221 protein-coding genes and 4 tRNA genes (1 of these 225 cut by a window edge) are annotated in these 230,686 nt (G+C 42.4%); 104 read left to right on the top strand and 121 right to left on the bottom strand.

Annotated features, from left to right (window positions below; translation table 11 throughout):
* The 3 genes from HX021_RS16350 to HX021_RS16340 all read left to right on the top strand — a co-directional run.
* Positions 1-592, top strand: partial view of a RagB/SusD family nutrient uptake outer membrane protein gene (locus HX021_RS16350; RefSeq protein WP_286591558.1) — the 3' portion only. The gene continues 830 nt to the left of window position 1, outside the view; the window shows 592 of its 1,422 coding nt (coding positions 831-1,422); its start codon lies off the left edge, out of view; the stop codon is at positions 590-592.
* A 44-nt stretch (positions 593-636) separates the two neighbouring features.
* Entirely contained in the window at positions 637-1,779 is a 1,143-nt protein-coding gene (locus HX021_RS16345; protein WP_286591557.1) for a TlpA disulfide reductase family protein, read from the top strand.
* Positions 1,780-2,243: 464 nt separating this feature from the next.
* Positions 2,244-5,183, top strand: coding sequence for a M16 family metallopeptidase (locus tag HX021_RS16340; protein ID WP_286591556.1), 2,940 nt, complete (start codon positions 2,244-2,246; stop codon positions 5,181-5,183).
* 219 nt (positions 5,184-5,402) lie between these two features.
* On the opposite strand, the gene HX021_RS16335 is transcribed toward HX021_RS16340, so the two are convergent.
* Positions 5,403-6,038, bottom strand: coding sequence for a hypothetical protein (locus HX021_RS16335; RefSeq protein ID WP_286591555.1), 636 nt, complete (start codon positions 6,036-6,038; stop codon positions 5,403-5,405).
* 120 nt (positions 6,039-6,158) lie between these two features.
* Complete coding sequence (locus HX021_RS16330) at positions 6,159-6,413, bottom strand: hypothetical protein (protein ID WP_286591554.1); 255 nt, start codon at positions 6,411-6,413, stop codon at positions 6,159-6,161.
* Positions 6,414-6,600: 187 nt separating this feature from the next.
* On the opposite strand from HX021_RS16330, the gene istA reads away from it, so the two are divergent.
* The 3 genes from istA to HX021_RS16315 all read left to right on the top strand — a co-directional run bounded on the left by istA (position 6,601) and on the right by HX021_RS16315 (position 9,688).
* Entirely contained in the window at positions 6,601-8,178 is a 1,578-nt protein-coding gene (gene istA / locus HX021_RS16325; RefSeq protein WP_286591553.1) for an IS21 family transposase, read from the top strand.
* A gap of 34 nt (positions 8,179-8,212) precedes the next feature.
* Positions 8,213-8,929: an IS21-like element helper ATPase IstB gene (gene istB, locus HX021_RS16320; protein ID WP_286591552.1), complete on the top strand. Its 717-nt coding sequence runs from the start codon at positions 8,213-8,215 to the stop codon at positions 8,927-8,929.
* Between the two features lie 543 nt (positions 8,930-9,472).
* A complete protein-coding gene (locus HX021_RS16315; protein ID WP_286591551.1) occupies positions 9,473-9,688 on the top strand; it encodes a cyclic nucleotide-binding domain-containing protein in 216 nt (71 codons plus the stop codon).
* A gap of 191 nt (positions 9,689-9,879) precedes the next feature.
* Here the strand turns inward: HX021_RS16315 and HX021_RS16310 are convergent, their stop codons facing one another.
* Positions 9,880-10,785, bottom strand: a complete 906-nt coding sequence (locus HX021_RS16310) for a helix-turn-helix domain-containing protein (protein WP_286591550.1) — start codon at positions 10,783-10,785, stop codon at positions 9,880-9,882.
* A gap of 157 nt (positions 10,786-10,942) precedes the next feature.
* Here HX021_RS16310 and HX021_RS16305 point away from each other — a divergent pair, with 157 nt between their 5' ends.
* The 10 genes from HX021_RS16305 (at position 10,943) to HX021_RS16260 (ending at position 19,975) form a co-directional block, all read left to right on the top strand.
* Complete coding sequence (locus HX021_RS16305; RefSeq protein WP_282636122.1) at positions 10,943-11,764, top strand: SDR family NAD(P)-dependent oxidoreductase; 822 nt, start codon at positions 10,943-10,945, stop codon at positions 11,762-11,764.
* 34 nt (positions 11,765-11,798) lie between these two features.
* A complete protein-coding gene (locus tag HX021_RS16300) occupies positions 11,799-12,026 on the top strand; it encodes a hypothetical protein (RefSeq protein WP_286591549.1) in 228 nt (75 codons plus the stop codon).
* A gap of 204 nt (positions 12,027-12,230) precedes the next feature.
* Positions 12,231-12,773, top strand: a complete 543-nt coding sequence (locus HX021_RS16295) for a carboxymuconolactone decarboxylase family protein (protein ID WP_077433726.1) — start codon at positions 12,231-12,233, stop codon at positions 12,771-12,773.
* Positions 12,774-12,947: 174 nt separating this feature from the next.
* Positions 12,948-13,772 (top strand): SDR family NAD(P)-dependent oxidoreductase, encoded by an 825-nt coding sequence (locus HX021_RS16290; RefSeq protein ID WP_077435763.1) that lies wholly within the window; start codon positions 12,948-12,950, stop codon positions 13,770-13,772.
* Between the two features lie 125 nt (positions 13,773-13,897).
* Positions 13,898-14,788, top strand: a complete 891-nt coding sequence (locus tag HX021_RS16285) for a helix-turn-helix domain-containing protein (protein ID WP_286591547.1) — start codon at positions 13,898-13,900, stop codon at positions 14,786-14,788.
* Positions 14,789-15,376: 588 nt separating this feature from the next.
* The gene (locus HX021_RS16280) at positions 15,377-16,312 is read left to right on the top strand and encodes an NADP-dependent oxidoreductase (protein ID WP_286591545.1); all 936 of its coding nucleotides are present in this window, start codon (positions 15,377-15,379) and stop codon (positions 16,310-16,312) included.
* A 262-nt stretch (positions 16,313-16,574) separates the two neighbouring features.
* Positions 16,575-17,018, top strand: coding sequence for a carboxymuconolactone decarboxylase family protein (locus HX021_RS16275; protein ID WP_223585004.1), 444 nt, complete (start codon positions 16,575-16,577; stop codon positions 17,016-17,018).
* Positions 17,019-17,242: 224 nt separating this feature from the next.
* Entirely contained in the window at positions 17,243-18,154 is a 912-nt protein-coding gene (locus HX021_RS16270; RefSeq protein WP_286591543.1) for an oxidoreductase, read from the top strand.
* A gap of 13 nt (positions 18,155-18,167) precedes the next feature.
* Entirely contained in the window at positions 18,168-19,142 is a 975-nt protein-coding gene (locus HX021_RS16265; RefSeq protein ID WP_286591542.1) for an SDR family oxidoreductase, read from the top strand.
* A gap of 29 nt (positions 19,143-19,171) precedes the next feature.
* Complete coding sequence (locus HX021_RS16260; RefSeq protein WP_286591541.1) at positions 19,172-19,975, top strand: helix-turn-helix domain-containing protein; 804 nt, start codon at positions 19,172-19,174, stop codon at positions 19,973-19,975.
* A gap of 255 nt (positions 19,976-20,230) precedes the next feature.
* On the opposite strand, the gene HX021_RS16255 is transcribed toward HX021_RS16260, so the two are convergent.
* Positions 20,231-20,569 (bottom strand): winged helix-turn-helix transcriptional regulator, encoded by a 339-nt coding sequence (locus HX021_RS16255; protein WP_121123283.1) that lies wholly within the window; start codon positions 20,567-20,569, stop codon positions 20,231-20,233.
* A 103-nt stretch (positions 20,570-20,672) separates the two neighbouring features.
* Here HX021_RS16255 and HX021_RS16250 point away from each other — a divergent pair, with 103 nt between their 5' ends.
* A complete protein-coding gene (locus HX021_RS16250; protein WP_257090612.1) occupies positions 20,673-21,419 on the top strand; it encodes an SDR family oxidoreductase in 747 nt (248 codons plus the stop codon).
* Positions 21,420-21,560: 141 nt separating this feature from the next.
* Here the strand turns inward: HX021_RS16250 and HX021_RS21740 are convergent, their stop codons facing one another.
* The 6 genes from HX021_RS21740 to HX021_RS16220 form a co-directional block, all read right to left on the bottom strand.
* Positions 21,561-21,806: a hypothetical protein gene (locus HX021_RS21740; protein ID WP_353621053.1), complete on the bottom strand. Its 246-nt coding sequence runs from the start codon at positions 21,804-21,806 to the stop codon at positions 21,561-21,563.
* A gap of 148 nt (positions 21,807-21,954) precedes the next feature.
* Positions 21,955-22,620 (bottom strand): serine hydrolase domain-containing protein, encoded by a 666-nt coding sequence (locus tag HX021_RS16240; protein ID WP_286591538.1) that lies wholly within the window; start codon positions 22,618-22,620, stop codon positions 21,955-21,957.
* Positions 22,621-22,877: 257 nt separating this feature from the next.
* The gene (locus tag HX021_RS16235) at positions 22,878-23,630 is read right to left on the bottom strand and encodes an SDR family oxidoreductase (protein WP_286591537.1); all 753 of its coding nucleotides are present in this window, start codon (positions 23,628-23,630) and stop codon (positions 22,878-22,880) included.
* A 29-nt stretch (positions 23,631-23,659) separates the two neighbouring features.
* A complete protein-coding gene (locus HX021_RS16230) occupies positions 23,660-24,085 on the bottom strand; it encodes a YybH family protein (protein WP_286591536.1) in 426 nt (141 codons plus the stop codon).
* A 154-nt stretch (positions 24,086-24,239) separates the two neighbouring features.
* Complete coding sequence (locus HX021_RS16225) at positions 24,240-25,106, bottom strand: helix-turn-helix domain-containing protein (RefSeq protein WP_286591535.1); 867 nt, start codon at positions 25,104-25,106, stop codon at positions 24,240-24,242.
* 86 nt (positions 25,107-25,192) lie between these two features.
* Entirely contained in the window at positions 25,193-26,176 is a 984-nt protein-coding gene (locus HX021_RS16220; protein WP_286591534.1) for an aldo/keto reductase, read from the bottom strand.
* 105 nt (positions 26,177-26,281) lie between these two features.
* On the opposite strand from HX021_RS16220, the gene HX021_RS16215 reads away from it, so the two are divergent.
* Entirely contained in the window at positions 26,282-26,629 is a 348-nt protein-coding gene (locus HX021_RS16215) for a winged helix-turn-helix transcriptional regulator (protein ID WP_286591533.1), read from the top strand.
* 130 nt (positions 26,630-26,759) lie between these two features.
* Here the strand turns inward: HX021_RS16215 and HX021_RS16210 are convergent, their stop codons facing one another.
* Positions 26,760-27,455 (bottom strand): response regulator transcription factor, encoded by a 696-nt coding sequence (locus HX021_RS16210; protein ID WP_286591532.1) that lies wholly within the window; start codon positions 27,453-27,455, stop codon positions 26,760-26,762.
* 18 nt (positions 27,456-27,473) lie between these two features.
* Positions 27,474-29,045 carry a sensor histidine kinase gene (locus HX021_RS16205; RefSeq protein ID WP_286591531.1) on the bottom strand — a complete coding sequence of 524 codons (1,572 nt, stop codon included), beginning with the start codon at positions 29,043-29,045 and terminating at the stop codon, positions 27,474-27,476.
* Positions 29,046-29,225: 180 nt separating this feature from the next.
* On the opposite strand from HX021_RS16205, the gene HX021_RS16200 reads away from it, so the two are divergent.
* The 4 genes from HX021_RS16200 to HX021_RS16185 all read left to right on the top strand — a co-directional run bounded on the left by HX021_RS16200 (position 29,226) and on the right by HX021_RS16185 (position 37,480).
* A complete protein-coding gene (locus tag HX021_RS16200) occupies positions 29,226-30,071 on the top strand; it encodes a GLPGLI family protein (protein ID WP_286591530.1) in 846 nt (281 codons plus the stop codon).
* Positions 30,072-30,079: 8 nt separating this feature from the next.
* A complete protein-coding gene (locus tag HX021_RS16195; RefSeq protein ID WP_286591529.1) occupies positions 30,080-32,704 on the top strand; it encodes a peptidase associated/transthyretin-like domain-containing protein in 2,625 nt (874 codons plus the stop codon).
* 139 nt (positions 32,705-32,843) lie between these two features.
* A complete protein-coding gene (locus tag HX021_RS16190; protein WP_286591528.1) occupies positions 32,844-35,837 on the top strand; it encodes a SusC/RagA family TonB-linked outer membrane protein in 2,994 nt (997 codons plus the stop codon).
* An 11-nt stretch (positions 35,838-35,848) separates the two neighbouring features.
* Positions 35,849-37,480, top strand: coding sequence for a RagB/SusD family nutrient uptake outer membrane protein (locus tag HX021_RS16185; protein WP_286591527.1), 1,632 nt, complete (start codon positions 35,849-35,851; stop codon positions 37,478-37,480).
* A gap of 91 nt (positions 37,481-37,571) precedes the next feature.
* Here the strand turns inward: HX021_RS16185 and HX021_RS16180 are convergent, their stop codons facing one another.
* A complete protein-coding gene (locus tag HX021_RS16180; RefSeq protein ID WP_286591526.1) occupies positions 37,572-38,456 on the bottom strand; it encodes an SDR family oxidoreductase in 885 nt (294 codons plus the stop codon).
* Between the two features lie 232 nt (positions 38,457-38,688).
* Here HX021_RS16180 and HX021_RS16175 point away from each other — a divergent pair, with 232 nt between their 5' ends.
* Positions 38,689-39,147: a GNAT family N-acetyltransferase gene (locus HX021_RS16175; protein WP_286591610.1), complete on the top strand. Its 459-nt coding sequence runs from the start codon at positions 38,689-38,691 to the stop codon at positions 39,145-39,147.
* A gap of 179 nt (positions 39,148-39,326) precedes the next feature.
* Positions 39,327-40,490: a TlpA disulfide reductase family protein gene (locus HX021_RS16170; RefSeq protein WP_286591525.1), complete on the top strand. Its 1,164-nt coding sequence runs from the start codon at positions 39,327-39,329 to the stop codon at positions 40,488-40,490.
* Between the two features lie 102 nt (positions 40,491-40,592).
* Here HX021_RS16170 and HX021_RS16165 read toward each other — a convergent pair whose 3' ends face one another.
* The 12 genes from HX021_RS16165 to msrB all read right to left on the bottom strand — a co-directional run bounded on the left by HX021_RS16165 (position 40,593) and on the right by msrB (position 49,927).
* Positions 40,593-40,805 (bottom strand): hypervirulence associated TUDOR domain-containing protein, encoded by a 213-nt coding sequence (locus HX021_RS16165; protein WP_286591524.1) that lies wholly within the window; start codon positions 40,803-40,805, stop codon positions 40,593-40,595.
* A gap of 5 nt (positions 40,806-40,810) precedes the next feature.
* A complete protein-coding gene (locus HX021_RS16160; protein ID WP_286591523.1) occupies positions 40,811-41,347 on the bottom strand; it encodes a DUF488 domain-containing protein in 537 nt (178 codons plus the stop codon).
* An 84-nt stretch (positions 41,348-41,431) separates the two neighbouring features.
* Positions 41,432-42,589, bottom strand: coding sequence for a hypothetical protein (locus HX021_RS16155; RefSeq protein ID WP_286591522.1), 1,158 nt, complete (start codon positions 42,587-42,589; stop codon positions 41,432-41,434).
* A 121-nt stretch (positions 42,590-42,710) separates the two neighbouring features.
* Positions 42,711-43,571 (bottom strand): hypothetical protein, encoded by an 861-nt coding sequence (locus tag HX021_RS16150; RefSeq protein ID WP_286591521.1) that lies wholly within the window; start codon positions 43,569-43,571, stop codon positions 42,711-42,713.
* Positions 43,572-43,611: 40 nt separating this feature from the next.
* Positions 43,612-44,331 (bottom strand): DUF3575 domain-containing protein, encoded by a 720-nt coding sequence (locus HX021_RS16145; protein ID WP_286591520.1) that lies wholly within the window; start codon positions 44,329-44,331, stop codon positions 43,612-43,614.
* Between the two features lie 73 nt (positions 44,332-44,404).
* Positions 44,405-45,001, bottom strand: coding sequence for a DUF4142 domain-containing protein (locus HX021_RS16140; protein WP_286591519.1), 597 nt, complete (start codon positions 44,999-45,001; stop codon positions 44,405-44,407).
* 84 nt (positions 45,002-45,085) lie between these two features.
* Positions 45,086-45,595, bottom strand: coding sequence for a DinB family protein (locus tag HX021_RS16135; RefSeq protein ID WP_286591517.1), 510 nt, complete (start codon positions 45,593-45,595; stop codon positions 45,086-45,088).
* Positions 45,596-45,719: 124 nt separating this feature from the next.
* Positions 45,720-46,013 carry a GNAT family N-acetyltransferase gene (locus tag HX021_RS16130; RefSeq protein WP_286591515.1) on the bottom strand — a complete coding sequence of 98 codons (294 nt, stop codon included), beginning with the start codon at positions 46,011-46,013 and terminating at the stop codon, positions 45,720-45,722.
* A 174-nt stretch (positions 46,014-46,187) separates the two neighbouring features.
* Complete coding sequence (locus tag HX021_RS16125; RefSeq protein ID WP_286591514.1) at positions 46,188-46,895, bottom strand: hypothetical protein; 708 nt, start codon at positions 46,893-46,895, stop codon at positions 46,188-46,190.
* A gap of 47 nt (positions 46,896-46,942) precedes the next feature.
* Complete coding sequence (locus HX021_RS16120; RefSeq protein ID WP_286591513.1) at positions 46,943-47,779, bottom strand: helix-turn-helix domain-containing protein; 837 nt, start codon at positions 47,777-47,779, stop codon at positions 46,943-46,945.
* Positions 47,780-47,856: 77 nt separating this feature from the next.
* A complete protein-coding gene (locus HX021_RS16115; protein ID WP_286591512.1) occupies positions 47,857-48,453 on the bottom strand; it encodes a hypothetical protein in 597 nt (198 codons plus the stop codon).
* Between the two features lie 337 nt (positions 48,454-48,790).
* Positions 48,791-49,927 (bottom strand): peptide-methionine (R)-S-oxide reductase MsrB, encoded by a 1,137-nt coding sequence (gene msrB, locus HX021_RS21800; RefSeq protein ID WP_286591511.1) that lies wholly within the window; start codon positions 49,925-49,927, stop codon positions 48,791-48,793.
* On the opposite strand from msrB, the gene HX021_RS16105 reads away from it, so the two are divergent.
* Complete coding sequence (locus HX021_RS16105; protein ID WP_286591510.1) at positions 49,928-50,101, top strand: hypothetical protein; 174 nt, start codon at positions 49,928-49,930, stop codon at positions 50,099-50,101.
* 99 nt (positions 50,102-50,200) lie between these two features.
* Here the strand turns inward: HX021_RS16105 and HX021_RS16100 are convergent, their stop codons facing one another.
* The 5 genes from HX021_RS16100 to HX021_RS16080 all read right to left on the bottom strand — a co-directional run bounded on the left by HX021_RS16100 (position 50,201) and on the right by HX021_RS16080 (position 58,178).
* Positions 50,201-51,673 carry a TlpA disulfide reductase family protein gene (locus tag HX021_RS16100; protein ID WP_286591509.1) on the bottom strand — a complete coding sequence of 491 codons (1,473 nt, stop codon included), beginning with the start codon at positions 51,671-51,673 and terminating at the stop codon, positions 50,201-50,203.
* A gap of 36 nt (positions 51,674-51,709) precedes the next feature.
* On the bottom strand, positions 51,710-53,086 hold the full coding sequence (locus HX021_RS16095) for a RagB/SusD family nutrient uptake outer membrane protein (RefSeq protein WP_286591508.1): 1,377 nt from the start codon (positions 53,084-53,086) through the stop codon (positions 51,710-51,712).
* 11 nt (positions 53,087-53,097) lie between these two features.
* Positions 53,098-56,445, bottom strand: coding sequence for a SusC/RagA family TonB-linked outer membrane protein (locus HX021_RS16090; protein ID WP_286591507.1), 3,348 nt, complete (start codon positions 56,443-56,445; stop codon positions 53,098-53,100).
* A gap of 43 nt (positions 56,446-56,488) precedes the next feature.
* A complete protein-coding gene (locus HX021_RS16085; protein ID WP_286591506.1) occupies positions 56,489-57,508 on the bottom strand; it encodes a FecR family protein in 1,020 nt (339 codons plus the stop codon).
* A gap of 88 nt (positions 57,509-57,596) precedes the next feature.
* The gene (locus HX021_RS16080; RefSeq protein WP_286591505.1) at positions 57,597-58,178 is read right to left on the bottom strand and encodes an RNA polymerase sigma factor; all 582 of its coding nucleotides are present in this window, start codon (positions 58,176-58,178) and stop codon (positions 57,597-57,599) included.
* A gap of 455 nt (positions 58,179-58,633) precedes the next feature.
* On the opposite strand from HX021_RS16080, the gene HX021_RS16075 reads away from it, so the two are divergent.
* Positions 58,634-60,022, top strand: coding sequence for a M1 aminopeptidase family protein (locus HX021_RS16075; RefSeq protein WP_286591504.1), 1,389 nt, complete (start codon positions 58,634-58,636; stop codon positions 60,020-60,022).
* A 65-nt stretch (positions 60,023-60,087) separates the two neighbouring features.
* On the opposite strand, the gene HX021_RS16070 is transcribed toward HX021_RS16075, so the two are convergent.
* Complete coding sequence (locus HX021_RS16070) at positions 60,088-60,459, bottom strand: winged helix-turn-helix transcriptional regulator (RefSeq protein WP_286591503.1); 372 nt, start codon at positions 60,457-60,459, stop codon at positions 60,088-60,090.
* Positions 60,460-60,642: 183 nt separating this feature from the next.
* Here HX021_RS16070 and HX021_RS16065 point away from each other — a divergent pair, with 183 nt between their 5' ends.
* Complete coding sequence (locus tag HX021_RS16065; RefSeq protein WP_286591502.1) at positions 60,643-61,272, top strand: NAD(P)H-dependent oxidoreductase; 630 nt, start codon at positions 60,643-60,645, stop codon at positions 61,270-61,272.
* A gap of 82 nt (positions 61,273-61,354) precedes the next feature.
* Here the strand turns inward: HX021_RS16065 and HX021_RS16060 are convergent, their stop codons facing one another.
* The 3 genes from HX021_RS16060 to HX021_RS16050 are packed head-to-tail and all read right to left on the bottom strand — an operon-like array spanning position 61,355 to position 63,739.
* On the bottom strand, positions 61,355-62,494 hold the full coding sequence (locus tag HX021_RS16060; protein WP_286591501.1) for an MFS transporter: 1,140 nt from the start codon (positions 62,492-62,494) through the stop codon (positions 61,355-61,357).
* On the bottom strand, positions 62,491-62,889 hold the full coding sequence (locus HX021_RS16055; RefSeq protein WP_286591500.1) for a DoxX family protein: 399 nt from the start codon (positions 62,887-62,889) through the stop codon (positions 62,491-62,493). Before HX021_RS16055 ends, HX021_RS16060 begins: the two co-directional genes overlap by 4 nt.
* A 13-nt stretch (positions 62,890-62,902) precedes the next feature.
* On the bottom strand, positions 62,903-63,739 hold the full coding sequence (locus HX021_RS16050; protein ID WP_286591499.1) for an SDR family NAD(P)-dependent oxidoreductase: 837 nt from the start codon (positions 63,737-63,739) through the stop codon (positions 62,903-62,905).
* A gap of 93 nt (positions 63,740-63,832) precedes the next feature.
* Between HX021_RS16050 and HX021_RS16045 the strand changes: the two genes are divergently transcribed.
* Positions 63,833-64,183 carry a winged helix-turn-helix transcriptional regulator gene (locus tag HX021_RS16045; RefSeq protein ID WP_286591497.1) on the top strand — a complete coding sequence of 117 codons (351 nt, stop codon included), beginning with the start codon at positions 63,833-63,835 and terminating at the stop codon, positions 64,181-64,183.
* Between the two features lie 58 nt (positions 64,184-64,241).
* Here HX021_RS16045 and HX021_RS16040 read toward each other — a convergent pair whose 3' ends face one another.
* The 10 genes from HX021_RS16040 to HX021_RS15995 all read right to left on the bottom strand — a co-directional run bounded on the left by HX021_RS16040 (position 64,242) and on the right by HX021_RS15995 (position 71,728).
* Positions 64,242-65,120, bottom strand: a complete 879-nt coding sequence (locus HX021_RS16040; protein ID WP_286591496.1) for a lysophospholipid acyltransferase family protein — start codon at positions 65,118-65,120, stop codon at positions 64,242-64,244.
* 2 nt (positions 65,121-65,122) lie between these two features.
* Positions 65,123-66,040, bottom strand: coding sequence for a DUF6268 family outer membrane beta-barrel protein (locus tag HX021_RS16035; protein ID WP_286591495.1), 918 nt, complete (start codon positions 66,038-66,040; stop codon positions 65,123-65,125).
* A gap of 245 nt (positions 66,041-66,285) precedes the next feature.
* Positions 66,286-66,903, bottom strand: coding sequence for a porin family protein (locus HX021_RS16030; protein ID WP_286591494.1), 618 nt, complete (start codon positions 66,901-66,903; stop codon positions 66,286-66,288).
* Positions 66,904-67,051: 148 nt separating this feature from the next.
* Positions 67,052-67,807: a LytR/AlgR family response regulator transcription factor gene (locus HX021_RS16025; protein WP_286591493.1), complete on the bottom strand. Its 756-nt coding sequence runs from the start codon at positions 67,805-67,807 to the stop codon at positions 67,052-67,054.
* Positions 67,804-68,730, bottom strand: coding sequence for a sensor histidine kinase (locus HX021_RS16020; RefSeq protein ID WP_286591492.1), 927 nt, complete (start codon positions 68,728-68,730; stop codon positions 67,804-67,806). The genes HX021_RS16025 and HX021_RS16020 overlap by 4 nt, the downstream gene beginning before the upstream one ends.
* Positions 68,731-68,952: 222 nt before the next feature.
* The gene (locus HX021_RS16015; protein WP_286591490.1) at positions 68,953-69,342 is read right to left on the bottom strand and encodes a RidA family protein; all 390 of its coding nucleotides are present in this window, start codon (positions 69,340-69,342) and stop codon (positions 68,953-68,955) included.
* 90 nt (positions 69,343-69,432) lie between these two features.
* Positions 69,433-70,002, bottom strand: a complete 570-nt coding sequence (locus HX021_RS16010) for a Crp/Fnr family transcriptional regulator (RefSeq protein WP_286591488.1) — start codon at positions 70,000-70,002, stop codon at positions 69,433-69,435.
* Between the two features lie 103 nt (positions 70,003-70,105).
* On the bottom strand, positions 70,106-70,696 hold the full coding sequence (locus HX021_RS16005) for an NAD(P)H-dependent oxidoreductase (protein WP_286591487.1): 591 nt from the start codon (positions 70,694-70,696) through the stop codon (positions 70,106-70,108).
* A 118-nt stretch (positions 70,697-70,814) separates the two neighbouring features.
* Positions 70,815-71,324 carry a Crp/Fnr family transcriptional regulator gene (locus tag HX021_RS16000; protein WP_286591486.1) on the bottom strand — a complete coding sequence of 170 codons (510 nt, stop codon included), beginning with the start codon at positions 71,322-71,324 and terminating at the stop codon, positions 70,815-70,817.
* 14 nt (positions 71,325-71,338) lie between these two features.
* The gene (locus tag HX021_RS15995) at positions 71,339-71,728 is read right to left on the bottom strand and encodes a winged helix-turn-helix transcriptional regulator (RefSeq protein ID WP_286591485.1); all 390 of its coding nucleotides are present in this window, start codon (positions 71,726-71,728) and stop codon (positions 71,339-71,341) included.
* 150 nt (positions 71,729-71,878) lie between these two features.
* Here HX021_RS15995 and HX021_RS15990 point away from each other — a divergent pair, with 150 nt between their 5' ends.
* A complete protein-coding gene (locus HX021_RS15990; RefSeq protein WP_286591484.1) occupies positions 71,879-72,646 on the top strand; it encodes a nuclear transport factor 2 family protein in 768 nt (255 codons plus the stop codon).
* On the top strand, positions 72,531-72,869 hold the full coding sequence (locus HX021_RS21725) for a DUF2798 domain-containing protein (RefSeq protein ID WP_353621051.1): 339 nt from the start codon (positions 72,531-72,533) through the stop codon (positions 72,867-72,869). Before HX021_RS15990 ends, HX021_RS21725 begins: the two co-directional genes overlap by 116 nt.
* Before the next feature lie 112 nt (positions 72,870-72,981).
* Here HX021_RS21725 and HX021_RS15985 read toward each other — a convergent pair whose 3' ends face one another.
* From HX021_RS15985 to HX021_RS15965, 5 genes are all read right to left on the bottom strand, one after another.
* Positions 72,982-73,338, bottom strand: coding sequence for an FAD-dependent oxidoreductase (locus HX021_RS15985; RefSeq protein ID WP_286591483.1), 357 nt, complete (start codon positions 73,336-73,338; stop codon positions 72,982-72,984).
* A gap of 179 nt (positions 73,339-73,517) precedes the next feature.
* A complete protein-coding gene (locus HX021_RS15980; protein WP_286591482.1) occupies positions 73,518-74,054 on the bottom strand; it encodes a hypothetical protein in 537 nt (178 codons plus the stop codon).
* Entirely contained in the window at positions 73,999-74,616 is a 618-nt protein-coding gene (locus tag HX021_RS15975; protein WP_286591481.1) for a hypothetical protein, read from the bottom strand. Before HX021_RS15975 ends, HX021_RS15980 begins: the two co-directional genes overlap by 56 nt.
* Positions 74,617-74,934: 318 nt before the next feature.
* A complete protein-coding gene (locus HX021_RS15970) occupies positions 74,935-75,765 on the bottom strand; it encodes a flavin monoamine oxidase family protein (RefSeq protein ID WP_286591480.1) in 831 nt (276 codons plus the stop codon).
* Positions 75,756-75,977 carry an NAD(P)-binding protein gene (locus HX021_RS15965; RefSeq protein WP_286591479.1) on the bottom strand — a complete coding sequence of 74 codons (222 nt, stop codon included), beginning with the start codon at positions 75,975-75,977 and terminating at the stop codon, positions 75,756-75,758. Before HX021_RS15965 ends, HX021_RS15970 begins: the two co-directional genes overlap by 10 nt.
* Positions 75,978-76,158: 181 nt before the next feature.
* Here HX021_RS15965 and HX021_RS15960 point away from each other — a divergent pair, with 181 nt between their 5' ends.
* From HX021_RS15960 to HX021_RS15935, 6 genes are all read left to right on the top strand, one after another.
* Positions 76,159-77,058: a helix-turn-helix domain-containing protein gene (locus HX021_RS15960; RefSeq protein ID WP_286591477.1), complete on the top strand. Its 900-nt coding sequence runs from the start codon at positions 76,159-76,161 to the stop codon at positions 77,056-77,058.
* Between the two features lie 77 nt (positions 77,059-77,135).
* On the top strand, positions 77,136-77,423 hold the full coding sequence (locus HX021_RS15955) for a hypothetical protein (RefSeq protein WP_286591476.1): 288 nt from the start codon (positions 77,136-77,138) through the stop codon (positions 77,421-77,423).
* Between the two features lie 229 nt (positions 77,424-77,652).
* A complete protein-coding gene (locus HX021_RS15950; RefSeq protein ID WP_286591475.1) occupies positions 77,653-78,504 on the top strand; it encodes an SDR family NAD(P)-dependent oxidoreductase in 852 nt (283 codons plus the stop codon).
* Positions 78,505-78,513: 9 nt separating this feature from the next.
* Entirely contained in the window at positions 78,514-79,440 is a 927-nt protein-coding gene (locus HX021_RS15945) for a helix-turn-helix domain-containing protein (RefSeq protein WP_286591474.1), read from the top strand.
* A 198-nt stretch (positions 79,441-79,638) separates the two neighbouring features.
* Positions 79,639-80,508 (top strand): helix-turn-helix domain-containing protein, encoded by an 870-nt coding sequence (locus HX021_RS15940; RefSeq protein ID WP_286591472.1) that lies wholly within the window; start codon positions 79,639-79,641, stop codon positions 80,506-80,508.
* 237 nt (positions 80,509-80,745) lie between these two features.
* On the top strand, positions 80,746-81,615 hold the full coding sequence (locus tag HX021_RS15935; RefSeq protein WP_286591471.1) for an SDR family oxidoreductase: 870 nt from the start codon (positions 80,746-80,748) through the stop codon (positions 81,613-81,615).
* A gap of 259 nt (positions 81,616-81,874) precedes the next feature.
* Here the strand turns inward: HX021_RS15935 and HX021_RS15930 are convergent.
* Positions 81,875-81,965 (bottom strand) — tRNA-Ser (locus tag HX021_RS15930).
* A gap of 144 nt (positions 81,966-82,109) precedes the next feature.
* Between HX021_RS15930 and HX021_RS15925 the strand changes: the two genes are divergently transcribed.
* Entirely contained in the window at positions 82,110-82,580 is a 471-nt protein-coding gene (locus HX021_RS15925) for a hypothetical protein (protein ID WP_286591469.1), read from the top strand.
* 75 nt (positions 82,581-82,655) lie between these two features.
* Positions 82,656-83,168, top strand: a complete 513-nt coding sequence (locus HX021_RS15920) for a BON domain-containing protein (RefSeq protein ID WP_286591468.1) — start codon at positions 82,656-82,658, stop codon at positions 83,166-83,168.
* Between the two features lie 67 nt (positions 83,169-83,235).
* Here the strand turns inward: HX021_RS15920 and HX021_RS15915 are convergent, their stop codons facing one another.
* The 6 genes from HX021_RS15915 to HX021_RS15890 form a co-directional block, all read right to left on the bottom strand.
* Positions 83,236-83,961 carry a tRNA threonylcarbamoyladenosine dehydratase gene (locus HX021_RS15915; protein ID WP_286591467.1) on the bottom strand — a complete coding sequence of 242 codons (726 nt, stop codon included), beginning with the start codon at positions 83,959-83,961 and terminating at the stop codon, positions 83,236-83,238.
* A 96-nt stretch (positions 83,962-84,057) separates the two neighbouring features.
* Positions 84,058-84,726, bottom strand: a complete 669-nt coding sequence (locus tag HX021_RS15910; protein ID WP_286591466.1) for a TatD family hydrolase — start codon at positions 84,724-84,726, stop codon at positions 84,058-84,060.
* A gap of 61 nt (positions 84,727-84,787) precedes the next feature.
* Complete coding sequence (locus HX021_RS15905) at positions 84,788-86,077, bottom strand: anthranilate synthase component I family protein (RefSeq protein ID WP_286591465.1); 1,290 nt, start codon at positions 86,075-86,077, stop codon at positions 84,788-84,790.
* Between the two features lie 3 nt (positions 86,078-86,080).
* On the bottom strand, positions 86,081-87,358 hold the full coding sequence (locus tag HX021_RS15900; RefSeq protein WP_286591464.1) for an adenylosuccinate synthase: 1,278 nt from the start codon (positions 87,356-87,358) through the stop codon (positions 86,081-86,083).
* A 129-nt stretch (positions 87,359-87,487) separates the two neighbouring features.
* Positions 87,488-87,979, bottom strand: a complete 492-nt coding sequence (locus HX021_RS15895) for a Fur family transcriptional regulator (protein WP_077433329.1) — start codon at positions 87,977-87,979, stop codon at positions 87,488-87,490.
* Positions 87,980-88,090: 111 nt separating this feature from the next.
* Positions 88,091-90,310, bottom strand: coding sequence for a RelA/SpoT family protein (locus tag HX021_RS15890; RefSeq protein ID WP_286591463.1), 2,220 nt, complete (start codon positions 90,308-90,310; stop codon positions 88,091-88,093).
* 150 nt (positions 90,311-90,460) lie between these two features.
* Here HX021_RS15890 and HX021_RS15885 point away from each other — a divergent pair, with 150 nt between their 5' ends.
* The 3 genes from HX021_RS15885 to bshB1 all read left to right on the top strand — a co-directional run bounded on the left by HX021_RS15885 (position 90,461) and on the right by bshB1 (position 92,457).
* A complete protein-coding gene (locus HX021_RS15885) occupies positions 90,461-91,093 on the top strand; it encodes a DUF4294 domain-containing protein (RefSeq protein WP_286591462.1) in 633 nt (210 codons plus the stop codon).
* A gap of 31 nt (positions 91,094-91,124) precedes the next feature.
* Complete coding sequence (locus HX021_RS15880) at positions 91,125-91,616, top strand: glutathione peroxidase (protein ID WP_286591461.1); 492 nt, start codon at positions 91,125-91,127, stop codon at positions 91,614-91,616.
* A 109-nt stretch (positions 91,617-91,725) separates the two neighbouring features.
* On the top strand, positions 91,726-92,457 hold the full coding sequence (bshB1, locus tag HX021_RS15875) for a bacillithiol biosynthesis deacetylase BshB1 (protein WP_286591460.1): 732 nt from the start codon (positions 91,726-91,728) through the stop codon (positions 92,455-92,457).
* Positions 92,458-92,635: 178 nt separating this feature from the next.
* Here the strand turns inward: bshB1 and HX021_RS15870 are convergent, their stop codons facing one another.
* The 4 genes from HX021_RS15870 to HX021_RS15855 are packed head-to-tail and all read right to left on the bottom strand — an operon-like array spanning position 92,636 to position 96,062.
* On the bottom strand, positions 92,636-93,445 hold the full coding sequence (locus HX021_RS15870; RefSeq protein WP_286591459.1) for a phosphate ABC transporter ATP-binding protein: 810 nt from the start codon (positions 93,443-93,445) through the stop codon (positions 92,636-92,638).
* A complete protein-coding gene (locus HX021_RS15865) occupies positions 93,406-94,254 on the bottom strand; it encodes a PstA family ABC transporter permease (protein WP_286591457.1) in 849 nt (282 codons plus the stop codon). Before HX021_RS15865 ends, HX021_RS15870 begins: the two co-directional genes overlap by 40 nt.
* Entirely contained in the window at positions 94,247-95,143 is an 897-nt protein-coding gene (pstC, locus tag HX021_RS15860) for a phosphate ABC transporter permease subunit PstC (protein WP_286591456.1), read from the bottom strand. Before pstC ends, HX021_RS15865 begins: the two co-directional genes overlap by 8 nt.
* Position 95,144: 1 nt before the next feature.
* Complete coding sequence (locus HX021_RS15855) at positions 95,145-96,062, bottom strand: PstS family phosphate ABC transporter substrate-binding protein (RefSeq protein ID WP_286591455.1); 918 nt, start codon at positions 96,060-96,062, stop codon at positions 95,145-95,147.
* 199 nt (positions 96,063-96,261) lie between these two features.
* Between HX021_RS15855 and HX021_RS15850 the strand changes: the two genes are divergently transcribed.
* From HX021_RS15850 to HX021_RS15810, 9 genes are all read left to right on the top strand, one after another.
* Complete coding sequence (locus HX021_RS15850; protein ID WP_286591453.1) at positions 96,262-98,364, top strand: ferredoxin-like domain-containing protein; 2,103 nt, start codon at positions 96,262-96,264, stop codon at positions 98,362-98,364.
* A gap of 23 nt (positions 98,365-98,387) precedes the next feature.
* Positions 98,388-99,146, top strand: a complete 759-nt coding sequence (gene cobA / locus HX021_RS15845; RefSeq protein WP_286591452.1) for a uroporphyrinogen-III C-methyltransferase — start codon at positions 98,388-98,390, stop codon at positions 99,144-99,146.
* Between the two features lie 2 nt (positions 99,147-99,148).
* The gene (locus tag HX021_RS15840) at positions 99,149-99,727 is read left to right on the top strand and encodes a precorrin-2 dehydrogenase/sirohydrochlorin ferrochelatase family protein (protein ID WP_286591451.1); all 579 of its coding nucleotides are present in this window, start codon (positions 99,149-99,151) and stop codon (positions 99,725-99,727) included.
* Positions 99,717-100,418, top strand: coding sequence for a phosphoadenylyl-sulfate reductase (locus HX021_RS15835; RefSeq protein WP_286591450.1), 702 nt, complete (start codon positions 99,717-99,719; stop codon positions 100,416-100,418). Before HX021_RS15840 ends, HX021_RS15835 begins: the two co-directional genes overlap by 11 nt.
* A gap of 43 nt (positions 100,419-100,461) precedes the next feature.
* Entirely contained in the window at positions 100,462-101,352 is an 891-nt protein-coding gene (gene cysD / locus HX021_RS15830) for a sulfate adenylyltransferase subunit CysD (RefSeq protein ID WP_286591449.1), read from the top strand.
* A gap of 37 nt (positions 101,353-101,389) precedes the next feature.
* Positions 101,390-102,634, top strand: coding sequence for a sulfate adenylyltransferase subunit 1 (locus HX021_RS15825; protein ID WP_286591448.1), 1,245 nt, complete (start codon positions 101,390-101,392; stop codon positions 102,632-102,634).
* A 550-nt stretch (positions 102,635-103,184) separates the two neighbouring features.
* Entirely contained in the window at positions 103,185-104,516 is a 1,332-nt protein-coding gene (gene gdhA / locus HX021_RS15820; RefSeq protein ID WP_286591446.1) for an NADP-specific glutamate dehydrogenase, read from the top strand.
* A 102-nt stretch (positions 104,517-104,618) separates the two neighbouring features.
* Positions 104,619-104,864, top strand: coding sequence for a hypothetical protein (locus HX021_RS15815; protein WP_286591445.1), 246 nt, complete (start codon positions 104,619-104,621; stop codon positions 104,862-104,864).
* Positions 104,865-104,873: 9 nt separating this feature from the next.
* Entirely contained in the window at positions 104,874-105,212 is a 339-nt protein-coding gene (locus tag HX021_RS15810) for a hypothetical protein (protein WP_286591444.1), read from the top strand.
* A gap of 67 nt (positions 105,213-105,279) precedes the next feature.
* Here HX021_RS15810 and HX021_RS15805 read toward each other — a convergent pair whose 3' ends face one another.
* Entirely contained in the window at positions 105,280-107,652 is a 2,373-nt protein-coding gene (locus tag HX021_RS15805; protein ID WP_286591443.1) for an endonuclease MutS2, read from the bottom strand.
* A 21-nt stretch (positions 107,653-107,673) separates the two neighbouring features.
* Entirely contained in the window at positions 107,674-108,441 is a 768-nt protein-coding gene (locus HX021_RS15800) for a DUF4296 domain-containing protein (protein WP_286591442.1), read from the bottom strand.
* 72 nt (positions 108,442-108,513) lie between these two features.
* On the opposite strand from HX021_RS15800, the gene HX021_RS15795 reads away from it, so the two are divergent.
* The 9 genes from HX021_RS15795 to HX021_RS15755 all read left to right on the top strand — a co-directional run bounded on the left by HX021_RS15795 (position 108,514) and on the right by HX021_RS15755 (position 115,830).
* Positions 108,514-109,206: a YggS family pyridoxal phosphate-dependent enzyme gene (locus tag HX021_RS15795; RefSeq protein WP_286591440.1), complete on the top strand. Its 693-nt coding sequence runs from the start codon at positions 108,514-108,516 to the stop codon at positions 109,204-109,206.
* A complete protein-coding gene (locus tag HX021_RS15790) occupies positions 109,199-109,651 on the top strand; it encodes a GNAT family N-acetyltransferase (RefSeq protein ID WP_286591439.1) in 453 nt (150 codons plus the stop codon). Before HX021_RS15795 ends, HX021_RS15790 begins: the two co-directional genes overlap by 8 nt.
* A 43-nt stretch (positions 109,652-109,694) precedes the next feature.
* A complete protein-coding gene (locus HX021_RS15785; protein ID WP_286591437.1) occupies positions 109,695-110,483 on the top strand; it encodes a DUF3298 and DUF4163 domain-containing protein in 789 nt (262 codons plus the stop codon).
* A gap of 14 nt (positions 110,484-110,497) precedes the next feature.
* Positions 110,498-111,760, top strand: coding sequence for an aspartate kinase (locus tag HX021_RS15780; RefSeq protein ID WP_286591435.1), 1,263 nt, complete (start codon positions 110,498-110,500; stop codon positions 111,758-111,760).
* Positions 111,761-112,948: a THUMP-like domain-containing protein gene (locus HX021_RS15775; protein ID WP_286591434.1), complete on the top strand. Its 1,188-nt coding sequence runs from the start codon at positions 111,761-111,763 to the stop codon at positions 112,946-112,948. It begins immediately after the preceding gene.
* Positions 112,949-112,994: 46 nt separating this feature from the next.
* On the top strand, positions 112,995-113,984 hold the full coding sequence (locus tag HX021_RS15770) for an LLM class flavin-dependent oxidoreductase (RefSeq protein ID WP_286591433.1): 990 nt from the start codon (positions 112,995-112,997) through the stop codon (positions 113,982-113,984).
* A 52-nt stretch (positions 113,985-114,036) separates the two neighbouring features.
* Positions 114,037-114,849 carry a hypothetical protein gene (locus HX021_RS15765; protein ID WP_286591432.1) on the top strand — a complete coding sequence of 271 codons (813 nt, stop codon included), beginning with the start codon at positions 114,037-114,039 and terminating at the stop codon, positions 114,847-114,849.
* A gap of 73 nt (positions 114,850-114,922) precedes the next feature.
* Positions 114,923-115,315, top strand: a complete 393-nt coding sequence (locus tag HX021_RS15760) for a hypothetical protein (RefSeq protein WP_286591431.1) — start codon at positions 114,923-114,925, stop codon at positions 115,313-115,315.
* Between the two features lie 95 nt (positions 115,316-115,410).
* Positions 115,411-115,830, top strand: a complete 420-nt coding sequence (locus HX021_RS15755; RefSeq protein ID WP_286591430.1) for a c-type cytochrome — start codon at positions 115,411-115,413, stop codon at positions 115,828-115,830.
* A 257-nt stretch (positions 115,831-116,087) separates the two neighbouring features.
* Here HX021_RS15755 and HX021_RS15750 read toward each other — a convergent pair.
* Positions 116,088-116,167: transfer RNA gene (locus tag HX021_RS15750), tRNA-Leu, on the bottom strand.
* 181 nt (positions 116,168-116,348) lie between these two features.
* On the opposite strand from HX021_RS15750, the gene HX021_RS15745 reads away from it, so the two are divergent.
* The gene (locus HX021_RS15745) at positions 116,349-117,302 is read left to right on the top strand and encodes an aldo/keto reductase (RefSeq protein WP_286591429.1); all 954 of its coding nucleotides are present in this window, start codon (positions 116,349-116,351) and stop codon (positions 117,300-117,302) included.
* A 254-nt stretch (positions 117,303-117,556) separates the two neighbouring features.
* On the opposite strand, the gene coaD is transcribed toward HX021_RS15745, so the two are convergent.
* The 3 genes from coaD to HX021_RS15730 are packed head-to-tail and all read right to left on the bottom strand — an operon-like array spanning position 117,557 to position 119,359.
* Positions 117,557-118,030: a pantetheine-phosphate adenylyltransferase gene (coaD, locus tag HX021_RS15740; RefSeq protein ID WP_286591428.1), complete on the bottom strand. Its 474-nt coding sequence runs from the start codon at positions 118,028-118,030 to the stop codon at positions 117,557-117,559.
* A gap of 1 nt (position 118,031) precedes the next feature.
* Positions 118,032-118,571, bottom strand: coding sequence for an RsmD family RNA methyltransferase (locus tag HX021_RS15735; RefSeq protein WP_286591427.1), 540 nt, complete (start codon positions 118,569-118,571; stop codon positions 118,032-118,034).
* A complete protein-coding gene (locus HX021_RS15730) occupies positions 118,562-119,359 on the bottom strand; it encodes a DUF3822 family protein (RefSeq protein WP_286591426.1) in 798 nt (265 codons plus the stop codon). The genes HX021_RS15735 and HX021_RS15730 overlap by 10 nt, the downstream gene beginning before the upstream one ends.
* An 85-nt stretch (positions 119,360-119,444) precedes the next feature.
* Here HX021_RS15730 and HX021_RS15725 point away from each other — a divergent pair, with 85 nt between their 5' ends.
* The 3 genes from HX021_RS15725 to HX021_RS15715 all read left to right on the top strand — a co-directional run bounded on the left by HX021_RS15725 (position 119,445) and on the right by HX021_RS15715 (position 123,986).
* Positions 119,445-120,869 (top strand): ATP-dependent DNA helicase, encoded by a 1,425-nt coding sequence (locus HX021_RS15725; protein ID WP_286591425.1) that lies wholly within the window; start codon positions 119,445-119,447, stop codon positions 120,867-120,869.
* A gap of 86 nt (positions 120,870-120,955) precedes the next feature.
* Positions 120,956-123,436, top strand: a complete 2,481-nt coding sequence (locus HX021_RS15720; RefSeq protein WP_286591424.1) for a S9 family peptidase — start codon at positions 120,956-120,958, stop codon at positions 123,434-123,436.
* A 7-nt stretch (positions 123,437-123,443) separates the two neighbouring features.
* Positions 123,444-123,986, top strand: coding sequence for a HEAT-like fold family protein (locus HX021_RS15715; protein WP_286591422.1), 543 nt, complete (start codon positions 123,444-123,446; stop codon positions 123,984-123,986).
* A gap of 37 nt (positions 123,987-124,023) precedes the next feature.
* Here the strand turns inward: HX021_RS15715 and ruvB are convergent, their stop codons facing one another.
* The 5 genes from ruvB to pdxH all read right to left on the bottom strand — a co-directional run bounded on the left by ruvB (position 124,024) and on the right by pdxH (position 128,498).
* The gene (ruvB, locus tag HX021_RS15710) at positions 124,024-125,049 is read right to left on the bottom strand and encodes a Holliday junction branch migration DNA helicase RuvB (protein ID WP_286591420.1); all 1,026 of its coding nucleotides are present in this window, start codon (positions 125,047-125,049) and stop codon (positions 124,024-124,026) included.
* An 8-nt stretch (positions 125,050-125,057) separates the two neighbouring features.
* Positions 125,058-125,798, bottom strand: coding sequence for a polyprenol monophosphomannose synthase (locus HX021_RS15705; RefSeq protein WP_286591419.1), 741 nt, complete (start codon positions 125,796-125,798; stop codon positions 125,058-125,060).
* Positions 125,799-126,152: 354 nt separating this feature from the next.
* Positions 126,153-127,349 carry an NADH-quinone oxidoreductase subunit D gene (locus HX021_RS15700; protein WP_502959009.1) on the bottom strand — a complete coding sequence of 399 codons (1,197 nt, stop codon included), beginning with the start codon at positions 127,347-127,349 and terminating at the stop codon, positions 126,153-126,155.
* 5 nt (positions 127,350-127,354) lie between these two features.
* Positions 127,355-127,843, bottom strand: coding sequence for an NADH-quinone oxidoreductase subunit C (locus HX021_RS15695; protein ID WP_286591418.1), 489 nt, complete (start codon positions 127,841-127,843; stop codon positions 127,355-127,357).
* A gap of 1 nt (position 127,844) precedes the next feature.
* Complete coding sequence (pdxH, locus tag HX021_RS15690; RefSeq protein WP_286591417.1) at positions 127,845-128,498, bottom strand: pyridoxamine 5'-phosphate oxidase; 654 nt, start codon at positions 128,496-128,498, stop codon at positions 127,845-127,847.
* Positions 128,499-128,652: 154 nt separating this feature from the next.
* Here pdxH and HX021_RS15685 point away from each other — a divergent pair, with 154 nt between their 5' ends.
* From HX021_RS15685 to HX021_RS15675, 3 genes are all read left to right on the top strand, one after another.
* Complete coding sequence (locus HX021_RS15685) at positions 128,653-129,216, top strand: YqgE/AlgH family protein (protein WP_286591415.1); 564 nt, start codon at positions 128,653-128,655, stop codon at positions 129,214-129,216.
* Positions 129,217-129,415: 199 nt separating this feature from the next.
* On the top strand, positions 129,416-131,305 hold the full coding sequence (htpG, locus tag HX021_RS15680) for a molecular chaperone HtpG (RefSeq protein WP_286591413.1): 1,890 nt from the start codon (positions 129,416-129,418) through the stop codon (positions 131,303-131,305).
* A gap of 249 nt (positions 131,306-131,554) precedes the next feature.
* Positions 131,555-131,628: transfer RNA gene (locus HX021_RS15675), tRNA-His, on the top strand.
* Positions 131,629-131,688: 60 nt separating this feature from the next.
* Here the strand turns inward: HX021_RS15675 and HX021_RS15670 are convergent.
* Together HX021_RS15670 and HX021_RS15665 are read right to left on the bottom strand one after the other, a co-directional pair.
* A complete protein-coding gene (locus tag HX021_RS15670; protein ID WP_286591412.1) occupies positions 131,689-132,870 on the bottom strand; it encodes a beta-1,2-mannosidase in 1,182 nt (393 codons plus the stop codon).
* Positions 132,867-134,144: a sugar porter family MFS transporter gene (locus HX021_RS15665; RefSeq protein WP_286591411.1), complete on the bottom strand. Its 1,278-nt coding sequence runs from the start codon at positions 134,142-134,144 to the stop codon at positions 132,867-132,869. Before HX021_RS15665 ends, HX021_RS15670 begins: the two co-directional genes overlap by 4 nt.
* A gap of 321 nt (positions 134,145-134,465) precedes the next feature.
* Here HX021_RS15665 and HX021_RS15660 point away from each other — a divergent pair, with 321 nt between their 5' ends.
* On the top strand, positions 134,466-135,497 hold the full coding sequence (locus HX021_RS15660; RefSeq protein WP_286591410.1) for a Gfo/Idh/MocA family protein: 1,032 nt from the start codon (positions 134,466-134,468) through the stop codon (positions 135,495-135,497).
* 99 nt (positions 135,498-135,596) lie between these two features.
* On the opposite strand, the gene HX021_RS15655 is transcribed toward HX021_RS15660, so the two are convergent.
* The 3 genes from HX021_RS15655 to HX021_RS15645 form a co-directional block, all read right to left on the bottom strand.
* Positions 135,597-136,139 carry an outer membrane beta-barrel protein gene (locus tag HX021_RS15655; protein ID WP_286591409.1) on the bottom strand — a complete coding sequence of 181 codons (543 nt, stop codon included), beginning with the start codon at positions 136,137-136,139 and terminating at the stop codon, positions 135,597-135,599.
* 305 nt (positions 136,140-136,444) lie between these two features.
* Positions 136,445-137,344, bottom strand: a complete 900-nt coding sequence (locus tag HX021_RS15650) for a cation diffusion facilitator family transporter (protein WP_286591407.1) — start codon at positions 137,342-137,344, stop codon at positions 136,445-136,447.
* A 69-nt stretch (positions 137,345-137,413) separates the two neighbouring features.
* Entirely contained in the window at positions 137,414-137,980 is a 567-nt protein-coding gene (locus HX021_RS15645; RefSeq protein WP_286591406.1) for a TlpA family protein disulfide reductase, read from the bottom strand.
* A 319-nt stretch (positions 137,981-138,299) separates the two neighbouring features.
* On the opposite strand from HX021_RS15645, the gene HX021_RS15640 reads away from it, so the two are divergent.
* Positions 138,300-138,512 carry a hypothetical protein gene (locus HX021_RS15640; protein ID WP_286591404.1) on the top strand — a complete coding sequence of 71 codons (213 nt, stop codon included), beginning with the start codon at positions 138,300-138,302 and terminating at the stop codon, positions 138,510-138,512.
* Between the two features lie 126 nt (positions 138,513-138,638).
* On the opposite strand, the gene HX021_RS15635 is transcribed toward HX021_RS15640, so the two are convergent.
* From HX021_RS15635 to HX021_RS15620, 4 genes are all read right to left on the bottom strand, one after another.
* On the bottom strand, positions 138,639-139,412 hold the full coding sequence (locus HX021_RS15635) for a DUF8832 domain-containing protein (protein WP_286591403.1): 774 nt from the start codon (positions 139,410-139,412) through the stop codon (positions 138,639-138,641).
* Between the two features lie 229 nt (positions 139,413-139,641).
* Positions 139,642-139,863 carry a heavy-metal-associated domain-containing protein gene (locus HX021_RS15630; protein WP_286591402.1) on the bottom strand — a complete coding sequence of 74 codons (222 nt, stop codon included), beginning with the start codon at positions 139,861-139,863 and terminating at the stop codon, positions 139,642-139,644.
* 287 nt (positions 139,864-140,150) lie between these two features.
* Positions 140,151-142,568 (bottom strand): heavy metal translocating P-type ATPase, encoded by a 2,418-nt coding sequence (locus HX021_RS15625; RefSeq protein ID WP_286591401.1) that lies wholly within the window; start codon positions 142,566-142,568, stop codon positions 140,151-140,153.
* 105 nt (positions 142,569-142,673) lie between these two features.
* The gene (locus HX021_RS15620; RefSeq protein ID WP_286591399.1) at positions 142,674-144,929 is read right to left on the bottom strand and encodes an ATP-binding cassette domain-containing protein; all 2,256 of its coding nucleotides are present in this window, start codon (positions 144,927-144,929) and stop codon (positions 142,674-142,676) included.
* 73 nt (positions 144,930-145,002) lie between these two features.
* On the opposite strand from HX021_RS15620, the gene HX021_RS15615 reads away from it, so the two are divergent.
* From HX021_RS15615 to HX021_RS15600, 4 genes are all read left to right on the top strand, one after another.
* The gene (locus HX021_RS15615) at positions 145,003-145,425 is read left to right on the top strand and encodes a MarR family winged helix-turn-helix transcriptional regulator (RefSeq protein ID WP_286591398.1); all 423 of its coding nucleotides are present in this window, start codon (positions 145,003-145,005) and stop codon (positions 145,423-145,425) included.
* Positions 145,426-145,581: 156 nt separating this feature from the next.
* Positions 145,582-146,073 (top strand): RNA polymerase sigma factor, encoded by a 492-nt coding sequence (locus tag HX021_RS15610; protein ID WP_286591396.1) that lies wholly within the window; start codon positions 145,582-145,584, stop codon positions 146,071-146,073.
* On the top strand, positions 146,054-146,320 hold the full coding sequence (locus HX021_RS15605) for a hypothetical protein (RefSeq protein ID WP_286591394.1): 267 nt from the start codon (positions 146,054-146,056) through the stop codon (positions 146,318-146,320). Before HX021_RS15610 ends, HX021_RS15605 begins: the two co-directional genes overlap by 20 nt.
* A gap of 17 nt (positions 146,321-146,337) precedes the next feature.
* Positions 146,338-147,018, top strand: coding sequence for an ATP-dependent Clp protease proteolytic subunit (locus HX021_RS15600; RefSeq protein ID WP_286591393.1), 681 nt, complete (start codon positions 146,338-146,340; stop codon positions 147,016-147,018).
* 202 nt (positions 147,019-147,220) lie between these two features.
* Here HX021_RS15600 and HX021_RS15595 read toward each other — a convergent pair whose 3' ends face one another.
* Both HX021_RS15595 and HX021_RS15590 read right to left on the bottom strand, forming a co-directional pair.
* A complete protein-coding gene (locus HX021_RS15595; protein ID WP_286591391.1) occupies positions 147,221-147,841 on the bottom strand; it encodes a class I SAM-dependent methyltransferase in 621 nt (206 codons plus the stop codon).
* Between the two features lie 25 nt (positions 147,842-147,866).
* On the bottom strand, positions 147,867-148,214 hold the full coding sequence (locus tag HX021_RS15590; protein WP_286591390.1) for a hypothetical protein: 348 nt from the start codon (positions 148,212-148,214) through the stop codon (positions 147,867-147,869).
* A gap of 233 nt (positions 148,215-148,447) precedes the next feature.
* Between HX021_RS15590 and HX021_RS15585 the strand changes: the two genes are divergently transcribed.
* Positions 148,448-149,425 carry a metallophosphoesterase gene (locus tag HX021_RS15585; RefSeq protein WP_353621049.1) on the top strand — a complete coding sequence of 326 codons (978 nt, stop codon included), beginning with the start codon at positions 148,448-148,450 and terminating at the stop codon, positions 149,423-149,425.
* A 502-nt stretch (positions 149,426-149,927) separates the two neighbouring features.
* Here HX021_RS15585 and HX021_RS15580 read toward each other — a convergent pair.
* Both HX021_RS15580 and HX021_RS15575 read right to left on the bottom strand, forming a co-directional pair.
* Positions 149,928-151,199 carry a glucose-1-phosphate adenylyltransferase gene (locus HX021_RS15580; RefSeq protein WP_286591388.1) on the bottom strand — a complete coding sequence of 424 codons (1,272 nt, stop codon included), beginning with the start codon at positions 151,197-151,199 and terminating at the stop codon, positions 149,928-149,930.
* A gap of 160 nt (positions 151,200-151,359) precedes the next feature.
* On the bottom strand, positions 151,360-152,544 hold the full coding sequence (locus HX021_RS15575; protein WP_286591387.1) for a metallophosphoesterase: 1,185 nt from the start codon (positions 152,542-152,544) through the stop codon (positions 151,360-151,362).
* A gap of 585 nt (positions 152,545-153,129) precedes the next feature.
* On the opposite strand from HX021_RS15575, the gene HX021_RS15570 reads away from it, so the two are divergent.
* Both HX021_RS15570 and HX021_RS15565 read left to right on the top strand, forming a co-directional pair.
* Positions 153,130-153,549, top strand: coding sequence for a DUF6157 family protein (locus tag HX021_RS15570; RefSeq protein ID WP_286591386.1), 420 nt, complete (start codon positions 153,130-153,132; stop codon positions 153,547-153,549).
* Between the two features lie 148 nt (positions 153,550-153,697).
* Positions 153,698-153,922 (top strand): helix-turn-helix transcriptional regulator, encoded by a 225-nt coding sequence (locus HX021_RS15565; protein WP_286591385.1) that lies wholly within the window; start codon positions 153,698-153,700, stop codon positions 153,920-153,922.
* Between the two features lie 23 nt (positions 153,923-153,945).
* Here the strand turns inward: HX021_RS15565 and HX021_RS15560 are convergent, their stop codons facing one another.
* Positions 153,946-154,596, bottom strand: coding sequence for a DedA family protein (locus HX021_RS15560; protein WP_286591384.1), 651 nt, complete (start codon positions 154,594-154,596; stop codon positions 153,946-153,948).
* A 381-nt stretch (positions 154,597-154,977) separates the two neighbouring features.
* Here HX021_RS15560 and HX021_RS15555 point away from each other — a divergent pair, with 381 nt between their 5' ends.
* Entirely contained in the window at positions 154,978-155,448 is a 471-nt protein-coding gene (locus HX021_RS15555; protein WP_286591383.1) for an OsmC family protein, read from the top strand.
* Here HX021_RS15555 and HX021_RS15550 read toward each other — a convergent pair.
* Positions 155,424-157,220 (bottom strand): patatin-like phospholipase family protein, encoded by a 1,797-nt coding sequence (locus tag HX021_RS15550; protein ID WP_286591382.1) that lies wholly within the window; start codon positions 157,218-157,220, stop codon positions 155,424-155,426. The two genes, HX021_RS15555 and HX021_RS15550, sit on opposite strands and share 25 nt — an antisense overlap.
* A 199-nt stretch (positions 157,221-157,419) precedes the next feature.
* Here HX021_RS15550 and HX021_RS15545 point away from each other — a divergent pair, with 199 nt between their 5' ends.
* Positions 157,420-158,640 (top strand): TCR/Tet family MFS transporter, encoded by a 1,221-nt coding sequence (locus HX021_RS15545; protein WP_286591381.1) that lies wholly within the window; start codon positions 157,420-157,422, stop codon positions 158,638-158,640.
* An 8-nt stretch (positions 158,641-158,648) separates the two neighbouring features.
* Here the strand turns inward: HX021_RS15545 and HX021_RS15540 are convergent, their stop codons facing one another.
* The 3 genes from HX021_RS15540 to HX021_RS15530 form a co-directional block, all read right to left on the bottom strand.
* On the bottom strand, positions 158,649-159,419 hold the full coding sequence (locus HX021_RS15540; protein ID WP_286591380.1) for a nucleotidyltransferase domain-containing protein: 771 nt from the start codon (positions 159,417-159,419) through the stop codon (positions 158,649-158,651).
* A 153-nt stretch (positions 159,420-159,572) separates the two neighbouring features.
* The gene (locus tag HX021_RS15535) at positions 159,573-160,442 is read right to left on the bottom strand and encodes a pirin family protein (protein ID WP_286591378.1); all 870 of its coding nucleotides are present in this window, start codon (positions 160,440-160,442) and stop codon (positions 159,573-159,575) included.
* 220 nt (positions 160,443-160,662) lie between these two features.
* Entirely contained in the window at positions 160,663-161,856 is a 1,194-nt protein-coding gene (locus tag HX021_RS15530) for an MFS transporter (RefSeq protein WP_286591377.1), read from the bottom strand.
* A gap of 189 nt (positions 161,857-162,045) precedes the next feature.
* On the opposite strand from HX021_RS15530, the gene HX021_RS15525 reads away from it, so the two are divergent.
* Positions 162,046-163,641 carry a sulfatase family protein gene (locus HX021_RS15525; RefSeq protein ID WP_286591376.1) on the top strand — a complete coding sequence of 532 codons (1,596 nt, stop codon included), beginning with the start codon at positions 162,046-162,048 and terminating at the stop codon, positions 163,639-163,641.
* 56 nt (positions 163,642-163,697) lie between these two features.
* Here the strand turns inward: HX021_RS15525 and HX021_RS15520 are convergent, their stop codons facing one another.
* A complete protein-coding gene (locus tag HX021_RS15520; RefSeq protein ID WP_286591608.1) occupies positions 163,698-164,495 on the bottom strand; it encodes a GIY-YIG nuclease family protein in 798 nt (265 codons plus the stop codon).
* Between the two features lie 79 nt (positions 164,496-164,574).
* On the opposite strand from HX021_RS15520, the gene HX021_RS15515 reads away from it, so the two are divergent.
* Positions 164,575-164,868, top strand: coding sequence for a hypothetical protein (locus HX021_RS15515; RefSeq protein WP_286591375.1), 294 nt, complete (start codon positions 164,575-164,577; stop codon positions 164,866-164,868).
* Between the two features lie 160 nt (positions 164,869-165,028).
* Here the strand turns inward: HX021_RS15515 and HX021_RS15510 are convergent, their stop codons facing one another.
* The 3 genes from HX021_RS15510 to HX021_RS21720 form a co-directional block, all read right to left on the bottom strand.
* A complete protein-coding gene (locus HX021_RS15510; RefSeq protein ID WP_286591374.1) occupies positions 165,029-166,342 on the bottom strand; it encodes an efflux RND transporter periplasmic adaptor subunit in 1,314 nt (437 codons plus the stop codon).
* Between the two features lie 7 nt (positions 166,343-166,349).
* Entirely contained in the window at positions 166,350-170,672 is a 4,323-nt protein-coding gene (locus tag HX021_RS15505) for a CusA/CzcA family heavy metal efflux RND transporter (RefSeq protein WP_286591372.1), read from the bottom strand.
* Positions 170,673-170,852: 180 nt separating this feature from the next.
* Positions 170,853-171,182, bottom strand: a complete 330-nt coding sequence (locus HX021_RS21720; RefSeq protein WP_353621048.1) for a DUF6660 family protein — start codon at positions 171,180-171,182, stop codon at positions 170,853-170,855.
* 175 nt (positions 171,183-171,357) lie between these two features.
* Between HX021_RS21720 and HX021_RS15500 the strand changes: the two genes are divergently transcribed.
* Positions 171,358-172,800: an alanine/glycine:cation symporter family protein gene (locus HX021_RS15500; protein WP_286591371.1), complete on the top strand. Its 1,443-nt coding sequence runs from the start codon at positions 171,358-171,360 to the stop codon at positions 172,798-172,800.
* Between the two features lie 210 nt (positions 172,801-173,010).
* On the opposite strand, the gene HX021_RS15495 is transcribed toward HX021_RS15500, so the two are convergent.
* On the bottom strand, positions 173,011-174,177 hold the full coding sequence (locus HX021_RS15495; RefSeq protein WP_286591370.1) for an alpha-hydroxy acid oxidase: 1,167 nt from the start codon (positions 174,175-174,177) through the stop codon (positions 173,011-173,013).
* A 278-nt stretch (positions 174,178-174,455) separates the two neighbouring features.
* Between HX021_RS15495 and HX021_RS15490 the strand changes: the two genes are divergently transcribed.
* Positions 174,456-175,322, top strand: a complete 867-nt coding sequence (locus tag HX021_RS15490; protein WP_286591369.1) for an AraC family transcriptional regulator — start codon at positions 174,456-174,458, stop codon at positions 175,320-175,322.
* Between the two features lie 18 nt (positions 175,323-175,340).
* Here HX021_RS15490 and HX021_RS21715 read toward each other — a convergent pair whose 3' ends face one another.
* Together HX021_RS21715 and HX021_RS15485 are read right to left on the bottom strand one after the other, a co-directional pair.
* Positions 175,341-175,475 (bottom strand): QcrA and Rieske domain-containing protein, encoded by a 135-nt coding sequence (locus HX021_RS21715; protein WP_353621047.1) that lies wholly within the window; start codon positions 175,473-175,475, stop codon positions 175,341-175,343.
* 17 nt (positions 175,476-175,492) lie between these two features.
* Positions 175,493-176,857, bottom strand: a complete 1,365-nt coding sequence (locus tag HX021_RS15485) for an NAD(P)/FAD-dependent oxidoreductase (RefSeq protein WP_286591368.1) — start codon at positions 176,855-176,857, stop codon at positions 175,493-175,495.
* 273 nt (positions 176,858-177,130) lie between these two features.
* On the opposite strand from HX021_RS15485, the gene HX021_RS15480 reads away from it, so the two are divergent.
* Both HX021_RS15480 and HX021_RS15475 read left to right on the top strand, forming a co-directional pair.
* Positions 177,131-177,904: an SDR family oxidoreductase gene (locus HX021_RS15480; RefSeq protein WP_286591367.1), complete on the top strand. Its 774-nt coding sequence runs from the start codon at positions 177,131-177,133 to the stop codon at positions 177,902-177,904.
* A gap of 152 nt (positions 177,905-178,056) precedes the next feature.
* Positions 178,057-178,545: a low affinity iron permease family protein gene (locus HX021_RS15475; RefSeq protein ID WP_286591366.1), complete on the top strand. Its 489-nt coding sequence runs from the start codon at positions 178,057-178,059 to the stop codon at positions 178,543-178,545.
* Between the two features lie 112 nt (positions 178,546-178,657).
* Here HX021_RS15475 and HX021_RS15470 read toward each other — a convergent pair whose 3' ends face one another.
* From HX021_RS15470 to HX021_RS15460, 3 genes are all read right to left on the bottom strand, one after another.
* Positions 178,658-178,891 carry a hypothetical protein gene (locus HX021_RS15470; RefSeq protein ID WP_286591365.1) on the bottom strand — a complete coding sequence of 78 codons (234 nt, stop codon included), beginning with the start codon at positions 178,889-178,891 and terminating at the stop codon, positions 178,658-178,660.
* Positions 178,892-178,967: 76 nt separating this feature from the next.
* Entirely contained in the window at positions 178,968-179,558 is a 591-nt protein-coding gene (locus tag HX021_RS15465) for a YciE/YciF ferroxidase family protein (RefSeq protein WP_286591364.1), read from the bottom strand.
* A gap of 171 nt (positions 179,559-179,729) precedes the next feature.
* The gene (locus tag HX021_RS15460; protein ID WP_286591363.1) at positions 179,730-180,386 is read right to left on the bottom strand and encodes a response regulator transcription factor; all 657 of its coding nucleotides are present in this window, start codon (positions 180,384-180,386) and stop codon (positions 179,730-179,732) included.
* A 610-nt stretch (positions 180,387-180,996) separates the two neighbouring features.
* Here HX021_RS15460 and HX021_RS15455 point away from each other — a divergent pair.
* Both HX021_RS15455 and HX021_RS15450 read left to right on the top strand, forming a co-directional pair.
* Positions 180,997-181,611 (top strand): DUF4142 domain-containing protein, encoded by a 615-nt coding sequence (locus tag HX021_RS15455; RefSeq protein WP_286591362.1) that lies wholly within the window; start codon positions 180,997-180,999, stop codon positions 181,609-181,611.
* A gap of 79 nt (positions 181,612-181,690) precedes the next feature.
* Positions 181,691-182,179 carry a hypothetical protein gene (locus tag HX021_RS15450; protein WP_286591361.1) on the top strand — a complete coding sequence of 163 codons (489 nt, stop codon included), beginning with the start codon at positions 181,691-181,693 and terminating at the stop codon, positions 182,177-182,179.
* Positions 182,180-182,227: 48 nt separating this feature from the next.
* Here the strand turns inward: HX021_RS15450 and HX021_RS15445 are convergent, their stop codons facing one another.
* Complete coding sequence (locus HX021_RS15445) at positions 182,228-182,467, bottom strand: hypothetical protein (RefSeq protein ID WP_286591360.1); 240 nt, start codon at positions 182,465-182,467, stop codon at positions 182,228-182,230.
* Positions 182,468-182,505: 38 nt separating this feature from the next.
* Positions 182,506-183,009 (bottom strand): DUF6766 family protein, encoded by a 504-nt coding sequence (locus HX021_RS15440; protein ID WP_286591358.1) that lies wholly within the window; start codon positions 183,007-183,009, stop codon positions 182,506-182,508.
* Positions 183,010-183,426: 417 nt separating this feature from the next.
* Here HX021_RS15440 and HX021_RS15435 point away from each other — a divergent pair, with 417 nt between their 5' ends.
* On the top strand, positions 183,427-183,939 hold the full coding sequence (locus HX021_RS15435; RefSeq protein ID WP_286591357.1) for a hypothetical protein: 513 nt from the start codon (positions 183,427-183,429) through the stop codon (positions 183,937-183,939).
* A gap of 204 nt (positions 183,940-184,143) precedes the next feature.
* Here the strand turns inward: HX021_RS15435 and HX021_RS15430 are convergent, their stop codons facing one another.
* Both HX021_RS15430 and HX021_RS15425 read right to left on the bottom strand, forming a co-directional pair.
* Positions 184,144-184,347, bottom strand: coding sequence for a hypothetical protein (locus HX021_RS15430; protein WP_286591356.1), 204 nt, complete (start codon positions 184,345-184,347; stop codon positions 184,144-184,146).
* A 19-nt stretch (positions 184,348-184,366) separates the two neighbouring features.
* Positions 184,367-185,023 carry a response regulator transcription factor gene (locus HX021_RS15425; protein WP_286591355.1) on the bottom strand — a complete coding sequence of 219 codons (657 nt, stop codon included), beginning with the start codon at positions 185,021-185,023 and terminating at the stop codon, positions 184,367-184,369.
* A gap of 252 nt (positions 185,024-185,275) precedes the next feature.
* Here HX021_RS15425 and HX021_RS15420 point away from each other — a divergent pair, with 252 nt between their 5' ends.
* Positions 185,276-185,494, top strand: a complete 219-nt coding sequence (locus HX021_RS15420; RefSeq protein ID WP_286591354.1) for a hypothetical protein — start codon at positions 185,276-185,278, stop codon at positions 185,492-185,494.
* Positions 185,495-185,661: 167 nt separating this feature from the next.
* On the opposite strand, the gene HX021_RS15415 is transcribed toward HX021_RS15420, so the two are convergent.
* On the bottom strand, positions 185,662-186,225 hold the full coding sequence (locus tag HX021_RS15415; RefSeq protein ID WP_286591353.1) for a DUF4230 domain-containing protein: 564 nt from the start codon (positions 186,223-186,225) through the stop codon (positions 185,662-185,664).
* Positions 186,226-186,429: 204 nt separating this feature from the next.
* On the opposite strand from HX021_RS15415, the gene HX021_RS15410 reads away from it, so the two are divergent.
* Positions 186,430-186,503 (top strand) — tRNA-His (locus tag HX021_RS15410).
* Between the two features lie 85 nt (positions 186,504-186,588).
* On the opposite strand, the gene HX021_RS15405 is transcribed toward HX021_RS15410, so the two are convergent.
* A complete protein-coding gene (locus tag HX021_RS15405; protein WP_286591352.1) occupies positions 186,589-187,248 on the bottom strand; it encodes a hypothetical protein in 660 nt (219 codons plus the stop codon).
* Positions 187,249-187,727: 479 nt separating this feature from the next.
* On the opposite strand from HX021_RS15405, the gene HX021_RS15400 reads away from it, so the two are divergent.
* The 10 genes from HX021_RS15400 (at position 187,728) to HX021_RS15355 (ending at position 200,998) form a co-directional block, all read left to right on the top strand.
* Positions 187,728-188,780: a tellurite resistance/C4-dicarboxylate transporter family protein gene (locus HX021_RS15400; RefSeq protein ID WP_286591351.1), complete on the top strand. Its 1,053-nt coding sequence runs from the start codon at positions 187,728-187,730 to the stop codon at positions 188,778-188,780.
* A gap of 62 nt (positions 188,781-188,842) precedes the next feature.
* Positions 188,843-189,907 carry an MFS transporter gene (locus tag HX021_RS15395; RefSeq protein WP_286591350.1) on the top strand — a complete coding sequence of 355 codons (1,065 nt, stop codon included), beginning with the start codon at positions 188,843-188,845 and terminating at the stop codon, positions 189,905-189,907.
* Positions 189,908-189,954: 47 nt separating this feature from the next.
* On the top strand, positions 189,955-192,171 hold the full coding sequence (locus HX021_RS15390; RefSeq protein WP_286591349.1) for a molybdopterin oxidoreductase family protein: 2,217 nt from the start codon (positions 189,955-189,957) through the stop codon (positions 192,169-192,171).
* A 20-nt stretch (positions 192,172-192,191) separates the two neighbouring features.
* On the top strand, positions 192,192-192,758 hold the full coding sequence (locus HX021_RS15385) for a 4Fe-4S dicluster domain-containing protein (RefSeq protein ID WP_286591348.1): 567 nt from the start codon (positions 192,192-192,194) through the stop codon (positions 192,756-192,758).
* 33 nt (positions 192,759-192,791) lie between these two features.
* Positions 192,792-193,283 carry a Rieske (2Fe-2S) protein gene (locus HX021_RS15380; RefSeq protein ID WP_286591347.1) on the top strand — a complete coding sequence of 164 codons (492 nt, stop codon included), beginning with the start codon at positions 192,792-192,794 and terminating at the stop codon, positions 193,281-193,283.
* A gap of 5 nt (positions 193,284-193,288) precedes the next feature.
* Positions 193,289-193,522, top strand: a complete 234-nt coding sequence (locus tag HX021_RS15375) for a DUF6755 family protein (protein ID WP_286591346.1) — start codon at positions 193,289-193,291, stop codon at positions 193,520-193,522.
* A gap of 473 nt (positions 193,523-193,995) precedes the next feature.
* Entirely contained in the window at positions 193,996-195,306 is a 1,311-nt protein-coding gene (locus tag HX021_RS15370; RefSeq protein WP_286591345.1) for a NarK family nitrate/nitrite MFS transporter, read from the top strand.
* Positions 195,307-195,318: 12 nt separating this feature from the next.
* Positions 195,319-198,837 (top strand): nitrate reductase, encoded by a 3,519-nt coding sequence (locus tag HX021_RS15365; RefSeq protein WP_286591344.1) that lies wholly within the window; start codon positions 195,319-195,321, stop codon positions 198,835-198,837.
* Positions 198,824-200,323: a rubredoxin gene (locus tag HX021_RS15360; protein WP_286591343.1), complete on the top strand. Its 1,500-nt coding sequence runs from the start codon at positions 198,824-198,826 to the stop codon at positions 200,321-200,323. Before HX021_RS15365 ends, HX021_RS15360 begins: the two co-directional genes overlap by 14 nt.
* Before the next feature lie 51 nt (positions 200,324-200,374).
* A complete protein-coding gene (locus HX021_RS15355; protein WP_286591342.1) occupies positions 200,375-200,998 on the top strand; it encodes an NTP transferase domain-containing protein in 624 nt (207 codons plus the stop codon).
* Here the strand turns inward: HX021_RS15355 and HX021_RS15350 are convergent.
* From HX021_RS15350 to HX021_RS15335, 4 genes are all read right to left on the bottom strand, one after another.
* Positions 200,986-203,388, bottom strand: coding sequence for an FdhF/YdeP family oxidoreductase (locus HX021_RS15350; protein WP_286591341.1), 2,403 nt, complete (start codon positions 203,386-203,388; stop codon positions 200,986-200,988). The genes HX021_RS15355 and HX021_RS15350 overlap by 13 nt on opposite strands.
* A 43-nt stretch (positions 203,389-203,431) precedes the next feature.
* The gene (locus HX021_RS15345; RefSeq protein WP_286591340.1) at positions 203,432-203,782 is read right to left on the bottom strand and encodes a DUF7009 family protein; all 351 of its coding nucleotides are present in this window, start codon (positions 203,780-203,782) and stop codon (positions 203,432-203,434) included.
* Between the two features lie 38 nt (positions 203,783-203,820).
* Entirely contained in the window at positions 203,821-204,705 is an 885-nt protein-coding gene (gene fdhD, locus HX021_RS15340) for a formate dehydrogenase accessory sulfurtransferase FdhD (RefSeq protein WP_286591339.1), read from the bottom strand.
* A 99-nt stretch (positions 204,706-204,804) separates the two neighbouring features.
* Positions 204,805-206,520, bottom strand: coding sequence for a M14 family metallopeptidase (locus tag HX021_RS15335; RefSeq protein ID WP_286591338.1), 1,716 nt, complete (start codon positions 206,518-206,520; stop codon positions 204,805-204,807).
* A gap of 264 nt (positions 206,521-206,784) precedes the next feature.
* Between HX021_RS15335 and HX021_RS15330 the strand changes: the two genes are divergently transcribed.
* Entirely contained in the window at positions 206,785-207,366 is a 582-nt protein-coding gene (locus tag HX021_RS15330; protein WP_286591337.1) for a hypothetical protein, read from the top strand.
* A 109-nt stretch (positions 207,367-207,475) separates the two neighbouring features.
* Here the strand turns inward: HX021_RS15330 and HX021_RS15325 are convergent, their stop codons facing one another.
* The 8 genes from HX021_RS15325 to HX021_RS15290 all read right to left on the bottom strand — a co-directional run bounded on the left by HX021_RS15325 (position 207,476) and on the right by HX021_RS15290 (position 219,678).
* Positions 207,476-208,348, bottom strand: a complete 873-nt coding sequence (locus HX021_RS15325) for a phosphodiester glycosidase family protein (RefSeq protein ID WP_286591336.1) — start codon at positions 208,346-208,348, stop codon at positions 207,476-207,478.
* Between the two features lie 118 nt (positions 208,349-208,466).
* Positions 208,467-209,615, bottom strand: a complete 1,149-nt coding sequence (locus HX021_RS15320) for a YdcF family protein (protein WP_286591335.1) — start codon at positions 209,613-209,615, stop codon at positions 208,467-208,469.
* Entirely contained in the window at positions 209,612-211,312 is a 1,701-nt protein-coding gene (locus HX021_RS15315; RefSeq protein ID WP_286591334.1) for a right-handed parallel beta-helix repeat-containing protein, read from the bottom strand. The genes HX021_RS15320 and HX021_RS15315 overlap by 4 nt, the downstream gene beginning before the upstream one ends.
* Before the next feature lie 24 nt (positions 211,313-211,336).
* Positions 211,337-212,260, bottom strand: a complete 924-nt coding sequence (locus tag HX021_RS15310; RefSeq protein WP_286591333.1) for a sugar phosphate isomerase/epimerase family protein — start codon at positions 212,258-212,260, stop codon at positions 211,337-211,339.
* Position 212,261: 1 nt separating this feature from the next.
* Positions 212,262-214,043 carry a RagB/SusD family nutrient uptake outer membrane protein gene (locus tag HX021_RS15305; protein WP_286591332.1) on the bottom strand — a complete coding sequence of 594 codons (1,782 nt, stop codon included), beginning with the start codon at positions 214,041-214,043 and terminating at the stop codon, positions 212,262-212,264.
* Positions 214,044-214,064: 21 nt separating this feature from the next.
* A complete protein-coding gene (locus tag HX021_RS15300) occupies positions 214,065-217,607 on the bottom strand; it encodes a TonB-dependent receptor (RefSeq protein WP_286591331.1) in 3,543 nt (1,180 codons plus the stop codon).
* A 193-nt stretch (positions 217,608-217,800) separates the two neighbouring features.
* The gene (locus HX021_RS15295) at positions 217,801-218,997 is read right to left on the bottom strand and encodes a FecR family protein (protein ID WP_286591330.1); all 1,197 of its coding nucleotides are present in this window, start codon (positions 218,995-218,997) and stop codon (positions 217,801-217,803) included.
* A gap of 138 nt (positions 218,998-219,135) precedes the next feature.
* Positions 219,136-219,678 (bottom strand): RNA polymerase sigma factor, encoded by a 543-nt coding sequence (locus HX021_RS15290; protein WP_286591329.1) that lies wholly within the window; start codon positions 219,676-219,678, stop codon positions 219,136-219,138.
* A 396-nt stretch (positions 219,679-220,074) separates the two neighbouring features.
* On the opposite strand from HX021_RS15290, the gene HX021_RS15285 reads away from it, so the two are divergent.
* Complete coding sequence (locus HX021_RS15285; RefSeq protein ID WP_286591327.1) at positions 220,075-220,890, top strand: alpha/beta fold hydrolase; 816 nt, start codon at positions 220,075-220,077, stop codon at positions 220,888-220,890.
* 193 nt (positions 220,891-221,083) lie between these two features.
* The gene (locus tag HX021_RS15280) at positions 221,084-221,557 is read left to right on the top strand and encodes a hypothetical protein (RefSeq protein ID WP_286591326.1); all 474 of its coding nucleotides are present in this window, start codon (positions 221,084-221,086) and stop codon (positions 221,555-221,557) included.
* A gap of 102 nt (positions 221,558-221,659) precedes the next feature.
* Here HX021_RS15280 and HX021_RS15275 read toward each other — a convergent pair whose 3' ends face one another.
* On the bottom strand, positions 221,660-222,922 hold the full coding sequence (locus HX021_RS15275) for a sodium:solute symporter family transporter (protein WP_286591325.1): 1,263 nt from the start codon (positions 222,920-222,922) through the stop codon (positions 221,660-221,662).
* 365 nt (positions 222,923-223,287) lie between these two features.
* Here HX021_RS15275 and HX021_RS15270 point away from each other — a divergent pair, with 365 nt between their 5' ends.
* On the top strand, positions 223,288-224,091 hold the full coding sequence (locus tag HX021_RS15270) for a helix-turn-helix domain-containing protein (protein WP_286591324.1): 804 nt from the start codon (positions 223,288-223,290) through the stop codon (positions 224,089-224,091).
* Here the strand turns inward: HX021_RS15270 and HX021_RS15265 are convergent.
* Complete coding sequence (locus HX021_RS15265; protein ID WP_286591323.1) at positions 224,088-226,529, bottom strand: TonB-dependent receptor; 2,442 nt, start codon at positions 226,527-226,529, stop codon at positions 224,088-224,090. The genes HX021_RS15270 and HX021_RS15265 overlap by 4 nt on opposite strands.
* Positions 226,530-226,697: 168 nt before the next feature.
* Between HX021_RS15265 and HX021_RS15260 the strand changes: the two genes are divergently transcribed.
* Complete coding sequence (locus HX021_RS15260) at positions 226,698-227,891, top strand: hypothetical protein (RefSeq protein WP_286591322.1); 1,194 nt, start codon at positions 226,698-226,700, stop codon at positions 227,889-227,891.
* A gap of 287 nt (positions 227,892-228,178) precedes the next feature.
* A complete protein-coding gene (locus HX021_RS15255; RefSeq protein WP_502959008.1) occupies positions 228,179-229,453 on the top strand; it encodes a metallophosphoesterase in 1,275 nt (424 codons plus the stop codon).
* Between the two features lie 62 nt (positions 229,454-229,515).
* Here the strand turns inward: HX021_RS15255 and HX021_RS15250 are convergent, their stop codons facing one another.
* Positions 229,516-229,884 carry a VOC family protein gene (locus HX021_RS15250; protein WP_286591320.1) on the bottom strand — a complete coding sequence of 123 codons (369 nt, stop codon included), beginning with the start codon at positions 229,882-229,884 and terminating at the stop codon, positions 229,516-229,518.
* Between the two features lie 226 nt (positions 229,885-230,110).
* The coding region (locus tag HX021_RS15245) for an integrase core domain-containing protein (protein ID WP_286591319.1) at positions 230,111-230,686 on the bottom strand (576 nt) is incomplete at its 5' end.

Genomic DNA, 230,686 nt, shown 5'->3' with positions numbered 1-230,686 from the left:
CTATTTTAAGGCCTTTAATAATGGCATGCCAGCGGTGCTAACCGGTAACCAGACGCCAGGTACATTTAATATTTTTGGCGTAATAACAGACCAATTGTATGCTAGTTTTGAGCCTGCTGATGAGCGCTTGAACAGCTGGGTACGTACGGTCAAGGCAGAAGCTTCCGCAACACGGCCTGAAACAATTTACCATCTACCCAGTAAATATAGTTCCCCCGTGAATGATGCTGAATTGACTGTGCCTTTGCGCTTGGCTGAACAATACCTCATCCGAGCTGAAGCGCGTGCGCATAGCAACAAAAATACCGCTTGGGATGACCTGAATATAGTGCGCAAGAGAGCGGGGCTAGCAGCAATCCAAACAGGGGATATCATGGTTGCAATCGCCCAGGAACGGCGTGTCGAATTATTCACGGAAAGTGGACACCGCTTTTTTGATCTCAAACGCACCAAGCAGATTGATCAGGTCATGCAAAATGTCAGTCCGTTGAAGCAAAGTAATTGGAAATCTTATATGGCATTATGGCCTATTCCAAACGTGGATCTATTTCAAAATCCAAATTTAACGCCTAATCCGGGCTATGGTCAATAACATCTATATAAACATATAACACACATTAAAAAGATCTTTACATCATGAAAATTATAAAAATTATCGCATTATTCTTGCTTCCGGTTCTCACCTTCGGGCAGGAGTTCAAGTTCAAGGTTGATATCAGGTTAAAAAATACTAATCCAAAGGCGATGGCATACCTTGTCCAAAATTATGGTTGGACAAATGCCAAAATAGTGGACAGTGTGATATCCGCTAATGGTCATTTCGTGTTTACCGGTGTGCGGGATGAGCCAGAACGCCTAGCGATTGTAATGGATCACCAGGGTATGCACAAGCTTCCTCGTTTCAAAAATGCCGATACAAAGGAAATATTCCTGGAGAAAGGAACGATAACTGTATTGGGGACCGATAGCCTGAAAACAGCCAATATTAAAGGTGGAAAGGTGAATAAAGACTTTCAGCACTACAATCAAACGGTATCGAAACGGGTAGAAGCATTTCAAGAACCGATGCACAAGATGTTTAATAAAGCTGACAATGCGGAGCGTTCAAGCACTGAATTTCAACAGAAACTGGTGAATTGGTTTGATAGAACGAATGCTTACCAGGATTCATTGACACGGATATTTATTACTGAAAATCCAGCCTCTTATGTGAGTTGGTCAATGTTACAACGCATCGCGCAAAAGGATTTCGATGCTACACAAAACGTGGATAGCTTTAAAAAATTAAGTAGCGAAGTAAAAGCTTATCCTTCAGCAGCCCAAGTGGCTAATTATATTCAGGAGCAGAACACCTTAGCTGTTGGCAATCTCGCACCAGACTTTAGCCAGCCGGACACAGTGGGGAAAATGGTTAGTCTCGCAGACTTTCGGGGACAATATGTGCTATTGGATTTTTGGGCTTCTTGGTGCGGCCCTTGCCGCAATGAAAATCCTACGGTTGTAAAAGCCTATCATAAGTTTAAGGATAAAAATTTCACCGTATTGGGTGTCTCCCTAGATGGTGCCAGTCAGCGGGAGGCCTGGATAAATGCGATCCATAGTGATGGTTTGCCTTGGACCCAGGTGGCAGACTTGAAAGGCTGGAAAAATGAAGCTGCACGACTTTACAAAGTTATGTCTATCCCGCGTAATTTCTTAATTGATCCGACGGGAAAGATTGTCGCCAGAAATCTTCGTGGTCCGGCTTTGGAACAGTATTTAGCTAAGTTTTTAAATTAACGTGTTGAATAAGTTCATGTTGTGGCAAGTGCTGAAGAGCTGTATCAGGCCAAATATTTTCGGTAGGAATCGATAGTACCTCACAGCCGCCCTTGGTACACTGGTAAGCTTCGCAACAAGTCGCTTACTCGGACGGTGGAATCGACGGGGATATGGGTTGCCCTCTGTCTAGTAAATGAAGGGAGCACCGAATATGGTGCTCCTTTTTTTAATCAGCATTATTGCCTCAATATCCAACCTTTCAGCAGTATATGTCAAAACAGGAGAGAAGAAAGCTGAAAAAAATCCTTTTTTCTATAACATGATGATGAATTTTCTGAATAATGTATTGCCTAGTATCAATATTTCTATAAATTTTATCGTTTTTTACCTGATATATTGATAATTGTTTGGTTAAACTTTAATATTGTTGGAAATATTATTGCCAACTATTGTCAAGATTATGTTCTCTAAATTGTTTATTTATGAATAGAAAAATGAAAACAGTAGCTTTCCTATCGCTATTGTTTATTACGACCGGAATTCAGGCTCAGGTCGGAAAATACCAATGGAAAGAGACCTCAGAGGGGGGCTATACCTATAAATACGTGACCAATGACCCGGTTCAAACGCGGTTTTACAAATTGAAAAATGGATTGACCGTCATTTTAAGCCCAAATAACAAGCAACCTCGCATACAGGCTTATATTGCAACCAAGGCTGGTAGCAAAACAGATCCAAAAGATCATACTGGGCTCGCACATTACCTGGAACACATGCTTTTTAAGGGAACTGACAAGTTTGGTAGTTTGGACTGGTCCAAGGAAAAACCGCTGCTGGACGAGATTGACAATCTCTATGAAAAATACAACCATAGTACCGACGCGAATGAACGTACTGCTATCTATAAAGAAATCGACCGTGTATCAGGGGAGGCATCAAAATATGCTATTCCGAATGAATATGATAAACTGATGAGCAGCATGGGCTCGAAGGGTACAAATGCATTTACCTCATTTGAGCAAACTGTCTACGTCGAAGATATCCCCAGCAATGTGATCGATAAGTATCTGACCGTACAAGCGGAGCGATTCCGAAATCCCATCCTCCGATTATTCCACACAGAGCTTGAATCGGTCTACGAAGAAAAAAATATAAGTTTAGATAACGATAATAGAAAATCGATCGAAGCTATTTTTGCGGCCATGTTTCCCAATAATAACTATGGTAAGCAAACCGTTTTGGGCTCTGTGGAGCACCTTAAAAATCCATCGCTCAAAGCCATCCGTGAATATTACAACACCTATTATGTTCCGAATAATATGGGCGTTATCATGTCGGGTGATTTTAATCCAACCGATGTGATTAAGCGCATTGACAAGGCATTTTCAGGCATGAAATCCAAACCTGTGCCAGCATACGCCTTTGGCAAAGAGCAGCCCATCACAAATCCGATTTCAAGGACGATCAAAGGCCCTGCTTCTGAATATGTCTTAATGGGTTTTCGTTTCCCGGGGGCAGCACATCCAGATGCGCAGATCCTCAATTTAATGGCTAATGTACTTACCAATGGATCTGCGGGTTTGATCGATCTAAACCTTGTTAAGTCTCAGAAATTATTGGGAGCAGGTGCATTTCCTTATATTCTAAAAGATTATTCGATGCTTATTCTTCAGGGTAACCCGGGCACCGGCCAGAGCCTTGAAGATGTCAAAAAACTGTTGTTAGCGGAATTGGAGAAATTGAAAAAAGGAGATTTCTCTGCAGACCTGTTGACATCTATCATCAATAATGAAAGAAAATCACAGATTAAACTCTTTGAAAACTACTCCAGTACCGCAGAACAGCTTATGTCGGGCTTCAACGCGGAGTTGGATTGGGCAAAAGAGTTGGCTTATACGGACCGCTTAGCTAAGATTACAAAAGAAGATATTGTTCGCTTTGCGAATAAATATATTTCTGACGTCAATTATGTGACGGTCTTCAAGGAAAAAGGTCAGGATGCCAATGTAGATAAAGTAGTCAAGCCAGCCATTACGCCTATTACGGTCAATCGGAATGTAGAGTCTGCATTTTTGAAACAGATCAACGCAATGCCGGAGCAGAATATCAGCCCCAAATGGATAGATTTTGATCAGGAGATTTCCAAGTCAAAGCTGAAGGATTTGGATGTATTAGCTGTTCAAAACAAAGATAACGAACTATTCTCCCTGACTTATCATTATGATTTTGGTAGCTGGGACAATAAGTTACTGGGCTTGGCCGTCGGATACCTGGAATTTTTAGGTACAAAGAGTAGGAGCAGTGAAGAGTTTAGCAAAGCATTCTATAAGCTGGCGTCAGACTTTTCAGTTTCTTCTGGAAATGAAGAAAGCAGTGTCTCTATTTCCGGTTTGGGGAGTAATTTTAAGGAGTCGGTCGGTCTGTTGCAAGATCTGATGCATAACTGTGTAGCGGATGAGCGGGCATTTACCGCATTCATTGAACGTGTTAAAAAATCCCGGACCAATGCCAAGGAGAACAAAGCTTCTATCATGGAGGGGCTAAAAGCATATGCTCGTTATGGGGCCAAAAACCCATTTAATTATACCTATACGGATCAAGAATTGGATGGATTAAAAGCTTCGGACCTCGTAGCGGTATTGCATAAGTTAGCGAATGCGAAACACCGTATTCTCTATTATGGACCGGAGCCTGTAAATGAGTTGGTGAAAAATCTGACACCGCTAAAAAACGATAACACGGCCTATGCAACAATAGAAAAGGGTGTAAAATTTGTAGAAAAGCCTACTGATGAGAGCAAAGTCTTTTTTGCACAGTATGGTATGAAGCAGGTTGAAGTATTCTGGATCAGAAATTCAGGGTTATTTGATAAAAACCAACTTCCGACGGTTACATTTTTCAATGGATACTTTGGAGGCGGTATGGGCAGTATTGTATTCCAGACACTTCGGGAATCTAAAGCACTGGCCTATACGACTTATGCCTACTATGGACAACCACAAAAGAAAGAAAACCATGGCATGGTCGGTGCTTATATAGGAACGCAATCTGATAAGTTTAAAGATGCTGTAGGCGGTATGAATGAGCTTTTGAATGAATTGCCAGAATCAGCTGTAGGCTTGGAATCCGTGCGTACGAATTTGTTAAAATCACTGGCTAGTGAACGTATCACAGGGACTGGTATCCTTTCAAGCTATATGGCAGCACAACGCCGTGGACTGACAGAAGATTCAAGAAAAATGATCTTTGAAAAGATTCCTCACTTGACATACAGCGATCTTAAACAATTTCACAGCGATAATATAAGCCGTAAGCCGTATATCTATTGCATTGTAGGAGAGGAGAAGGACCTGAATCAGGATAATATTACAGCGCTTGGTAAAATAAGTAAGCTTAGCTTAAATGAAATCTTTGGATACTAATCCAAACGGCAAAGATAGTTTTAATAGTTTATAATTGTATTGTTTTAGGGACCGCGTTGGCATACGTCGGTCCCTTTGTTTTCCTATAAATCGCTAGCTCCCAAATTCGCGGAGAAAATTTAGAGCGACGTAGCTTCTTCTGCTTTGGGCCAAGCCATAATTACATTTGGCCCAAAATAAAATTATCGAACAATTAGGTCGCAAAGCCAGTAGCACAGGCTATTTCTTTTTAACGTATATATATTTGATGCCGTACCAAGCGACTTCATCGTTCTCATTTTTCATATCTTCAGGGCTTTTAAAAAGGTATTTATTGTCATTGAAATAATATGTATCCGATATTTCACCCGAATTGTGACCATTTTCAGCATACAAATAGGGCGGCGTGAACTTTTGAAAACTATAAAAACGCACATATTGCTCCACTGTATCTTTCTTTCGCATACCATAAAATTCCCAAAATCTTGCATAGCGGTTCCACCGGAAAACACTGTCTTTCCGTTGCTCAAACCTAAAATCATTGATTTCATACTTATAGGGTCTTTCGAAGGTACTGTCTTTGGTAACGGTCAGCGTATCGTACTGATAACTGCTCAGCTTGGTAGAATTCCAAAAAGTTTCCGGTCCTTCCTGTGCAGATATATCAACACCGCCCTTGAGCGACCCTCTATATGCTTTAAAAACGATGACATCTTTCCGTAAAAACAGAAAGGTATCTCTAATGGCTTTGACTGGCTCTTCGGGCTTTTCTATAACTTTTTCTGGTATCTCTGGTATACTGTTATCTTTGTTGCATCCATAGATAAAAATGGCGGCAGAAAATAGAAATAAAGCAATCCTACGTGTTGTTTTCATAAAATTATTTTTTCATTACCTAATGTTGTTGCTGTAATTTATTGTTTTGATATATGTTTATTTCTCCAAACAATACTCCAAGATAGCAATATTTAGATTGGTTCAATACAAAACAAAAGATTATTTTGAGCCAAACGCCTCTGTACATGAGGCTATACTATCACTATTCTTGTCGGTAGACCAGGTCTTTGCTGAGACAGTGTTCTCCCAAGACATTTTTATAAGCCGGCTATGCGCATTTTGTGGAATGATACTTTTTGATGTTGGCAGGTAAAAATGGTTTTTATTTCCGCTGCTCAAGGTATTGCGTAGATCGGGGATCTTTTTGAGGTTACGCTGCAAGGCTGGATATACTTGAACAAGCTGACCCCTCAAAATTGAATTAGATTTAGGGATGCATATTTCGTTTAAAGCTGTTATTCAACTGCCATACTGGCTGATGTTGACCCCCTAATTCATTTTTCAGTTCATTGCGCTGGAGCGTGCTGACCCCTTAGCAAGTAGTTTTTGTTACTTAGTGATCAAACAATTCGGATCACTGATGGCTGGAAAACCAAAACGAATGAGTCAGATAAAGCAATTAATCAGATTGTACCAGAGCGGTAGCGGAATAAAAACAATCGCCCGCATCCTTGGTATGAGCAAGAATACGGTGAAGTCCTATCTTAAAAAGATGGCTGACGGCGGTTTCAATACGGAAGACCTTCTTAAACAGGAGGATCCCCTGTTGGAAAAGTCGTTCCACGCAGGGAATCCTGCTTACAAGGCAGACAAGTTTGAGTACCTAAAAAGCCGTCTTGACTATTATGAAAAAGAACTTAAACGTACCGGAGTTACCAAACTGTTGCTCTGGCAGGAATATATAGAAAGTGATCCCACGGGTTATAGCTATCCACAGTTCAACTATCATTTAAGGCAACAGCTTATCTCGCGCAAGGGCAGCATGGTGATTGAACATACCGCCGGTGATAAACTATATATTGACTTTTCCGGAAAAAAACTCCATTATATTGACAGATCCACCGGGGAGCTGGTCGCCTGTGAGGTCTTTGTGGCCTGCCTGCCCTTTTCAGACTATGCATTTGCCATCGCTGTACCATCTCAGCAGACCCCCGACTTTTTTTATGCACTGAGCAGCTGCCTGGAGTCCCTTGGCGGTGTACCAAAGGCCATTGTCCCCGACAATCTCAAAGCAGCGGTCATCAAGGCCGATAAATATGAGCCGGTCCTGAACCAGTCCATGGAAGACTTTGCCAATCACTACGGCACAGCTGTGGTTCCAGCACGTGCAGGCCGCCCAAAAGACAAATCATTGGTAGAAAATCAGGTAAAAATGATCTATACCCGTGTTTTTGCACCACTGAGAAACAGGCAGTTCTTTGATATCCATACGCTCAATGAAGCTATAAAGGTCTGTATGTTAAAGCACAACCAGACCCGGATGCAGCAAAAGCCATACTGCCGGGAAGAGCGGTTCTTAAGTTCCGAAAAATCAACATTGGGCGAACTTCCCAAAGAACGCTTCGAGCTGAAGAGCTACGCTGAACTCAAAGTTGGAGATAACGGACATATCTATCTGCAGCGCAATAAACACTATTACAGCGTACCCTTCGCTTATATCGGAACAAAGGTAAAGATCATTTACACACGCAATATGCTCTGGATCTATTGTCGGGGCAAACAGATTGCCTCGCACATACGCAGTTACAGGGAAAATGCGTACACCACTCTGGCGACACATTTAAAGTCCGAACATCAGGCGTATAAGAACCGCTCGCATGAAACGTACCTGACAAGGGCAAAAGCACACTCTGCGGAGTTCGCCAGACTTCTGGAGATACTCTTTGAGCGGGCGCATTATCCCGAGCAGTTATTCCGTACCTGTGACGGACTGTTCAGGCTAAAACGGGACTTCCCGGCAGAACAGTTTGACAAAGCATGTAGTTACGTACTAAAAAATAAGCTATATACCTACTACTACTTTAGGAATGTACTTGAAAATGGAACAGCAAACAGTCAGCAGGAAACTTCCGTAAAAAGCTCCCTGCCAGAGCATGCCAATATCAGGGGAAGAGGGTATTATGCAGGCAGCCAGCCGACACTGTTTGATCAGTCAAACGATGGATCCGCAATACAGTGATGAATAGAATAAAATAAACAAATAATAAAATAAGATGAATATTGAAACACAGATGAGAGCGTTACGCTTACACGGTATGGAGCGTAACTGGAAAGCATTGAATGAAACCCGTCGCAGTACAGAACTCACCCTTTTCGAAGGACTGTCCCTATTGCTGCAGGCAGAATCAGATGAAAGGGATGAAAAAAGGTTTGAGCGCCTCAAACAGAATGCCGGGTTCCGCTATCAGGCTTCCATAGAGGAGATAAACATGGTCGCTACCAGAGGTTTGGACAAGGGATTGATCACTACGCTGGCTACCGGCGAGTACATCAAAAAAGGAGATCCGATACTCATCAGCGGTGCTACGGGCTGTGGGAAGAGCTTCCTCTCTTCAGCATTGGGCCATCATGCTTGTGCCCAAGGGTATAAAGTCCTGTACTTTAACCTGCAAAAACTACTCCTAAAGACTAAAATGGCCCGCCTGGAAGGTACACTGCACAAGCTGATGGACAGGATATCAAAAACAGACCTACTTATTGTCGATGACTTTGGCCTGGTAAATCTGGACCAGCAGCAAAGGCTGGATCTGATGGAAATAATTGAAGATAGACACGCTAAAGCCTCGACAATAATTGCCAGTCAGCTACCTGTGGCCAGTTGGTATGATGTAATCGGTGAAGATACAATTGCAGACGCAATACTCGATAGACTGATCCATGGATCTTACAGAATCGAACTTAAAGGTGAAAGTCTAAGAAAAAAGAAGTAATATTGTCAGGTCATCAGTTGGACTGAAGAAAGCCTTGATAGAGGGGTCAATATGTCCAGCGGAGGGGTCAACATCGACATTATATCCAGCAAGGCCGCAAAAAATGCTTTTGCGGATTTGTCAGCTTGCTTCATGATCTGCTGCAGGTGGATAATTTCGCTTGCCTGAACCGCGGTTTATCGTTTCAATATAGGCTTGCGCCTGATATTTTTCCATCGTTTCGCCGCAATACTGAAAAAACAGCTCTGCAGGTATGCAATCCAAAAGCACGGGCCCATTTTCTTTTTTGTATTTAATTTAACTAATATTGCATATTTACTCTTCAGATCAACATGTCACCAATGGTCAAAGACTTTTGACCATCCACAACATAAACTTCGTAAAAGGTAACGCCTAATTTTTTGATGCCCTGAATGTAGGTTGGCGAGTATGTAAGGTTATATAACTTATTTTTTACTATCTTAAATCCAGGCTGTACTGCCGGCAGAAGTCCTGGTCATTCGCCAACATGCCCTCGATGATCTACTGGAAAAGCACCCAGTCATGGAAAAGTATTTTCGCATGGTGTATCAGAAAGCTTATGCCGCTGCACAGATGCGCGTCAAGATGCTTTATGAGCACTCCAGGGAAGAGCTATACCGTCAATTCCTCAAGAATCAGCCTGCATTTCTGCAGCGCGTACCTCAATATCTCGTGGCTTCCTACCTGGGCTTTACACCCGAGTATCTCAGCGAAATCCGCAAAAAGAATTTTTCTTAAAGCCTTTTAAGTTTTTCCGGCTCTCCATTTTCCAAATTTGTAGTATCAAATTAAAAAATAAGAAACACGGAAAAACGAATCAACATCAGCACAACGGAACCACAGGCATTCAAAGCGGCTACCAAATTTTTCAACGAGGAGGAGAGCAGGTCAATTTCAAACATTTTGTACTATTACCCATAATTATGAAATCAATTTTTGGTTTCCTTAAATTGGGCAGGTGTAATACCCACCAATTTTTTAAACAAACGGGTAAAATATGAAGGGCTTTCAAATCCCAGACCATAGGCAATGCCAGAAATGCTGCTGTCCGATCCCAGCAATAGATTTTTCGCCTCTTTAATCAGGTAAATATGGACATGTTCCAGAGCGGTTTTTCCGGTTTCCTGTTTAAGAAGATCGCTCAGATACCTGCTTGATAGAAAAAGTTCTCCCGCAAGGTAATTTACGGTGGGCAAACCTTCTTTAAGTTGCAGCTTCTTATCAAAATAGTTCTGTAATACTGTCTGAAACCTTTTTAGCGTGGTTCCCGAAACGTTATTACTTCGATCCACAAACTGTCTTCTATAAAAGCGGTCGGAATATTTTAGGATGGAATCAATATGTGATAGTATAATTTCACGGCTGAATTCATCGGAGTTTTCGTCATATTCCTTGCGTATTTTTTCGTAGAGCTCCCACATGATAACCTCCTCAGCAGGAGATAGGTGCAGGGCTTCATTTATTTCATACTCAAAATAGCCATAGTTTTTGATCTGGTCATGCAGAATATGGCCGGCCAGATAATCCTCATGAAAAAATATAACAAAACCCTTTTCTGCAAACTGTACATTACTGACCTCAATAACTTGCCTTGGCTTCATAAAAACGGTGGATCCATTACTGTGGTCATATTTCGTTTTGCCATATAGCACATAGCCCGATTTGATCTTTTTCAGAGCAACCATATAAAAGTCTCCGGTGAACCTGTCTTCTCCGACCGAATAGGTCATAAGTTCTTTACAGGTCATCAGGCTCAATAGTGGATGCTTCGGAGGTTCAAAGCCACTTTTTTCATGAAGTTCGGTTATGCTTTTATAATGATTGATCTTTTCCAATGTCTCTAATTTTAGGAATTTGCTTGTTGAAATGTTTCAAAATTACATTTTCGTAAATCTGTGCTATTCTTCCGCTGATATGGAGTAGAGCAGAGGCCGGTTCTGGATATAACTTTGTCTTATCAAAATAACAAATAATAATTTAAACAATAACAAAATGGCAAAGACAATTTTTATTACAGGAGCAACTTCAGGATTTGGAAAACTTTGGACAGAAGCACTATTGCAACGTGGGGACAACGTCGTAGCAACTTCCAGAAAAGCGAATGCTTTTACAGCATTATCAGAAAAGTATGGTGATCAGTTATTACCGTTACAGCTGGATATTACCGATAGAGAAGCTGTATTTGCTACCGTAAACAAAGCCAAGGAACATTTCGGTCAGCTTGATGTGGTGATCAACAATGCGGGGTATGGCGTTTTTGGTGCAGTGGAAGAAATCGGTGAAAAAGTAGCCCGGGATGTTTTCGATGCAAATCTGTTCGGAACACTATGGGTGACACAGGCAGCACTGCCAATCCTCAGAGCACAGGGACATGGGCATATCATCCAGCTTTCAAGTGTACTGGGCGTATGGAGCCTTCCGACTTTAGGCATTTACAACGCCACAAAATTTGCGGTGGAAGGCCTCAGTGAGGCGCTGGCCAGTGAGGTTAAAGATTTTGGCATCCATGTAACGCTCATAGAACCAAATGGCTATAAAACAGAATTTGGTGGAAGTTCGGCAGTTTTTGGCGATCAGTTGGATGTGTATAATCCGCTAAAGGAAAGCCTAACTAAGATTGAAGGACTTGGCCCTGATGATTACGGTACACCTGAAGCTACTGTTCCAGCAATCTTAACACTGATCGACAGTGAAAATCCGCCGTTAAGATTATTCCTGGGCAAATTGGGTTATGTCAAAACTGAAAGGGTGTATGGTGAAAAACTTCAACAGTGGAAGGAATGGAAAGATGTTTCAGAAGCAGCGCACGGGTAATCCCGTGCTTTTTTACACATAGTTAAACATCGTTATGAAAGCCCAAAAAATAGAATATTTACACATCAGCACCCTGCTCGCCTTTATCCTCATTCCGCTTGGAGGACTTACCACCGATATTTATATTCCCTCGCTGCCGGCGATGGCAGGTGATCTGGGCGTTTCCATGCAGCAGGTGCAGCTTTCCTTATTGCTTTTCATGGTAAGCTCAGGACTCAGCCAGCTTTTTATCGGGAGTATATTGGATAGCTTTGGGAGATGACAGGCGGCGGTATTTACGTCATTAGTTCCATTGCCGGTTACGTCCTTATCAATTTATTTGAGATAAAAAATGTTCAGAGCATTGCAATGGTCAATCTACTGATCGTGGTTTTGACTTTCCTTGGGATTTTTATTTTTAAAAGATCAGTCGTTAGACGGGGGTGAAATTGAAAGATTCAAGTAAACAATAATAAATAATAAGAATATGAAAACTATTACAGTTCCAAACAAAGAACAATTGAGCGAAGAAGCTCAGGTCATTTTATCATCAGTAGAGAAAAAAATGGGCAAGATCCCGAACCTTTATGCTACTATCGGATATTCTTCATCAGCTTTAAAAGCGATGCTGGAAACAGAAGCAACCTTAGCGCATCATTCTTCTTACACCGCAAAGGAAAGGGAAGCGATCAACTTGGTGGTGTCCCAGGTAAATGATTGTGATTATTGTCTTGCTGCACATACCATGCTGGCTAAATTAAATGGTTTTAGTGAGGAGGACACTTTAGCAATCAGAAAGGGAAGTGTTGAGGATGTTAAATTGGATGCCATTATAAAACTTGCCCAATCGATCGCAAACAATAAAGGCAATGCCGGAAATGCTGCACTGGAAGACTTCTATAAAGCTGGTTTGGATGAGAAGGCGCTTGTAGAACTTACAGCCTTGGTTGCCCTTAGAAGTTTTACGAATTATGTTTTTGCAAATACCCAGATCCCGATTGATTTTCCGGCAGCAAAAAGTTTATCATAAGTATTTTAATTGAAGTGTTGGTGAGAGCTTCTTTTAGAAATGGAAGGAGCTCTCTTTTTAACTAAGGTGTACAGCTAAAGCTATATCGTAATTATGTGCTATTCTTCAGCTGAAATGAGTTAGTGTATAAGTATGGATAAGGATAATTTTGGATTAACAAAAAAAGAATAAACAATGAGCAAAATAATTTTTATAACAGGAGCTTCCAAAGGATTTGGAAAATTATGGGCTGAGGCCTTACTTAAAAGAGGCGATAAAGTTGCTGCTTCCGCTAGAAATATTGAAGCGTTGCAGGATTTAAAAGAGAAGTACGGTGACAGCATTCTTCCTGTGAAACTGGATGTCAACAACCGTACAGAAGTTTTTGAAGTAGTGGAGAAAGTAGAAAAACACTTTGGAAGAATTGATGTTTTGATTAATAATGCTGGTTTTGGTTTATTCGGAACGACGGAAGAAACAACAGAACAGCAGGCGAGAGACCAAATGGAAACCAACTTTTTTGGTTCACTTTGGGTAGCACAAGCAATTTTACCGGTGATGAGAAAACAAAGAAGTGGACATATCATTCAGATTTCCAGCTTTTTGGGGTTAACGACGCTACCGCTTTTAGGATTGTACAATGCTTCAAAGTTTGCAGTCGAAGGACTAATTGAAACGATTGGTTCAGAAACAGCACATTTGGGAATCAAAACCACATTAATTGAACCTAATGGATTTGCAACGGATTGGGCAGGAGCTTCAGCGGTTCAGACTTCTTCGGATATTACCGATTACAATCCAGTACGAGAGGCATTTGCGGAAACAGGGGATAATCCTGATACATGGGGAAAACCTGAATCGACAGTAGTGCCAGTTTTGAATCTTATTGACAATCAAAATCCTCCACAAAGATTATTGTTCGGTAAAATTGCTTATCACGTAGTCAATGAGGTTTACACCAAAAGATTGAACGATATCCAAAATTGGAAAGAGGTCAGCATTGCCGCACATGGGCATTAGATTTATTAGGAATGATCCGCGCAAAGAAATTGTTTTCTACAGTTGTACTGGTTTGCTTTTTTAGCTTAACTTCAGAGAATCAGTTGTAATAGAAAGAGATTGTCGAACATTCGAAAAAAAATAAAATGAAACATTATAAAACCCTCACAGAATTGCACACCGGAAATGGCTGGGACGCTCCGGAGCATCCGCTCTTTAGTATGATCGGCTGTCAGGCGGCCTGTCCGCTGGGAAATAGGGAATTTACCACAGATTGCTACATTATCGCTTTCAAAAAAATAAAATCAGGGATGTTTATGTACGGACGTACAAAATACGACCACGATAATGGCTGTCTATTTTTTGCCAAACCACGGCAGATCATTGAAATGAAAGACCTTGAATTTGAAGAAAAAGGCTATATGTTGATGATTCACGAAGATTACTTGAACGGTCACGAGCTCTTTAAAAGCATTAACAATTATGGCTTCTTTGACTACGATGTAACGGAAGCGCTGCAACTTTCTCCAAAAGAAGAGCAGATTATTCTGGAGCTTCACGCGAAAATTCAGGGCGAATATTTTAATAATCCCGATGAATACAGCCGTGAGATTATCTTGAGTCATATATCATCGATTTTGAAATATGCACAGCGCTTTTACAAAAGACAGTTTATCGACAGAGAGCAGGTTATTGGAAAAACAGCATCTAGATTCAATGATATCCTTAAAAAATATATTGATGAAGGAGGTCTGAAAAAAAGCGGGTTGCCAAGCGTTACCAATATTGCCGACCAGATGTTTATTTCGCCACGTTATTTAAGTGACGTACTGAAACAGGAAACAGGGAAAACTGCTTTGGAACTCATTCATATATTTTTGATTTCAGAGGCTAAAAATCTATTGAGGTTGGGAGAGAAGGGAGTTGCGGAAATAGCCTATCACTTAGGATTCGAGAATGCTTCTTATTTTACAAAATTATTTAAGAAACAGACAGGTCTGAGACCTTTGGAATTCAGAAAATCACAGCTGAACTAATTACTGCAATTCTGCTTGTTAAAGTCACAAGGAAACTTCATTAGTGTCCTGTGACTTTTTTTTATGATCCTATCCCCGGATTATTAATAATATTATGACTTTTTCGTTGGCGGCGAACAAGCAACTTTTGCTTAGAGAAGCGCTAAGCTTTCCTGGATTATCCTCCGTTATTGGAGGATTTTACATTTCCGTACATCTGTGCTATTCTTTCCGTAAAATGGACTATTTATCCGCTGCAGTGCAATATAACTTTGCTATATCAAAAACAAAGCAAGTTATGAAGATAATAATTGGATTGATAACATTTATAGCAGCCGTTTCATCGGTAAAAGCACAGCTCATTCCCGTAGCAAGGAGTGCCAACACAATCTGGGCAGACGCTTGATGGAATGATGACAATGGATATCTATGGATTCCGACAGGCCAGCTGAACCGTTTGGCGGCGTTTGAGAACGGAAAAGGTAAAGTGACATTTCCGGTTGTGATATATAAGCTGAAAATCAATGCGAAACCGCTAAGAAATTGAACTCATTTCAAGATTTAAATTAAAGTAATTCAAATAAATAACATTTAAAAAATATCAATATTATGAAAGCAATTGTATTAAAAGAAGCAGGAAATGTAGACAATTTAGCATACGTAGAATTGGCAAAACCAACCATTAACGAAGGCGAAGTATTAATTCAAGTAAAAGCCATCAGCATCAATCCGGTAGATGTAAAAAGCCGTGCCGGAAAAGGAGTTTACGGAAGAATTAAAACAGAAAATCCATTGATTTTGGGTTGGGATATTTCCGGAATAGTAGAAGAAACTAAAAGTTCAGCTTTTAAAGTTGGCGATGAAGTTTTCGGAATGGTCAATTTTCCAGGCCACGGAAAAGCGTATGCAGAATATGTCGCAGCTCCAGCCAATCAATTAGTCCTAAAGCCCAAAAATATCTCTTTTGAAGACGCCGCGGCTTCCACTTTGGTTGCGCTAACTGCGTATCAGGCTTTGGTTCACCATGCGAATATTCAGCAAGGGCAAAATGTTTTGGTCCACGCAGCTTCTGGTGGAGTAGGACATATCGCTATACAGATTGCCAAATATTTAGGGGCGAAAGTGACGGGAACTTCTTCTCCAAAAAATAAAGATTTTGTCTTGAGTTTAGGTGCAGATTCACATATCGATTATCACGTCTTCGACTGGAAATCAGCAGGCAGAACTTTTGATTTTGTATTGGATACAATTGGCGGGGACAATATCGACCATTCGCTCGAAGTGACCAAAGAAGGCGGTTCCATCATCAGTATTCCGACAGGTCTGAATGAAGATGTAACTTCAAAAGCAGAATCCAAAGGTGTGAAAGGTTATTTTATTCTTGTACAGTCCAGCGGAGAGGATATGAAACAGATCGCTTCTTTATTGGAAAGTGGAGCCGTAAAACCTCATGTTTCCAGATCTTTTCCCTTTGAGCAAATGAGAGCAGCGCATCTGGAACAGGAAACGGGGAGAACGGTTGGTAAAATCGTGATTACTCTATAAAATTGTTTCAGCATTAAAATCAGGACTTTACTTTATTGTACCTGGGATCCTTTTTATATGCTCTTCGTGGTTGCAGCGCCACGCCTGGCCTTCTGTCTGCAGGTAAAATGCAAATGTTGGAAGGCTTAACGTTGCTTCCTATCTAGGCTTTACACCCGAGTATCTCAGCGAAATCCGCAAAAAAAATTTTTCTTAAACCCGTTTAAGTTTTTCCGGCGCTCCATTTTCCAAATTTGCAGTATCAAATTAAAAAATAAGAAAAATGGAAAAACGTATCAACATCAGCACAGCAGAACCACAGGCATTCAAGGCAATGTTAGGATTGGAAGGCTATCTGTCAAAAATTGAGATCTCGCAAACGCTTAAAGAACTCGCCAAAATCCGTGCATCACAGATCAACAACTGTGCTTACTGTATTAGCATGCACACCAAGGATGCCATCAAAAACGGCGAAAGACCAGAGCGTATCTTTTTGTTGAGTGCCTGGAGAGAGGCTACCAAATTTTTCACCGAAGAGGAGCAGACCATACTGGCAATGACGGAGGAAGTAACCCTTATACACCAAAACGGATTAAGTGAAGAAACCTACAGCAAGGCATCCGAGATTTTCTCCGAAAACCAGATCGCTCAGATCATCATGCTCATCGTCACCATCAATGGCTGGAACCGCATTGCTTTGAGTACTCATCTGGAAATAGAAGATTAATACGTACGTTTATAGGGAGCTGTGGAAATGGGCCAGAAGTATTTCATTAGCTCCCTTATTCTGATAAATCCTATAGCAAAGGCGATGTAACGCGGCCAGCAAAAACGAGCAGTGGCCATCAGATTATAATCAACAGAGTTGACCTTCACAACAAAGGAAATTTGAACTCCACAACAAAACGACATAACAGCAATTCGACGAACTTTGTAAAAAAATTAAAGGTTATGTGGACAAAAAATAACATCCCTGATTTAATAGGAAAAATAGCAATCGTTACCGGATCAAACACCGGTATAGGGTTTGAAACAGCAAGAGCGCTGTATGAAGCAGGTGCACATGTGACCATTGCCGCAAGGGATTTCCAGAAAGGAAAAGATGCTATACAAAAAATCCAGTCCGAAACGGCTGGGGTGGGAACATTGGACTATGGAATGCTGGACCTCGCAAACATCGGCCTGATTCGGGAATTTGCAGATCACTTTATGCAAAAGCATACAAAACTGGATATGCTCATCAACAATGCCGGAGTGATGGTTCCTCCAGCTGCTAAAACGGATGACGGCTTTGAAATGCAGTTCGGCGTAAACTTTATGGGGCATTTTGCGCTGACAGGATATTTGCTGCCGCTCGTTAAGCAGACCGCCAATGCCCGGGTAGTGACACTTTCCAGTGGGGCGGCTACTTTGGTGGACAGCATTGACTTTGACAACCTCACACTGGAAAAGAACTATGATGAATGGCGTGAATATGCCGTAAGCAAGCTGGCAGATATCTTGTTTAGCTACGAGCTGGACCGGAGATTCAAAAATGCCCGTATATCGGCCATTTCTGTGGCGGCGCATCCCGGCGTCACGCGAACCGATTTACAGCGGAATATCCCTGGTGAAAATCTGGAAGGTATGTTTGCTGCATTTGATCAAGTGATGGAGCCCTGGCAGGGTGCCCTGCCAAGCCTATTTGCAGCAACAGATCCATCCGTTGAAGGCGGTAAATTCTACGGCCCGGACGGTCCGAAAGAATATGCGGGATATCCGACCTTGTCCGGCCATCATACAGCAGCCATGAACGATGAAGCGCTTGCCAGAAAACTTTGGGAATATGCCGAAAACGCAATACAAATGACCTACAAATTCTAATACTTGATCCGAAATGAACAATCAAACAGTTTTAGTAACCGGCGGTACCGGATTTTTGGGCGTAAATATTATTCTTGAATTACTCAAAAAAGGATTTACCGTAAGAACAACACTGCGCACGCTCTCCCGTAAAAACGAAATTTTGGATGCCCTTACAGCGGGTGGCATCAGCACTTTTGATCAGCTGTCTTTTTATGAGGCCGATCTGCTCTCCGATAATGGTTGGGATGAAGCAGCACAAGGTTGTGATTATGTCCTTCATGTTGCTTCCCCATTTGTGGCTGAGCAGCCCAAAGACGAAAATGAGCTGATTATCCCCGCAAAAGAAGGTACGTTGAGAGCGTTGAAAGCTGCGAAAAAGGCTGGGGTTAAGCGCGTGGTGCTCACATCCTCTTTTGCTGCAATCGGTTATAGCATCGATCCCAGAAATCATGTTTTTACAGAACTTGACTGGACCGATGAAAACGCACCGGTACAGGCTTATATAAAATCAAAAACAATTGCAGAAAAAGCCGCATGGCAATTTATGGAGGATGAAGCTGCCGCTATGGAGTTAACGGTCATCAATCCCGTCGGAATTTTTGGTCCTATACTTGGCGGTATTTCCTCGGCCTCCCTGGATACTGTCGTCAAGGGAATTGTGGAGGGACACATTAAGGAAAATGCACCATTTACATTTGGTGCGGTGGATGTGCTCGATGTTGCTGATATCCATATCAAAGCCATGTTACATCCCGAAGCTGCCGGACAGCGATTTCTAGCAACATCGGAAGGGGCGATGTCTTTTTATGATGTGGCGGAACTGATCAAAAAAGAACGGCCCAAATTGGCCGGAAAAATTGCTACTATGCAGCCCACTCCAGTCGAAGAGTATACGCAGATGTCCAATAAAAAAGCCGTTGAAACACTGGGCTGGAAGCCCCGCACCAGAGAGGAAGCGATACTTGCAAGTGTGGACAGTTACAATTTCAGTAATCCGCAAAATTAATCTATAGGGATCAGTATATTTGGTAAACCATGAAAGTTAACAACATCCAATCCTGTCACCTTGGCCCGGAGATCTCTCCCGAGAACTATATACCGGAAAACTATTTTCTATACTTATTGAAGGGCGATATGAAGGCTTATGACGGCGAGAAAAACTACACAATGAAACCGGGCGACTATTGTATCGCCCGGAAAAATCATTTGGTACGTTATACGAAATACAAGGACAATGATGCGTTTGAAAAAATCATCATCACCCTGGATGAAGCATTCCTGAAGCGCTTCCTTGAACGGCATGTTTATGACGTCCGGCCATCAACCATCAGTGACTCCTTTATTTTTATACCGGAAAACAAGCTCATCAAGAATTTTATAATATCACTGGAACCTTACTATACCGGTGATCTTGAGATCAGTGCGGATTTTGTTGACGTAAAGAGAGAGGAATTATTGATTATTCTATTGAAATCGAATCCTGACTTGATTAACATACTGTTCAACTTCTCGTTACCTGATCGGATTAATTTAAAGGAATACATGAACAAAAATTTCAGGTTTAACATCAGCCTGGAAAAATTTGCATTTTTTACGGGGAGGAGCCTATCGACCTTCAAACGGGATTTTCAACGCATATTCGGAACGACCCCGGGCATCTGGCTCAAGAAGAAAAGATTGCAGGAAGCTTATTTTCAAATCGCCGAGCAATCCAAGAAACCAAGTGATGTCTATCTCGAAGTAGGTTTTGAAGACCTGTCGCATTTTTCCTACGCGTTCAAGAAAGAATTTGGAAAGACGCCAAATGAGATAGCAAAGCCAGTTTCAAATCGCATTTAATAGCAATTAGCAAAAGTTCAACTAAAAATCCATTTGACTGTGAGGTTAAACAAAAAAAACTATCCTGGGTATTTAATAGCGCAACGGCCATGATACATATTGTTATTGTTCTTTTGTGTAATAGGGAGTAATAATCTCTGTTTAATTAATTCATGGCTTTACAGGACGACCTATTTCCTTAAAGAACTTTGTAAGCATTTCATATGTACTACCATCAGCGACTTTTTAGCTGATGGTAGTACATAGAATACGATTCTAAACCTTATCCTCCACAATCATTTTTCGATGTTCTCTACCCCAAATAATCATTTCCGAAATAATATTCCCGAAAGTCCTGCAATATTCAGTGGGTTCATATTCAATTAAAACAGGAATATCGGGATAAACAGTTCGTTTAACCAACTTATTTAACTCCATATCTTTCAGTTCTTTTGAAAGCATTCTTGTCGTAATCCCGGGGATACTTCTTTCAATTTCGCGAAAACGTCGGTTGCCGTTGCAAAGCGAATTAATAACAGGAATTCGCCACTTTCCTCCAATGAAATAGAGTGTGTCCTGCAAAGCTCTAAGTTCTTCTGTCTGATCTCTTTCCATGATCACAAAGTTAAATGATATAATTGATGATACTGATATACTCCGTTATACTGATAACAAAAGTATACCATTTCCCCTATAACTTTGTAAAAAAATCAAAGAAATGAATAAGTTCAATAACAAATTAGCCATCGTAACAGGTGGAAACAGCGGAATAGGATATGCAACCGCAAAAGAATTAATCGCAGAAGGAGCGCAAGTAATTATCACCGGAAGACGAAAAGAAGCCATTGAAAAGGCTGCTGCAGCGTTAGGGGCTATTTCTTTTGTGGCAGATCAAGGGAAATTGGAAGATATTGAAAATTTCAAAACCCAAGTTGAAAAGCAATTCGGAAAAGTTGACATCCTGTTTATTAATGCAGGCATCACTGGAAGTTTAGGTCCGATCGAAAATATGAGTGCCGAAAATTTTGACGATGTAATGGGTATTAATTTCAGAGGAGCTTATTTTACCTTGAGCAAATTTATTCCCCTGTTGAACGATGGTGCTTCAGTGGTATTTCTTTCATCCAACGTCGCGACCACATCTAAACCAAATAGCTCGATTTACCAGGCAAGCAAAGCAGCATTGAATTCCATTGCGAAGACCGCTGCTGCAGAACTGGCACCAAGAAAAATCAGAGTAAATTTAGTGAGCCCGGGGCCTACAAAAACGGAGATTATGACCAAAGCAGGACTGGATGAAAAAACATTGGAAGGTCTTGATGAATGGTTAATCAGCGGAATCCCTTTACAAAAAATGGGAACTGCGGAAGATGTAGCCAAAGCTGTTATTTACCTGTCAGATAACAATGTGGCAAGTTTCATGACCGGAACAGAAATCCTTATGGACGGTGGAATGGTTTTATAATTGGGGCTTCATTTTTTGGAATGTGGGTGCTGGAAGCTTGAAAAAATTCCAGCACTTTCTAATGATATACACCAACTACTTAACGTATCGATCTTTAGGAAATCCAGCTCAGCAAAGGGCATCTGGAACATGAGGAAAAACTTACTTAAGTTCTGGAAGTTTAACCTCTCTATCATAAAGAACATTAACTACATTTTTTATGAAATCTTCCTTTTTGATCCGTTCACCGTTGGTATTATAAGCAATTGAAATATCGGCTTCTTTATTATAAATTAGAACCGCATGGGATCCCAGGGTATCCCCACCATGTCCATAAAATATGGTCCCTTCAAAATCCCAGACTGCGATTCCTCTTCCCCAATCTTCTTTTCCTATTAGAGGTTCCATTAACTGAAGCGTTTCCTTTTTAATAATATTGTTGTGGAACAAATTGTTCACGAAGACATTTAAATCATACGAGGTTGCGGCAATGTCGCCGACGCCTATAACATTAAGAAAGTCGAGATCTTTATCTAATAGATGCCAAGAATTATCATTATAGCGAAAAGGTGGATAAACGTTTTTTTTGATTGGGCCTGAAAGAATCTAAATTTTTTAATCCGAGCGGTTTTATAATTTCATTTCTAACAATTTTTTGATAGGACTTTCGGTATTTTTCTTCAAGGATTTTTGCAAGTAGATAATATGCGGAATTTGAATAAGCGACCTTTTCATCCGGTTCAAAATTTTTCCCCTGTTGGATGATCAGGTCCATGATTTGTTTATCAGTTGTTTTTTCAGTTACCCATACTTCGCCATCTTTAACAATATAACTGCCTAGTCCGCTGGTATGGCCAAGAAGATGTTTTATGGTTATTTTATCCGAATTGGGAATTTGAGGATAGAATTCAGCAAGTTTATCGGTCAAATGTAATTTGTTATCCTCGATTAACTTAAAAATTAGAACTGCTGTAATCATTTTGGTAACAGAGCCAACATGATACTTTGTACTTTGATTGTAGATCAATCCAGGTATATTTTTTTGACCAAAATGTTTGGTATAGACTTCTTTCCCATTCTTAAATATAGATAGACTGCCAATCCTTAGATTTTTATTTTCAATTGAATTAAAATAAGTATCAAGTTTTTCGGAATTAATATTTTGTGCAAATAGAAAGGTTGGAAGGATAGCAATTAATAGAGCGGCTAGTTTATTTTTCATTTTAAATCTGTTTTTTCTAATATTCGTATGACAATCAGCTATTGACATATATTGCAATATCGTGTTATTTACTTTAGGAATGATAAGTTTTGGCAAAATCTAGTTTGGTGGTACTCAAAAGGAAACAACTTACTTGGAACAATATTCAAAGGCTGATCTCGATAGCGATCAACAATAAATGCAAGTCGACACCGACCTGCATTTAAGGATAAAAGAACTACGAAAGAGCATCTAGCGAAGTGATCATTTTTAACGGCTTAACTTACCACAGTATTCAGCGCCCAGTCCTCAAAATGAATCTTGCCAGCATTATATTGCCCAGCAGGAACAAGCAGGGATTTAGGAACAGCAAGATGCATATATTTGCTATCCTCGTCAGAAACAACCTTTATAGGCTTTCCGGATATCTCGATATATTTTGCCACAAAATCATCCATATTTGCCCTTGTAGGCCCAGCAATCTCTACCGTACCATTTTTAGGCTCTTCGAGTGCAAACTGTACAATGTAATCTGTGACATCTTCCAGGGCAATGGGCTGATAGTCGATCTTCGAAACAAATACCTCGTCACCCTGGCCCTGAACGGCAATGATCGCATCGGTATGCTCATAAAACTGTGTTGAACGAATGATTGTATAAGGTATTCCCGAGTTTTTGATGTTGTCTTCCTGATGTTTCTTTGCGCGAAGATATCCGATCTCCAGCGCATCGTCTGTTCCGACAATGGAAAGTACGAGGTGATGCCTGATGTTTGCAGCCAGCTCCGCTTTTACCAGATTCTTTCCGGCGGTCTGAAAAAAGTGGATTGCATTTTCTTCTTCAGGAGAGGAGGAATTGGATAGATCGATTACTATTTCCGTATTTTCCAGTGCTTGCGAAAGACCTTCTCCGGTCATGAGATCTACTCCATGTGAAGGTGAACCAATGATCACCTGATGACCAAGGTTTGCCAGTTTTTTTGTGACCAGCCTTCCAGTAAGACCTGTACCACCGATTACTAAGATTTTCATATCTGAACTATTTAATTTTGTGAAATTGATTAAAATAAGCTGCGCACCTGTACACCGAATGGATTTCCAAACCAGCACCGCCAATATCCGTCCCGTCCTTTCTTTGCGTAATCGCTTGAAGTTCCGGCAATATTTACTTTTTCGCCGTTATTTCCTGTCCCAGTGATTCTCCAATGCAGGACCAATGAGGCCAGATTATCGGTCGAATAAATATTCCTGGCAACAATTTCTATCGGCAATCCAAAACCGAAGGACTGCTGCAGCTCATGGGCGATCGCTATTTTTCCGCGTTTGGGCTCACCGCTGGTACTGATAACGACTGCATCATCCTCATAGAAGCCGAGCATGGTTTCAATATCCCTAGAATTAAAATGAACCAAAAGAGAATCGACAATCCCTTCAGGGGTGGTTGATAATTTATAAGTTGGATTCTCTGCTAAATTATGATCTTCCATAAGACCTAAGAATTTATATTATGCGATATACTATACCGTACAGTGTATCTATAGTGCAAAATTGATCAAAAAATGAATGCAGGAAAACTGACAAACAAAGGTAAAAGGTGGACAAAAAAAGAAGCAGTGTTTGAGTTGAATAGGATAGGATCGTCTAGTCCAGGTCTGGATTTGAGCGTAGTGTCTTTCTGTAATCACTCGGTGATCGTCCAGCTTTTTTTGTGAAAAGCCTGATGAAGTACTTGGTATCTTTATAGCCTAGCTGGAACGAAATTTCCTTAATGCTCAATCGTGTATAATAGAGCAGGCGCTGTGCTTCGCTTAGTATTTCCTTTTGGATCAACGCGGATGCGGATAAGCCCGTCACCATTTTAACGACATCGTTTAGGTGGGCCACGGAGATATTTAGCTTCTGGGCATATGCTGCGGGGCGTTTAAGGCTGCGGTAATCACGCTTTACAAGATTTCTGAATTCGTTGGTTATACTCATAACCCTGGGGCTGTGACTTATGGACCCAGCGGCCGATCTGCGATCGTGACAAATTACCGCCTGCGTTATAAAAGCTGACAGCAAGGGCTGTTGCACTTCCTTATTTGCGGTATTGTTTATACTGTCCAAATTTTTCAGGGAGTCTAGGATTGCCGTAAACCATTGTTGCTCGGGCGCTGAGAGTGGTAATATAATTGTTTCATTTAGGGATGCATCAAGTATGTCCTTGGCTGACCTGGTCATATGATGACCTTCAAAAGAAATGTAATAGCCAGATGCCCCTAAAGCCGTGGTGATCTGATGTACCTGGTGCGGTGGGCAGACAAAAAGTGTTCCTGCAGGCATGGTCAGCTGTTCAAAATCAAATAGGACTTCCAGCTGCCCAGCTTCAACAAGCATGCAGGTATAGTGGTCATGCCGATGTGGATTCAGCGCTTTTTGGATGCCCGGAGTTGAACCATCCCATAGGCCAACAGCCATACCGCTGCTGGAATCCATGCTGTTCACTAAAATAGAATCTCTTTTTGGCATGTGGCGCAATTTTAAATTCAAATTTAGTTCATATACTTTAAGAATTGCTATAGATTACGTTTTATGTTAATTCTTTCGTATTTGTATTAGTTTGAATCTTTCAAAAATGAACCACGTACCGTATTCAACAGATCGTGCGGATACCCGAGGCTAATGGAGCTTAAAGCATCCAGTTTGGCCAGCTCCTCAGCTGTCAAATTAATTTCAGTAGCGCTAATACTTTGCTCAAATTGATTGAGATTTCGCGCTCCTAGCAATGGGAATGCCTCTTTTGATAAATTCCATGCAAACGCAATCTGACCGGGAGTTGCTTCATTTTTTTCCGCGATTGATATCAGTTCATCAATGATCAGCTTGGTTTTCTCATCTTCAGAGTATCCAGCGTCAGAGGAATGACTGATGCGCCCGGCTTCTCCCTTTCTATATTTTGCGGTCAGCAGTCCGCCAGCCAGTGGCGAGTACATCATCACACCAAGACCAAATTCCTTTGCCATCGGGATGAGTTCACGGTCCGCAGTACGCTGCAACAAATTATATTCAATCTGTAAAGCCGTGAGTTTTGTTGCTGATGCAATGGCCGAGGCCTTCCATGCCGGGAAATTAGTCAGTCCCGCATACAATATTTTTCCTTCTCTGATTAGATCTTGAAGTCCCAATGCTATTTCTTCCAATGGAGTAACCCCATCATCATAATGAGGCATATAAATATCTATGTAGTCCGTCTTCAGCCTTTTTAGACTTTGTTCAACAGCCTGTCGCATGGATTTACGGTTATTTCCAAAATTACTGATTGCAGGGCTGGGGTCGCTGCTTCGGGTATATTTCGAGCAGATGATAAAATTACTGCGCTGTCCCTGTAAAAAGTTGCCTACGATTTCCTCTGCCTCTCCAAATTGATAGACATCAGATATGTCGATAAAATTACCACCTGCATCTGCATAGGCTGTTAAAATCTTTTTTGATTCTTCGGGATCGGCTCCGTAGCCTTTTCTTGTTCCAAAATTGGCAGCTCCCAATATTACTTTACTGGCATGCAACCCTGTTTTTGATCCAAATAACTTGTATTTCATATTTTTATATTTACTTTGTTGCAAAGTTAAGGGCATAAAGTAACCGTGTCAATTACGGATAAATTTATCTATACTCACTTTATACCTTCGGAAAATATATCAGCTATGTACGAAAAAAAACTTCCGGTCAATTTAGATTGCGGTTTACATCTGTTTTTGCAGGTAGTTCAGGGAAAATGGAAAATAAACCTACTCTGGGCAATACATTCAGGTATCAAGCGCCCGGGTGAGTTGCAGCGGAAAATCCCCACTGCAACCCGCCGTGTACTTGATGCGCAGCTTGGCCAATTGATTGAACATGGATTGATCAAGAAAGTCGTCTTTGACCAGCTTCCGCTGAAAGTAGAATATGAACTGACTGGGCTGGGTGAAAGCCTTATACCGGTCATCAAGGTAACGGCCCAATGGGGCGAGGATCACAGAAATGAATTGGAACAATTTTTTAAAGCCTAGTCATAACCTGCCAATACAATATTTGCTCATGTTGCTGAACCGGTGGGCTAAGCGACGACGCCGATAATCAACAACAGCGGTGCATCACACGGAGGCACCGCTGTTGTATCGCTTACTGATCCGGGTGAGTCTAGGTATTGACAACCAACTTAAAACCTTTACCGCGAATATTGACGATTTTAATGGTCGGATCTCCTTCCAGAAATTTGCGCAGTTTACTGATAAAAACATCCATGCTACGGCTATTAAAATAACTGTCATCTCCCCAGACATAATCTAGGGCTACCTTACGGTCGAGTACAGCATCGCGGTGGTCGATCAGTAATTTTAACAACTGGGCTTCTTTGTAGGAAAGCTGCTGCTGCCGGTCACCGAGGCTCAGATGAAGGTTTTTAAAGCTAAACCGGAATTTGCCTAGCGTATATTCGCCATCGCGTGGAGCTAATGGTTTCGTCAGGGACTGTCTATTCAATAGGGCGCGCATCCGGATAATCAGCTCTTCCATACTGAACGGTTTTTTGATGTAGTCATTGGCACCCGTCTCAAAGCCGGTCGCCAGGTCCTGAATGGTGGACTTGGCCGTCAGAAAGATAATGGGCACCTCAGTGCTGAGCCCACGTACTTCCTGTGCTAGCGCAAAGCCATCTTTGTAAGGCATCATAACATCAAATATACAGATATCGGGCCGCGAAACACAAAACGAAGAATAGGCTTTGAGACCGTCCAAAGCCCAGACGACGTCAAAGTCGCGGAGCTCCAGTGCTTCTTTGATAAGTTTGCCCATCATGGGCTCATCTTCAGCCAGTAGTACTTTTATTTTATTCATACAGTCGATAACATTCAATTAAGATTTAACCGGAATATGCAGGATAAACGTTGTCCCTTTGCCGACCTGACTCTCTACCCGGATTGTGCCGCCATGAAGCTCCACGATTTTTTTTACGTAAGATAAACCCAGCCCAAATCCTTTTGTCGCATGGACATTGCCCTTGGGCACGCGAAAGAACTGATCAAATACGCGATCAACGTAGTCCTTGGGAATCCCGATACCATTGTCGGAAAAGGAGAGACGCAAGTACTCTTTTTGCAGGCTGATATCCACACGGATATCAGGGGCCTGATCGCTATATTTTAGGCTATTGTCGAGCAGATTGTATAGGATATTTTCCAGATGGGCCTTGTCCACATCGACCATTGGAAAATCATTGGCAATCGTTATGGACAATGTTCCCTGCGCGTCCTCGAGTTTGGATCGTGTCTGCCGGCGGAAATCATCGAGGATCTGCCTGAAATCTGTGGGCTCTTTTTGCAGTATATACGGATTGTCCTGCGCCAGCCGAAGTACAGTTTCAATCATCGATGATACACGTTTCAGTTCGGCTCCGCAGATATGCAGATATTCATCCAGCTTTTCGGGATTGTCTTTGATCCCAAATTTGCTCATGAGTTCCACCGCCAGGCTCGCCGTTGCGATGGGGGTCTTGAATTCATGGGTCATATTCGAGATAAAATCATTCTTGATCTCGGTCATCTGCTTCTCCCGGTTGAAGGAGTTGATGAGGGCAAGTGCCGTATAAAAAAGCATACCCAAAATCAACAGGGACACAAATAGCAACCATTTCATGCCTTCTAAGCTATTTATTACGTCAGGTTCTACCGTAATCTCTGCCAGGTAGGCGGGGCTGATGGCGCTCCGCACCTGCAGGTACTGCCCCACGGAGTCCAATGTTTTTTTTAGGCTATCCTGTATGCTGGAAAAAGAGACCTTAAAGCGATTCTTTAGTTGTAATTCTTCAAAATTGCTGCCGATCAGCGAGTCCAGCAGCTGGCCAATGACTAGTGTATCCACCTCATTTTGTGTGGATTCAGTGGAATAGACCTTCACGATAGAATTAGGGGATGGCTTTTGCTGTGGAACAATCTGAACAGGGGTATCGGGCACATGACGGGCAGTGAGCTTGATGTGCTTGGGGCGCTTGCCTGCCAGATCGGCTCCCATGATCGAATCAATCAGTTTTTTTTCAGCAACTTTTGCACCCGCTGCAATATTCATGGTAAACTCATGGGCGATCTTTTTGGAAGGTACCGCCACAGTTTTTTTATCTGTGGAATCCTTTGTGATCTCCCTGTGGATCTGTATGCCTTTTAGCTCGTTGTCGGAGACCTGGTCGAGTATACCACCCATTGCACGAAGGATAGAGGACTGCTCTTTGGACAGTGAGCTATCAATACCGAAATATGTCTTGAGCCGGACCACCTCTATGGCATCTTTGACGGCGCTCTGGACGACCATTTTTTCCTTTTGCTGATTGATACGGAACGCATTGGACAACCAGAATACCTGCATGATGATCACAGCGATTGTGCTGGCAATCAACAGGGTGATTATAACGCGTGTTTTTTGATGTGTAGTCATAATTAATCCTACAATGCTAGCTAAAATCTACGAAAAACAAAGCGCTGCTAACAGTTCATAACATTACTTAACAGTAGTTAACAATTCGGACTGCGATTAACAGTAATTAACAAAGCCATTGAAGCGCGAGCTGCCTTTCCATTCTACTTTTGGTGCATTGACAACATAAAAGTAATAAAAATGAACACAACAAAATTTTCGATGGCCATGATTATTGGCCTGCTGCTCTTTAGCCTGCAGCTGTTTGCGCAAGGCAACCAGGTCAATATGTTTATCAAATACGATTTTGAACATATCGCCGACAGCAGTAAAAAAGCAGAACCCATTACGCGTTCGGTATACCTGTACATCGCTGATGAGAATTCCTATTACGCCATGGCTCCTATGGAAAAAAGCCAGCCACAGGGTGCTTTCCACATGAGTATGGATGCCGTTGACCAATCTGACGCGCTGGTCAATCTCTATACGCCTTTTGCTGCTGGCGAGGCGCCCTGTTTGGTCGCTATGCTGGGCCGCTTGTATAAAGTACAGCCCAATAAGGTCTATAAAATCGACTGGGCAATCACCGACGAAAAGAAGGATATCGGCGGCTACACCTGCTATAAGGCCACCGGCCAATTTGGTGGCCGCAACTATGTGGCCTGGTTTACGGAAGAAATCCCCTTTCCGGTGGGGCCATGGAAGCTTCATGGCTTACCAGGCGCGATTCTAGAAGCGGCAGATTCTACCAATGAGGTGCGCTTTCGCTATGCGGGACTGGACAAAGTGACTGATAGGACAAACTTGATGGACATCGATAAATTGCCTGAGCTTCCGTACGAAAAATATCGTAAAGCACTTGAAAACAGCAAATCAAATAAACTTGGGGCCATGATGGCTCAATTGCCCCCAGGCGCCGTTGTCAAATTCAAGACACAGGATGGCAGGGAAATCTCGCGGGAGCAAGCCGAAGCACTGATGAAGGAGAAAGGGAAAGACAAACAGCAATTCGAACTAAATAACCCTGTCGAACGTACTATTAATTAAGGATTCGGATGAAAAGTTTCTTATGTAGCTTATGTCTGATGGGGCCCGCAGTGTTATTTGCCCAAGAGCAAATCACGGGGACCATCAGCAGCAGCAAACAGGCCATACCATATGCGACCATTGTGATCGGCTATGCCAATAGCAGCCTCCAGACGGTCCGGAGCAATACTAAAGGTGAATATGTGTTTCTGCTGACCAAAGAAGAACTGGCCAAAATAGAATGGATTGAGGTCAGCCATATTTCGTACGAGAAAATCCGTAAAGAGTATCAGGGTGGAAGCCAAAGAATGGACTTTGAACTGGTCAGAAAGTCTATTCAACTGGAGGATGTTACGGTCAAGAGCAAACCACTGGCTGTGCGCCGCGCAGGTGACACCACCCGATATGCGGTGAATAACTTTGCGTCGGCCGAAGATCGGAACATTGGTGATGTGCTGCGCCGTATGCCCGGCATAGAGGTGGACGACAACGGTGTCATCAAACATAATGGCAAAACCGTCAGTCGCATGTATGTGGACGGTGACAACCTGTTTCAGAATGGCTATGGTGTCGGCACCAGGACGATACAGCCCAAAGCGGTAAAGTCGGTGGACTTGATACAGAATCATGAGCATAAAAAGGTGAAACAGGGCATAAGCAATTCGGAAGATGTGGCTTTAAATCTGGTCCTCCATGAAGACGCCAAAATGATTTGGTCGGGTGAAGCCACGCTGGGGCTGGCGGTGCCAGCAGATGCTTTTGTCAATGGGAATGCCATGAGCTTTAAAAAGAAATATAAGACGCTGAATACGCTGCAATACAATTCAATCGGTGAGGGGATCAACCATGATGTGGAATCCATCAGCTCATTCAACCTCACCGAACCGATTGCTGCTGCGACGCCATCTGTGCCGAAAAACAAATACTACAACAACCGATCCTTGGCACTCAATGTCAATCAATTTTATAAGTCGTCCGAACGCTGGACGGCCAGTCTGAATGGCAACCTATGGACAGACCGTGAGCGGCTCAGTAGCGATGGTACGCAGAAATACCTGCTGGCAAATGGCAATCAGGTCACTTACACAAATCAGTATAATACGAGCAAGAAGCCCTTTTTTGGCCGCGGAAGCTTCACCCTGGAAGGCAATGATAACCGGTTTTACTTTAAAAACAACCTCAACTTTAAAGCCGAAAACCAAAATCATCATACCTGGCTGCTGGACGATACCACACGCTATGATCAATGGGGCAGAGACCGGCTGAGTTTGATCTCAGAATCCATGGAATACACGCCGCAGCTAAAAAACAAGGATCTGCTGACTTTCAACTTCGACCTGGCGCGCAAATGGCATCAGGACCGGCTGGAGGTGATGCCCGGTGTGATGGCTGATTACCTGAATCAATCTCAGCCTTATGATGCCGTTCGCCAGTCTGTTGCGCTGCCGCAGACCAACGGGAATATCCAGGTGGCTTATACGCGGAACAAGTCGAGCCTAAAGCGGACATACTTCGCCGGTCTGCGTTACATCAGCAAAGAACTGGGCTCGGTATTGAACCTGGTCAAAGATGGCGGTGTATACGCACATGAAAATTTTCCGGACAACGATTTGCTGTGGAGACAAGCTCAGGCCGCTGCGGGTATAAAACTGGACTGGAAAAATAAAGATTTTATATTTTCAGGAAACTTTCCGCTGACCGCGAATAGATGGAATATAGATGACCGCCAAGCTGACGAAACAAACTTGACCAAAAAATTGTTGTTTACGCCAGCTGTTTCCCTGCAGGCTTTCTTACCAAACAGAGACAATTTCCTGCTGACACTACGTTTCAATCAGGAAAATTCGGATCTGGACCAGCTCTATCCAAATCCGATACTGAGTAATTTTAGGGAAATCAAAAGTTTTGATGCGCCATTGTATTTCACGTCGAGTCAAGCTTATAGCCTGCGGTATGCCGTGGAGCGGCCGATCAGCTTATTGTATTTTAACCTAACGGCCTCGCATCTGAAAGCGAATACCGATTATCTGCTGGGACAGGAAGTGACACAACAGGGAATCATCAGCAAATTGATCCCTCAGGCCAATCAAACCAGTAGTAATGCCTTGACGCTGAGTATCTCCAAATCTTTTTTGAAAGAAGGTATTTTTCTGGGTTTCAATGCCGGTATCAATCAAAACAAATATCAGCAATTTTTGAATGAGCAGTTGGCGTCTACAACAAGCACGGGGTTGAACTTAAGCCCAAGACTCGAATACAAAGGCATCTCGCATACGACATTGTCCTATCAGTACGCTTATAGCAGATTGCTGAATAAACTGAAAGGTCAGCATGAACAACAGTCCAACGAATTTACATCTCAAACACATAGCCTGAGCATGTTGTATATGGTGGGCACATACTTATTTGTAAAAGGCACCTGGAATTATGGAAGTTATCGAAGCAGCGCACTTGATCCTTTTGCCAACGGCTTCCTGGACGCCTCTATCCGCTATCAGCCCCTCAAAAGTAAACATAGCCTCGAGTTAAATGTGAACAATATCCTCAATAAGAAACTGTACACGAGTTATAGTATCAGTGCAAATCTGGAAAACCGCCAGGTTATTCCATTGCGTGGCTTCCAGTCCCTGTTAAAATATAGCTTTTTGTTTTGATAATAACCTCACAGACGGATCTACCGGCAACGATTGCGTAAATATGTTTAGCAGTTTGTATGATAAATAGTTAATTTCAAAATGCAAGCGGTTGCACAGCCGCAAGGGGAAATATTAAAATTATAAACTTTTAAACCTTATGAGACCAAAGATTGAATGGGAGAGTAGGATCCTACTGCCTACCGCCCTAAGCGCGATGCTTGTTTTGTCCGCACCCTACGCATGGGGACAGCAACAAAGTGTCAACGGTACAGTGAAAGATTCCCAAGGGAAGCCGCTGTCCGGAGCGACAATTCGCTCGGTGGGCAACAACTCCATATCGACATCATCGGATGCCAATGGAAATTTTTCACTCAAACTGCCCAGTGAGGTCAAACAACTGTCTGTCACTTACCTGGGGGCAGATGCCCAGCAGGTGACGATCGTGCCTGGAAAAGCACTCTCCATCGTCCTCCAGTCCAATGATTCAACACTCGATGAAGTCGTCGTCGTGGGCTATGGTACGGTTAAGAAACGTGACCTCACGGGCTCTGTTGTCTCGGTCAAGGGCGACGAAATTGCCAAAGTACCATCGGCAAATATGCTGGAGTCTGTCCAAGGCAAAGTGTCGGGGATGGATGTGACCCGCAGCAGTGGCTCGGCATCTTCGGGGGTCAATATCACGATCCGGGGCAACCGATCCATAACGGCTCAAAATGGCCCGCTATATATTGTCGATGGGATCCAGTACAGCAATATTCAGGACATCAACCCCAATGACGTAGAATCCATGGAGGTACTGAAGGATGCTTCTTCGACTGCCATATATGGTTCGAGAGGCGCAAATGGTGTGATCATCATCACGACAAAAAAGGGTAAAACCGGAGCGGCACAGATTTCTTTCAACGCATACGCCGGTGTATCCAAGGTAGCGCGCTACCCCAAGGTCATGAATATGGATCAATGGGTGAAGTTGCGCCGCGAAGCCTATCGCACCACAGGTAAATGGAACAGCGAATCGGATGATGCGACCATCTTTAATACGGCCGAGCTTGATGCGATAAAAAATAACGAATACACCGACTACTTCGATCTGTTGGTCAAGGAGGGGTTTCAGCAAAATTATCAGGTCGGCATCAATGCCGGGACCGAGAAAACGAAGGTCTACTTTTCCGGCGACTTTTTAAATGAAAGGGGAATCTTCGAACAGGATCGATCCAACCGGTTTGGCGGTCGGCTGAATATTGACCAAGAACTAGGTACCTACTTTAGGGCGGGGATGCAGTCGCAGGTGACACATTACAAAATTCAGGCCGCCCGCGACCCTTTAAACCAGGCCAATAAGATCAGCCCGCTGGGAAAAATCTATAACGATGACGGCAGCCTGATCCTATATCCATTAAATGGCTCGGCCATCAATCCGCTGGCCGATCTCGAGCCGAACGCCTATGATGCGCAGAATATCCTGACCCGTACCCTCATCAATGGTTATCTCGAGCTAAAGCCCTGGAAAGGATTTTCGGGTAAATCGACGATTGGGGTAACATTGAATAATAACCGTGAAGGTACCTTTGCCGGAATGTATACCATTGACCGTAATGGATCGGCCTCTAAGGCCACTTATGGTACCGAGAATAGCCATTTGGTCAATTGGGAAAATGTATTGTCGTATCAAAACTCATTTGGAGATCATAACCTGACGGTCACAGCGGTCAATAGTATCCTCTGGAATAGATCTGACCATATCGATGCATCGGGTGAAGGCCTCATCCTGGATAGTCAGCTTTTCTATGCTTTGGGCAATGCGTCGAAAAACCTGGCCACCACCACAGGCTATAGCATGAATAACTTACTTTCTTTTGCCGGACGGGTCAACTACAGCTACAAAGGAAAATACTTGCTCACAGCCACGGGGCGCTCTGACGGATCGTCCATACTGGCTAAGGGAAGTAAGTGGGCTTTCTTCCCATCTATTGCTGCTGGATGGCGCATCGTGGATGAACCGTTTATGAAGAACCAGACCTTGTTTAGTGAATTAAAAGCCAGATTGAGCTGGGGTAGAGCAGGTAACTATGCGGTGTCGCCTTATTCGACACAGAGCAACTTAAGCCGGGTGGCTTTTGCCTACGACGATGCCGCTGCGACGGGATACACCTTTGCGCCCCAGATCGGAAACGCCAATCTGGGCTGGGAGATCACCGCGACGACAAACGCGGGACTGGACTTCGGCATCATGAAAGGACGTATCTCCGGTACCATCGATTATTATGACTCCAAAACCTCCAAATTATTGCTCGAACGCGGACTTCCGCCTTCCACGGGCGTGAGCAACGTGATTCAGAATATCGGCAAGACCCGAAACCGGGGCTTCGAGATTGCTCTGAATGCTGATGTGGTGCAGGATGCGCCCTTTAAATGGAATACCGCCATCTCCTATACACGCAATAAGGAGGAGATCGTCGAACTGGTGACCAATGCCGATGATATCGGAAACGGCTGGTTTATCGGTCAGCCGACAACGGTATTCTACGATTATGATAAACTGGGTATCTGGCAACTCGGTCAGGAGGACGAGGCAGCTAAGTTTAATCAGAAACCTGGCGATATCCGGGTAAGGGACGTCAATGGTGACGGAAAGATTGACGCGAGCAATGACCGCGTTATCATTGGTACGCCAAGACCAAAATGGTTCGGCTCCTGGGACAATACCTTTAGTTATAAGGGCTTTGATCTCAATATATTGCTGTTTGCACGTTGGGGCCAAACGCTGCAGCCCAATTTTTTGCGCCGCTATGATCCGCAGGGACTAGGGCAAAGTACTGCTATCATCGACTATTGGACGCCGGAAAATCCGACAAATGCCAATCCAAGGCCAAACTCTGGCCTCTCGCTAGCCAGTACACTATACTCCAGTTCCCTGGGCTATGTAGACGGTTCATACCTCCGGATCAGGAATATATCGTTGGGCTACAATTTTCCGCAATCGATATTAAAAGATGGTTTTATCAAAAAGTTGAGGGTATATGGTACGGCCAAGAATCCATTTACCTGGACAAAATCGGATCTGCTGGACTCATACGACCCGGAAAGAGGTGGATCTGAAAATTTCCCGATGACAAAATTGTTTATTTTCGGTGTGAATGTTGGATTTTAATTGCTAAAGAAATGAAAAGAAATATTAGAAATATCGTGTTAGCTGCTGTGGTCGTACTCGCTTCGTCGGGCTGCTCAAAAATCCTGGATGAATACAATCCGAGTGGGCTGACCTCCGAATCTGTTTTTGCGACGCCGGAGGGCTTTGAGTCGCTGGTGAATGCTGCCTATGCGTACCAACGCTGGTGGTATGGCAAGGAAGAGGGATACAGCTTATCGGAGATGGGCACGGACCTATGGATGAGCGGGGCAGGAGATACTTTTCCTGACCTGATGAAATATATCAACCTTCAGGGTAACAATGGAGCCCTGGAAGCTGAGTGGAAAGCATTGTATTCGGCAGTCAATGTCTGCAACGCGGGTATCGGTCGCATCGATGACGCTGGCCTAACGGAGAGTACCAAAACGGTTCGGCTGGCCGAATTGCATTTTCTGCGGGCATTTTACTATTGGCATATCCTGCAGACCTGGGGCGGCGTGCACCTGACCACGACGGAAACAAATGGCATCATCACGACTGCCAATAAAACCGCTCCGGAAGAGTTTTACAAGCTCATTGAGGCCGACCTGCTGGCCGCGATCAAGGACCTGCCCAATACCACCGAAGACTATGGCCGCGTCACCAATCCTGCTGCACGGGCATTTTTGTCCCGCGTGTACCTGTCTCATGGAAAATATAAGGAGGCCAATGATTATGCGCTCTCGGTGATCAATGGGAACTTTGGCTTTGAACTGCTCAAAGACTATGCAGACCTCTGGAAGATGGGCAACTTGAAAAACAAAGAAGTCGTATATGCAGTCAACTATTCGACCGACCTGGCACTAAATGACAAAAGCGATGAAATATTGAATCCCCTCGGACACAACCGGGGCAGCAACAACGGGCACCTACTATTTCTCATGAAATACGACACGGAGACGGGTATGCAGCGCGACCTGGAAAATGGCCGGCCGTTCAACCGCTATATGCCAACACGTTTCCTACTGGATCTGTATCCCGAAGGGGATAGCCGGTACGCCGCATCGTTTAAAGAGGTGTTCTATTCGAATAATCCGACGGCAACCGTCAAACTGGGCGATACCGCTGTGTATGCTACCCGCCGGATGGTAAACAATGTGGGCAAACCCTATAAGGTATACGACCGGAACTATATTTATGCCAGCGACGGGAAGGTAAAAGATCAATTGCGGTATCCGACGCTCAGCAAATTTTTGGATCCGACACGCCCCTCGTCCAATGAAGCGCAGAGTGCGCGAGATGTGTTTGTTATACGCTTTGCGGAGCTCTATCTCAATGCGGCCGAGGCGCAGCTGCGTCTGGGCAATAGGGATTCGGCAGCACACTGGGTCAACTTGATCCGTGCCCGTGCAGCACAGCCCGGTAAGGAAGAAGAAATGAAGGTAACAGCGGCGCAGATGACGCTGGACTTTATCCTGGATGAACGGGCAAGGGAGTTTGCCGGCGAACAGATCCGCTGGTTTGACCTTAAACGCACCGGAAAATTGGTTGAACGCGTGAAAGCACACAACCCTGATATCGCCACTTATATCCAGGATTACCACCAGGTACGGCCGATACCGCAAGCGCAGCTAGATGCCATCACCAATAAAGATGAGTTTACACAAAACCAGGGTTACCAATAACAATAACAGAAAAAAAGGCTATCCAACTTGGATAACCTTTTTTAGGGACCGCGTTGGCATACGTCGGTCCCTTTTTTTTTAAAACATTCCGCTAGATGGCGATCTTGCCACCAGTCACCGCCAGGGTGGCGCCGGCAATATAGCTGCTCTGTTCGGAAGCTAAAAAGACATAGGCCGGGGCAATCTCTGCGGGCTGTGCCGGCCGCTTGATCGGGCTTTCCTGTCCGAATTTGTCGGGTTCGGGCATCGTAGAGGGGATCAGGGGTGTCCATACCGGGCCGGGGGCTACGGCATTGACCCGGATGCCTTTGTCCTGCTCGAGCAGTATCTGCGCCAGGTTGGCCGTAAAATTCTGTATGGCACCCTTGGAGGCAGCATAATCGAGCAGCACGGCATTGGGACGGTATGAGTTGACCGAAGCGGTATTGATGATGGAGCTCCCCGGCGCCATCAGCGGCACCGCGGCCTTGCAGAGGTAAAACATGCTCCGGATATTGGTTTCAAACGTGCGGTCCCATTCCTCGGCAGTGAGCTCTTCCAGCGTCTTATGGGCCATCTGGTAGGCGGCATTGTTGATCAGGATATCAATTCCACCCAGTTGCTGCACGCAGAGCTCAATCAGCTCGTTGCAATAGTCTTCATCCCGGATGTCGCCTTTGGAGAGCACAGCCTTGCGGCCTTCGCGCTCCACCCAGCGGGCGGTTTCGGCGGCATCCTCATCTTCGACAGTATAGCCATAATTGATGACCACATCGGCCCCCTCACGGGCATAGGCAATGGCGATGGCACGGCCAATGCCGGAATCACCACCGGTAATCAGGGCCCGGGCGCCATCCAGCTTTCCGGTGCCGACATAACTTTCTTCGCCATGGTCGGCCTGGGGCTTCATCTGGGCCTCGGTACCAGGTACTTCTTGCTCTTGCTTGGGAAATGGTGGTGCGGGATATTTGCTGTGCGGGTTCTTAAATAGTGTCATAGTGTTGATTTATTTGAGTAACTGTTTATTGTCTGTAAAGTGAACCTCCTCCGGGAAAGAATGGTTTACAAAAATTAAAAACAGCCGCTGACCTATGCTCCTTAACGTTGCCGCTTGCCTGCAGCTTGGGAAATGACTGCCTGCTGATGCTGGTCTATTTATGACAATATGCGGATCAAAGCCCCTGCAGTGCAGTAAGATTTTTGGGTACTATTTAAGTATATTTGTGAGGATGGAAGTACAAATCAGACCCGCACTGGAACATGAAATTGATACCTTAGTGGAATTTGAACAGGGTATCGTAGCGGCCGAACGGCCTTTTGATAATACCTTAAAAGAAGGGGAGATCCATTACTATGACCTCCTGGAATTGATACAATCACCCACCGCGGAGGTGCTGGTGGCCGTCATCGGCGATGAGCTGGTCGGATCGGGCTATGCCAAGATCGTCAGCGCCAAGGCCTATCAAAAGTATGAGCTGTATGCGCATCTGGGTTTTATGTACGTCAGCCCGGAATACCGTGGCCAGGGGATCAATAAGCTGATCCTGGAGGCCCTGCTGCGCTGGGCCAGGGACAGAAACATCACAGAGGTGCGGCTGGAGGTCTATGACCAGAATGAGAGCGCCAAGAAGGCCTACAGCAAAGCGGGATTCAAACCCAATCTATTGGAAATGCGCATGGAGCTCTAGTCCTCAGCTGAGGCTATGTTGTACAGGAACTAATCAAGGATTCTGCTGTACGCCAGGTCTGCTGCGCTTACTTTTCTGTATAGGTGACGGGAGCTTTCGGCTGAGCTGGAAGCTATGGGATAAGATCATTTGAAAATAATGCTTATCTTTAGGAATAAGCTGAAAATAAACTTGATAGCATGGCCAGATCCCTAAGATTATTCCTTTCATTCATTTTTGTTGTTCCTTTTTTCGTTGCTGCGCAGCAGCCCTATAAAATCAAGGGCACGGTGGATCAATTGAAAGATGGTTCTAAAATTTTCCTGATCTATGAGATCGAAGGAAAGTCTGTCGTTGACTCCACGGTTTCCCAGGACGGAAACTTTCTATTTTCGGGAAGGCTGGCGTACCCCGTTTCCGCGTCCCTTTATCTCCATAAAAATCCGTATGTGGAGAAACCTGCCCCCGAAGAGCGGATGGATTATATTCGTTTCTACTTGGAACCTGTAGCGATGGAAATGCGGGCAAAAGACTCCCTTTACAATAGCGTGATCAGCGGGTCGCCGATCAATGCTGACCAAGACAGTTTCAAAAAGATGCGGGCTGCTGTTGACGACAAATTCAGCGCACTGAATAAGGAGTTTTATGCGCTTCCGGCCGATCAACAGGCTGATTCTACCATCCGTGAAAGATTTATGAGCAATGAGAAGTCTCTGGTGGATGAACTCTATGGCGTACATTTGGCATTCGCCCGTGCGCATCCTTCCTCTTATCTCAGCCTAATCAGCCTGTCTTTTGTCGCTGGCCAGGAGAAATTTGTGCAGGAAGCCGCTGCCGTGTACAAAGGATTGTCGCCGGAACTCTTAAAATATCCTTTGGCCAAGGAAATACCCTTGCAACTGGAGTCGTCGACCAAAACGCAGGTGGGACAAATCGCGCCCGACCTTGAGCTCCAGACGCCAGCCGGCAAGACCCTCCGGATATCCGATTTCCGGGATCAATACCTGCTGCTCGATTTTTGGGCCAGCTGGTGTGGCCCCTGCCGGGAGGAGAACCCCAACCTGGTGGCGCAATATGCCAAATACAAAGATCTGGGCCTCGAGATCTTGGGCATATCCTTGGACAGGGCCACCCAAAAAGATAAATGGATCAAGGCGATCGCTGATGATGGCCTGAGCTGGCCACAGGTTTCTGACCTGAAAGGTTGGGACAGTCATGCGGCAAAGCGTTATGGTATAAATTCTATTCCGGCAAGTTTCCTCCTGGACCCAAACGGGAAGATCATTGCCCGCGACCTTCGGGGAGAGGGGCTGAATGAGAAATTGCAGGCGATCTTTGCGGCGAAGGTCAAGGTAGCTGATTGAAAGACCCTAGTTTAAAATCTTACAATACCCATGTTATCCGTACCGATCCAGCGCCCTTTAATGCGTAATGATTGGCTTTAGATGCGTTTACAAGTCGATTAACTAATTTTCTAAGGTTAACGCTTTGCTTTTATGTGCAGCAATATGGGATGTTTTATTGCTCTTGATTTCATATTGAGGGTCTTCTGGAGAGGCATGATGAGTGTACCCTTTATAGTCAAAGTCACTGGTATGTATTTTTATAATTGTTCCCGAAACCTTTCCAGCTTCTGAATGCCAAGTAACTTTATCTCCAATTTTAAATTTCTTTTCCATTTCTATCAATCAAAAAGGGTGTTCTCTGTATAATCTAGTTTTCCATCCTTGATCTTCACAACGGAGGTATAGGGGTGTTCAACTGCTTTATGTACGGCCATTATATGCCAAACCTTCCAACCGTGAAGCTTAAGATAATCGGAAACCAATGCGCGGTGACAGCTCCACCATACCGCTTCTGAACACATAAAGACCGTCTTTTGTTGCAGAGCTAGTCCTTCTAGCATTTCAACGCCACTCTCAAATTCTTTCGTTTCCATGTAATCTGCATAGCCCCGAAAGGATAGATTTTTCCAGCCCGTATTATTGCTGTTCTTTTCTACTTTCCTTCGGCCGCCAAGTTCTTCAATATGTTTATAGCCTATGTAATGATTATTCAGCATTTCTTTTAAGTTCACTTGATTAAATTGCGGATATCTTTTCGAGCCTGGGTGTCTTCGGATATCAACTAGCATCGTGATCCCAAATGAATCCAACATGTTCAAAAATTCTTCAGCTGGATGTGTCGAATGACCAATCGTATAAATTTCTTTATTTATCATTGCTAAGAATGTAGCGGGTATATTTTTTTTAATATAACATTCCAGATTTTGAAAAGGTTGGCAAAACTCGAAACGAATGTAATATTAGTTTAAAATCTTACTGTACTCCAGGTCTGCTGTCCCCTCGGCATAGCGTTTGAATTGTTCCAGGAAAAAGGCTTTGCTGTCGCTGACAGCGCAATGGTTTTTCAGGAAATCGACCAGCTTTTCCTGGCTCAGGTCTTCGCGTTTCATCCATTCTTTTAATTTATCCTCACCCATCTGCTGTATAAAATAATTGGTCGCGATGGCATTGAACACAAAATGTGGATTGGTTTCGTCGTCGTAATAGTAAAAGGATTCCAGGTCATCCAACACCTCGGGATGCTGTTGGATATAGGGCGCCAGTTTGCGGAGGTGGTATAGGATCGGTTTGCCGCCTGCTCCACCGACCAAATTGGTAAAGCCATCCTTTAGGACCGCTGGCCCTTTGGGAAATAGGACCGTCAGCAGGCGCAGCAGCTCATGCTGGTGGAGTTGGGCCGAAGAACTGAACATGATGCGATTCTTAACATCGGTCAGGCCGCAGACATCGCTTTTGGTCGACATCATATTGGCCACATAGTCGTATCCCCGCAACTGGAACAGGGCCTCACAGCCGGGGGCATAGACATACCGGAGTTTATAGTGGACCTTTTTGCCAAAATATTGCTCGATCCGTTTGACGTAGTCATTGATCTCCTGGATATGGGCTTTGGAAAATGTCTGTTCGTCGGGGACATAGAAATCGAAATACTTGTCCGCAATATGCTTGTATTGTGCTTTGTCGAGCTGAAAGGCAAGGATATCCCGCATCTTGAGGCCCTCGGCGGTTTCGCAGATGATAAAATTCTGTATGGCGTATACCATGCTGTTGACGCTATCTTTGTCGGTGATCAACATCACCTTGACTTTATAATGCTTGTCAGCTATTTTGGACAGGCCCATAATGGTCTGCGGCTTATAGGTATACATCCCATAGATCCAGGACTCATAGCTGTCTTGCTGTGGCAGCTGGAAACTGCTCGTGCTGTCGCTGTACCAAAAACTGGCAACATGCTTTCCCGTAGCCTTGGCTTCCATGGCCCGGCCAAAAAATGTGATGAGCTGTTGATTGAACGGACTGATCGTGTCCACATTGTTGAACTTGAATTTGACCTGGGCAGTACTGCCGCTTGCAAATAGCAGCCAGCTGGCCAGGATAAAAAGGTACTTCTTCAGCATAATTATCATATTTGGTGGCGTGCTAAATGATCGGGGATCTTTGCCCTGTATCCTGATCGGGCCTAGGGCGGATCAATCGATCATTGCAGGATCAAAATAAGGATAATAATTGAAATCACGCTTACTTTTCTGTATAGGTGATCGGTTGCAGCTTGCGGATTCCTTCGGTCTCCAGCGGGATCAGCGCCGGCGTGATGACATGCAGGCCTGTGGTCGGGATAAGGGTCTTGCCCTCCAATTGCCACTGTTTGTTTTTGGCAACCAGAAATGCCAGCTGTTGGCTCATGTCCAACCCTTGCAGGGTATAGTAATTATTGTGCTCACCTTCCTTGCCAGTGACCTGCCGATAGCTGCCTTCGATTTTTACGTCATGCTGCTGCTCGTACTGACGGATAAAAGGGGCATCTTGTTCTTCAAGTACGCGCCTTTCATCTTTAGGGCAACAGACGGATCCGTAGCTTTCGGTCCGATAAACAACGATTTTGTCCTTCGGAACCATAGGATCACGATATTTGAGCTGTGGATGGCCCTCGCCCGAAATATGGTAGCTATCCACCATCACCTGGCCATCTGCACGTTTGACATGGTAATAATAATTTGTGGTGGCCGGCTCGGCTGTAATGCCCCGTTTGCTCGACTCTTCGGCTAACCGATTATAAAATTCAAAATCGGGAACGATCAGGATAAATTCCTTCAGCTCGGGATAAAACTCATCGCTGTTTTTGAAAAGTTCGGGCGGCAGTTTGGCCATCACAAAAAAGACAGCCAGGCTATCGGGATTGAAATCGACGGGCTGATTGATCAGGTAGGTTCCATCCAGCTCGCTGGAGTTTTCTGCCTCGATCAGTACGGCATCGCTGTATGCTGACTGTAACCAGCCCGGACGGGGCTTGTTTTCGCTTGAAGCAGCTGGATTGCCGGTAGAACACGTTTTGGTCAGGCCCAGTACCAGCACCGCTGCACAGTAGAATAATTTAAGCATATGGTCTTGTCTTTATCACAAAAATATAAATAAAAACATTCTAAAACCGGTACCCAACGGATAATGCGGTGCGGAATCCTCCAAAAGGTCCTGTGGTACGGATACTTACGCCATCTGCGTTGACTTCTTTCTTTAACTTGAGGATCTCGATATCAAAGTCGTCCAGTTGTTTCTGGATCTCTTTTTGTTCGTTGGCATTGAGTGGGGTCTTGCCGTCAAATTGGCCGTTGTTAAAGCCATAATTGGGGCCAATGATACGCCAGTCCAGGTAGATGGCCTCACTGAGCCGCCACTGGCTGCCGATTGCCGCACCGACGGTAAAGGCGTTCAGTGCCCCCGAGAGCGTCACACTGCGTTGATACTCGGGCTGATCCACGGTGATCGTGGTGCTGAGTCTGTAGTTGGAATACTTAAAAAAGGGGGCAAGGTAGAAACCCCGGGGTGCTCCTTTGTGGCCCAGGTAAAAGCGGATTTCCGGAGCCAGCGAAAAAGCACCCAACCGGGCGTTGCCCAGGATATTGTATTCATCCTCGATGGCCGAATCCCAAAGTGATTTTAAAGGCAAACCGGATGTGGGCCACCAGCTTAGGGTACCATTCAGGGAGATACGTTCCTGGATGGGCCGCTCATATTCGATGGCCACATTGCCCACGACAAGGGGCAGGAGGTTCAATTTGATCAAATTGGGTTTTTCTTGTGCCTTTAGTCCCGAAATAGCAAATATCCCAAAGAAAAGCACGGCAAGCTTGCACGGTTTCATAGTTTCAGTTGACAGTGTATGACCGTAAATATATCAGAATATTTGCTGATGCACAATGCTAAAGCACAAATGATTACTTCAACTGACCGTTTAGGCGTTTACTATGATCCAGGTGGTTGCGCAGGGTCGGCAGGGTCTTGTCAACAAAGGCCTTCAGGTCTGGATCCTTCAGGTTTTTGCTCGCATCTTCAAAAAGCTTGACGTCCTTTTCATGATCTTCGACCATATCGGCGATATAGGCTTTGTCAAACTCACTTGCAGGCTTGCTGGTCAGCTTGTCCTTGACTTGCTGCTGTTCGGAAGCCACTGCCGCAGGCAGGGTGATGTTTTTGGAGTCGGCCAGGGCTTTGAGTTCCTCGTTGGCTTTTGTATGATCCTTGATCATCATTTCGGCAAAAGCTTTCACCTCACCGTTCTGCGCTTTCTGCTGGGCCAGCTGTCCGAGCTCGACTTCGGCCATGCCACCATTGGCGGCTTCGGTCACAAATTCGGCATCGCTTTCGGCGACAGCTACCGGTGCGGTGAGCAGGCTGTCCTCCATATCTTCGGGGGTATTGGCTTCATTGATACTGTCGGCGGTCTCTTTACCGTCTTTCATCGCACCGCCACCGCAGCTTTGCAGTGCAAAAATCGTCAGTGCTAGGGCTAATGTCAAATATATTCTTTTCATCGCTGTTGAGTTTAAGTTTTAAGGTAAACAGCACTCAGCCGACGATCGTTCTAAATATTTGAACATTTTTGATGCAAGTCCTTCTTATCCGCCGCTTAAGCTGCCCTTGAGCTTGAGGTACTTGACGGTCATGCCCATCTGCCCGAGGTGGTAAAAATCGTGATGGATAAGCCCCATCAGTAGGTATTTATTGTCGTGCGGAAAGCTGGGGTCGGCATGCCGGTAGGGACTGGCAAGGAAGGCATCGTCTTTATCTTCCAGGAAGGTGATCACTTGTTGTTGGCTCGCATAGAAATCGGCCAGTAATTTGTCCCAGCCCTGCGCCTGTAGTGCTGCATTGCTGCGCCAATTGGCGGCTTCGCTCATTTCGAGTCCCCGCGGGTTTCCGTTCAAACGGCTCAGCACCTCCCGCCGCCACTCGATAAGGTGTGACATCAGTTCGGCAATGCTATGCATATCGGGAATGGGGCGCTCAAAGGCGGTGATGGGACTGACTGCTGCTAATTTTTTTTCGAAATTCTCATCCAGCCACAGGTCTGCCTGTTCGACGTCCCGGAGCTGTTGGATGATGTCTTTGACCAAAACATTGTTCATACGATTCTTTTTTAATGTACATGCCGCGGCCAGATCCCTTGGATCATGTGCCGCACCTAGTCATGTATAACCATAGGAAACGGAAAAAGGTTTTAAGGTTAAAAAACAAAGCCTTACTTATGCTTTATCGGCGGTGGAATTCCTGATCCAGGAGTTCCCGTACTTCGGGATGGTCCTTGACATATTTGCCCACAAAGGGACAGTACACCATCACTGGTTTCTTTTCTTGCCTGGCATAGTCAAATGCAAAGGCAGCGAGTGCCGAGCCAAAGCCTTTTCCCTTGAATGCATCGGGCACAAAGGTATGCATCAGTGCGATATCTTTCTTATAGAAACGATAAGTCAGGTAGGCAATTGCATCGTCCAGGTGGATCTCAAATTGCTGTTTTTCGGTGTTATTGATAATGTCGGTCATCATAAGCCTATTTTGGTATACCTATTCAAACGCTGCTTGCTTAACCGATATTGCGGCATCCGGTATGGAATCGCTTAATTTCTTTACCTGGGGCGACAACAAATCAGGTCATGCGAGCAGATCGCTTATATGCAATAACTTAAAATTAATCATTTTTTCTGAAAAACAGGATGGACCTCAATTTAGGTTGAGCCCAAAAGCGAGCCCATACCAGAGTTTGTTCTGATAGATCCAGACTGCACGGTTGCTGCCCAGCAGGTGGTCATAGCCCAGGGCCAGGCCGAGGGTGAACTTGTTGACCGCAAAAATGCCTGCCAGCCCTTTGCTCCACACAACACCGTCATACTCCTGTTCGGTGGCGTTGCTGGTATTGGTCGGCGAGATCAGTGTATTTCCCAGGCCTGTAAAGGCACCCAGCGAAAAACCGAAATGCTGGATACTGCGCTCTGATCTGCCGAGTGGGGTGCTGCTGTACTTGATGGTATATTGATCCCGTCTATAGCCAAAATAGGCGGCACCGTTGAGGTTGGTATTGAGCTGCATGGGCACGCCAGCCTGTGCGGGACGGAATTTGAGAGGGATGGTCAGAAAATCAATATCGAACGAGGGTTTATGAAAAGCGAGGGGTGGCAGTGGATCCGTGCTGCTTACTTCCTGTTGCAACAGGAGAACCCTACTGCTGTCGACCACTGCAAGGCCTTGCTTGGATTCAACCGGGTGGATGCGGACGGTTTCATCGTCCACATCAATGTAGACTTGCTGTTTCTTTCCGTCGATCGTCTGGGTATAGTAGCCATCATCGAAATTTTTGCCGTTTTTTTGAAACACACTGCAGCTTGAAAGCAGGATGCTGATGGAGAATAGATAAAGGATCTGTTTTTTCATAAAAGTCTTGCCTTAAGGATCTGGTCCGGTCGGGCAAATATACAGCTCTAAAAACAATCCGAAGGCAGTTTGCCGGTATTTGATTTAAAATCTTTGATAAAGTGGGACTGGTCATAATAGCCCGCACGCAAAGCCATGGCGGTCAGGTCGCCCGCTGGCAGGGGCTGCTCAAAGAGGTTCCTGAACCGGATGATACCGGCATATCTTTTTGGGCTGGTGCCCACCAGGTTGCGGAACCTTTTTTCAAAGGTATCCCGGCTTATCGGGAGCTCGGCGACGATGGCGCTGATGGAAATCAGTCCTTTATGGGCATGGATTGTTGAAATGGAATCATAAATGCTCCGGTCCAGGCGGTCTGGGCTAATTCTCTGGAGCAGGAACTGCTCCACGCTATCCACCATCTGCTCGTATGAATTTTCGCGCTGCAGGGTCTCGATCAGGGTCGCATTGCTCGCGGCACCGAAAAACTCATCCATGGGCACAAATTTTTCGAAAATCTCGTTCAAGGGCTTTTGGATAATGGCGGAAGCAAAACCCGGATGGAAGATCACCACAAACAGCGTGGTAAAATCTGAGAAGGTAAACTCAAAGAAACGCTTGGTGATACCAAAAGAAACCGCCTGGGGCAACTTGACCTTTGAACCGTCAGGCTGGGTCAGCTGGATGCTCCCCCTGAGAATATAATTGAGTGAAAAGGTGGTGCTGGGCAGGGTTTCGATGACGGTGTTTTCGGCACATTCCAGGATCATATATCCCTTAATATAGGGCTTGAGGGCAGCACAGGGGTCAAATGTATGTTCGACCCATTTTTTTTGATGATCCTTCTCAAAAAAAATAACCGTATTGCCGGCTCCGTTCACGGTATTCTTCGTATGCTGTTCCATCTGATGTAAACAAAATATCTCCACCTATAGTTTAGGTGAAGATACATAAAAAAATTCTTTCGCGGCCCTGCTACTGCTTAGGGTTTCCAGGTCACCTTGCCTTTGGCGTCGTACATGGTAATGGAAGGGTTGCCGGCGCTGTCTACTTTGAGCACTAACCGCGGGATCTCATTGGCATCTTTCATGACCAAGGTGGCATTGCCGTTTTCTGTCTCCAGGTTGACACGGTTGATATTGTACCCGGGTTTGCCGGAGAGGTCCTTGTCATTGATGGTAAGCCCGGCCTTGAAATAGTTTGTCTGTAGGTTGTCCTGTGCAAACAGGCCGATGGCATCTGCATTCTGGTAGTCGAAGGCAATGGCATTGAAATTCATGCCCTCGTATTCAGAGATGGCGATGCCACCACGCTCATCGCCCTTGTTGTCGTAGAAAAGCAGGCCGGCAGGAACCATTTTCCTTTGGTATTCTTTGCCATTGATGATGGGATTGGGGATATGGTCCTCGCTGGAGATCACGACCCGGTTTGCCCCGGCCTTGTTATTGATATCCACCCGTTGTAAGCTGGTCTCATTGGACTTAAAAACAAGCAGATAGCATATGATGCCTATAAATACGAGGTTCAATAGGACTAAGGTGACCAAAAATGCTTTTAGGTTATTGGAAATTTTTTGCATGGTTGTGCTAGATTAATATGAAATAAACCGCAAATTACATGAACTGAAATGTTGGCAATTGTAAAAAATCAGGAATTTGCACTGCGGGATCTGCTTTTACAAATTTTTGACGGATGCGGGTTCTCGATAGGCGTGAAGACATCGCATCAGTGCCCATTCCTGATCTGTTGAACGTTGTTGTTTGGGGTAGGCCGGAAGTAGGTAGGCTGGTTACTTTAGTTGAAGTGATACTTTAGGTATAAAAAACATCCAGGCCATCAAGCGTACTGCTCATGGCCTGGATGTCGTTTGATGTTTGTTAAAATGCCGTTGACCTTACATAGGACCAGCGGATCCTTTATTTTTTGACCAACAGGGGAAGGTATTTTTCATAGCCCTGTTTTTTCATGTCCTCCTTGGGCACAAAACGCAGGGAAGCACTGTTGATGCAGTAGCGTAAGCCACCTTTGTCGGCGGGACCATCGTTGAATACGTGGCCCAGGTGTGCATCGCCGGTTTTGCTGCGCACCTCGGTGCGTCGCATGCCAAAGGAATTGTCGGAAAGTTCCTCGACCAGGCTGTCGCTGATGGGCTTCGAAAAGCTGGGCCATCCACAGCCAGATTCAAACTTGTCGGTAGAGACAAACAGGGGCTCTCCAGTGGTGATATCGACATAGATGCCTTCCCTGAATTCATCGTTGTAGGCATTGTCAAAGGCACGTTCGGTGGCATTGTTTTGGGTGACCTCATATTGCAGTGGCGTCAGCTGTTTTTTCAGGGTCTGCTGATCTGCTTTTTTATAGACTGGCCTTTGGTTCTGGTCCTGTGTCTGTGTTTCGGCAGGAGCGGGTGCTGGTGCTGGTGCTGGATTGGCCTTGCGGGCCAGCTCAAAGAGCTCCGGACCGATATGGCAATAACCACCGGGATTTTTGTCCAGGTATTTTTGATGGTAGCTTTCCGCGTCATAGTAATTTTGAAGCGGTTCTACTTCCACCACAATCTGGTCGTTGTACTGTTTCGCCAAGGCCGCCAGGCTTGCCTTGATCACCGGCACATCTTCACTACGGGTATAGTAGATACCGGTACGGTACTGGGTGCCGATGTCATTGCCCTGCTTGTTGAGCGAGGTCGGGTCTATTGTCTTGAGAAAAAGATCGACCAGCAGCTTGAGGTCCACGACCTGCGGATCGTAGCTTACTTTCACCGTTTCGGCAAAGCCGGTCTTTCCGGTTGAAACTTGGCTGTAGGTTGGATCCTGAAGGTTGCCGTTGGCATAACCGACTTCAGTGGCGGTGACGCCCCGGACTTGCTTGAAGAAATGTTCGGTACCCCAGAAGCAACCGCCCGCGAAATAGATGATCGGATCTTTTTGTTGTATATTATCCATAGTATGTTGTTTTGACGGTGTTGATTCTTGTGCCTTCTGTGAAAAGCTGATCTTGCTGATCAGAAATAGACCGACAGCAAGCAGCATAAGGACGGTTATTTGTTTCATATGTACATGATTATATGCTATGCAATAGACCACAAACATTATACCCGTCCGGCGCTGCTGTCAGCAAAAAATGGTCAGACCGGACGTGGACACGTTCTTTTTACAATCGGAAGACGAAAGCTAGCACCGGACCTGAAAATCTGTCTGCCTGGAGCTGACATAGGGGCTGAATAGGACCGGCGCACCTTTAGGGCGCGCCGGTCGCTGGATAAATTAGGCTAAGTATTGCCTGCGCTGCAGGTTTCCGCTGCCGGCATGATACCGCTGGCCGTATTAGCCTTTATGGGCTTTCTTGGCGGCTTCGATCAGCTCCCGCATTTCTAATTTAATATAGTCGACATTGGGGCTCGACCCGGTCAGGGAGTACCGGATATTTCCTTCCTTGTCGATAATAAACTTGGCGGGAATACCTTTGACACCGTATTTGGCTGCCATGACTTCCCCGGTTTGAGGATCCTTCTGATCATCATACAGCACCTCAAATGGATAGTTGTTTTTGGTCATAAAGGCGACCACATTTTCTTTATACTTCTTGTCCCGCTCCCAGGTATTGATAAACAGGAACTGTACCTCCTTATCATTGGCATAGGATTCCTGTGCGGCCTTCATGCCGGGAAAGGATCGTACACAGGGCTGGCACCAGGTGGCCCAGAAGTCCAGCACCACGACTTTTCCCTTGAGACTGGCCAGCGAAACTTTTTCTCCTTTTAGATTGAGCAGCTCAAAGTCAGGTGCGGCTTTGAAGGTCGCCATCTCCTGGATATGCGTGCGGATATACTGCTTGAGCTCTTCTTTTAAGGAGGCATTGAAATTGTCATAACCCTGGGCCGAGCCGTTGAGTTCGGTATACAGCTTTTTGAGGTCTTCCTCCACGGCAAATTGGCCCTTGGCATACAGCCGGGTCAGGATGTTGTAGGCTTCGAGCTTCCGGCCGGTTCCCAGCAGCGATTTATAATACACCATGGCTAAGCCATCGGCTTGCTCGGGAGCGACCTGAAGTCCTTTTTCGATATAGCCCAGTGCCTCGCTGTATTTTTTTTGCGCCACCAGGATACCGACATAGGCCGACAGGGAACTGGCATAGCCCATGGACGCGAATTTTGCTTTGTTGTCTTTTTGATCTTCCGGCAGACTGATGTAATAGTAACTGTCTTCCATGGCCGTCTTTAGGATCGGTGCAGCTGTAGCGGTATCACCTGCGGCTAGCAGGATCTTGCCCACCGGTATATAGCCGTTGCCACGCCAGAACCTTTCTTTCATCTCGCCAAGGTAGTGGACGGCTTTATCGGCATTGCCGTCATTGGCAAAGCTTTGTGACAGGCTGCCCAGCACATAATCGTAGGTCAATAGCTCCTCCGGGAAATTTTTGGCCGGCCACTTTTTGGTCAGCTGAAGGTAGGCCTTCTCTTTCTCCTGGGCGCTGCCGGCTTTGTAGTACACATTGGTGATAAAAGCATCTCGGGTGATCGCACCCTTGGGGTATTTCTTGGCGGCTATGGCTTCCACCGCGGCCTGTTGCTCTTCTTTTTCCAGGGCACGCAGGATATTGATGTTGGTGCGGAAGTCCTGCTCATTCTTGAAGCTCTTGACCTCAGCGACAAGGGCACTGGCCAGGGAATCTTTCTGTGCTAGGCTGCCTTTTTCGATGATGGGGAGATAGCGCTGGAATTTATCCCGGGAATTCTGTTGCGCCATGCCTGCTGATAGGGCGAGGGCCAAGGCGACTGTCAATACGGTTGTTTTCATTGTATGCAGTTTGTAGGGTTTGTTTCTGATGATTGTTTAGTCTTCATAGCCCGGATTTTGGGTCAGCTGGGTATTGATCAGGAGCTGACTCTGTGGGATCGGCAACAGGACGTCGGTTGCCTGCCAGTTGGTCTTCAGCGGTGCCAGTACCGCCGTGGCACGGCCGGTACGCTTGAGGTCAAACCAACGGTGGCCATATTCGCCAAAGAATTCATGCTGGCGCTCCGTTTCGATGGCCTGCAGCAGCTGTGCCTGGTTCAGGCTGCTACTGATGGCGGGCAGGCCGGCACGGCTCCGGACGGCATCGATATCGGCACGGGCAGCGGGGAGGTCATTGAGCTTGGCCCTGGCTTCGGCACGGATGAGGTACTGCTCGGCCAGACGCAATAGCACATGGTATTCGTTGCCGGTCCCCGAAGCGACTTTATACTTGCTGATGGCATAATAGGTTTTGCCGGAGATGGTCTTGGGGCTGATCCAGTTTGTCTGTCTCAGGTCTGTGGGAGCCTCAAAGCTTTGGTATACAGCTTCGGGCAGCGTATAGCTTGGGATGGCTGTCGGAGCAGTGATGTAATTGGACCCGAAAACGGTGACGCCGGACTGATTGCCCAGCTGCAGGATCACCTCGTTGCTGCTGTTCACAAAGTTTTTGTCGGGACTGGGCATGCCGTAATCGGCAGACTCCAATACACTGGTGGCCAGCTCTGCGGCCTGTTGATAATCTTGCTGATAGAGGTATACTCTGGCCAGCAATGCCCTGGCTGCCGCTTTGTTGGCTCGCCCCCTGGGGCTGGCGGTAGCGTCATAACTGACGGCCATGCTGCTTTCGGCATCCTTCAGGTCGCTGATGATCTGGCTGTAGACCTGCGGCGTGGTGGCCCGGGGCAGCGAGGCGTCCTCAAAAGCATGGAGGTCGTCGCGCAGCTGGAGTGGAACATCGCCGTAGAGGTTGACCAGATAGAAATAGGCATAGGCCCGTAAAAATTTGGCCTCACCCAGCAGCTGTGCTTTTACGCTGGGGCTCAGGGTGCCGGAAGCTTCCAGGCCCGAAATGGCATTGTTGGTATTTTTGATCAACTGATAGCTGGTGTACCAGAAGTTGGCGACATAGCCATTGCTGTTCAGGATGCTGTTGCTGGCAAATTCAGCCAGGCTGGGGTCTGTGGCGTTGTACTGCAGGTCGTCGGCAGCAATGCCGGTATAAAAGCTGCTGGTCCCCGACAGGTTGATGCTGAGTACCGTGTTATACAGTCCGCGGACCACACTGTTGGCTGAGGCATCGCTGGCGAAGGCATCGCCGGCAATGACCTGTGTGGGTGGCGCCCCCAGGTCCACAAACTTTTCACAGGAGGTAAACAGCAGTACGCCATGGGCAAGGATAAGCGATAAGATGAATTTATGATTTAGTTTCATGGTTACAGGTGTTAAAATTGACAGTTAAATCCAAACACAATGGTGCGCAAAGGAGGCAGGACCTGGGCGATGGTTCCGGTCCCCAGACCGGATGGACCGCCCTGGACGGTGGTCTCGGTATCGAGCACATACTTGTTTTTGGCCCAGGTAAACAGGTTCTGCCCCTGCATAAATACCGTGCAGTTGGACATCTTCACGCGTGAGGTCCAGCTCTTGGGCAGCTGGTAGGATACATTGACGGACCTGAGCTTGAGGTACGATGCATCGCCATAGACAGCATCCGAACTCGTGTACAGGTTGTAGGAGTTGTTGAGTGCGGCGCCTTCGGCTGATTGCGCGGCCGGGACAATGGCTCCCGGAATGTCGGTATTCGGCTGTGTGGCGGTCCAGCGTCCCAACCAGTAATCGTTTTGGTTGACCATGGAGCCGGGCCGGGAGTTTAGGATCTTGGTCACGCCAAAGCGGTGGTTGAACTGGAAGAATACCCCCAGTTCAAAGCCTTTGTACGAAAAGGTATTGTTGAAGCCGCCATAAAAGGGGGTACCCAGATCGGCAACATAGCGGTCATCGGCATTGATGATGCCGTCAGCATTGCGGTCTTCATAGGTTGCCATGCCCGTGGCCGCATCGACTCCCTGATAATGGTACAGCCGGATCAGGTTGAGGGGTTCGCCCACCAGGAAGCTGCTCGCATAGAAGGTGTTCTCAAGGCCCGGAAATTCGACCAGTTTATTTTTATAAAAGGTAAAGTTGGCCGAAGTCTTCCAGGTAAAGTCAGCATTTGTAACGTTGGTGGTATTCAGCTCCAGCTCCAGTCCCGTGTTTTGGATCAAGGCCGGGAGGTTTGACTTGTAACTGTTGTAACCCACCTGCGTGCTCAGCACCAGGTCGGTGATCTGATCCCCTGAACGGTTGCGGAAATAGTTTCCCGTCAATAGGATGCGATCGCGCAGGAAGCCCAGGTCCAGCGCAAATTCCAGTTTTTTGGTGGTCTCCCATTTGATATATTCGTTGGGAAGGGTGCCAATATTCATGGACGGATTATTCAAATAGGCTGTTGCCGAGGAGTAGAGCGGCAGATATAGGTAGTTTGATATCTGGTCGTTACCGGTCGTACCGTAACTGGCCCTTAACTTTCCGAAACTCAAGAAGGACAGATTGTTCTGGATAAAGTCTTCTTTGCCAAATACCCATCCCAGTCCGATGGCACCGAAATTTCCGAACCTATTTTTGGGCCCGAAACGGGAGGAGCCGTCCCGCCGGAAGGTGGCATTGACCAGATACTTTTCCTTCCAGTCGTAGTTGAGCTTTCCAAAGACCGCATTGTATTTATAATAGACCAGGTTGTTGCTGGCCGTGAATAAGCCTGCGGCACTCAGTGAGCCCAGTAAGGCATCGTTGCTGTAATTGCTGCCGTTGGTGGTCTGGGAACGGGACGAGTTTTGCTGGAAGCTGGTCCCGATCAATGCGCTCAGCTTGCCCTGGCCTATGGTTTTTACATAGTCCAATGTGGGCTCAATGATCCAGTTCTCGGCTTTGGTGTTGGAAAAGCGTGAGGATCCCAGTGGATTACTGATGGTGTTGTTTAAGGATGATATGGGGGTCTGGCTATTCTGGTTCAGCTGGGTGACGGTATAGCCGAAATTGGCTTTTGCCGTCAGTCCTGGCATAATCTTATAGCTGAGGTTGGCATTGGCAATCAGGTTGTTGGTGTTGCCAAAATATTTGCGTTCCAGCAGGGCAATGGGGTTGTCCACAAAGGACGATGATGGCAGCCAGTAATATTTCCCAGTATCGTCATAAATAGGGTAGTTGGGCGGCAGGTTATACAGGGAGGTCACATCGGATGCGGGCATATCGGAGTTGTCATTGGCGTAGCTGACGGACAATGCGGCGTTAAACTTCTTGTCGGAGGAGGTGTGGTCCAGGTTTAAGCGGGAGGTAAAGCGGCTATTTTTACTGTCGCCATAAAAGACGGTGCTCTCCCGTCTGTAGCCCGAATTGAAGAAGAAGCGTGTGGATTCATTTCCGCCCGAAAGGTTGGCCTGTATATCGCTGACATGGCCTTTGTTGCCGATCAGCATTTTTTGCCAGTCGGTGGATTTGTTCTGGTCCCAGAGCAGGAGGTCGGGGGCATTGGCTTCTGTCGGTGTGCTGCCGCCATTGGCGAAGGCTTCTTTACGCAGTGTCAGGTATTCCTCGAGGTTCAGCATCGGGATAAAGCGGTTGACCTCGGTAAATCCGGTGTTAAAATTGACGCCCACGCGGGTCCGGCCCGAAAGTCCTTTCTTGGTGGTGATCAGGACCACACCATTGGCGCCACGGCTACCATAGATCGCTGTGGCATCAGCATCTTTGAGTACGTCGATCCGCTCGATATCAGCCGGGTTGATCATGCTGAAGGGGCTGAGGCCCCCCGAAGAGCCTGAGATACCGAATGAATTGAGATTGTCGGTTGCGGGCTGGCCACCATTGAAATTTGTGAATGGCACCCCGTCAATCACATACAAGGGGATCGATCCGGAGGTGGTACCGCTGAGGGAAGCCTGATTTCGGATCTGGATCTGCACGGCACTGCCGGGCACCCCATTATTCTGGGCGATCAATACCCCGGACAATCTGCCCGAGAGTGCCGCCAGGGGGTTGCTGACGGGCTGCGAGGCAATATCTTTGGCGGTGATGGAAGCGACCGACCCCGTGTTTAAGCGGCGGGTCGTGGTACCATAACCGATCACCACCACCTCTTCCAGGCTTCCTTCGGCGGGTTTGAGCTTGATAGGAGTGGCGTTTGCCCGCAGCTGCCGGGCTGGGATCTCTACCGGCTGATAGCCGATAAAGGAAAACACCAGGGTGACATCATCTTGGGGGATCAGCAGTCCCCACTGTCCATTGGCGTCGGTGGCGGTGCTGGTCTGCATATTGCGGTAGGCGCTTTTCTGCCAGTTTTTGATCAGCACGGTTACCCCGGCAAGTGGTGTTCCGTTTTCATTGACGATCTGACCGCTGAGGTGCTGCTGCTGCTGCGGGGACTTTTCCCGGACGGCAATAATATTGTTGTCCAGCAATTCCCAGCTGAGGTTGCTGCCGGCCAGCGCCTGTGTCAGCACATCTTTGACACTGATCTTTTTGGCGACCAGATTGATGGTGGAATGGGGAAGTGCCGCCTTACTGAAAAACATCTTGTACTTGCTCTTCGCGTTGATGGTCTGAAAGACATCTTCCAGGTTTCCGTCCTGGATGGAAACGTTGATCTGTTCGGTCTGTGAATAGGCAAAGCTCTGCACATGCAGGGTACTCAGGCAAACGAGCAGCAATGCTAATCTGGATTCTTTTCTAAATTTGGGTATTGTTTTGTTCATTTGAATTGTGTTAGGTCGATGTGTGTTTAGAATAGATGTATGTTTAGAATAGTTGTAGTTGATCTTTCCCCGTTTTTTTGATCTGAAAATGATGGACGGTCTGGAGTGCTTTCAGGATATTGTCGAGCTCCTCATTTTCGAATGTCGCCGAGTAGCGCTGTGTGGCTAGGGCACGGCTGGAAATCTGTATTTTCACCCCGTACATACGTTCCAGTTTTAAAGCAATGCTGGCCAGGGTCTCTTCCTGTATGGTGATGCGCTTCAGGAGCCATTCCGTTTCCAGGGCCGAGCCATCCTGATCGGAGATCAGGAAAGGTTTGATGGCCACCGTCGCCTGTGCTGCCAATGCCCTGCTGGCCTCGGCAGCTGCTGGGGTTTCAGGATTGGTTTTGCTGGAGATGACGAACTTTTCCTTTGGTCGGAGGATAAATTTCTGGTCCACGGCACCGGTCTTCCAGATCGATACCTTACCCCGCACCAGGGCAGTTTCGGCATTGGGCTCATTGGCATAATCGCGTACATTGAATGCTGTACCCAAAACACTGATCTGCATGCGTGGCGTATGGATGATAAAGGGCTTTTTGGGGTCTTTGGCAACATCAAAAAATGCTTCCCCGATTAAGGTGACCTCCCGCTTGGCCGAGTCTTTAAAAGAATTGGGATAGATGATCCGGCTGGAGGCATTGAGCGTGATCTGGGTACCATCCGTTAGGGTGATATGCTGCTGTTGCCCATTGGCCAGGTGGATGTCGGTATTCTTGTTGCTGCCAGAAAAGAGGTACAGGTAACAGATTGTCATAAAGCATAGGACAAGGGCTGCTGCCGCAGCCAGGTTGCGGAAATGCATGCGCCGGCTTTGTGGCGGCGAAATGTGCTGCAGAACATTTCCCTGGATCCTTTTTTTGATGGCCTGCTGCTGTTCCGGGCTGAGCTGATCCAGAATATCGGGACGGGAAGAAAAGCTTTCAAAAAATTGTTCTACCATCTCGGATTCCTCCGGACTGGATTCACCTTTTAGATATTTGTCGATAAGGCGCTGTAGCCGCTGCTGATGTTGTTCCATGTTAAATGCGTATGGTCATCTATACAGTGTGGCTTTGGGCCAGTATTGTACCAATCAAATTGGCTGTTTATTTACAAGTGGCTTATTGTCAGTGAAATAAAATTAAAATAAAGAAAAAGAAATGGCGGGTGATCAGTTTCCGCAGTTTGGCAATGGAAATGCCCAGATGGTTCTGTACGGTGTTTTGTGAACTTTGTGTGAGCTCGCTGATTTCTTTGGTGCTCAGTTCATCAAGGTACCGCATCTTAAAGATTTCCTTTCTTTTTTGTGGCAGGTGGGCAATCCATTCTTCGATGAAAGACCTGAGGTCCTTTTCGGCATACAGGTCCTGCTCAACACGCTCAGCATCGTCGATAAAGGCACGATTTGCCTCGAGCAGGCTATTCGTTTTTTTGTTTCTTTTATAGGCTTCGAAGACCTTGAATTTCATGCAGCTGCGCAGGTAGGCCTCCAGGTTGTGGATATCCCGGTTGTGGCGCTGTTGCCAGAGCTCGATAAATACATCTTGTACGATTTCCTCACAGATAGCCAGCTGCTCCAGCCGTTTATAGGCCTCATTGAGCAGCACCGACCAGTAGCGATCATAGATCAGGTTGAAAGCTTCTAGATCGTTCTCCTTGAGACGATTGAGCAGACTTTCGTTACTATGCAATACATGGCCGTTTTTCATGATGGTATTAGTGTGAAACAGCTGGTTTCGATTCCAAATGTTTAAACAATAGGGTATTATTTTTCAATTATAGCAATTTATACAATAGGGAACAAATTTTGTCAAACCTGCCTCCATGGACGGTGCTATGCAATCTGCTGTACACATGGTTTATCGTGTTGACACGCTATTGGTTTATATTCGAAATTAGCGTTTGTCCAAGAAAAAAAATAGCAGGTTAGGTGATTTTCGAATATATTCTCGTCGCTGGGCCACATAGGTCCCACATCCTGAATATTTTACTGTTTTTTTTCGCATATCCCTTATTTTTATTCGGGCGGTGGCGGCCCGCATTCGTATAGCTTTGGCTGCACCTGCTGCATGAATATGCTGAGCGGAATGGAACTGAAAAAAGGATAGATTAATTAACTTGTTAATTTATTATATTTGGCCATGACTAACTATTTTGACTTTTTATGAAAAAAACAATCGCATCACTTTTACTTGCCTTACCTTTTAATATAATCCTGGCGCAGTCCATCAAGGGTACCGTAGAAATCGATATGAAAGATGGATTGATCAACTGCAGTTTTCAGCTCAATGACATCCCACCAATAAAAAATTATAAAATACTCCTGAACAAAGGGATGAATATTAAGAATTTTAAAGATTCGGATCAGGCGATCGTCTGGTACGATGGTCATTACGATGGTGAGATGAAAGGAGAAGCGCTGGCGTATACCTTACTGGACAATGAGGGAAAAATAAAGCAGCTGCCTTCCTCTTTCCAAGTCGATTATAAAGGGGCATTCCCGGTTTATTTCGACAGCGCGGAGGATTATGGGCCATTTGACTACAAGGGCATTATTGCTTTTAATGGCAAAACACTACGGGCGGCGGACCAGTCCAAATGGTATCCGGTCCTTTATGACGTGGATAGTGATAAGCTGGTGGATAAGTACAGGTATGAGATCACAATTAAAGTCAAAAATGCAGACAACAATAGCATCTTCATCAATGGCAATGCGCCACAAAAAACAATGGCCCATCAATTTACATCGGCCAAGCCGTCGACCTTATTGCTATTTGTGGGTAACTATAACTTTGTTTCCAATGAGGCTGGATACATCCTTAATCTAGCAGCTGATCAAAAAACTGTTGCCGCCATTTTTGATAATATTGACCTCATCAAAGCAAAATTGGCGAAAAACCTGGATTCCAAATTCACAGACAAGATCTATATCATCAATCATAAGGCAGTCAATAAGCGGAAGCCTGGAAGTAGCTGGGCATTCAACGATTATCCGGCTTTTGCGTTTACGGATTTGGACCCAGCCAAGTTAATGGATGAAAAAGGACAGTTTACGTCTGAATATATTAAATTTTTTGGTCATGAACTTGCGCATAATTACTTTGGAGCCAGCATGCTTTCGGGGAAATTGTCCTGGTTTTGGCTCGAATCCTTTGCGGAGTATTTATCCTTCAACGTGACGGAAGATGCTGGCTTTAAGGACTATTTAAAAGAAGTGCTGCTCCGTGGGGCAAAATATGTAGAAAACCAGAATTTTATTCCGCTTACGGAGATTAGCGAGGTCGCGCAGATTAATGTGTCTTACCGATACGTCCTGGCGCCTTTGATGCTAAAATGCTTTGAGGATACTTTTGGAAGAGACAAAACCAATCATGTCCTGAAATCGTTGCTCGAATATGCCAAAACACAGACTTTAACACTTGAACTTTTTGATAAGGCCGTTGAGGCAAGCGGGATAGGCGCGACAGATTTCCAAAAATTCAAACAGCAGTTTATCGCAGACAAGGACTTTAAGCAGCATATCATTGCCCATATCAGAAAACACTATAGCTAAAGGTGGGCTGAGGCATATTTTGGCTGTGGGCAGATGGAATAATCGGGTTGGTTGCAGCAGCTGCTTTAGGTGAGTATCTGCGCTCTATACCGGATGCCCCATGTACCCATGGCATCAATAATCTCATGGAGGCTCTTGCCGAAGTCGGTGAGTTCGTAATCCACGGATACGGGCATGGTATTGTTCTGTGTGCGGGTGATGAGGCGGTTCATTTCCAGGTCTTTCAACTCTTTTGAAAGGGTTTTGGAGGCGATGCCTTCCACCTGTCGCTTGAGATCCATAAAGCGCATCTTACCCATAAAATACAGGTGGCTGATGATGAGAGTCTTCCACTTGCCATCCAGTAGGGACATGGTATCTCGGATGCCCCGTATATGTTCATGGCAATGCTGTGCTATTTCGGTCTTTTCTTTTTTCATCGATCGTATAAAACACAAAGATAGGAAATGTTGCCATCAATACCTGGTTACTCTGGAGTAACTAGTTTCCCTCAGGTAACAAGTGGCAAATTGTTACTTAATAACTTTTATCTTTGCTGCACGAATTCATTCAAGTCATTTCCTTTCCATATTGGGGGAGCGGGTCTGACTTTATTTGTAGTACTTAGAAAAAATAGCATTATGTCATTAAAAGAAGCCCTTCACTGGCGTTCAGCAACAAAGAGTTTTAACGGCGAAAAGATAGAGCAAGAGAAATTGGACCAGATTTTGGAAGCCATCCGACTGGCTCCATCTAGCTCAGGCCTGCAGCCATACAAGGTATTTGTGATCAACAGCAGAGCGATTCGGGAAAAATTGACCCCAATAGCCTGGGGGCAACCGCAGATATTGCAAGCATCACATATTTTGGTATTTGCCGCATGGGATGAGCTATCTGCCGAACGGGTCGACGGATTTTTCACCTATAGCAATCAGGTCCGCAACTTGCCGCAGACCACTACTGATGATTACCGGTTGAACCTGTTGAGCCTATTGGATAAAAAATCAAAAGAGGAGCAATTTATCGACGCATCGCGGCAATCTTACATCGCCCTGGGCTTTGGCCTATTGGCTGCTGCTGAACTGAAAGTGGATGCAACACCGATGGAAGGATTTGACAATGCGGCCTTGGACGAATTGCTGGACCTGAAATCGCATGGCTTAAGAAGTACCGTGATGATGGCCCTGGGATACCGCGATCATGAAAATGACTGGTGGTCAAAACTGGACCGTGTACGCTGGCCACATGACGAGTTGTTTATCGAACTATAGACTATGATCGATAAACAATAAAAGCGATGCCCCTAAAAGTATTTCTCTTTTAGGGGCAGTTTTTAAGGCCTTTAGCTGCTCTTTATCGTTTGTTGGCTGCAATGGACAGCGACACAAGTGACAGTAAAACCGCCCCGCTGAAGAGATAGCCTATGCCGGAATATTCCAGGAGCACACCACCCAATAAGCCTCCAGCTGCCACTGCTATATTAAACACGGTCACAAAGATGGCCTGTGCGATGTCGACTTGCTCCTTGGCAACATCTGCCAGGTCTTTCTGCAGCAGTGTCGGTGCCCCACCAAATGAATAGCCCCAAAGGGCAATACCCACCAGGGCAAAAGCCATGTGCACTGTCCCCAGCCAAAGTAAGATGGCGGCAACACAAAACAGCAGCAGATTGATGATGACCATCTTTTTTAGATACCGGTCAATAAAATAGCCGGTCAGCCAGATCCCCAGGATGGATACCAGTCCAAAGAGGAGGAGAACCAGGTCAATGCTGCCGGACAGATTGCTGCTCTGTAGAATAGGAGCTATATAGGTATACAGTAGGTTGTGCGCCAGGATCCAGCAGACCGTCGTGAGCAATATGCGCTGGACGGCTTTATTTAAAAATACAACGCTGAAAGGGGTAGAGCTTGTTTTCTTTTCAACCGCAAAATCAGGCACTAAGGCGATGATCCAAAACATAAGGAGGAGGGAGAGCAGGGATATGGACAGAAAGATCATATTCCAGCCGATGATTTTCCCCAGCCAGGTGGCTAGTGGCACCCCTAGGGATAAGGCAATCGGCTGCCCGACACCCACGATTGCCAAGGCCTTCCCGGCCAGTGCTGGTGGTACCATCCGCACGGTATAGCCCGTAAGCACCCCCCAGATGATACCCGCACTGATGCCTGCCATAAATCGGACGGCCAATAAAAAGTAATAGGACTGCAGGAAAAACGTGATCAAATTAAAAATGAAAAAGCCCGCCACTGCAGCCAGAAGCAAGGGCTTCCGGTTCCAGTTTCTCGTCCAGCTGATCACGGGGATGGCGGACAGTACCGACCCCAACGCGTAGAGGGTAATGAACTGACCGGCATAGGCTTCCGACACGCCGATGCCGGCGCTGATCTGCGGCAGTAATCCTGCCGGTAATGTTTCGGTGATAATGGCAATAAAGCCGGATACTGTGAGCGCTAAAAGCGCAACTAGGGGAAGTTTTGCTGTAGCCTTCATTTTACCGGTGCTAGTGTTTTGGACAGGTCTATGTAGATCCTCTTGTCGAGATATAGCAGGACCACAGATAACAGACATAGCACCAATGAACCATAAAAATGCTGGTATTCTTGATGTGCCATATGGGTTGTAAAAGCACCAATGGCAAAAGGAAACAAAAGCAAAACGCCCAATGTCCTGCAGGCGGCTGCATACAAGCCGAGCAGGACGATCAATACGCCCAGGGTCTCGGCAATGCCAATGGATACTGTCCAGGTTGTATCGAAGCCTAATGACTGCATGCTCTGCATCATTGCGGGGCGTTGGATAATTTTTGATAGGGCGGAAGGTGCAATGATATACAAATAAACTGCATAAGAGAGCCAGTAGGCAACCGTCTTAAAAGAAATGTTCATGATTTGATTTTGTTTAGTGTGATTGATAATCCATGTCATTCGCCAGGGCAGCACCTGACCTGATGCAGTCCTGGAGGGTGGCAACCTTTGCTTCCATAGCCTGGATGGTGCCTGCCGTCAGCGGCAGGCGAAAGGAGGGCACCCCCTTGTTTACGGCTTCAAGGATAGCTTGAGCCACTTTAATGGGATCTCCGGATTGCTGACCATGAAGTTGTCTGGTCTGTGTTCTGATGTCCGGTAGTTTTTCGTTATAGACCGGCAGCTTGCTGCTGGCATAGCGGACAGATGACCCAAAGAAATCTGTCCGCAAAGCGCCCAGTTCGGCCAGCATGACCTTGATGCCAAAGGGCTCAACCTCCAGTTTCAGGGCCTCGCTCATGCCCTCCAGCGCAAACTTGCTCGATGCATAGATGCCGTTTCCAACGCCTGCGACAATCCCGGCACGGGAGGAGATCTGGACAATGCTACCCTGAGCCCTGGCCCGCATATGGGGCAGTACCGATTGGCACAGTTTCCATACCGCCATAAAGTTCACCTGGAACTGCTGGATGATCTCTTCCGCTTCAAACTCTTCAATCAGGCCAAAGGCACCAAAACCTGCATTGTTGACCAGCACATCAATCCGCCCATGGGACTGGATGATGGTATCGATCAGGGCGGGGATCTCTGCTGTGTCGGCCAAGTCAGTGATAAATGCCTCGCCATGCAGACTATGTTCAAAGGCTGCTTTGTCCTGTGGATTGCGGACCGTTCCGATCACCATATCGTCGGCAGCAAGGACCTGCTTGGCCAGTTCACGGCCCAAACCTTTGGACACGCCTGTAATAAGCCATACTTTTTGTTCCATCATATGTTATTTTTTGTTTTACCTAAGACAAAAGTATTTTATACTTTTACATTAGACAAGTACCTACAAAATTGTATGTACATACGCGATAATATTATGCGAAAGAAAAACTCAACAAACTTTTTGAATGAGGTAGACCTGGTCGAAAACTGTGGGATGTTTTATACCTTATCGGTAATCGGTGGCCGCTGGAAGGTCGGTATTTTGGCCACACTACTGGACCATGAAGCCCTGCGGTATTCGGAGATCAAAACAAAGCTCAAAAACATTACCGAGCGGATGCTGATCAAGCAGCTGAAGGAACTGCAAGAGGAGGGGCTTATCGTCCGGAAAGATTATGCTGAGGTGCCCCCAAGAGTAGAATACCGCATTAGTGAAAAGGGAAGAAGCCTTGAAGATGTGCTGATCACCTTGGGGCATTGGGGCAAAAAACACCGGAATGGGTAAAATTGAGCTTCCATGAAATCCACAGAAGCTCAGTAGTTTGTGCAGCAATGTATGCCTATTAGCTTTTCCACCGCTTATGGGTCCAAAGCCAGCCATAGGGTTCTTCGTTGATATTTTCGGTGAGCAGGTCGGCATACTGCTGGGTAATTTCGCCCTTTTTTGCAGATTCTGCCTTCGCACTGATCGGGATGCAGCTTATCTTATAATTTCCTTTTGATGTTTGTGTGATATGTAAGTATATCACTGCGGCCCCAAGGGTACTGGCGATTTTCTCCATGCCCGAAAACATATACGTTTGCTGATTGAGCAATTCAACCTGATAGGCTTCGTCTTTTATCCGGGGGCATTGATCGGCAAGGAAAAGATAAACGGCAGGGCATGCGCCATGGTTTAGGATATGCCGAATAGCCAATTGATCGGGTAGTAACTTCATGCCGAAACGGGAGCGAATCTTGATCATAAGACGGTTCATTAATCTGGACTTCAGTGGTTTGTAGATGGCGTAAACGTCATGGTGAATCTTATGGGGCAAAAAACTCAGCATTTCCCAGTTCCCACAGTGTCCGAGTGCAACAATAACAATGCGGCCTGACTTGATGTACTGATCGATTAGCTCAAGGTTTTCAAACGTTATTTTCTGATCCAGTATTTTTGCTTCAATGGACACATTTTTTATTATTTCAGCAAAGTAGGATACGAAGCAGGCGTAGAATTTTTTCACGATGGCATGGATCTCTCCATATTGCTTTTCCGGGAATGCACGGGATATATTCTGAACAACAACTTCTTTTCGGTAGCCCGCTATCCGATATACAATCAAGAAAGCGATAGATGCCATCGCATATAAAAATTTCATGGGCAGCTGACTGACAATGTAGATGGCGATGTAGACTGATCTAAAGACAACTAGTCGCATGGTCTGCTTCAGGTTGCTCATGGTTAAAATTTTAACTTTAAGCCAACCGAGGTATAGAGGGAGACATTAAAGAAGTAATCGTTATCGGATGCAAAGACCCCCCGTAGCGTTCGATCACTATAGGAGGCCGGGCGATAGAGGTTGAGCCCGGCCATACCCGTCACAGCTAATTTTTCACCGATCTTGATCTCGGGTCGGAATCCAGTCACGATATACTGATGGGAAAAAATGACATCCTTGCCGTCTTTTTTTAGCAAAGCTGCCTGACCATTCATTTCAAGCGCATAGGCGAGCTTAAATCTGTCATTGAAATCGTAGCCGGCAGATATTTCCAATTTGTCTAGCAGTTCTACGTTAAGGTCAAATTTGCCTTCCGTTTCCCATTTGACATAGACGGCTGGAAATACCATGGGATAACCAAGTGAACTGTTTATGGCGACCCCACCACCGATGGAAAGATTGGGCTTCAGATGACGGATGAAAACTGCACTTCCACTGGCCAGGACGTTTTTAAAACCTATTTTTGAAAAATCGGTCGTGGGGGTAAATATCCCCATCCCAAGACTTGCCCGCATGGACCACCGATCATTCAAGGGGCGCAAATGGTAAACGCCGACCTGTAAATTCATGATCTCGGAGACCATCTGTTCCGAAAAGTTTTGGTTTCGTAATGAAACATAGGAGCCGCCAAGGCCAATGCCCCATGCCGTAGGACGGTTATTTTCATTCATCTTCATGGACAATGGAATAGTTGCTGCCGCCTGGTAAACCATTGCCGAGCCTTTGGCATCGCCTATTTTCTCTTTTGGTTTTTCACCTGGAGGTAAGTAGTAATAGCCGGAGTTGCCAATGTATTCTGTCCTGAACATGAGTTCCTGTGCTTTTCCCTGTAGATGTAACAACGCCACCAATGTTGTCAACAATAATAACTTTAATTTCATGAGATAATGCTTTTTGTTAAGCAAAACAACGATGATTGAAGTGGTATTGAAAGTGATAAGTCGTAGACTTCAGAACTCGTAGGATGAACAGCGTAATCAAAGGGATGGATTTCAACCGCGACTATAATGGACGTATTGTCCTAAAATTTGAAAAGGGCTAAGAGTAGCCCTAAAAACAGGATTGCATACTGGACATGTTCGATGAAATGCAGTATGCAATCGATGGTCAATAGCTGTGCTGAAGGTTAGAATTTATAGGATATTCCGATATTGGCACCGTGGCTCTTCATGGAACTACGTTCGCCTTTGTGCAAGTCGGCCAGTCCATATTTATAACTGGCATTGATTTGCCAATGCTTATCGAAGTCGTAGCCAATAATCGCTCCTAAGCCATAATCAAAACGATTCATCAGGATTCCGGCTGCATTGTTTTTATTGAACAGGCTTACCCGGTCCAATTTTGCGCTTAGGGTATAACCGACATACGGACCCGCGCCGATGAAAGCATTTCCGTTTCCCAGTTCCCCCTGGACAATTCCATAAACGGGAAGCTCAGCACCAAAGGATTTGAGTTTGCCAGAATTGCTTGCGCTTGGGGATTCCAGGGTCGAGCTGCTGTAATACCCATCGATACCGGTTTGTACTGCAAAATTTGGGCTGAGGTCATATTTTACAAAAATACCGGCTGAGCCGCCGATATTCATCTTGCTTTTTAGGCTTTTCAAATCCCCGCCTAAGCGGTAATTTGACAGGCTTGCAGCCGCTTTGAAACCAACGGATAGTGGATTATCCTGTGCGGATAATGGCGTAGAGAAAGTTAATGTACCTACGGCGAAAACGAATGTTAACATGTTCTTTGTCATGGTTCTGAAGTTCTAAAAGTTTAAAGTTTTTTATTAAATCCTGAACAAAAGAACGTGGATCACTACGCTTATGGAAGGTATAAACGACCGGCTTTAGGATCCAGCACATGAAATGTACAATTTAAGGGTTGGGATTTTTGATATCGGGTTATCCGACAATACCATCCATCCATTTCAGGAAGTCCGGGACACGGACCCGGCTAACCAAGACTTCATGCGGGCATGGGGGTAAAAACGAAAGTTTCAGACGGCTGTTAAAGTGTTTTGCCACATTGTCAATAGCTTTTACATTGCCGATGCAATTTCGTGAAACCCGGAAAAATAAGCGGCTATCCAATTGTTGCTCCAGTTGATCTAGTGTATAATTAATAATATACCGCCTATCGCTGAAGGTATGAAGGAAGACAACACCGTCTTCACTATAAAAGTGGGCAATGTCTGTGGTTTCTATATAATGGTAGTTTTCGCCTTTGGAGATCAGAAAACGGTTTTTGGTCTTAAAGGATAACAGCCGCTCAACATGCTGCGTACTATTCAGATAGGAGCCTCTGTGGTAAATGTTCTCAAATTTGGTCAGGGCTGTTTCCAATTCACTTTCGTCAAAAGGTTTCAACAGGTAATCGATACTGTTCAGCTTAAATGCCCGGATGGCGTGCTCGTCATAGGCAGTCGTAAATATAACAGGTATGGTGACCTCCACATGATTGAAGATTTCGAAGCAGTTGCCGTCTGCCAGCCGAATATCCATGAGGATCAGATCCACATGGGATCTTTTTAAAAATGCGATCGTGTCAATGACCGTTTTCGTCTGCTTCTCCAGATGGTAATCAGGCCGTAATTTCATCATCATACGCTTCAGTTCTTCGTATGCAAAGGGCTCATCTTCAACGATTAGATAATTCATGGCTGTATATAAGGTATTTTTACAATAAACATTTGCTCGGATTGTTGCACGATCACATGCTGACCATATAATTTATATTGTTGTGTGATGTATTTCAGCCCAATACCGCCCTTATCATCCCTGTGTGACGGTTGGACATTGTTTTCAACGGTTATATAATCACTGTCCACATGAATGATAATATGCAACAGTGACTGTTCGGTTGCGATGTTGTGCTTGAAGGCATTCTCTATCAACAATTGCAGGGTGAGGGGGATAATCTTATACAGTTGGGCCGATGATTTTTTATTTAATGTAAAGGTAAAAGAGTTGTCAAACCTCATCCGCATGAGGAATATATAGGAATCCAGCGCACTCAACTCGTCCGCCACAGTGACCAGGGGCTGTTGGGTGAGCGATAGCACATAACGATAGGTTTTTGAAAGTGCCTTTGTAAACTTATTGGCATTTTCCTGATTGATATATATTAAGGACGATAATACGTTGAGCGAATTAAAAAGGAAGTGCGGGTTTATCTGTGACCGCAAGGTTTCATGCTGAAAGAGCAAAACCTTCCGTTTGGCCTTTTCGGAATCGGCGATGGCTTTCTGTTCGGACTGAAAATAATGGATCAGCTCGAATACCAGGAGAATAGGGATATTCGTCGACATTGCAAAGGCGAACTTGACCAGGAAAGGAGGCAAGCCGGCTTCAGGAATATGAAATACATCGTATATCAAAAAATTAAATAGTAATAATAATACCAGGCAGATCAAGGTGATGCCGGCAGTGTCTGCCACAATACGTAAAAATATATGCTTGGAATAGGGTAGATAGGTGTTTAAAAGTTTCAATAAGTAATAATCTGCTATGCACATCGCAAAGATGACGACATAATGGGCTGATAATTGGATATGAAAATTATTCCATAGATCTTCTTTCATTAAAATAATGCTGAACAGCATCTGGCACAAAGCATATATCAGTGTGGAGAAGAAAAAGATGAGCAGTCTTTTTATATTTATTTTTCCGATCCGAACCATTTATCAAAGGTAAAGTTTCTGTACAGGATTGATAAAAAAACTGGCCATCTTTCTGATGAACTTCATTATTTGATGGATGAATTGAATAACTTGCTATTCCCTATGCCTCCAATCTTTTCTACTTTACTTAACAACTGTTGCTTCCAATTCCACTTTCAGGGTTTCGAATAGGCTAACAACTTCAAGTAAAGTCAATGCCTGTTTAGTTCCGTGCCGGGCAATCCAATCTTGAAATATTGAAAAATGAGGCCATAGCTCTTCGGTCGATGTGGTATAAACATTTAATCGAACGATATTGCTACAGGAGTATCCAGCTTCAGTAATGACACGTTCAAGGTTAGCCAGACTTTTAATAAGCTGAGTTTTCATGTCTTCCGTACTGGATATTCCATCATCGTCGATGGCTGTCTGTCCTGAAACATATAAGGTGCCTTCTGTTTTTTTAACTTCAATTGCCTGGGCATAACTTCTGGCGTCTTGCCATTTCCATGGGTTTATTGCTTTAATTTCCATACCTATAAATATTATAAATGAACAATACAAATATGAAAAGAGCGGAAATAGATAACGTTGATATTAGGCACATTTTTGATGTGACAAATATCACAGGCTTCTACTCAATGATTCCCGTGAGACACCTAGATAGGCCGCTAATTGACTCTTTGGCAATCTATTCTTTAGCTTGGGATATTGTTTTAAAAAATGTTCGTAACGTTGGGCAGTGTTTAACGTCAACCATGAAAGTATGCGGCGTTGTAATCCTAAAAAACCATGATTAGCCTTTTCTAGGAAAAATCTAAGCATTTTAGGATGCTCATTGCATAATTTAATATAGTCATCATAGTTTAACGCCAGCACAGTTGTATCTTCCAGACAAATTAAGGATAGGGTAGCTGCTGTCCGGGTATAAAATGCATAAAAATCACTTTCCCACCAGTCCTCCATAGCAAAAGATACAATGTGCTCTTTACCGGATTGGTCTAAATAAACCAATTTAGTAAGTCCGGAAATAATAAAATAATGATATTTTGCTTTATCACCTTCATTGATTATGTACTGATGTTTTTTATATCTTTTTAACCGGAAATGACCGACTATAAATTCTTTGTCTTCTGGAGTTAAGGGAATTACAGCCTCAATATGTTTAAGTAATATTTCAAAATTGGTATGCAATGCTATACGTATAAAATGTATTTAAATAAACAATAATACAAAGAAATGTCGGATTGTTGGAACTACGAATAGTGAATAGGGTTCTTTTTTCGAGTATTCGTATTTATTTGAGTTTAGAAAATCTGGTTTTAAGGTCTGAAAGCCATTTTATGCGCTTTTCTCGGTTTACTGATTTTACGGAGGTAAAACTGATCCAGTGAAGGTTTTTATAGCCCATCGTCTTAAAAACACTTTTTAGCATGACCCTTCGGATTAGGTTTCCAAAGAGCAGAGCATATAAAATTTTCGGTTTATTCATTGTGGTGATGATGGTTATGCTGCTTAGATTTTTCAACAGCGGTACCAATCCAAAACCTCGGGGATGATGGTCATACATAACTCCTGGGCCAAGCACCCGGTCAATAAATCCCTTGGTGGTCGCCGGCATAATATCCCACCAAATTGGGAAAATGAAAATTAGATGCTCAGCTTTTTTCAAACGTTCATTATAGTCGATCACTTGTGGGTCAATGGGTTGATGATCGACAAATGCTTTTAAGTCTGCTTTTGACATTGCGGGATTAAATCGGTCATTGTCCAGATGCATCAGGTCTACTTCATGACCTGCGTTTTGAAGTCCTTGGGTTACAGATTGTAAAATGGCATTACAATAGCTACCTTCATTGGGATGGTTGAATACGATGACTGTTCTCATTTTTAAACTTTTTTATTACACTACAAAATTGAGCAGTCAGCCCACTGTCAAACGATAACAATTGTTAAGAAATCAGGGTAGGACTAAAAGAAAAAATTAGCAAAAAGGAGATGCAAAATTATCGTCTATTTCGAATGCGGCTTAATGAAACGGGTGTAATTCCCAAATAGGAGGCTATATAATGTTGAGGAACACGCTGGATAATATGTGGGTATGCTGCAACAAGCTCTTCATAGCGCTTCCGCGGATTGTTTTTCAGATAGGAATAGAATGTTTTTTGAGAATTTAAAAATCGTCTGAACAGATGTTTCTGCATTTCCTCCTTGACTTCGGGTAAATCTGCTAAAGCATGCTGAAAATCCTTTTGGCTAAGGGTTTGTAAGATACAAGGTTCCAAACTTTCGATGCTATATAAACTCGCTTGGTTTGTCATGAAGCTTTCAATAGAGGATACGCTATCACCTTCAAAGAAAAATTGCGTAGTAATATCCATGCCATCATTATTAATCCAGGTACGCAAACAACCTTTCTCAATAAAGTACATCGTTCTTGACATTTCTCCCTCCTGTAGAAGGATGGTTTTGGCAGGAACTTCCAGACGCTTAAACAGCGGTTTGAATTTCTCCATTTCAGCTGTCATTATCATCCTTTTAATTCGGGTTCATTCACCATAGATTCAGCATGGATATCTTCTTGTTTTTTATAAAAAGCATCCATGAAATCACTTCCCCAATTTTCCATCATGTCAACAAGGGGCAAAAGAGATTCACCTACTTCGGTTAAAAAGTATTCGACTTTGGGTGGGAGCACCGGATAAATAACTTTTTTTACTACGCCATAGGCCTCCAGCTCTTTCAATTGTAAGTTTAAAACCCTTTTGCTCGCAAGGGGATGTTTTTTCGCGAGTTCGCTAGGCCTTCGGATCCCCCGATTGATGGAGTCAATTAAGCAGGGTTTCCATTTACCGCCTATAATTTCAAACGTTATGCTGATGCCACAACTAAAATCCTTTGGTATTTTCTTCTCGTACATGGGTGTTTTATTTAGGGATAAATTTACGACATATTTCGTTTTCAGGAATATAGGGATAATATTATCCCCATACCAATATTTTTACCTGTATTTTTTCACGTGTTTAAGCTCCGTAGTTTTGTCAAAACAATCATCATAACAATTAAAAAAATGGAATTATCAAACAGAGACAAAGCTGAGGCTATACAAAATAGCATCGAAACGGAAACATTGGCAGAAGTGGGACTGATCAACCCAAGTTCGTATAAGCAACATAATCCACATGTGGCAACAGGGCTGCAGGCAATTTTAAATTTGCATGAGCAGATGCCCATGGATAAGGTTTATACAAATGTCGTTCGAAAGTTTCAGGATGGCGATTTTGGATTTGTGCATGTAGACTACTTTCTCTTTGAACCTACAGTTGCTTTTGACATACACCGGTTTGAAAATGGAGTAAGTGTTGAACATTGGGATAACCTTCAGGTCAATCCAAAGAAGCTGAATAAAAGCGGTCGATCAATGACCGATGGAAAGACCAAGGCAAAAGATCATCATAAAACGGAGCCCAATAAAACCCTGGTAAAGAACTATGTTAAAGACATTCTTATAGATCGGAAAATCGAGCTGGCACCTAATTATTTCAGGGCGGACGAATTGATTCAACATAATCCACATATGGGGGATGGGGTACAGGAATTCCTCGAGGTGCTGGAACAATGGGAACAGGAGGGGAAACCTCAAGTGTATAATAAAATACATCAAGTACTCGGAGAGGGAAATTTTGTCCTCGTATTAAGTGAAGGCTTTTTTAGGGGAGACCATGTGGCATTCTACGATCTGTATCGAGTTGAAAATGATAAAATTGTGGAGCATTGGGACGTCGTTGAGCGGATACCTGAACCCGAAAATCGGAAAAATAATAATGGTAAATTCTAATAAGGATAAACGCTATAAGATGGTCAGCACCCTTTTTGTTGTTCTCCCGACAACACTTATCATGGCAGTCCTATCAGGTTTTATGAGAGGGTGGACGGTTGAAAACTGGACCGGAGAACTATTAAAATCGTGGTTTATTTCACTGCCTGTTGTTTACGCCTGCGTATTGCTGCTATTGCCAATTGCGAATCGATTGGCGTGCAAGATTTTGGGTAGGAGGTAAATCTATATGCAGGGAATCAAAAAGAATTATTCGGTCAGAGAAAAATGCCTTTAAAAGCAAAAGAGCAACTTTTTACAGTTGCTCTTTTTCATTTCTTCTATTACAAGCAAATTTAAATCAACTTTTCTGACATTCTTTTGGCAGCAATCACAGCACCTTCCATGTAGCCGGAAAACTCAACGGCAGTTTCAGTAGCAGCAAAAAAGAGTCTTCCGTTCATATAACTTTGCTGTAGACTAGGGTGCCCGTTATTCTGGTGAGGCCTGTGAATAATCTGGCTGCCAGATAAAATATATTCATCTGTCCAGACTTTGTCGAAATAGGAAGTGGGGAATGATGCATCAGGCCCCAAAAGATCCACTAACTGTTTTAATACAAATTCTTTCCTTACTTCAGTGGAATAGCCTGATGCCGATCCTTTACTACAATTGTTTGATGAAAAAAGGATGCAACTGGTTAACTTTATCAATTTAATTGATTAGAGAAATTTCAATTCTTGTATGAATTTTTGTCTGCGACAATACAAGATCAGATTACTAAGAAGAAGGAAAACTTACTTCGTTAAAAGTCTCAAGTTAAAACCTACATTTACCTAACAATCCCACTCACTTGAAACTTAGAGGGTTTCGTGAGTGGGATTAGTCCCAACTAATTATTTGTTTTTTGAATTGTTCTTTCAACTTCCTTTCTCAATTTTTTCTGATCCTTTTTTGGACCTGTTTCATTTATATATGCAGGTTGCCTTGGTAATTTTATTTCAAGATAATAATCCTTAAAATTTGCATCTATTCTCACTTCGTCGATTGTCAAATTTGATCCAAATCTTTCTATAATAACTTTACCCAAAAAACCATCTGATGAAATTTTTTGAGAAAATTCGCCTTTTTTGTCTGTAACAAGGGAAGCTATGGTATCCTTCCCATTTTCAAGAAAAAAAACTCTTGCATAAGGAACAGTTTCATTATTATAGCATAATCTTATTTTTCCATGTATCAAAGGGGTAACTTCGCTTTCTGTATATCCTTTTCCATGCTGATTAAAACTACTACAATTATATCGATCTATTTCAGCAAAGTTATCAAGATTCTTTTGCGTTGAGCAACCTATCACCGTTAAAAATAAAAGAAGTTTAGCAACCCAAGCGAACCCCTTTTTGTGTAACACCTTTATCTTTTCTCGTATCATATTGTTCGGCCATTATTCTATCTGTAATTCTAGCTTTATCTATATTTGAAAGGTTTTTAAACGCATCTGTGTCCATTAGTCCCTTCCAAGCTATATCGTCATATATTTGCTTATCTAAATTATAACCTTTTAGTTCTCCATAATTTTTAATGGAGCCAGCGAGATCTGTAATAAAATCCTTAGCAATTGTCTCATGTTGAACTCCATTTGAAAATGCTTTTTTCTTTGTATATTTTTCAAATAATTGGGGGTATGTCAATGTTGCTGCCGTTGGATCGTCATAAAAAAATGCCGTAAGGTAGGCATGAATAGATTCATGCAACATTGTTGTACCAATTGCTAGGTCTGAAACATTCGCTATAACCAAGGGATTAGTATTGAAAGCTATAATTATTTCGCCTGTATTATTATCTCTATTTGTACCAGCAACTTGCATTGGATCGCTAAAATTTTCTGTAACAAATTTAAGATTATACCCTGGTACTTCGCCTGAGAATTTTTTGATCATATCAGCGACAGAGTTTCCATCAAGCATTTTTAGAGTATCCAATACACCTTTCATACAATCTGGGAGATTTTTATCATCGATTGCATCATTGAATGCATCAACAGCGGCTTTTTCTTTATCATCGTCAGTAGCATACTACACAATTGTGTATAGAAATAAACGCCCATAGAGTTTATATGGCGTTCCGTTACCGAAGGACTGGCATAAAGATATGCTAAACCAAGTTAAAAACGAAATCAGATGACTTCCAAGTCTGTTAATGAGTTACATTTAATCAAAAAAAGAATTATTCGGTTAGAGAAAAATGCCTTTAAACGCAAAAGAGCAACTTTTTACAGTTGCTCTTTTTCATTTCTTCTATTACAAGCAAATTTAAATCAACTTTTCTGACATTCTTTTGGCAGCAATCACAGCACCTTCCATGTAGCCGGAAAACTCAACGGCAGTTTCAGTAGCAGCAAAAAAGAGTCTTCCGTTCATATAACTTTGCTGTAGACTAGGGTGCCCGTTATTCTGGTGAGGCCTGTGAATAATCTGGCTGCCAGATAAAATATATTCATCTGTCCAGACTTTGTCGAAATAGGAAGTGGGGAATGATGCATCAGGCCCCAAAAGATCCACTAACTGTTTTAATACAAATTCTTTCCTTACTTCAGTGGAATAGCCTGATGCTCCGGAATTTAAAAAGCCTGTAAAACCAAACTTATTCTCTTCAAAATTTGTATGGTCATACATTTCAATAATAATACCGGCATGACTATAGAGCATGCCGGAGTAGCCTTCCTTACGCCAAAATGGTTGGTTATACTCAAGTGTAAATTTTATTGATCCGGCCATCCAGGTTTGAACTGTCGGTAAAAGTTGATCGAATGCTTGTGGGAGCAATGGAGAAAATACTATTCCTGTTGCCAATTGTGGCGGAATACACAATACTATTTTGTCTCCATGTATTTCTCTACCATCATTGGTTTCAGCAATCATACCATCTTTATTTTTCTTAATTAAAATAACCCTTGAATTAAGTTTGACAGCGCCTTTAGGAAGGCTTTCTACCAATTTTCTAATCAATTTTTCTGTTCCACCAGCTAATCGGTATGAAGGGTTCTCTGATTCTGGAACATGGAATTTTTGTGGTGGCTCGAACGATTTGATCTGAAATAATGAAACACCTTTTGAATATTGAGGATATTTGGTTAATCCCAAATCTGATACCAAAGACAATGCATGTCGGAAAACCAGGTAGCCCCCAATTCCAAAGGTGTGTCCAGTTTTCCAATTTGGGTATGGATCCTTCCGCCAAGCCTTGGAGCAGCTTCTAGGATAGTTGCTTGGATATTTCGTTTGAACAATAGATGAGCCAGAGTTAGCCCACTTAGACCCCCACCGATGATCAGGATTCCTTTATTTTCAGTCATTTATTTTGTAAAAAGATTAATGTAAAATGCGAATTTCTGCTTTTATAAACATAGTATCAGTGGACAAATCGGAAAATTGATGGTATTTATGAGCAAAGCTGAGGGTTTACATCTTCAGACTATTCGCAATGTTTCTATTTTCGTAAATTAGACAATCATCAAAGTAGTATTTAAAATAAAAATGGTTAAAGAAACATCAAGTATTATTAACGAATATCATTTAAATAGGTACCAGCCCGACAAACCTCAATTTGCACTGCATGATTTAAAAGAATACCTGAAAACAAATCAGTGCCAAGCTGTTAAACCGCATATACACAGCTTCTATCAGATAATTTGGTTTAAAAAGGGGATAGGAGACCATTCAGTTGATTTCAAGACCTATGAGGTATTTGACAATGCCCTGTTTTTTGTCGCTCCTAATCAGGTACACTATTTTGATGAATCCACTGATTATGAAGGTATAATGCTACATTTTAACAAACTCTTTCTTACGCAAGAACAGACTCCAATTGACTTTTTTCTTACTTGCAATTTATTCAACAACCCATATCAACAGCCCTCATGCTGTATCGGTTCTGATATGGATGGTATCCTGGATAGGTATATCTTGCAAATTAAAGATGAACTTGAAAATCCGGAGACTTTTGGTAAAGAATTCATTTTAGCCAACTACCTAAAATCATTTCTTATACAAATACAACGCAGAAAAAATCAATTTGAGCGGGCTGCAGATCCATTACTCCAATTGTTTGATGAAAAGAGGATGCAACTGGTTAACTTTATCAATTTAATTGATGAAAACTATAAGAAGGGATATAATGTGACCGATTATGCACGCCTCCTTCATATGTCTTCAAGGAGTTTGTCTGACCTGACCCATCAGCAGCTAAACAAAACACCATCGCAAATGCTCCAGGAGCGGATCATCCTAGAAGCTCAACGGTTATTGCTATATTCTAACCTTAATATTAATCAGGTCGGATATCGGTTGGGATTTGACGACCCATCGTATTTTGTAAAATACTTTAAAAAGTATACGGGTGCTTCCCCATCAGAGTTTAAAAAATCAATTTCTTAAAAGTACCATTTGTTTTCCGGTATGGCCATTGTTTAAAATTGCTATTCCAATGAACTTTGTTAGACAGCATAAAGATTATGGCAAAGGCATATTTGGATATAAGACTCACCATTGAAGGAATAGATAGGGCTGGTATATCAGCCGTTTACAATTTATACAAGGAACCTTTCCTGAGAAATGTAAAAGGTGCCTTAACCAATGAATTGTTGGTACATGTGGAAGACATTCGAATCTTTCATGGCTTTAGGAGCATGGAAGATGCACAATCCTATCTGTTGAGCAAGTTCTTCAACACGGACTTTATAACTTCCTTAAAACCGTATATCATCGGCAATCCTAATGTGAAAATATATGAAGTTGCTTAAAACTACTTAAACAATAATGCCACGACCCGACGATCTTCAATCTGATATCGGAAAAATCGGGTTGACGGGATTTCTATGCGAAATAGATGCAAGACCAACAAAGATATTGGACATTGCTGATCAGGTCTGGCTCATTATGAAGCTATTCATTTAGACTACAATAACAGTGGTTTTGAATACATCCGTTTTTTCATTGTTGCGGACCTTTGTAGTAACAAAAAATAAGAAAATGGAATTAAAGGACAGAACCTATTTGATTACAGGTGGCACATCGGGCGTTGGAAAAGCTATTGCCACCGGCATTGCAAAAACAGGGGCAAATGTCGTTATTGTTAGCCGTACTACTTCAAACGGCCAGCAAACCGTGAGGGAAATCTCGGAAAAATCGGCTAATAGAAAGATTTCCTTTCTCACAGCCGATTTAAGTTTGATGAAATCTGTTGGTCAACTTAGCACAGAGTTTAAGCAACAATACAATCAGCTGCACGGCTTGGTGAACGCCGCTGGTGCGTGGTACTTCAAAAAAGAGATGACTAGCGAAGGAATTGACAAATCATTTGCCATAAATTATCTAAGTCATTTTGTACTTACAAACAACTTACTTGATATAATAGAAACAACGGATGATGCACGCATTGTAACTGTTGCCGGTGCACCTCGTTTCATGAAAAAGCCCAAAATTGATCTGAATGATTTACAGCTTACAAAATCATACAGTTGGTTAAAAGCAACTAATCTGGCTATGTTTGCAAGGGTTTACTTTGGTTTAGAATTAGCCGACAGATTACAAAATACTTCGGCAAGCTCAATGCTATTTCATCCCGGATTTGTAAAATCAAATCTCGGAAAAGGTGCCACACCTTGGTGGCTCAAACTCATGTTCTTATTATCATCTGACGTTAGAAATGCGCCAGACACCTGCGAAAGCGGCGTATACGTGGCGACAAAAGAAAATGCTAAATCCACCAACGGGAAATTCTTTGATGAAAAAAATAACATCATTGAACTCCAGAATAAGTTCGAGAAATCAATAGGCAAAGAATTATGGTTATTAAGTGAACAACTATCATCAAAAAGGTAAATTTGTGATATGGCAAAAATAAAACCACAGCGTATCAAGTCAATCAGTGAGTTTCACCGGCTTAGGGGTTTACCCAAGCCCGCACACCCATTGATCAGTGTCGTCACGGCGGATGATTTCACTGGACGGTCCGATCTAATCGCAATGAATTTTGTATTTGACTTTTATTTTATTGCTTTGAAACGAATAAAAGGTGTAAAGTACAAATACGGACAATTGGAATATGATTTTGAAGATGATGGAGTATTATTCTTTATGTCAACCAATCAGGTGCTTCAACTTGAAATTACTGAAAACGAAAAGTCCGAAGAACAATCAGGTTGGATGCTGCTGATTCATCCAGATTTTATCTGGAACACACCATTAGCGAAAAGCATTAAACAGTACGCATTTTTTGATTATTCAGTAAATGAAGCATTGCTGTTATCAGAGAAAGAAGAAAAAACAGTTAACGGCATTATTGAAAATATACGAGAGGAATATCATTCTAACATTGATAAGTTTAGCAAACAAATCATTTGTACACATATTGAAAATTTGCTTAGTTATTCGGAACGATTTTACAACCGCCAGTTTATCATAAGGGAAAAAGCCAATCATCACATTTTGGAACGTTTGGAAAAATTGTTGACAGATTACTTTAACAGTGAGGATTTGGCAATTAGAGGTTTACCATCTGTGCAATATGTTTCGAAAGAACTGAATCTCTCGCCAAGCTACTTAGGCAGTTTACTGCGGACAGTAACCGGTCAAAGCACACAGCAGCACATACACGATAAATTAATCGAAAAAGCCAGCGAAAAACTTTCTACCACAAACTTATCAGTTCGTGAAATTGCCTATGAATTAGGCTTTGAACATTCACAATCATTCAGTAAGCTATTCAAGACGAAGACCAAAATGAGTCCTCTGGAGTTTCGGCAAACATTTAACTGAAAAGGGAACTGGCTAAATCAACCGACAAAAAAATATTGAAATTCCTTTTTCACTAATACAACCTGACTTTTGACTGCATCTGTGTATTAATGCTAAGCAGGGAATTTGTTTGTATTTTTGAAACCGGAAATAATGTCATTTCAACGAATCGGTTCAATTTTTGAATAAATGTAATATTATGAAAAAGAGCAACCAGTAATGCCCTCAAACAAAAACATATTTTTAAATCCAATGACTGACATGTTCAGTCTAGGTATTTCTATTGACAAAATCAGCATTAAAAAATCAGACTTCCTAACGGACCCGCAATGTGGTGGAGCGACAGAACCGCATCGGGATGAGGGCCATACATTTTATATCCTTGAAAAGGGATCTGTCACGATAGAAATTGATTTTCAGCAATATGAGATCAATGCACCAACTGTTGTTTATATGCATCCTAACCAAGTGCATCGAATTTTGGATTTCACTACTATGGATATTTGCTCTTTAGCAGTTAAAAATGAAAATCTAAACCCAGACTACATTTCATTTTTGGAAGAACTTGCACCGGCAAAACCATTGGAACTGACAAATACTATCAGTACAGAAATTTTTGAGACGTTTTCCCTTTGTCTAAAGTTTTCAAGGCAAAACGACAATAAATTGTATTATCCACTTTTGAGAGATAGTAGTAATACTTTGATCGCATTGATTATTTCTACGTTTTTAAATCAGAACAAAGTATCAAGCAAGGCATCAAGAACTGAGTTGATTACAAGATCTTTCAAGCGATTATTAGAGACGAATTATTCCACAATAAAGCGGCCGGCTACATACGCAAAGCAACTAAATATATCCACTCATTATTTAAATGAAAGTGTAAAATATACTACAGGTCAGACTGTTTCGCAACATATTCAGGACAGAATTATTTTGGAAGCAAAACGGTTGCTTTACCACTCCGACAAGTCGGTTAAAGAGATCGCTTTTGAATTAGGCTATGATGATTATCCTTATTTTTCGAGGCTTTTTAACAAAAGTACAGGCATGTCTGCTTTGACTTTTCGAAATAAAAGGTACGATTAGTCCAATACTTGCCCCGATTGGGTATTTCCATTTGTCATCATGCTCACGAATTTTGTAACATTATGTTTGAAATGAAATTAATGGAACAAACGAAAAAGTGCTTGTTTCAAGAGCAAGTTGTACAGTGCTGACAACAGCGTACTGGTACTTGCCGCCCCCGTACTTAGCAAGACGTGAGGCTTAGAAACCAAAATGGATTTTTCTTTCATAACGATCATTTATCTTAAAATAAACACTATGATTTTAATAACAGGTGCAACCGGTAATTTAGGTAAGGCGACCATCAATTCTTTATTGAATAAGGGAATACCTGCAAACAATATTGCAGCATTGGTAAGAGACGAATCCAAATCAGATGAATTTAAATCAAAAGGTATTCAGGTGCGGCTTGGTGACTATCAGAATTTTGAGTCTTTAACAAGTGCGTTCAAAGATGTGGACAAGCTACTGCTGATATCTTCCTCATCGGAAATAGTTCACAGGTTTGAGCAGCATAAAAACGTAATTGATGCGGCCAAGGAAACAGGCGTCAGTCATATTGTTTATACCAGTTTTGCCATGAAAGATCTGCGTCGGAGTAGCATGGTTGAGGATGTGCAATACCATGCAGAAACAAGTGATTATCTAAAACAGCTAGCGATACCTTATACCTTAATGGCTAATACCATGTACGCAGATATGATTCCGATGTTGTCCGGAAATAATATATTGGAAGTAGGTGTATCTATTCCTGCCGGAGAGGGTAAAGTACCTTTTTTACCAATACAAGAAATGGCTGAAGCCCTAGCTGTTGTCCTCACTACTGCTGGACATCAGGACAAAGAATATGTCATCGCAGCAGACACCGCTTTCTCCTTCGCTGAAATTGCCGAGCTGATTTCTGATATTTTGGATAAACGGGTAACCTATAAACAACCGGAGGTTGATGCATATATTGCGCAGTTCGTCCAGAACGGGTTTTCTGAAGAAGATGCAGCCTATCTGGCAAGGTATACTCAGGCAATTGCCAAAGGAGAATTTGGTACCAATAAAAGTGATGTCAAAGACTTACTAGGTAGAAGTCCTATATCGTTAAAAGATTTTTTAGGAACTATTCTTTCCAAATAATTCATATATGCCTATGATCGGCAAAATTTTCCAATAAGATGGCTTCAATTTCTTAATATTTAGGGTGGCCGTAGAAAGTTGCGGCTATTTTTATATTTGGTAAGACACAATTATAAATGTCTTGGGTCTTGTGCGCACGAAAGAGAGGATCAATATTTATCTGTCAGAAATCGTCTATTCAATCAAAATTTATATAATATGAAGAAGAGAAAAGTGCCTTTAAACGCAAAAGAGCAACTGTAAAAAGTTGCTCTTCGTTTGGCGGAAAGGGAGGGATTCGAACCCTCGATACAGTCATCCCGTATACAGTCTTTCCAGGACTGCTCATTCGACCACTCTGACACCTTTCCGTGTTTCAGTGCACAAATGTAGCAATTTTTTGATTGATTGCAATGCCGTCGATCTTTTTTACCATGCGTTTTTTTATATGCACTTGAAATTAAGCGGATTGTTTTTATTTTTTTTAAAATAGAACTTATTCCTTATTTTTCGGGATGGCAAATACTTATTTAGAGATCAAAGAGAATGTTTTAAAAGCTGCTATGGATCGCACCCAGGATCGGATAGCCATGATTGAATCTGCTTTGGACACCGCCCGGGATTCGAGTAATGACGATACCAAAAGCAGTGCCGGGGATAAATATGAGACCTCCAGGGAAATGATCCAGCAGGATATCAACCGCTACCAGCTGCAGCTGCAAGAAGCAAACAAGGACCTGCAGCAGCTCAAGAATATCGCATCGGCAGGAGGGGAGAAAGCGGATCTGGTCAAGGTCGGTAGCCTGGTAAAAACCAATACAGGCATCTATTTTATCGCAGTGAGTATCGGATTGCTCAAAATAGATGCAGCCAACATCTTTGTGATCTCGCCGGTATCGCCGATCGGAAAACTGCTGCTGGGGAAAACTGTCGGCGACAGCTTCTCCTTCAATGGGGTGGATCAACGCATCCTGGCGGTCCACTGATCCCTTAAATCGAAGATGAAGGAAACAATATGCCTGCCTGGCTGTTTTATGGATAAAGGAAACATAAATAAGACCATGAAATTAAACAGCTTACTTTTGATATTTTCATTAGGTGTTTTACTTTTTGTTCACGCTTGCCGGTCACCGAAATCTGATGACAAGCTAAGGTCAACAATTGAAACAGCGCTAGCAGATGATCCGGGGATAGCCGTGGATGTCGAGGAGGGGAATGTCACCTTGGATGGACAGATAGGTTCTGATTCGTTAAAACAGGCAATTGAGGACAAAGTGAAGGCGGCAGGGGCCGAAAAGATTAAATCCATACACAATAATATTGTGGTCAATCAGCCCGAACCCGAAGATGCGCGCGAGAAATATCATGAGATCGTGGGTGGTGCGATAGACTCGACCTTGACCCGGGATGTGAGCCGCGTCCTGGCAGATTTTCCGACAATCACAGCCCAGGTAAAAGACGGAATCATTATTGCCACAGGCAATATTGAAAAATCTCAGCTGGACTCGCTCCAAAAAAAGCTTGAACATATCAAACCCAAAGGAATCGATATGAAGGGTGTGACAAGCCGATAAAATAAAAGCTACACTGTTTTGTCAACAGGTAGCTTTTAGATGCATTCATATGTTTTATGCTGCTAATTTAAGCATTTTCCATCAGATCTCGAATAGCTACAGATGCTATTGCCCCACCAAAAGCTGCCGGAAGGTACGACATAGTGCCGTAGGCTGATTTCTTAAAATTACTTCCGTCGGTATATAATAAGGATTTTTTGTCGGGCAACTCGGTTGAAAAAGCGACTTTTACACCGTCACGGATACCATGTTTGCGCAGCTTCTTGCGGATATGCTGAGCGAGCTTACAGTTATAGGATTTGCTGATGTCAGCGATCTTTATTTTCGTGGGATCAACTTTTCCGCCCGCACCCATGGAGCTTACAAATGGGATTTTGGCGTCCAGAGCCAGACGGATAAAAAATAATTTGGGTGTAATGCTGTCAATGGCTTCTACACAATAGTCTGGTGCCAGCTCCAGCAAGCCAGGGATTTTCTCGGGAATAATGAAATCTTGTATCACGGTCAATTCCAGCTCGGGATTGATCGCCAGCAGCCGCTGCCGCATAATTTCGGCTTTGGCCTCTCCATGGTTGGTGGCCAGGGCGGGCAACTGCCTGTTTCTGTTGGAAGGATCAACGGTATCGCCATCGATGATCGTCATTTTCCCAACGCCGGCACGGCAGATAAACTCGGCAGCAAAGGACCCTACACCGCCCAAGCCGAGTACCATGACATGTGAATTTGCTAATTTTTCCAAAGCTGCCCGACCAACCAAGGCTTCGGTACGTGACAGCCAACTTAAATCTTTCATTTACTTTAAATTATTTAAAAGTGCTTAAGGTCATTGTTTTATATTGTCCTGTTGCACTTGTTTTATGTTTATGGTGTTCAACCATATGCTCGGTCTTTAGTCCGCAAAGACTCGCCTATAGTTATCGTATACTGCCTGCATGAGCTGTACCAAGGGGATAGACTTGACCGATGCGACATATTGATATATGCGCTCAATTTGTATTGCTGTATGGGTGTCTGTCTCCAAGAAGAGCTGTTCCAGCGGCATATTTTTTAATATGTCATCCTGACTGCCATCCAGACAATGGGCACCGATGGATAGGTAGTAGCCTTTACCTATCAGCTGTTGCGCCAGAATCCAGTTTTTCCGGTAGCCATGGAAGATGACAGGTAACGTAAACTGTGACTTGCTGAGTGTGGTAAGTACTTCCTGAAAGGCACGCACACAATGGATGATCAGGGGTTTCTGAAACTCGGCGGCCAGCTGGATCTGTTGCTCAAAAACGGCTTGTTGCTCCAAAAATGGAACGGCAATATTCTTGTCCAGCCCGCATTCGCCCACAGCCACCACCGCTGCTTGCTTTAGCCCGGAACGCAGCTGTTGCAAACTGGCTGCTGTGTGCCCATCGATATACCAGGGATGTAGGCCAATAGAACAACGCTGCTCAGCAGGGATTGCCTCATGCTGGTTGAGCGCAATATTTCTAATGGATACAATGGAACCGTCCAGCAGGGGATCAGGCTGATGGGTATGGATATTGATATAAGGGATCTGCGTTTTCACCAGGGCAAAGGTCGAAAAAATACTTGAAGCAAAAAATATGTTCTATAAAATTAGTATAGTTTTATTGTTCCAGTGTCGTATCCAAGGCTTTCAAGAGGGCAGAGGCCTTCAAAAGGCATTCCTGATATTCCTGGTCTGCCGAAGCCTGGTTGGTGACCGCACCGCCGGTATGAAAGGACAGGTACTGTTTCTGCTGGTTGTACAGCAGGCTGCGGATCACCACATTGAAATCAAATTCATCCCGCAGCGTATCAAAGTATCCGATGGAACCGGCATAGATACCCCGCCTCGAAGCTTCGATCTGATCGCAGATCTGCATGGCTGCAATCTTGGGGGCACCCGTCATCGAACCCGCCGGAAAGGTGTGTCTGAAGACATCCATGTTGGATACCTGGGGGGCCTGCATGCAGGTAATCGTCGATAGCATCTGGTGGACCTGCTTAAAGGACTGGATCTCGAACAGTCCTGTAGCCTGGACGGTACCGGGTAAGGCGCTTCGGGTCAGGTCGTTGCGGACAAGGTCCACGATCATGACATTCTCGGCTATCTCTTTCTGCGAGTGGCGCATCTGCTGCATGATCTCCTGATCTTCTGCAGCCGTGCTTCCTCTCTTGGCGGTACCTTTGATGGGCTGCGAAATAAGCCGGCCCGCTCGCTTGGCTAAAAAACGTTCGGGTGAAGCGCTCATGATAAAATGCTGCCCGGCCTTAAAAAAACTGCTGAACGGAGTGGGTGATACTGCATTCAGTTTGAGATATACTTCAATGGGGTCGATGTCGGCATTTTCAGCAAAAAATTCCTGGCAGAGATTGACTTCATAGATATCGCCGCGCTGGATGTGCTGCTGTACCTTGTCAAAGGCCGAAAAATACTGTGGTTTGGTCCAGCGTGAATGTACACGTACATCAATCGGCGAAGCTTGCTGTGGAACGATGGTCGCACAGATGGCCTGAAATATCGCCTGTGGGTCTTCGGCCCGAATCTGTACCTGATGGCCACGGCAGCTGATGGTCATGGCGGGCACGAAAAAATAAGCTTCGGGAAATTCAAGGGTATTGACGGCTGTGGTCTGTAGTTCTTCGATCTCATTCTTCAGATCGTAGGAGAGAAATCCGGGAATAAACCCGCCGGGATGGAGCGATAGGAATACTTGCAGCTGATCCAATACATGGTCATCCGCACGAAAGACAGCCAATGCTTTTACCGCCAGTATACTTTCAAATCTTCCCCACTGGTCGGCTGGCCCATTGCTGTTAAAGAAAGAAATTTCATCAAATTGCCCCGACCAGTGCAGGGCTTTTTGATGAAATTTATCTTTAGAATCGAGAAGATCAAAACTTTCGATTCGCATAGTTTATTTTGATAATGCCAATGTCTGTTTACGATCGGGACCTACGGATAGGATCGTGATAGGAACTTCAAGTGCTTTCTCTAAATAAGCAATATAGTTACGTAATGCTGTAGGGATCTCGGCTTCGGAAGTGATGCCTGTCAGATCTTGTTTCCAGCCTTCGATCTCCTCCAGGATAGGCTCTGCCTGATGCGTGATGATCTCGTATGGCATATAGTCAATGACTTCACCATTGTATTTGTAGTGTGTACATGCATAGATCTTTTCGAAGGTATCCAGTACGTCGGCTTTCATCATGATCAGGTCAGTGACACCATTTAGCATGATGGCATATTTTAAAGCTGGAATATCGATCCATCCGGTACGGCGTGCACGTCCGGTAGTCGCGCCAAACTCATGGCCCAACTGACGTAGTCTTTCACCGGTTTCATCATGAAGTTCTGTCGGGAAGGGACCTCCTCCGACACGGGTTGCATAGGCTTTGAAGATACCGTATACTTTACCAATCTTATTGGGCGCAACGCCAAGACCTGTACAAGCACCTGCCGTCGTCGTGTTGGACGAAGTCACAAATGGATATGATCCGAAATCTACATCCAATAATGTACCTTGGGCACCTTCAGCCAGTACACGCTTGCCTGCTTTCAGGTATTGATTGACCAAATGCTCAGAATCCACGTGCGGGATAGATTTAATGAATTCAATAGCTGCTAGGAATGCTTCTTCTTTTTCGCTGAAATCAGGAATTTCACCATAGTGCGAAAGGATGTTCAGGTGCTTTTCTTTGAGCTTTTGGTAGCGCTCTTGAAAATCTGGAAGGGTCGTATCACCCACACGTAGGCCGTTTCGACCTGTTTTGTCCATGTAAGTTGGACCAATACCTTTTAATGTAGACCCGATCTTGCCAGCACCCATCTTGGATTCTGAAGCCGCATCTAATAATTGGTGTGTGGGCAAAATAAGGTGTGCCTTACGGGCCAATACCAAATTGCCTTTACCCACCGGATCAAAACCAGCTGTCTTAAGGTTGTCTAATTCTCTTTTTAGGATAATCGGATCGATAACGACACCATTACCAATAAGATTTAGTGTACCTTCATTGAAGATACCAGATGGAATTGTGTTGAGCACGAATTTTTTGTTATCAAATTCCAACGTGTGTCCGGCGTTAGGGCCGCCTTGGAAACGAGCGATCAAATCGTATTTGGGACAAAATACGTCTACGATCTTACCTTTACCCTCGTCACCCCATTGTAAGCCCAAAAGCACATCAACTTGCATAGCTTTTAAAGTATAGTAATTAAAATGTTATTAATAAATATAGACTCATCTAAAAAATAAAATGTTCAGGAATTTTTCCCCTGAACATTCCTGAACAAATGTACTATTATATTTAAGAAAATATAAGATTTAATTTGAAATAGCTTCTTGGGCTACGCTTTCTTCTTTTTTATTTTTTTCCTGACATTCCTGACATACGCCATACAGATTCAGCGAATGGTGCTTGATGTCAAATTTCAATAAGTCACCCATCAGGCTTTGGATCTGGTTGATACGGGGATCGCAGAATTCGACAACCTTATTGCATTCAATGCAGATCACGTGATCGTGCTGCTTGAAACCATAGGATTTTTCGAACTGCGCCATATTCCGTCCAAACTGGTGCTTGGTCACCAAATCACAAGATACCAAGAGCTCTAGGGTATTGTAAACTGTAGCACGGCTGACACGGTATTTCTTGTTCTTCATATGGATATACAAAGACTCCACGTCAAAGTGATCTGTGCGTGAATATATCTCTTCCAAGATAGCATAACGCTCTGGCGTTTTTCTTAGATTTTTGTTCTCTAAGTAGGCTTCAAAGATTTTTTTTACAGTTGCAAAATTTTCAGCTTGATTCATAGTAAAAAGATTCTTGTACAAATTTACCAATTAAGATTGATATTTCCGCTATAAATAAAACGTCCGGTAGCTGCGGAAAGGTCAGTAGCCTAAATTGTGATATTCATTTGATTAATTTTCAGATTCATAGCGATTTACTCCTGTTATCCCTCTGACCTCCTTCAGGTTCTTCATCAGATTTTCAAGCTGCTGGGTATCGTTGACGTAGACCATGATATTGCCATCAAAAATACCTTCATTACTGGAAATTGCCAGGGACCGGATGTTGACCGCAAATTCCTGTGAAATGACGGTAGTAATTTTGTTGACCAGACCAACGTCGTCAATGCCCACAATATGTAAGCCGGTCAAGAACGCCGAATCTTTGGTGGATGCCCAGCGTGCCTTCAAAATGCGGTAACCGTAGTTGGCCATAAGTTTGGAGGCATTGGGACAGCTTGTGCGGTGGATCTTGATGCCATCGTTGACGGTCAAGAAACCAAAGATATCATCTCCAGGTATGGGGTTGCAGCAGGGGGCCAGGGTATAGTCCACTTTTTGCATGTCATCGCCAATGAGGATGGTGTCAAATTCCTTCTTGTTGATCTTCTCGACCAAACCGCCGATATGGCTGTTGAACTGATTGCCCGAGGACGATCCAGCACTGACCTCCACGGCTTTCTCATGGGCCACATATTCCCGCAATTGTTTGATATCCACAATACCCTTGGCCACATTATAGAACAGGTCCTGGGAGCTCGGATATTTCAGGTAGTTGGCAATCTTATTGATGTTGTCGGTATTGTAGGTAACCTTCAATGATTTTAACTTGCGCTCCAGGATCTCTTTGCCGTCTTCGGCAACGCGTCTCTTCTCTTCTTTGAGGGAGGATCGGATCTTGGACTTGGCTTTGGCCGTCACCACAAAGTTGAGCCAGTCTTCTTTTGGCGATTGTTTGCTGGAGGTAATGATCTCCACCTGATCACCATTTTGTAGGACGTGGCTGAGTGGTACGAGCTTATGGTTTACCTTTGCACCGATACAGCTGGCACCGATATCCGAGTGGATCTCAAAGGCAAAATCCAGGGCCGTGGCATTATTGGGTAGCTGGATCAGCGTGCCTTTGGGCGTGAATATGAAAATCTCGTCCGAGAAGAGGTTCATCTTGAAATCATCCACAAAGTCCATGGCATTTTGGTCGGGACTGCTCAGTACATCGCGGACTTTTTTGATCCATTGGTCGAGGCCTGAATCTGAATTGGACTCTTTGTATTTCCAGTGTGCCGCAAATCCTTTTTCTGCGATTTCATTCATCCGTTTGGTACGGATCTGTACTTCCACCCACTGTCCCTTGGGGCCCATCACTGTGGTATGCAGGGATTCATAACCATTGCCTTTCGGAGAGGAAATCCAGTCACGTAAACGGTCCGGATTGGGCCGGTACAGGTCGGTAACGATGGAGTAGACCTTCCAGCATTCGGTCTTTTCTTTTTCATCGACAGCATCGATGACAATACGGATGGCAAATAAATCATAGACTTCCTCAAAGGGAATGGACTTCTTGCGCATTTTGTTCCAGATCGAATGGATGGATTTTGGCCGGCCAAATACGGAGGCTTTAATCCCTTGTTCTTCCAGGATCTCGGTGATCGGACCGATAAAATCGCCGATGAATTTCTCCCGCTCTGCTTTTTTCTCGTTGAGCTTGCGGGCGATAAATTTATAGGTATCCGGATCGGTATATTTCATGGACAAGTCTTCCAGTTCGGACTTGATCGCATATAATCCCAAACGGTGCGCCAATGGGGCATAAAGATAGCTTGTCTCAGATGCGATTTTCAGCTGCTTATCGCGGGCCATAAACTCCATGGTGCGCATGTTGTGCAGCCTGTCGGCCAGTTTGATGAGAATCACACGGACATCATCGGCAAGGGTGAGCAGCATCTTGCGGAAGTTTTCGGCCTGCATGGAGCTGTTGGGGTCAAATATCCCCGATATCTTGGTCAGCCCGTCAATAATACGACGTACTTTCTTGCCGAACATTTCCTCAATCTCATCCAGCGTAACGTTTGTGTCTTCCACCACATCATGAAGCAATGCACATACGATGGAGGTGGTTCCCAGGCCAATTTCTTCGGCAGCAATCTGGGCCACAGCGATCGGATGATAAATATAGGGTTCTCCTGATTTACGGCGCATTTCTTTATGACTGTCCAGCGCCAGATCAAAAGCTTTCCGGATTTCTTGCTTGTCGCCCCGTTGCAAGGTAGGCTTACAGGCGCGCAACAAGGCACGGTAACGTTTTCTTATCTCTTTGTTTTCTGCTTCAATATCAATCACATAATCTTTCATAAACGTTGCAGGTAATGATGTATTTTTGAATATTTTTGTGTAATTTAGTTAATGTATTTTGAATACAATTATCAAGCTAACTTATTTTGTAATAAATTTACCAAAATATAATAGTATTGACAAATTTAAAAGAGTTATATAGGCGTACAGATGAAGACAATCGTATTTGGCTTGCTTTTGCTTCTGGGGACTCTGTCTGCTAAGGCACAGTCACGATCACTCGTCCTTCCCTTATATGGTGATGGGGCACAGGAGTCTGTATCGGATTATATGACCACGACATTACCCTCGGGGGAAGTGTTGCCCTGGTTTCCAATTCCGGAGGTTGTGATTGTCAGAAAAAGGGTGTGGACCAGCGAAACTGCACGGCGGGAATACCTGCGCTTTAGGCGAAATGTCCTCAAAGTGCTGCCGTATGCGATCTATGCGCAAAAAAGATATGACCAGCTTGACCGTGACCTGGCCATGACATCCGACAAAAAGGAACATCAGGCCTTGGTCGAAAAATGTGAGCATGATGTGAAACAGATGTTCAACAGGGAGATCAAGAACATGACCATTTCACAGGGTAAAATCCTGATCAAATTAATCGACCGCTACACCGGCCATACCAGCTATGAGATGGTCAAAGAAATGAAAGGCGGAATTTCGGCCTTCTTTTATCAGGGGGTAGCCAAGATATTTGGGCATAACCTGAAAACCTCCTATGATGCCAAAGAGGACTTTGAGATCGAGAATATCATTCGGGAATTTGAAAAATCCCGACCACGACCAGTAATGTAATTTTTAATGGAGGAGGCTAACACCAGACCGTATGAAAAGAATATATGACTTTGATGCGCTACAGTTTAACGGAACCAAAAAATCCCTGGCAGATTTTGAGGGGAAAGTGCTGCTTGTGGTCAACACGGCGAGCCAATGCCTCTTTACAAGGCAATTTAAATCGCTCGAGAAATTATATCAAAAGTACAAAGACCGGGGCTTTGAAGTGCTGGCTTTTCCGTCGAATAATTTTCGCAATCAGGAACCCCTGACTGGCAGCACCCTCGAAACCTTCTGCCGCATCAACCAACAGGTCAGTTTCCCGATATTCAAACGGAGCCATGTGGTCGGGGCCTACAAGACACCCCTGTATGGTTTCCTTTCCAATAAAACGGAAAATGGACGCATCAACAGCAAACCATCCTGGAATTTTCATAAATACCTCATCAACAAACGGGGGGAAGTCGTTGACTTTTTTTACCCGACCACTTCGCCATTGTCAGGTAAAATTTGCCGCAATATCGAACGCCTCTTGCAAGAGTAAGCGCTAAACTTACTACCTTTGGTCCAGCTCTACCGCAATAAAATCCCCCAAATGGGTCAATTTAAATGCTGGAAGAGTATGTGTACACCATAAAGTAGATTGTAGAAATATGCTAAAATTAGATTTGCTTGTCATTGCCGTGCATCCGGACGATGCTGAATTGGGTGCTGGTGGCGTAATGGCAAAATATGTCGCCGAAGGGAAAAAGGTAGGAATTGTGGATCTGACACAGGGTGAACTGGGCACCAGGGGCACAGCAGAAACCCGGGCACAGGAAGCGAAAGATGCGGCGGATATTCTGGGATTGACCGTCCGTGAGAACCTGGGCCTGCGTGACGGTTTCTTTGAAAATGCGGAAGCAGAAAAACTGGCCGTCATCCGCGCCATCCGAAAATACCAACCTGAAATCGTCATCACCAATGCCATTACCGATCGCCACCCTGACCATGGCCGGGCCGGACAGCTGGTGAATGAAGCTTGCTTCCTGGCAGGCTTAAGAAGGGTGGAAACCAAAGATGAAGACAATCTGCCGCAGGAGGCTTTTCGCCCACGGCTGCTGCTGCAATTTGTGCAGGACTATTACATCAAACCTGATGTGGTCATCGATATTTCAGCATACTATGCCATCAAGGAGAAATCCATACTAGCCTATAAAACACAGTTTTATACCGGTGAAAATGTAAATCCGGACGAACCGCAGACTTATATTTCCAATCCGGACTTTATGGAGTCTACTGCTGCCAGGGCACGGGAATTTGGACGCTATATCCAGGCTAAATATGCCGAAGGCTTTACCTCTAAAAAGATCCTTGGGGTGGATGACCTGTTTCATTTGAAATAAGCAGCACAGGGGCTCCGCTCGTCAGCCTTATGCATGGACACAAACTAGAGGATACCGGTTGACGTTTAATCCTGGACTACGGGGCATCCCACAGGGCCTGATTAAACATCAACCGGTCAATGCCTGTACAAGAACAGCTATTGCTACAAGGGAGCTATACCGTCGCCCTTTGCTATGTTTAGGAAATAAATCCTTTGACGTATTGCTTGGTGATCTCATGCTGGGGATTCAACAATACCTGCTCGGTAGGACCGAACTCAAGGATCTCACCACCATAGACAAATATAATGTAATCGGAAACCCGTCTGGCCTGCCGCAGGATATGGGTAACCAGGACAATGGTATAATCTTTCTTTAACTCGATCAATAATTCTTCGATCTTGGCGGTGGACAGTGGGTCCAAGGCTGAAGTAGACTCATCACCAAGGATGATCTCGGGCTCAACCGCCAGTCCCCGGGCCAGGCAGAGCCTTTGTTGCTGTCCAATGGACAATCCGCTGGCCGAATGTCCCAGGCGGTCTTTGACCTCATCCCATAGCGCGACATTGCGCAGCTGCTTCTCTACAATCTTATCAAGTTCTTTTTTGCTTTTGACACCATGTATGCGGGGGCCATATGCTACATTGTCATAGATGGACATGGGAAGCGGATAGGGTTTTTGGGATAAAAGTCCCATCTTCTTCCGGATATGGGTCACCTCGGCATGCTTCCCATAGAGATCTTCTCCATTTACCAGGACTGAACCGGTTATCTCTACACCTTTTGTATCATCAACCAGCCTGTTGAGCGTCTTGAGCAGCGTGGTCTTGCCACATCCTGAGGGACCAATAATGGAGGTGACGCTATTGTTGGGCAGGGCGAGATTGATATTTTTTAAGATATGTCGTCCGTCGATATGGACATTGAGATCCTTGATTTCAATGTGTGGATCACTCAATGGGTCGCTAATCAACGATTCTTTTGTTTCGATTGAAGAATATGAGTGCATATTACGATAATTAAAATAATGATTGTTAAAACCAGAGCAGATGCATAGGCCCGGCCCTGGACTTCAGGAATGGGACTGCTCAACTGAAAAAATATAGCCAGGGGAAGTGTTGCCGCGGGCTCATCAATATATTTGGGTAGATTATCACTGAATCCTGTGGTCAATAAGACACCGGCGACATCGCCAATGGCCCGGCCAAAAGCTAAGAGTATGGCGGTCAATAAACCAGTACGGATACTGCGCAGCATCACTTTGGCCATTTCCCAACGGGTGGTGCCCAGGGAAAGGGTGACATTCTTAAGGTCCTCGGGGATGGTTTTGATCAGCTCATCCACGGTGCGTACTACAATCGGGATGGTGAGCAGCGTGACGGTAATGATACCACCTAATAAGGATGCCCTGATGCCCAGGTAGACCATGATACCAAAACCAACGGCACCATAAACAATGGATGGGACACCATAGAGTACGTCAAACAGCAGTTTGGCAAGCTGAGTGACCCTGGATTTGGCCCCTAGGTATACATTCAGGTAAAGCGAAATGGGAATCCCGATCAATGCGGACAGGGCGGTGGACAGCCCAGCCAGGTATAAGGACCCTAAGATGGCATTTAAAATACCACCTTCCTTGCCAATGTAAAATCCGCCTTGGGGTAATTGACTGATCATATCCCAATTGAGGTAGGGAAGGCCTTTATAGAGGATCGTCCCCACAATAAAAAAGAGGGAAGCCGTGACAGTAATGCCCGATAGGTGCATAAAGCCTTTGGCAATCTTTTCATGCAATAACTTTCTTTTGATATTATGCATGCTGACCTCCTTCCAGACGTCTTAAGATAAGACGCGATATCAAATTGAAAATAAAGATGATGACAAACAGCAAGAGCGCGGAAAACATCAGGGCAGATTCGTAAAGCGGAATGGACATCATTTCCCCGAAATTATTGGCGATCAATGCAGGGATCGGATACCCGGCATCGAAAATGGAGGTAGGAACCTTGGCCACATTACCACAGACCATCAACACGGCAATGGTCTCACCAAATGCCCGTGAAGTCGACAGGACGATGGCAGCAATAATGCCCGGTTTTGCCTTTTTTAAAATGACATGTTTGATGGTATCCCATTTCGTTGCCCCCAGGGATAGGGAAGCCGCTTTCAGTTCATAAGGAATGGTCTGTAGCACTTCAACCATGATGGAGATCATGATCGGAAAAATCATGACCGCCAGGACAATGCCGCCTGCCAGCACGGAGTAACCCGAGGTAACAACACCGAATACCGGTGCAATATACAGCTGGATCAAGGGGACGATAAACAGGACACCCCAGACACCATACAGTACTGGCGGTATGGCGGCCAGCACATTGACCAGGGGAAACATCATATTTTTTAACGCATCGGAAGCATATTCGGTCAGGTACACAGCGGTCAGAATGCATAGTGGGATGGCTATAGCGAGGGAAATGAGGGTCACCGCCAAGGTGCCTGCAATAAAAGGCAGGAACCCAAAAGATCCTTTCATCGGTGACCATACGCTATCCGTTAGCAACTCGAATACATTGCTATATTCAAATAACGGGATCGATTTGACGGTCAGCCCAACAGCAATGACCACAACCACCGATAAGGAGATCAATAGCAGCAGCAGGGTCGATCGTTTTACGAATGCATCTTTAACCAGACGTGTGTTTAGCATACTATAACTTATTTAGTTCTTGTTTTATCAATGTTTCATTTAAGGGTACATAACCATTCTGAAGAAGTTGCGACTGGGCTTCCTTCTTGAGCACAAAGGCGATAAACTCTTTTAAAAGCAGGGATTCGGTCTTATTGTGTGTCACAAAGGTCAGGTCCCGGGCCGGAGGCGCAGGATACTTGCCCGTGGCCACGGCTTCTGTGAGCTGGGAAAGAGAATGGTAAAACTGCTCCTCAACGTCAAGCTGCCCACTGTTGTTTAAGTCCAGCGGCAGGACATCGATACGGTCAAATACCTTGTCTGTCTTTAAATTATAGACATAATTGATATTGTTGAATCCAATGCCATAAATATCATCTTTGATGGCCTGGGCAATACCGGGGTCCCCAAAGATGCCGACACCCTGAAGGTCTTCTTGTTTGTGGTCAAAGAATTTGGCCCAGGTCTCTGCTGCTCCGGCAGCATCGGACCGCACATATACATTGATCGGGTCAGCCGTAAACCGGGGATCAATCTCCTTCCAGGTCCTGAACTTGCGGTTGATGAAAATATCGGCAAGCTCATCCCGCGTGAGGCCCCGTTGTAGGAGTGCCTTATAATTGGGGTTGCCCGGATTTATTGTACATATCACGGCATCCTTTGCAACGATAATGGGAACCGCACCCTTCTTGATTTCCTGTGGATGCAAATCGCGCGATACTAAACCGATGTCGACCATGCCGGTCAGTACATCAGCAATACCCTTGCCAGCACCGCCTGCAGAAATGTTGAACCGGACATGGGGATGCTCTTTTTTGAAATCCTCACTCCAGATCACGACCAAGGGGTAGAGGGCAAAAGCACCGGATAGGGAAATGTTGCCTTCAAATCCACGTTCTTTACTGTAGCCATTTTTAACTTTTGGTGCGCAGGATGTCATCTGAAAGACGACTATTGAACTAAGAATCAGAATTATAAAACACTTTTTTATCGTTACACCCATTAGTCTACAGGTTTAGTATATTTAATTTTACAAGGCAAATATATATTAATTTGGTAGATATTATAGAATATTAAAAAAAAATTTTTACATTTGACCCTGAGAAAAGAATACTAAATCAATAGATTTTATTTGTTTTATGCAAAGCTTCCGTACAGAATTAGAAAACCCAGTTGTTGAAAAGGAAATCATCGAACTGGAAAAAAAGATAAGAGCATACCGGGCAGGGGAGATGGTCGAGGATAAATTCAAATCCTTGCGCCTGGCCAGGGGCATATATGGCCAACGACAACCTGGTGTACAAATGATCCGTATCAAGTTGCCGTTTGGAAAACTTACGTTTAAACAATTCCTGAAAATAGCTGATATTTCGGACGAATATGCCAGCAGCAATATCCATTTCACCACACGGCAAGATATCCAGATTCACTTTGTGAGCCTGGACAAAACGCCTGAGCTTTGGGCTAAACTTGCCGCGGATGACCTGACCTTACGGGAAGCCTGTGGAAATACTGTACGGAATGTAACGGCTTCGCCAGCAGCTGGGGTAGATCCGGATGAGCCTTTTGATGTATCGGCTTATGCACAAAGTACTTTCGAATACCTTGTCCGAAACCCGATATGTGCGGACATGGGCCGGAAATTTAAAATCGGCTTTTCTTCGAGTGATAAAGACACGGCGTTTTCTTACCTTCAGGACTTTGGTTTTGTGCCGAAAGTAAGACAGCATGAAGGCAGGGAGGAACGTGGTTTTACGGTCATGTTCGGCGGCGGATTGGGTGCTCAGCCCATCCTGGCACAAAAGATTTTTGATTTTCTGCCTGAAGATGAATTTATACCCCTGATTGAAGCGACGATCCGTGTCTTTGACCGTCATGGTGAGCGAAATAACCGGAACAAGGCCCGCTTTAAATACGTGGTGCAGAAACTGGGGTTGGAAGAAGTGCTCCGACTGGTCGAAGAAGAACGCAAAGCCATCAAAAGCAAACGTTTTGTGGTGGACAGGGAAAAGGTGCCCACTGCAGCACATCCGCCTCTGTTTACTGAACAGGTAACACCTGTGGACCCCTTGGCTTATGAGGTATGGTTGCAGACGAATGTATTTGAACAAAAGCAAAAAGGATTTTATGGTGTATACCTAAAAGTTCCAACAGGTGATATCCCAACAGAAAAAGCGCGCCAATTGGTGGCCAGTATCCGGGATCATGTCGCCGATGATATGCGGGTGACGCAGGACCAGAACCTGCTGCTGAAATTTGCACGCAAAGAATCCTTGCCACATATCTACAATGTACTGCATGAACTGGGCTATGCCCGCTATGGATTTAACAGCACACTCGATATCACCACCTGCCCGGGCACGGATACCTGTAATCTGGGTATTTCAAACTCCACGGAAATGGCCCGTGTGCTGGAAAATTACGTGGAGGAGTTTCATGGTGACTTTGTGTATGAGCAGCACCTAAAAATCAAGATCTCGGGTTGTATGAATTCTTGTGGTCAGCATGGACTGGCGCACATTGGTTTTCATGGCAGTTCATTAAAGGCTCAGGGCCGGGTATTGCCTGCCGCACAGGTGATGATTGGTGGTGGAACTGTTGGGGGTGGCATAGGCCGAATCGCCGAGCGCATCACCAAAGTACCTACCAAACGTGTCACCCTGGTGGTGGACCTGCTGTTAAATGATTTTAAAGCCAACAGATTGGAGCAAGAAAGCTTCCATCAATATTATGACAGGCAGACGAAGGATTATTTCTACCGGCTGCTGAAACCGCTGGCCGACCTGAGCACATTGACGGAAGATGAGTTTGTGGACTGGGGCCGCAACGACATTTATAACACGGCTATAGGTGTGGGCGAATGTGCCGGCGTCGTCATCGACCTGATTGCCACTTTATTGTTTGAATCGGAGGAGAAACTGGCCTTAGCAAAAGAAGCACTGCAGCAACAACAATATGCGGATGCAATTTATCATATTTACAGCTCCTTTGTCTGGACAGCAAAAGCATTGCTGTTGGATAAAGGAATAAATGCCAGTACACAGATTGCTATTATCAAAGAATTTGATAACTTGTATGTACAAGATGGTATCTTCAGCTTCCCGACCAGCTTTGAGGAGCGGGTGCTCCAGATCAATAAATTTGAACCTGGAAAAGAATTTGCCGATGCCTATCTGCTCCAAGCCGAAGCGTTCTATTATGAGGCTTCAAAAAAACGCGAAGAACTGCGTTTAAGTGTTTAGTTTAAATTAGTTGAATAAGGAAAATGCAAGTTAAACCATTTATAACGCTCGTGGGAGCAGGCCCTGGGGATCCAGAGCTGATCAGTCTCAAAGGAATAAAGGCGATCCAAAAAGCGGATGTCATTTTGTATGACGCATTGGTCAATGATGAATTGTTGGATTATGCCAAGGCGGACTGCATAAAGATCTATGTCGGCAAACGTGCCGAGCAGCTGTCGACTTCGCAGGATGAGATCAATCGTCTACTGGTTGATTATGCCCTGAACTATGGGCATGTGGTACGCTTAAAAGGTGGAGATCCCTTTGTTTTTGGACGTGGGGGTGAAGAGATCGATTATATTGCCCAATATGGTATTGAAACAGCGGTGGTGCCTGGTATTTCGTCGGCTATCGGCCTCACCGGACTGCAGCAGATCCCCTTGACGTACCGCGGAATAAGCGAGAGCTTCTGGGTGATCACCGGTTCAAAATCGGATGGCTCCTTGTCAAGTGATCTGTATCTAGCTGCCGAATCCAATGCCACGGTAGTCGTTTTGATGGGCTACGGTAAGCTGGCTGAAATCGTGGGCATCTACCGGGAAAAGGGCTTCCACGACCTACCGATCGCCCTGATACAGAATGGCTCTCTGCCAAACGAGAAAGTGGTATTGGGCACAATGGATAATATATTGGACGAATCTACCGAAAAGAGAATTGGTGTGCCAGCCATCATTGTCATCGGTGAAGTGGTCGCCAAACATAAAGCATTTCAACAGATTAAAGAGAAAGCATTAGCCCTGTAGCCATGAACCAACTGTTTCCCATATTTGTGAAGCTCGACCAGGTCCATACCTTGTTGGTGGGTGGAGGTAAAGTTGCACTGGAGAAATTTCAGGCGCTGATCGCCAACGATGAATCCTTACAGCTCACCGTGGTGGCCCGGGAAATTCTTCCGGAATTTGAAGACCTGCTGAAGGCTTACGCACATATTCAGCTCCATATACGGCCCTTTGAGGCAAGTGACATCGACAACAAACAGCTGGTGATTGCCGCAACAAACAATGTGGAGCTCAATGATCAGCTCCGCAGCCTGACGGCACAGCATAACCTGCTTTTCAATGCTGCCGACAAACCGGAGCTATGTGATTTTTACCTGAGTTCGATCGTCAAAAAGGGTGATCTAAAGGTAGCGATTTCGACCAATGGAAAATCGCCTACCATGGCCAAGCGCATCAAAGAGCTGTTGAATGAGCTCCTGCCGGAGGAAATTGATGAGACGCTCTCGCTGATGAGTGCGTACCGGGAACAGCTGAAGGGCAATTTCGAATTCAAAGTAAAGCAACTGAACGAACATACCAAAAATATATTACGTCATGAACGTTAAGGAAATCAGAGAAATTATTGGCGAAAAAAAAGGAGTGGAGATGCTGCAGGTGATCGCATCACTATACCCCTCGGAAGTTGTTTTTTCGACTTCTTTTGGTATTGAGGACCAGATCATCACCGAATGGATCGGTAAAAACAAACTGCCCATCGAGGTTTTTACCTTGGATACGGGCCGTCTGTTTAAAGAAACGTATTCCCTGTGGAGCCGTACGCTGGAACGTTATCAGCTGGAAATTAAAACCTATGCGCCCAATACGGATTTACTGGAAGAGTTTATCAGCAAAAAGGGACCAAATTCGTTCTATGAATCAGTAGAAAATCGCAAGGAATGCTGTCGGATACGGAAGATTGAGCCCCTGCAACGGGCAATTAAAGGCAAGAAGATCTGGATTACGGGAATTCGGTCGGAACAGTCTGCCAATAGGCATGACATGGACTTTATCGAATATGATGAAGTGAATCAGATCGTCAAAATCCACCCCTTGTTTGACTGGACATTTGCGGAGGTGAAGCAATATTGTAAAGAGCAATATATCCCTTATAATGTGCTGCACGACAAAGGATTTCCGAGTATTGGCTGCCAGCCTTGTACACGGGCTGTTCAGGAAGGGGAGGATTTTCGTACCGGTAGATGGTGGTGGGAAGATCAGAGTAAAAAAGAATGTGGTCTACACGCTGTAAAATCGTAAACGGCAGACAGAAATTCATTAAAACAAATTATTATTTCAAAAAATGGACTATTTAGATCATTTAGAAGCGGAAGCGATATATATTTTACGGGAGGTTGCCGGACAGTTTGAAAAGCCTGCACTTTTATTCTCAGGCGGAAAAGATTCAATTACGCTTGTTCACCTAGCAAAAAAAGCTTTTAGACCGGGGAAATTTCCTTTCCCTTTGGTTCATATCGACACGGGGCATAATTTTCCGGAAACCATTGCTTTTCGCGATGCGCTTATTGAGGAGATCGGTGAAAAGCTTATTGTTGGTTATGTGCAGGATAGCATCGATCAAGGGAAAGTGGTCGAACAGAAAGGTAAAAATGCAAGCCGGAATGCACTGCAGACGGTCACATTGTTGGATACGATCTCAAAAAATGGCTTTGATGCATGTATCGGTGGTGCCCGCCGGGACGAGGAAAAAGCGCGTGCAAAGGAACGTATTTTCTCCGTGCGGGATGAATTTGGACAATGGGATCCAAAACGGCAAAGACCTGAACTCTGGAGCATTTTCAATGGCAAAATAAACAAGGGCGAAAACGTACGTGTTTTTCCGATTTCAAACTGGACTGAGCTGGATGTCTGGAATTATATCAAACGGGAGCAGATCGCATTGCCTTCGATTTATTTCAGTCATGAGCGGGAGGTGATTACCCGGAATGGGCAATTGATGGCAGCAGCCCCATTTTTGAATATGGACGATGAGGATATCATAGAGCGCAAATCGGTTCGCTTCAGAACGGTGGGCGATATGACCTGTACGGCGGCAGTCGATTCGACAGCAACAGCCCTTGATGATATTATTGCCGAAATCAAGGCATCGACAGTGAGCGAACGCGGCGCGCGCATGGATGATAAAGTATCTGAAGCTGCGATGGAGGAACGTAAAAAACAGGGCTATTTTTAGGTCTTAATTTGAAATCTAATATCTGATATTGACGACAATGAATATATTGAAATTTATAACGGCCGGCTCTGTAGATGATGGTAAGAGTACCTTGATAGGCCGGTTACTATACGATACAAATTCGATCTTGGACGATCAGCTGGAGGCTATACAGCGTGCCAACAGGAAAAATGATGATGGAACGGTGGATCTGGCTATACTGACGGATGGACTGAAAGCCGAGCGTGAACAGGGAATCACCATCGATGTGGCTTATAAATACTTTCAGACGGATCATCGAAAATACATTATTGCGGATGCTCCGGGCCATATCCAGTATACCCGCAACATGGTCACCGGTGCCTCCAATTCGGACCTGATCATCATCTTGATCGATGCTCGGAAAGGTGTCATTGAACAGACAAAAAGACACTCCTTTATTGCCAAATTACTGGCGATGAAACAGGTGTTGGTCTGTGTCAATAAAATGGATATGGTGGATTATAGCGCCGCAGTTTTTGAGCAGATTAAAACGGACTATCTGCGTTTGGCCGCTAATTTAGGGCTTAAGGACGTGGATTTCATTCCGGTATCCGCTTTAAAGGGCGATAATATTGTCCACAAATCAGACCGGATGCTCTGGTATTCAGGTGAATCCTTATTGGATTACCTCGAAAATGTGGAAATCCATGAAAACGAATCTACGGATTGGAGATTCCCGGTACAATGGGTCGTACGGCCACAAACCGATGATTTACACGACTATAGAGGATATGCGGGCCGAGTATTAGGAGAGGGGCTTAGTGTTGGTGCTCAGGTCATTATCTATCCGGCTGAAACTTATAGCACCGTGAAGGCCATAGAGCTGAACGGACAGCAGCTTGACCGCGCAGAGAATGGCCAGTCGGTTATTATACATCTGACAGATGATGTGGACATCAGCCGCGGTGATACCATTGCCAATGTGGAGTCTGCACCAAAATTTGAACGCAGCATTCAGGGAAATGTCTGTTGGTTTGACAACAAACCGCTGGATACTGAACAGATCTATTTAGTCCAAAGCCACAGCAAATTGACAAAGATAAAAATCACGGACGTGCTTTATAAATTTGATATCAATACGCAGGAAAAAGTTTTTGGCGAAGCGATCAAACTCAATGACATTTGCCACATTGCCATTAAAGCTGCTGAGAATCTCGTATTTGACCTGCAAGATGAAAATGCGGCAAATTCTCAAGCGATTGTGATCGATCCACGTACAAATTTGACAGTCGGCGCCTTAATGATTCAGGCGGTCGATTAAATGAATTAAAAAAATAGTCAACCTAAATCTTTAAGAAACGCAGACTTTGGTTTGCGTTTCTTTTTTATGCGATGCCATGATCCGGACATTATCCTGTATATAGTCGGTTGAAAATAGGTAATCAAACCCCTATCCGCTTTTTAAGTATTGATTATATAATTTATATTATGTTAAATAGAATAATAAGGGAACTCACCTTTTCCCAGCATTCGACCAAAATCAATGCCGTATAAAATGTCATAAACATCTGCTTTGATATCCTTCAGCTTGCATGATTATAAGGCATCATATCCTGAATGGGATGTTACATATTAATTTTTGGACTGGAACGAAAATGATTCTTTCTGAGCGTATGGACATCGAATAAAATACTTCAATTGTGGAATTTTGGCTATCATTCTATGATAGATCATCATACTGGGCTAATTCAATTGAAATGTGGAATTTCATTGGAATAGATTAAAATTTATAAAAAATTAACAAAAATTGGTTTTTTATTGTAAAATATGTAAATTAGTGCCTGCCAAAGGGAAATTTTACTAATTAAAACATGTCAAAAAATTTTAACGAGTTCATCTCAAACGTTGAGAAACGCAATCCACATGAACCAGAATTCTTACAAGCTGTAAAAGAAGTTACCGAGGATTTATTTCCTTATATCACAGACAATCATCCTGAGTTTTTCGATCAAAAAATTCTTGAACGCCTTACAGAACCTGAACGTATTATATCTTTTCGTGTTACATGGCTTGATGACAACCATGAAGTCCAGGTAAACCGTGGTTATCGTGTTCAAATGAACAGTGCAATAGGCCCCTACAAAGGTGGTTTACGCTTCGCTCCTTCTGTCAATCAGAGTATTTTAAAATTCCTTGCCTTTGAGCAGGTTTTTAAAAATAGTTTAACGGGTTTACCAATCGGTGGCGGTAAAGGTGGCTCCGATTTTGATCCTAAGGGCAAATCTGATAATGAAATCATGCGTTTTTGCCAAAGTTTCATGACTGAATTGTACCGTCATATCGGTGCTGATACGGATGTTCCTGCTGGTGATATTGGTGTTGGTGGACGTGAAATCGGTTTCCTATTTGGTCAATTCAAACGTCTTCAAAACAATTTTACGGGTGTCCTGACTGGTAAAGGTGAATTATGGGGCGGCTCATATATTCGTCCTGAAGCTACAGGATACGGTTTATTGTACTTTGTGGATTGTATCTTCAAGCATCAGGGTCAATCTTTACAAGGAAAAATAGCCACGGTTTCCGGTGCGGGTAACGTTGCCTTTTATGCCGTGGAAAAAGCGCTGCAATTGGGAGCCAAAGTCATTACGGTTTCGAACAGCTTGGGAACACTTTATGATCCAGATGGTTTTGATGCCGAGAAAATGGCTTTCGGAGCGACTTTGGGCCGTAACCTGGATCTGTACCCAACACGTTATCCCAATGCTCAATTTTTGCCTGGACAAAAGCCTTGGCAATTCAAATGTGACATCGCACTGCCCTGTGCAACGCAAAATGAACTGGATGAATCTGATGCGAAAGCCCTTGTGGCCAATGGTTGTGTCTGTGTTGCTGAAGGTGCCAACATGCCTTCTACTGCCGAAGCGATCAAAGTTTTCCTTGATGCCAAGATCAGTTTTGCACCTGGAAAAGCAGCGAATGCCGGTGGTGTGGCTGTCAGTGGTCTGGAAATGTCCCAAAATTCGATCCGCACACAATGGTGTACGGAAGAAGTTGATAACCGCCTGAAAACCATCATGGAAAGTATTCATGAAACTTGCTTGAAATATGGCAAAGAAAGTGATTTTGTCAACTATTTGAAAGGCGCCAATATCGGTGGCTTTATTAAAGTTGCCAATGCCATGAAAGCACAGGGAGTTGTATAACAAGCCTTTTTCTAATCATATCATAATCCTGAGCGCTCAAATGTATTTCATTTGGGCGTTTTTTTATATTTTTACGGTAATTATTAAGACAACAACAAACGCATGAGATTAATCGCAGAACTCCCCCATCCTGATTGCAAGATTTCCATTTTTGGCATGAACCAAAAATTCATTATCAAATTTGAACAGGGAAACCTTGAACAATCCTATAAAATTGCTGAAGTTGACATCGTTGGTGGCGTAAATGGTGTGTTTGAATTGCTTGATGAGGAATTTTTGAAAAGTATTATCGACCAATTTGCCCTGATGCGGCAATCGTTTAATAATGCTTATAGCAGATACGAATAAGGATCAATTATGCTCAATTACATTTACTTTGTGGCCTTCTGGGCCTGCCAGATTATCTCTTCCATCCTATTTAAGCTTGGTGGAATACACCCGAAATATAAATGGGCCGCCCTGATTGTGGGTAATATCATTCTTCTGTCGGCAAGTTGGTTTCTCGTTCAGCTATTCAAAAACGTGTCTCAGCCCATAGTGATTGCGGTGTGTTCCGGCGGAACTTTTCTGACAGTCCAGCTGGCTATGGCTCTATATTTTAAAAGTCCACTGACCTGGCAGCAGGTTGTTGGCATGTTTGTCATCATTACGGGCATGGTCATGATCACTTTTGGTGGCAAAGATCAGGCTGCTTAAGCTCCTGACCATCATTTACATTAAAAAGAAACCCGTATTGTAACAATAATACGGGTTTCTTTTTATCTTATAAATAGGCGTAGGTGATCCCATCCCCGCCCCGGTCCTGATGTTCATCTTCAAAGCGGCTGACATGGCTATACTTCCGTAGATAATCGCGAATAAATTTTCTTAAAATACCGTCACCTTTGCCGTGGATAATCTTTACTGATGGATATCCGACCATCACTGCCCTATCCAGGACTCTTTCCAATTCATTCAGTGCATCCTCGGTCCGCATGCCTCTAAGATCAAGTTCTGGTTTAAAATCAGCAACACTTCCTGCTGATAATGACTTAGATAAGCTCTTTGGAGATTTTTTATTTTCCCTTCCTTCCAGCTTGATGACATTCTTCCGTTTCTGCACCGTGCGCAACTCGCCCATGGCAAGGATAAGGTTATTCTTGGCAATCTCTACCACCTGAGCTTCAGCTCCATTGTCGATAATCTGAACCCAATCTCCGATGTTCAGTTCGGCTGATTCTACAGCCTTTTCTTTGACCGCAGGTTTTACCCTCTTCTCTTCTGGGAGCACGGCTTTCAATGCTTGGCCCAGGTTATTGCGTAGTTCCCGGGTTTTCTCCTTGTCCGCTTTGGCGGATTTGATCTGCGCCACGGTATTTTCAATCAGTTTATTGGAATTTTTGATAATCTGCTGCGCCTCTTCTTTCGCCTTTTTCAGGATGACACGTTTATTTTCTTCCAGATATTGCTGAAGTTCCAGATACTCGGCCTGAAGGCTTTCCAGCTCCTTCTCTCTTTTGTTGATGGCAACTTTGGTGTCAAATATTTCTTTCTTTTCCCGCTCGAGGTCGATCAACAAGGTGTCTACCTTTTTTTGCTGCACACCAATTTTACCTTTGGCAGCTGCCAGGATATCCTTGCCCAGCCCGATTTTTTGTGCAATCTCGAAAGCATAAGAACTCCCTGGTTTGCCAATCTGCAGAATGTACATCGGTTGCATCTCCCGATTGTCAAATAGCATGGACGCATTCTCCAGTCCATCGGTATTGCTGGCAAATACCTTCAAATTGGAATAGTGTGTCGTAACAACTCCTCGAATTTGTTTTTTGTTCAGCGATTCGAGAACGGCTTCGGCAATAGGCCCACCGAATAATGGGTCGGTACCTGTTCCGAATTCGTCGATCAGCACCAGGGTCCGCCCATTGGCGAATTCCGTAAAATACTTCATCTTGGACAGATGGGCACTGTAGGTACTGAGGTCGCTTTCAATGGACTGGTCATCACCGATGTCTGCAAATAGCTGTTTGAAGACGCCAATTTTCGTTGTCGGCTCCGCAGGAATCAACAGACCGGATTGAACCATGATCTGTAATAGCCCGACGGTTTTCATACAAACGGATTTCCCTCCGGCATTTGGCCCTGATACAACAATAATACGTTGCAATTGATCAATCTGTATGTTTAAGGGGACGACAGTATGCTGCTGGTGCTCATTCAGCAGCAACAAAGGATGCCGCGCATTGACCAGATTGATGTCGGCTTCTTTTGAAAGTTCCGGCATTTCGGCCTCAATATCTAATGCAAATAATGCCTTTGCCCTGACGAAATCAACCTTGGTCAACAAACCATGGTAGGATAGCAATAATGGAAGATGTGGCCGCAGTTTGTCGGTGAGCTCCACGAGAATCCGGATGACTTCACGTCTTCGTTCAAACTCCAGATCCCTAACTTTATTATTGAGCTGAAACACTTCCTCGGGCTCTATATAAGCAGTTTGTCCTGTTGCCGACTCATCATGAATCAATCCTTTCAGCTTGCGTTTATTCTCAGCGAGTATAGGAATACATAAGCGGCCATCGCGCACCGTCAGATTACCGTCGGCAGTCCATCCGTTATCTTGGGCACTTTTAAAAATACTGTTTATCCGTTTGAGTGCCTCTTGTTCGGCCCGCTGTATCTGTTGGGTTATTTCCAGCAACAACCGGGAAGCATTGTTTTTCAATTTTCCACGTTCGTCTATGACCATTTCAATGTCACGGATGATTCCCTTCTCCATCGGTAAATGTTCAAACAATACCTCGAGATTTGGATATAAGCCTTCCCTTTCATTGAAATAACGAATAATGGCATAGACGGTTTTCAAAGATAATAGGACCCGGAAAAATTCTTCTTCCAGTAAAAATGCGCCTTCTACCCTGGCCTTCTCAATAATGGACTTCAGGGGGAAAAAGTTTTCGACTGGAAAAGCGCCATCATTGACAAGCAGGTCTTTAAATTCGTTTGTCTGTCTCAGAAAACGGTCTATCTGGTCAAAACGCGTCTGGGGCTGGATCTTTTCAACCAGCTCACGGCCTGATTCACTCAGGCATTTTTGTTTTATTTTATCTTTTATCTCGGAAAACCCGAGTTTATCAATTGCATTTAATGGGTATACCATAGAAATTATATTCTTTGATGGTTAAAGTTTTGTCGCAGGTTTTATAACCCGTGGTGGGGTCAGTATATGCTCTTCCCCCGACTTAACTGGCCGTTTTTCAGGCTTTTCTTCTACCTGTTTTTTTGTCGTTACAGAATCCTTTGCCAACGGGCCAGGTTTTACTGTTGGAGATGCTGTATTACCAGTTGAATCTGAAGCTGCACCTGAAGGGCCCACAGAAAGCTGATTCATCATGTAAGTATCCAAGTTGATGCCATTTTTTACCTGGAGTGCCTGAATAAACCATGAAGAAGCGTCTTTAAAACTAAATTTATCCTTACTAGGCTTGTAATGAATAAGTGCCGAAATGCGATCCTGATACTGTTGCTGCATGCGCATAACACGATTGGTACTGTCCTGTATGCGTGCATGGATAATAGAATCTCTGGAGCGGATTGAATCCTGCTTCCTGCGTTCGATATCTGTATAGAACTTGTTCTCTTTGGTCAGGTTGTCCTCTACTTTCTTATAAATAGCGGCCATGACCTCCGCATCCTTCCCATAATAGTTCAGGTTTTTCTTGAATGTGACCGAATCCAGTCCGTATTTGTCAAATGTAACCTGATACAAAGGCACCATCACTTTGCGTGCACTATCAATGGGCAAAATATTGAGGTATGAATCAGTCAGCTGAATTTCAGTCAAAGCTTTTACAAACTCAGCCTGGGAGATAATATCTTTCTCCTGGGGTCTGACACAAGAACCAAATAAAAAAATCACTGCAAGTAGATTCAGTATTAATCGTAGCATTTCGTAGTTTTGTACAAATTTACAAAAAGCACCGACATTTGGCACTTTTTACACCATCAAACTATATCTGAAATGAGTATTGCGAGTAATTTAGAAGCTTTAAGATTGGAAACGGAAGCCCTGGGCGTTCAGCTGGTAGCGGTTTCAAAGACAAAATCCAATTCGGACATCATGGAAGCCTACGATGCGGGACAACGTGTTTTTGGTGAAAATCATGTTCAAGAATTAGTGGAGAAACAGGAGGTTTTACCGAAAGATATTCAATGGCATATGATCGGCCATCTGCAAACCAACAAGGTCAAATATATCGCTCCTTTCATCAGTTTAATTGCCTCGGTAGACTCATTGAAATTGCTTAAAGAAATCAACAAACATGCACTGAAAGCTAATCGGACAATTGACTGCCTATTGCAGGTTTATATTGCTGAAGAGGAGACCAAATTTGGTCTTGACCACGCTGAACTAATAGAGCTCCTCCGGGATGAAGAGTTTTTGGAGTTAAAGAATGTCCGCATTTGCGGCCTGATGGGAATCGCCTCCAATACCGACAATGAGAAGGTGGTGAAAGCGGAGTTCTATGAGCTAAAAATGCTATTTGATGGTATCAAAGCTAGTTTCTATCGAAAGGATGATCATTTTAAGGTACTTTCCATGGGGATGTCATCCGACTATAAACTCGCAATTCAAGAGGGCTCGACGATGGTTCGTATCGGAAGCACGATTTTTGGTAAAAGAGTGATCAAACATTATAAAAACAATGACTAAGCCTATTATACGCGCCGCCGTTAAATCGGATTGTCCGCAAATGCTAACCTTGATCAAGGAATTGGCAGTTTATGAGAAAGCACCAGATGAGGTGACCGTTTCCCTTTCGGCATTTGAAGATGCCGGATTTGGAGAAAATCCTGTCTGGGGTGCATTTGTTGCGGAGATGGATGCAAAAATTGTGGGAATTTCATTATATTACGTCAGATACTCCACCTGGAAAGGAAAAAGGCTTTATCTGGAAGACCTGATCGTGACTGAAAAGATGCGTGGTCTGGGCATAGGAAAGTTACTTTTCGACAGTACCTTAACTTATGGGAAGGACTGTGGTTATCATGGTATGGTATGGCAAGTGCTGGACTGGAATGAACCTGCCATAAAATTCTACGAAAAATACAAAGCAGATTTTGATTCGGAGTGGATTAATGTGTCAATTACTTATTAGATTACGGGGGGAAACAATCAATTCAATGCGGTTTTACTTTTTTTTGAAAATTTTATTCATCAGTGCTTTGCTGTATTCATGCAATAACCAAACGACTTCATCTATTGACCCGTCGCAAAGGGATACACTTCCGTACAGCAAAACCACCGTTAATGAATATAGTCATTATTTTCTAAAGGAAGCCGATCAATTGGATACAACATATTTCAGGGCGACATACCCTATTTTTAAAGATAGCACAATCAATACCCTAATTGCATCTATTGTACATCTTGAGGGGGATACGAGCATGGATGATGCCGCCCATCGTTTCATCAATTCGTATAATGAATATGTGGAAGATAACAATGGTAAATCCACGGCGACCTGGAACAGGGATCTTCATATCGATGTGGTTTCCAATACCCCTGCCGTTCTGGGTATACGTACCAAACAGGAAGAATACACTGGCGGGGCACATGGTGACCATTTTACGCTCTTTTCAAATTTTGACAGACAATCTATCCAGCCCATCAGCATCGATGATATCATCCCGAAAGAAAATAAAGCTAAATTTGTGCAGATCGCTGAGCAGCACTTTCGTAAACAGGAAGGGCTAAAAAGTCAGGATCCATTAAGTGGGAAATATTTTTTTGAAGAAGGGAAATTTACCCTGGCGGATAATTTTATGCTCGAAAAGGACAACATCCTATTTTATTATAATGTCTATGAGATTAAGTCATATGCAGAGGGTAATACGGAATTGCGTATCCCCTATGCCTCGTTTAAGGAACTGATCTCGGAAAAAGGATTACATTACATCAAGAGTATTAATTCATTAGCAGTCAACTAAACTAATTAAAATAAATGCAGGTTTTTAAATTTGGAGGTGCATCTGTGAAAGATGCAGAAAGTGTCAGGAATTCGGCCCGAATTATTGCGAAATACAAAGGTGATGCTTTGTTGGTCGTCATATCGGCCATGGGGAAGACAACAAACCTTCTGGAGAAGCTGACCAAGGAATATTATAATAACACAGGCCTGCAGTTTCAAACCTTGGAAGAAGCTAAAGCATTCCATTTTCAGATTCTTCAGGACCTTTTTCCTCATGGAAACCATTCTATATTTGATGAAATCGCCAATTGCTTTGTCGAGATCGAATGGATCTTGGAAGAAGATCCTCAGGACTCCTATGATTATCTATTTGACCAAATTGTATCCATGGGGGAACTGATTTCTACTAAAATCGTTGCGGCGTATGTGGCTTCTATTGGTGAAAAAGTCAAATGGCTAGATGCCAGAGACTACATCCTGACAGATAATACTTACCGGGAAGCCGTGGTCGACTGGACCAAAACGGAAGAAAAAATTCGTGCCGAACTGCCTGCAATTCTGGATGAGTATATCGTGATCACACAGGGTTTTTTAGGGGGAACATCGGAAAATTTCACCACCACGCTTGGCCGCGAAGGATCTGATTACTCTGCCGCAATCTTTGCCTCTTGTCTGAACGCCGAGAACGTGACGATCTGGAAGGATGTACCGGGTGTACTGAATGCCGATCCAAAATGGTTTGAAAAAACAGAATTGATTCCAGAATTATCTTATACAGATGCCATCGAATTGACGTATTATGGTGCCACTGTGATCCATCCAAAGACCATTAAACCATTGCAGAATAAGAAGATTGCGTTGAATGTACGTTCTTTTGTCGATCCTGAATCTCCTGGAACAGTGATCAGAAGTACGAATCAGACCTTGCCCGTTCCCTCATTTATCTTTAAAGTAAACCAGATTTTTATTTCCATCTCACCCAGGGACTTCTCTTTTATTGTTGAGGATAACCTTCGGGATATTTTTAACCTGTTCCATGAGTATCGTATCAAAATCAATATGATGCATAATACGGCGATCAATTTTACCGTATCTGTGGATGACACGGGGAAAAACCTGGTGGACCTGATCAGTGAACTTGAGCAGCGATTTAAGGTTAAGTATGAATCGGGACTAGAGTTGATCACTATCCGTTATTACAATCAGGAGACTATCGACCGTGTTTTAGTGGATAAGGAAGTGATCAGTGAACTAAAGGATACCTATACCTGTCAGCTTCTCGTTAAGAAAATATAAATGAATACATTGATCCTTCAAAAGGAGATACAGCAGTTTTTGGAAGAAAACATGCATGAATCGCCTACAAAAATAGCGTTAAAGAAATCTCCTTTTGAAGGAATAACATCATCTGAACTAGCGGCACAACTTGACGGCAGACAACGTATACTGGCAAAGATCCCCTTATGGGCAGAAAGCCCGGGGATATATTTTCCCGCTAAACTAAATCTTGAACAGTGCTCTTCGGAAAAAACAGCTTTGTTTAAGTGTTCGCTAATCAATAGCGGTACCAGGCTGATCGATGTAACAAGTGGTTTCGGTGTGGACAGTTTTTATTTTTCCACCCGGGCAGACCAGGTGGTCTCCTGTGAACTGAACCCCGATCTGGCGGCTATTTCATCACATAACGCTGGGGTGCTGGGTGCCAACAATATTAAGGTTGTCGCAACAGATGGTGTCGATTATATCCGCCATCTGGGAAATGAGCAGTTCGATTACATCTATTTGGACCCCTCCCGACGGGTGCAAAACAAAAAAGTCTTTCTGCTGGATGAATGTGAACCCAATATAGTCGCTTTGCAGGATGAGTTTTTGCAACGTTCGCCAGTGGTCATGAGCAAACTGGCTCCCTTATTGGATATTTCTTCCGCAATGAGCATGCTAAAACATGTCCGGGATATTTATGTCGTTTCTTTACAAAATGACTGTAAGGAGCTTATTTTTATTCAGCAGAAAGGCTTCTCGGGACAGACGACAATTCATGCAGTCCGGCTATTTAAAGAACAACAGCAGTCAGTTTCTTTTACTTATGAGGACGAACGGATGGCGGTAGTGGATTATAGCTCCCCCCTTTCTTATGTATATGAACCCGACGTAGCACTGACCAAAGCCGGGGCCTTTAAGACGATTGCCAAACAATTTGATCTGCAGAAACTGCATAAAAATACACATCTCTATACGGCTGACCGCAAGATCATCGGTTTCCCAGGCAAGCTATTCCTCGTCAAAAAGGTGGAATCTTTTACGGATTTCAAAAAAAGTAAAAGCCAGCTGACATCCAATATTATCGCGAAAAATTTCCCGCTAAAAACCGAGGAGATTAAGAAGAAATTCAAAATCAAAGACGGCAACGATTCATTTACCTTCTTCACCACGACAGTGAATGATCAATTTACTGTCATACATACACAACGAATCCTAGAATAGACAATTTTATTACAATTGTCGATTTTGTTCTGTGTAATTTTAATGCATGGATAAAATCGTATTATCAGCATTGGACTTAGCTCCCGTTAAAAAGGGAGAAAATGCGGCGAGTGCGCTTGCCCGAACGGTAAAAATTGCTCAACATATAGAAAAGCTAGATTTTGAAAGAATTTGGGTCGCTGAACATCATAATATGGAATATATTGCGAGCTCGGCCACTGCCCTCCTGATACAGCATATTGCATCACATACCAAGCAGCTGCGGGTAGGCTCTGGGGGCATCATGCTGCCCAATCATGCACCACTGGTGATTGCCGAGCAATTTGGCACCTTGGAGACTTTATTTCCCGGACGTATCGACCTGGGCTTGGGACGGGCACCAGGGACCGATCAACTGACCGCAATGGCATTGCGGAGAAATAACCTGAATACTGCATTTCAATTTCCGCAGGATGTCAAAGATCTGCAGCGTTACTTTAGCGCTGACAACTATGACGCAAAAGTACGTGCTTTCCCCGGCGAAGGGCTGGATATCCCCTTATACATCTTGGGGTCAAGCACAGATAGTGCCTATTTAGCCGCAAGCTTAGGCCTTCCCTATGCATTTGCCACTCATTTTGCTCCGGCACAATTTGCTTCTGCCAGTATGATTTATCATCAGAATTTTGTGCCATCAGCAGCTTTGGAAAAACCTTATTTTATCGCTTGTGTCAATGTGATTGCCGCAGACAGCACCGAAGAGGCGGAGCATCTGTCCACCAGCTTTTACAATCTTTTTGCGGGTATCGTGACCAATACAAGAAGACCTTTGTCCGCTCCAACTGATGAAGTGATCTACAAAGGTATTCCGGCAATTGAACAAGCCGTGCACAGTATGGCTTCCTGCGCCTTTATTGGAGACAAGACTAAAATCGCTGCTGAAATGGATAAATTTGTGAAAGATCATCAAGTGGATGAAATTATGGCGACTTCCTATATCTTCGATGATGAAAAATGCCTTAAATCCTTTTCATTACTCCGGGAGATACAGGATTAAGCTAGCCTTAATATACCGTAAATTTTATATCTTTAAGTAAAATTTACGGTATATGAATAGATACGTTGTCTTTGCCTTGGCTGCTTTCAGTTTGCTTGTGCAGGCATGCAATAACCCAACATCCACAAAAAAAACGACCACTATAGATTCACTGGTTCCGGAAGATAGCCTTGCTTTATCGGTGAAAGATACAGCCACTCGCCCATTGTCCCTCCAGGCGGATAGTGCAAGGGGGCAGCTGCTTTTAATCCGCAGTTACCGCATGTGGGAAAAGGAAGATCCCACGGCGGTCTTGAATAAAGATTGGCTTGATCTATATGAGGAAGACGGAAAATTTTACCTGGCAAAGGTGGACTACGAAATCAAAGATAGCTATGATGAATGTGCCCAAGTCCCCTCAAAAAGTGTTGAGTCAAAGAGAAATTCACTCCTATTTCTAAATATTAAAGGACTTCAGACAGGAGCTGTTGAACATGTCGAGATCAGCCATTCGGAGATCTGGCCAAAGGAATCGGTAAATTATACCTTTAAAAATCAACAGATTACCCTTAAAGCCAGTGGGAACATCAAATCTACAGAAGTGCAAACCGACGGAAAAGGACATGAAAAGATCTTTCACGAAGTAGCAAATTACAGGCTGAGCTATGTATTGGGTGCCACGAATAAGGCCTATGAGATCTTTCATATCGATCAATATGACAATGTATTTATGGCTACCCGATTTGTGGGCGATATCGACCGCGATGGACAACTGGACTTTATCTTTTCTAACCCCAGTCATTATGAAGAAGAATCGATATTGTTGATGCTTTCCAATCATGGTGTGCCTTTGGTATTTGAGGCTGATGTACAATTTGATTGCTAGTAAAACAATGAGTCGAATCAAAACATATGTTTTTAACTGAAAAAAGTCTTAATTTAGCCCAAAATTTACATCCATGAAGTTATTCAGATCTTTCGCTGTGCTGCCCCTGTTCTTTGTTGCCTTAGTCCTTTCATGTGCAAAAAATGAAAGCCCGGAAGGTGAAACAGCTGACGCTTCTGGAAGTTTTGTTGGCCGTGTCCAGTATCAGGGCAATTCCATTGAAGTGGACCGGGACAATAGACTGATGCGTGTCCTACGTGACGGGGGCACAAATACATATAAAATTGAATTTTACACCGGGATCCCGAATATTACTGGCGTTATATTTGAAAAACCCAACGATAGTACATGGGTGTCCACCGATACTGCAACCCTCAAATCAGTTAAAATATCCGGTAAAATCCTTGAAATAGATTATAGATCGAATGGTGAGAGCTGGGTGGTGGAAAAAGCAGTACGCAAATAAGCCATCTCTTTCATAAATGTCATAATAATTTCATTTTTCTATTTGTTTGATTTCCTATTTTCCTTATATTTAGCTAAGCATAAAGGAGAAGAGAAATGAAACACATGAAGAAAATAGGCGCTATTGCCTCTGTATTTGCTATTGCCGCAGCGTTAAGCGCCTTTAGTTTCCAGCAGGAAAAACCTCAGGAAGAACCCAAACCGACCAATCTGAAAGTTCTCCCCAAAAATATTTCACATGATGAATTGATCGCCACAATGAAGGAATTTAATGTGGCTTTGGGTGTGAAATGTGGTTTCTGCCATGCTCCTTCAAAGGAAGATCCGAAGAAACTTGACTTTGCAAGTGATGAAAATCATAAAAAAGAAATTGGACGTGCCATGATTAAAATGACCCAGAAGATCAATAAAAAGTATTTTAATCGGAGCTGGGACAACACACCTGCTAAAGCTATTTCTTGTAAAACATGCCATGGAGGAAAAGAAACTCCGGAAATGGTCCTGGCAAAAAACTAATCAAATTACATATGCAAGCAACACCATAAGACTAATGTCCTATGGTGTTTTTTTATGATGTATAGCCATGTGGTATGCATGGGAACTCCGGACGAAATATTTACGCTGAAAAAACAGCTGCAAAACTTGACTTATTTCACATTGGTCAGGATAATAGGTAATTTTGCGGTTTATAAAAAAGGCAATTGGCTGTTCATATGTTGGTACAATCGCTTGATAAAAAAAAGCCTTCTCTACATGATGTAAAGAAGGCTTTGTACCCGGAGCCGGAGTCGAACCGGCACGGTTTCCCACTGGTGTTTGAGACCAGCGCGTCTACCAATTCCGCCATCCGGGCATATCCGTTTGGGATGATGCAAAAGTAAGGAAAGTTTTTATTTTTCCAAACTATCTCCTATTCCTTTTCTTAAACTTACTGAAAATGAATCAGAAATTTTTCTGATTCATTTTTAAGGTCTTCCTATCAGGCGCTGAAATACTGTTTTTTTCTTAATTTTAAGCTATAAATAAGCATAATCATGGAAAAGGTAAAATTAGGAAATAGCGAAATCGAATTTAAGCCAATCGTGTTCGGCGGTAATGTTTTTGGATGGACTGTGGATGAACAACAGTCATTTGCCATTTTGGATGCATTTGTGGATATGGGCTTTAGTCTTATTGATACTTCTAATAATTATTCGCACTGGGTGCCGGGGCATACCGGATCTGAATCTGAAACTATCCTTGGCAAGTGGATAAAGAAAAGGGATATACGTAACAAGATCCAAATTGCCACCAAAGTCGGCGGACGTAGAATAGACAATAGCAAACCGAACCTGGCAAAAGATTATATCATTAAGTCTGTTGAAGAATCGCTTACCCGACTACAAATCGATACCATTGATTTGTATCAGTCCCACTACGATGATCTGACTACGGGCGTGGATGAAACACTCGAAGCTTATCAGCACCTGATACAGGCAGGGAAAATAAAATGGATCGGCGCCTCTAATTTAAGTCCGGAGCGTATAATGGAATCATTGGCCTCTGCAGAAGAGCATAACCTTCCTTCCTATGTTGCTATTCAGCCGGAGTATAATTTATATGACCGGGCCAAGTATGAAAATCAATACGAACAGCTAGCCCTAGATAATCACCTTGGCGTAATTACATATTATTCCTTAGCTAGTGGCTTTCTTTCAGGTAAATATAGAACCATTGATGATGTGCAAAATGCCAAACGCGTGGATGCGCTGCGGGAACGATTTAATGAACGCGGTATACGCATTTTAGATGCCCTGGCAACTGTCGCGCATAATCAACAAGTATCCATGACGACAATTGCCCTGGCCTGGATACTTCACCGTCCTTCAGTGACGGCTCCCATCGTAAGTGCAACATCAATACAGCAGCTTGAGGAATTGGCCAAAGCGGTAGAAGTCAAACTGACTAATCAAGAAATGGAACTTTTGGACAGCGCTAGCATGCCCTAAAGGAAAATCAAGATAACAAAGCCCTAATATACTGTCAATAAATGCCTTATATTTAAGGGAAGGTTTATTCAGAATATTATTTGGCAGCCTTCGGTACGAATGGCCTTGTTTGCCCAGTTCAATAGAAACAACTACTTAATGTAGGTTTTGTAAGTGGTTAAAAACCAATAGATAGAAAAATAGCGCAAAATATTATTTTGCGCTATTTTATATTTATAAACACCCCATATAAGCAGGGGAAGATCTGTTTATACTTATTTTTTACCGCTCAACAAGCTGAGCACTTGCTCGGGAACCATGGCACTGATATCCCCCCCGTTAAACCAGACATCACGTACGATGGTCGAGGATATGTGCGCTTTGCCAGACCGGCTCATAAGAAAGTAGCTTTCAATAGCCGTGTTGAGCAGCAAGTTATTCTGTGCTATGGCATTTTCAAATTCGAAATCATTGGTATTTCGAAGCCCCCGCAAAATATACTTGGCTCCTATTTCCTGGCAGAAATCGACGGTCAGGCCTTTGTATTTTACCACTTCAATTGCTGGAATATCGTTAAAAATACTGCTGATGGTATCGACACGCTCATCGTGATTCAACATTCCTTGTTTATTTGCATTATACCCTACGGCGATAATGATCTTATCAAATAAAGGCATCGCCCGTTCCACCAAGTCTTGATGGGCTAACGTAAAAGGGTCAAACGAGCCGGGAAAAACAGCAATTTTCATATTAAATAGTATTAGAATAAAAGGAAAATGAGGAATAACCGTATTTTCTGGTTTCTATAAAATTGGGATGTGCTTCCAATTGCCTTGTGGATGGGTGCTCAATAACAAGAAGCCCATTTTCATTTAACAGATTGCTCTCGAAGATCAACCTTGGCAACTGGGGTAACTTGGGTATATCATACGGGGGGTCGGCGAAAATTAAATCGTACGTATTTTTGCAAGCGGCAATATATTTAAATACATCGGCTTTCCGTGGACTGATCTGCTGCAATTGCATTTTTTTTGCGGTATCTGCGATGTATTGGACACATTTGAAATGCAAGTCAATAGCGTCAATATGTCGGACACCACGAGAAGCAAGCTCAAAGCTGATATTTCCGGTACCTGCAAATAGGTCCAGGCAGTTCAGCTCTTCAAATTCGAGCTTATTCAATAAAATATTGAATAAAGCTTCTTTGGCAATATCAGTGGTTGGTCTCACAGGTAAATTTGTGGGCGGATTTAACCGGATGCCACCTAAACGTCCTCCTATTATTCGCATAGCACGGAATCAAATAATACATGGTATGGTGTCAGGTTAAGGCTGACATCCTTATCTGCTAAAACCACTTTGGTCTTCAGGTCCAATACCTCGATATCTCCGGCATAGGCTGCAATACGTGCATAATAGGATTCGTTGGGGACTTCACCTGAAAGAAGAACCTTATTGATTGAATTGCCCAAATGGAACTGGGTCAAAATGGTCAATATATAATAACTGATATCATCGAGATGGTGAATCTCAAAGTTATTGTAAAATTGAAAGGCACCATTCTTGAAGAGATAGAAATCAACCAGATGATCGGTGACAAAATGTAAGCCCAGAACATTACCCCGAATGGATATCCGTTCTTGAGCGCGATCCAGAACAACAGCAAATTCGGGTAGAATAATAGCGTCCGGGAACAACCTCCGCCAGCGGTTTACCAATAACATATCATATTGATATAGCGCTACTAAATTCAGATTATCTAAACTATAAATAAATGTATTTTCAAGGTCCGAGGTACCTAAAAAAGGAAGATACTGCTCCATATTGTCCTGCTGAAAAACTTCTTTAGGAATAAAGGTAAAACTCTGATGAGGGATAACAACCCGAACAAATCGAAAAGGAAGACTCATGATACGAGTGGCTTCTAAAATCGGTTCCTCCGATGGGTATTCGATCAATATCGGAGCCACTGATTTCTTGTCGATTACCGCCAATACATCTTTTTGAAAGCCGGCCTTCACCAAAAGATTATATTCTGGAAGGTAATGAATGTTGAATTGTTTTGAAATATAATTCATTCGCTGAATTGTAAAAAATAAAACTTGCTAAAGCAAAAATAGCTTTTTCTAGAGGATAAGACAAACCTTTTAAATAACTTTGGGGGTGTTCGTCAAAAATCTTTTAATACAGCAATTTCCATGGCAACCAACCGCACAGCAGTTGGAAGCCTTTGAATTATTGGAAGAGTTCCTACTTGCCTTTGATAGGCATTCCTGTTTTGTACTTAAAGGATATGCCGGCACCGGAAAGACTACCTTGATCGCATCTTTGGTCAAGGTGCTGCCAGCACTGAAGAAGCGGGCAGTGTTGTTGGCCCCTACAGGTAGAGCTGCCAAAGTTATGAGTTATTATTCTGGAAGAAAAGCGCTTACGATCCACAAAAAGATCTATAGAAAAAAATCTGCTGTCTCCTTTCAACTGGATTTTACTCTGGCGGAGAACCTGCATGAAGACACTCTATTTATTGTCGATGAAGCATCGATGATTTCCAATGAATCGGTCAATGTTTTTTCGAAAAGCCTGCTGGATGACCTCATCCGTTTTGTTCAGTCCGGCAAAAATTGCACGCTTCTATTCGTGGGGGATACGGCTCAGCTCCCTCCTGTGGGCCTCCTGGACAGCCCTGCATTAAACCCCCATTATCTTGAGCATGAATTTCATCTTTGTATCTACCCCGTTGAACTCACCACAGTAGTACGACAGTCAAAAGATTCAGGGATACTCTATAATGCGACAAAAATACGCGAAGAAATTACCGCTGATGCGGAAGGGGAAAACAGCTTTCCTTTCCCAAAATTTATAACCAGCAGTTTTAAAGATATTTATAGAATGACAGGTGAACGGCTGATTGAAGGAATAAATTATGCTTATGATAAATATGGCGTAGAAAATACGATGATCATCTGCCGCTCAAATCGTTCTGCAAATCTGTATAATCAGAATATAAGAAATAGAATTTTGTTTAGGGACGAGGAATTGACGGGTGGCGATTATATCATGGTGGTGAAAAATAATTACTTCTGGCTACAGGAGAATAATATGGGGGATGGATTTATAGCGAACGGAGATATGGCCAAGGTCCGCAAAGTGAGCAATATACACGATCAGCATGGATACAGGTTTGCCGATGTTACGCTGGAATTTGTGGATATGGATGAAATAGAACCGATCACCTGCCGGGTCATTCTGGACAGTCTCTATGCTGATGGGCCAAGTTTATCGTATGAAAAGCAGAAAGTGCTTTATGAAGAGATTGCGATCGACTATGCTGACATCCTCAATAAAAAGGACCGCCTGGAGGCTATAAAAAAGGATCCCTATTACAACGCACTGCAGATCAAATTTGCCTTTGCCATTACTTGCCACAAAGCACAGGGCGGACAATGGCCCATTGTATTTGTTGATCAGGGCTATCTCAACGATGAGATGCTGGACCTGGAGTTTCTCCGGTGGTTATATACGGGTATTACCCGGGCCACTAAAGAGCTTTTCTTGGTCAATTTCAATGAAAAGTTTTATCCATCATAGGATTATTACACGAATCGCTGGTGGGATTTGGTAATTATGGATATTTTTACGGGCACGATTATACAATTATTATCTATATTCATTTAATGCGTAAATTTTATTTTATTTTTGCAACCAGTTTATTGCCCTATATTAGCGCTGCACAACAGGTAAAAGAACCATCTGTAAAACCTAATTATCAGTTAGCTGCCAAATTTTCTCCGGAAAAATTAAAAAAAATGATTTTTTCCACGAGTATCAAGCCTAATTGGATCCACTTCTCGGACCGTTTTTGGTACGATTATGCAAGTCCAGAAGGACGCAACTGGTATATCGTTAATCCTTCCTTAAAGAAGAAAGATCTGCTTTTTGACAATGCTCATGTCGCCGCACAGATCACGAAAATTGTCAAAAATCCCGTTGACGCCCAACATTTGGAATTGCAGGGCCTGCGATTTACCAAGGATGAGAAAAAACTACGTTTTCAGATACAGAGTACCAAAGACACGCTCAAATCCAAGGAAGAAATCGAGCAGTTGAAAAACAAATCTGACAGCATTAAGAAAAAGCTTTTTTATCTGGAGTATGACCTGGCCACACAGTCTGTGCGTGAGATCAGCGATTCGACGAAGGTCAAACCACCATTGAGTTGGGCAAGCTTCTCCCCGGACACAAATACCGTATATTTTGCCAAAGGCTACAACCTGTATTGGATGGATAGAGCCAACTACCTGAAAGCGGTAAAAAATGAAAAAGATAGCACCATCGTCGAGCATCAGATTACAAAAGATGGGGTGCAATATTATGCCTGGGGCGGTGATGAATATAGTACAACCACAGGAGGCGAAAAGGAAAAGGAACCAAAACGTAAGCCTGCACGGATAAATTGGTCGCCGGATGGCCGCTATTTTACGATGACCAGAAAGGATAACAGATCGCTGAACCCCTTATGGGTGATTAATCATGTAGCCTCTCCCCGCCCGACACTGGAGACGTACAAATATCAAATGCCGGGTGAGGTTGATTCTACAGAAACAGAACTCTATCTCTTTGATGCAGCAACAAAAAGTCCACGCCGCATAAACATTGCCGCATTTAAAAACCAGACGATATCGACCTGGACAAAAACGCCGGATAAAAACTCATATAAGGATGATTATTTTACCAACTACTGGTTGGGTGATAATGAAGAATTTTATATTTCCCGCTCAAGCCGTGATCTGAAGAGGGTTGACCTTTTAAAGATCCATGTCAATGGAACGGTCAGCCCTATTATTCAGGAGCGTTCAAATGTGTATTTGGATGTTCAAAAGCCCTTATTGGTCGATCAAGGAAAACGATTGATACACTGGTCGGAACGAGATGGCTGGGGACATTATTATCTTTACGATGTCAATGGTACGCTGATTAACCAAATTACGAAAGGAAGTTTTCACTGTGAAGCGATCACGGGAGCAGATCACAGTAGCCAAACCTTGTTTTTTACAGCTTCCGGAAGAGAAAAAGATGAAGATCCCTACTATCTGCATCAGTATAGCATCAATTTCAATGGCAGCGGGATTAAACTCCTGAATTCTGGCAATTTTGATCACCAGGTCGAGATGAGCGAATCATCCAAGTACTTTGTCGACAATTATTCCAGGGTGAACACGGTTCCAGCATCTGTACTATACAATACCAAAGGCCAAAAAATCATGAGCCTGGAAAAGGCGGATCTATCTTTATTGTTTGCAGCGGGCTATAAATTTCCGGAGCCATTCAAAGTGAAAGCCGGTGATGGAACAACTGACCTGTATGGTGTGCTTTATAAACCATTTGATTTTGACAGCACGCGGACATACCCCATCGTTGAATATGTCTATCCGGGACCACAGACTGAAGCGGTCAACAAATCCTTTGGCCGGAGCATGGACCGGATTGATCGGCTGGCCCAGTTTGGTTTTATCGTGATCACTGTCGGTAATCGTGGTGGACACCCCTCGCGTTCCCAGTGGTATCATACCTATGGTTATGGTAATTTGCGCGATTATGGTTTAGAGGATAAAAAAGTTGCTGCGGAACAACTTGCCGACCGTTATAAATACATGGATATAAATCGCGTGGGTATTACAGGGCATTCCGGTGGAGGTTTTATGTCCACAGCAGCCATGCTGGTCTATCCCGATTTCTTTAAAGTCGCAGTATCTGGAGCTGGAAATCATGAAAATCAGATCTACAATCGGTGGTGGAGTGAGCGTCACCACGGTGTGACAGAAAAGGTCTCAGCTAAAGGTGACACCACCTTTTCCTATCAGATCCACAAAAATACGGAGCTTGCCAAAAATCTTAAAGGCCGCTTACTGATCGCAACAGGTGATATCGACAACAATGTGCATCCGGCCAACTCCATCCGTATGGTGGACGCCTTGATTAAAGCCAATAAACGGTTTGATTTTCTATTACTGCCTGGTCAGCGACACGCTTTTGGCGAAATGACTGAATATTTCTTCTGGAAGATGGGGGATTATTTCAGCCAGCACCTGCTGGGGGCTTCCAACATGGATGAAGTGGACATGGTGGAAATGAACCGGGAGAAACCGAAAAAATAGAGGTTCTATGACCTACGATGAAAAAATACATTTCCTGTCCGTTACCTTAAGATCATTTGAGGTGACGGACTTCTCTTTGGATATGCTCCAGGAAATCAGTCTGCAAGACCTGTTGGATATTTCCCTGGAGAAGAATAAAACGGTCTCCTTTAGGGCAGCCTGGGTCTTTGAAACCATTGTGCTCAAGGATACGCGTTTGTTGCAGGGCTTGTTGCCTTCCTTTTTCAGTAACATCAGGGAACAGAAAAACTGGAGTTGCCTGAGAAGTTATAGCAAACTGCTGATGTATCTGACCTCAAAGCAGAACCGGCTTTATCCGCTGGATGAACATATTGAGGTGGAAATTATCGAACATGCATTTCAGTGGGTTATTGACGAACAATGTCCTGTGGCTGTAGTGGTTAATTGTCTGGACATACTGAATCAATTGAGCCAGAAACATACATGGATAAAGGAAGAGCTTCTGGCTCAAATAAATTATTTTCAGCGGGTAAAGCCCAGCCCAGCCTTATTAAGCCGAACAAAGCGGATTCTCAAAAGCTACCGTTGATCAGCAAAGAGGGATGGTATATCAGGGCCAGGAAGGATTAAAATAGAGTATTGCTTCCATTGTTGTGGTTTGCCCGCCCCAGATGCCTGTAGGCTGCCTCAGTACATTCACGTCCCCTGGAGGTGCGCATAATGTAGCCTTCCTGGATCAAAAATGGCTCATAAACTTCCTCAATGGTGCCTTCATCCTCACCAACTGCTGTAGCTACAGTCTTTAGGCCGACGGGGCCGCCTTTAAATTTATCAATGATGGTGGATAAAATCTTGTTGTCCATTTCATCAAGCCCATTTTCATCGACATTCAAGGCATGCAGAGCATATTTGGCGATCTCTTGATCAATACTTCCATTTCCTTTGATTTGGGCGAAGTCCCGTGTGCGCCGCAGCAAGGCGTTGGCAATCCGTGGGGTTCCTCTGCTTCTTCGAGCTATTTCAAAAGCACCCTCATCGGAAATCGGTGTATTTAGGATATGGGCAGAGCGGAGTACTATGGTTGTCAATAACTTTGCATCATAATACTCAAGACGGGAATTGATACCAAAGCGAGCACGTAAAGGTGCTGTCAGCAATCCCGAACGGGTAGTTGCTCCGATTAATGTAAATGGGTTCAACGATATTTGAACAGACCTGGCATTGGGTCCTGTTTCCAGCATGATGTCAATCTTGAAATCTTCCATTGCTGAATAGAGATATTCTTCAACCAAAGGGCTCAGCCGGTGAATTTCATCAATAAATAAAACATCACCTTCTTCCAGGTTGGTCAATAGTCCTGCCAAGTCGCCAGGTTTATCGAGTACAGGCCCCGAAGTAATCTTTATACCAACGCCCATTTCGTTGGCAATGATATGGGATAAAGTCGTTTTCCCCAAACCTGGAGGACCATGTAATAATACATGATCGAGTGCCTCTCCTCTTAGTCGTGCAGCTTTCACAAAAATATTTAGATTCTCCAATATTTTTGCCTGGCCGGTAAAGTCTTCAAAAGCCTGCGGCCGCAATGCCCGTTCGATATCGCGATCGGTATTGTTCAAACGTTCTGGATTTGGATCTAAATTTTCATTCATAGCCCAATTTATTGATTTCTTTTATAACTTTTTCCGATACTTCCCAATTTCAGTTGAATGACACCAAAGAAAGCTTCTTTAAAGATACTGGTACTCATTTTTGATGTCCCTTCCGTTCTGTCCGTAAATATGATCGGTACTTCCACCACGTCGAAGCCATATTGTATTGCCGTAAATTTCATCTCAATCTGAAAGGCATAGCCCACAAATTTGATTTTATCTAGTGGAATCGTTTGTAGTACATCCCGTGTAAAACAAACGAAACCTGCCGTTGCATCCTGGATATTTATACCCGTAATGAGCCTGACATAGACCGAAGCAAAATAGGACATCAGCACCCTGCTCATTGGCCAGTTGACTACGTTGACACCTTTGATATAACGTGATCCAATGCTCATGTCAGCGCCATCCACACAGGCTTGCCGCAAACGGATCAGGTCTGCTGGATTATGACTGAAATCGGCATCCATTTCAAAAATGTACTGGTAGTGGCTCATCGTCAAAGCCCATTTAAACCCATGGATATAAGCGGTACCCAAGCCCAGTTTACCTCTTCGTTCTTCCAGAAACAGCCGCCCCTGAAATTCATCTCGCTGGAGACCTTTGACAATATCGGCGGTTCCATCCGGGGAACCATCATCCACGATCAAAATATCAAATGCATAGGATAAGGAAAAAACTGTGCGAATGATTTTTTCAATATTTTCCTTCTCGTTATATGTCGGAATGATAACTAAACTATCGGTCACTTTTCTTTTATTTAAGACCAGTAAAGGTAACAATTTAAGGCTAAATCCATAGCAGGAATTCGATGAATTCTACGGCCGTGGCAGTACTTTAGTGATTTTATGGCGATAAGTGCTTCAACTTCAATCGAACAACAGCTTTACTGCTGTAAAACGGCTCCCACTTTATGAAGAAAAGCCCGTTACTATGGGAGTAACGAGCTTTCATTAACCAATTATAAACTTAAATTATGAGACTGCAAATATGATGAATATTGCTTACATGTGCAAATTTATCTGCGTTTTCATGCAACATTTTCAATACAATTAGTCTTTTATTTTGCTAAAACGTTTGTAGAATATGCATACTACTGCAAACTAACGGTCAACCTCCCCTAATACGATATCAATAGAGCCCAAAATGGCTATCAGATCGGCGATGAGCACCCCTTTGCCCAGTTCAGAAATAACGGAGAGGTTATTGAAGCTCGGTCCTCTTGATTTTACGCGTAATGGGATATCTGATTTTTCTTTTGTGACAAAGTAAAAGCCAAGCTCTCCTTTCGGGTTTTCGGCGCGTATATAATAATCTTGCGCCTTTAGGTTAACTTTTTTAGGCACTAAAGCACGTGGATCAAAGTCCGGCGTACGTTGGAAATCTTTTTGGAGCCGTTCCAGGCACTGCTCCACAATCCGCACGGATTCTTTCACCTCATCAACACGAACCTTGTAGCGATCCCAGCAATCACCGACAGTCCCCATTGCTCCCGTACCTGTGGGAATATCAAAATCAATCTCCGGATAAACAGAATACCCATCGATGCGTCTCAGGTCACACTTTATGCCTGATGCCCGCAGCATAGGGCCTGAAACCCCATAATTGATCGCCACGTCAGCCGGTAGAACACCGATATTTGACGTTCGGGAAATAAAGATTTGGTTCTGTGTCAAGATTTCATCCAGTTCGACCAACTTGGGCTTAAAATAGGTAATAAATTCAGCACACCGGCCCTCAAAACCGACAGGAAGATCATAGAATAAACCTCCGACCCAGATATAATTGTAGAGCATCCGCGAACCCGAGGCCCACTCCAGCATATTCATAATATGCTCACGATCTCTAAAACACCAGAGAAAGGGTGTTGTGGCCCCAATATCGATCCCATAGGTACCGATAGCGATGAGATGTGAAGCGATGCGATTAAGCTCACAGACCAGGACACGTATGTACTCTATTCTTTTGGGGATCTTATGGTCAATGCCCAACATGCGCTCCACGCCCATGACAAAAGCATGGCTATTATTCATAGAAGCCAGGTAATCCAAGCGGTCAGTAAAAGGAATGGTCTTCCCATAATTCAGGGATTCGGCATGTTTGTCAAAACAACGGTGCAGATATCCAAGATGCGGGACGACCTCTTTGACAATTTCCCCATCAGTAATCAATTGTAATCTCAACACACCATGTGTCGAAGGGTGCTGTGGTCCCATGTTCAGCACCATTTCCTGACTTGAAATCTCTGTCAGATGTTTTTCATAACGGTCTAACGCCGCATTATATTTCGGATTAGCCATATCGGTCACTTAATATTGATACCATGATACTTTTCAGCTTCTTGATAGTCCTTGCGCAAGGGATAGCCCTGCCAATCATCAGGCAGCAGAATTCTTCTGAGGTCTGGATGTCCATCAAAATAGATTCCCATGAGATCGAAAGCTTCTCTCTCGTGCCAATCTGCCGTGCGCCATATGGAGGCTATCGAAGGGATTTCAGGTAGCTCGTCCAAAGATCGGTTAGCTTCCAGCTCAACTTTTAGTACCAAGTTATGTTGATAAGGCAATGAACTCAGGTGGTATACGATTGTAAAATGGTCTTCATAGTCCACAGCGGTCAAATTGCTCAAAAAGTCGAAGTATAGTTGCTCGGTATCCCTTAGAAAGGTGCACACTGAAATTAAGTGATCCTTGGCAATAACAATGGCTGGCTGTAAGCCTGAGTGTTCTTCTTTGCGGATCAGCTCTGTCCCAAATACGGAAATAAGTCTTGATTTAATTTCGTCAAATGTCATGTTATGGTGCTAGACGTGTAATTCTCCATGAGTCTGAAACTTTCTTATATACAATACGATCGTGAAGTCGGCTTGCGCGACCCTGCCAAAACTCAAAATAAATAGGTTTTAATAAATAGCCCCCCCAATGTTCGGGTCTTGGTACCACATCACTGTCCTTATATTGGTCCGACAGCTCTTCTACCCTGGTTTCCAAAAAGTCCCGGTTTGGAATTTCCCGGCTTTGCGGAGATGCAATGGCCCCAATGCGGCTGGCTTTCGGGCGTGATTGAAAATATTCGTCTGAATCGGCCTGATTTGTAAACTCGATCATACCTTCAATACGGATCTGACGTTGCAGCTCAGGCCAGAAAAATAAAAGTGCCACATGGGGATTTTCTTTCATATCGTCGCCTTTGCGGCTCTCATAATTGGTAAAAAATACCAAGCCTTCATCCGAAATATCTTTTAAGAGGACAATTCGTGAGGATGGAAGATGATGGGAAGATACGGTGGACAACACCATGGCATTGGGCTCGATAACTTCACTGTGGATGGCTTCATCAAACCATTTTTTAAATTGCCGGATGGGATCATTATCCACATCAGACGCAGATAGGTTACCCAATACATAATCCTGTCTGATGGCTGCAATATCTTTATGTTGAATGGACATATAAACCTGTTTTTATATCCACAAACTTACTAAAATGATTGCTTTTTCTCTATAAACTTAGTAGAAATTGACAAAATCCTTTTTTTTGGCACAAATCTCGCATAGGTTAAATAAGTACAGCAATAAATTCAATATTAATTAAATTTAGCCAGATATGTTTAACGAATTAGACCCACAAAAAGGAAGTTTGCTGATCTCTGAGCCATTTATGTTGGATCCACGATTTTTAAGGTCAGTCATATTATTATGCGATCACAACAGTGAGGGCAGTTTAGGTTTTGTATTGAATAATAAGACGAATGTGCATATCGGGCAGTTGTTGGAGTCGATTCCTACATGCAAGTTTCCCGTCTATTTAGGCGGACCCGTGGCACAGGAAAGTTTATTTTTTGTGCACAACCGCTTTGATCTCTTACTAAGTGGCGAAGAAGTTGCGCCAGGTATTTACTTTGGTGGTGATGAAGAGCGCTTATTAGATGCGATTCAATCCAACAAAATCCAATCTGAGGAGATTAAATTTTTCGTTGGATATTCTGGCTGGTCCAGTGAGCAATTGGCGAATGAAATCAAAGAAAACAGTTGGGCCGTGCAAAATAAGTATCATCATCAGCTTGTATTTGAAGACAATGGTGAATTGCTTTGGAAAGAGGCTATTATTGGGCTTGGTCCTAAATATACACATGTTGCCAACTTTCCGAAAAGTCCCGAATTGAATTGAATCAATTCCGCTATTAGCAACCACCTTCTGTGAGACGGAGGGATATTTTGACAGGACCTATTACTCTTCTTTTTCCGGAACTTACTTATCTATGACAAAATGATTGAGTTTCTGCCATCCTGTCCTATACCTTTGGTTTGGAACAAGGATTGTTCTTTGATGTCCTAAATATTAAAAATAAAATATCGACATACAAATTATGAATCCAGAAAAAGGTAGTATTTCAATCCACACGGAGAACATATTTCCCGTCATCAAAAAATTCTTATACTCAGATAATGAGATTTTCTTACGTGAGCTGGTATCTAACGCAGTTGACGCATCACAAAAAATTAAACGTTTGGCCTCATTGGGTCAATACAGTGGCGAAACAGGTGATTTGACCGTTGATGTAAAATTTGATGAGAACGCCAAAACAATTACCATTTCGGATAATGGTATCGGTATGACGGCGGAAGAGATAAAAAAATATATTAATCAAATCGCATTCTCGGGAGCCACGGAATTTATGGAGAAATTTAAGGAAGCCAATGATGCGAATGAGATCATCGGCCGCTTTGGATTAGGATTCTACTCCGCATTTATGGTTGCTGACACGGTTGAGATTCAATCTTTATCCTATCAGGAAGGTGCTGAACCTGCACATTGGACCTGTGACGGTAGTACCTCTTACGAAATCTCCACGGGTACCAGGACCTCCCGTGGTACAGACGTGATCTTACATGTCAATGATGATTCAACGGAATTTCTAAGTCAAGCCAAGCTGCAGGAAATTTTGGATAAATATGCCAAATTCTTGCCTATTCCGATCCGTTTTGGTACCAAAACGAGTTCTGAACCGGATGGTGAAGATGAAGAAGGCAAGCCAAAATATAAGTCTGTAGAGGTTGACAATATGATCAACAACACAAATCCTGCATGGACAAAGGCGCCATCTGAATTGAAAGATGAAGATTATTTGGCATTTTACCGGGAGTTGTACCCTTATTCAATGGATGAACCATTGTTCTGGATTCATCTCAATGTGGACTACCCTTTTAATCTGACTGGTATCCTGTACTTCCCTAAAGTCAAGAATGAGCTGGAAATCCAACGCAACAAAATCAAACTCTATTCCAGACAGGTATTTATTACGGATGAAGTAAAAGATATCGTACCGGAATTTTTAATGCTGCTGCATGGGGTCATCGACTCACCGGATATTCCATTAAATGTGTCCCGTTCATTCTTGCAGGCCGACAGCAATGTTAAAAAAATCAATAGCTATATCACCAAAAAGGTTGCTGATAAACTCAATGAGATATTCAAAACTGACCGTAAGGGTTTTGAGGAAAAATGGACTGACATCGGACTGTTCATCAAATATGGCATGTTGAGTGATGAGAAGTTTGCCGAGAAAGCAAATGATTTCTGCTTGGTAAAAAATACGGGCAATCAAAGTTTTACTATTCAGGAATATTACGAGAAAGTAAAAGACATCCAAGCTGATAAAGATGGAAACATCGTTTATCTCTATACACACGACGCAGCTCAACAAGATGGTTTTATCCAGACCGCATTGAATAAAGGCTATGATGTGTTGGTGCTTGATGGACCACTTGATACACACTTTGCGGCTTATTTGGAACAAAAAGGAGGTGAAAAGGTGCAACTGAAGCGCGTGGATGCGGACGTGATCGATAAGCTTATTCAGAAAGATGAGCAAGTAGCCTTGGTTCTTTCTGAAGATGAATCAAAAAAGGCATTGGCGGTATTTGAAAAAGCGATAGCGCGTCAGGATATGAAAGTTGAAGTAGATGCGCTCCAGGAAGGTGATTTACCTGTGTCAGTCACAATTGATGAATTTATGCGCCGTATGAAAGACATGGCCAAAACGGGTGGTGGCATGAACTTCTATGGCTCTTTGCCGGACAATTACAAAGTCACTGTCAATGGTAACCATCCATTGATCAAGAGAATCCTCTCTGCTTCAGAAGAAGAGGGCTCGAAATTGGCCAAACAGGCCTTCGATCTCGCTCTTTTATCAAGAGGATTGTTATCCGGAGCAGATCTGACATCTTTCGTGAAAAGAAGCGTGGAGATGATCTAGGCAGTTTCTTTCCTAATAAAAAAGCGATTTCCGGTTGAGGGAAATCGCTTTTTTTATCTATGCGCAGGACTTGATCAGTACGCCCAGGTATCTTTTTTGTCAAATCAGCCATAAAGTCAATAATAGGCAATTTTTTATTAAATTTTAATAAACTAATCTTCACTGAGTTGCCTCAAACCGCTACTTTTTTTACTGCAAATATTTGGAGGAAACAGGGTATAATCGTACTTTTGTATCATCAAAATCACGGTAGGTATAGCTCAGTTGGTTAGAGCACTAGATTGTGGTTCTAGGGGTCGTCGGTTCGAGCCCGATTACTTACCCAAAGGCAAATCCAGATCTGGATTTGCCTTTTTTTTATGATTTTAGTTATTGTCCTTCAACTATTTCAAGCTCCTATCTTTTATCGGCAAAGGATCAAAGGAACTTGGTTTTTGGGGATCAAAAACAGCAACAGCAACTTTCGAATCGGCACAACCATAATATAGGAACCATTTCTTTTTAAAATATACCAGTCCTTCAATAAAGACTGTCCCGTCAATATACTGGCCACTCTTTTCAAAAGCTTCCATTGGACGTAGAAATGGGACATCCATCCGATCGATTACTTTGCCGGGGTCATTTTTGTCAAAAAGCACCTGTCCTGCGGCATAGGTATTTTTATTAAACCGCTTATCCCCTTTTTCCGGATGGTTTTTCCCATTGTACAGCAGTAGGATACCCTTCGCTGTCATGATAGCTGGAGGTCCACATTCGGTTAAAGAGCTGTCAAAATATCCTTCACGAGGTGATATAAAAGCTTTCAACTGGCCATTTTCATCGAGCACAGGCTCCCAGTCGATCAGGTTATCTGAAGTAGCCCCGTATACCCCATGCTCACCCCAGTATAACCAATATTTGCCGTTGACCTTGGTGATCACTTGTTTATCACCAACAAGCTTGGTTAGTATGGAAGCCGATTTGTGCGGGCTATTTACGAGCTGTGGCAATTTCGACGACTTTCCAAAGATGGGACCATGTTTTGTCCAGTGCTTGAGATCCCTGGACATGGCTACTCCTATGCGGGGAACTTTTCGGTTCCATTGCGTATAGAACATGACGAAATCTCCAGCGGCAGTTTCAGCCACACGTGGATCTTCAGTACCGCCAGGCCATTCGTTGTCTCGCTGGCTATCCACATCAGGAAAGAATACAGGTGTCTTAAACCGGTTAAAATGCATGCCATCAGTACTACTGGCCAAACCTAGACGGGAGGTTCTATGCCCAATTTTTATCCCTGTTTTGTCTTCCGCGCGATAAAGGACATAAATACGATCGCCATAAACAGCGGCAGCTGGATTAAAAGTGTCGTTGTCTTCCCAATGAAGCGTCTTTTTCTGCATGGGATCATAGAATGTCGTGCTGCTATCTGGAATGATTATTGGATTTACATCCTTGGGACGTTCAAATCCACCCATGGCCCATTCCTCTGCTTGATGTGCAATATGTTGTGTGCTGCAACTATGGCATATGGATAGGCAGGCAATGATATAACAAAGAGGGATGATCCTGTATAATTTTGTCATCTGATCTCCTCCAATGATTTCCCTTTGGTTTCAGGCATGAAAAGAAAAAAGATAAAGGATATAACTACCATAAGTGCATAGAATAGAAATACATAGAAACCACCGAGGACACTCCCTTCTACAATGACTGGAAAAATCCAGGAGATAATTGCCGCAAAGAGCCAGTGTGTTGTACTGCCTAATGACGATCCTTGTGCACGGACCTCATTGGGAAAAATTTCAGCTAAAAATACCCAGATAACTGCACCTTGTGACAGCGCAAATGAAGCAATGAAACCAACGATGAAAAGTAATAAAAAGTCCCCATGAACACCTTTCAAACCATAAGCGGCCAACAATAAGAAAACAAACATACCTACTGCGCCTGTTAATAATAATTTCTTACGACCATATCGGTCAATAATGCTCATGCCCACCAAGGTAAATAGCAAATTGGTCCCGCCAATAAAGATGGGTTGGAGATAGGCCAGTTCGGCGCTGAAACCGGCCATTTCAAAGATACGCGGTGCATAATATAGAATGGCATTTATCCCCGTCATCTGATTAAAGAATGCGAGCAGAACTGCCAAGAAAATAGGTTTCGCATAGCATTTTTGAAACAAGTTCACCTTGCTGGATGAAACAGGTGGATGGGTGACCGCAATTACCGGATTTTCACCCAGTCGCTCATAACTCTTTTGTGCTTCTTCAGCGAGCCCCCGCTGTACCAGCCAGCGCGGACTTTCGGGGATCTGTCTGATAAGTATCGCGAAGAGCAAGGCTGGCAAAGCCATAACACCGAGCATATAACGCCATGCCCCTGTCTCCAGTCCAACAAATAAAAAATTGGTCAAATAAGCGGTAAAGATCCCTGTTACAATCATAATCTGAAATGTCCCGGTAAGTTTACCACGGTCCTTGGCGGGTGCAATTTCGGAAGTATATACAGGCCCTACGACAGAGCTTATCCCCACAGCCAGTCCGCCTAAAAATCTAAAGAATAGAAAGATCTCCCATAGCGAAGCCAGGGCGCATCCGATTGCCGAAAGCAGGTAAAGTATGGCGATACCATAAAGCACTGGTTTTCTGCCATAACTGTTGGCCAGGCGACCTGCGATAATTGCACCTAGGATAGTGCCTACAAGCGAAATAGAGACGGTGAGGCCATGGCGCCATGAATCCAGATGCCATAATTTTTGGATGATCTGTTCGGCCCCGGAGATAACGGCAGTTTCAAAACCAAACAAAAAACCTCCAAGTGATGCAATTAAAGTAAATTTCCAAACGGGTTTCATATAAATTCGATTCGCAGTATTAAGTTGATATGCTCTTTAAATTGGTTATTGAGATCAGTTTAGCAAAACCGGTTTTTTTAAGCAATTACCAAATTTAACTTTTCTTGCAAAAGAAATCAAGAACTATTTGATATCCATCAAAATATAGGTAAATCGCAATAGGAACGTATACAATAAAGCTTAAATCATTACTTATCGTTTAATCCGCCGGGAATAAAATATACGTTAAATTGATATAGAATAATGCTGCATATGATTATATTTACATCATAGTTCTTTTTTCACTGCAAACTTAAATCCCATAGCAACTTCAGAACAACAATGGAAAATACTAAAATCAACACCGGAATTTTAAGCTTTGGAATGTCGGGACGTGTCTTTCATGCCCCTTTCATTCAAACCAATCCACATTTTAATTTGGTTGCTGTCGTCGAACGAAGCACGAAGTCAGCACATACGCTTTATCCAGGTATAAAAAGTTATGATAGTATTGCCGAAATATTGGCGGATGACAGTATTGAGCTGATTATTGTCAACACCCCTAACCATACACATTTTCAATTTGCATCCGAGGCCTTATTAGCTGGTAAACATGTTTTAATTGAGAAACCCGCAGTGGACAACAGCCTGCAATTCAATAAGCTTATTGAGATCAGTAATCAAAGTAAAAAACAGGTTTTCTTTTATCAAAATAGACGTTTCGACAGCCATTTTCTTGATGTTAAGAAAATCATTGATAGTGGTAAGCTGGGGAAACTGACAGAAGTACACTTTAGGTTCGACCGCTATAAAATGGAATTAGGGCAAAAATATTTCAAGGAAAATAACCAGTTTGTTTCGAGTGGACTCACCTATGATCTGGGACCACATATCATCGATCAAGCGATTTCCCTTTTTGGAAAACCGCTGAAATTCAGTAAAACAACATCCATCAATAGACCTGGTTCACAAGTTGCTGACTTTTTTCATTATCATTTGCGTTATCCAAACGATCTAAACGTATTTTTGACCGGAAGCCTTGCTGTGGCCGATCCATTACCGGCCTTTGTATTGCATGGTACAAAGGGTAGTTTCATTAAGACTATGGCCGATGTGCAGGAGCAACAATTGATCGATGGTATGCTCCCCACGGATCCAATGTATGGGATAGAACCCAATGAATGTATGGGAAAACTGGTTACCGTTGATGAATCGAATGAACGGCAGACCACTTATGTGGATGCACACCAAGGAAATTATAACCTCCTATTTGATGCTATTTATGAAAGTCTTAGAAATAAAGTTGACTATCCGATCACAGCGGATCAGGTTAAGTGGCAGATCCAAATGCTTGAAGCAGAAGATACACTGTAATCTGGAAAAATATCCTGATCTCCTTTTTAGCAGACTTATATCAGCTAAAAAGGAGGTATTTTGATAAAATCTAGATTGGCCCAACAGGTTTGGTCTCTGTTAAAACAAATCAAACTTGTATCCCAGTTGGTACTGCTCAATAGCAGCAGTCCAGTTTTCGACAATATTAGTTGTTCTGTTAAACTTTCTGTACCTAAAATATAAACCGCCTATTTCTGCACCCAAACTATAGCCTGTTCGAGGCTGATGCCGAAAGGCATTCTCACCATTGTTCAACTTGTAACGGTTGTCATTCATGAGGAAATTGAAGTCTAGGCCAGCCATAATGGCTATACGCTCTGTAAAATTAAGCTTGAGATACAAGGGAGCACTGATGTATTCAAGTTTCCTTGTCCCGGCTCCAATACCCTGATCCCGCTGTGCCGTTTGTTCGTTATTGCGGACACGTATCAGGTTATATACCGGTTCGACCTGCAAGGCGATAGTTTTGTTGAAATGGTAAGCAAGGTGCCCGCCGACCTGATATCCGAGTTTTTTGTCAGACTGAAAGGCTGTACCATGACCACTGGATAAGTTCCCTCCTGCCCTGATTCCCATTCCTAACTGTGCGCAGACCTGCTGGGTGGATAGTAAACCTAACATTATTGTGGAAAGAAAGATGATGCTTATTTTTTGATTGAAAGACATTAAGATGAAGTATCGTATAATTTATTTTTTCCCTATACAAATTTCATTAACTACTTCTTGCTGGAGTAATTACATGGAATGAAAAGAAATTTGCATTGACGAGTGTGACTATGAGCATTGATTTAATCCCAAAGAGATAAGCTCACACTGCTCGATTTAAAGATAAAACAAAAATATAGGTTTTGGGAAAAAGTAGGCAAACCATGACATTCAGCCTACAAAAAAGGAGCATTTCAAAATAATTTTCTTGAATTAATATTTTACCTAGCTTCATGTTCCCAAGTACAGACATTAGGTTCTATATGGATCATGACATTGCCCAGATCAGGCATATGATCTAAGAGATAATCTTTCAGTCTGTGGGCCAATGTGTGGCCCTCTCTCACGGTAATCTCACTGTTAACAATAGCATGCAGGTCTACATGATATTTTGTGCCTGATTTTCTGACATAGCATTTTTCAGTCGCTTTGATTCCCTCTACCTGCATGGCATATTTCCGAATCTCCTCAATGACCTCGTCATATACATTTTCATCCATGATCTCACCTAAGGCAGGCCTAAAGATATGGTAACAATTATATAGGATAAACCCGGCAGCAAATAGTGCAGCATAATCATCAGCGTTTTCATATCCCTTTCCCATCAGCAATGCGATTGATATCCCAATAAAAGCTGCAACTGAAGTAATTGCATCACTTCGATGATGCCAGGCATCTGCTTTCAAAGATGAGCTGTTGGTTTCTTTGCTTTTCCGCATGACGATACGATAGGATGCTTCTTTCCAAATGATAATCGCACCTAATACCAATAATGTCCATGGCTTTGGCAGCTCATGGGGTGTTCCGATATTTTCAATACTTTCGTATGCAATCACCGTAGCCGATACGATCAAAAAACCAACAACAAGAAATGTAATCAGTGGCTCGGCCCGCCCATGACCATACGGATGATTTTCATCGGCAGGTCGCTGTGCATATTTCAATCCCAGAAGAACTAAAAAGGAGGAGAAGATATCTGCTGTGGACTCAATGGCATCTGCAATAAGTGCATAGGAATTTCCAAAAAAACCTGCCAGCCATTTTAATAAAGCAAGCAATGCATTGCCAATGATACTAAAATAGGTGGTTCGTACTGCTGTTTGCTCTTGATGTTGAGACATGTTGCTATTATATGATTACCTTTTTACGCAATTGCTTCTTTTGAACTGCCTTGACATTGATCCAAACATCTAGTGATCCGCTTGAGCCAATTTTGTTAAGGCAGCCACAATCTCTGGGGTCGAGTAATCCCGACTTCCTTCCACACGCTCAACGATGTTGCCAGCTTTATCCAAAATCACCGTGGTAGGGATAGCACCTCCTAAAAACTCGGCAGGGATCTCACTGGCGGGAGTATACAGTGGAAGATCATACTTATTTTTTTCCATAAATGCTGTAGATTGCTCAATTGCATTGTCAACATCAATCATGAGGAAAGCGACATCTTCATTGTCCTTGAATTTTTTATGCAGCTCATTGATCGACGGCATCTCATGTATACAAGGCGGACACCAAGTGGCCCAGAAATTGATAAATACGATTTTTCCTTTTAGTGAGCTTAGGCTAACGATATTTCCTTCCTTGTCTTTAAAAGAAACGTCGGCAACTTGTGGCCTGTCGACATCACTGATCGTATCTTGTATATTTTCTTTCTTAGCTGTGTTATTTTTAGCCGTATTTTCACAGGCAATCAAAGCGCCCGCTGCTAAAATAAAAAAAACAAAACGCGTTATTATCTTATTAAATTTTATATTCATTATATCAATATTTCTAATGCTTACCTGTATTAATTCTCCCTACGCAGATCAAAATGAAAGCGATGTCAAATAGATCAGAAGATCGGAACAAAAATTCTGAATTCTGAAAATTGACTAGCAGTTTTTCAGAGATAATAATAAATATTTTTGTCCATTAATAGCGCAAATTAACCTTTATTCTTCAAGATACCAAACCGAATATCGGTAATCATCCGACCATACAGGAACTTTAATTCATTTATCAAAATAGAAGGAAATATTTCGATCAGAATTGATAAATTAGTAGATTGAGCAGCACTACCCCCTTACCAAGATTACAATGGGTGATGCGGGTGGAAAGGCTGAATATGAAGGATTTAAAATTGACCATACTTTCCCCATGATGGGAAAGAAGATTACGCTAAGAAATATCAGTTTGTTGAAAAATAAAATTGATAAAGAAACAGTCTATGGTAATATTGGGCAGGATCTTATTCAGCAATTTGAAAAGATGACGCTCAATTTTAACCACATGTTTGTATACTTTGATTGACAAAAGAAAGAATATTAACCAAACGATTATTTTTTTTACTACGTTTGATAAACGACAAATAGAAAACCGCATTTCTTAAAAAATACGGTTTTTCGCTTTAGTTATTTCAAGAGGTTGACTCTTCTCCTACGCATGCTGATGATGTTGTTGATGATTGTTATGTTGTGTTTCACCGGGAGAAACACTTACGGTAAAATCAGCGGTATGAATATTCCCTTCGATCTTAAATTGTACCCACATTCTATATAGTCCAGGTTTATCCATGTGGGTCTCCGCATATATAGGAAATCGGCGATCTGCAACGGGATGAATATGAAGAAAATCATAATCTGTCTTTCCGACCATAACAATATGTGCATTTGCGCCTAAATAGGGTTGAAGATCCTTTTCCAGGAGAGCATTGCCCGCCTTTTCAATCGTAAATTGTAATCTTTGATTTTGATTTGTCCGTAAATCATTACCATTCAACAATCTAACTGTATAATCGCCAGAAGTCGAAATCAATTTTGGTTCATGTATTGCTGGTTGAAATATAGGATTACCATATACCGCTAAGTGTTTAAGATGGACATGACCTGCTGCATGACTTGCACGATAATCCATAAATAACAGATAGTTACCAGCAGTAGGAAATATCTCTGTGACACTATACGTTCCATCAGGCTGTTCTTCTGGATGAATATGATCAAACCAGCTTAAGTCTTCATTCATGATTAAAAGGTGGATCTTCATTTCATGTACAATCTCAAGGTCCACATTTTTTCCGTTTTTAGTGATTGAAATAGAAAGATGAGTCGTTTTTCCGGCCTCAATTCTTTGCGGATGACTAACAATATTGATGTCGAATTTTGCATCTTCAGTAGGCGATTGGTCTACATGGTGGTTGTGATGTGTGTTCATATCTTAGTTTTTTTTGATGATCAAGTTGAACTCTTCTATCGTTCTTTCTACTTCAAATTTCAGTATTTAAACACCCAAATGTTTACAACTTTTCAGGTTTTATTTACAATATTAACACCCTATAACCTATTAAATAACAAAAGGTTGCCCTGTTTGTGGGCAACCTTTTGTTATCTTAAAAACTACGTGATTCATAACACATGTTTGTGCCCATCAACAAGCCAGCTGATTAGGCAGAATGTGTTTCGGCGTTAAAGCCTTTACGTTGGATAATCGCAATGACTTCCTCTTCTGAAATGCCTTCAGATTTTACGGTAAGGATCTTATCGCTACTGGTAGTATCCACATTCCATTCGCAGATACCTTCGGCATTATTTAGATCGTCGCTTATTTTTGAGATACATCCACTACAATTAATATTGGTCTTAAATTGAAGATTTTTGCTTTCCATGATATTGAATTTTATGTTATTAACTTTGTTATTATTGTCGTTGTTTTAGTACAAATTTCAGTCAAAAAGCTATAATTTGTTTACAGTTTTCCGCTATTATTTTATGAAATTTACAGCTTTTGAGCGCCTGCTTCGATTCATGTCGGGATGTGCAGATCTTTTATTTACGCAATAGTGCTGACTGTGACTATGATCGTATCCCTTGCATTTTATTATCCTGATTTATTGCTGCTGATCTGACAGCAAATCGCCCATTTAGTTTCGTTGCGCCATCTTGGTAGTAATACTTACTTTTTCCATTTTAACCGTAAACTATTACTGACAACGCTCACGCTACTTAGTGCCATTGCAGCACCAGCAATCATGGGGTTAAGTAAAAATCCACTGATCGGGTAAAGAATACCTGCAGCGATGGGAATACCGATCAAGTTGTAAATAAACGCCCAGAACAAGTTTTGCTTAATAGTTGCGACAGTCTGTTTTGACAATCGTATTGCCTGAGGGATCTTCGTCAGGTCAGATGAAATGATGGTCATCTTTGCCACATCCATAGCAATATCACTTCCTTTACCCATGGCAATGCTGACATCAGCTGTTGCCAGAGCTGTACTGTCGTTGATACCATCTCCAACCATAGCAACGATTTTGCCCTGTTGCTGAAGCGCTTTGACAAAATCAGCTTTGTGCTGTGGTAGTACCTCTGCTTTGTAGTGCTTGAGGCCTGTTTGCCGTGCAATAGCTTTCGCAGTAGCCTCATTATCCCCAGTCAGCATGTACAGGTCAATCCCCATATCCTGCATCTCTTTGATCGCTACTCTTGATGTTTCTTTGATTCTGTCGGAGATAGCAATTACAGCCAAGACCTCCTTACTATTGGCAAACCAGATAACGGTTTTGGACTGTTGCCCCCACGCATCGGCCTGTTGTTGCAGCTGCTCGGCAATGGTAATATGATGGTCGGCCAGTAGTTTCTTATTGCCAACAAAATATGTTTCAGTACCGCGGTTAGCCTTGGCTCCTTTCCCTGTAATACTGTCAAACAAAGAAATTTCAGTGATGGATACTCCTTCAAAGTAATTGACGACTGCTTCAGCCAAAGGATGTTCAGACTGTCTTTCAATACTTAATAAGATATCTTTGTGCTGTTCATCATTATTCAGCCATCGTATCCCAGTCACCTGTGGTCTCCCTTCGGTTATTGTTCCAGTTTTATCCAGAACAATGGCATTCAAACGTTTGGCCAGCTCAAGGCTTTCAGCATCTTTTATTAAAATACCATTTTCGGCACCTTTACCAACACCAACCATGATGGCTGTGGGGGTAGCAAGACCAAGTGCACATGGACAAGCAATAACCAATACTGTCACAGCTGCCAAAAGCCCTTGTACCAGCCCATTTTCGCCGCCCAATGTTAGCCATAGGATAAAGGTCAGGATTGCAATACAGATCACTACGGGAACGAAAATACCTGCAATTTTATCCACCAATTTTTGTACGGGAGCCTTGCTTCCTTGTGCATCTTGGACCATTTTGATGATCTGTGCCAGCATGGTTTCCTTACCAACTTTGACTGCCTTAAATTGGAAGCTTCCTTTTTGGTTTATGGTGCCCGCGAAGACTTTTTCATTTTCTTTCTTTAATACAGGGACAGGCTCACCACTTAACATACTCTCATCCACATATGAACTGCCTGAAATAACCATCCCATCAACGGCAATTTTCTCTCCCGGCTTGACCAAAATGGTATCGCCAACGCTAACAGCTTCAATAGCCACCTGCACCTCAGTACCATCAGGTTGTATTACCAGTACAGTTTTAGGTTGTAAACCCATCAGTTTTTTTATGGCTGAAGATGTGTTGCCCTTTGCTTTCTCTTCCAATAATTTGCCCAATAAAATAAATGCAATTACGACAGATGCCGCTTCAAAATAGACATGAGCATGCAGACCACGTTGATGCCAAAAATCCGGGAACAACATATTGAAAACACTAAAAATATAGGCAATTCCTGTGCTTAAGGCAACAAGGGTATCCATATTTGCTGAATGATGTTTGGCTTGTTTCCAGGCATTGATAAAGAAATCTTTTCCCAACCAAAGTACAACAGGAGTAGAAAATAACCACATGATCGGATCAGCATAAGGTATATTCATAAAGAACATGCCGATTGCAACCACAGGAAGCGAGAGCAATACGGCCCAAATGGTCTTGACTTTAAGTTTCTGAAATTTTTCTGCATGGATTGTTTCCAAGGTTTCCTGTTGAGTTGACTCGTCTGCTATCAAGAGGTCATAACCGCCAGACTGTACAGCCTTTTGAATCCTGGCGGGATCCGTGATATTGGGCAAATATTCCACGGTAAGATTTCCTGTGGCAAAATTTACCGATGCATTGACGACTCCTGGTTCATAAGAGGCCATACTTTCAGCACTTCCTGCACAGGAGGCACAGGTCATCCCCAATACCGGAAAGGTCTTGGTAATGGTGGGAACGCCATAACCAAGGTCTTTTACTGCTTTTATGGCCGTGGCCACCACAGCATTATCCTTTACAGTAATAGCCGCCCGCCGATTATTCAATTCTACTTTGTGGCTCTCCACCCCCTTTACCTGCGCCAATCCTTTTTCAACAATTAATGCACAATGCTCACTTTCGACATCCTCCAATGGAATGTAAATAGGTTCGTTATATTGATTTGTAGCCATAACTATTTTGCTTTTATCTTACACTACAAATTTGACTACAATCGGCAGGAAATCCATTACAGAATTACAGGATTGATTTGTAAGATTATGGGAGGTTACTCTAACTTATTGCATTTTTAGGTGCTGCCTCAAATAGCAGGCAGTTGACGATAGATCATCATGAAGTAGATCGGCTACCGTCCCCTCAAACATAAGTTCTCCGCCGTATTTGCCTGCACCCGGCCCAATATCAATGATCCAGTCTGCCTGGGCAATAACATCAAGATTATGTTCTATAACAATAACTGTATTTCCATGATTGACCAGTTTATCGATAAAATTCAACAGTTTGCCAACATCGCTCGGATGCAGCCCTGTGCTCGGTTCATCAAGGACAATAACTCCATGGGTATGATTGAGCTGCCGAGTCAGTTTCAGGCGCTGCCTTTCCCCTCCTGAAAAACTATCTAAGCGCTGTCCTAAAGTAAGATAACCGAGTCCAAGACTTGACAACAGATCAAAAGTAGATCGATAGGGTTCATTCGGGAAAAAAGAAACGGCTTCGGCAACTGTCATCTGCATGATTTCAACTATATTTTTACCCTGATATAAATAAATAAGGACTTTCGGTGAAAAGCCCGAGCCGCCACAAACCTCACAGAGTTGTTCAATATCATCCATAAATGCCAGGTCAATCTTCTCCACCCCAAGCCCATTGCAATGCTCACAAGCGCCATCGCTATTTCTGCTGAAAAGTTTATCCGATACTTGGTTAGTTTTCGAAAATAGTTTTCTGATAGCATCCGACAAACTGAGATAAGTCAATAAATTTGAACGGATACTTGAAGCAAATAAGGACTGATCAATTATTGTTACGTCCGGATAAAATGTAGGTAATACCTTGTTGACCAAGGTACTTTTGCCTGAGCCAGCCACCCCTGTAATGACAGATAAAACGTGTTTGGGTATCTTAACACAAATGTCTTTAAGGTTATACAAATTTGCATTTTTAATTTCCAAATGCCCTTGGGCATTTCGGGGCTGGTTATTGAAAATTTGGCTTTGAGCAAAGTATTGCCCTGTTTTTCCTTTTGATCGTTTGAGTCCATTAAACTGCCCTTCGTAAACTATTTCTCCACCATACTTCCCAGATTCAGGTCCCATATCGACAACCCAGTCCGCCATTTTAATCAAGTCGGGGTCATGTTCTACAACAAGCACCGTATTCCCTTTTTCCTTAATCTGTTGAATTATTGAGGCAATATTCTGCAGATCTTTGGGGTGTAACCCAATACTAGGCTCATCAAAAATATAGAGCAGGTCCGTTAAACTATTGCCTAGATTTTTCACCATCTTTATACGCTGGGACTCTCCTCCAGACAAGGTATCCGTCCTGCGATCCAACGTCAAATACTGAAGACCGATGTCAACAATATGCTGAAGTTTTTTAATCAGTTCAACCAATATAACTTCATATTTTTTTGAATGTATTGCATGGATAAAGTTCAGTAATTCGTCGATAGCGAGTGCGCTACAATCAGCAATATTTTTACCGTTTATTCGACAGGACAAAATTTTATTATTCAATCGCTGCCCTGCACATGTAGGGCAAATCTTTGTCATGACAATATGCTTTAATGCATCTTTCCGTGTGATATTTTCTGTCGCATCTTTTTTCAGGAAGGTCTTTTCAATCCGTGGGATCAGTCCTTCATATTTAACCGTTTTGCCCCATTGTTTGTCCGGATGTTCAGGCTTATGCTGTGGTGCATATAACAGCGTTTGCCATTCTGCTTTAGTATATTCCTTAAGCTTTTTATCATTATCAAAATAACCGGACAGCGTATAACGCGTCAACCGCCAGCCCCCTGGCTGGAATGTTGGAAATCTTATCGCACCTTCATGTAATGATTTTTCCTTATCTATGAGTGCTTCAATATCTACTGTCTGAACAAAACCTAAACCTTCACATGCTATGCACATGCCTAAAGGGTTATTAAATGAGAACACATTGGAATATCCTACAAAGGGTTCGCCCATCCTTGAAAAAAGCAACCTTAAAGTGCTATTGATATCTGTCGCAGTGCCAACAGTCGAACGAGCACTTCCACCCAATCTTTTCTGATTGATGATAATAGGGACATTTAAATGGTCAATCTTATCAACATCTGGCACAGCGATATGTTGTAATCGATTTCTGATAAAGCTTACCTGTGTTTCATTAAATTGTCGCTGTGCTTCTGCACCTATTGTTTCAAACACCAACGACGATTTTCCTGAACCTGAAACGCCAGTAAAAACTGTAATTTTTCTTTTTGGAATATTCAATGAAATATTCTTAAGATTATTTTGCCGTGCATTTATAATGGTAATATATTCCATTTTAGTTAGCTTTGATAGTATTTAACTAAGTTAAGTAATATACTTAACTTAGTTAATAATTATAATGATTTTTATGCATAAGAATGAACAGGATTTTTATCAGGTCTTTACTGACCTGCAGTGTTTCATATTAGCAAATATGAATAAGGGCAATATTCATGGGGTGACAGCCACGCATTACAATATTATTGAATACGTTTACAGAAATAGGCCTACGACAGGCAGACAGTTAGCGTTATCGTTTAATATCAGTCAGGCGGCAGTTTCTAAACAGCTTAAATTCCTGACCGAGAATAAACTTATTGTACAAGAGCAATCTGATGCAGATCGACGGATCTTTTATTTAGGTGTCACGGATGCAGGGAAATATATTATTGAAAATTCAGAAAATTTTCGGCAGCGTATCGCAAAAAAGGTAGCTCAATCCCTAACTAATGATGAATTGGAAACATTGACTACACTATTGCATCAGGTAATGCATCAGATAAAAGAATAAATCGATGGCTGATTAGCATCGATAATACCCTTTTCTAAAATATTTTTTAAATAAGAGGTGATACTTTGTACAGAAATGGTACATGATTATAAAAGAGCAAGAATTATGCAGGCTATAAACAATTTAAATCAGTCGGTTGAGCGACAAAAGCTTTTCATGCAGTTATATCAACGTGTATTCCCTATTGTGGCCCGTTACGTAAGTAAGATGGGAGGAAGTTTTGAGGAGGCCAAGGATGTTTTTCAGGATGCTTTAGTTGCGTATTATGAAAAGATTATTGTCAGCCCCGATGCACTATATAATGATTCTGGGTATTTAGTGGGGACGTCCAAAAATTTATGGCTAAAGCGTTATAAACAAAAGGATCTACATGGGTTGCCTTTGGATCTTAATCAATCAGATGTTGCTATCGAGGACGAGAACAGCCTCTCAAACAAACGGCTATTCCGTTTTCTGGAAATGGCAGGAAGAAAATGTATGGAGCTCTTAAAAGCATTTTATTATGACCGAATGCCATTGCATGAAATAGCAGACGAATTTGGATATTCAGGAACCCGCAGCGCCACTGTTCAGAAATATAAATGTTTGGAGAAAGTGAGAAATACTGTTAAAGAAAAAGCCTTGACCTATGACGACTTCATGGATTGAAATGCAACAGATAGAAGCCTATCTCAAGGAGAAAATAAAGACAGCTGATGCGCTTTTGTTTGAAGCCAGGGTTTTACTGGACAATGAACTGGCTGATAAAGTCATGGCACAACAACGAACTTATGGGCTGATCCAACAATTTGGCCGCCGGCAGCTAAAAAAGGAAATAGAAACGATACATCAACAATTGTTTACCCAATCAGAATATACGAGTTTTAGCCAAAAAATAAAACGACTGTTTAAGTAAACCAAATCCCTTATACTATGAATATCGATAAAAATGAATTCCGCAAATTTGCGGTGGGGCATTGCTATGTCCAGCAAGACCGTATAGACAATTACATATCAAGTATTGAAAGAACCAATCTTCCAGTGGCAATGACGCCTTATATTACTGAAGATCGTGAAATGCGTGTTTCTCAGATGGATGTATTTTCCAGGCTGATGATAGACCGTATCATTTTTATGGGAGCAGCTGTCGAGCCTAATATAGCCAATATTGTCCAGGCCCAATTATTATTCCTGCAATCAACTGATCCAAAAAAGGATATCCATATGTACATAAATTCACCTGGGGGAGAAGTTTACGCTGGATTGGGGATATACGATACGATGCAGTTGATCAGCCCGGATGTGGCGACAACCTGCACGGGCATGGCACTTTCTTTTGGAGCTATTTTACTCTGTGGTGGGGCCGCCGGCAAACGAAGCGCATTGGCTCACTCTAGGGTAATGCTCCATCAGCCCTTAGGTGGGGTGCAAGGACAAGCCTCGGATATTGAAATCACCGCCAACCAAGTGTTAAAGATAAAAAAAGAACTCTATGATATTATTGCCAAACACAGCGGACAACAATATCAAAAAGTACATGATGTCTGTGACCGGGACCACTGGATGGTTGCTGCTGAAGCTAAGGAATTTGGTGTAATTGATGAGGTACTTTAATGTAACTTTGTATTTTTGATCAGTTTATCTAAAAATTGATGGTTACTTTTTGTCAAATTTTCTAGGCTATTGTATCGAGAACAAATATATGCAGTTGCTTCGGAACTGGGGAGCAAACAATTAGTGCTCCCCCCCCCTTTTATGTTTGGCTAGTACAGCATATCTTGCACCAAGGTGTATCGCTAGAATCGTGTCTTACCCTTTATTTTTTTCGAAAACTACAGAATACAAAATTTTGATTTGTGCCTAACGGCGTTTGATGATCAACCTCAAGGCAATTTATTCTCTCAAAATCATGCTGCATTAGATCGGTTAATGATGATGTCGAATATTGTTTGATGTCAATACCACTACATTTAGTCGGCCCTTGTTCAGAAAAAGTACCAATGACCAACGTTCCGCCGGATGCAAGAGCTTTAGACACCTTTTTGATATAATGGTTAATTTCCTCCTCCTTGGTCAAAAAATGAAAGGTTGCTCTATCGTGCCAGAAGTCGTATTGTTGCTTTGGCAGAAAATCTAAAATATCGGAAACAATCCATGTAATTTTTGAAGCCCTATTTCCGAGCCTTTCTTTTGCCCGGCCGATAGCGGTTGAGGAAATATCCAATACTGTGATGTTCTCAAAACCCAAATCAAGTAAATGATCAGCAAAAAAACTGTCACCTCCGCCGATGTCAATAATTTGGGCCGTTTTCAGGAGGTCAGATTGATTAATGAAATTGAGCGAAGTTTCGGGATTAGGCTGATACCAGCTTACCGACTCAAGAGGTTTATTCTCATAAATATCCTCCCAATGAGATTTTCGATTAAAACGTTCCATGTCAATAGTAGAAATTTATCTTATCCTATCCTCTATCGTCAGTGAAATCTTGACTGACATTAGACGGCAAATAGAAGGTTATTCCATTTTCATGACCTTTTTTCAAATAATACTTAAGCGTTGTGGTATCCAGACCAGCGGCCTTGGTAGATGTCCAAATCATTTTATGTCCAGTTCCATCAATTGTCATAATCGTGTCATTACTCAGTTCAATGATCTTTTCAATACTCAGTTTTCTCTTCTTTTCGCCCTCTCTTCTTAAGTGATGAACATTTCCATTCTTGTCAATTAAATCTATTACTGGACGTTCAGCGCATCCATAAAGAAAACTCAAACAGAAAAGCAAAGAAAATATTTTAAACAAAATTCTCATATTTTAAAAATGTACCATTTTTCCCAACATTGACAATATACACCAATTTATCCCACGTTCCTCGTATTTTACCGTCTGTCTGATAAATACAAAAACGGGACCAATACAGTATTTATTTAGGGAACATCCATCTAAGCTCCTGATTTTATGAGCTTTTAAATCCATTAGCATCTACAGTACTTAGTATTGATAAAAATTACCTATATTAAAAACGAAAATATAAACTTTTGAGTATGCAATCCCACAACAATATTAATCTAATTCTAAAAGCTCCTTTTCTATTTTGTGGAGTTATGCAGTCTCATAAAAGGACATGGAAATATTTTACATTAATCCTATTATCATGCTTGTGCCATTTGACAAATCAGGCCCAGCAAAATAGGTCAACTCTTCGTATCGGTCTTATGGCTGATATGCAGTATGCCGATAAAGCGGATCGTGGCACCCGTTTTTACAGAAACTCCCTTCAAAAAGTCGACACTGCTGTACGCTTCTTTAATCAACAAAAAGTTAACTTTAATGTTATTCTAGGAGATCTTGTCGACGAAGGACCGAAAGACTTTTCCCAATTGAACAGGTATCTGATCAATTTAAACAAGCCATTATACTGTTTATTAGGTAATCATGATTATGTCAATGTTACTGAGCCCGATCAATTGCACAAAATATATAATATGCCCAATTCATACTATTCATTTTCAAAAGGAGAATGGCGTTTTATATTCCTCAATACCAACGAACTTAGCGAATATGCCACACAAGAAGGAAGCCCATTGCGTCATCAATGGGAATTATTAGTCGACAGTTTACAAAAATCAGATAGAAGAAATACACAACCCTGGAATGGCGGGCTTAGTCATACTCAGCTAAATTGGCTGAAAATAGAACTTTCTCAAGCGGAAAAAAATAAAGAAAAGGTCATCCTATTTACGCATCATCCATTGCTTCCAGAAAACGGATATGAGGCCTTAAACAATAATAAGGTCGTTGAAGTTATCAATAAAAGTCATGCTGTTAAAATGGTACTTTCAGGCCATAATCATAAAGGAGGTTCCGCAGTTTTAGCAAATGTTCCCTATATCACCCTGGAAGGTATGATCGAAACCCCACAGGAAAATGCATATGGAGTTTTGGAGCTCTATCCCAACGAAATAAAGATTATTGGAATTGGACGTCTGCAAACACGTGTATTTAAAATTACTTCGCCTTAGCACTTCTTTCAAGCGGAGAAATTATTTTGGGCACTATAGTCAAGCATTCATAATTCCTAATTGATTTGTCATGCTTATTTCAGCTCTGCTTTTACGAAAGGTTAATAATTAAAGCAATAAATTTTCAACGCCCTTAATTCTCCAATCAAAGCTAACTCTCTTGTAGACTTCACACTACATTTCTGAAGTTCCCATCTGCTGATGCATAGCGAGGCATGACTTTTGTAAACTATTAAATAATAAATAAAAAAACAGCTATGAGAAGAACACCTTATACAACATCAGTCATTGTACTATTGGTAATATGCGTAATAGTACTGATGACAACATGCTCCGGATCATCTACAATATGAGTAGATTGAGCATGCTAAATTATTTAAATGCACTATTGGCAGCATTACTGTCCAACAGTTGTAGATTTTATTTGCGGTATAAGTCTTGTATCGGATTAGCATAGTAGCCCCGACTTCTTTGAACTGCCTCCTATTTTTTATGTGGCATTTTAACAGCCGATAGTTATTCCATTTGAAATAATTGCATTTTTCTTCACGACCACAATACCGTCACAAATGGTATGTGTTACAAAATCTCCATCAGGCAAATGAGGCCCTCCTTTAATCCTGACATCATTGCCGATCCGACAATTTTTATCCAAAATGGCATTTTCGATATAACAACGCTCACCTACGCCTACAGGTGGTGGTTTTTGGGTATTTCCCAGTTCAATGACTTCCTCAAGTTGTTCATAATAATCCGACCCCATCATATAAGTAGATTTGATCACGGTTCCTTCACCAATACGTGATCGGATGCCGATGACGGAACACTCGAGTTTATCTCCATTTAAAATACAGCCGTCTGCAATGACAGCATTATTGAGTGTGGTGCCTGAAATTTTAGAAGGAGGAAGCATGCGCGCCCGTGTGAATACCGTTTCATTGAATAGGTTGAAATCTGGGATATCTTGAGTCAGACCAATGTTTGCATCAAAAAATGATTTTATTGTTCCGATATCTGTCCAATAGCCATCAAACTGATAGCTCAGCACCTTGTATTTGTTGATCGCATCCGGCAGAATTTCCTTCCCGAAATCCATTCCTGGGTTTGCGAGCAGAAGGTTGAGCAGAACGCCTTTTGAAAAGACATAAATCCCCATTGACGCCAGATATTGGCGTCCCTGCCACGCCATCTCTTCAGACACTTCAGAAGACCAGTTAAGCACTTCTTCCGAGTTTGGTTTTTCAGTAAATGCGGTAATGACGTTTGCTTCATTAGCCTTGAGAATTCCAAATCCTGTAGCATCTTTACCATTGACAGGGATCGTTGCTATCGTGACATGACCACCGTTTTGTACATGAAAATCCACCAAAGCTGCATAATCCATCTGATAAAGCTGATCTCCTGAAAGGACCAAAACATACTCATAATCTACATTCAACAAATGTTTATGGGTACGCCGAACTGCATCAGCTGTCCCTTGAAACCATTTATCACCATCATTGGTCTGTTCAGCAGCCAAGATATCGACAAAGCCCTTACTAAAAATACTAAAGTTGTATGAATTTTTTATGTGCGTATTTAACGACGCTGAGTTAAATTGGGTCAGTACGAATATTTTATTATATCCTGAATTCAGGCAATTCGAAATAGGAATATCCACCAAGCGATATTTTCCTGCGATAGGAACAGCTGGTTTCGAACGCTGCTGTGTCAATGGGTAAAGACGGGATCCACGGCCTCCGCCCAAAATAAGGGAAACTACTTTGTGTGTCATACCTCAAACTAAATAATTGGTTATAAAAATGTTAGCTATCTAACACGTTCCTTGACTCTTATAAAGACCGTTTTTTTAACGTAACAAGCTTACATAAATATAATAAATTAATCTTGGACATCAAATAATAAGACCATACATAGTCAGTTTGCCCAAAGGCCTAAATCATGGATTTTTTGAGTGTTATAACCGTAATTTCAGGCCATACGCCAACCCTTCCCCTTAATCCATGATAACCAAAACCACGGTTTACGTAGAGATATTTACCATTTTTTTGATACAGTCCGGCCCATTGTTCATAGAAGTATTGTATCGGGCTCCATTTAAATCCAAACAACTCTATTCCGAACTGCATACCGTGTGTATGGCCAGCCAAGGTGAGATGCACATGTTTATCGTGTTCCAAGGTGACATGATCCCAATGAGATGGGTCATGAGACATCAATATTTTAAACGAATCATTACTCAATGCTGAGGTTGCCTTCTCCAAATCACCATATTGATGAAAACCACCTTTTCCCCAATTCTCCACGCCAATCAGGGTAATGCTTGCTCCTTCTTTCTGAATGTCCACAGATTCGTTCAATAGGAGTTTAAACCCTATCTCACGATGGATTTCTTTAAGTCGATGAAGGTTTGAAATTTTCATGTCATCAGTTTCCCAAGGTACATAATCACCATAATCGTGGTTCCCTAGCACCGAAAACTTACCAAAGGGGGCTTCCAGCACATTAAAGTCAGAAATCCAGGGTTCCATCTCGGAAGCCCTGTGATTGACCAAGTCCCCAGTGAACAGGACAAGATCACTATATTGGGCATTTGCAAGTGCGATGCCTTTTCGTACCCCCTTAATATCAGAAAGGCTTCCGGAGTGGATATCAGAAATTTGGGTGATCTTAAAGCCATCAAAGGCATCCGGTAGGTCCGGAAAGCTCAGGATTTCCTCCCGAACACGGTAAAAATGCCTTCCTCTGGTAAGACCAAAGACTATAATAGAAATCATGAGTAGTCCAAATATCAATACCGTCTCACTTAAATATAGGCTTCGGGGTGGAAAATTCCGAAATAAGCGGAAGGTATCTTCTGCTAAAAGTAATGGAAGAGCCAGAAGTTTGGGAACAAACACGATCAGAAAAGCGGTGATCACACCGCTGGCCATGTGTTGAATGTCATGCCCAGCTCTTCGTAGAAAAACCAATGTAAAGATTCCAAAAAATAACAGTATATCTACCCACCAATAAAGCTGATGTACAATAGCAGCATGAAAAACCGTGCTGAATGCCTGAAAAAAGTAAATATCGCCCAGCACAAATAAAATTAATATCAAAAATAATCGTTTTGCCATGTTTAAATATCTTACCAATAGTTTGTCGAATGATATGCCAAAACAGGATTTTATTATAAATATTTAACAATAACCTCATCGTTATATCCTTCCTACAACTTCTGTGGCGATTTTCAACATTTTATTACACTAATCTGAAAAACAGTTGCTTGATCCGTACACTGTCAACTTGTCGTATTAGCAAACTCAACCACTGCTTATCAGCCGCTTTACACAACCGAAATTATGCTGTTTTTAGGTTAGTTTTGCTTCTATTGAATGATTACCATTTTCGAATCGATGGCCTTAACATCAGTTCAAAACACAATGATTTCATGTTGTTAATACGGGGGAACTTTGGTGTCCATAAAAAAGCCCTAGAGCGGGGAACTCTAGGGTCTTAGCCATATATTAACCTATTTTATGAAAAGTATTTGATGTATTAACGCTATAGTTTTTCAATTATTTTATTTAAATTGAAATATTTTTACAAAAACCCACAAATAACTGATAATCAATTGGATTTTTTTCAAAAAAAATATTAATTTACTATTATTAGGAAATGGGCATCTAAAGGATAAACAACCGGACATCAGAAAAATTGTTATGAAAATACACAGTACGAATTATTATGATACTTTTATAGAAGCCGCAGCAGACACCAAGACTTCTCTAGGAAGAATACCACCTCAAAAAGAGAAAAAAACTATAGCCGAAATGCAATATAAGCTTATTGCTGAACATCCCTACAAATACACCTCGGATGAGCTCCTCTTTCAGGTATATGCTGACCGCAATGCGCTTCCTCTATCCAAATATGAGTCTGCGAGGAAAGCTTTTTTTTCCAAAGGTCAAGCTTGTTTACGCGCTTCTCCCCTAACAAAGAATTATGGTTTTGGTATTCATAACGATCACGCTGGAAAAATAGCGTTATATGCAATAGAAACAGCAGAGTATGCTCGTTTTTTAAATGATCCTAAGATTACAAAAGTAAAAGCGATGAGATCAAGCAGGAAATCAATGTAGACATATCCAATACAAGCTTTGCTCCTCACTAACGAGTAAGCAAAATAACCAATCAGTGTTGATTTTAATAATATTTGAGTTGATTTTCAAAACCTTCGTGTTAGCCCTGTACGCTACCTTTGTATAACAATAACATCAAAGGTTCATCATGATTAATACGAGTCAAACGATACTGTCCCGAAAAGATGCAGACAATCATGCTTTGGTCAAGGAATTTACAAACATAAAGAAGGAACTGGTTACAACAGAAACACCAATGAAGAAATTAAGCCAGCTATTTGGTTTCAATTCACCTGCCATGCTGACCAAATTCGTCAAATCAACCACAGGTATCTCCCCAAGTAAATACAGAGCATTAAATTACGTTGAATAAGGCGCAATTATTTATCTGATCTCCTAGTCGACAAGTTTTACTTTATCTTTGGATGTAAAGGCCTTAATGATCACCGGAGCTGTAGCTATCAGAACGATCACCAGGATGACAAGTTCAAGGTTTTGCTGTACCCAAAGATTCTCGCCCAATAGATATCCCAATGTGACCAAACTCCCAGCCCATATCACCGCTCCAATAATATTGTAAACAATAAATTTTCTAAATTCCATGCCTACAATACCTGCTACGATCGGTGCAAAAGTGCGAACGATAGGAAGAAATCTAGCTAGAACAATTGCCCCACCACCTCTTTTTTCATAGAACTCCTGAGCTTTGAGAATATGGCTTTTTTTAAAAAACCAGCTATCTTCCATCTTCATGATCCTTTTCCCAAAAACTTTACCACACCAATAACCTACAAAATTACCCAGTATAGCTGCAATTGACACCATCAAAATCCAATAAATCAATGTAGGTATCTGCTCTGAAGCTCCGAGTGTCATATTGGAAACAATCATTCCCGCGATAAAAAGAATAGGATCACCTGGCAAGAAAAATCCAATCAGGATTCCAGTTTCAGCAAAGATGATAAACAATAACAGGTACAAACCTCCATGGGCAACAATCCAGTCCGGGCTACTGAGGTTATTTAAAAACTCAAAAAAAACATCCATTAATGCTGTCGAATAATACTATAAACAAATGTGCTCATCAACATATCCGGTTCAGTCAAATGACAAGTCGGATATCTCATAGTTATGCGATTGTGAACTACGGCTACAAGATAGAAAATCAACAGCAATTGCACACAATTTTTTATGACATATTTTAATCTCATGACGAAACTATGATCCATGCCAATGAAATATCCTATCCTTGGTTACAAGAGCCATCCTACCAGTAATAAAACCTCAGGATATAGAGTTCCTATTCTAATCGTTCCTTCATTTACTCACTATTAGCTTACTATCCTACAGTGACAAAAATAGAAAAATAACTTTCCTGCTTTGATGGATAAAAAGGTAATGAAATAAATATGTAGTTTTGAAATAAAAATGACTTTCAAACATCTTTTTAGAGCAGCACTCACCTGGACAAACAAAAAAGAGGCTGCCCACTTAGCAAGAAATACCTACAGCAAGAATCATTATATTTCCATTGATGGGAAAGAAGATCTACAGGTATCTGCTGCAAAAGCATTTAAGGGGGACCCTACGCTATATAATCCAGAAGACCTCCTTTTGAGTAGTCTCGTATCATGTCATATGATGTCGTACCTGTATGTATGTTCATTACATGATATTGAAATAATCACCTATATGGATCGTGCGGAGGCTGTCCTAGAAACCTATGCCAACGGTAGCGGTCATTTTCTCCATGTCCGGTTGAATCCAGCAGTCACCATCACTGACCCAAATAAAATAACACTGGCATTATCATTACATGCCAAGGCAAACCAACTTTGTTTTATCGCTAATTCTTGTAATTTCCCTGTAACGCACTATCCAACCTGCTCTTCAGCATAATGAGAGATCATCCAATTAGGCTGAATATTAAACTTGGCCCAATCTTCCAATAGCTGTGCTCGAAGTACCGGCCAGGATACATGCTTTGAATCATTGCGTAGAGCCACCCGTAGTAAATTGAAACACATGGTAGCCTGACCAGCAATCAACAAGCTTTCCTGAGCGTCATCTTTCAGGTGATAATCATCAAACCATAAGGTAGTTTCCATGGCTGCTGCCTGATCTATATATTTCCTTAAGATCGCACTGGGCTGCATAACATCCAATATCAACCTTGGATCATCAGCGTTGATCATGCTATTTTCTCTCTTGAGATCCGTTTTAAGTTCCTGTTGGAGCATGCGGTCATTTTTCGTAGACAAAAGGTAAACAGCTGTTACAGCAATCTGATTTTTGGGAATAGTGCCATCTGTATAGAGCTGTTCATAGCTTGCGCGTCGGATCTTCTTTAAAAAGATGGTATTAGCAAGTAAAAATATTGAATTTCCTCTTGCAACCAACATCTGTCCTAATTTACCAACGGGCAATTTCAGAAACTCAACGCTATACTTCCGAAGCATCATATTCCATGTCCCGGGCTTTTTTTCATTGTCACCCGCAGCAGCCTGATAATTGCTAATGAATTTTTGAATTTTCCCCAACCCGATCCTTAGGCTCAAGAACAAGAGTAACCCAAACGATGCGAAGCCAAGCAACATAGGCCATACCCATCCGGTAGATTCCCTTAAGATAAAATTCAGCGATAATAACAGCATACTCAGAAATAAGATCATCATCATAGACACAACAGCAATTGTGCTAGTGAATAAACTTGTTAGGTTTTGGTCTAACAACTTAGATTTTTTTTCCATGGGATAGGTAAATGGCTTCTTTAGATAATTGCTACTCACATCACAGGGGAAATAAAGATCATACGCGTAGCCTTTTGTCTTTCTAGCATCGGCAAGCCTAAATGAATAAATTCCTTGATTGTCATCGATCCCACCATCCATCAATGCGAACATGTCCAAATCATGGGCTGGCTTCTGAAAATTACCGGAGTAGTAATCTTTTGTTTTCACTGTTTCTGCCAACTCATTCCATTCTAGACTACCATCATTTGAATGATACGTGAAATCTCTTGGAAATACAATCGGCTCAAAGCCTGCCGGAAAACAGGAAGATGCGGCAAGGATATCCCCAAGTTTTATTTTTTTTATTGTATCAAAAGAAGTCTGGTGGCCCCTATTTAAATTGAGGTATTGGTTGCCAATACGCCCTTGTGTACTGAATCGAAAGTTCATTCCATTGTTTAGTTCCGTCGCATTGATACAAAGTTCATTAATGACTGGATGACTTGAATCAACGGGATCGACAAATAAACTTTCATAGGTTGCTCCTTTGAATAAGCACACATCATAGGCTACAGCCAGCGCATTGATCAAATTTCTATCCTTGTCAGGTCTGTCCGCCCAAGCCAGCTCATCATCAAGAATATTGAACGTTTGATCCATTAAGTTGCTTCCATGAGTCTGTTCCAATAGATGCCTATATATTTTCTGAAAAGAGGCTCCTTTTCTTTGCATGGAAAATAATCCAAGTGCGGTAATTGAACCTCCCGAAACGGCTGATATATAGCTTACCCTATCCAACATATAACCCTGTTCATATGGAAGTTGAGCCAGATAACTGCAACATCCCAGACTATAAGATGCGGCTCGAAATCCCCCGCCTGACAGGCTTAGGGCAATATGTTGAATTCCATTGGATAATGGTGAATTGTCTACTTTCATATGAGCTAGGTACAGATTGATCAACAAATGGGCTTACCACAGCCAGTTAATCAACTTGTGCACTGATGTTGGGACAGCCTACTTTGCTATGCGGTAAAAATACAATATCTCAGTAAAATTCTACCTGTTAAATTTATGATAAATTAAGTTTTTAAAATTCAGTTGAATTTTTTCAGGATTTATTTATTTTTAAGGCGTCATGGAAAATTCAAAGAAAAAGGCAGCTATTGGCTTCATATTTATCACGTTGTTAATCGATATCACCGGATGGGGGATCATCATTCCGGTCGTTCCGAAACTGATTGAAGAACTCATACATAGTGACATCAGTGAAGCTGCCAAGTATGGTGGTTGGCTTGGATTTGCCTATGCATTTACACAATTCATTTTTTCACCCGTTGTCGGTAACCTCAGTGATAAGTACGGTCGACGGCCCATTATTTTGATTTCTCTCTTTGGTTTTGCAGTGGACTATATCTTCCTTGCTTTAGCCCCCTCCATCGGCTGGCTATTTTTGGGGCGTGTCATCGCGGGGGTGACAGGAGCTAGCTTCACAACCGCCAGTGCTTATATTGCTGATATTTCTAACGATGAAGACAGAGCAAAAAATTTCGGACTCATAGGAGCAGCTTTTGGTCTCGGCTTTATTATAGGCCCAGTTATCGGTGGGTTACTAGGATATTATGGCGCTCGGGTTCCTTTTTATGCTGCTGCAGGACTATGCCTACTAAATTTTCTATATGGCTACTTTATCCTCCCGGAAAGCTTGGATCGAAACAAACGAAGAGCATTTAACTGGAAACGTGCCAATCCGATTGGATCGTTTCGATTTTTGGGAAAACACCCCGAGATCTCAGGACTCATCATTGCACTCATCTTAATTTATATCGCAGGGCATGCCGTACAGAGCAACTGGAACTTCTTTACGATGTATAAGTTTGATTGGACGGAACGAATGGTCGGCATATCACTTGGAGTTATCGGGCTCCTCATCGGCCTGGTACAAGGGGTACTGATCAGATGGACAACCCCTAGGCTTGGTGAGCATAAAAGTATTTATTATGGATTGATACTATATGCTTTGGGTTTATTGTTATTTGCCTTTGCTGATCAGGGATGGATGATGTTTGTTTTTCTCATCCCATACTGTCTAGGAGGAATCTGTGGACCAGCACTACAGTCGGTCATCACCAAGAACGTTCCTTCTAATGAACAAGGTGAACTTCAAGGCGCATTGACCAGTCTGATGAGTGCAACATCGATCATTGGCCCTCCGATGATGACCAATCTCTTTTATTATTTCACACACGATAAAGCACCTTTTAAGTTTTCAGGAGCTCCGTTTTTCCTTGCTTTTGTTCTGATGACTATGAGTGTCATAATTGTATACTCTGCCTTTCAGCGAAAAAACAAACAGTAGACGGTCGATTAAAATTCGTCAAAATAATCCATGACTCTTTGTTCGGTCTCTGTCTGCATGCATACTTGAGGGCCAAAAAGAGTTGTTCGCAGAATCCGATATAAACTGATCGTATTTTTTAGACTTTTCAATAAGGACTGTTTGTCGTAGTTGGGAATCGTACTTTTCAAAAATTCTAAATCGTCTACACTCAGCTCTGTTTCCACTTTTCGAACCCCACGAGGTAATCTATTATTCTTAAGCTGAAGCAATGGCCCAAGAACCAGCATACGCAAGAATCCAAAAAAATCAAGTGCTTCAAAATATTCACCCCGACCGATCTTTACCAGGGCATAGTGCACCCAAATCCAAAATCTATCTTCGATCCATTGAAAGTCTGGATGTGGAAATTCGGCCTTTGATTCCTTTAAAACCTCTTGCAACTCTCCTGTTTTGTCAAATAAAATCACCGGGTTCTCCACTCGTTGTGCCAATTCTACCAAAGTAAGGAATTTAAGGTCAACATGGAGCAGTGGTCTGTCGTAAAGGCAGATCAGTAATCGAGGTTCACCAACATGTTCGCCCGTAAAACCCGAAAGAAAATTACCCAGTTGTTTTGCATATTCCACCATTTTGTCTTTGTCATCAGTAATCCTCTGATCTGTCACTACAATTAGATCGACATCCGAAAACTCATCCAGCTGATTGTTCAGCCAAGAGCCTCCCACCAACAAACCAACGACATGATCGTTTCTTTCAAAAATTTGTTTTGCATGTTGCACAAACTCAAGTTGTTTCATAACCATGTTATAATTTGATCACCCTATAAAGATCTTATTTTTTTTCAAATCCATAGATATCTCCTCAAAAAGATGTCAAACAGCAATGCCCCGGTGTGCAATAAATAGCTCACAGGGGCATTGATTCAGTTCTTTCTGGGTAGTATACCTGAACTATTCCAAGGTTCCAAATTTGCCCGCTTGAAAATCTTCAAACGCTGCATATATTTCTTCTTGGGTATTCATGACAAAGGGGCCATAGCTGACGATAGGTTCGTCTATTGGTTCACCACTCAATAAAAGCATGACTGCTTTTTCATGAGCTTTTATGCTAATCTCTTCTCCATCGTTTGCAAAAAGGACAAAACTGTGTTCAGATGCTACCTGTCCATTTACCTCAACTTCTCCATTTACAACCAATAATGCCGTGTTATGGTTGCCGGGTACCGCAAATGCTGTTTGATGGCCTTGTTCAAGTTTAATATCAAATAGGTTTACAGGAGTGTATGTACTTGCCGGTCCGACCGTATTCTCAAATTTTCCAGCAATCACATTCACAATACCCGCATCTTTCGGAAGTACCACTTTCCCCATTTGATCAGCTGTGATCGCCTGATAATGTGCTGGGGTGGATTTGTCTTTAGCCGGCAAATTTACCCAGAGCTGGACCATTTCAAACGGACCACCTACTTTTGAAAATGTTTCTTCGTGATATTCTTTATGTAAAATACCTGCACCTGCGGTCATCCATTGCACATCTCCCGGATTAATCACACCGTGGTTGCCTGAACTATCATGATGTGCCACCCGACCTTTATAGGCAATAGTTACTGTCTCAAATCCTTTATGAGGATGCACATCGACACCCCGAATATGATCGGATGGTCCGAAATCAAATTCTGCATTAAAGTCCAATAAAAGAAAAGGGCTCATCCTTCTTTGTGAAATACCACCCCCAGGAATCATGTTAAATACCCGGAATCCGTCGCCCACCATACCTGGTTGAGCTGGACGTGGTGAAATTCTCTCGATTGACTTTTTCATGTTATAAATCTCCTTAAATATTTCTAATTTACTTTAGGTCAACAGCCCAATGAAAATAGATTGTTGATAAATCAAAGATACGACAAGCACAGGCCTACCGCCAACAACCTGGATTAACAAATAAACTTAATGTAGGTTAAGTTTATTTGTTTTAAGGTGCACAGCTCTCATAATCGAAATATTCGCGGTATGTTTTATTTGAACAGACAGCATAGGGATCTTAAGGTAAAATATCCGCTAATTGAGCTTTCTTATCTGGATAGTTAACTTTTTTATTCCGTTGAATATAAAATACGGAAATAACGATTCCTACCCCAGCCATTGCTGCACCTACTAGTGCCGGTGCCGTATAACCATAACCTTGATCAAGTGGAACTCCACCTAAAAAAGCGCCTAATGCATTTGCGATATTAAAACAGGCCGGACCTAAGGATGCCACAAGCATTTCAGCATCACTTTTTACAGAGTTTAGGAGAAGTAAAGTTAATGAAGGAACCAGAGCAAAAGTAGTCACTCCTGTAAGGAAAGTCATTAGTAAGGATAGCCATGCATTTTCAGACGTCATAAAAATCACCAGCATACATACAATTTGGAGCACCAACACAGTGATAACAATTACACTGGGTGAATAAGTGTCTGTTAGCTTCCCACCGATCAGGTTGCCCACAAACATCCCTAGGCCTGCCAATACCATAATATATGGCAAAAAACGGTCTGCAATACCCGAAACTTCACTCATCAAAGGTGCAATATAACTTATCCATGCAAAAAGTGCTCCCGGAGCAACCGAAAATATCAATACCATCAACCAAACATTACCATTACGAAAGATATTGAAATCCTTCCAGGGATTTTTCTTAGCCTGGTACTCCATGCGGGGCATCCACAATTTTAACGCCAGCATTGTCAGTAGTCCAATAAGGGCAATCAGCAAAAACGTATAACGCCATGAAAAATGATGTCCAATATATGTCCCTAGAGGCACTCCAAGCAAATTGGCTACAGTGAGTCCAGAGAACATTGTGGCAACCGCCTGAGCTTCCTTTCCTTTATCTGCCAGCCTGCTAGCAATAACCGATCCCACACCAAAAAATGCACCATGTGGCAAGCCCGAAATAAACCGTGATAGCAATAACAAATGATAATCTGGAGCAATGATCGACAAACCATTGAATAAAGTAAATAGGCCCATTAGCACTACCAGTGTCTTTACGGGTGAAAACCTATTCATGCCGACCACTAATAACGGAGCACCAACGACAACCCCAAGTGCATAGGCGCTAATCAGGTATCCAGCTTCGGGAATTGACACTTGTAGATCCTGTGCCACATCTGGTAACATACCCATCATACTGAATTCAGTCACTCCGATCCCCAATCCGCCCAATGCAAGAGAAAATAAACTCTTTTTCATATATAACTAAAATTATTAATAGTACAAATTTCTATCAGAAATATTAATTAAACAAATAAGTTAAATTGTACTCCCTATTACTAGAATAATAGATAAGCAGAAAATTATGGGATTATATTAAATTAAGACTTATATTAGAGGAAGAAGAAACAACCGATCAATGATCGTCTAAACCAGTACATCTTTAGAATGAAAATACACTGTATTACTGCATTGGCATTTTTGTGCTTAGCCTCATATATAACTCAAGCTCAAGGCAATAAGACAAAAAAGCGACCAAACATCGTATATATTATGAGTGATGACCACGGTTATCAGGCCATCAGTGCCTATGGCTATGGGTTAAATGAAACACCTCATATTGACCAATTAGCGAAAGAAGGAGCAATTTTTACGCGTGCCACAGTCACCAATTCACTCTGCGCCCCCAGCCGTGCAGTATTGTTGACGGGCAAACATAGTTACATCAACGGAAAAATTGACAATGAAGCTAAATTTGACTGGAATCAGGATAATTTCGCAAAGATCCTTCAGAAAAATGGTTATCAAACTGCCTTAATTGGTAAAATTCATATGGATGGCTTGCCTCAAGGATTCAATCACTCTGCGGTACTGATCGATCAGGGAGAATACTACAACCCTAATTTTATTATTAATGGGGTCAAACAGCAGATCAAGGGCTATGTTTCGGACCTTACTACAGATATGACCTTGGACTGGATTGCAAAGCGTGACACCAGCAAACCATTTTGTGTTCTTTACCATCAAAAGGCTCCCCATCGTGAATGGCTACCGGCACTGCGCCATATCCAAGCTTACACCGCTAAAACTTACAAGGAACCCCAAACCCTATTTGACAGCTATGATGAACGTGGTACAGCTGCCAAAACAGCCGAAATGAATATCCTTAAGCATATGAACTGGGCTGGAGACAATAAAGTCCCTCCGCCCCTAATGAATGAATTGGGGATCAAGGAATACCTGAGTTGGGACAAAGCCGCCTTCAATAATAATTTGGGCAGAATGACCACAGCAGAACGTGCTGCCTGGGATTCTGTCTATAATCCCATTATGGCAGATTTTAAAGAGAAGTATCCCCGGATGTCACAGAAAGACCTGATGCAATGGCGTTACCAGCGTTATATGCAAGATTACCTCGGCACCGTAGCTGCGGTGGACGATGGCGTAGGCCGCTTGTTGGATTTTTTGAAACAAAATGGACTGGACGAAAATACCATTGTCATTTATACTTCTGACCAAGGTTTTTATCTTGGTGAACATGGCTGGTTCGATAAGCGATTTATGTATGAGGAATCTTTAAGGACACCTTTGTTAATACGTTATCCAAAGGAAATCAAGGCCGGCCAATCATCCAAAGCTCTGGTACAAAACCTGGATTTTGCACCGACAATTTTGGACTATGCCGGAATAGAAATCCCAACAGATATGCAAGGTAAATCTTTTCGTGGTCTGTTAAACGGAAAGCAGCACAAATGGCGCGATGCGGTCTATTATACCTATTATGAATATCCATCAATCCATATGGTAAAAAGACATTACGGAATTCGCACTGATCGCTATAAGTTGATGCATTTCTATTACGATGTGGATGAATGGGAACTTTACGACCTAGAAAAGGACCCACAGGAAATGCATAATGTGTATAACTCACCTGCATATAGTAAGGTTCGCCAACAGATGCATAAAAAGCTCGAGGATGCTCGGGAATATTATAAAGATTCGGATGAAAAAAACAATAAATTCCTAGAAAGATTAAAAAAATAAAGAACTATATTACAATGTAATAAATAATTTTAATTACATTTTTGAATAATATAAAACTATAAAGGATGGAGCATAAAATGGCGCTTCAAAATTCGCCTTACATCCCGGTTATCCATTTTTGAGACAATCGCTTCTCGCTTTTTTTTCTTGCTACGGATCTGTTTAGCACAATATCCAAATCCCAGGTAACGACCATCCTGAAGATAAACAAGACCTTTTTCTTCGGGTGTTCTTCCCAAAAACTCCAAGAAGATCTCTCCAGTGGGTAATTCGGATGACACTGCAAATGCATTTACCCGTAAGTTATAGTCCTCAGGGGACTCTACTGCAATACAAGCTCCTTTACAAGCTTTCAGCATATATTGAAAACACGATTTTTTACTGTTATGGAGACCGTTGATCTTTTGACAAAGCTGATATTCTTCTGTTATCCGAAATAGCTGCTCTTTGCCTTCTTGATAGCTCGAAAATAACATCAATTCCTCTCGCTCAGGATCTAGGGATTCAATCTTTAACACCTGATAGCCCTGTGGGTTCAGGTGCAGATAAAGACCAAACCCGTAATGAGTCCGCCGTTGTGCACGATTATAAAGTGGCTGGTGTTTTTTGATTAGATCTGATTCATGCAGAAGCGCCAACAGTTCATGTCCCGTCAGTTCGAACGTCACTTTACTGGCAGCGCGTTGTATTTTACGTTCTTTAAAATCTGAACTTCTGAAATGCTGCAATAATCTCTTTCTGATATCAATGCTCTTGCCTACATAAATCAACATTCCATTGCTGTCATAAATATAATATACACCAACTGCTGAAGGAACGCCTTCCAGCATCTCGATCATCTCTTCTTTTGTCATCACAATAGCTTCACGGCTTACTATTCTACAAAGGTAGCTTTTTGAACAACAAAATAACAAGGTCAACTGTTCTAGCGATATGGAAAGACATTATACAAAAGGAAATACCATCTCCAAGGGAGACAATAGCCCGAAGGGCAGAAAAATAAGAAGATATGTAGTGAGCGAGATTATGCTCAACGGAAGACTTGTCGGTGTAGGAATCTACTACGAAGGTTCTGATGAACTCCGGGCAGCTGTCGTCATCAATGATCAGGGGCAGGGAGTGGAAATCAGAAACCTACATGATGAACATTATCCGGAAGCACAATCTGATGATGACCTCGCTTTTTTATGGCCAATTTACGAGACATTGGTTGTACCTAAACAATAAGATTGATACCTTCCAGCGGGTATAATATCTTTTCATCATATAACCCCAGCCTGTATCGTACCTACTTTTAAGGATGTACCCCATGAAATGATTCATGTAAGGGTACATCGACTAAAAAATAAATTTAGCATTTCACCATTTTCATCTTTCCAACAGCACCTTAATGCTCATGTCCACCAGTATTACTCATTTTTGCATTGATGAAGAAAGCCCCTTTGACGACAATTTTTGTATGGTCAGGAATTTCTTGTACTGGTGTGACAGCCGTGTATCCCATGGCAGAAACACCTTTTTGAACCTCTATTTTCTCAAAGTTGGTGTTCTTGCCTTGCTCCTCAGCATGCCTAGCAGCCTCCTGTTCATTTTGGTGTGCATGTTTAGCTTCTCCTTCATCATGAGCATGGCCATGGTCATCATGTCCAGCTCCATGTTCTTCGGGTGTTTTGTCTGTTTCAATAAAAATATAATACTTACCGTCAGCCTCAACGATGGCATCATTTGGTACCGCAGGGCTCGTAACATTATTAATACCAATCATTCCAGTGATATTCATACCATCAATCAATCCTACCTTACTTCCAATTACCGTGCTGTGTACAGCAATGGTCTTACTATCATTTTCAAAAGAAGAACCAATGGTAAATACTTTAGCCGAATACGTTTTATCGGGGTTATTGGTCAATTGAAAATTGATAATTTGTCCCACTTTGATCAATGGAAGGTCTTTTTCAAACACCTGAAGATCTAGATGCAATAAACTGTTATCGACAATCTCAATTACTGGAGAAGACACATCCACATAACTACCTATTTTTGCGATAACGTTGCTCACTGTTCCATTGATTGGGCTAGTTACAGTCAATGAGGTCTTTAGATTCGAAAGATTGACTGTATTGGGATTAATTCCCATCAGCTTAATCTGCTGTTGAAGTGATGCTTTGCGTGCGCGTAGGCCATTAAATTCTGCAGTAGCTGCCTGTAGGTTCTTCCTGGCCCCCGCATTTCCCTCATTCAGTTCCTGTTGTCTTCTCATCTCCTGTTCGGCAAGCGTGATTCTGCTTGCCAATGCCACATATTCCTCCTGGAGCTGCACAAACTGCGGATTTGTGATGGTTGCGATCACTTGTCCTTTGCGAACAATATCACCCAACTGAACATTTAACGTTTTGATGACCCCACCATAGAGTGTGGTTGCATTCGCTTTATTGTTGTTCGGAACACTCAACAGACCATTTGCCTTAATTGTTGCGGTCAGCTCTTTGTTTTCTATATTCCCAAAGGCGATCCCCACAGCTTTAATCTGCTGTCCACTTAGTGTGGCCACCGTCACTGGACCGTCCTTATGTCCTTCCTCTGTGTCACCTTTTGCCTCCTCCTTTTCGTGAGCATGGCCGTCGCCCTCCGAATGCTTAGCCCCACAGCCATAAAAAACTGTGATGAATGCGACTACAAAGAATATTTTGGAAATTTTCATTATTGACTTATTTATTATTGAAATAATTATATTGAATTGCCGATTGATTATATTGATTGAGCACCTCCAGATAGTTTTGTCGAATACCAATGGCCTGGCTCAAAAATTGACTGAGTTCGGCGAAATTGATTTCCCCAGCCCTATAGCCCAAGCTTGCTGCTTTAATAATCTCCTCAGCCTGCTTTAGCCCCGAGGATTCATAAAATTGCAACAGCGCCGTGTTTTTTTCCATCTCTGCCTTCGCATTCATCTTATTGGTTTGAAACACTTGCGTATCATATGCTAGTTTCTGCTGTTGCACTTCCATCTCAGCATTTGCAGCCTTGACCTTATTTTTATATGCTCCAAGTCCAAACACAGGAAATTCTGCCGATACAGAGAAACCGGAAACTGGATTTTTGGCACCCCAGAGCCGTTGTGAGAAAAACCGTCCGGAAAACTCCGGTTTATTTGTATTCTTCTGTACTGCTATATTTGAGTTGGCAATATTCACATTCTGCTGCTGCAACGCCAAAATAGGATGTGAAAGATCTTCGGAAATACTGCCTTCTACGGAAATCTTTGCCAACGATTTATCCACTGGCAATAGCCACTCATTGCGATCCAACAACATCATCAATTGCTGCTGTTGAACCACCATATCTTTCTTATTCTGAACAACCTGTGCCTGTAATTCCTTTAAACGCGCTTCTGCGGCAATCTTATCCAGTGCAGCAACATCCCCTGTTCTGAAACGAAGCTCCGTAGCCTTAAACATGGCGGAATAGATACTGTCTAGTTCCATATAAAGTTTTTGCCTGTCCTGAAGATACCATAGTTGAAAATAAGCAGTTCGTACATCCTTCTTGATACTAGCATTCAACACATCCGTATTGAGATTGGCATATTTCAGCTGTTCTTTAAAATATTCCTTTCGCGCTGAATATAAACCCGGCCAGGCAATGCTCTGTGTCACACCAATTTTCAATAAGCCAGCTTTATCCGTAGGGCTATAATCTTCATTCTCTACAAAAATACCAGTCTTGGGAATCTCATTCGCCGTTTTCACATTGAAATTCGCACCTGCGATTTCTGCGTTATTTACCCGAAACTGTCGATTGTTTTTCAATGCTGTACTCAACGCATTGTCAATAGAAATACGTTCTTGTGCAGATGCTCTAAATCCAAATAAGGAGCATAAAAAGACCACTATAACTGTTATGGTCTTGGTATCATTCCCTCTTTTCATATTCAACTTTGAATTAAAAATGATATATAATAAAGGTAATACAAACAAGGTCAGAAATGTTGCAGTCACCAATCCTCCAATCACGACTGTAGCAAGCGGTTTTTGAACCTCAGCCCCAGCACTTGTACTGATGGCCATCGGCAGGAAGCCAAGCGAAGCCACTGTAGCAGTCATCAATACGGGCCGCAGCCGGGTCAGTGTCCCTTCTTTAACCCGCTGAAAGATATCCTCCATTCCCTCTTTCTTCAATTGGTTAAACGTCCCAATTAACACAATACCATTCAGCACGGCTACCCCAAACAAGGCGATAAAACCAATCCCGGCACTGATACTGAAAGGCATCCCTCGTAGCATAAGCGCAAACACCCCGCCAATTGCACTCATAGGAATCGCTGTAAATATCAATGTGGCCTGTTTAAACGAATGGAAGGTAAAGTACAATAGCATAAAAATAAGCAATAAGGAAACCGGTACTGCGATCATAAGTCGCGCACTTGCCTGCTGGAGGTTTTCAAACTGTCCACCATAAGTAAAATAGTATCCAGCAGGTAATTTCACCTTGGTCGTAAGCTGTTGCTGAATATCTTTGACGACGCTTTCCACGTCTCTTCCAGCTACATTAAAGCCAATCACAATCCGACGTTTTCCAGCCTCTCGGCTGATCTGTGCAGGGCCGAGCTTATAATCAATAACTGCGACCTGAGATAGCGGGATCTGAATGCCTGTATCAGTCGGTATCATAAGGCTGCGAACATCATCAATGCTATTTCTGTGTGTTGTATCAAGCCGTACCACCAAATCGAAACGACGTTCATTCTCATAGATCTGTCCGGTACTTTTACCCGCAAATGCGGTACTGACTACATCATTGACATCTTGTATGGTCAATCCATAATTAGCAATCCGAGTCCGGTCATATACAATATTGATCTGTGGGAGGCCAGAAACCCTTTCAACTTGTGGAGCTGTGGTTCCTTTAACGGCTTGAATCTGTGCCGCAACCTCATTAGCATATACAGCCAGTGAATCTATATTTTCGCCAAAGATCTTAACTGCGACGTCCTGCCTGATACCCGTCATCAACTCATTGAATCGCATTTGTATTGGTTGATTTTTTTCAAAGAACACCCCCGGGATTACCTCCAATTTTTCCAGAATAGCGGCCCCCAACTCATCGTAAGTTCTTCTTGACTTCCATTCACTTTGTGGCTTAAGTACCACCATGATATCCGTTGCCTCTGGTGGCATAGGATCTGTAGGGACTTCTGCTGCCCCTGTTTTACCAACTACCATCTTGACTTCTTCAAATTCTTTGATAATACGGGAGGCTTGCATAGAAGTTTCGATACTCTGTGACAGGGAACTGCCTGGTGGCAGAATACAGTGGAAAGCGTAATCTCCCTCCTGCAGCTGTGGAATAAACTCACCACCCATGTTTTTGAAAAAGAATACCGAAAGTGCAAAAATTGCAATCGTGAGACTGACAATAACATATTTGAAACGGATTGCTTTTTGAAGCAAAGGTGCATAGATATGTTGTAATTTCTCAATCAGCCTATCACTGAACGTTTTCTTTTCACTAAGTTTTTTTGGTAGAAACAGTGCACACATCATCGGAATGTAAGTCAGCGAAAGAATCAATGCACCAAAAATAGCAAAACCGACTGTCTGCGCCATCGGACGGAACATCTTTCCTTCCACACCTACCAGTGTCAGGATGGGAATATAAACGATTAGAATAATAATCTCACCAAAGGCAGCACTGGTCCGGATCTTTGAAGCCGACTCGAAAACCTCTTGGTCCATCTGGGACTGTGTTAGCTTTTCAGTAGATTTCCGTAACCCCAAGTGATGGAGTGTGGCTTCCACTACAATGACAGCTCCATCTACAATAAGGCCAAAGTCAATCGCTCCCAGGCTCATCAGGTTGGCACTCACTCCAAAAACATTCATTAACCCCAAAGCAAAGAGCAGAGCCAATGGAATGGCTGAGGCTACAATAAGTCCAGCGCGAAGGTTTCCAAGAAACAATACCAACACAAAGATCACAATTAGGGCTCCCTCGATCAAGTTTTTTTCCACTGTTCCTATGGCCCGACCAACTAGATCTGTTCGGTCTAAGTAAGGTTCTATCACCACATCTTCTGGTAAAGATTTTTGTATCGTTGGCAACTTCTCCTTCACACTGTTTACGACATCATTACTATTCTCACCTTTCAACATCATGACCACTCCACCCACGGCATCTACCTGGCCGTTATAGGTCAAAGCCCCATAGCGTACTGCATGACCAAAACGCACATCTGCCACATCCTTAACAAATACAGGTATCGAACCTGATTTTTTAATGGCAATATTTCTAACATCCTCCAAGGAGGTTGCTAGGCCAATACCACGGATAAAATAAGCGTTGGGCTTTTTGTCGATATAAGCACCTCCAGTATTTTGATTGTTTTTTTCTAATGCTGTAAAAATATCCGGAATAGTGACACTCATTGCTTTAAGTCTATCAGGATCAACAGCTACTTCATATTGTTTAAGCTCTCCGCCGAAGCTATTGACTTCTGCAATCCCTGGCGTACCATAAAGCTGGCGCGCAACAATCCAGTCTTGCATCGTTCGGAGGTCTTTGGCATTGTATTTATTTTCACTCCCTTTCTTCGGGTGAATAATATATTGATATACTTCTCCCAGTCCAGTACTTACAGGAGCCAGTTCCGGTGCCCCAATACCCTGTGGTATCTGGTCCACGGCTTCTTTTAAGCGTTCGCCTATCAACTGCCGTGCGAAGTAGATGTCAACTTCCTCTTCAAATACAACTGTGATCACCGAAAGGCCAAAACGTGAAATACTTCTTATTTCTTCAATTCTAGGAACTGTGGCAATACTTTGTTCAATAGGAAAAGTAACCAGCTGTTCGACTTCCTGCCCTGCCAATGTTGGACAGGCAGTGAAAATCTGTACTTGGTTATTGGTAATATCAGGGACAGCATCTATAGGCAGCTTTGTCGCACTCCAGCTCCCCCATATGATAAGTAACAATGTCATTAAACCAATAATGATCTTGTTCTTAATGCTAAATTTAATTATATGATCTAACACAATATACTTGGTTAATACTTAAATAATTGAGCTGTAAAAAATCTCATTTTTTTGCAACAAACCTGCGAATCAGGTAGAGGTTGCTAAAATATCCACTGGATCATACCAAAGAAAAAAGACAGTTCCTAACTGGAAGTACGATTTTCTTGATAACGTGATACAGCGAAAAAAAATTAAAAATTAAGCATTAATCTTGGGCGGTTGCCAAATGTTTCCAAAGTAACTGGAAATGATGGGACTATTCAATAATGGCATGCGGCGATCAAAATAAATGGAAATCGGAATACCAACAATCTCTGGTAACTGATAGCCAGGAGCTGTTACGTTGCCACTGCAACAATTGCAGTAACAGAAGATCGAGCAGGCATCAGTCGAGTCATCATCATGATTATGAGCTTGGTTCAAATGTATCTCCATAGCTGTTTCCTCGCAGTGATTATTGGAATCACTACATGGGACAAAGGAGAGCCCCAGAATATAAACAACCAGAATATACACCGCAAAACGCATGATACAAATGTAAAAAAATATTTCAAAAATTTACTGTTTAGTCATATTTAAGTCGAAAAAGTATAGAAAGAAAAGATAGCTCTTACTGCATTTATCAAAATAATCAATAAGATAATTCAGTATATTCCACAGGATTTATCTATTTTAGCGAACCCTCGAATCTTAATTATGATATATGGATAATTTTATAGACAACATTTATGCTATCGTCTGGAGCGATGCGCTGGTTTACCTTTGCTTACTCACTGGAATATATTTTACGATCCGTTTTAGGTTCCCACAGCTAACACAGATTCGAGAGATGCTACGTTTACTTTTTCACGGTGACAGTTCAGAGAAAGGCATATCATCTTTTCAGGCATTTTCATTAGCGATTTCAGGTAGAGTTGGTACTGGTAACATTGCAGGTGTGGCAACAGCTATTGCCATGGGTGGCCCTGGCGCCGTTTTTTGGATGTGGATCATCGCTTTTTTAGGCAGTGCTTCTGCTGTGGTTGAGGCCACATTAGGACAAATGTATAAAGAAATCAAAGATGGACAATACCGCGGCGGACCAGCCTTCTACATACTTAAGGGATTACGTTCAAAGATCTTTGCGTGGACCTTTGCGATTGTAACTATTGTGAGTACAGGATTTCTTTTACCTGGTGTACAGAGCAATAGTATCAGTGTTGCTGTAAAATCAGCTTTCAATATTTCTCCTGTAATTACTGGACTGTTTCTTATGGCGCTATTGGCCATAATTATCATTGGTGGCGTTAAGCGTATAAGCCGCGTTGCCGAATATGTAGTGCCTTTTATGGCTGGAGCCTATATCCTCATGGCTCTTGTGATCATTGGACTCAACTTTACACAAATCCCGGCAGTCTTTGCGCTTATTTTCAAAGCAGCATTTAACCTTGAATCAACCTTTGGTGCTGTAGCAGGAATGGCGATTTCATGGGGAGTAAAACGGGGTATCTATAGCAATGAGGCTGGACAGGGTACTGCTCCACATGCTGCGGCAGCAGCAGAAGTTTCACATCCCATCAAACAGGGGCTTGTTCAGGGATTTTCTGTGTATGTTGACACCATGTTTGTCTGTACAGCAACAGCACTAATGATTCTTTTTACTGGGCAATATAATATTGAAAATCCCAGTGGAGGTTTTATTGTCCAAAACCTGCCCGCAACTGAAATGGGACCAGCTTTTACACAGCAGGCCGTATCACATCATTTTCCGGCATTAGGTGCTGGTTTTGTCGCACTTGCACTCACCTTTTTTGCATTCACTACAATTATGGCTTACTATTACATTGCCGAAACCAACGTTAGTTTCGTCAGCCAAAAAGCACAACGAACCTTACTCATCTGGATACTCCGCATTCTTATCTTAGGTTCAGTTTACCTAGGCTGTATCAGTACGGCCAAATCTGCCTGGACGCTGGGAGATATCGGAGTTGGGCTGATGGCTTGGTTAAATCTAATTGCTATTATCCTCCTCCACAAGAAGGTCCTTGTCCTTTACAATGATTATTGTCACCAAAAGAAAGCTAAACAGGACCCTGTTTTCGACAGTGATCGATTCAATTTCCATCATATGGAATTATGGTCAAAAAAATCGAACCAAGAACAATAATGTTTTTTAACAGATATGTGCTTGAAACCTGATATCCATAAATACAGTAGCCATTCACATGAAGAAAAACAGAAAAACCATATTATACTAAGAAGGCTATTTCAGGGAAAATCTAATTGACCTGAAATAGCTCTTAATAAATATTTTCCAAACACATTCCATTCCCTGTCCCTATAAGGACTTTATAGTTTTAGGTCTGATGTAGACAATTTACAACACGCCTTGCAGGCGGCTTGGAAACGCATTAATTTTAGAGATGCTCAGCTGCTTCATCACTTGAAACAAATGCGCCTTGAACATATTAATGGTGTGCTCCCCACCCTCACTACCTAACGCACCAACACCGTACATAAAAGGCCTTCCCATAAAGTTAAAATCTGATCCAACAGCATGTGCCCTGGCAAGGTCCACTCCCGAGCGAATTCCGCCATCCAGCATGATCTTGATCTTCTGTTTATATTCGGGATTCCTGGCAAGGTGAATCAATGAGTTGATCGATGATTCACTAGCATCTAATTGTCTTCCTCCGTGATTGGAAACAATGACACCATCCACACCAAGAGCGATTGAGGCTTGCATATCTTCATCTGTAGCAATTCCTTTCAGCACCAACGGCCCTGGCCATAAGTCTCGGATTGCTTTTATCTTTTCAACATCCACCTTACCCGTAAAAGTTCTGTTCATAAATTGTCCTAATTGCGCCAGGTCTAGTCCCTTTTCCATATAAGGTTTTAAAGTTGCAAAAGAAGGAATACCATGCCGCAAGGTCTCAATACCCCAAGTTGGACAGGCGAAAGTCTGTAAAATATTTGCAATATTCATCTTTGGCGGCATAGAAAGCCCGCTTTTGATCTCTCGGTAACGCAACCCGAAAGCCGGCACATCGACTAATACTACCAATACGGGACATTCTACGTCTTTCAGCCGTCGGATGATATCATCACGTAGTCTGTCTTCTGTAGGATGATACAATTGAAACCAAGCTTTGCCCCCAGATACTTCAGCGATGCGTTCGATACTGCTTGTTGAAACTGTACTCAAGATATAAGGGATATCATTTTTCGCAGCTGCCTCAGCAAGAATTTCCGGTGCATTAGGCCACATCAGCCCCTGAAGCCCAATCGGTGAAACCCCAAATGGCGCACTGTATCGCCGGCCAAAAAGTTCAACAGACAGATCAATTTCATCACTTGCTTTCAAATATTCAGGTTTGAGCAGGATATTATCGAAATCATTTTCATTTCTGGCAAGGTTCAGCTCCTCATTTGCACCACCTTCAAGATAGTCAAATGCAAACTTGGGAATTCTTTTTTTCGCTTTCTTTCTTAAATCTTCTACAGATGGAAATCGTGTATTGTACACAAACTTTTGGCTCATGATTGATGTATTAAATAATGTCAGTTGATTAAATTTAAGTTTAACTGCGCGCCAAATATACTATATAATTTGAAAAAACACCGAGATTGTCTTCCAATTCTATTCATTCATGTTCATTTCCCATTTCTTTACCCATACCCGTATGTTCTCAAAAATGGACATATTACACCAACCGAAGACAATTTTTCGTTTTTAAATCAAAATAATTTATATTGTCCCATCTTTGACACTATTAATCAAGTTGTAAACCAGTTTAAAACGTAATACCAATTAACTGCATGAAACCTATTTTTGCAAAAATTTTAGAGGGATCGGAGATTACGACTTTTGGAACACGCGCAATATCTCAACCTTTTTTTTCGACGGAATTTCACTTTCACAGTGCCTGTCAGATGACTTATATTGTACAAGGTAAGGGGAAGCGAATCATAGGCGACGACGTAGATAGTTTTACCACAGATGAACTGACATTTATTGGTCCCAACCTGCCCCATGTATGGCACAATAATCTCCAGTATGAAGATGCATCGACAGTATCTCGTTCACTGGCCCTATATATCGAACCTAAATTGATCATTGAAGTTTTGGGCAAGTTTTTTAAAACCCATAAAATTGAGTCATTCCTTAATACTTCTAGACGTGGTCTCCTCTACAAGGGGGCGACTAAGCAAAAGTTAAAACAGAAATTAAAACAGATTGTTAGCCTAGACTATGGTTTTGAAAAAACTATTTTACTTTTTGAAATTATTGAGATCATGATTAGCTCTGAAGAATTTGACTATCTTTCAAGTGCCGGCTATACCCACCATTACAACCCATCGGATAACAATAAAATCGATCGAATATTTAAGTTTGTTTTCGATAATTATAGCAGAGACATACAATTAGATCATGTGGCGGCTTTATCAAACATGTCCAAACACTCCTTTTGTCGCTATTTCAAATCCCGTACCCAGAAGACTTTTGTCCAATTTGTCAATGAGGTGCGCATCAGCGAATCCTGTCGGCTGATTGCAGAGAACAAACTGCAGATCACTCCAATTGCCTACACCTGTGGTTTCAACAGCCTTTCAAACTTCAATAAAATCTTTAAATCAATAAAAGGTATTACTCCAAGTAGATATAGGGCACAGCTACAGCATTAAACAACTTAGCCCTCTAAATTAAAAATACTCCTCTCTTTTCAGATTAGTTATCGCAGGACCATTCAGCACATTTCCTTCGATATCAAATCGAGAGCCATGACAGGGACAATCCCAACTTTGCTCGGATGGATTCCATGTTACAGTACAGCCCATATGGGTACAGCTAGCATTCAATGCGCGCCCCCCCCATCCTTGTCACGAAATACAGCAAGGTTTTTGTTCTCAAATGTCACAATCCTGCCCTCATTCAAGGGGATAGTATCAAATATTTCAACTTGTTTCGCCTTCAATTTATCTTTAATTAAATGCTTCGAAGCATTTATTCCCACCGAAAGCACACTTTTGACACTTGCAATAGGTTTAATTCGTCCGGGTGACAACATTTTGGAGAGTTCATTTTCTTTTCCTTCCAGCAGGTCAGGAATCACTAATGATGCCATCGTGCCAAAAGTCATTCCATTTCCTCCATAGCCTGTGGATACATAGATATTCTTTTCACTTGGCATACGACCTATATAAGGTAGTCCATCTGCAGAAACATAATATTGGGATGACCATTTCGCAACAAAATCACTAAAGCCCAAATATCGTCTAACGTAATTATCCAACTCTGTAAAACACTTCTCGCTATTCTCGCCCACCCCTGTCTTGTGGTCAAATCCCCCGGCTATCAGGTAGTTTCCATTCGACGATACATGATATCTAAAATAATGATAAGGATCGTATAAATCGGCTGCCTGAGCAAGTGCAGTCGGTGGATCTGTAAGCTTAAAAACCATTACATAGCTTCTGTAAGCAGTTAGCAAAAGATTAAATCTATTCTTTCCAGGAGGAACATGAGTTGCCCAGACAAGATTTTTAGCTGTAAAGATACGAGCATCACTGGTCTTTATTGTGATGTTTTCACCATCGTTGTTAAACGATTCAATTGCCTGATTTAACAAAAATGCTCCGCCCTCAATTTTATAAGCTTGCAATAAACCATTTATATATTTAATTGGATGAAACTGCCCCTGCGCTTCAATTTTTATCACCTTTTCAAAGGACAAGTCGAAAGGAATACTACTATCCTCCACTGTCTTTATCCCAAGTTGTTTGTGTGCCCGATATATTTCATCAAGTTTCTTAGTTTGCTTTCCATTCGTACTGAAAAGGAAAAAATCACAGGTATCAAATTCACATGCTACGGCATATTTGCGTATATTTTGCACTATATAATCCAATGTCTTATGTGTGCCTACCACGAGCTCTCTACCTGCATCATTTCCAAAATTAGCGATGATCTCGTCATAGGATGTATCATAAAAATTATTGATGTGTGCAGTTGTCCCTCCTGTCGTTCCGAAACCTGGATTCTTTTTGTCTATAAGCAAGCAACTGATTCCTCTATTCTGTAACTCTTTTGCTAAAGTTACACCAGTAATTCCCGCACCTACCACAATAGTATGGAATGTCAATTCTTTAAAATCAGTTCCAAAGTCCTCTATTTTTTCGGTACTCTGCCAAAAACTCTTATTGTTGCCATCACGTATCATAACATAAAAATCAATCCAAGAACTGAGAAAATTATATTTCGTAGTCCTCAGCGTTATATAATCTATTGATGAACCAAGATTCCTTCATAATCGTTTTAGGATTAAATACGTTAAAAAGAGAAGAAGTACGGCTTTGATCGTTCTCTAAAACCATCTCATTTTAACCACTGTTCCACTACAAAAGACACTAATATGTCAACTATTATAGCTCATTTTCGGGCTATGGTAGTAACTGCATTCCCATATATTAAGATATCATTAAACAACAATATTATGAAAACCAATGCAATGGACTATACAAAATCGATCCTCCCTATTTGGATCCAAAACAAGAAAATTATAATCACCGGTGGTACAACTGGCATTGGAAGAGCTACAGCCTTGCTTATGACAGCGCTCGGCAACGATGTTCTTATCTGTGGGGACCACCAGCATCATCTGGAGGATACGTTACGTGACCATGAAGACCTCAATACAAGTGGTACGCTCCATGGTATTATTCTTGATCTTGCCACAGAAGAAGGTATCCATATGCTGTTCAATAAGTTTGACAATTTATATGGTCATTTGGATATATTAATCAACAATGCAGCGATTGCCTTTCAAACTGTCAAAGATGGAAACTATTCGGATCAAGCCTATTTATTGCGCACAAATATCCTTGCTTACCTAGCTTGTACACAAGCCGCATTGTCAATGATGGAACCTCGTGGTGCCGGTCATATTGTTAATATTGGTTCAATGAGCGCCGATACCCGTGAAGCCCAGAGTTCTGTTTATGTCTGTTCAAAAGGAGGTATACAAGCTTTTACTGAATCTCTCCGCAAAGAAGCTAACCCAAAAGGTATTCAGGTTTCGCTCATTGAACCTGGTTCTGTTGGGACTGACATGCAGCCACTCACTCCGGAAGAACAGCGCAGCAAGATTGATGCTATGGAAATGTTATATGCCGAAGATATTGCTAGAGTCATTGCCTTTACCCTATCGCAACCTACTAGAACATCTGTGGTCAGCATGCAGGTTAAACCTTTACGTCAGATCATCTAGTTAGCTGATCTCGTGAAATGCCCCCATTCCTGCACTGACCATACCAAGCAATTCAAAGAAAATGATTATCCCGTAATCAAGGGTATCTTTCTTATTTCCTAGATCTTGGCAATTGGCCAATAGGAATGTCTATATTAAAAAACGAACACACTATGAAAAAAAAGAAAAATTTATTCGAAAGATTCTCAAACTGGGCCACTCATGCAACAGGTAGCTCCACAGCTTTTATTCTCGCCACTTCGACAGTGATTGTATGGGCAGTAAGTGGGCCCCTGTTCAACTATTCAGAGACCTGGCAATTGGTCATTAATACCGGAACAACAATTATCACTTTTTTAATGGTCTTTCTAATACAAAAATCCCAAAATAAAGACTCTAAAGCAATTCATTTAAAACTCAATGAGCTGATCGCCTCTCATCAAGGTACGAGCAACCGAATGGTCAGTTTAGAGGAAATGAGTGAGGAAGAACTGGATCAACTTGCTAAGTTTTATGAGCACCTTGCCGCACTAGCTCTTAAAGAGAATGATCTTACCTGCACCCATTCTATTGATGCAGCAAATGAGAACCACAATTTTAAGAAAAAACTTCGTTTGCAATCTAAGGATGAAGGTGAGTCCAAGACGAAAGCACATGGATAAATACCCTCCTTTTCATGGTTTAAGTTTTTCATCGTAATCTATTTAATCCAACTAAGTAAAAAAAGGCCAAATAGTATTTGCTTTTTTTTACTTAGTTGGAAAAGTTAAACTTTTAATCGTGACCTTCTGTTTTAACAATTTTATTATAGATACCTAATAATAAAAATGGTGCTGCCCATTGCCCCACAAAGAGTGCTGCATGCTTATCACTTTTCATGCATTTTAAAGCGGCTGACACTCCCATTGAAAACAATGCTGCTCCTAAAAAAAAAGTCGATGGTACTTTGGAAGTTTGTTTTTCAATTCTTTTTGTGAGGTTGCCCTCCTGTCCTGTATTCAGTGCCATAATTTTAACGTTTAAATATGAAAATATAATTACCTCATCTATAGGATGTAAGCAAAATAAATTATTCGGTCAGCAGTTATTCTGCCTTGGTATTGAGATTAGTATCTGCCAGCGCTGTCAGATCTTCATCACATTTCTTCTCTTCTGTCAATGTTGAAAGCAAAAGTTTTAATGCATCTTTATATCCGAGTACCTTTGCAAAGGCTGAGAGTGTACCATAGGTTGCAATTTCATAATGTTCAACTTTTTGAGCCGCGGCAATAATGCCAGCATCCCGCACAGCACCGACCTCCGTTTCTTTTATGATACTTTCTCCTTCTTCTATCAATCCGGCCATAGCTTCACATTTTTCAGCTTTTGCTTTTAGGCCCAAACTTTCAAAACATTGCTCTAAACGTTCTGCATGAATCTCAGTTTCCTGAAGATGTTTGGAAATTGCCATCTTCAATTTCTCGGAACTGGCATTCTTCTCCATCTTAGGTAAAGCTTTTGTTAGTGCTTTTTCAGCCCAATAAATGTCTTTGAGTCCATCCTCAAATAATTCAGCCAAATCTTTCGCCGAATCGGCCTTTGCTTTGGTCTTTCTTCCACCAGCAGAAGATGCGGATCCTTTGCTGTTCTTTTCATTAGTCTTGCTTTTGTTTGCAGTTAATGTTGCTGTTGCCATAATCTAAAGTTTTATGCTCAAAGAGCGGTTCGTTAAATAAACAGCCCTCAATCTTCTTTGGTTTAGCGATGACCTCCAAAACGCATAAAACCCGCATATATTTCTTGTGTCAGGTACAAACACGTGAATGCGGTAATAAAAACGGAAATCCAACTATTTAAAGTATCTTCTTCAGACCAGTAATTTTTTTTGAAATCCAAAACGAATCAAACCGGCTGTATTCTTGGTATTTGTTTTCATAATTAATTGCTGCCGGTGACCTTCCACAGTTCTTTTGCTTAAGAAAATTTGATCTGCTATTTCGGCATTCGTATATCCCTCAGCAATTAGTTCAAGCACTGAAAGTTCCCGTTCGGTTATATCGTATTTGATCATCACCTCTTTTCTGTCAAAATTTGGTTGGATATAACTAGCGGACTGTCGGACTAACTCGATACTCAAGGCCGAACTGATATAGTTACTTCCTTTCAATACCTGTTGAATACCAAATAGAATTTCATCCACATGTGAGCTTTTAAGTAAATAACCGTCAACGCCAATATTCAACGCCTCCTGAACAGTTTGGATGCTTCCATCCATAGTTAATACTATAAGTTTCAATGTTGGATAGCGTAATTTTACCTCTTGGATAAACTCGAGTCCGTCCATTACATCCATATGGATGTCAGTTAAAATGAGGTCGGGTTGAGTTGTTCCGACCAGATAGGTTAAGGCTTCTTCACCATTTTCTGCCACAGCAGTTACAGTTAAATCTTTTTGAGCCTCTAAAATTAATCGGAAACCTGAGCGTACCAATGCATGGTCGTCTATCAAAAGTAACTGTGCCATAGCTGTCTGTTTTTATTTCTTCGTTTTAGACTGAAAATAAATTTTCAATCTAAAACAGCTTGCTGATAAAAAAAGTTTTGACAAAAAAAATCACATAGCAAGGCCTTATTCTTATGGGCAATAAAAACACATGAATCTCGATTTGTCGAATACTTTCAGAATAGGTTAAATGAAAAAGGTCAACCACACACTTTCATGGTAGTTGACCCTTTGACTAAAACATTCTTTTTCTGGACAAGCAAAAAAACGTTTATTTGGTATAAGACAAAACTTTTCGAAAAATAGTTTTTATTAATTTCAAAAATGTCCCTTTATAGATGAGTCAGCTTTTTAAAGTCTTATTTACCTTCTCTCTTAAGGAGGAATTTCTACGGTAAGACTAAGTATACCTTACATATTTAGATTTAAATACCCAAAATAAGCATGGGCCAAACCCTCTATTCTTCAGAGATGTTCCTAAGTAAACAGTATAAAACAAGATCTTATGTTTACTTCCATCATCATCGGCATCGTATTTATCCTTGTGGCCTCCTTTATCATACTTAACTATAGGCGCAAAGGAAATCATACACGAAACAAAGGAAATCGTTAACAAATAAAATATTGTATCATGAAAATCATTCTAAAAACCATTGGCTTATGTATAGTCTTTTTGACCTTGAGCATGAGTATCCAGGCGCAAGACACCACGGATACCCCCCCAAAAAGTGGGGATCTGGAGTTTGCAAATAAAGCTACTGCTAGTAATAACTTTGAGCTGCAAGCAGCGAACATTGCTTTGAGCAAATCCCAAGACCAGAATATCAAGCAATATGCACAAATGATCGTTGATGATCATACCACTGTTGGAAATGAGCTGGCTACGTTGTTAAAAAATAAGAATTGGCAATTAAGCAGCGTTAACAACCAAAATCATTCTCAAATGATTGACCAGCTGAATAGCGCTGATCCAGCAAACTTTGACCGTATATATGCTGATATGATGGTCAAAAGTCATCAAGACGCAATTACGTTATTCAAAGAGGCTAGTAATGGGACCGCAACCAGCGATGTTGATCTACGTCAATTTGCTGCAGCCAAAATTCCTGCATTTGAGAAGCATCTTGATCAGATCAAAAATATGCAACCATCAAATAATAACACAATGCCTAATGTGGCACCGACAAATCCAGGCCTTCCTGCGCCAACCGCGAAAAACAAAATTCCAAAACCTACACTAAAATAAGATCCTAATTTATCCCCCCTTTCCAATTTTCGAGGACAATGTGCATCTCCCATTGTCCTCCTTTTAATAATTTACCACTATGGAATCAACATTCGACTATATACATGAATTACTCAATAGACAGATGGCGCTAAGAGCCAAAATAGAAGCCAGTCCAATTGCTGGCGAAATCATATTTACCTATGGAAATGATTATTATCAGGAAGAGGTCCGCAGCATGGGACTGGCTATGATACGTGAGGGGCTAGATACTGAAGGTGAACAGCTTATCTTGGATTTTACAAAGGAACATTACCCCATGCATGTGGATAACGAGCTAAAATGGATCAAAAAAATGATGAGATACCTGCAGCTTATCACAGATACGTTTATCGACAATCTTCATGCCGAGGGTTATAGATGGTTACAGAGCAATGTTGATATGCCCAATACACATGCCTTGTTTTATCCCATTTATGAACTTGATACGGCAAGTCTACAGGCTGTTCATTTAGGATTAAATACATTGGTGGATCTGGCGCAACCCGATCAGTTGGAGAAGTTACAAGGCTGGGCATATTATCGATGATCAACACACAGTATATCTATAGGGTGATTCCAGGCCATATCCTGCTATTTAATCTTTTTCTTTACTACGATCCAAATAATCCAAAGGAAGCCCTGAATCATTGTTTTCCTGTCTCGACATCGTATCCAAATGACTACGATGGAGAATGTCTAATGGGACACCATTATGATCCATCATTGTATCAGTAGCAGAACTATCTTCCATCTGTTCATGCTTTTCACTTTCCCTACAAGAGCTAAACATAGCCACGGCGACTATGATCCATATAACATGCTGTAATTTTCTCATTTATTATCCTTCTGGTTGGTAAATCTTCTACTATTGCATCAGTTCTTACCTGTTTGATCATGTGGGGCGTCCACAGGTTTTGATTCTGGTGAACCCTTTTGCCGTAAAAAAATGGTAAAAAAAACAATTGATAATACAGATAAAAATTCACTCTGCCAGTTTTGAAATGTTTCAAACCAAAATTCTGGCATACCTAAGTAAGCTAATGACCCGTCCATGGGCAACCCTTTCAGCAACTGTTGTGTATTATGCTGCCGCCAGCTTCCATAAAAATGGACAATCCAGCTGATAAGAAATAGTAAGGCAAAACAAATAAATAACGAAGAGCTATAAAGACGCAGTATCCAACCACCTTTCCTGACAGGATAGGGGGCGTCTGCTGTGGGTTTTGGTTCCCGATCCACCTCTTCAGATCCTTCCAGTTTTTTAGATTCCGCCGACCCCCATTGACGTAGCCCTACAGTTAGCAATACATACATTGCCATCTGAAGAAATTCACTTTCAAAATTTTCGAACGTTGCCGAAATAAAATGTCCCGTCATCAGGTATGCCGAGTTTGTATCATGGAAAGTTCCTCACCGGTACCAAGCCAAATTTCCATTTTTTCTTTTTTTTATTATTAGTATAAAACAATTTCAATTTCGGGATGCCCCAATTCTTTCTTCACGGCACTAATAGTTTATTATTCGGGCATGACCAATGTTTCTATGATCCATTACTTTTAACTATCTGTTCAGTAACCGCCTTTGTTATACTATCTCTTGCTAAGAACAATGAGAAACCAGTTGCCGGTTGTTAAGATATTCAAATTGGGTAGTTATACTTATCAACCTGTGTAGAATACGTTTTCGCTCTCACTTTTAAACTGCATGTATGATACATCTTGATCACCCACCAGAAGACTGCACTGCATTCTTTCGGGATGCCCTACAGTTGCTGCAGCAAGTAATAGCCAGTTTATGGTCGGTAGTGCTTTAGCGATGTTCCATTACACAGGTATTACACGCCCTACCAAGGACATTGATGTTTTTTATCTAATAGAGCTTACCGAGCATAAAATAACTTTATTGGATGGCGAAGCTATCGTCATCGAAAATATTGGTTTTGTCGGTGTTAAGGGATTTGGTGGTGGATTTGATCGATATATGTTGTCTATGTTTGGTGAAGAGGCAATGAAAAATTTTGTTCAGGAAGCAGTCAATGAGTCATTGTTATTAGATCGTGCACTTGCAAGGCTTGAGCAAGATCACCCAGAGATCCAAAAGGTAGCCTTGATGCATTATGCACCAATCGCCGAAACCGTTATTGGAGAACCCAAAGAAATTTATCCTTTCTTGGGATCTTCGCATCTTGTAGAACCCCTCCAGCGCCGTAAAGTCGCCGCAGCCTTTCATGGACATGCCCACGCTGGCAAATTCAAAGCGTGTTACCAGCAGGTATCCCCATTTATAATGTTGCTGTTCCCGTATTAAAAGCCCATCATCAAGATGGACGCAGCTTTGCATTAATCGATATCTAAAATCCCTCACCATTGGATGTAGGCATTCGTCTAAGACGACTTTTACAAGATGGACAACGAACAGGTCAAAAGGGCTTGTCAATCGACTTGCCTGTTTTTAATAAAACAATAATTGATGCATAACGGGGCACATAGCCTATAAAATCCAAACAGAAACTTATTTCTTTTTTTCGCGGGGATAATCATTGGGATCATTAGGCATATCGTTCAACTGCTCCTTCTGTCGATCAATCCCTGCTTCAGCATCGCCTTGATCTTTATGTTCTACATCTCGCAATACTTCACCATCTACTCCCAATTTAATTTTTTTCTTCTTTTCCATCTCTTTTCCTACCAATCGATTTTCGTTTTTTGTTGCCATAGCAATTGTTGTTTTTTGTTTAACGTAATAACATGTGGTGAAAGCCAAACCGCACCAGCCCGGCCGTATTTTTTGTATGAGTTTTCTCAATAAGACGTTGTCGATGTCCCTCCACTGTGCGCTTACTTAGAAAAATCTTATTGGCAATTTCGGCATTTGTATACCCTTCGGAGATTAGTTCCAGCACTGAGAGCTCACGTTCCGAGATGTCGTATTTCAGGAGAATATGATCTTTGTCAGGAATGCTATCTGTATATGATTTATAGCTGTTGATGCAGGAGATGCCCAAGGAAACACTGATGTATTTTTCTCCATTTGCCACCTGACGGATGCCAAAAAGAACTTCTTCACAAGAGCTATCCTTGACCAAATATCCATTAGCCCCTGTATGCATTACTTCAAAGACCGTCTGCAGATCCTGAATCATGGATAGAGCAAGAATCTTGATTCCGCCATATTTATGATGCACTCGTTCAATAAATTTAACCCCGTCCATACCTTCCATTCGGATATCTGTCAAGATAATATCTGGATGTGGCTGTTTATCCAAAAAATCCAATCCCGCCTCAGCACTCTCGACATCAGCCAATACAGCCATATCTTCTTGAGACTCCAAAATTAGTCGAAAACCATTTCTGACCAAGTGGTGGTCGTCTACGAGCATTAACTGTATCATATGTTAATAGTTAGATGAACTCAATCATTTGTCTATACTAAATTAGAACATAACTTATTTGTAAAAAGTTTTTTACAAATAAAAAAACTCTATTTATATACTCAAACATCCAATCAGTAACTAGTAATAATGATTTCATTTAAAGAAAATACTTTTTCACACCCAAACAGGCGTTTGTACCTATTATTTAGTACAAAAAAACATTTGTGTATCCAAAGCTGTTCCCTATTAGTTAGTATAAAAAATAAGCATATGTACAAGATCATTCAATTTATTGCTGCCACAACAACGTTTTTCATGATCTCCGGATGTGGAACTGAGACCGCTAGAGATCAGCAATCCAAGAAGTTGGCTGCAGACTCAGTCATTAACGATACCACTACAATCCAGTATCGAGATACCAGTTCCAGTGAATCCCGTGGAGAAATTCCTCCGACACCAGAACCCGTAGACACTTCTTCAAAAAAATAAAACGAAAAGCGGACAGGCTTTGTTCAGTACATGATAAGCGCATAATTTAGTAGAGATCCCATCTGTCGGGAGACGGGTGGCGATCAGATTTTATTGTAGAAAGCTAGGCAACGGCATTGCCTAGCTTTTTTACTGCTGTCGTATTATTGATGGCTATATTGTCTAGTTTATTTAAAGGTCAGGTTGATTTTCGTGAAGCCCAACCCTTGCAACAGCGGTTTAAACACAGTGATCGCATTAGCTTTTGTCTGCTGTAGAATATCTGATTTTTTCACGTCATCCGCAACGGCTTTTTCAGCTGCTTTATATGCTTCATCCACCAGTTGAGCTTCCCTTAAAAAAGCCATCTTGGTGTCATAGACTTTTGAGGCATCATGATCGATCTTGATATAACATATTTCCGGCCCTGGCAGTTGAATAGACACCGAATCACCAACGACCTTGATGTCTTCCGGCGTCAATTTTGTGAGATTCACACAGCCTACTGCATCCGCTTTCACAATTAATAACACAGAAGCATCCGGCAAAAAGGCATTGATATTTTTATGTTCGACCACATCACTGTAGCGATACTTGACCAACTCAAGTTTCCCCATTGCTTCAATACGATCCACCAGTAGTTGATGTTTGCTTTCCACAGCAGGATGTTCCATACTGTAATTCTTATAGACAAACCATCCGCCTACCGCCAAAATGGCTACTATAAGTAAAAATCTAAAAATTTTTCCCATAAATTATAATTATACAAATTACAGACCAAGCTGCCTTAAACACCCTTCTGGCAGAAAATATGGCGCATATATTATCATTCACGCATCTATTATATGGTCCACTTAAAAAATATACCTTTTGATAGACAATAATTTAGTTAAAAAGTTTAAAAAACATTTGGAACATATAAGTGATAATACTACTTTTGTGACATCAAAATCACGGTAGGTATAGCTCAGTTGGTTAGAGCACTAGATTGTGGTTCTAGGGGTCGTCGGTTCGAGCCCGATTACTTACCCAAAAAGCAGATCAATAAAAAAGATCTGCTTTTTTTGTCTAAAAAATGTCCAAAATATTATCAACCAATGAAGATCCATTTGATATTACTCTGTCAACTTTAATCCATGAATCAAATATGCCTTGCCGAAGTAATCTGGATCATGGCTCACCGTTACCCGGATAGATTTCCATTTCGGATAAGTGGCATTGTGACGCACTTCCTCGCTATTCTTCCAAATTTCTGCTAATTGATTCTCAATATTGGTATCTTTATAGGTGAGCTGAATGCCAGAACTAAATAAGTATTTTCCATTTTCTTTTGATAGGACAATCATTGGACCACCAGGAATATATGTCTGAATAAGTTCTAATTCAAAGGACTCCGTACCTTCATATTTCTTTTTATCTAAAGTTTTTATATACGTTAAATAATATGACGGACCATCTTGAGGAGGTTCTTCTGGAGCAACCATCTTGGCTTTCACCCGATAAATAAAGCCGGGCTCTCTATCTTCAAAATAATAAAGGGACATCTCTGCAGGCCTATTTTTAGGCACCAATAGCAGATCATCGTTGACCGCCCCATAACGATGGCTCACTGACACCTCTACTTCTTGTCCATTTTTTAAATTATAAGGACCGTATCCCCCGTCCTTTGAACAACCGGTAAAAATAAGTATAAAAACAAATAAATATAACCGTTTCGAGCGGAAGTCTTTGTTTATTTTGGTTTTATATCTTTCGAACAAATCTATGTGTTTCATAATTCAGAATGATTAATAATTGTATTATCATAAACGTAATTAAAACTAAAATGCTACAGTTTACATGTCCGAATTAATCATTATGTTTAGCACAAAAAAGTTAATAAGGTTTTATAATAATCACCCTCTCCTTCGAAATTTAGGTTATGGGTTACTTTGACAGTATTTTCAGTTCCTTATCTGTATTCGTGATACCTCTATGTGTCCCCTTAGAATTTCCTATTAACCGAACATATAATTTTGACTGGTCTACTGGATATAGATTTCTTCATCAAGCTGCTGGGCTGATTCCGTGAAGATCAACATGCAGTATTCACCTCTGGAAGAATAGGATCAAAACAGTAATTTCTTAATTCGGTCAAAGGAGGAAAACATAGTACTCTATTCGGTTGTTAATCCTAAAAACATATGACCTATAGGGGATCCTATGATAGGATCTGGCCTACAGTCATCTGGATGATATAACCATATCTAAACATATGAATGCACTTGATCGACGAATTAAAGCCCTTCTTCCTGGTTATTTTGCACTTGTCATGGCAACAGGGATTATTTCTATAGCCTGCCTACTTACCAATTTCAATCTATTGGGAAAAGGTCTTTTTTACCTCAATATCCTGTTTTTAATCGGCCTATTATGTGCCTTGACTTACCGTCTCTTAAGGTATTGGCCCGACGTGGTTGCCGATTTTAAAAGCTATCAGCGAGGTCCTGGTTTTTTCACCCTTATCGCTGCCCTATGTATCATGGGCAATCAGGTCATCCTTTTTGAAGGAATGTCGGGATTGGCTACTATTTTACTGATTGTAGCAGCTATACTTTGGTTTTTCATTATTTATGGCTTTTTTTATAACCTGACTGTAACAGATGATAAAAAACCGTTGAAAGAGGGTATTAATGGGACCTGGCTCATCATCATTGTTTCCATCCAGGCCCTATCGGTATTGATTTCGTTTGTATCCGATGAAATAGGGCCTGTCGCAGAGATCTACCTCTTCCTTGCGGCTTGCCTATTTTTGGTAGGCTGTATTTTTTACTTGTACCTCATGTCACTGATCATTTACCGAATCTCCTTCTTTCCCTTGAATGCCATGGAACTGGGGGCGCCCTACTGGATCAATATGGGCGCCACGGCTATCTCCACTTTAGCGGGATCTATGCTCATCCTGCATGAAAAGCATTTCAGTTTTCTCATCGAAATCCGTCCCTTTTTAAAGGGCTTTGTTCTGCTCTTCTGGGCTGCAGGGAGTTGGTGGATCCCTTTACTGTTGCTGCTCGGTGCATGGCGACATATCGTCAAAAAAGTAAAGGTCCCTACGACGGCAGCGGGATACGACCCCACTTACTGGGCCATGGTATTTCCTTTGGGGATGTATGTGGTCAGTACCTTTCGTCTTAGTGAAGCCTTGGACATCCCATTTTTAAAACTTATCCCTAATGGGTTTATTTATCTTGCATTATTTGCATGGACTGCCGTGATGATCGGTTTTATCCGACAGATACTCAAAGTATTTTGGAATATTAAGATTTAACCATCCTCGGCAAAACAATTTACATCCAAGGCTGTTATTAAAGCTGAGAAAACTCCATTATTATGTTGAAGATTGTAGACCTAAAAGCATTTCTAGTGGCTTGTCTTGCCACTTTATTCACGCTGGCAATGATCTTAATCGGTTCCCGTAGCCTGCAGAATTTTGATGCAGCACTGGTCGCCTATCTCTTCGGCACCTTGTTCGCCGTCTTTGGTATCGTATATCGTTACACGGTATGGGTCCAGCGGCCGCCAACAAGGGTTTATTTCTTGAGCAGCATCAAAATTTTATTCTCAAAGGATGGGCTGCACTTTCTGTGGTATTCCTTCAAGGATTTTGTCCTAAACATTTTATTTCAAAGGTTCATCATGCGCAGGAGCAAATCCCGCGGACTAGCCCACCTGCTCATGGCTACAGGTTGTATCCTGGCATTTTGCATTACCATTCCCCTGACTTTTGGCTGGATACATTTCACTCTGGTACCCGCATCGGGCATGGATCCAACTGCCCCCAAGATATATACCGCTCATTTTTTTGGTTACGCCATCATGAACTTCCCTGTCAAATCCATTATTGGCTTTCTGACCTTTGGCGCATTAAATTGGTGCTCCATTTTGGTCATTATCGGGGCGACATACTTTCTGCAAAAGCGACTCAAGGACCCCGGACTCATTGCTACACAGACTTTTGAAGGAGACCTTCTTCCGTTACTGCTATTGATCATGGTCTCCATCACCGGCCTGGGACTCACGTTGGATTATGAGTTTATGCACGGCAAAGCCTACGAATTTATGGCCGTCACCCATGCTTTTTTCGTGATCGTCTTTTTGATTTGGATGCCTTTTGGAAAATTTTTCCATATCATCCAACGCCCTGCACAGATAGGTGCCCATATCTACAAAGAGGTCGGCCGTCAGCAAGGAATGCAGATCTGTCGATTCACCCAACGGGAGTATACCACAAAACGGCACGTACATGACCTCAAAAAGATTACAGCACAAACCGGATTCAAACTGGAGAATAAAGAAGGAGAATCCATTTTGGATTATAGTCCTGAAGGTAAACGGGATTTGCTTGCCATAGCACATTTCAAAGCACGCAAGGAATCTGGAGAGTTTTTTGGCTAAAATAGACGTATAAAAAAGATAAATTTAATGATATAACATCATGTTTAATGGCAAAATTACCGATACCTATAGAACAGATCATCAACCAATTTGGTCCGCATCTACATTTTCCGGATCCCCAATGGACACCAGGCAGAGACGAACCTGACAGAATAGTGGAAACACACTGCTGCTTTTGTGGCATGCAGTGCGGGATAAAGCTATTGGCCAAAAACAATAAGGTGGTAGGCTTTGAACCATGGATGGAATTTCCTTTCAATGAGGGTCGGTTATGTCCTAAGGGTGTACAGCGCTACCTACAGGACAACCACCCCGACCGACTGACTAGTCCGCTGATCAATACCCCTGGCAAAGGTTACTTATCGGTCTCCTGGGAAGAGGGTATGGAAAAGACTGTTGCCGAGATCCGGCGAATTCAACAACAATATGGCAATGATGCTTTCGCAGTACTTTCGGGAGTCTCGCTCAGTAACGAAAAATCATATATGATGGGTAAATTTGCCCGAGTTGCTCTCAAAACTAAGAACCTCGATTACAACGGTCGTCTGTGCATGGTATCTGCAGGTGCCGGCAATAAAAAGGCATTTGGCCTGGACCGTACGTCCAATAATTATGCTGATCTCGCTCACGCTGAGGTTATCATCGTCACTGGCGCCAACGTGTCTGAGACCTTCCCTACACTTACCTATTGGCTCTGGCAGGCACGTGACAATGGGGCCAAAATCATCGTGGTAGACCCCCGAGAGATTCCCCTTGCCCGGACTGCCGATATCCACTTGGATATCCGTCCCGGTACCGACTCTGCGCTCTTTGGTGCCATCTTGAATTATATGGTACAGTACGACTTGCTCGACCATGAATTTATCGACAATCATACCTCAGGTTTTGCGGAAGCTATAGCCGCTGTCAAAGACTATACCCTGGACTGGGCAGAAGAGATTACTGGCACCAAAAAAGAAAAAATAGAAGCTGCAGCCAAACTCTGGGGTCAGGCTTCCACTTCTTTTCTGCTACATGCCCGTGGTATTGAACACCATACCAAAGGGGTCGAAAATGTACTGAGCTGCATTAATATCGTCCTTGCCTCGGGCAGAATTGGTCGCCCTTATTGTGGCTACGGCACCATAACCGGGCAAGGAAATGGTCAAGGGGGCCGTGAACATGGTCATAAATGTGATCAATTGCCCGGCAATAGGGATATCGAAAACCCCGAACACCGTAAATATATTTCTGAGGTCTGGGGCATCAACGAAGCCGACCTACCCGGAAAGGGCCTAACAGCTTATGAAATCATAGAAGCCATACACCGTGGCGAAATTAAGGGATTGCTATCCATTTGTTTTAATCCTTTGGTATCACTACCGAACAATAACTATGTTCGTGCCGCCCTTGAAAAACTGGAGTTTTATGTAGGCATAGATTTCTTTATGAGTGAAACGCTGCGCCATTGTGATGTCATCCTTCCTGGTTCGCTTCACGAGGAGGAAGAAGGTACCGTGACCACAGCGGAAGGTCGCGTGGTTCGAATCAGAAAAGTGGTCGAGCCACCAGCAGGTGCACGTTCTGATTCCGAAATTATCATGGAACTCGCCCGGCGTTTGGATGCAGGAGACAAATTCTCATATGCCAACAGTGAAGAAATTTTTAACGAGCTTCGGGTAGCATCCAAAGGTGGCACCGCCGACTATTATGGCATCACATATGAAAAAATCGAAAAGAACATGGGGATATTCTGGCCGTGCCCTGACCTCGATCATCCAGGGACACCCAGATTGTGGGAAGACCATAAATTTAAAACACCAGATGGCAAGGCACATTTCAATGCCATAACATACCATCCGAGCATGGATCCCACAAATGTCGAATTTCCAGTGATCCTTACAACAGGACGTGTTGTGTCCCAATATTTAAGTGGCACACAAACACGCCGGATCGGAAAACTTGTCAAACAATTTGCCCAGCCTTTTCTGGAAATCCATCCAGTATTGGCTAAGAAAATAGGCATCAGTCAGTACGAAGATGTACAGGTCATCACCAAAAGAGGTGACGCTGTATTTCCGGCCAATATCGTAGAAACCATCCGAGAGGATACAGTGTTCATTCCTTACCATTGGCCTGGCAAAAAATCTGCCAATCAGCTCACTAGCGCACATCTGGATCCGATCTCCAAGATCCCGGAATTCAAGGTAAGTGCCTGCAGACTGGTACCTACCGGAACACGGTCGTACATTGGCGATGATGCTCTGGATTATAAAAGTATTTAACAATAAAAAAGAAAAAAAATATGGCTCAGTATTATCAATTGCAAGAGGAATTTTTTGTCGACATGCAACGTTGTATCGGATGTAAAGCCTGCGAAGCTGCATGTGCTGAGTGTGAGACTAATGGTCAGGAAGCGATGATCCATGTTAATTATGTCGACCGAAGTACCACCATACAGACCACCGTACAAGTATGCATGCATTGCGAAGACCCCGTTTGCGCTAATGTATGTCCAGCCGATGCCATCAGCAAGGATGAATTTGGCATTGTCCATACAGCCAATACCTCTCGTTGTATTGGCTGCTCCAACTGTGTCATGGCCTGCCCCTTTGGCGTACCCAAGAAAATGGAAGAGTATGACCTGATGATGAAATGCAACATGTGCTACGACCGAACCAGCGTTGGTAAAAAACCGATGTGTGCCACCGTCTGTCCCAGCGGCGCCCTATTTTATGGTACACGCGAAGAAATGCAGACCAAGCGGCCAAATTCAACACCGATCAATACTTTTCTATTCGGAGAAGAGACCGTCAAAACAAAAGTTAACCTCATGATGCCCAAGGGCAGCAAAGAGTTACGTGTGTTATAACAATTTTACAAGTACCGTATAAAGTGCAGACCTATGAGTAATGAAAATAAACATTGGAAGAAGGATTTTCCAATAAACCGTCCAGAATCAAATGAGGTAAGCCGACGGGATTTTGCCCGTATCTTGACCTTTGTATCTGGAGGAATGGTATTGGGCAATGCAGCCATTGCGGCAAAAGCATATTTTTCTAACAAAGAGACCTCTTCAACAAAACAAAAGATCTGCACAACCAGCGATATCCCTATTGGCGGGACTAAGTCATTTGTACTGGAAAATAGCAGTATTCCCTATATTCTGATCCATACAGAAGAGGATGAATACTTTTCCTATGAACAAAAATGCACACACCTCTCCTGTGCCGTCTTCTACAGGCCGGGGACGATGAAAATTGAATGTCCCTGTCACAACGGTTGGTTTAATGCAAAAACTGGTGAGGTACTACAAGGTCCTCCCCCAAGACCCTTAACCAAATTGGAAGTCATCCTTGAAGGAAATGATATTTTCGTTAAAAAAAATAGGCTATAAACGATATGAGTACCTTTAGAAGAGGGCAAGAACAGTCCCATCCACAAAAGAAAAATATGATCATGTCCACCTTGATCGTTGTGTTATTAATCAATCTACTCATTCAGATTTGGCTACTGTACACAGCACTCAACAATGCCCTGGAAGGACATCCAGAGGTGGCCTATAGTACCTTTATTGCTTCTTTTGTGCTATTTGTTGTCTGTGTGATCTGGCTTTTCTTTCTTCCCCGAAAATAAAGCTTAATTTTATTTCCATATCAATTGGCTAGCCCTAGCCTTGGAGATATTTTGCCTCTTGAATCCCCCCACCTTTCTGCTCATAAGATTCCCCTGTTGCTCTCATGTAACGTTAATCCACGACAATAAAATATAATAAAGTTTCTAAAAAACAAACAATAGAAACAAAATACCAATAATTGACAGTGTTTTATTTATAAAAAACACTAATTACCATATAAATACCATAAATAAATACACAAAAATTCAAATATTATTAATAAACTAATAAATCATATAAAAAAACAACAAATAAACAATGTGAATTATTAAAAATAACATCAATTTTAATTATATTTGGATAAAACTCATTAATTATGATAAAAAACACATTATATAACATGAAAAACTATTGAAAATATTAAAATATTAAACAATAAAAAGACAAAAACACACAAACAACTCAACCTAAAACCACAACAAAATCATTAATAATGAACAAAAACCTCGACCCTCTCAACAAACTTCAGGTATTTTCATTTAAAGGCATACAAATGCGTACTTTCCACATTACCTGGATCACTTTTTTTTTCTGTTTTTTTGGCTGGTTTGGTGTGGCTCCATTAATGCCATTAGTCCGAGAGCAATTAGGCTTAAGCAAAAGTGAAATCGGCAATATTATCATTGCATCTGTATCTGCCACCATTATTGCACGCTTATTTGTTGGAAAAATGTGCGACACACTTGGACCCAGGATCACGTATACAATTCTTCTGATCACAGGAGCCATACCTGTTCTATTCATCGGCTTGAGCAATAGCTACGAATCTTTTTTATTGTTCAGATTTTTCATTGGTATCATAGGAGCCTCTTTTGTTATCACGCAGTTTCATACCTCCATGATGTTTGCTCCAAACATCATCGGCACGGCGAATGCCGTAACAGGTGGCTGGGGAAACCTGGGCGGAGGTGTTACTAATTTGGTTATGCCCTTAATCGCAGCAGCATTTGCAGGAATGGGCCTGGTAAGCACTCTTGACTCCTGGCGGATGGCCATGATAGTACCCGGTATCATTTTACTTATCATGGCTTGGATCTATTACCGGTATACCACTGATTGTCCCCAAGGCAATTTCAATAAACTCGAGCTACACCCGCAAGACAAACTCAAAAATAAGGGTTCTTTTCTGTTGGCCTTAAAAGATTATCGTGTTTGGGCACTCACGCTCGCTTATGCTGCCTGTTTTGGCATAGAGATTACAGTGGACAATGTTGCTGCCACATTCTTCATCGATCGTTTTGGCACCAGTATAATTGTAGCTGGGGCACTGGCTAGCATTTTTGGGGGCATGAATTTATTTGCTCGTGCATTAGGTGGTATTGTCAGTGACAAAGTAGGACGCAGTTATGGTATTAAAGGTAAAGGTGCACTGCTCGGTATATTATTACTTTTAGAAGGTGTCGGTATTTGTCTTTTTGCAAGCTCCAATAACCTCGTTCTGGCCATCATGATGATGTTACTTTTCGCCTTATTCCTAAAGATGGCCAATGGCTGTACATATGGCATTGTCCCCTTTATCAATAAGGAAAATATTGGTAGTGTTAGTGGTATTGTCGGTGCTGGCGGCAATATTGGAGCTATGCTAGTCGGCTTCCTCTTTAAATCCGAAACGATCAGCTATGCCGATGCTTTTCAATATATTGGTATAGGTGTCTTCCTAATTGGCTTTACCATTCTCCTGGTACGTTTTCACCCTGACCCCAAGACTGCTCCTCAAATCGTTTCGCTTGAAGCACACAAATAAAATCTTTTCAGCATGAATAAAAAATTGAACGATAGTTATAAAAGCACATGTTGCTACTGTGGAGTAGGTTGTGGCGTAAAGATAACTATTGAAAAACAACAGTCAGTTTCGGTTATCGGAGATAAGGAGCATCCTGTCAACCAGGGAAAACTGTGCAGCAAAGGTTTAAATCTGCAATATACGGTCAACGACCGCTCAGATAGGCTACTGTACCCTCATATGCGCTACCATAGATCCAGCGTCCTACAGCGCGTCACCTGGGAACAAGCATTGGACCGTACAGCAGCCGTTTTCCGCACCTTGATCAAAAAATATGGGCCTGATTCCGTGGCATTCTATGCTTCAGGACAATGTCTTACCGAAGAATATTATATCCTAAATAAATTAGTCAAGGGTTTTATTGGCACCAATAATATTGATACGAACTCCCGTCTGTGCATGAGCAGTGCTGTAGCAGCCTACAAAAAAGCCCTAGGTGAGGACAGCGTGCCGATATGTTATGATGACATCGAACTAGCGGACTGCTTTCTTGTGGAAGGCGCCAATCCTGCCTGGTGTCATCCAATCCTCTGGCGACGTATCGAGGCCCATAAAGCCCGAAATCCAAATACCAAAATCATTGTCGTCGACCCACGCGTTACCGATACCTGCGCATTTGCTGACCTACACCTACAAATTAATCCGGGCACTGATATTGTACTCAACCATGCCATTGGAAGACTCCTCATTGAACAAGGCGACATAGACTTAGATTTTATAGATCTTCATACTGAGGGCTATATGACATACAAAGAACGGGTTTTTGAACGAACCTTATTAGAATCTGCCACAATCTGTGGTGTAAATCAACAGGATATAGTACGTGCAGCCCAGTACATTGGCCAATCAAAAGGATTTTTGAGTCTGTGGACAATGGGGCTTAACCAGAGTGCTGTGGGGGTCAATAAAAATCTGAGCCTAATCAACCTCAATCTGATCACAGGCAAAATCGGTAGTCCCGGTAGCGGCCCCTTCTCACTCACCGGACAACCGAATGCCATGGGTGGAAGAGAGGTCGGGGGCCTTGCCAACTTACTTTCGGCCCATCGGGACATCAACAACAAAGCCCATCGGGACGAGCTTCAGCAATTTTGGTCTGGAACCACTCTGAGTGATCGGCCCGGTCTGACTGCCACTGAAATGTTTGAAGCCCTCGCTGATGGCCGCTTAAAAGCCATTTGGATCCTATGTACAAACCCATTGACAAGCATGCCTAATGTACGCCTGGTTGAACAAGCCCTTAAAAAAGCTAAATTTGTCGTTGTCCAGGAAATCTCCAACAAACCTCAGACACTGGACTTTGCTGATGTTATTCTACCTGCTGCAGCATGGGCCGAAAAAGAAGGCACTATGACAAATTCAGAGCGTAGGATCAGCCATCTACATAAAGTCATCGACCCACCCGGAGAGGCTCTTCCTGACTATGAAATATTTTCAAAATTTGCAAAAAAGATGGGCTTTAAGGGGTTTTCTTATGCGACAGCACAAGATATCTATCAAGAACATGTATTGTCGACTGTAGGAACAAACATATCCATCCAAGGCCTCAATTATAATCTCATTGACAGCCTGAATACGGTACAATGGCCGTTCGATGCAGACAAAAAAAAAGGCACAGCACGACTTTTTGAAGACAAGAAGTTTTATACAATAAATGGCCGTGCGCTTCTTCATAGTCCCCCTGACCAGCATCAGAGTGAGTTGCCCAACGAAAATTTTCCGCTGATCCTCACCACTGGACGCATCCGTGACCAATGGCACACCATGTCTAAAACTGGAAAAGTCAGCAAGCTGAAACAACATATCCGGGAAACATTTTTGGAAATACACCCCCATGATGCCGTGTCATTGAATCTGGAAGAGGGGCAACTGGCAAATGTTTATTCGTTACGTGGAGAGGTTCGTGTAAAAGTTCATATCAGCAAGGCCATTAAGCCAGGCGTGGTCTTTTTACCCATGCATTGGGGTAAATTATTGGACTCCGACCTCCATCGGACCAACAACCTCACCAATAACTTGATTGATCCCATATCAAAGGAACCGGATTTTAAATTTTGCGCTGTACGGGTCGAAAAGTATGTCAAAAAAAAAGAGCGTATCGTCATTGTTGGTGCTGGGGCCGGCGCTCATGGTTTTGTAAGATCCTTTCGCGAAATAAACAAAATTGATGAAATTTTTATTTTTAGTAATGAGGACATGCCTTTTTACAATCGTGTTATGCTGCCTCATTATATAAGCGGTGAGCTCAATTGGGAACAATTGATCAAGATGCAAGATGATGAGGAATCTTTACTGAATATACAACATATTCGTGGTGTACAGGTCACTTCCATCGATCGCACAAACAAATGCATCTGGGACACCAGAGGAGTCAAGACAAACTATGACATCCTGATCCTTGCAACCGGAAGCCGTCCTACTCTACCTAAACATGTACCACAGCTTCCTGGTATTTTTACCATGAGACGCCGCACAGATGCGGATCTGTTGAAAAAATACCTCCCAAAACAAGCGCATGTTGTCATCGTTGGGGGCGGTCTATTGGGATTGGAAATGGCAGCTTCACTGCGCGAAGGAGGAACCAAGATCACAATTGTACAACGGGTATCGCGTTTTCTGAACCGTCAGCTTGACCCTTTAGGGAGCCAATTACTACACGAGGAGATGGTTGACCAGGGATGTGATATATTCTATAACGATGAGGTGCAGCTCTACTGCGGTCGAAATAAATTAACTAAAATCGAATTAAAAAGTGGCCGGCAGATTAAATGTGATGCCGTCATCCTAGCTATTGGCACAACTCCGAATATTGAATTGGCCAAAGAGGCCAACCTTACCTGTCAACGTGGAGTGGTAGTAGATCAGCATATGAAGACAAATGATCCTTCAATTTACGCCATCGGGGAAATTGCAGAATTTGAAGGAGCATGCTATGGTATCACTTCAGCAGCCGAAGAGCAGGCCAGTATTGTCGCACATTACCATCATGGGGATATCAGCAGCTATTATAGCGGGAGCTTGTTGATGAATATTATTAAGATCCAGGGTTTCGATCTCTGCAGCATCGGTTTGGCGGAGGCTCCAAATGAAGCATATGAAGAAATTATCTTTATCGACAAAGCTAAACGTTATTACAAGAAATGTATTATCCATGATGATAGACTGGTAGGTGCAATATTAATAGGCGATAAAAATGAATTTGTCGAGTTCAAGAATTTGATTGCAAATAAAATAGAACTGAGTGAAAAACGCTTACAGCTCCTGCGTAACGGTGAAACCAAAGAAGCAATCATTGGTCGCTTGGTCTGCTCCTGTAGCCAAGTCGGTGAAGGGAATCTGAAAAAACGAATCGTCAGTGGCTGCACAGACATTCAAGAACTATGCTCATCAACAGGTGCTGGAACTGGGTGCGGCTCATGTCGACCAGAAGTAAAGACCATTCTTGACAACTATATTTTTAACCAAAAGGAGGTTTTGAATGATGCAAAATAAAACTATTAAAAAAGCTATGTTTGTTAAAATGAACCTACCTGGCGGAGTCATCTCTACAGGAGAATTTGCAAACCTTCTGCACCCTTTGGAAGATGTAGGGATCAAGGAAGTCAAATTCGGCAGCCGTCAACAGCTTTATTTCCAGGTCACTGATACGCAATTGGAGGCCTTAACATATACCCTGCTCAACCAGGAACTCCATTATGAAATCGGAATGGATACGCAACCTAATATTATTAGCTCCTATGTAGCTGATGGTCTTTTCAATCAAAGCACATGGGTCCGTGAAGGAGTTTATAAAGATATTTTGGATAGTTTCGACTTCAATCCCAGATTAAAAATAAATATCGTTGATCCCAACCAGGCTCTTGTACCTTATAATACGGGTAATCTTAATTTTATCGCTTCCGAACTGGGTAATTATTGGCATCTTCACCTTCGGTTTCCTGGCAGCAACTTATTTTTCACTTGGTCAACTTTGGTCAATACCGATGATATTTCCAGACTCAGTCGGCTCCTGGAGCCTGCCATAACCCTAGCTAGCATTGAGACTCCAGAAGATGGGCGACAGTTTGGGGTAAAATTGGAACAGCTAGCCCTGGAAATAGGAAAATTCTTATTTCAGCCCATTCAGCAGCCTTTTATCGAACCATCCTTCAAGCTACCTTACTATGAAGGCTTTAACCTATATCAAGATAGACTTTGGTTGGGCGTATATCGCCGTTCGGAGACTTTTTCCGTATCATTTCTACGTGACATCTGCCATGTATGCCTGAAGCATAGAATTGGTCAACTGTACAGCACCCCATGGAAATCAATCATTGTCAAGGATATTCAGCCAGCAATACGACCGGACTGGGATATCGTATTGGATCGGCACCGGATCAATCTGCGCCACGCCCTCAATGAACTCAACTGGTTAACTGAAGATTTCGATCCTTATGCATTGAAGCTCAAACAAGAACTGGTACACCAGATGAACTGGCTAGATATAAGGACTTACAAACTGTGCTTTGGAATCAAGATGAAACCCAAAAGTGGAATCTGGGGATCTGTCATTTTACGTTTCATTAAATCTAATCGTAGCAAATCATGGTTTCAGGTACAATATAGTCGGGATTTCAATCCCAACTCAAGGGATTTTATTACCTATAAAAAACGGGTGGAGCGTGGAGAACTCCTTGCGGTGATCCTAGCTTTATGCGAGGACTTTTATTTACTTCAGGATAAACATACCGATCAAGAACATCATTCAGCGGGATCTCTGCTACTACCAGAAGAGGTAAATACAAGTACAGTGCTACATCAGTGCACACAATGTCAAACTATCTATGACCCAATGTGGGGTGACAGCACACAGGATATTCTCCCGGGTACAGCATTCGAGGATTTGCCAGAGACTTACCATTGTTACTTATGTGAAGCCGAAAAAATGACCTTTCAAGAGATTGATACAGTTATGAAAAACAGCAACTATTTTTCTTAGTCCCGGTAAGATTATGTAATTTATAATTATTATGCAACAACAATAAAGACTATGGTTCCCAGTGCAAACAAATACCCTAAATTAAATGGCTTGATCTTAATTGGCGGCCGGAGCAAACGGATGATGGGATTTCCTAAAGAAAGGATCGAATGGCACGGGAAACAGCAACGCTATTACTTATGTGACCTGCTCGCACCTTACTGTACTGATGTGTATATTTCCTGTCGCGAGGATCAGTGTATCGACCTTGCGCCTGGTTACGACAGCCTACCCGATATGTACCCTAATACAGGACCACTAGGAGGTATTATTACCGCATTGACCTTCCAACCGGAGCGTGCCTGGTTGGTCTTGGCCTGCGACCTTCCACTGCTCTGCAAAACCACTCTAGATCTGTTGATACAACAGCGTACACCAAAGCTTATAGCCACAGCTTTCAAAAGTCCCATAGACGGTCTGCCCGAGCCATTGTTCGCTATTTGGGAACCCCACAGCTACCCTTTCATTTTGGAGCAAATGACCCAACAGGGACAAAAGTCACCCCGGCAGATCCTCCTAACACATCAGATCCATCTCCTCGACCCTCCAGATAGAGACAGTCTGGTCAACGTCAACACTCCTACTGATGCAGATAGGGCAAAGACTCTCCTTCTCACAAGAAATCAGGGTCGTTGAAGCCTACTTCGACAGAGCATTTCATCCACCTTTTTATACACTTCCGGATCATGTTTCTTGATCTTGATCTTAACATATTTTGAGGCCGGCATATTACTTTCTTTCACAATGTTATTGACCGACACCAATACATTCGTTTCCGGGAAGTAGGTAACAGCATTCTTCTCAGGGATCTCGTAGGGAACAATAATAAACAAGGGGGCTATTCGCTCGATACCATCATCATAGTTGTAAAGGTCGACTTTTTCACCACTTCTGAACCCGGCACAACCGATATCCTTTTGGTTCATGAAAACGACCCGTCTTTCGTTCTTTACCCCGCGATAGCGGTCATCCAGCCCATAGATAGTGGTATTGAACTGATCGTGGGTCCGGGTGGTAGCCATCATATATTCATCTTCTTCCAGATAATTTTCAGGTATCTCAGTCAATGTAAAAGGGGCACGGCCACCAAATTGCTCAGCAAAAGACTGTTCATCCCGTGCGGCATTCGGCAAGTAAAACCCTTCTTTCTGGCGCACCCTGACGTTATAGTTTTCAAAGCCGGGAATACAGTGTTCGATGGCATCACGCACTGCATCATAGCTATCGTGATAACGCTGCCAATCGACGACGGATCTTTCGCCCAAAGTCGCCATTGCCATACGGCAGACAATCTGTGTTTCGTTGATCAGATTCTTCGATACAGCATCCAATACTCCTTTAGAAGACTGCACCACCCCCATGGAATTTTCAGTACTGACGATCTGTACTTTACCATTAACAATATCTTTATCACTTCGGCCGTAGGTAGGTAAGATCAATGCCTCTTTGCCATGGATCAGGTGTCCGCGATTTAGTTTTGTGGATACACAGACCAACATATGGAGCTTACGCAGAGCATTAGCCGTAAAAGTCGTATCGGGGGTAGCTGATAAGAAGTTGCCGCCCATACAGAACAAGAATTTCACTTTTTCAGCATGCATGGCCTTAATCACTCGAACGACATCGTAACCATGTGTTCGAGGTGGATCAAAGCCAAAGAACTGTTGCAGCCGGTCAAGTTGCGCTTCACTCGGCTTCTCGTCGATTAACATGGTCCTGTTACCCTGCACATTGCTATGCCCCCTGACAGGGCAAACTCCGCCGCCTTTGACGCCTATGCTACCTTTCAAAAGCAAAATGTTGAGGATCTCGCGGATCATATCGACACCATTGGGTTGTTGTGTCAATCCCATTCCCCAGCAAAAGATGATTTTATTTTTCGTGGCCAATAATTCCGCTGCCTGTTGGATATCGGCTAATGGTACCGCACTCCGCTCGCTGAGATTTTTGAGATTATATTCCGGTGCGTTGAATTGGGCCAGGAAAGCATCATATCCCGTCGTTTTTTCCGCTATAAACTTATGATTGATCACCGTACCAGGACTTTTACGTTCAAGATCCAGTAAAATCAGTTCCAACGCTTTTAAGAGAGCCATATCCCCATTGATCCTTACAGGTAGGTAAATATCCGCCAGACTTACTCCTTTACCGATGATCCCATTAATCTGCTGCGGATTGTGAAACCCCATCAAGCCAGCCTCTGGCAATGGATTTATAGCAATGATCTTAGCCCCATTTTTCTTCGCTTTTTCCAAGGCACTCATCATACGCGGAGCATTTGTTCCAGGATTATGGCCGATAATGACAATCAGTTCGCTGTCATAAAAATCAGCAAGTTTGACTGTCCCCTTCCCAATCCCTATAGTGGGTCGAAGTGCTGATCCAGAGGTCTCGTGACACATATTGGAACAGTCGGGCATATTGTTGGTTCCATATTCCTTGGCAAATAGCTGATAGATAAAAGACGCTTCATTACTGGTGCGCCCAGAGGTATAAAAGGCAGCTTCATGCGGTGATTCGAGCGTATTGAGCTGCTGGCCAATTTTCTTGAATGCATTGTCCCAACTAATAGGTTGGTAATGTGTTCCACCTGGCGGCAGATACATGGGATCTGTCAGCCGCCCCATTTTACCAATTTCGTAATCGCTGAGTTTAGCGAGTTCATATATCGAGTTATTTTTGAAAAACTCGGGCGTCACTCTCTTCGTGGTTGCCTCTTCAGCCAGAGCCTTGGCTCCATTTTCGCAATACTCGCCTAATGGAGAACGTTCGTCATCGGGATCAGGCCAGGCACAGCTGGGACAGTCAAATCCTCCTACCTGATTCATCTTGAAGAGTGCTTTGGTCCCTCTGAAAAGAGTCTTTTCCTCAATGAGGTCTGCAAATGCGGCTAATACGGCAGGTATGCCCGCCGCTGATTTTTCTACTGTTGTCAGCTTGAGATCCAGCAGCTTAAACGGATTTTCAGCCTGAGGCTGCTGTTTGATCATTGACTCCAGTTCTTCTTTTTTATTATTGTCTTCCATAACCTATGGTTTTTGAAGTAGCTCACTCGTTTTCGGCAATATGCTAACAGCTGAGGTTGGGATTAGGGTAATTGTCACTTTGGTCCTCCACTGTATTGTCGATACAGGCAAAATCTTTCTCCACCAACAGGCTGACCTGTCCAGACATTCCTTCAAATCCTATCCGATCGGTGTGGACCAACTCCTGGATCATCGTTGCCGATATTCCGATCACGATTTTGTTATCCATGAAAGAAGCAACGAGTGCAGCATTGTCTGTTTGCGCGATCTCATATATAAAAGGTTGATGGGTAAACTCAGTCCTGCCGGTCACTTTTCCAGCAGCACCCAGTTTATCAATCTCAGACTTTGTCAGACGGAGCCGCACAGAATTATCTTTGATCCTTATTTTCATCGTATTCTATTGTTTAAATTGTATTAACCATCCCAAGCTTATTCCTTATTTGCTTTTAGTCCTATGATATTGATTCGTCCCTGATGGTAGATATTGAGACGATAATTACGTACAAAACCGAATAGGGTGATATCAAACTCCTTCGCCAGGTCGATGGCCAGACTCGAGGGGGCCCCTATTGCGGCAATAATCTGTATCCCCGCCATTGCTGCTTTCTGTATCAATTCAAAGCTAGCACGACCACTCAGCAGCAGGATATGCTGCCCCAGGGGCAGCATATCTGCCGATAGTGCATACCCAATCAGCTTGTCCAGTGCATTATGACGGCCCACATCCTCACGTAGAGCGAGCAGCACGCCCTGTAGGTCAAAGATCCCCGCCGCGTGGATGCCCCCCGTTGCTGAAAAATCACGTTGCGCGGTCTGAAGCTTTGCCGGCAATTGGTACAGGACCTCCAAGGCTACCTTGTTGTTACCGTCAGGAGCTCCCTGAAAAATGCTTACCGTTTTGATCGCAGCGATGGAACTTTTGCCACAGACACCACAGCTGGAGGTCGTATAAAAATTACGGTCAAGGCTAACTATTTGAGCTACAACCTCATCAGCGAGCTGTACGAGGATAACATTTTCATTATTCCGGACACAGGCTGCTTCAACATGCTGGGCACTCCGCACCTGCTCCGATGCTCTGATCAGACCTTCGGTAAACAGAAATCCGGTTGCCAGTTCAGCATCATTGCCAGGCGTACGCATGGTAACAGCTATATTATTTATTTCGGAGATACCATTGACCCTCGTCCCTAATCTGATTTCCAAGGGTTCCTCGACGGAAATGCTGTCCATAGCTTGCTGTTGGTCCTGATCTTCCACTTTGAGGATGTCAACCTGTCTCAGGGCTCTATTTGCTAATGTATTGGATATCATAATTGCGCGCTTCAAGTCTATTAAAGATACTAATTTTTACGGCTTTATCCTATGGCTTCAATCATAAATCATATCGATCAGGCAATCACAATAGTAATATCAGTTGACTCTAAATATAGGATAAAGCAGATGAGACTTTTCATAGTAGTCCGAGTGTTTGTATACCCAATCCAACTGTGCTCTCCCATCATCTGCAAACGCAGGGTTGTTTGCCTTCTCCTTATCAAAGGCCGCTTTTAGAGCTTTGTTGTCTTTTAAAAGCTTGGCTGCAGTATCTTCGAAAACATAAGCTGAATAGTATTCTTTCTGACCCAAGATCGCATCAAAGAAATTCCAGTTAAAATAAGAGTCAATGGCTTCTGGCTCCAGAGTCTCCAACAGAAACTTCACTCCAGCTTGATCCAATGGTACCAAAAAATCACCGGCCCTAAACTGTACATATTTAGTTTCCCGGAACACTTCTGTATCGTAATGTAGATAATGCCCTTCATAAGGCCTGGTCACTGTCTTGAAATCTTTAATCCGATATTGCTCCACGGCAATTAGAGAATCTTGCTTTAGGGGAATCATTTCGATCTGATTGATCTGCAACAGATCAATCACCTTCCATTCGGATTGTGGAACCACATAATAGGTTGGAATGGTGATTTTTTTCGTTGGTGCATAGGTGTCATACAATTTGACCTGCTTTGAAAATTTAGCATTTCGATCATACCATAACCGATCTTTTGAGGACACATCACTGGCTTTGTATTTTGCTTCAAAACCCTTGAAATCAAGTTTTTCATATTTAGAGGAGTCTAGCTCCCATCCAATGGAATAGGTATTTCCGACCTTGTACTGAGCCATGTTTTCTGCTCTTTTCTGTTGGATTACCTGATAATTTTGATCGATATAATGAAGGTTATTGAGCATGTAATGATAAGTTGCTCTGACACGATCTGGATATGATTTCAACATATGTGTCTCAACTACGGTTCCAATGACATTGAACAATGAAGCGTAACCTGTCGCATATCTCGGTGAATCCATAAAAACGGGAAAACCAATATCGGGTACATCGTTGTGAATATTCACATAAGGGACAGAAATGAATCCACTTTCCTTCAGTTCTTTTAATAGTACTTTTTGCATTTCACTATTAAAATAATTTCCGAGGACTTTACCCAGACGTTCCTTATTGGTCGAAATGTAGGTAAATGTGTATTGATAATCAGCTCCATTGCTCACATGATTATCAATAAAAACATCCGGTTTTATCCATTGAAAGATCTGTTGGAAACTCCGTGAATTTTTACTATCTGTTTTGATAAAGTCCCTGTTTAGATCGTAGTTTCTGGCATTTCCGCGAAAACCATACTCCTCTGGTCCATTCTGATTGGCCCTTGAAAAACTGGCTCTGTTGAGCATACCACTTATGTTATAACTGGCAATGGCAGCAACAATGACATTTTTTGGTGATTTTATCTTCCCTATAGCCAAATCCCGCATCAGCATCATAGTCGCATCTATTCCATCAGGTTCCCCTGGGTGAATCCCATTATTGATAAATAAAACGGATTTATCCTTTCTAGATTTCTCTAACGGTTGTTCTGATGGATTGAAAATTACAACATCGATCGGCGCATTGTTATCGTCCGTCCCCTTTGTTTCATAGCTGATCGATGGATATTGCTGTGACAAGCCATTATAAAAGGCACGCATCTGATCAAAAGTAGTAGTCTGATTGCCATTCCCCCGTTCGTAAGGGGTCAGTTGCTGTGCGTAACCTATGCTGAAGGCTAACAAAAAGAATAGCATTGGAAGCTGTTTCATAAGATGAATTTAAAATCCTAATTTACGATAAACTTGTTCAAAGTTGAATAGGATATTCCTGAAATTGATACAAAGATGATCCTATCATAATCAACGAACAATCGTTCGCTACAGCCCTTGAGGTACCAGTATTTAATACTGAATTAAGGCTTCCTTTAAATTAGATTCGATTCAAATTGTCATTCATCCACAATGGAAGTACCAAAATAGCGTTTTTAGAATTATCTTCGGGATATCGGGTAAATGATAGACAGTATAATGAATATGGAAAAAATTAAGACTTTTCAACAATATGAGCTAAACAGGGTAAGAAAGCATTGGAAAGAGAACAGCCTTGAGTTTGAAAAGTTTGGACGGTCTACCAATATACAAGACTACTCAGACAGGGAACTCAATGAAATGATCCTAGGAATTTATCGGGACAGCACACATCTTCGCGTTGATGATGGCTACTTTATTGATGTCTCCAATGTAACAAAAGCCAGCTGCACATTGATTGAAGTCTCTTATTCGAAAAGAATAAAACCGGCACCGGCTTCAGCCATCAAACTGAAGGATATCCGCAATTTTTATATCCGAGATTACTTCTTGGAGACAGACAGGGAATTTTCCAGCTCCAATACACATTGTATCACAGCTTATCTGAAGAGAATAGGCGCCATCAACTTGGGCAAAGGAAAGTTCACCCAGCTTTACTCTATACCCAATGACTTCAAAACATTCTACAAGAAAGCTCCTGCAGATCTTTTCTATCCGATTCAACGTTATATCAATGGTTTATTTTTTGATGAGGATTATTATATTTCGAATTTTGAGGTTCTAACCAAGCTGACTATAATTGAGTAAAATTATCTCTCATTTATCCACACAAATCATCCAATACGGAATAAAACCTTTTGTAATAACAGTCATCTCAATAGATGACTGTTTAAATTATCAACCGGTACTATAGCTCTTATTTTACAGTAAATACCGTTGCGACAGCCCGTTCGCCTTCGTGGTCAAATTTTCCATTGTCTGACGGATAGTTGACAATACCTTCACCTCGCACCCAAGCTGTGGATGAACCGCCACCATCAAAATTTAATGCCGAAGTACAGCCCAAAGCTGCCATAATCTCTCCTAGCTGAGGTATCGTCACCCCCTGTGATTGGGATGAACGGCCATCAATAACGGCCACAATGAGCTTATTGTCTTTGGTAAGGCCCACAGCAGTACGAGGGTGTCGACTATTATTGAAATCCACATTCAGTTGTTCCAACACCTTGCCATCTTGTATCAACAGAGGTCCACCGGCCAGTGCAGCTGTGGAACTCAAATTGTTCCAACCAGCAACGGGTTTGGGAACAATCTGATAGGTTTGTCCTGTAAAGGTAAATGCGCCATTCTCGCGGTAACTATTAAAACCATTCACCGTTTGGTTAACTATCTGACCATCATATCTAAAAAACACAGTAGATCCTCCGGTACTGGTATTGAAATAGCTTCCATTGAACGCCACTGAGGCATTTTGTGCCGTGGCCGCCTCGCTCGTCTTCAGAAATCCCGTCTTCACATAGGGAATCTCAATCTTCAAACCTTTCTTCAGATCAATCTCGAATACATTGACATATTGCTTGGATTCAAATATACGGGGAAATTGATAGTATTTCCAGACAATGCCATCTGCAACATTCTTGGTATTCCAGTTTGTCGTACCAATGAGCTCAGCGAGATCTTCATCATGACTGATGCTGTAATCATAGGGTAGCTGGGTACCCCCTTCATTTTTCTTGCATGAAATGACAAACAAGAACAGGAATATACTATATATAAAATTGCGTTTCATTTGTGAATAATTATTTTTACGTATACTTATCTCAATCTGATAGATGAATATTTTGCATCTATTTCATGCATGTATCCCCTCGTCATTTCCGTATTCTGTCAGATCGAACTAATTATCATTACTTTATTTCACCGATCCATTTTAATTTTAATGGAGTAGCTTTTCCAATTGTTTTCTGATTTATAACACATTCTGCGGATTCCATATTCCGATAAAATATGACTTTATCAGCCTCAGGTTGTAATCTTGCCGCACTGACATTGCCCTTACCCCAGGCATAAGGCCAGTTGATAAAATATTGATCCGGTGAGGTTTCCTGCATATATCGAAATCGTTGTCCCTTCTTCTCTGCCAATAGCATCTTTTCATTTCCCATAAGGACAAGCTTATTGTCCTGTATATATCCAGTATTAAAATTCCGCCAGTTTAAGGTATCAGGCAATAGCAGCCATTCGTTTACGGGCTGATCTTGTAATACCTTAAAATCTTTTTTCGAAACTTTATGGCAGCGACCATCGAACAGGATATACCATGCGGTTATATCGTCAATAAATAAGGGTGGATTAAACTCCGATCTACCTTCCAAAAATGGGAATCGCTGCTGTACTGATGTAACGCTATAGGTGTTATTAGCAACATCTGTAGCATAGATAATATCTTGAGTAAGATAATATAAAGTATCTTTTTTTGTCCATACGGCTTCAGGTGTTAGCCAGGTTCCTTTGAGAGTAAAAAGGTGATTGTCCGCATAGCCATTAAATATAGCAGCATAATCAAGGCGATCTTCCGGTTTGGGTTGGATGGTTCCTTCGATAAAAAACCTTGCTATCACTCCATCGTATTTTTCCAGCCGGGCAGCGACAGAAATCGCGTGCCAATGGTCCGAAACCACATAAACTGTATCTCCTGGCAAGATAATACGCTGACCATCTTTATCCTTCAATCGTCTGCTGAAAATATAATTCTGTACAGTCGTTTTGGAATTTTCTTCCTTGAAGATCAAGTGCATTGGCACACCTTTTCCCTTCAATTGCAATGCCATAGCTGAGGCTTCACAGATCTTGGATCCATGAGCACCACATCCGCCAGAAACAATGATAGCATCCATCGGTCGTGTCCTGTATAGCTGGGCAGCAACATTTACCCGACGTGTCAGCACATCAGGATTTGCAGAGCCCAGCAACAACAAGATATTTTTATGCTCATTAGCCCAACTGTTGCCCCAGAAAAGAAAGGAAAGAATAAATAAACAGCTTAACTTTTTCATCTTATTTCCTCTTTTGCACCCATCCAGTTAGAAGAGCGCGGATTATTGTTGATATCATTTTGAATACGGTTGTCCAATACAGGATTGTATTTTTTAGCTAGTTCCAGAAACTCAGTTGATGCTAGGCCATAACTCATCGCCGGATTGTCATTTCCTACAGGTAAATAAGCTTGATTCAGCATCGTCGCAGGCTCAAAGGATATTTTTGGAATGATGGTACCATCAGCACCATACACAGATTTGCTTGCTACAGAATGCTGTATCAACGGTAGAATGGTCGTATTATCTGAATAAGCATCCACATCAGTGGAACTGCCTGCCTGTGTATTACCTGATATGATTGAATTGATTAGCGTTAAGTTGTTCACATTGCTACGACGGTATATTCCTCCTCCAGGTCCAACAACATGATTCCCTGTAATAGTGGAACTTATCACATCTGCTTTACAGTTGTCATACAACATCAGTCCACCGCCACCATTAGGTGAGCTGCTTGAGTTGTTGGCAAACAGACAGTTTACAAAAATCCCTTTGGACCTTTCACGAAGATAAACTCCTGCCCCATACGAGGTGTTTGCATTGCCAATAACCTCACAATTATAAAGCGTGATATCCGAATTTGGATAGGCATGGACACCCCCAGCAGTGCCTTTAGCACTGTTGTGATTAAATTGGCTATCATAGGCGGTCAATGAACCATCGGCAATCCATAGCCCACCACCGTTATTATTGCTATTGGTGTTGTTGCTCACACGACAATTTTCCATAGTTATCTGAGCGCCTGAGAAAGCATACACACCTGCGGCAAAGCCTGCAGTTCCTTTGTCTGCCGTAGCTTTATTTTCGACCACATCCACATTTTTAAGTGCAACTCTGGCGGTCGCGATCAACATCCCTCCACCTTGGCCACGGCTGAACTTGATATTATTGATCGTTGTACTGGTACTTCGATCAGTCGCGTTACCCCCGATAATTGTAATGTTCTCGAGTGAAACTTTATTCTCAGGATCTAAGGTGGCCGTCACAGTGACAGTATGAAAGGCCGATTTTCCACTAGACAGTTTACCATCAAAAATAGTTTTATACTGTGCTGGGTCAGGCTGATCTCCAGGCTTGGCGTTGGCAGCATAACCGCCAATCAAACGAATATTTTTCGAGATTTCTATCGTTTTATCAGACTCCTCGTTCACATCGCCGTTGCGGATGGTCTTGAGAGGAACATAAGTTCCTTCTGTCAGATAAATGGTACTACCTGTCGATGCTTTTTCAAGCGCCAGGTCGAGATTGGCAACAGTACTCCATGAACTGCCATCACCTTTGCCCGCAGGAGCAACATAAAAGACGGGAACTTTTCCAGATTCCTGTAGTATTAAAATTTCCTGCGATAGATTATCGTTCACCTTGAGCAGCAAGGTCGCTGAACGCTCATCGTCGGAGTTTTTCGAAACAGAAAATTTGATCTTATTTTTCCCTTTGGGATAGATCGTACTATCGAGTTTGATCCAGTCCATATCGGCACTTACTGAGATTATTTCGTTTGACAGGACATTCAGCTGATAGGTATCGGCCCTACTGCCTACCTCCATATAATCCTGATCAATGAGCAATCGCTGCCCGCTTTCGATCTTATCTTTTTTACAACTCTGTATGCCCAAAATGAGGAAAAGAGCCATAAGGATATATAACGATTTTTTCATTGAAATCTATGTTGTTAAAACCTACTAATTCTTTTGTATATTATAATTCTGCTGCAGCTGACGATAGCATGCCATCAGCTGTTCTGTAGTTTCATAATGACATTCAAACATGAATACACCCTTATACTGTATTTTTTCAAGGGTAGCCAATATTTTGTTCCAATCGTTCTGGCCTTTTCCATTACAGGGTAAGTAGTGGCTTTCTTTTGTCCCATCACCATCGGCCACATGTAGGGTCTTGACACGCGTTCCAAAAGCTAGAAGCAGCTTTTCGGGATGCGCAATATGGTTCATATCCACCGCTATCCCCACCATTTTTGGAAATCGTGCGAACAGTTCCTGACACTCTTCCACTGTCCGCAGCAAGGGACGTTCACGCTCTCCCACCATTAATGCAGGACCTAACATATTTTCGATCACGAGCTGTAACCCAGCTTTAGAGACTTTGGTATACAATTCCTGCACCGAACGAACCAATTGATCTTTCCGTTCACTGCGTTTATTGGGTTCGAGATAATAAGAAGGATGAAACAGAATAACTTGGGGATCAAGTCGTCGAAGTCCCTGCAGCAACTGTAAATGCATACGGATTACCTGTTTCCGCGTTTCTTCGTCCAAAGTAGAAATATCTATCTTGGATGAGAAAGGCATGTGGACAGACCATACTTTTATCTGCGCATTTTTCAGAATAAGTGCCAAAGAATCGCATTTTCGAATCCAATCAGTTTCCGTAATTTTTAATGTGAGATCTGCATTGACAAAGCTACCCAATCCAGCTATCTCGATATAGTCCATACCAGCCTGTTTGTCGATCCTTAGTTTTTCCAGGTCAATTTTTTTGATGTCGAGTGAGTAGCCAACAGCATAATTAGCCTGCCTATCGGATTTTTGGCAAAAGCTATATATCGGTATCAAACAACAGCAGAGGATATAAATAAGTCTTTTCATGTTATTTGTATAATTTTTCCCATTCAGGGTTTTGTTTCAGATTTGGGTTCAACTGGAGATCCTCAATTGGAATCGGTGCATAGTAATCACGTTTTTCATCAAACTTGCCTCGCTGATAGAATGGGTCCAGAGAACCTTTGCTGGCATTTTGCGTATTAGTAACAGGATCCCAAAGTGTACGCTGGTTAATATTAATCAATGAGGTCACTGTACTCGGAGCCCCTGAGCTATTGCCAGTATGTACGTACACATCCGCTTTACCATCTCCAGTAAAATCATAAGCACCTGTCCCTGGGAAATAGACGCCAACGATAGGCTGATTCAGTTTGAGTCCAGCTTTCCAGCGCATCAGATCATCCCAGCGTTGTCCTTCGTTGAATAGTTCAATCCTTCTTTCACGACGTATCTCCAAAATAATTCCTCTAAATGCACCACCACTGACATTGGGGTACATTGCCTGCAGATAAGGATCAGGATTGGCATTTGCCTCCGTTAAGGACAAGGCAGGCATACCAGCACGAGTCCGCAATTTATTGATGGTCAGGTCGATATCGTTTTGGCCAAGTGTCCCCAATTCAGCTTTAGCCTCGGCATTGATCAACAATGCTTCTGCATAACGAAATAGGATGACATCAAAATAGGATGCCGACACTCCCCATTGCAATTTATCAGGTAAGGCTTTGATCAAACGGTACCCAGTCGTTGTGATCGTCAGGTTGACGGGTTCATTTGCATTTTCTCCATTCACACGAAAATCAGGGCCAGCCGTTGTCTGGGTAAGTCTTGGATCCCTATTCTGCATTTCCTGATAATATGCCATAGTCTTATAGTCTGCTTTATCTGTAAAGCGGCTTCCATCCTTCATCAGATAGCTGTTTATCATATCCTTGGCAATACCATAAGAACCCGAAGTCGCTGAAGTAAAGGAGTACCCCAGGCCATGGACCCGCATCCCCAATTCAAAATCAATGGCGAGAATCGTCTCTACCTGATCTTGGTTGTCCCGGGCAAACAATCCTCGGTAGGCCTGCTCTGCCCCGCCCTGTGTATAGAGGGTATAAGCTCCAGAATTCATCAATTCGGACGATGCAGCAGCAGCTACATTCAGAAAATTCTCATACCCAGCGATATTGTGGTATTTTCTAAATGTACCTTCAAAGAGGGCCACTCTTGCTTTGAGCAGAAGTGCCGTATATCTAGTAATTAGATTAAGCTGTTTTTCTGCTGGGATATTCTGGATCGCGTAATCAAGGTCAGCCATGACGGAATCCATTACTTGCTGTCTTGAATCCCTTGCTTTGAAAAGATCTTCATCCTTTGCTGTCAATACCTTTCCATACCAAGGTACATCACCAAAGGCCTTCACCTTATCGTAATAAAAGTATGCCCTAAAAAATCGAGCTATACCACTGTATTTTTTTTGTGCGGTCTCATCCGGAACCTTATGGTAGTTGGCTAGGAAATAGTTGATCTTCCGCAGCTGACTCCAGGACCAACCTCCTGAGCCACTTCCTACGGGAACAGTGCGGTTTCCTTTGATCCGATCGGCAACTGTAAGCGGGATCATATTATCCGAATTACCATCATCTGTATACCAGGATTCACTGGGCAAAAAGGTATAGAAATCATTGGTTGCAACTTCTAAATCTTTGGCCGTATTGAAAAAATATGGTGCTTCGACCTGATCTTCCGAAGGACGGTCCAAATAGTCTTTTTGACAGCCCACTAAGGACATCATCACTATGAGGCCAAGCAATTTATATGTGTGTGTTGTAAGTTTCATTATCATTTCGTTTTTCATGTATTAAAGCGTAAGCATTAAACCAAAAGAATAAGTCTTACCCATTGGATAATCTCTCAGTAATCCCCTTTCTGAGGAATCAGCAGGATCATTGGCACTTGCCGGCGAATTATAATTAATCATCGCTCCTGCTTGTTCCGGGTCGATATATTTGGTTAGTTTGCCAAAATTCCATGTCAGCAGATTTTCACCGCTGAAGTAAAACCGTAATTTGTCGACTTTAAAGCGTTGCGTCCATTTTTGTGGCAATGTATAACCCAGGGTAAAATTCTTCATCCGTAGGAAACCGACATTGGTCAGGTAATAATCATTCAATTCATACAGTGACCTTCCACTCTGCAAAGAGGAATATCCACGATAGATCTGTGGATATCTATTGTCTTTATGGTCCGGAGTCCATGCATTGTCCACAAGATCTTTGCGCACAAAGGAAAGATATGGACGCTGGTAAGATCCCCAATATAAATCACCTGTCGGATACCAGTCTTGCTTGGCCACCCCAGCAAAGGCTGCCGAGAGATCAAAGCTATTCCAGGAAGCATTCATATTGATACCAAATGGAAATTTAGGCATCGCATTCCCAATAGGTCTGATATCGCCATGATTTGCCAGGGTGTTGTCACCTTTATCGATACGACCATCACCATTAAGATCAACATATTTTACATCTCCCCCCCGCAACATGTTCCACTCACTATTCTGTGATACATTCAGGATATCATTGTAAACTTTAGAAAGAGATAACTGCGGGTCTTTAAAGCTATTTTGATAAGCCAATGCTTCAGCATCTGATTGAAACTGCCCGTCAATATGATATCCCCAGATCTGTCCCAGTACCTGTCCTTCATAATAAGAACTCAATAAGCCCTGTGGGTTATTATATTTCGTGACAATACCTTTAAAATTGGTGGTATTTACAGCAACATTAAATCGGAAGGGTGAGCCAGCAAGGTCAAACCTGTCTTGATAACTGATCCCGATTTCGATACCTTCATTTCGAAGGGCAGCATAGTTTTCACGAGGTTCATTGGCTCCAAATACTGCTGGAAGAGGTTGCCCTGGAAGATACATCCCTTCCACATCTTTTTGATACCAATCGAAGTTGATATTCAGTTTATTTTGGATCAACCCAAGGTCTACACCGAAATCTATACTTTTAGTTCGCTCCCAGGTGACCACATTCGGTAAGGGAGCTGGCGCGCTTGCACCAATGAGGCGGGAGCCTCCATTTAACCAAGCCAACTGTTGCACTGTCATCAGCTGCTTAAAGGTATTGACACCTACTGTCTGGTTACCAAGTTTACCATAGGAGGCCCTCAGTTTCAAAGTCGGGATGGCACCTTTGACCGATTCCCAAAACTGTTCACGATCCAACTGCCAACCTAAGGAGACTGATGGGAAAAATCCCCAGCGGCTTCCACTTGGGAAACGGGATGAACCATCATAGCGTGAGTTGACCTCCAGCAGGTATTTATTGTCGTAGGCATAGTTGAACCGACCAAAAACACCTTGAATGGCCCAATTTTCGGCAGTTCCGGAAAGGCTATACATAGAGGTACCTAAAGCCAAGTTGGATAGGTCTTCGATGAGCAGATCGTCCATAGCACCAGCAATACGATCACGATCAAATGATTCTTGATTATAGCCCACCAGCAATTTGAATTGATGTTTTCGCGCGATATTTTTTTCATAAGTCGCAAACAGGTTCATTGCATTATACTTATCTTTCCAACGGTATTCTGTCAGTCGGTTAAGACCTGCTGTCGTATAGTTGAGCTTGTTACCAGAATAATAGCTGAATGGATTCAAACGTGTGCTCCGAGAAAAGTTTTCGATACGATTGCTATAGTCAAAATTCACCTGCAATCCTTTCAATGGTTTCAGGAGTACCCGGAAAGTGTTGGTAAACTCTTCACTGTTGCGCACTTCCCAGCTTTTTCCGGATTCCAGTCCGGCATTCGCTCCCTGACCACCTGTGCCTACCCCAATATCGGTTGGAATACCATCGACAAAATTGGGATAGAAAGGCATCAGATTATACCAGGTTGTTGTACTCCACAATCCTCCCAGACCATTGGTGTAGCCACCATACTCTTTGTCTTTCTCATTGATGAATTGTGTATTGTTGGAAATCTCCAGCCAGCTATTGGGTGTGAATACCATATTGGATTTCAGGTTCTGTCGATCCATATTCGCATCATCATTGATATTATTGATGGTCTCACGTTTGAATGTTCGTCCCGAAAGGTAGGCTTTCAACTTTTCAGTTCCACCTGAAATGGACACATTATGAAAATTGGAAGGTTGGTATTTTTTAAATAAATAGTCCCACCAATTGGTCTTGTAGAAAAATTTATAGGTACCATCGGCCTGCTTCTCATGGAATGGGGCAATTTCTCCTGCTGCAACCATTTTGATCGCCTCCCAGTCCATGGCATTGTAACGGGTATAGGAGCTTCCATTATATCCGTATAGTGCGGCATCCACTGTCTTTCCATAGACATAAGGATCATCAATATAGTCGGTACGGGAGGCTGGTGTAGTCCAGGCAAAGTTGTTGACATAGTCAACCTTTACTGTTCCTGCCTTTCCCTTTTTGGTGGTAACCAGAATCACACCGAAAGCACCTCGAGCTCCATATATAGCTGCTGAAGCGGCATCTTTCAGCACTGTAACACTCTCAATATCATTTGGGTTGACCCGGGTTATATTGCCTTCAATCCCGTCAATCAATACCAAGGGGCCACCTTCATTGATGGAGTTGAATCCGCGGACATTGATGTCAGGAGTTTTGGATGGATCGCCATTGTTGAGTTGGATATTGAGTCCTGGCATGAGTCCCTGTAGTGTTCCAGCAATATTTGCACTGGGCCGTAGCGCAATATCATCAGCATTGACCTGAGAAACAGCTCCGGTTAGATTTGCCTTTTTCTGCACACCATAACCTACAACGATCACTTCTTCCATCGCATTTACCACCGGCTTCATGATAATCTCTACGATAGACTGCTGTGCCACTGGCTTTTCTACCAGCTGGTATCCGACCATGGTGAACAACAGTATGGCATTGCTGCTGGAAACCTGGATCTCAAAGCTACCGTCTTCACGACTGAGGACTTTCTCCTTGGTACCTTTTTCGCTGACAGTAACATTGCTCAAGGGCTGGTCCTGATCGTCTCTGACACGTCCTTTAATGGTATAGCGCTGTGGCATTTGCCCAATTAAGCTTTGACTTGCAACCATATTGCTTCTCCCATTCAATACGATATTTCTATCGTCTTTCACATAGGACAGCTGGAGCTGTGTCAACAGATCTTTCAATGCTTCTTCAAAAGAAATATTGTTATAGCTCACACTAATACGGTCATTTTTAGCGATCAGCGACTCGTTGTAAAAAATATTATAGCCACTTTGCTTTTGCAGTTCTTTTAATACGGAACTCACTTTTACATTGCTTCGCTTCAGATTGACGGTCTGACCGAAGGAAAATGCGTGCAGCTGCAGATTGGCCGCAAATAAAAGTGGAATTGCTAAAGACAATTTCATAGAAATTGGTATTTTCTTGGATCTTTCCTGACATAGCCTAGTCAGTCCGATCGGATTTTTTTTATTAAATTGCATTCGGTTGAGATAAAATTTTACGGTTTTACTATTCAATCCTTGTCGAGAAAAAGACAAAACTTTCAGGGGCGTTGGCGCGCTCCTGATCGTATTCATGTTCTTTATAATCCCATAGGTATTATTTTAGCACATGTATCCTCCTTCCTTTACGTTCAAAATGCACTCCACCAGCGAAAGAAATCGTTTTCAATAATTTGTCTATATTTTCATAGCGGGAGATGGTTCCCGAAAAGTGCTGTCCTCCCAGCTGATCTTCGTATTTTATGTCTACATCGTACCAACGCGCCACTTCATCCATGACACTATGGATAGAGGCATTGTCAAAAGCGAAATTGCCATTCTTCCAGGCAAGGCTATAGAATGGGTCTACCTGCTCCTTTTGTACTGAGGCCCGCCTGTGATTAAAAATCACCTGATCATTGGGTGCAAGCACCTGCGCATTCAATCCTGCATCAGCGAAAGAAAGCTTGACCTTACCTTCGACCAAGGTGGTAACAATATGATCGCCAAAACTCTTTATGTTAAAATGTGTCCCCAACACCTCCAGAGTCTGCGCTCCGCTTTTTACGATAAAGGGTATACGCTTACCGCGAACTTGCATTTTAGCGATCTCAAAATATGCCTCACCTTCAAGCTCCACAGCACGCGTTGCTGCATCAAATCTTACCGGATATTTGATCTTGCTACCTGCATTAAGCAGCACAAGGCTTCCGTCGGCCATTTTCAGATTGTATTCTCCCCCTTTGGGTGTGACAATGGTATTATAGACTATCTTATCTGCTGATGATGATCCATCTTTGAGACTATAGCTGATCTCTCCCTGACTATTTTTAGTGATCAAATATGCTCCCTGATCAAGTACCGTGTCGCCCTTGATCAAACTTAGATCAATCGATTTTCCATTTTCAAGAATGATCATCGCTTTTTCCGAACCAGGGACAACCGGAAGAGTCGATGTAAGCTCGTCTTTTGTTACATCATCTGACTGAAAGTTATGGTAGGTCCACAGCACCGCACCGCAGAGCGCAAAAAGTACAGCTGCAATCTGCCACCATTTTTTATAAAAGACTGCCTGTCTCCCCATAGTCCCTTGCCTTTCGACCCGAGGGTCAGACAAAATATTCTCCAGCATCTGTTTGGGATCGGGGTATCTCCCAGGATGTATAGGGTATGATTGCTCTCGCCAGACTTTTGACCAAGCTTGTAGAAAGGTCGGATCGTTCATCAGGCCCAGCATCTGCTCCTGCTCCTCCTTAGTGGCTAAGTTGGCAAAATATTTACGTATTAATTGGCTGTATTGTTCAATTAGATTCATTCCTTTGGATTGATTTCAAAAACATAATCGCATCAGCTTTGAAAAAGTACCAATGAAAATATTTTTTTATAAATCGGGCTTCATGCATAGGACTGACTTAATATCTTCTACACTGAATATGAACTGAGGGGCAAATGTTTAGAAGAAAAATATAGATAGGATCTTGTCCAATTTAAAGCGGACAAATTTAGAGGCCAAGCTCAAGTGATTGCGCACGGTATTCTTGGACAGGCCTGCCTGATCAGCAATCTCCTGATAAGACTGCTCTTCAAACTTATTCATCCGATAAATGGCTTGCTGCTGTGGCGGTAACTGATCAATAATAGACTCCAAGATTGCCTGTAGCTCTTTGGCGTCCAATTCTTCCTGCAGTGATGATGAACTTTCCAACCAGGTCTGCTGAAGCGATTGCAAATAGTTGGACCGGACGAGTGACTTCCGAAAATTAGAAATGGCCATCCGCTTTGCAATGGTAAATAGAAAAGGAAAAATAGCTTCAGGACCGGATAACTGCATCCTTTTAAGATAAAATTCAATGAAGACCTCCTGTGTAACCTCCTCCGCATCGCTATCATTCTTGCAGAATTGTCTGGCTTTAAAATAGATGATAGGCTGATAATAATTAAACACAATGCCAAAAACAGACTGATCTCCGGCTTGCAGCAAGTGAAAGTCATCCATTGATATGGAAAAAATTTTCAGCCCTGATATCATAAATTTGGTATGTTTAATTGATGCAAATTAACCCAATAGATGTTAATTTCCTGTAAAATTACTATTAATATACCAAATACAAAATAATAGTGATCCATATTGATCGAAGGGGTCCATTCAACTCCATCTTTCTCTCAATAAAGTCATTGGACGCAAAAAGGCTCTGAAAGAACGTTCCGATTGTCATAATGCCAGTACTTTTTTTGACGCAATACACCCCTGAAGTTGTCGTTTTTACACTACATCAGCTTTCTCCATACTTCTCATCTTTATATTGAAAATTTATTAATGAATAAAATCGGTTATGAAAAATCTATTTAAATCAATAAAAAAAATAATTCACTCATTTTAATGGCAATCATTATGGTTACAGCAATTCAATCCAAAAGCCAACAGGTCAAACCTTCCAACAGTGGCTATGCGCCTGTCAACGGCATCAATATTTATTATGAAGTCCATGGTGAGGGACAACCTATCATCTTGTTACATGGCGCCTTTATGACCATTGGTACAAACTGGGGACAGCTCATCCCGGAACTGTCAAAAACGAGAAAAGTAATCGCCATAGAACTACAGGGACATGGACATACGGCGTTTTCAGTTCGTAAATTTGACCATACTACATTTGCCAAGGACGTGGATGCTTTAATGGGTTATTTGAATGTTGAAAGTTCCGACATCGTCGGTTATAGTTTTGGAGCCTCAATCGCTTACAAATTTGCGATTCTATATCCCAAGAGATTAAAGAAACTGGTTATTATTTCAGGTGTTTATAAGAGTACAGGTTGGTTGCCACAAATCAATGACGCATTTAAAGGTATGAAACCAGAATTTTTCACTAACAGCCCCATGCAAGTCGCATATGATGCCGTGGCGCCTGATACAACCAAATGGGCCAGTTTTTTAAAACAGATGATTGCATTAGCAGGGAAATCTTTTGACTTTGGAGATGCCAATATCTCTAAAATCGCGGCACCGGTACTAATTATTTCAGGGGACAATGATGGTATGGATAAAATGGAACTGATCAAAACCTATCAGTTTCTGGGTGGTGGCATAGCTGCTGATTTTGGGAAAATGCCAAAATCGCAATTAGCTGTAGTTCCTGGACAATCACATGTAAGCCTGATGACACAGACAAGTATACTATTAGACTACCTGGATAATTTTTTGAAATAATGTGTGCTTTAGCGGCCGGACCAAATACCGTTTACTCCCTGTGAAGATACTTCATCATTCGACTAATGTACAGAAATAGGTATCAACTTATAAGATGGGACGATACAACTAAAAAGCATCGCTAGATTTGTTAAAAAACGGATAGAGAAATAAAATCTATTTGTTAGGGATAAACACTTAAAAATTAAAAGCCATGAAATCAGGAATCATGAAAATTTGCAAAGTATTATTGGTAATTGGACTTGCTGCAATCGCTACAAGTCAAATCGCACAGGCACAGTCCAAGGTAGATTATGCATTAAATACTGCTGAAGGGGCAGCAGAAACAGTGAACAAAGCAGGAAAAACACTTAAGACCATAAGCAGTCTATTTAAGAAAAAGGATAAAAAAGCTGCAGAAAATATAACGGAAATCGCTACTAGCATACAAATCTCTGGTGTAAGGTCATATGAAGATGCCAACAAGTTTAAAGATGCAATTGTATCCTGCAAAAGTGTTAAAAGTGCAAACCTAAAATTTAGAAAAGATAGATCTACCATCCAGGTTGCACACGATGGAAGTACTGAAGACTTCCTGGAGGATTTAAGAAAAACAGGAACTTTAGCGGGTAAAAACATTGCTTCTTTAGAGGAAGGATTCATCGAAATTGAAGTTCCACAACAATAATCATCAACAGGAGGTTTAAAACTGTAAAAATAAATTTTTACAGTTTTAAACCTCCTGTTGAAATGAATTTAGCAAAATAGATTTTATGTACAGGCATCCGGCTTATTTTCTTCCTGCCCGCCATATAGATAAACCTCCGATTGAGATAATAGTACCGACAATTATAGCAGTAAGTCCTTTAGATGAGATAACGCCTAATATTATGACACCTAAGCCAACCACAGCAATGGATACACCTATCACTTTAATACCGAATCTATTTTGCCGATCGGCTTCTTTATCTTTCTGTACATCTTGCTGCCCAATATGTTCAAATTGGGGATAGGACTGTTGATCATTCAAACATTCAAACAGTGCCAATATCAACAGTGGTAAACCTACTCCCAAAGCTGTCTCCCAAAATCGGTCCAATTTAATATCTAATAGATAAGGGGATGCTATTTTCATAAATAAGCTTACGGCTAAGCTCAGAAGTGAGGCTGTGACAATGGAACCTGCGGTCTGCCTTTTGGAAAACAGTGACCAGATCAATGGTGCAAACAGTGAGCCTCCGGCGATAGCGGCCGTGCTTAAAACCATCTCCACAATTCCTCCTACGTAAGGGATTAGAATGGCAAGAATCATGGTTAATATACCAAAGAACACTGTGAAAATGCGTGCCACCCAGATGAGCGTCTTTTCAGAAACTCCGGGGAAGAAAATTTTCTTATAAACATCATTCGCAAAAACTACTGCCGCAAGATTGAGTGTCGTATTTGCCTTACTGGCTGTTGCCGAAACCATACCGGATAGCACAAGCCCGATGAGACCTGCTGGCAGTACCCGCTGGGCCATCATTATGTAAGCTCCTTCTGCTGCAACACCTTCGAGCCCAGGGTTAATAACCCGATAAATCATAGGTGGCAGCATCCAGATAAAGGGACAGATTAAATATAATCCTGCAAATAAATAGGCTACCTTCCGGGCATTCTGCTCAGTTGAGACACTGGTATAACGTTGCACATAGGACCAGTTCCCCCCAATATACACGGTTTGGTACAACAAAAAGGCCAGAAAAAAACCAAAAGTATATTCACTATTGAAAAAATCAAAAAATCTATCAGGTGCTTGCTGGGCAAAGCTCCCGAATCCGCCCACATCATCCAGTGCCAATGGAATAACGATCATAACCGCCGCTGATAGGACCACAAACTGAACCACATCTGTGACTAGTACAGCCCATAAACCTCCAGCGGCAGTATACAGTACAATGATCCCTCCTATAACAAGGACACTCATCTCTATGGATAAGGAAATACTGGAAGGTGGAATCACAGTCATATCTTCGGACTTCGAAGCCATGGCAAAAGCAGTTGTGGAAGCCATCCAGGATAAAAGGGCGATTAGGAAGCGGAATCCAACCAAACTTATTCTGCGACATTCTTTGTAACACCAATAACATTGTATTACAATACTAGCAGTACTTTCTTTGCCTATGAGATCGCACACAGATATACTTTCATTGCAACCGTTGTATGATCACAGCAAAGCTACATTAAGCAGTTGTTTCTATGTGATTTTGGGTACACTTGTGATGCTCAATAGCATGATATCGTTGTCCCTAGACACATATCATCTCAGATATAGGTGGCGGACAAATATGATGACATTGTATAGCATCGAATTTCAAATAAACATATACAATAAGTTTACATTTTATTCTATTTTTACTACTGAATAAATGTTCTGGAATGGATACCATAGAAGTAAAAGATAAACTCGAACAACAGAAATTATTAAAAGTCGCTGCATTTGACAATTCAAAGACAACCACCAAGCCACATAAGCACAACGGGTATCTCGAATTGGTCTTTTTATCGTCCACTTCTGGAAAGCACGTTATTGATGGCCATGAATCTAGTATAAAAACACCATGCTTATTGATCATTAGAAAGGATTGTGTTCATCATTGGGAGTTGACAACTCCTGTAGAAGGGTTCGTCCTTTTGGTAAAAAAATTATTTGTGGACCAAAGTCTTGACTTTGAAGTTGCCAGGATGGTTGACGAGATCAGTAAGTTTGACACCATATACCTGAAAGAAATCGGAATCATCCCAACACTACTGGTATTACTATCCCAAGAAGAAAATAAGATCTGCCAAGAAGGGTTATTCAGATCACTCTTAGCCAAAATCCTGGAGGATACTGAAAAGACAGAACAGGCCTCTTCATTGTCCAATGATCTGTATGTTCGCTTTGTTGAACTATTGAATACTGATACACCAATCATTAACCATGTTGCATATTATGCGGAACTGCTCAACACCAGCCCTCAAAATCTGAGTGCGGCATGTAAAAAAATATCGAACAGCACAGCTTCACAAATATTGGCTGCTTATATTTTAAAGGAAGCGAAGAGGTTAATTTTCTATACCAACAACTCGATTGCTGAGATTGCTTTTGCATTAGGCTTCTCCGACAAATCAAATTTCTCCAAGTACTTTAAACGATATACGGGAATTACTCCATCTGAATTCAAGAGGCAGCATAGTTAAAATTCCTTCTCACCAAATTCACTCTTTGGTAACTTCAGGAGCTGATTGAGCTTATGAAAATTGAAGTTTAAATTGATCAAAAAGACATTCTTCTCATAAATATAATTGGTTGTCGTGAAGAAATCGTTTGAAGATGTTGTGATGCGCTGTTCGTTCACACCCCAGTTACCAAGCTCGATGAACTGCCATTGCAGCTGTGCCTTAATTATTCCTTTCAGAAACCCTTTGCTCAAATTAAAATGTGGTGTTATAAACCTTGAGTCCTTTCCTTGTACCGTTGGCTTTTCGGAAAGATAGTTCACCTGCAAGCCTGTACTACAGTCTTTTGAAAAATCAGCCTGAATTCCGGCATTCAATGAATAGACCCAATCATTATTGGTTCGTGTTTCCGGATCCATCAACACCTGTCCTGAGATTTTATAATCATAGAGATTAAAACCAACATTTAATTTTAACCAAGGCAATAGCTTACCTTCTCCGCCCATTTCCATTCCCCAGCGGCTAGCATAGTCAGCATTGGTAAAAACCCGGTTGAGGATGGTATCAGCATAAACAGAATTTACCCTTTGGATCGGATTTTTGGTGTGTTGATAGTAAGTATTCAGAAAAATATTTCCCCCACCGATTTTTTTGACAAGTCCAGTTTCCAGATTGGTTGTAAATTCTGGCAGCAATTTGGGGTCTCCCTGCTCCAGGGTCTCGGAATGTTCCCGCTCGGGTATGGGATTGAGCTCAAAATTATTATTTCGTTGTACCCTCCTAGCAGCAGCAAGCTTCCATAACCATCCCTTTCCCAAATCATGTACCAAGTTGAAGTTGGGATACAATTGATGAACCGAATAGGGATACTCTTTTCCTTTGTTGACCAGAAGTACATCGCGCTGGTAATATTCATAACGCAACCCAAGTGAAAATTGTGTCCTTTGAAGTTTTCGGTCGTATTGGCTAAAGAATGCGTGTACCGTATTATTTGCATTTAACTGACCTGTAAACTCGGGTATCAACTCGTCTGTATTGCTGCCTTTTTCACGTGCAAAATACATAAAATTACCTTTCTGCCGGTCATTTCTAAGTTGATAACCACTCAACAATACTCCATCCTGTAGTTTCCAGCTATGCTGTACGGATAATCTCAGACCATGCAGGGGATTGGCATAATTATTAATTGTCTTTTGAATTGTATCTTTATCCTCTTCGATATTTGCATTTTTTGTCGATCCATAGATATCGGCATATTCGTAAATGGCCCCCAATTGCAATGCATGATCTTCATTGATTTTATATTGGTAGCTGAAATCTATAAGATAGAATGCTCCTTGTTTGTTCTGAAGGTTGGAATTAAAATAATCGATGGATGATATTTGTTTACCCGTTGAGGGCTGTATTGTTTGGTTTGTATAATAGATATCAGCCAAGCGGTCCTGAAATTTTCGCGATGCCAAAATACCTAAATTGACTTGATGTTCTTTCGTTATCTCGTATGCAGCATTCAGCCGGGCACCATAATTGTATTTATCAAAACTCCGCTCTCCTTTAGAAGGGAAGAAAGTCTGCTTATCCCCTATGATCGTATATACATCTCCTTCTCTAAATCCAGCATTATCATTTCGCAGGTAGTTGGCCGAACCGTTCAGTTCCAACTTATTCTTTTTAAACTGAAATGAGATATCAGCTCCAAATCGTTTCTGACTGTCGTGATTGTCATAATTATCGATGCTTGGCAATCCTCCTTGGAGATTAACGGTCCATGCTAATCCATCGGCTGTATTTTTCTTGGTTTTGAGATTAATAATTCCCCCTTTTCCATCTGGATCAAATTGAGCAGTAGGACTGGTAATGTACTCTACCTCGGCAACGTCATTTGCAGCAATCTGATTTAAGATCGTTACCGGGTCCAAAAAAGAAGGCTTACCATTAATGAGAACGATAACCCCTGCATCTCCACGCATACTAATATTTCCATTCACATCTACAGAAGCTGCAGGTAAGTTTTTCACAATATCCAAGGCTGTTCCTCCAATAGCATTTTTATATTGGCTAGCTTGATAAGTTTGTCTATCTCCAGTATGTTTTTGCGTCCCTACCGCCCCTGTAATTTTTACCTCTGCCAACCTATTATTGGTGCTTGAGAGTATAATATCTGTAAGACGAACTGGTCCTTTCCCGTCGATATCCACAAAAATTTTCTTCTGATTATAGCCTATAAATTTGATGAGGACATGATATCTCCCCTTCTTGAGTTTAGAAAAGTGAAAATTACCTACTGAATCTGCTATCATGCCATCACTTATTCCGCCACTGTCATCAATGAGAGCAACACTGGCAAAAGGTATGGGCGAATGTGCAATGGAGTCTTTTATGGATCCTGATAATTGGCCATGTTGGGCATGGGCCATTTGAATCGAAAAGAAAAGGCAGAGTAGGGTAAATATTTTCACTGGGGCTTAGTTTTCTCAAAAATAGAAAAGTTAATAGGGGAAATATAAATTCATAGAAATTATACCACAGTTTTTTCAAATTGACCATGAAGAAAAAGACAAGGTAATGATCACAGAACCTACACGCTTTAAGCGATGATGGGCCTGGTTTTTGTACAGATACATCGCATGAAAAATTATAAGGGAATAATAAATTCCATCCTTTTTATCTTCGTAACCATAACCTGCTCTGCACAGGTTTATGATCGTGAACTTGATAATCATAAAGAAAAAACCAAAAATGAATTTTTCAAACTCATTTCTAAAATCGCAAATCAACTTTCTGACTCTACATTAACAACTCAGCAACAATATATATTATTTGATCCGATGATTGAATATGCACAAGCTGAACGTTCAAGCTTAATGCAACTGCGTAAGAAATATCTTCAAAATATTGCCCCACCACCAAAGGAACTTATCTACATACCATTCACCAGTCTAGAAAATAGTGACCTGACAAATATCCTGCAAGATCCAAAGTTCAGCACAATAACATTATTGCAATGTTATAAACCCATTGAAATTGCCAGTGTGATCACTGGATTACTTCAACCTCATATCTATCAAAAGGAAGCCATAGGAGCAGATGAAGCAAGTATCAACTATACTTTTGGAAACCAGATTTTTGCAAAGGAATTCGGTGAAGACATTTGGCAAATCTGGGCTATAAATCAATTGTATGGATTCCGGTTTAATTTAGATCTCAAAAACATGCTAATCAGCAAACCCGAATATATTCCACCACATACATCTCAACACCTTAACCTTCAGCTTACCTTTAAACGTCAGAAACAAGAATATGAAATTGACCAATTGTATCAGGAAATGAATGAAATCCGTTGGAATGCCTATAACACTGATCTATTAAAAGAATCGACACCATCAACTTGGCAGGACACTGTGGAACGGAAAATTAAGGCATTTTATTTAAAACACCAGTCCCGCTTTTCAAAAGTGCGGAACACAATCGTTAAAGATTTGGAAAAAGGTATGGCTCTGGATTCTAACTGGGAAGAGATCGTTGATCTCTTCAGCAACGAAGAGCGGAGATTATATCAGGCATTAAAAACAAATATACTCCATCCAAACGAAGCTGCATATCAATTATTCAGCATCTGTAATGGGATCTCGCCTTTCAACCAAAACATTGAAGAAATTGGAAAAAATGCAATGGTAGGCTTTATAAACCGCAACCTTGGCAAAGAAAAAGATGACCGTTGGAAAATCCAGTCTAAAGGGTATTCCATTGCTTTTGAATATAGCTGGAATATAAAAGAAGGAAGTTTTTCTACATTAAAAGTATTCAAAAGAAAACGATAAAATAATCCTAATGAACTTTCTTTTGCATTGACCTCCTTTTCAATAGTTTCTTTATTGAGTTTAACATTATCAGATTCGATATTTCTATGCAAGGCTATACATTTCCTTGATTGTATCCCTATGACATTTTTTAATATGACAAGGCGTGTATTTACTTTCTAATTAATCAATATATACGTACAAATAAAATGAGTCAACAATAGGATTAACCCTCAAAAAATATTACTTTAGATATAAATCAGTCAATCAACTTTCAAATTGACTGCTCACATTACTTAAATTGCCAGATGATCCTACAGCTCTTCACATATTTTAAAATTATATTCATACTTGTCCTTTTAGATTTTTTGTTGTTGCTAATGTTAAAAGGACTGACCACATGGAAATCAAATCGGGTATTGATAAATATAGTCTGGTGGTCGATCAGTTTAATCTCTTATGCATGCATCTTTTTAAGCTTGTTTTTTAAATGGAGTAACTTTGGTACAGCATGTTTCATATTCTTGCCTATTTCATTACTGTTAGGTAAGGCTACTCTTCTTCTCTTCATTGGATTGGACGCACTTTTCTTAATCATAAAAACCATTGGCAAATTCCTGACAGGAAATCATATTCCAGCTGGTCGCAATGAAAATAAAAAGACAATCAATAGATCTGACTTCATCGTCAAAAGTGGACTTCTGCTGAGCAGTATCCCTATAGCAGCAGTGACCAAGGGATTTATGTTCAACCTTTATGATTATCAAGTTAAACATATCGATCTTATTTTACCGAATTTGCCGAAATCATTTGATGGAATGACCATAGCCCAGATCTCGGACATACATGCTGGCAGCCTCTTTAACATAAATGCTGTAAAAAAAGGAGTGGATATGTTGTTGTCGCAAAAACCAGATATCATTTTTTTTACAGGTGATCTGGTAAATGATTTCGCTTCTGAAATGGATGATTACCTTGCCATATTTGCTCGTGTAAAGGCTCCATTGGGTACCTTTTCGATTATGGGGAATCACGACTATGGAGATTACCATTTTAATAGGTCTCATTTTTTCAATGAGCACAAGCTAACAAAGGAGCAAAATCTAGCTCGTATAAAAGGTATTCACCATAGCCTCGGCTGGCAGTTACTTTTAAACGAATCAAAAGAAATCGTTCTGAACAACGACAAGATCACCATTATTGGTGTAGAAAATTGGGGGGTAAACAACCGGCACAACTATGGTGACCTTGACCTGGCAATGTCTAAGGTGGATGGCTCCTCACCTATTCATCTAATGCTTTCACATGATCCCTCACACTGGAGGGCTGAAATAATCCCCCAATACCCGATGATTGATGTAACCTTCAGTGGGCATACACATGGTGGTCAATTTGGTTATAGCAATCCAAATTATCAATGGAGCCCGATTCAATATGCATACAATGAATGGGCAGGTCTATATCGTGAAAACCAACAGTCACTTTACGTGAATGTTGGTTTTGGCTACTTAGATTACCCTAGTCGAGTTGGTGTGCAACCTGAAATCAGCATATTTCATTTGAAAAGCCAGGTTAATGGATAACCCATCCTTAATCGTTTACTCTCACCATTCTTTTAAGATTGAGCGTATAAAATGTCCCGAAGTTATGGTTTCTGCTGTACATTGAATACCGTGCCGGCAGGGTCAGTGATCCAATGCATATCCTCGGGCAGCTCTTCAATTTCATCACAAGTATCCACACCATTCAATTGCAGATATTGTGTCGCTACTGCCACATCAGGAACAGTAAGCTGCAACCAAGTTTCGGAATGCGTATAATTATCCACACAATCTAACCATAACACATTGTGCCCAAATTTCACTTCGTGTGTTCTGGAAACTGTTGGATTATCAATCGGTTTTTCTTCAACAACTAATTTCAAAATATCCCTGTAAAAAGCAACAGTTTTTTCATATTTACTCTTAGGGATTTTTATCGCAATGTTAATTCCTGCTTCGAATTTTGTATTCATATTTTATTGATTTTAAAATTTGTAAGATAATGAATTGCTGCATGACAACACTTCCCCTATGACAAGATATATATATCATTTTTTCCCCTTCAACTTATCCGACCCATAGATTTTATTTTCTTGATTTCGGAAATTTCATTACCATTCAATATTCCCACAGAAATATTTAATTGATAGCTTCCTAATATCAGATCTTGTCAATCTCAAGTGAGAGTGTAATCTCACCCTAACTAGCTATATCCAAAACTAAATAATTCCAATCGAATTTATTGTTATTATCTCGTTGGAAAGTTGGGAAATTCTCCTGTTTCCCATATTTCATTAAAAATTCTACAGGTGTAAGTTGCCCTAGCGAAGAATGTGGTCGGACATTATTATACATCCATGCCCAGGCATTAGCGTATTTTCTGATCGCAGTGAGGTTTTCAAACATATAACTGTCCAATACATCCTGCCTGAACGTTCTGTTGAACCTTTCGATGAGACTATTTTGGGTAGGTTTACCTGGTTGGATATAACACCATTCAATGCCGCTTTGCGAACACCATTGGCGTAAAACCTCTGCTAAAAACTCAGGGCCGTTATCTGACCGTATGCATTCAGGCTTGCCTCGCCATTCTACCAGCTTTTCTAATTCTTTGACCACCCTGGCTGCCGGAAGGCTGGTGTCGACTGTAATAGATAATGCTTCCCGATTAAAATCATCTATGATGTTCAATGTCCGGATGCTCTTCCCCGTAGATAACGTATCGTGCATAAAATCAAGACTCCATGTAATATTTGGTCCAATGGGACACAATAA

Source organism: Sphingobacterium sp. N143, assembly GCF_030325625.1.
Classification (GTDB): Bacteria; Bacteroidota; Bacteroidia; order Sphingobacteriales; family Sphingobacteriaceae; genus Sphingobacterium.
This window is presented reverse-complemented; position numbering and strand designations above follow the sequence as displayed.

What these genes read in the sequence shown, in the direction of transcription:
- HX021_RS15975 (WP_286591481.1), bottom strand. Translation starts at nt 74,616, where the DNA reads ATGAAAGGTGTATTGGATACTCTAAAAATGCTTGATGGAAACTCTGTC.
- HX021_RS15315 (WP_286591334.1), bottom strand. Translation starts at nt 211,312, where the DNA reads ATGAAAAAATCGTTATATATCCTTATGGCTCTTTTCCTCATTTTGGGC.
- HX021_RS15365 (WP_286591344.1), top strand. Translation starts at nt 195,319, where the DNA reads ATGAATAAAAAATTGAACGATAGTTATAAAAGCACATGTTGCTACTGT.
- HX021_RS15305 (WP_286591332.1), bottom strand. Translation starts at nt 214,043, where the DNA reads ATGAAACTTACAACACACACATATAAATTGCTTGGCCTCATAGTGATG.
- HX021_RS15430 (WP_286591356.1), bottom strand. Translation starts at nt 184,347, where the DNA reads ATGGCAACAAAAAACGAAAATCGATTGGTAGGAAAAGAGATGGAAAAG.
- HX021_RS15290 (WP_286591329.1), bottom strand. Translation starts at nt 219,678, where the DNA reads ATGGATGACTTTCACTTGCTGCAAGCCGGAGATCAGTCTGTTTTTGGC.
- HX021_RS15795 (WP_286591440.1), top strand. Translation starts at nt 108,514, where the DNA reads ATGAGTATTGCGAGTAATTTAGAAGCTTTAAGATTGGAAACGGAAGCC.
- HX021_RS15280 (WP_286591326.1), top strand. Translation starts at nt 221,084, where the DNA reads ATGAAATCAGGAATCATGAAAATTTGCAAAGTATTATTGGTAATTGGA.
- pdxH (WP_286591417.1), bottom strand. Translation starts at nt 128,498, where the DNA reads ATGTCCATTCAACATAAAGATATTGCAGCCATCAGACAGGATTATGTA.
- HX021_RS15530 (WP_286591377.1), bottom strand. Translation starts at nt 161,856, where the DNA reads ATGAAAAAGAGTTTATTTTCTCTTGCATTGGGCGGATTGGGGATCGGA.
- HX021_RS15440 (WP_286591358.1), bottom strand. Translation starts at nt 183,009, where the DNA reads ATGACGGGACATTTTATTTCGGCAACGTTCGAAAATTTTGAAAGTGAA.
- HX021_RS15715 (WP_286591422.1), top strand. Translation starts at nt 123,444, where the DNA reads ATGACCTACGATGAAAAAATACATTTCCTGTCCGTTACCTTAAGATCA.
- HX021_RS15590 (WP_286591390.1), bottom strand. Translation starts at nt 148,214, where the DNA reads ATGAGAATTTTGTTTAAAATATTTTCTTTGCTTTTCTGTTTGAGTTTT.
- HX021_RS16345 (WP_286591557.1), top strand. Translation starts at nt 637, where the DNA reads ATGAAAATTATAAAAATTATCGCATTATTCTTGCTTCCGGTTCTCACC.
- HX021_RS15655 (WP_286591409.1), bottom strand. Translation starts at nt 136,139, where the DNA reads ATGTTAGGTTTACTATCCACCCAGCAGGTCTGCGCACAGTTAGGAATG.
- HX021_RS16150 (WP_286591521.1), bottom strand. Translation starts at nt 43,571, where the DNA reads ATGCTTAAATTATTCTACTGTGCAGCGGTGCTGGTACTGGGCCTGACC.
- HX021_RS16000 (WP_286591486.1), bottom strand. Translation starts at nt 71,324, where the DNA reads ATGGAGAAATTCAAACCGCTGTTTAAGCGTCTGGAAGTTCCTGCCAAA.
- HX021_RS16165 (WP_286591524.1), bottom strand. Translation starts at nt 40,805, where the DNA reads ATGGAAAAGAAATTTAAAATTGGAGATAAAGTTACTTGGCATTCAGAA.
- HX021_RS16005 (WP_286591487.1), bottom strand. Translation starts at nt 70,696, where the DNA reads ATGAGAACAGTCATCGTATTCAACCATCCCAATGAAGGTAGCTATTGT.
- HX021_RS16090 (WP_286591507.1), bottom strand. Translation starts at nt 56,445, where the DNA reads ATGAACAAAACAATACCCAAATTTAGAAAAGAATCCAGATTAGCATTG.
- HX021_RS15605 (WP_286591394.1), top strand. Translation starts at nt 146,054, where the DNA reads ATGACGACTTCATGGATTGAAATGCAACAGATAGAAGCCTATCTCAAG.
- HX021_RS15775 (WP_286591434.1), top strand. Translation starts at nt 111,761, where the DNA reads ATGAATACATTGATCCTTCAAAAGGAGATACAGCAGTTTTTGGAAGAA.
- HX021_RS21740 (WP_353621053.1), bottom strand. Translation starts at nt 21,806, where the DNA reads ATGGAACCTCTAATAGGAAAAGAAGATTGGGGAAGAGGAATCGCAGTC.
- HX021_RS15745 (WP_286591429.1), top strand. Translation starts at nt 116,349, where the DNA reads ATGGAAAAGGTAAAATTAGGAAATAGCGAAATCGAATTTAAGCCAATC.
- HX021_RS15585 (WP_353621049.1), top strand. Translation starts at nt 148,448, where the DNA reads ATGCAATCCCACAACAATATTAATCTAATTCTAAAAGCTCCTTTTCTA.
- HX021_RS15720 (WP_286591424.1), top strand. Translation starts at nt 120,956, where the DNA reads ATGCGTAAATTTTATTTTATTTTTGCAACCAGTTTATTGCCCTATATT.
- HX021_RS15670 (WP_286591412.1), bottom strand. Translation starts at nt 132,870, where the DNA reads ATGACAAAATTATACAGGATCATCCCTCTTTGTTATATCATTGCCTGC.
- HX021_RS15630 (WP_286591402.1), bottom strand. Translation starts at nt 139,863, where the DNA reads ATGGAAAGCAAAAATCTTCAATTTAAGACCAATATTAATTGTAGTGGA.
- HX021_RS15310 (WP_286591333.1), bottom strand. Translation starts at nt 212,260, where the DNA reads ATGAAAAGACTTATTTATATCCTCTGCTGTTGTTTGATACCGATATAT.
- HX021_RS15980 (WP_286591482.1), bottom strand. Translation starts at nt 74,054, where the DNA reads ATGATACGAGAAAAGATAAAGGTGTTACACAAAAAGGGGTTCGCTTGG.
- HX021_RS15920 (WP_286591468.1), top strand. Translation starts at nt 82,656, where the DNA reads ATGAAATTAAACAGCTTACTTTTGATATTTTCATTAGGTGTTTTACTT.
- HX021_RS15905 (WP_286591465.1), bottom strand. Translation starts at nt 86,077, where the DNA reads ATGCGAATCGAAAGTTTTGATCTTCTCGATTCTAAAGATAAATTTCAT.
- HX021_RS16075 (WP_286591504.1), top strand. Translation starts at nt 58,634, where the DNA reads ATGAAAAAAACAATCGCATCACTTTTACTTGCCTTACCTTTTAATATA.
- HX021_RS15535 (WP_286591378.1), bottom strand. Translation starts at nt 160,442, where the DNA reads ATGAAAAAGTCAATCGAGAGAATTTCACCACGTCCAGCTCAACCAGGT.
- HX021_RS15400 (WP_286591351.1), top strand. Translation starts at nt 187,728, where the DNA reads ATGAATGCACTTGATCGACGAATTAAAGCCCTTCTTCCTGGTTATTTT.
- HX021_RS16180 (WP_286591526.1), bottom strand. Translation starts at nt 38,456, where the DNA reads ATGACACTATTTAAGAACCCGCACAGCAAATATCCCGCACCACCATTT.
- HX021_RS15660 (WP_286591410.1), top strand. Translation starts at nt 134,466, where the DNA reads ATGGAAAATACTAAAATCAACACCGGAATTTTAAGCTTTGGAATGTCG.
- HX021_RS15935 (WP_286591471.1), top strand. Translation starts at nt 80,746, where the DNA reads ATGATTTTAATAACAGGTGCAACCGGTAATTTAGGTAAGGCGACCATC.
- HX021_RS16080 (WP_286591505.1), bottom strand. Translation starts at nt 58,178, where the DNA reads ATGAAAAACGGCCATGTATTGCATAGTAACGAAAGTCTGCTCAATCGT.
- HX021_RS15435 (WP_286591357.1), top strand. Translation starts at nt 183,427, where the DNA reads ATGGTCGGTAGTGCTTTAGCGATGTTCCATTACACAGGTATTACACGC.
- HX021_RS16280 (WP_286591545.1), top strand. Translation starts at nt 15,377, where the DNA reads ATGAAAGCAATTGTATTAAAAGAAGCAGGAAATGTAGACAATTTAGCA.
- HX021_RS15580 (WP_286591388.1), bottom strand. Translation starts at nt 151,199, where the DNA reads ATGACACACAAAGTAGTTTCCCTTATTTTGGGCGGAGGCCGTGGATCC.
- HX021_RS16200 (WP_286591530.1), top strand. Translation starts at nt 29,226, where the DNA reads ATGAACACAACAAAATTTTCGATGGCCATGATTATTGGCCTGCTGCTC.
- HX021_RS15955 (WP_286591476.1), top strand. Translation starts at nt 77,136, where the DNA reads ATGGCAAAGGCATATTTGGATATAAGACTCACCATTGAAGGAATAGAT.
- HX021_RS16020 (WP_286591492.1), bottom strand. Translation starts at nt 68,730, where the DNA reads ATGAAAGAAGATCTATGGAATAATTTTCATATCCAATTATCAGCCCAT.
- HX021_RS15640 (WP_286591404.1), top strand. Translation starts at nt 138,300, where the DNA reads ATGGGTGATGCGGGTGGAAAGGCTGAATATGAAGGATTTAAAATTGAC.
- HX021_RS15890 (WP_286591463.1), bottom strand. Translation starts at nt 90,310, where the DNA reads ATGAAAGATTATGTGATTGATATTGAAGCAGAAAACAAAGAGATAAGA.
- HX021_RS15665 (WP_286591411.1), bottom strand. Translation starts at nt 134,144, where the DNA reads ATGAAACCCGTTTGGAAATTTACTTTAATTGCATCACTTGGAGGTTTT.
- HX021_RS15455 (WP_286591362.1), top strand. Translation starts at nt 180,997, where the DNA reads ATGAAAATCATTCTAAAAACCATTGGCTTATGTATAGTCTTTTTGACC.
- HX021_RS16300 (WP_286591549.1), top strand. Translation starts at nt 11,799, where the DNA reads ATGAAAGCCCAAAAAATAGAATATTTACACATCAGCACCCTGCTCGCC.
- HX021_RS16260 (WP_286591541.1), top strand. Translation starts at nt 19,172, where the DNA reads ATGAAAGTTAACAACATCCAATCCTGTCACCTTGGCCCGGAGATCTCT.
- HX021_RS16195 (WP_286591529.1), top strand. Translation starts at nt 30,080, where the DNA reads ATGAAAAGTTTCTTATGTAGCTTATGTCTGATGGGGCCCGCAGTGTTA.
- HX021_RS15460 (WP_286591363.1), bottom strand. Translation starts at nt 180,386, where the DNA reads ATGGCACAGTTACTTTTGATAGACGACCATGCATTGGTACGCTCAGGT.
- HX021_RS15835 (WP_286591450.1), top strand. Translation starts at nt 99,717, where the DNA reads ATGAACGTTAAGGAAATCAGAGAAATTATTGGCGAAAAAAAAGGAGTG.
- HX021_RS16230 (WP_286591536.1), bottom strand. Translation starts at nt 24,085, where the DNA reads ATGGAAGATCATAATTTAGCAGAGAATCCAACTTATAAATTATCAACC.
- HX021_RS15700 (WP_502959009.1), bottom strand. Translation starts at nt 127,349, where the DNA reads ATGGCTAATCCGAAATATAATGCGGCGTTAGACCGTTATGAAAAACAT.
- HX021_RS16255 (WP_121123283.1), bottom strand. Translation starts at nt 20,569, where the DNA reads ATGGAAAGAGATCAGACAGAAGAACTTAGAGCTTTGCAGGACACACTC.
- HX021_RS21725 (WP_353621051.1), top strand. Translation starts at nt 72,531, where the DNA reads ATGTGGCATTCTACGATCTGTATCGAGTTGAAAATGATAAAATTGTGG.
- HX021_RS15565 (WP_286591385.1), top strand. Translation starts at nt 153,698, where the DNA reads ATGATTAATACGAGTCAAACGATACTGTCCCGAAAAGATGCAGACAAT.
- HX021_RS16190 (WP_286591528.1), top strand. Translation starts at nt 32,844, where the DNA reads ATGAGACCAAAGATTGAATGGGAGAGTAGGATCCTACTGCCTACCGCC.
- HX021_RS15765 (WP_286591432.1), top strand. Translation starts at nt 114,037, where the DNA reads ATGAATAGATACGTTGTCTTTGCCTTGGCTGCTTTCAGTTTGCTTGTG.
- cobA (WP_286591452.1), top strand. Translation starts at nt 98,388, where the DNA reads ATGCAAGTTAAACCATTTATAACGCTCGTGGGAGCAGGCCCTGGGGAT.
- bshB1 (WP_286591460.1), top strand. Translation starts at nt 91,726, where the DNA reads ATGCTAAAATTAGATTTGCTTGTCATTGCCGTGCATCCGGACGATGCT.
- fdhD (WP_286591339.1), bottom strand. Translation starts at nt 204,705, where the DNA reads ATGATATCCAATACATTAGCAAATAGAGCCCTGAGACAGGTTGACATC.
- HX021_RS15490 (WP_286591369.1), top strand. Translation starts at nt 174,456, where the DNA reads ATGAAACCTATTTTTGCAAAAATTTTAGAGGGATCGGAGATTACGACT.
- HX021_RS15540 (WP_286591380.1), bottom strand. Translation starts at nt 159,419, where the DNA reads ATGAAACAACTTGAGTTTGTGCAACATGCAAAACAAATTTTTGAAAGA.
- HX021_RS15405 (WP_286591352.1), bottom strand. Translation starts at nt 187,248, where the DNA reads ATGAAACACATAGATTTGTTCGAAAGATATAAAACCAAAATAAACAAA.
- HX021_RS15420 (WP_286591354.1), top strand. Translation starts at nt 185,276, where the DNA reads ATGTACAAGATCATTCAATTTATTGCTGCCACAACAACGTTTTTCATG.
- HX021_RS15385 (WP_286591348.1), top strand. Translation starts at nt 192,192, where the DNA reads ATGGCTCAGTATTATCAATTGCAAGAGGAATTTTTTGTCGACATGCAA.
- HX021_RS15570 (WP_286591386.1), top strand. Translation starts at nt 153,130, where the DNA reads ATGAAAATACACAGTACGAATTATTATGATACTTTTATAGAAGCCGCA.
- HX021_RS15355 (WP_286591342.1), top strand. Translation starts at nt 200,375, where the DNA reads ATGGTTCCCAGTGCAAACAAATACCCTAAATTAAATGGCTTGATCTTA.
- msrB (WP_286591511.1), bottom strand. Translation starts at nt 49,927, where the DNA reads ATGAAACAAATAACCGTCCTTATGCTGCTTGCTGTCGGTCTATTTCTG.
- HX021_RS15275 (WP_286591325.1), bottom strand. Translation starts at nt 222,922, where the DNA reads ATGGCTTCCACAACTGCTTTTGCCATGGCTTCGAAGTCCGAAGATATG.
- HX021_RS15780 (WP_286591435.1), top strand. Translation starts at nt 110,498, where the DNA reads ATGCAGGTTTTTAAATTTGGAGGTGCATCTGTGAAAGATGCAGAAAGT.
- HX021_RS15770 (WP_286591433.1), top strand. Translation starts at nt 112,995, where the DNA reads ATGGATAAAATCGTATTATCAGCATTGGACTTAGCTCCCGTTAAAAAG.
- HX021_RS16125 (WP_286591514.1), bottom strand. Translation starts at nt 46,895, where the DNA reads ATGAAAAAACAGATCCTTTATCTATTCTCCATCAGCATCCTGCTTTCA.
- HX021_RS15810 (WP_286591444.1), top strand. Translation starts at nt 104,874, where the DNA reads ATGCTCAATTACATTTACTTTGTGGCCTTCTGGGCCTGCCAGATTATC.
- htpG (WP_286591413.1), top strand. Translation starts at nt 129,416, where the DNA reads ATGAATCCAGAAAAAGGTAGTATTTCAATCCACACGGAGAACATATTT.
- HX021_RS15865 (WP_286591457.1), bottom strand. Translation starts at nt 94,254, where the DNA reads ATGCATAATATCAAAAGAAAGTTATTGCATGAAAAGATTGCCAAAGGC.
- HX021_RS16315 (WP_286591551.1), top strand. Translation starts at nt 9,473, where the DNA reads ATGGAAAAGTATTTTCGCATGGTGTATCAGAAAGCTTATGCCGCTGCA.
- HX021_RS15545 (WP_286591381.1), top strand. Translation starts at nt 157,420, where the DNA reads ATGGAAAATTCAAAGAAAAAGGCAGCTATTGGCTTCATATTTATCACG.
- HX021_RS16105 (WP_286591510.1), top strand. Translation starts at nt 49,928, where the DNA reads ATGTACATGATTATATGCTATGCAATAGACCACAAACATTATACCCGT.
- HX021_RS16160 (WP_286591523.1), bottom strand. Translation starts at nt 41,347, where the DNA reads ATGATAAATAAAGAAATTTATACGATTGGTCATTCGACACATCCAGCT.
- HX021_RS16340 (WP_286591556.1), top strand. Translation starts at nt 2,244, where the DNA reads ATGAATAGAAAAATGAAAACAGTAGCTTTCCTATCGCTATTGTTTATT.
- HX021_RS16025 (WP_286591493.1), bottom strand. Translation starts at nt 67,807, where the DNA reads ATGAATTATCTAATCGTTGAAGATGAGCCCTTTGCATACGAAGAACTG.
- HX021_RS16290 (WP_077435763.1), top strand. Translation starts at nt 12,948, where the DNA reads ATGAGCAAAATAATTTTTATAACAGGAGCTTCCAAAGGATTTGGAAAA.
- HX021_RS15650 (WP_286591407.1), bottom strand. Translation starts at nt 137,344, where the DNA reads ATGTCTCAACATCAAGAGCAAACAGCAGTACGAACCACCTATTTTAGT.
- HX021_RS16265 (WP_286591542.1), top strand. Translation starts at nt 18,168, where the DNA reads ATGAACAATCAAACAGTTTTAGTAACCGGCGGTACCGGATTTTTGGGC.
- HX021_RS15735 (WP_286591427.1), bottom strand. Translation starts at nt 118,571, where the DNA reads ATGCGAATAATAGGAGGACGTTTAGGTGGCATCCGGTTAAATCCGCCC.
- HX021_RS15940 (WP_286591472.1), top strand. Translation starts at nt 79,639, where the DNA reads ATGCCCTCAAACAAAAACATATTTTTAAATCCAATGACTGACATGTTC.
- HX021_RS15755 (WP_286591430.1), top strand. Translation starts at nt 115,411, where the DNA reads ATGAAACACATGAAGAAAATAGGCGCTATTGCCTCTGTATTTGCTATT.
- HX021_RS15610 (WP_286591396.1), top strand. Translation starts at nt 145,582, where the DNA reads ATGCAGTTATATCAACGTGTATTCCCTATTGTGGCCCGTTACGTAAGT.
- HX021_RS15415 (WP_286591353.1), bottom strand. Translation starts at nt 186,225, where the DNA reads ATGGGAAAAATTTTTAGATTTTTACTTATAGTAGCCATTTTGGCGGTA.
- HX021_RS15350 (WP_286591341.1), bottom strand. Translation starts at nt 203,388, where the DNA reads ATGGAAGACAATAATAAAAAAGAAGAACTGGAGTCAATGATCAAACAG.
- HX021_RS16145 (WP_286591520.1), bottom strand. Translation starts at nt 44,331, where the DNA reads ATGAAACCGTGCAAGCTTGCCGTGCTTTTCTTTGGGATATTTGCTATT.
- HX021_RS16095 (WP_286591508.1), bottom strand. Translation starts at nt 53,086, where the DNA reads ATGAAACTAAATCATAAATTCATCTTATCGCTTATCCTTGCCCATGGC.
- HX021_RS15255 (WP_502959008.1), top strand. Translation starts at nt 228,179, where the DNA reads ATGATCCTACAGCTCTTCACATATTTTAAAATTATATTCATACTTGTC.
- HX021_RS15485 (WP_286591368.1), bottom strand. Translation starts at nt 176,857, where the DNA reads ATGATACGTGATGGCAACAATAAGAGTTTTTGGCAGAGTACCGAAAAA.
- HX021_RS15790 (WP_286591439.1), top strand. Translation starts at nt 109,199, where the DNA reads ATGACTAAGCCTATTATACGCGCCGCCGTTAAATCGGATTGTCCGCAA.
- HX021_RS16225 (WP_286591535.1), bottom strand. Translation starts at nt 25,106, where the DNA reads ATGCCAAAAAGAGATTCTATTTTAGTGAACAGCATGGATTCCAGCAGC.
- HX021_RS15600 (WP_286591393.1), top strand. Translation starts at nt 146,338, where the DNA reads ATGAATATCGATAAAAATGAATTCCGCAAATTTGCGGTGGGGCATTGC.
- gdhA (WP_286591446.1), top strand. Translation starts at nt 103,185, where the DNA reads ATGTCAAAAAATTTTAACGAGTTCATCTCAAACGTTGAGAAACGCAAT.
- HX021_RS15335 (WP_286591338.1), bottom strand. Translation starts at nt 206,520, where the DNA reads ATGAAACAGCTTCCAATGCTATTCTTTTTGTTAGCCTTCAGCATAGGT.
- istA (WP_286591553.1), top strand. Translation starts at nt 6,601, where the DNA reads ATGAGTCAGATAAAGCAATTAATCAGATTGTACCAGAGCGGTAGCGGA.
- HX021_RS16205 (WP_286591531.1), bottom strand. Translation starts at nt 29,045, where the DNA reads ATGACTACACATCAAAAAACACGCGTTATAATCACCCTGTTGATTGCC.
- HX021_RS15260 (WP_286591322.1), top strand. Translation starts at nt 226,698, where the DNA reads ATGAAAAATTATAAGGGAATAATAAATTCCATCCTTTTTATCTTCGTA.
- HX021_RS16335 (WP_286591555.1), bottom strand. Translation starts at nt 6,038, where the DNA reads ATGAAAACAACACGTAGGATTGCTTTATTTCTATTTTCTGCCGCCATT.
- HX021_RS15560 (WP_286591384.1), bottom strand. Translation starts at nt 154,596, where the DNA reads ATGGATGTTTTTTTTGAGTTTTTAAATAACCTCAGTAGCCCGGACTGG.
- HX021_RS15815 (WP_286591445.1), top strand. Translation starts at nt 104,619, where the DNA reads ATGAGATTAATCGCAGAACTCCCCCATCCTGATTGCAAGATTTCCATT.
- HX021_RS15645 (WP_286591406.1), bottom strand. Translation starts at nt 137,980, where the DNA reads ATGAATATAAAATTTAATAAGATAATAACGCGTTTTGTTTTTTTTATT.
- HX021_RS16215 (WP_286591533.1), top strand. Translation starts at nt 26,282, where the DNA reads ATGTACGAAAAAAAACTTCCGGTCAATTTAGATTGCGGTTTACATCTG.
- HX021_RS15595 (WP_286591391.1), bottom strand. Translation starts at nt 147,841, where the DNA reads ATGGAACGTTTTAATCGAAAATCTCATTGGGAGGATATTTATGAGAAT.
- HX021_RS15375 (WP_286591346.1), top strand. Translation starts at nt 193,289, where the DNA reads ATGAGTACCTTTAGAAGAGGGCAAGAACAGTCCCATCCACAAAAGAAA.
- HX021_RS15295 (WP_286591330.1), bottom strand. Translation starts at nt 218,997, where the DNA reads ATGAATCTAATTGAACAATACAGCCAATTAATACGTAAATATTTTGCC.
- HX021_RS15480 (WP_286591367.1), top strand. Translation starts at nt 177,131, where the DNA reads ATGAAAACCAATGCAATGGACTATACAAAATCGATCCTCCCTATTTGG.
- HX021_RS15685 (WP_286591415.1), top strand. Translation starts at nt 128,653, where the DNA reads ATGTTTAACGAATTAGACCCACAAAAAGGAAGTTTGCTGATCTCTGAG.
- HX021_RS15855 (WP_286591455.1), bottom strand. Translation starts at nt 96,062, where the DNA reads ATGACATCCTGCGCACCAAAAGTTAAAAATGGCTACAGTAAAGAACGT.
- HX021_RS15520 (WP_286591608.1), bottom strand. Translation starts at nt 164,495, where the DNA reads ATGACAAAAGAAGAGATGATCGAGATGCTGGAAGGCGTTCCTTCAGCA.
- HX021_RS16270 (WP_286591543.1), top strand. Translation starts at nt 17,243, where the DNA reads ATGTGGACAAAAAATAACATCCCTGATTTAATAGGAAAAATAGCAATC.
- HX021_RS15895 (WP_077433329.1), bottom strand. Translation starts at nt 87,979, where the DNA reads ATGAATCAAGCTGAAAATTTTGCAACTGTAAAAAAAATCTTTGAAGCC.
- HX021_RS16250 (WP_257090612.1), top strand. Translation starts at nt 20,673, where the DNA reads ATGAATAAGTTCAATAACAAATTAGCCATCGTAACAGGTGGAAACAGC.
- HX021_RS15285 (WP_286591327.1), top strand. Translation starts at nt 220,075, where the DNA reads ATGGTTACAGCAATTCAATCCAAAAGCCAACAGGTCAAACCTTCCAAC.
- HX021_RS16045 (WP_286591497.1), top strand. Translation starts at nt 63,833, where the DNA reads ATGCGAAAGAAAAACTCAACAAACTTTTTGAATGAGGTAGACCTGGTC.
- istB (WP_286591552.1), top strand. Translation starts at nt 8,213, where the DNA reads ATGAATATTGAAACACAGATGAGAGCGTTACGCTTACACGGTATGGAG.
- HX021_RS16170 (WP_286591525.1), top strand. Translation starts at nt 39,327, where the DNA reads ATGGCCAGATCCCTAAGATTATTCCTTTCATTCATTTTTGTTGTTCCT.
- HX021_RS15300 (WP_286591331.1), bottom strand. Translation starts at nt 217,607, where the DNA reads ATGAAATTGTCTTTAGCAATTCCACTTTTATTTGCGGCCAATCTGCAG.
- HX021_RS15445 (WP_286591360.1), bottom strand. Translation starts at nt 182,467, where the DNA reads ATGAGAAAATTACAGCATGTTATATGGATCATAGTCGCCGTGGCTATG.
- HX021_RS15555 (WP_286591383.1), top strand. Translation starts at nt 154,978, where the DNA reads ATGACTTTCAAACATCTTTTTAGAGCAGCACTCACCTGGACAAACAAA.
- HX021_RS16015 (WP_286591490.1), bottom strand. Translation starts at nt 69,342, where the DNA reads ATGGAAATTAAAGCAATAAACCCATGGAAATGGCAAGACGCCAGAAGT.
- HX021_RS16235 (WP_286591537.1), bottom strand. Translation starts at nt 23,630, where the DNA reads ATGAAAATCTTAGTAATCGGTGGTACAGGTCTTACTGGAAGGCTGGTC.
- cysD (WP_286591449.1), top strand. Translation starts at nt 100,462, where the DNA reads ATGGACTATTTAGATCATTTAGAAGCGGAAGCGATATATATTTTACGG.
- HX021_RS15495 (WP_286591370.1), bottom strand. Translation starts at nt 174,177, where the DNA reads ATGAGCCAAAAGTTTGTGTACAATACACGATTTCCATCTGTAGAAGAT.
- HX021_RS15840 (WP_286591451.1), top strand. Translation starts at nt 99,149, where the DNA reads ATGAACCAACTGTTTCCCATATTTGTGAAGCTCGACCAGGTCCATACC.
- HX021_RS15730 (WP_286591426.1), bottom strand. Translation starts at nt 119,359, where the DNA reads ATGAATTATATTTCAAAACAATTCAACATTCATTACCTTCCAGAATAT.
- HX021_RS15900 (WP_286591464.1), bottom strand. Translation starts at nt 87,358, where the DNA reads ATGCAAGTTGATGTGCTTTTGGGCTTACAATGGGGTGACGAGGGTAAA.
- HX021_RS15635 (WP_286591403.1), bottom strand. Translation starts at nt 139,412, where the DNA reads ATGAACACACATCACAACCACCATGTAGACCAATCGCCTACTGAAGAT.
- HX021_RS15500 (WP_286591371.1), top strand. Translation starts at nt 171,358, where the DNA reads ATGGATAATTTTATAGACAACATTTATGCTATCGTCTGGAGCGATGCG.
- HX021_RS16040 (WP_286591496.1), bottom strand. Translation starts at nt 65,120, where the DNA reads ATGAGCAACCTGAAGCAGACCATGCGACTAGTTGTCTTTAGATCAGTC.
- HX021_RS15470 (WP_286591365.1), bottom strand. Translation starts at nt 178,891, where the DNA reads ATGGCACTGAATACAGGACAGGAGGGCAACCTCACAAAAAGAATTGAA.
- coaD (WP_286591428.1), bottom strand. Translation starts at nt 118,030, where the DNA reads ATGAAAATTGCTGTTTTTCCCGGCTCGTTTGACCCTTTTACGTTAGCC.
- HX021_RS15800 (WP_286591442.1), bottom strand. Translation starts at nt 108,441, where the DNA reads ATGCTACGATTAATACTGAATCTACTTGCAGTGATTTTTTTATTTGGT.
- HX021_RS15370 (WP_286591345.1), top strand. Translation starts at nt 193,996, where the DNA reads ATGAACAAAAACCTCGACCCTCTCAACAAACTTCAGGTATTTTCATTT.
- HX021_RS16135 (WP_286591517.1), bottom strand. Translation starts at nt 45,595, where the DNA reads ATGAACAATGTTTTGGTCAAAGACATCATCCAACAGCTCCGGGACGTC.
- HX021_RS16120 (WP_286591513.1), bottom strand. Translation starts at nt 47,779, where the DNA reads ATGGAACAGCATACGAAGAATACCGTGAACGGAGCCGGCAATACGGTT.
- HX021_RS15510 (WP_286591374.1), bottom strand. Translation starts at nt 166,342, where the DNA reads ATGAAAATTTCCAAAATATTCTTTGTAGTCGCATTCATCACAGTTTTT.
- HX021_RS15625 (WP_286591401.1), bottom strand. Translation starts at nt 142,568, where the DNA reads ATGGCTACAAATCAATATAACGAACCTATTTACATTCCATTGGAGGAT.
- HX021_RS15515 (WP_286591375.1), top strand. Translation starts at nt 164,575, where the DNA reads ATGGAAAGACATTATACAAAAGGAAATACCATCTCCAAGGGAGACAAT.
- HX021_RS16130 (WP_286591515.1), bottom strand. Translation starts at nt 46,013, where the DNA reads ATGATGACCGACATTATCAATAACACCGAAAAACAGCAATTTGAGATC.
- ruvB (WP_286591420.1), bottom strand. Translation starts at nt 125,049, where the DNA reads ATGAATGAAAATTTAGATCCAAATCCAGAACGTTTGAACAATACCGAT.
- HX021_RS16100 (WP_286591509.1), bottom strand. Translation starts at nt 51,673, where the DNA reads ATGAAAACAACCGTATTGACAGTCGCCTTGGCCCTCGCCCTATCAGCA.
- HX021_RS15330 (WP_286591337.1), top strand. Translation starts at nt 206,785, where the DNA reads ATGGAAAAAATTAAGACTTTTCAACAATATGAGCTAAACAGGGTAAGA.
- HX021_RS16035 (WP_286591495.1), bottom strand. Translation starts at nt 66,040, where the DNA reads ATGAAATTAAAGTTATTATTGTTGACAACATTGGTGGCGTTGTTACAT.
- pstC (WP_286591456.1), bottom strand. Translation starts at nt 95,143, where the DNA reads ATGCTAAACACACGTCTGGTTAAAGATGCATTCGTAAAACGATCGACC.
- HX021_RS15550 (WP_286591382.1), bottom strand. Translation starts at nt 157,220, where the DNA reads ATGAAAGTAGACAATTCACCATTATCCAATGGAATTCAACATATTGCC.
- HX021_RS16030 (WP_286591494.1), bottom strand. Translation starts at nt 66,903, where the DNA reads ATGACAAAGAACATGTTAACATTCGTTTTCGCCGTAGGTACATTAACT.
- HX021_RS15250 (WP_286591320.1), bottom strand. Translation starts at nt 229,884, where the DNA reads ATGAATACAAAATTCGAAGCAGGAATTAACATTGCGATAAAAATCCCT.
- HX021_RS15995 (WP_286591485.1), bottom strand. Translation starts at nt 71,728, where the DNA reads ATGTACGAGAAGAAAATACCAAAGGATTTTAGTTGTGGCATCAGCATA.
- HX021_RS16305 (WP_282636122.1), top strand. Translation starts at nt 10,943, where the DNA reads ATGGCAAAGACAATTTTTATTACAGGAGCAACTTCAGGATTTGGAAAA.
- HX021_RS16140 (WP_286591519.1), bottom strand. Translation starts at nt 45,001, where the DNA reads ATGAAAAGAATATATTTGACATTAGCCCTAGCACTGACGATTTTTGCA.
- HX021_RS15465 (WP_286591364.1), bottom strand. Translation starts at nt 179,558, where the DNA reads ATGGCAACAGCAACATTAACTGCAAACAAAAGCAAGACTAATGAAAAG.
- HX021_RS15325 (WP_286591336.1), bottom strand. Translation starts at nt 208,348, where the DNA reads ATGAAACGCAATTTTATATATAGTATATTCCTGTTCTTGTTTGTCATT.
- HX021_RS15990 (WP_286591484.1), top strand. Translation starts at nt 71,879, where the DNA reads ATGGAATTATCAAACAGAGACAAAGCTGAGGCTATACAAAATAGCATC.
- HX021_RS15850 (WP_286591453.1), top strand. Translation starts at nt 96,262, where the DNA reads ATGCAAAGCTTCCGTACAGAATTAGAAAACCCAGTTGTTGAAAAGGAA.
- HX021_RS15390 (WP_286591349.1), top strand. Translation starts at nt 189,955, where the DNA reads ATGGCAAAATTACCGATACCTATAGAACAGATCATCAACCAATTTGGT.
- HX021_RS15880 (WP_286591461.1), top strand. Translation starts at nt 91,125, where the DNA reads ATGAAAAGAATATATGACTTTGATGCGCTACAGTTTAACGGAACCAAA.
- HX021_RS16275 (WP_223585004.1), top strand. Translation starts at nt 16,575, where the DNA reads ATGGAAAAACGTATCAACATCAGCACAGCAGAACCACAGGCATTCAAG.
- HX021_RS15870 (WP_286591459.1), bottom strand. Translation starts at nt 93,445, where the DNA reads ATGCACTCATATTCTTCAATCGAAACAAAAGAATCGTTGATTAGCGAC.
- HX021_RS15965 (WP_286591479.1), bottom strand. Translation starts at nt 75,977, where the DNA reads ATGACTGAAAATAAAGGAATCCTGATCATCGGTGGGGGTCTAAGTGGG.
- HX021_RS21720 (WP_353621048.1), bottom strand. Translation starts at nt 171,182, where the DNA reads ATGCGTTTTGCGGTGTATATTCTGGTTGTTTATATTCTGGGGCTCTCC.
- HX021_RS16285 (WP_286591547.1), top strand. Translation starts at nt 13,898, where the DNA reads ATGAAACATTATAAAACCCTCACAGAATTGCACACCGGAAATGGCTGG.
- HX021_RS15475 (WP_286591366.1), top strand. Translation starts at nt 178,057, where the DNA reads ATGAAAAAAAAGAAAAATTTATTCGAAAGATTCTCAAACTGGGCCACT.
- HX021_RS15525 (WP_286591376.1), top strand. Translation starts at nt 162,046, where the DNA reads ATGAAAATACACTGTATTACTGCATTGGCATTTTTGTGCTTAGCCTCA.
- HX021_RS15380 (WP_286591347.1), top strand. Translation starts at nt 192,792, where the DNA reads ATGAGTAATGAAAATAAACATTGGAAGAAGGATTTTCCAATAAACCGT.
- HX021_RS16115 (WP_286591512.1), bottom strand. Translation starts at nt 48,453, where the DNA reads ATGCAAAAAATTTCCAATAACCTAAAAGCATTTTTGGTCACCTTAGTC.
- HX021_RS16155 (WP_286591522.1), bottom strand. Translation starts at nt 42,589, where the DNA reads ATGCTGAAGAAGTACCTTTTTATCCTGGCCAGCTGGCTGCTATTTGCA.
- HX021_RS15615 (WP_286591398.1), top strand. Translation starts at nt 145,003, where the DNA reads ATGCATAAGAATGAACAGGATTTTTATCAGGTCTTTACTGACCTGCAG.
- HX021_RS16185 (WP_286591527.1), top strand. Translation starts at nt 35,849, where the DNA reads ATGAAAAGAAATATTAGAAATATCGTGTTAGCTGCTGTGGTCGTACTC.
- HX021_RS21715 (WP_353621047.1), bottom strand. Translation starts at nt 175,475, where the DNA reads ATGGGCTGTACTGTAACATGGAATCCATCCGAGCAAAGTTGGGATTGT.
- HX021_RS15915 (WP_286591467.1), bottom strand. Translation starts at nt 83,961, where the DNA reads ATGAAAGATTTAAGTTGGCTGTCACGTACCGAAGCCTTGGTTGGTCGG.
- HX021_RS16060 (WP_286591501.1), bottom strand. Translation starts at nt 62,494, where the DNA reads ATGAAGGCTACAGCAAAACTTCCCCTAGTTGCGCTTTTAGCGCTCACA.
- HX021_RS15825 (WP_286591448.1), top strand. Translation starts at nt 101,390, where the DNA reads ATGAATATATTGAAATTTATAACGGCCGGCTCTGTAGATGATGGTAAG.
- HX021_RS15320 (WP_286591335.1), bottom strand. Translation starts at nt 209,615, where the DNA reads ATGAAAAAGTTAAGCTGTTTATTTATTCTTTCCTTTCTTTTCTGGGGC.
- HX021_RS15885 (WP_286591462.1), top strand. Translation starts at nt 90,461, where the DNA reads ATGAAGACAATCGTATTTGGCTTGCTTTTGCTTCTGGGGACTCTGTCT.
- HX021_RS15620 (WP_286591399.1), bottom strand. Translation starts at nt 144,929, where the DNA reads ATGGAATATATTACCATTATAAATGCACGGCAAAATAATCTTAAGAAT.
- HX021_RS15395 (WP_286591350.1), top strand. Translation starts at nt 188,843, where the DNA reads ATGTTGAAGATTGTAGACCTAAAAGCATTTCTAGTGGCTTGTCTTGCC.
- HX021_RS15695 (WP_286591418.1), bottom strand. Translation starts at nt 127,843, where the DNA reads ATGACATTTGACGAAATTAAATCAAGACTTATTTCCGTATTTGGGACA.
- HX021_RS16210 (WP_286591532.1), bottom strand. Translation starts at nt 27,455, where the DNA reads ATGAATAAAATAAAAGTACTACTGGCTGAAGATGAGCCCATGATGGGC.
- HX021_RS15575 (WP_286591387.1), bottom strand. Translation starts at nt 152,544, where the DNA reads ATGGCAAAACGATTATTTTTGATATTAATTTTATTTGTGCTGGGCGAT.
- HX021_RS15360 (WP_286591343.1), top strand. Translation starts at nt 198,824, where the DNA reads ATGATGCAAAATAAAACTATTAAAAAAGCTATGTTTGTTAAAATGAAC.
- HX021_RS16175 (WP_286591610.1), top strand. Translation starts at nt 38,689, where the DNA reads ATGGAAGTACAAATCAGACCCGCACTGGAACATGAAATTGATACCTTA.
- HX021_RS16220 (WP_286591534.1), bottom strand. Translation starts at nt 26,176, where the DNA reads ATGAAATACAAGTTATTTGGATCAAAAACAGGGTTGCATGCCAGTAAA.
- HX021_RS16240 (WP_286591538.1), bottom strand. Translation starts at nt 22,620, where the DNA reads ATGAAAAATAAACTAGCCGCTCTATTAATTGCTATCCTTCCAACCTTT.
- HX021_RS16295 (WP_077433726.1), top strand. Translation starts at nt 12,231, where the DNA reads ATGAAAACTATTACAGTTCCAAACAAAGAACAATTGAGCGAAGAAGCT.
- HX021_RS15945 (WP_286591474.1), top strand. Translation starts at nt 78,514, where the DNA reads ATGGCAAAAATAAAACCACAGCGTATCAAGTCAATCAGTGAGTTTCAC.
- HX021_RS16050 (WP_286591499.1), bottom strand. Translation starts at nt 63,739, where the DNA reads ATGATGGAACAAAAAGTATGGCTTATTACAGGCGTGTCCAAAGGTTTG.
- HX021_RS16055 (WP_286591500.1), bottom strand. Translation starts at nt 62,889, where the DNA reads ATGAACATTTCTTTTAAGACGGTTGCCTACTGGCTCTCTTATGCAGTT.
- HX021_RS15960 (WP_286591477.1), top strand. Translation starts at nt 76,159, where the DNA reads ATGGTTAAAGAAACATCAAGTATTATTAACGAATATCATTTAAATAGG.
- HX021_RS15345 (WP_286591340.1), bottom strand. Translation starts at nt 203,782, where the DNA reads ATGAAAATAAGGATCAAAGATAATTCTGTGCGGCTCCGTCTGACAAAG.
- HX021_RS15925 (WP_286591469.1), top strand. Translation starts at nt 82,110, where the DNA reads ATGGCAAATACTTATTTAGAGATCAAAGAGAATGTTTTAAAAGCTGCT.
- HX021_RS16065 (WP_286591502.1), top strand. Translation starts at nt 60,643, where the DNA reads ATGTCATTAAAAGAAGCCCTTCACTGGCGTTCAGCAACAAAGAGTTTT.
- HX021_RS15805 (WP_286591443.1), bottom strand. Translation starts at nt 107,652, where the DNA reads ATGGTATACCCATTAAATGCAATTGATAAACTCGGGTTTTCCGAGATA.
- HX021_RS15425 (WP_286591355.1), bottom strand. Translation starts at nt 185,023, where the DNA reads ATGATACAGTTAATGCTCGTAGACGACCACCACTTGGTCAGAAATGGT.
- HX021_RS15450 (WP_286591361.1), top strand. Translation starts at nt 181,691, where the DNA reads ATGGAATCAACATTCGACTATATACATGAATTACTCAATAGACAGATG.
- HX021_RS15950 (WP_286591475.1), top strand. Translation starts at nt 77,653, where the DNA reads ATGGAATTAAAGGACAGAACCTATTTGATTACAGGTGGCACATCGGGC.
- HX021_RS16085 (WP_286591506.1), bottom strand. Translation starts at nt 57,508, where the DNA reads ATGGAACAACATCAGCAGCGGCTACAGCGCCTTATCGACAAATATCTA.
- HX021_RS15760 (WP_286591431.1), top strand. Translation starts at nt 114,923, where the DNA reads ATGAAGTTATTCAGATCTTTCGCTGTGCTGCCCCTGTTCTTTGTTGCC.
- HX021_RS15270 (WP_286591324.1), top strand. Translation starts at nt 223,288, where the DNA reads ATGGATACCATAGAAGTAAAAGATAAACTCGAACAACAGAAATTATTA.